This is a genomic window from Pseudochrobactrum saccharolyticum (assembly GCF_008801715.1).
Lineage (GTDB): Bacteria > Pseudomonadota > Alphaproteobacteria > Rhizobiales > Rhizobiaceae > Pseudochrobactrum > Pseudochrobactrum saccharolyticum.
Genome location: NZ_VZPG01000004.1, coordinates 1 through 230686, shown reverse-complemented (window position 1 = coordinate 230686; position 230686 = coordinate 1). Strand labels below are relative to the sequence as shown.

Here is a 230686-nt window from a genome sequence, read left to right as displayed (position 1 = left end):
AGAGGTGCGCATCTGTTCGCTCTCGCCTTGCGCCTTGGCGATCAGGAAATGCGTTGTTGCACGGGCAGCAACCTGCGGCGCATGGGTGACAGACAGTACCTGCACATTGGAGGACAGCCGTGCAAGACGCTGACCAATCGCATCGGCCACTGCACCGCCCACGCCCGTATCAATTTCGTCGAATACCAGTGTTGGTGCCGAGCCGCGATCAGCAAGAGCAACTTTGAGCGCCAGCAGGAAACGGGACAATTCACCGCCTGAGGCCACTTTCATCATTGGCCCTGCGCGTGTTCCCGGATTGGTACGCACCCAATATTCAACAATATCAATACCTTCAGCACTGCGATTTTCCGCATCGGTTTCGATATTGACGATAAATTCCGCACGTTCCAGCTTCAAAGCCGGCAATTCCTGCATCACAGCCTGCGTCAGCGATTGTGCAACCTTTACACGCTCTGCTGACAATGCAGACGCCGCCGCATCGTAGATTGCACGGTTTTCCTGAGCCTGCTTCTCCAGCTGCTCCAGCTTTTCCGCACCGGCATCAAGATCCTGCAAATCCGCATCCATCTTGTCGCGCAATGCAGCCAGATTGGCCACCGGCACAGAGAATTTGCGTGAAGCTGCACGCAGCGCAAAAAGACGCTCTTCCACTGTCTCCAGCACACGCGGATCAAAATCAATCTCGCGCATTGCCGTATCAATACCGCTCTGCGCATCACCTAGGCGATCCAGCGCCTCGTCAATCGCTTTAATCACCGGCTCCAGCAGATGCGGTGCTTCCGGCATTTTGCGCTCAAGACGGCGCACCAATGCGGCCAAAGTCGGCACCGGCGATTCATGACCGGACAACAGGTCATTGGCTTCGCTGACATCTGTCGCGATCTTCTCGGACTTCATCATGATAGAGCGCTTTTCAGCCAGCTCATCTTCTTCGTCTTCTTGCGGATTGAGCTTATCTAGCTCTTCAGCCGAGGCACGCAGATAATCCGCCTCACGCGCTGCGGCTTCCACCTTGGCGCGATGCTTGACCAGATCACTCTCACTGTCACGCCATTGCTTATACAAGCGACGCAGCTGCAAAGTCTGCCCGTCCAGCCCGCCAAATGCATCCAGCAATGTGCGATGCAAATCTGTGTCGATCAGCGCACGATCATCATGCTGACCGTGGATTTCCACCAGATGACGACCGAGTTCACGCAACAAACCAACGCTTGCCGCCTGATCATTGATGAAAACACGCGAACGGCCGTCACTATTCTGCACACGGCGCAGAATAATGTCGCCGTCATCATTGATTTCATTATCTTTGAGGAAATTACGGGCGGGATGATTGATGCCGACATCAAACACCGCCGTCACCTGCCCCTGCTCCGCACCATGGCGCACGAGGGAAGCATCGCCTCTGGCACCAAGCGCCAGAGACAAACTGTCGAGCAAAATAGATTTACCCGCACCGGTTTCACCGGTGAGGACAGACAGACCTTTTTGAAACTCGATATCGAGTTTCTCAATCAGGACAATATCGCGGATCGACAGTTGCGCTAGCATGGCTGCCTTTTATAGCATTTTACAGTCAAATGGCCACATTGGGCATCGTATAAATGCGGGGAAACAATAAGGCAGAGCAAGCTGAAATTATCTTGTAATCACAACTTGCTCTATTTTCATTAAGCGCCGCCCGTGATGAGCGAAGATGCTTTGGAAAGCCACGAACCGGTGTTTTCACGCGGCTCAAGACCACCACCCTGCAAGAGCTTATAGGAATCTTTATACCAAGGGCTGTCCGGGAAGTTCTTACCCAGAACCGCAGCAGCAGTCTGCGCTTCAGAGGTCAGCCCCAGTGCAAAATAAGCCTCGGTCAGACGAGCCAGCGCTTCTTCCACCTGACGGGTGTTGGAATATTCCTCAACCACATTGCGGAAACGCTTGATCGCGCCGAGATATTCCTTGCGCTCAAGATAGTAACGGCCAACCTGCATATCCTTACCGGCGAGCTGGTCGCGGGCAAAACGGATCTTGGTCTTGGCGTCTTCAACATATTCCGATTTCGGGAAACGATCGACAACTTCCTGCATCGCAGCAATCGCACGGCGGCTTGCCGCCTGATCGCGCGTTACATCCGGAATCTGACGGAAATAGCTCAGGCCGATAATGTAATAGGCATAAGCGGATTCATCCGAAGTCGGATAAAGCGTGTTGTAGCGCTTAGCCATTGAAATGGCTTCTTCATAATTACCTTTGCGGTAATTGGTGAATGCGGACATCACCAGCGATTTACGCGCATATTCTGTGTAAGGATGCTGACGGTCAACAGCGGCGAATTTCTTCGACGCTTCGTCCAGACGTCCGGCTTCGAGATTGGCAAGACCTTCATTATAAAGCTTGTCAGCCGGATCAATGCTCTCGACATATTTGGACAGGTCAACATCTTTGTCACCGGAGGCACAACCTGCAAGCGCCATTGTCAGCACGACAGCACTGGTCGCCATAGCCAGCTTGGTCATTTTACGAATTTGAGAACCCTCAGCACCAGTAATATTGGCTGCAGTATCTGGGAATTTAGAAATCGTCATGCTGTCTCCGGTGTTTCGGCAACACAAATCATGGGCAAATCATTCCTGTGTCAGAGGGTTCATAAACCATAGCTGAGAACAATCGGCAATGTTAATACAAGTTTATTCGCACTGCTTCGAGACTGCAATGCCTGCCAGACACGACTTTTTCAACCCGTACAGTCATAAAACAGCAAAATCTCTTACAAACCGCCATCACACTGCATGTGTTCGCGGCTCAATTAAGGCTGACAGAACAGACTCTCAAAGAATCATTGAGTAATTTGTCCTGATTATCATTTATAGTTGCGCGCTGTGTTCTTCAGATAACAAAAACTCAGCTTTTCATCTGGAAATGATCCGGTTTTTCCAGCAATGTCTTCACCAGAAGCGCGTTCAGCTTATGACCGCCGCGATAGGAGCGGAACAGGCCACGAAACGGATGACCTGCCAACGCCAGATCACCAACAGAATCCAGCAATTTATGACGCACGAATTCGTTCGGATAGTGCAGCCCGTCAGGATTAAGCACCTCACCCTCATCGCCGATAGCAATGGAATTTTCCAGCGACGAGCCAAGCGCCAGCCCCATGGAGCGCAGCTTTTCTACATCGCGCATAAAACCGAAAGTGCGTGCTTTAGCGATTTCACGCTCAAAAACATCCGCATCAAGATCAAAGCTGAAAGACTGACGGCCGATAGAGGCGACAGGAAAATCAATTTCCACCTCATAGCGGGTGCCGTTATGCGGTATAAACTCTGCCCAGTTCTGTCCGTCTTCAACACGCACGGGTTTCAAAATAGTCAGATACTGACGCGGGGCATCCTGCTTCACTAATCCGGCCTTGCGGAATGCACTGATAAACTCAGCCGAACCGCCACCGAGGATCGGCACTTCAGGGCCGTCAATTGCAATGGTCAGATTATCAATGCCAAGCGCTGCAATCGCTGCCATCAAATGTTCAATCGTGCTGACACCAAAATCAGCTGAACCGATGGACGTATTCAGCGTTGTCGAACCAAGCGAGGCAGACAATGCAGGAATGCTCTCACGCCGCCCTTCGCTATTGTGACGAATAAAAACAATACCGTGGTTCACAGGCGCCAAACTGATATCCAGCGTAACAGGTTTGCCGCCATGCACACCAAATCCCGAGAGCGGGAATGATCTGGCTATTGTTTGCTGCATAGTTTTCATAACAATCCTGTTTCCTGTCTTATCTGCCAGTTTCATATAGGACGCACAGCCTCAAGGCTCAATCTTGTTTCCCGATAAAACACCAGCCTTAAAACAAAAAAACACCGCGTCCCTGATGAGAACGCGGTGAAATTTAAGCAAAAGGTATTTTATCAGATCAGTTGGCCTGACGGCGAAGGAACGCCGGAATTTCAAGCTGATCATCTTCAGAAGCCATGCGCGGCTGTGCACGACCCTGACTGTCAAGCTGACCGTTGCGCGGTGCATAGATCGAGGCATCCTGCGACAGCGGACGACGCTGTTCAGGGGCACGAGCCTGCATCGGAGCGGCCGGCATTTCACGTTTCTGAGCCGGTTCCAGACGGGCAGTCGGCTGTTCGTCATCACGGCGGGACAGGCTGGCAGTCAGACGACGCAGCAGACCAAGCGGGCCGCGTTCTTCATGTGCCTGCTGTGCCGGCTGCGGAGCCGGTGCGCGACGAGCATTCATTTCCGCCTGAACAGCCGGAGGAAAGTCCGATACGCTTGGCATACGCGGAGCCTGACGCGGCTGCTGCGGAGCCAGAGCCGGATCCATGTGCTGCTGCGGCTGGAACTGCGGCTGAGGTGCCAGATTATGCGCTGGCTGCTGCATCTGCGGCTGAACCGGAGCCTGCATCTGCGGGCGCGGAGCGGCTGGCTGCTGACGCATTTCCATCATGTCTGGTGCAGGTGCCTGAAAAATACGGCTCTGCGGCTGGAAAGCAGCATCATTAGTGGCGGCTGGCGGCGCATAGGAGCGCTGCTCACCTTCACCCAGATGCAAGGACTGTTGAGCCGGAGCGGCATGTTCAACAGGTTTAGCCTGAGCAACAGGCTGCTGAACAGGAGCCTGAGCGGCTGGCTGCGGAGCTGGTTTAGCTACTGGTTTCGCTGGCTGGCGAAATTCCAGCGGCGCAGGCGCCGCGTCTCCGATCTGCTTATCGATTCCGGTAGCAACGACAGAAACACGGATCACACCTTCGAGACCTTCATCGAAGGTCGCGCCGAGAATGATCATAGCATCCTGATCGACTTCTTCACGGATACGGGTAGCAGCTTCGTCAACTTCAAAAAGTGTCATGTCACGGCCACCTGTGATCGAGATCAGCAGGCCGCGCGCACCGCGCATGGAGGTTTCATCCAGCAGCGGGTTCGCAATAGCGGCTTCAGCAGCGGCAATCGCACGACCGTCGCCGGAGGCTTCACCAGTGCCCATCATGGCCTTGCCCATTTCGCGCATAACCGAGCGAACGTCAGCAAAGTCAAGATTGATAAGACCTTCTTTAACCATCAGGTCGGTGATGCAGGCAACACCGGAATACAGCACCTGATCGGCCATCGCAAAAGCGTCGGCAAAAGTGGTTTTGTCATTGGCAATACGGAACAGGTTCTGGTTCGGAATGACGATCAGAGTATCGACATTCTTCTGCAGTTCTTCGATACCCATATCAGCCGTTTTCATACGGCGCTGGCCTTCGAAGTGGAAAGGTTTGGTGACAACACCAACGGTCAGAATACCTTTTTCGCGCGCTGCACGGGCAACAACCGGCGCGGCACCGGTACCTGTACCACCGCCCATACCGGCGGTTACAAAGCACATATGTGTGCCGTTCAGGTGATCGATGATTTCATCAATGCACTCTTCAGCGGCTGCGCGGCCGACTTCCGGCTGCGAACCTGCACCCAGACCTTCGGTCACAGCTGCACCGAGCTGAATAATACGTTCAGACTTGGACATAGTCAGAGCCTGGGCGTCGGTATTAGCCACAACAAAATTTACGCCACGCAAACCGGCGTTAATCATGTTGTTGACAGCGTTACCGCCACCCCCGCCCACACCGAAAACGGTGATGCGCGGCTTCAGCTCGGTGATATCCGGCTTTTGCAGATTGATTGTCATCAGTTTCGTTCCTTTTGCCTTTCACCGCTTCGCCGCCGCGGTGCCGTATTCTGATTTATTTTTTGTACGCATACCCCGGAAGGAACCGCGTTATCATTTTGAAATTATCCGGTCATTTACCATGATTTGGCAAAAAGCCCAGAGTGTAATCGGGTCAGAAATGAAAAATCTCAAACCCTTGTTTCAAAACTGCTTTCCTTCAATTTTACTCCTCAGGAAAGCTGCAGCACCTTCTTACTAAAAACTTGTTTTCAGCCATTGGCCGACCCGTGAAATACGTCCGCCGGAGCCGATAAGACGACCACCGGAGGCAGCACGAACAGACCGTTCTTCAATGCCTGCTACCTGCGGATAAATCAGCAGGCCTACTGTTGCCGAGAATGCCGAACCTTTTGCAGCTTCCGGCAATCCCGCAATTCCTAAAGGCCGCCCGATACGGACATTACGCGCCAGAATACGGCGGGCAACTTCCGGCATACCGGTCAGCTGGCTTGCGCCACCTGTCAGCACAACACGCTTACCGACAATATGGCCCAGCCCCGAAGCATTCAGCCGGTCACGAACCAGCTCCAGTGTTTCTTCAACACGGGCACGAATGATACGGGTGAGAACTGAACGCGGATACTGGTTCGGCACATCACGATCGTCATCGCCGATCGGCGGAACGCTGATAAGGTCACGGTCATCGGCAGCGCTTGGCAGCGCCGAGCCATACATAACCTTGAGCCGTTCAGCATCTTCCATACGGGTGGAGAACCCGCGTGCCACATCCATTGTTACATGCATACCGCCAATGGCAATGGCGTCAGCATGGATAAATTTGCCTTCCGAGAATACGGAAATCGTTGTGGTGCCGCCGCCCATATCAATACAGGCCGCGCCCATTTCCGCCTCATCATCCACCAGAGCCGCCAGACCGCTCGCATAAGGGGTGGCGACAATCGCTTCAACCGAGAGATGGCAGCGATTGATGCACAATTCGAGATTGCGCAAAGGTGCACTGTCTGCGGTCAGCACATGCATATCAACGCCGAGTGAATCGCCCAGCATTCCCATCGGATCGCGGATACCGCGTTCACTGTCGAGCGTGTAACCAATCGGCAGCGAGTGAACCAGATGACGCTCAGCCTGCAGCGCCTGTTTGGCACCGGCAGCAAGCACGCGACGAATATCGGTTTTCTCTACTTCATGGCCGCCCAGATCAATGCTCGCATTGAAGGTTTCGCTTTTCAGGCGACCGGAAGAAATATTGACGATCAGCGATTCAACGGTCAGACCGGCCATACGTTCAGCCGCATCAACAGCCAGACGGATCGACTGCTCGGCCGCATCCAGATCAATCACCACACCGGATTTAACGCCGCGGGATTTCTGATAGCCGATACCCAGCACATCCATACGATGCGTACGCCCCGGCAGAAACGCGCTTTCATCCCGCGGGCGCAGACGCGCAATCACACAGGAAACCTTGCTCGATCCGACATCAAGCACTGTCAGAAGCCGCGTACGGCGACCTGAAGAGGACGAACCGGAAGTGTTTTTTGCAGACCAGATACTCATACGCGCCTACCCGCTGCCGCTTTGGCAGCTTTTTCACGGTCTTTCAGCATTTTCTCACGGCTTTCCATGCCGGTCGGTGTGAGCTGTACTGTCACACGGTCATCCAGACGCATGTCGAGGCTGAGAATATCCCGACCAAGAATATTTTTAGTCCGCTGCAGGGTTTCAACCTCTGCCAGAGCACGCTTTACATCCTGCTCAGGCAACAAAACCCGCACACCATTATCAAACAACAAATCCCAGCGGCGGTCAGAAACCCGCGCATAGGCACGCACTTTGGCGGCCAGATCAGGATAGGCTGCAACTGTTTCAATAAAAGCCTTGCCGCGCTTCTGCGCACCTTCGCCCACCACCAGCGGCAGCGAGGCATAACGGGAACCGTTCAGCGGAACGATCGGCTTGCCTTCTTCATCCACCAGCAGCAAATCACGGCCGGACTGCCAGACTGCAAATGCCTTACGCTCCTGCAGGGAAACCACAACAGAACCCGGATAGACTTTGCGGATTTCAACACCGGCGACCCAAGGCAATGTTTCAATCGCCTGACGTGCCTCATCCGCATTGAAACCGATAAGAGATGTCTCTCCGTCCAGTCCGAGCTTTTCAAGAATATCAATTTCAGAGGTTTCATTATTACCGGCAACGCTCACCTTCTCGATTGCAAAACCGAAAGTTGATGCCGTTGCTTTCACAACCTCATGTGTATGGTTACCGATGACCATACCGTAAATACCGGTCGCACTCAGAAAACCGATCATGCCGAAAGTGCCCGCATAACGCGGAACATTAACCCCGCCGCCGAACAGGCGCGAGGCAATACGGAAAGGCTTGCGCAGAAAACGCGGAAGAACAAAAGCACCACCGTGCGAAAGTGATGTACGGGACATCATCGCATCACGATTACTTCTGTCAGATCTCGCCTTTATCGCATGCACGAGGCATCCTCCACCATCCAGCTCAACAACTCACCGAATGAATACCCTTCAGCCTTGGCAATATCCGGCACCAGAGAGGTCGGCGTCATGCCCGGCTGCGTATTCACTTCAAGCCAGATCAGCTCACCGTCACCGGAGCCGTTCTCATCAAAACGGAAATCGGAACGACTCACGCCGCGACATCCGATTGCCTGATGTGCCTGAAGTGCCATTATTTGTATTTTTTGGTAAATATTTGGTGAAATTTTCGCAGGACATTCATGCCGCGAGCCACCATCTGCATATTTTGAGTCATAATCGTAGAAGGAATGTGCCAGCGGAATGATCTCACACACACCAAGGGCACGATCCCCCATCACAGCGCAGGTTAATTCACGTCCGGCGACATAGCGCTCGACCATAACCTCATCGCCGTATTTCCATTCATCCGAACCGAGAATCTGCGGCGGAGCGCTCTGCCCTTCGCGCACGATCACCACACCAAAGCTGGAACCTTCACGCACCGGCTTCACCACATAAGGCGGCTGCATCGGATGCTGATTGCCAATATCAAAACGGTTCATCACGCGCGACGGTGCGACAGCCACGCCGGCAGCACCGGCAACAAGCTTGGCACGCCCCTTATCCATTGCCAGCGCCGAGGCCAGCACACCGGAATGCGTGTAAGGAATTTGCAGATATTCGAGAATACCCTGAATGGCACCGTCCTCACCAAAAGGACCGTGCAATGCGTTAAACGCAACATCAGGCTTCAATTCAGCAAGAACAGCAGCCACATCGCGGCCGACATCAACACGCGTCACACGATAGCCCTGCTCTTCAAGCGCTTTGGCGCAGGCAGCACCCGAGGAAAGACTGACCGGACGCTCCGATGAAAACCCGCCCATCAAGACAGCAACATGTTTACCTGTCATTTTAACCATGTCCCCTCTGCCAGCAACGCTGATACACATAAAACAAAACTCTAAGCCCGCCGGAGCTGAGCCGCATGTCGAACAGACACGCAAAACACATTAAAAATATTCCCTGGCACGCCGCACAATCAAAAAACTGAACCAAAATTCAGACAATCATACAGCGCTCCGGCGGAAGATTTCCGCAGAACCCCAAGGCAAAATTAACTTGCCGACCCAAATCACTAACGCTTGTTCACTATAAGAATCAGAGAGTTGATTCTATGGCAAGCCCTTACAAAAAATTACGACTGCAAGATCCGAATCAGATTCGGGTGAAACTACTGATTTATTATGGTTTTTTGATAATTAGTTTGTGCGGAAATTTATTTTAGCAAAATGCAAAGACAGGACTCTTGACAGGGGCAAATCACCCGCAAAACCGCGTAAATCGCCCCTCAAAAACAAATCACCGCTGCCCTCCCAAATCAGAGAAAACAGCGGTGACTTTACAGAACTTCAGCGGCCTTCCCTAAAACAGAACGACCACTGCAAAAGCGCAAAAGATTAATCGAGAAATTCGGTGACTTCGCGTCCTTCGAGGAACTGGCCGAGACGACGGATTTCCCAATGGAGATTAATACCGGAATTCGCACGCACTTTATTGCGCACAGTCTCGCCCAGCAGCTCCAGATCATAACCGGTGGCATTATCGCCATTAATCATGAAATTGCAGTGCATATTCGACATATGCGCACCGCCGACAGTGAAACCACGGCAACCGGCTTTATCGATCTCTTTCCACGAAGATGTGCCTTCAGGATTTTTGAAAGTTGAGCCGCCGGTCTTCTCGCGGATCGGCTGCACAGTCTCACGATGGTTCTGCACTTCATCCATGGCAGCGCGGATTGCAGCCGCTTCGCCGCGCGGTCCTTCAAACAGCGCACTGGTGAAAATCAGATCTTTCGGCGCGGAACAATGGCGATAGGCATAGCCCATATCCGCATTACTCAGAATGTGCAGATTGCCTTTACGGTCAAGCGCGCGCACTTCGACAACACGTTCACAGGTTTCAACACCATTGGCACCGGCATTCATACGCAATGCACCGCCGATACCGCCCGGAATACCGTGATAGAAATGGAAACCGGCAATTTCAGCTTCAAGCGCTGCCGCAGCCACACGCTTGTCAGGCGTGGCCGTACCGGCACGCAGACGCGTATCCGACACCCGCTCGACCTCACCAAAGCCTTTGGCAGACAAACGCACCACAAAGCCCGGAATACCGCCTTCACGCACCAGCAGGTTCGAGCCGATACCGACAGTCATCACCGGAATTTCTTCCGGCACATTTTTCAGGAATTCTGCCAGATCATCTTCATCCGCAGGCTGAAACAAAACTTCCGCAGGGCCACCGGCACGAAACCATGTGATCTTATCCATGCCGGAATTTGGCGTCAGACGTCCGCGAATACCGGACAAAGGTTTTTCAAGCTGCTTTAACAGCGCTTCACCATCAAGCTTTACAGCCATTTTCAACCATCTCTCTTAAATCGATCCGGACTTCAAATTTTCCGGATTATAAGCATCGCAACAATTCGGATAAGGTCAGGAGAAAGGCGGCAGGATCAAGGCATTATCCCTGATCCGTACCGGTATTTTTTTAAGTCCGCTACATTTCAGTGTCTGAATCAAAAAGCGGCAGACGCAAGCGAAAATGGTGATTTTAGAGCATCCGAACGGAGCGTACATATTGTACGTGAGTACGGAAGCGGAGAAAATTGCCATTTGCAGCCAAGTCGGGCGACTTTTGGATCAGACACTCAGGCAGCGCTTGTACCACCTAATTGCTTAGGCAATGCGTATGCCCATTGCGTGATATTACCGGCACCGAGGAACACGACAAAATCGCCTTCCTGTGCCAGTGCTTTAATCGCTTCAGGCAAATGCGCAGGGTCTTCCAGATAGCGTGCATCGCGGTGACCGGCAGTTTTGATCTTGCTGACCAAGGCTTCCGAGGTCACGCCCTCAATCGGATCTTCACCAGCGGTATAAACCGGCGCAATCATCACTGTATCCGCATCATTGAAGCAGGTGGAGAAATCGTCGAACAGGCTCGCCAGACGCGTAAAGCGGTGCGGCTGGGCAATCGCAATCACGCGCTTAGGCGCGGCTTCGCGGGCAGCTCTCAGCACAGCTTTGATTTCCACTGGATGATGGCCGTAATCGTCAAAGATTTCAACGCCGTTCCACGAACCGGTATGGGTAAAGCGACGCTTAACACCACCAAAGCCCGACAGACCTTTGCGGATATCATCAGCAGTCAGACCAAGCTCATGCGCCACAGCAATGGCTGCAGTCGCATTGGACACATTATGACGACCCGGCATCGGCAGACGCAAATCCTTGATCTCAACGACTTCGCCCTTGCGATCGCGGATTACGACATCAAACACCGAAACGGCACCATCCATGCGATGATTGGAGAAACGCACATCGGCCTGCGGATTTTCACCATAGGTAATCACGCGGCGGTCTTCGATACGGCTGACAAGCGCCTGAACTTCCGGATGATCAAGGCACATAACGCCGAAACCATAGAATGGCACATTCTCAACAAACTGGCGGAAAGCCGCGCGTACATTATCGAACGAGCCGTAATGGTCGAGATGCTCAGGATCAATATTGGTAATAACCGCAATATCAGCAGGCAGCTTCAGAAAAGTACCGTCGCTCTCGTCGGCCTCGACCACCATCCACTCACCCTCACCCATACGGGCATTGGTGCCATAGGCATTGATGATGCCGCCATTGATAACAGTCGGGTCAAGATGACCGGCTTCCAGAAGCGTTGCAACCATCGAGGTCGTGGTGGTTTTGCCATGGGTACCGCCGATGGCAATTGCCTGACGGAAGCGCATCAGCTCGGCCAGCATTTCCGCACGGCGCACGATTGGCAGCAGATTTTCCCGCGCTTCAACCAGCTCCGGATTATTCGGACGGATAGCAGTGGAGACAACAACCACATCAGCCTTGCCGATATTCTCGGCTTTATGACCGACAAAAACCTCAATGCCCTTGTCACGCAGACGCTGCACATTGGCGCTGTCAGCCTGATCTGAGCCCTGAACTTTATAGCCCAGATTATGCAGCACTTCCGCAATGCCGCTCATGCCAATGCCGCCGATCCCGATAAAATGAACCAGACCAATATTCAGAGGCATTTTCATACGCGTTTTCCTTGCTTATAATCAGAAACAGACAATCCTGCTGCAATAGCCTCGACAAGATCAGCAAGCAACCGTGTTGCATCAGGACGACCTGAACTTTTTGCCCGCGCTGCCATATCTGCCAGTCTTTGCGGCTCATTCAGCGCTGCAATCAGGATTTTTGCCAGTTTTTCCGGCTTCAGTTCTGCCTGACGGATAACCTCACCGCCACCGGCTTTTGCCAGCGCCTCGGCATTGGCGGCCTGATCGTGGTCAAGGGCAAACGGAAACGGCACCAGCAGGCTCGGACGGCCAATTGCTGCAATTTCAGAAACGGTAGAAGCACCGGAACGGGAGAGAACGAAATGCGCCTGCGCCATCATCTCCGGCAGATTACCGAAGAATGGTGCGACCTGTGCTTTAACGCCCAGCTTTTCATAGGCTTTACGGCAAATCACTTCATCTTCAGGGCGTGCCTGCTGAGTGACAAACAGTCTTTCACGCTCGTCAATCTCAAGCAGAGCAATCGCGGCAGGCACCACGGTAGAAAAATATTGCGCGCCCTGACTGCCGCCAAAAACCAGCAAGCGGAAAACATCCGGTTCTACCGAAGGCTTATAAGCAACATTGGTCTGCGCCATAACGCTCGGGCGCACCGGATTGCCTGTCTGCACCGTTTTAGCCGCATGAGTGCCGCTCTCTGCCGACAGGAAACCACCGGCAATCGCTGTCACGCGGGCAGACAGACCTTTATTGGCACGTCCCATCACCGCATTCTGCTCATGGATAATGGTCGGAATATTCATGCGCGATGCCGCATAGAGCGGCGGCAGGGTCGGATAGCCACCGAAACCAACAACCAGTTTTGGGTTCAGACGGCGGAAAAGCTTGCGGCAATCGAGATTGCCCTGCCACAAGCTGTAAAATGTCTTCGCCAGTGCAATCGGATTTTTACCGGCAATGGTTGCGGAACGCACGACATGGACATGATTTTCATCAAAACCGGAAACAAAACGCTGTGCACGTTTGTCGGTTACCAGATGCACATCATAACCGTCTTTTGTCAGCTCATGCGCGAGCGCCTCAGCAGGAAACAAATGCCCGCCGGTACCACCCGCTGCCAAAACGATAACACCTTTTGTCATCATCATCCGTTCTGTATTTTTTTAACAGGCAGTCCCGAACAATCATCGCCGGAACTGCGCAATTCGTCTTATAATTTAAAGCACAGGAATACGTTCGCCCGCACCTTTCAGCGAAGCAGACATACGGCGCTCAGGATTTTGACGTGTCAGCGCCAGCAGAAAACCCATCGTAATTGCAATCGCCACCAGCGATGAACCGCCATAGGAAATAAACGGCAGTGTCATCCCTTTGGCAGGCATCAAATGCAGGTTCACAGCCATATTGATGATCGACTGGAAGCCGAACAAAATCACAATACCGGAAATGGCCAGACGCGAGAAAGCATCACGCTCTCTCATGGCAACAACAAGCCCGCGAATAACGATAAAGGCGAATAGCAGCATAATCAGAATACACAGGATAATGCCGTATTCTTCCGCAGCCACCGAGAAAATAAAGTCCGTATGGCTGTCAGGGATAATACGTTTGATCGTCCCTTCACCCGGCCCCTGCCCGAACCAGCCGCCGCTGATAATCGCTTCGCGGCCGGTATCAACCTGAAACGTGTCACCTTCACCGGTCATAAAGCGGTCAATACGACCCGCCACATGGGGAAGGAATGTATAGGCACCCAAGCCCAGCACAACCGCACCGCCGCCAAAGACGACAATCCACATCCATGACATGCCCGCCAGAAAGAACATAGCGCCCCAGCTCACGGCTGTCAGCGTGGTTTGCCCGAAATCCGGCTGTGCCATCAGCAGTGTTGCAACCAGACCGAACAGGATAAGCGCCATAAAACTGCCCGGCATATCGCCGCTGCGCTCCTGTTCGGAGAACAACCATGCACAAATCACCACAAAAGCCGGTTTCATAAACTCGGACGGCTGGATGGAAACTCCGGCCAGAGAGACCCAGCGCCGCGCACCTTTGACTTCAATCCCGAAAAACAGGGCTGCAACCATCAGCAACAGAGAAATACCAAGCAGAGCCAATGCAAAACGGCGCACCAGACGCGGGCTGAGAAATGACGTACCAATCATAGCGATCAGCGCAGGGATCATGAAAAAGATCTGGCGCTCAACAAAGTGAAAACTGTCCAGACCAATACGCTCTGCCACCGCAGGACTGGCGGCATAGGACAGCAAAATGCCAAGTCCCATCAGTGCCAGACAGGCAGCCAGAAAATAACGGTCAATCGTCCACCACCAATTGGCGACAGGGCCTCTGTCTACGCGGCTAACCATCAGTCTGCCCTCCCGATCGGTGCAAATCCCTGCAGCGTCATAACTTTATCGCGGAATGCTGCGCCGCGCTTTTCAAAATTCGGAAACTGGTCAAAGCTGGCACAGGCCGGCGACAACAGCACAACCGGCTCATCAGCCACATCCTGCGCCGCATCCAAGGCTGCATGATCAATCGCGGCATCCAGCGTATGGCTGATTTCAAACGGCACATCATTGCCCAGAGTAGCCGCAAATTGCGCTGCCGCTTCACCGATCAGATAGGCTTTGGTAATGCGCGGGAAGAAGATGCGCAGGCTTTCAATACCACCGCTTTTCGGCAGACCGCCCGCAATCCAGTAAAGTTGCGGGAAAGACGACAGCGCGGGCGCAGTTGCTTCCGCATTGGTGGCTTTTGAATCATTGATAAACAGGGTTTTACCCTGATGGCCGACCTGCTCCATACGATGAGCAAGCCCCGGAAAACTACGCAGACCGGCGCGGATTTCGTCAAGGCTCAGACCAACAGTCAGGCAGGCAATGATTGCTGCCAAAGCATTTTGTGCATTATGTGCGCCGCGCAGAGAACCGATGCCCTCCAGCGACAACAGCAATTCGGTCTTGCCATTCTGTGCACGACAAATCTGCGCGCCCTGCGCATAATAACCGTCCTGCAAAACCTGATCTTTGGAGAAACGGATCAGCTTCTTGCCAGCTTTTTCCAGCCGGTCAGCAATGGCAACACAATAAGTATCATCAATGGCGACAATCGCCGTATCACTGCCTGCAACCAGACGTTCTTTAATGGCGGCATAATTTTCCATCGTACCGTGACGGTCGAGGTGATCGGGCGTCAGGTTCAGTAAAATACCCGCTGTCGGATTGAGTGAAGGTGCCAGATCAATCTGATAGGACGAACACTCAACCACATAATTACGGCCATCTGCCGGTGCTTCAAGCGACAGCACAGCAGTACCGATATTGCCGCCGAGTTGCATATCACGGCCTGAGGCTTTGATAATATGGGCAATCAACGCAGTTGTAGTGGATTTGCCATTGGTGCCGGTAATGGCGACAAATGGCACATCATCGCCTGCAGCCAGCACTGCATTACGCTCACGACAAAACAGTTCGACATCACCGATAACCGGCACCTGCGCCTGATGTGCCAGTTCCGCGCTCCAATGCGGCTGCGGATGGGTCAGCGGCACACCGGGAGAGAGGATAAATGCACTGAAGCCCGACCAGTCTGCTTCGCGCAAATTCTGTGTGAGAATGCCTTCCGCTACCGCACGGGTAACACTGTCTGGATTATCATCCCATGCCACAACCTTCACGCCACCGGCGATCATAGCTTTAGCTGTTGCAATACCGGAACCGCCAAGGCCAAACAGCGCAACGGCTTTATCTTTGAGGGTCAGTGTCGGGATCATAATCAGGCCGCCAGTCGACAATAATATTCAATATATAATTTAATCCGAATGGTTAACAAAACCATTCGGATTACGTGTGTTTTACAATTTATTTAACGCAGTTTCAGCGTTGAAAGACCGATCATCGCCAGAATAATCGCGATGATCCAGAAGCGGATAACCACCTGACTCTCAGTCCAGCCTTTTTTCTCAAAATGGTGATGGATAGGTGCCATCAGAAACACACGCTTGCCGGTCAGTTTGAACCAGCCAACCTGAATAATCACCGACAGTGCTTCCATAACGAACAGGCCGCCGATGATTGCCAGCACGATTTCGTGCTTGGTCGCAACCGCAACCGCACCCAGCATACCGCCCAGCGCAAGCGAACCGGTATCACCCATAAAGATCGCGGCAGGCGGAGCGTTGAACCAGAGGAAACCCAGACCGGCACCAATAACCGCGCCGAGAATAACCGCCAGCTCACCAGTGCCCGGCACAAAATGGATTTGCAGGTAATCAGCAAAAATCGCGTTACCTGACAGATAAGCGATAAATCCGAAAGAAGCCGCGGCAACCATCACCGGCACAATCGCCAGCCCATCAAGACCATCGGTAAAGTTGACCGCATTACCGGAACCAACCATGACAAAAGCGGCAAAAGGAATGAAGAACCAGCTCAGATCCAGCAACATGCCTTTCAGGAACGGGAATGTCAGCGAGGACGAAAACGGCTCCTGACCGGTGCGCATGATGACATAGGCAGCAATTGCAGCAATGATGAACTCAAGCCCGAGACGCGCCTTGCCGGAAAAACCTTTATCCGACTGTTTTGTCACTTTCAGATAGTCATCGTAGAAACCGATAGCACCGAAGCTGATTGTTACCAGCAGCACAACCCAGACATAAACGCTTTTGAGATTGCCCCAGAGCATGACCGAAGCCAATGTTCCGAACAGGATCATCAATCCGCCCATGGTCGGCGTACCGGCTTTTTTGAAGTGAGTCTGCGGGCCGTCAGCACGGATCGGCTGACCGCGCCCCTGCCGGACGCGCAAACTGTCAATAATGCGTGGCCCAAGTAAGAAGACCAGCAAAGCTGATGTAATCAGTGCACCGCCGGTGCGGAAAGTAATATAGCGGAATACGTTGAAAAACGATAGATGATCCGCAGCATTGGCTAATAACATCAGCATCGGGTGAATGCCCTTCAGGTCGGTATCGGCACTTTAACACATCGCATTACACAAGAAATGCAGTGCTTAGTTCCTGTTATTCTTTAGCAGCCAGCTATGACTGTATATGGAAAATCCGGTTTTATACTTTGCGCATAAAACCGGCCTGTTTATTCTGCGGCCTCAGAGACGGCATATTTTTTCAGCAACGCATTGACGATTTTCACAAAGCCGATCGACTTTGACGATTTAATCATCACCACATCTCCGGGACGCACTGCTTTGACTACAAGTGGAAGCAGTTCGTCAACGCTTTCCCGATACTCAACCTGAATTTCTGCAGGCATTGCGGATTTCAGGGCACTCATATGCGCGCCGCCGATGAAAAGCATATTCACATGCGCATCCACAATCGGGCGTGCCAGATCACCATGCAGCTTGGAAGATTGCTTGCCCAGTTCCAGCATATCGCCAAGCACTGCAATGCGCCGTCCCTTCTCGATCCCCTCGCCTTGCGGCTCTGTAGTCTCAAGCAGTGATAGTGCAGCGCGCATGGATGCCGGATTGGCATTATAGCTCTCATCAATCAGCGTGAATGTGCCGTCACCATGGCGTAGACGATATTGCGCACCGCGTCCGGCTTCAGCCTGCAGACTTGCCAGCGCCAGCACAACTTTCGTCATATCCGCGCCAACCAGATGTGCAGCGCCCATCACCGCCAGCATATTCTGTACGATATGCCGGCCGGGAGCACTGATCTTCACAGCCGCTTCCTGACCGCCGAGCGAAACCGTGATGCAGGAGCAATCCGTCTTCATCACCAGATCACGCAGCTTGTAGGTTGAACGGGCATTTTCACCGAATGTGGTGATGTGCTCAATACCGGCAGCTGTTGCCAGCGCTTCCAGCTGTTTGAAGCGTTTGTCATCGCGGTTCAGCAGTGCATAACCACCGGGCAGCACGCCTTCGAAAATCTCCGCTTTGGCAACAGCAATTTCTTCGAGATTAGCAAAATGCCCCAGATGCGCAGGCGCAATCAGCGTAATGACAGCCACATGCGGCTGAACCATTTTCACCAGCGGGCGAATTTCATCATGATGGTTCATGCCGATTTCAAAGACACCATAATCGGTATCTTCCGGCATACGTGCCAAAGTCAGCGGCACACCCCAGTGATTATTGAATGAAGCGGCGGAAGCATGAACCTTGCCGCAATCAGACAGAACATGGCGCAGAGCTTCTTTGGTGGTGGTTTTACCCACAGAGCCGGTAACAGCAATGATCTGCGCTTTGGAGCGTGCGCGGGAAGCAATGCCAAGACGGGTCAGTGCGGCCAGCACATCATCCACCACAATCATCGGCACCTGTAATTTACCCAGAGCAGGCAAACGCGCTTCGGTCACAACCAGCAGGCCTGCACCGGCAGCCATAGCAGCGGTTGCAAAATCATGCCCGTCAAACACATCACCTTTAATCGCGAAAAAGGCTTCACCCTTCCGCAGCGTGCGGGAATCGATTGAAATACCGGTAATACCTTCAGGAAGGTGGCCGACCGGCCGCCCTTCCATCGCTTTTACCATGTCAGACGATTTCCAAAGCAAATCACTCATTTAAAACGCGCCTCAAGCGAGCGGGCAACTTCTGCATGATCGGAGAATGGCAGCGTCACATCATTGATGGTCTGCCCTTCTTCATGCCCCTTGCCCGCAATAATAACTGTATCGCCTGCCTGTGCGAGCAGCACGGCATGGCGGATAGCTTCATGACGGTCACCGATTTCCAGTGCATCCGGTGCCGCAGCCAGAATTTCTGAGCGGATAGTAGCCGGTACTTCCGAACGCGGATTATCGTCGGTGACAATCACCACATCGGCCAGACGGGTGGCGATTTCTCCCATGATCGGACGCTTGCCCTTGTCGCGGTCACCGCCGCAGCCAAATACTACGATCACACGGCCGGTGGTAAACGGGCGAACTGAAGTCAGCACATTTTCCAGCGCGTCTGGCTTATGGGCATAGTCCACATAGACAGGCACGCCGTCTTCAGTCGAACCGACCAGATCCAGACGACCCGGCGCACCTTTCAGACGCTCCAATGCACGGAAAGCCGCATCCGCAGGCACACCGGAGACAATTGCCAGACCGGCAGCAACCAGCGCATTCGCCACCTGAAAATCACCCGCCAGCGGCAAAGCAAATTCGTAAATCTTACCGGCATGGCTCAGCTCAACATGCTGGCGATGGCGCTCGTGCTCCACGCGTTTCAGCGTAATGAAATCACCTTTACGGCCAACGGTTTTCACATCAGAACCGGCAGCAACAGCGGCTGCAATCGCCTGCGGTGAAAAGACATCATCAGCAAAAATAATCGCGGGAGCACCTTTTGGCAGCAGCGTATCAAACAGGCGCATTTTTGCGCCAAGATAATCTTCAACCGTCGGATGATAATCCATATGATCGCGGCCGAGATTGGTGAAAGCTGCGGCTGTCAGTTTCACACCGTCCAGACGGCGCTGATCCAGTCCATGCGATGAGGCTTCCATACAGGCATGGGTCACACCTTCATCCGCCAGCTCTGCGAGAAGTTTCTGCAGCTCCACCGGATCCGGTGTTGTCAGCGAGCCATATTCATTCCGTGTCGGGGAGAAAACGCCGGTCGTACCAATGCTTGCTGCCGCAAAACCTGCATAGGCCCAAATCTGCTGGGTGAAGGAAGCAACGGAGGTTTTGCCGCTGGTACCGGTAACAGCAGTCATAATCTGCGGTTGTTTACCATAGAATTTTGCAGCAGCCATTGCCAGCGCATGGCGCGGGTCTTTGCTGCGCAGCACCGGCACAGTGATGCCCTCGGCATTCATGTCTTCATCGGCCAGAATTGCAACTGCACCGCGTTTGACAGCATCAGCAGCATAGGCCGAACCGTCATTTTTCACGCCTTTCAGAGCCGCAAACAAGCTGCCCTTCTGTACCTTACGGGAATCGGAACTCAATCCGGAAATCTCAGTCTGCACGACTGAGTCCGTCATATCATTTACATAGGCTGCGATATCTTGAAGTTTCATGCCATTCAGATCCCGATTTTGAATTCATTTCATGTGACATAATAAGTGCTCAAGGCATTATTACGTCACATTGATCCCCTGCTCAGATCAGTCATTCTCATAAGCTGCCAGAATTGGTGCATTATCCTGCGCAAAATCAGGCGACACCCCTAGAAATGATGCTGACCGGCGGATGATATTTGCAACCATTGGGGCAGCATTGAGTCCGGCGGTCGCAGAAAGTTTGCCTTCCTCCGGTTTTGGTTCATCGATAATGGTCAGAACCACATAGGTCGGGTCATCCATCGGGAATGCAGCAAGAAACGCATTAAAACGGACATCTTTGGAATAACGGCCGTTAATAACCTTTTCCGCTGTACCGGTTTTACCGCCAACGCGATAGCCCTTTACCTCAGCACGACGACCGGAACCGATCTCGGAATTGAGACGATAGAGATAACGCATATCATCGCTGGTTTTAGGCTTCAGAACCTGTGTGGCAACAGCATTGGCCTCGTCTTGTGTGCGTGGCAGGAATGTCGGCGGAATGAGCTTGCCGCCATTGACCAGCGCCGCAGCAGCAACGGCCGTCTGCAAAGGCGTGGTCATCATACCGTGACCATAGGAAATGGTAATGGAGTGTACCTTCTTCCACACGCGCGGCTCAACAGGACGTGCCACTTCCGGCAATTCGGTCTGCATACGATCCAGCAAACCGACGCGCTTCAGAAACTCGCGATGGCCTTCAATACCAATCGCGTCAACTTCTTTACCCGAACCGATATTGGAGGAATAAATAAACACTTCTGCCAGTGTCAGCCAACGGGCTTTACCGTGGAAGTCGCGGATGGTCTGACGACCAATCGTGATCGGTCGGGTCGCATCAAACTTGCTTTCCAGATTGAACTTACCGGAATCCAGAGCCATCGCTGTGGTGAAGCTCTTGATCGTCGAGCCCATTTCATAAGTACCGGCAGACATCCGGTTCAGACGGTCTTTCTCCAGCGCATTATACGGATTATTCGGATCAAAATCCGGCACCGAAGCCATAGCAACCACTTCACCGGTCTTGGCATTCAGCACCACAGCACCGGCAGCAATCGCACGATATTTTTCAACAGCGCGCACCAGTTCGTCGCGCATAATATGCTGCACACGCAGATCAATCGACAGGCGGAACGGCTCGAGATTATCCGGCTGGGCAAGGCCTGCCATACGCAGATCGCTTAAGCCCTGACTGTCGATATATTTTTCCATACCGGCAATACCCTGATTGTCGATATTGACCAGACCGACAATATGAGAAGCCGTAGGCCCGCCCGGATAGAAACGGGATTTCTCTGTGCGGAAACCGATACCCGGCACACCCAGCGCCATGATCTGGCTTTGCTGACGCGGTGTCAGACCGCGCTGAATCCACACAAAGCCCGCACCGCTTTTCAGACGGCGATAGGTGCTTTCCCAGTCAAGATTCGGCAGAACCGTTGCCAGCAATTCCAGAGTTTCGTCCGGATCGGCAATTTTTTTCGGCTCGGCATAGAGCGAAGCGGTTTTGATATCCGTCGCCAGAACTTCGCCATTGCGGTCAAGAATATCCGGCCGTGCTGCAAGCGTGCTGGCCGCACCGGCGCGATAACCTTCATTATCGCCACCCTGCATACCGTAATAAACGAGACGGCCGCCAATCACCGCATAAATACCGACAAAGCAGGAAATCGCCATAATCAGACGATTACGCGCACGGTTTCCGTGTTTTTTGCGGTTTCCGGCAAAGGCAACACTGTCATTGAGCGGAGACGTGGCAATGCCGCGCTCACTCTCGAGCGCGGCACTGTCAAATTCAGGTGCCTGTCCCAGAACCGGAGCATCATCTGATGAGGACTTTTTATTTTTACGCCGGAACCAGCTGCTTTTTCCGCTCATGGCCGCACTCCCGGAACCACAACACGCATCGGTGCCGCATTTGAAACCGCACCCGCCGGTGCAGTTTGCGCAACACTGCCTGTGCTCATCGTATCAACAGATGCAATCAGATCGGCGCTGCCGCCGATCAGCTTTTCAATATCATCAGCCTGTTTCATCGGAATATCATCGAACAAACCGATCTGCGTCACATCAACCGGCTGCAGTTTCAGCTGTGACTGATAAATATCAGACAAACGCTGCAAACGGTTCGGCTGGGTCATCAGGCTCCAGTCGGCTTTCAGCAGATTGATCGTGTCTTTTTCAAAGGCGATCTGGCGCTGAATTTTCTTGATCTCAACCACCTGCTTTTCAGCATCATGTTTGATCTTATAGGTCACGGTTGCCGCTACCAGCATGACTGCGATCAATATAATATCTATAGTTCGCATCATGATGATTTCCTCTTCGCATTATCAGTTTCTGGCAGAACAGGCAGGGTTGGCAGGCCGAAAATACTGTAATCCGCTTTAAGCGGCGGATATTCTGTGCGGATACCGGCACGCAGCTTGGCCGAACGCGCGCGCGGATTGCGCTCCGCCTCCTCCTCGCTGGCACCCACCGCGCCTTTGACTGCAGGCGCGAAGCTGCCGTGACGCATATGCGCCTCCGGCAAATGGCGCGAGCCGCCGCCGCCGCCCGCACGGTCTGCAAAGAAACGCTTCACAATACGGTCTTCCAGCGAGTGGAATGTCACAACAACCAGACGACCGCCCGGTTTCAGCGAGCGTTCTGCAGCAATCAATGCACGCGCCAGTTCACCCAGCTCGTCATTCACATAAATACGCAGCGCCTGAAAAACACGGGTCGCCGGATGAATACGGTCTTTCGGATGACGCCCGACCAGCATCTCAATCGCATTAGCGAGATCACGGGTGCGGTTGAAAGGTTCGCTCTCGCGGCGTTTTTCGATCATGCGCGCAATGCGTCCGGCATGACGTTCCTCACTGAGAAAATTAAAGATGCGTGCCAGATCACCCATTTTATACTGGTTAACCACATCAGCAGCACTCAGGCCCTGCGAGGACATGCGCATATCCAGCGGCCCGTCTTTCTGGAAAGAAAAACCGCGATCGGCCTCGTCAATCTGCATAGAGGAAACGCCGATATCCAGCACAACACCATCAGGCTGCACATCGCTCAGCACATCTTCCATCTGGGAAAAGCGTGCCTGCACCAGACGCAAACGTCCTTGATATTCTGCAACCACCGCCTGTCCGGCAGCAATTGCATTCGGGTCGCGGTCAATGGCCAAAACTTCGGCACCGGTTTTGAGAATTCGTTTTGTGTAGCCGCCGGCACCGAAAGTGCCGTCCACATAGAGTTTACCGGCTTCAGGCTGCAAAGCACTGACAACCTCTTCCAGCATAACCGGAATATGGCGGGAATAATCTTCATGCTCTGATGCGCCCGCCTGTGTATCAGCGTGCGGTGTCAGTTTGTCTGCCTGCGCTTCCGGAACCATAATTTCCTTCGGTCCTGTCATTGTTTTGCTTTCTTCAGCGGACCCAGCGTGAGAACGGCAGATCCTTGCCCGCCAACGGTTAAACCGCGGCTGCAGATTTCAGCATTTTGCATACCGGCCAATACCGGATGCAGCACAAAATGTCTGGAAACTGAACAAAGTCTGGACGCAACAAACTGCATTAAGAAATACCACCGGGGTAAGGTAGGCGTCAACGCAGGCGCAAAAACTGCTCCGAACGTTGCCATATTATCGATTTTTGCGACTGCGCAGCCGGCCGGACACGCAATACGCCGTGAATAAATTTATCCAATATTAATATTAAGGAAGGGTTATTATACGGGCACAGTTATGATTTATCAGCGGTTAAAATGGCGCTTTGTGCAGCATCTTATGCCGAAATAATTTAAACAGAATTGTCAGCCGGTCTGTAAGCCGGGTTCTGTATGGCCGGACTGTTTCCAGCCCGACGCGGCAGCCATTCATCTGGGACGGATGTCGCCACCCGCCTCTTGCAACCCACCCGGACGGCTATCCGGAAACTGATTACCAGACCGAAGCCTGATGCGCCGTCCCTATTCGGTCTTGCTCCCGATGGGGTTTACCGTGCCACTCCCGTTACCGGCAGCGCGGTGGGCTCTTACCCCACCCTTTCACCCTTACCTGCCCGATGCCCTTACGGGCGATGGCAGGCGGTCTGCTCTCTGTTGCACTTTCCCTGAGGTCACCCTCGCCGGGCGTTACCCGGCATCGTGTTTCCATGGAGCCCGGACTTTCCTCACTTGCCACCTTTCGGTATTGAACAAGCGCGGCTGCCCGACCGGCTGACATGCGTCTATAGGCTTGATCTGTCATAAAACGCAATAAAAAAGCTGGGCTCCGGCGACGGAAACCCAGCTTTTGTATAAAATCTCAGCCCTGCTGTGTAAGGGCTGTTTAGATTTAGGTTATGGCGTACAAAACATCCCGCCAGAGCCTGAATATAAACAGGCATAGAGCATTTGCAGTTAACTGACCTCAGTTAACGGTCGCAATTGTGCTCTTAGAATGAACGCATGAAGTCTTTAACTTTGCTGCAATATTTTGCAGATGTCGGGTTCATACGCTTGGCGCCGTGACCGGCATTATATTTCAGAATTGTGCCGCAGGTTGAACCACCACCGAGCTTCTGTGCCTGTGCAAGATATTTCATGCCATATTGCACATTGGTTGCCGGATCATAGAGACCTTTTGCCGAACCGGTATAACCCAGACCGCGTGCAGTACCGAGCTTGATCTGCATCAGGCCGATTTCACCGGCGCTGCCGCGAACATGTGCCTGATAATTGCTTTCATTGCGCACAACCGCATGAGCCAGTGCCAGCGGCACGCCATAGGAAGATGCATAACGGGCAATGATGCCGGAATAAGGCTTGCCTGACTTGTCTGTCTGCGCCTGCTTGGTTTCTGCTTTGCCGCTGATCTGATTATTCAGATCAATGCGGGTGCGAGCGGAACGACGCTCAATAACCGGCATTTTGGCAGTACCGGAAGCCTGTTTCTGATAGGCAGTACGGCTGGTATCAGCCTTGTTTTTAGTCGCTTCATTCTTCTTTGTTGCAGTCTTTTCTGAAGCTTCTTTTTTTGCTTTCAGGATGTCTACAAGATTTGTTTTTTCAAGTACCGGTGCACTCATGGCTGGTGTCAGACCGAACGAAACCACCGCCCCGCTGAGAGCGCATAAAAATCCAATTTTTTTAATCATAAACCTTAACCGTTGGAACTGTTGCATAATCCGTCGAAAGGGTTTGCAAGGCATGCAAAACCAGCTTTCAACGCCCTTCCTTTTGGGAAACAGTCCGCCCCATCACCAGACTTGCTCAAGGAAATTGAGGTTGTATCTGACGGGGAAATGCAGCCGAAGATTGTCGGGGCAAGTCACAGATTGCAAAAACCTGTAACATTAGCGGACTATTTCTTGCTGCCAACAATAAGGTCTTTTGAAAAATCAGCTGGTTACGGTTTCACGCAAATTCGTCGAAATAAGCCTGTGCAGTGTCTCAATTGTCGAGATATCCGCCACACCATCAATCTGAATCGGGCGAAAATGGCGCTGAAATGCACTTAGCACCACTTTGGTCCGTTCGTTAAACTCGCCATTGATGGTGATATCATAGCCATACATTGCCAGCATGGACTGCAAAGCCTCAACCGGTTGCCCCTGATCGCCCATGGCAAAAAACCGTCCGCCGCGGATCGGTGCCGGTTCAACCCAATGACCGATGCCTGCTTTAAACAGGGTCTCCCACGGAAAATTCTCGCCCGGATCAATCTTGCGTTCCGGAGCAATATCCGAATGGGCAAGCACATTCTCCGGCGCAATATTATAGCGTTCGCAAATCGAGCGGCAGAGAGAGATCACCGAGGAAATCTGCGCATCTGGAAAAGGCGGAAAATTCTCCAGCACACCCGGATTGACAATCTCGATACCGATAGAAGCAGAATTGATATCCCGCTCCCCTTTCCAGCAGCTCTGGCCTGCATGCCATGCGCGTTCGCTTTCCGCGACCATCTGCACAACCTGACCATCTTCATGCACGAGATAATGTGCCGAGACTTCACGTTCAGGACATTTGAGAATATCCAGAGCCTCCTGCGCAGTCGCAAGCCCCGTATAATGCAGGATCAGAAAACGCGGTTCTTTACCGTCTTTACGCGGGCCGAAATTGGCAGATGCATCAATAACAGCGCCCTCATAGTCAGCTTTGCTCAGCAAGGCGCGCGGGACGGCCTGATTATTCTGTGCCAAACCGGCTTCCGGTGTTGAATTATCCTGCATAGTCATGCTGACCCAATTGTTTCTCAAGTGTCGCCCAGGCCGCATTGATTGCAGCCAGACGGTGATTGGCTATTTTCTGAAATTCATAGGGCATACCGCGGGCAATCACCAGATCCGGATGGTTCTGACGCACAAGTTTGCGGTAATGCTGCTTGGCCTCTGTAAATCCTACGCCGCGCGTCAAACCCAGAACAGCATAGGGATCGGAAGGGCCGAGATTGACGTGCCTTCCGGCGATCAGCAAAAACTCGTCTTCTTCAATACCGAAAATTTCCGCCACACGCCGCAGGAACTGCATTTCCTTATCATGCACATAGCCATCGGCTTTGGCGATATAGAACAAACCATCGAGAACATCGGAAAGCGCACCGCAAGGCTCTTCCGCGCCGTTTTGCTGGGAAGAGCGGCACAGCGAAGCAATCTGACGGGCATAGCTCTCAAAACCGGCCACATCCTGCTTGGCAAGATTATACAGTCTTGAGACGTGATCCGCCTCTTTTTCCGGTACTTCAAAAATATCCTGAAAAGCCCGCACTTCATGCTGCGAGACAATGCCGTCAGCTTTGGCCATTTTGGCAGACAGCGCGATCATGGCGATGGAAAAAGCAACACGGCGGCGCGTTTCCGCATCGCCCTCAAAATAGGTACGGACGGCTTCAATCACTCCGGAAAACGCACTGTAAGCCGTCTGCGTTAAAAAATCAGCGATACTGGACCAAATCGACATAAGCTTATGTAATTCAAAACAACTCTGATGAAAACCATCAAGCGCAAAGAGTTGAATGAAATTCAGCTGACATTGCTGACAGTCAGTACCGGAGCGCTAAGGACATTGCACAGAAAGAGATGGAGACAGCATAAAGAGAAAGCATTTCCGGCAATGCAAACGAAAGCCGGAATGCTCTTATAATTTTACATGGATTTTGCAGATGACTGTTCCGCACGCATCTGACTTTCCATGCGCACACGCACGAAGTCTTCTGCAGTTTTTTTAGCTGCCGCCGCCTGATCTGCAGTCTGACCGACACTCAGAGCGGTTTTCTCTGCATCATCACCTGCTTTTTGCACCGCAACTCTCACATCTTCTTCTGTGAGTGGTTTCTTCAGCTCCGGCAAAAGCACAGCAGGGCCTGCAACACTGTTCTGTGCAGCCTTGGCGTCAATTTCAGCCAGTTCCTGATCGGCCTTTGACTGCAATTCCTGCTCCGAATGAGCAATAACGGCTGCAACACTGTCAGGTTGTTTTTGTGCAGTCTTGTCATGCGTCAAAAATCCGCCGGAAAAGACCAGACCGGTCAGCACACCGACAGCAAGGATAAAAGCCAGCAGACGATACATTTGACCTCCTCAACCGCCTTCAGCAAGGCGGCTTACAATCTCTCGTTAATGCCGGAAATATTTAATTGTTCCGCTTTTTATTCCGGCAATTCTGACAGTATCCCCGTCAAACCTGTATAAGTTATGACCCAACTAATCAAAAAATATTTATAAATCAAACAGTTTGGCACAAGACATTGACCGGCTGAGACAAAATGCGTCCGCCTGCATCCCGCTGTTGGCAGGAATTATCCTTATTCCTCTAAAGGAAAAATTTAACCTTTTGCAGTAAGAAAGCATTCATGATTTCCCTGTGATTGTTGTGAGATGATACCCGATGAAGCCAGCAGCACTTGCCGTTCTCAGCCTTGTGCTGAGTGCATGTACATCTGTGGATTATGATTTTTCAGATGTAAAACCGTCGGCAGGTTCTGTCTCCGGCACAGGGATTGCTCTTCCTTCTTCCAGTGCCAAGGCGCCGCGCTTCTATGATCGCAAGCCCCATGACTATACCGGTAAAACCCCGTGGCATTATCCGGTCCATGGTACGGATGTCTCCAAATATCAGGACAAAGTTGACTGGCAGCAGGTGCGCAACAGCGGCATTTCTTTTGTCTTTATCAAAGCGACAGAAGGCGGCGACCGCGTTGATGACCGCTTTGCGGAACATTGGGCAGGTTCACGTGCAGCCGGTATTCCGCGCAGTGCCTATCATTTCTATTATTTCTGTCGCAGTGCAGCCGATCAGGCACGCTGGTATATCCGCAATGTACCGAAAGACCCGAACGCCTTGCCACCGGTTCTGGATATGGAATGGAACCCGCTGTCACCATCCTGTAAACTTCGTCCTGATCCGGCTGTTGTGCGCAAGGAAATGCGCACATTCCTGACCATGATCGAGCGTCATTACGGCAAGAAGCCGGTCATCTATACAACGGTTGATTTCTTCGATGACAATGACCTGCGCAGTTTCCGCGATTATCCGTTCTGGCTGCGCTCTACGGCCGGTCATCCGGATGAAAAATACGGCCCTCACCCGTGGGTCTTCTGGCAATATACCGGAACAGGTACAATTCCCGGCATCAAGGGTGATGCTGATATTAACGTATTCGCGGGCAATCATGCCCAGTGGAGAAAGTGGCTGGAAAGCAACAAAGTCAGATAAAATCGCCTTTACTGCGTGAATCTGACTTTACCATCTTCTTTTTCACAAAATGTTTATGCAGGACATAATTCAGAAAACTTGAACGCTCTGGTCAAAACCGGCCCGATCAACCAAAACAGCAAGACCTTACCGAGGCCTGCTGCAGAAAGAACTGAGTTATGTCACGCCCTGCCTCCCTGTCTGCCTTCAGATCAGTTTTTAAACCACTTCTGACTGCCGCTACTCTTCTCTCTACTGCAAGCTTTGCTTTTGCTACAGCAACGCAGCCTGCGGCTCCCTCGGCAGCACCATCCGCACCGGCCGCTGTCGCGATTGAAAAACCGGCCTGCGGCGGTGATTATAATGTCTGGCTTGAAGGCGTGGTGACTGAAGCCAAAGCCGCAGGCATCTCAGACAAGGCACTTACAGAGCTGCATAAAGCCCGGCTTGATGAACGCACATTGAAGCGTGACCGCACGCAGACCGTTTTCAACCTGACCTTTGCCGAATTCTCCAAACGTCTGATTTCCGAACAGCGCCTGAAAAAAGGTCGCGAAAATCTCGTGAAATATGCAGATGTCTTCAAAAAGGCCGAAGACACCTATGGTGTTCCGGGACCGGTGATTGCTGCATTCTGGGGGCTGGAAACAGACTTCGGTGCTATTCAGGGCGATTTTGACACGCTGAACTCGCTCGTTACGCTGGCTCATGATTGCCGCCGTCCGGAGCTTTTCCGTCCGCAGCTGATCGCTTTGCTGAAACTGATGGATAAAGGCGTTGTGGATGCCGGCACCATGGGCGCATGGGCAGGCGAAATCGGCCAGATGCAGTTGCTGCCGAAAGACTATCTGGAACGCGGTGTCGATGGCGACAATGACGGTAAAGTAGATTTGCGCAACAGCGTGGCTGATGCGGTAATGACTGCAGCCCGTATGTTGTCTGAACTCGGCTGGCAGCGCGGCGAGCCTTGGCTGGAAACTGTGCAGCTGACACAGGATCTGCCATGGGAGAATTCCATCCGCACCTATCGCCTGCCCCATTCGAAATGGAGCGGCTGGGGCGTAAAGTCTGTCAATGGCAACGCACTCGGCGCTGATGACGGTGACGCCTCCCTGCTCATCCCTATGGGACGCAAAGGACCGGCATTCCTCTCCTACCGCAATTTTGATATTTTCGTCGAATGGAACAAATCCATCGTCTATGCCACGACCGCCGCTTATTTCGCAGCGCGTCTGGCTGGCGGCGAGCCTTTCCTGCTCGGCACACCGGAAGCCGGTCTTTCAACAGAAGAGCTGAAAGAACTGCAGAACAAGCTCGTTGTACGCGGCTATGACATGGGTCGAATCGATGGTGTTTTCGGCACCATGACCAGAGATGCCGTGCGCACTGAACAGCTGCGTTTGGGCATGCCTGCCGATTCATGGCCGACACGTGAATTGCTCGAAAAGCTATAAATTTAGTGGGATTTTGATGCCGTCTGTAAAAAATTTTACGGCGGCATCAAAACTTTTGACACCTGCCTAACATATTGTATTTTTTACAAGTTTAAAATTCTGCATTGATTGCGAAAGCTTCCTTCGCCGCTCCGCCCAGTGCCCTCCCATGAAATTAGACTTTTCTTTGGCCGTTTATGTCGATAAAATGACACAAACGGGAAATGTGCTGACACAGTTAAAAAACAGTCAATTTGATCGTGAGACCATGCCTCTTGCATGGGTGGTTAAAGAGACTGGAAGCGGCATTTCCGGTTTAGAGTTAAGAGAAGCGGCTCCGGCATATTCCCTCAGATCGGGTTCTGTCAGGAGTGACTTTCCGGCCTTTGAATGTTGTTCATACGGCATTTGAAAACTGAACTTACAACCTGCTCAGGAGGCAATCCATATGGGTTTAACGCGTTCAATCAATGCCTTGGTATTTTGCGCAGCTTTTGTTTTTGTCGCAGCAATGATTGTCGGTGTATTTCCCTGACCTCGCATATTCACCATCTGAATTTCAGATGCTGACCTGATATCTGCATTTCGGTTTCATAATCAGAAAATATACAGATTACGGTCTTAATTAGAGACATTTTGCAGGCATCACTTTTACAGATACCACCGGCATATTTGGCATTCCGCAAAAGTAGATAAATCAAGTCCTGTCATTTTTAAAAACGAAAAGCCCTGCGGAAACATTTTTCCGCAGGGCTTTTTCGTTTCATCCCATATATTTTCAGGCCGCTACCGGCGCCCTCACGCCAAGCAAATGGCAAATCGCAAAAGCCAGATCCGAGCGGTTCATCGTGTAGAAATGAAAATCATTTACACCGCGCTCAATCAGATCATTCACCTGTTCGGCTGCAAGCGCCGCTGACACCAGCATATGCGTCTGCGGATCATTCTCCAGCCCGTCAAAACGATCTGCCAGCCATGCCGGTATGCGCGTTCCTGCACGTTTGGAGAAATTCGCCACCTGCTTGAAATTATGGATCGGCAAAACACCCGGAATAATCGGAATATAAATGCCTGCGCGGCGCACACGCTCCACATAACGCTCATAAAGATCATTATCGAAGAAGAACTGCGTAATCGCGCGGGTTGCACCATTATCGACTTTGCGTCGCAGCATTTCAATATCAGTAGCAAAATCCGGACTTTCCGGATGCTTCTCCGGATAGGCAGAAACGCTGATATCAAAATTGGCAATGGATTTAAGACCGGCCACAAGATCGGCACCATTCTGATAGCCGCCCGGTGTCGGCTGATAGACTTCACCGATACCGCTTGCAGGATCGCCACGCAGCGCCACAAAGCGCGTCACACCCAAAGAAGCAAAGGAGCGGACGATAGAATTGACCTCTTCCTTAGTTGCATCCACGCAGGTCAGATGCGCGGCAGGCGTAATGGATGTTTCTTTGATGATACGGGCAATGGTTTTATTGGTGCGCTCACGGGTCGAACCGCCCGCACCATAGGTCACAGAAACAAAAGCCGGATTAAGCGGTGCCAGGCGCGTCACTGTCTCCCAAAGACGATCTTCCATCTCTTCAGTTTTCGGCGGGAAAAACTCGAAGGATACACGGATCGGATGCGCGCTCTCGGAACGGCGCTGCTGGCCAAAACTAGACATCGGAAATCTCCGTTCTTCTTGCCGTCATAGTTTGCACCATGGGGCAAATATTCATGGTCATGTCACCATGAAGAAAATCAAAACTGCGCCTGCCCGCACCTGAATGGCGCAAAGCTAAACATTGGAATGCTACTCAATATTGCCGATGCCCCTCTAAGTGCGCCTCAAAGTGCACCTCAGGCAGCATCGGCGATCAGCATTCGCGGATCACGCGCAAGCCACAGTTTAATCACAAGACCGGAAGCCTGCCCGCCCTGCGGCTCAAGCGCTTCAATCTTCTCCGGCTCAAGCCCTGCGGCTCTCATCCAGCCGGTCATTTGCTCATCGCTGAAACCAAGCCGCAAATGGGCATGTTCGTCACGCAGGAATTCCAGATCATGCGGCGCAAAATCCACCACCAGCAAACGCCCCTGCGGGCGCAGCGCACGCGCAGCCTCACGAATGGCCGATTGCGGCTCGTCAAGGAAGTGCAGCACCTGATGGATAGTCACCAGATCATAACCGTCGCGGTCAACCGGCAGCGCATAAATATCGCCCTGACGCACCTGCGCATGGGCAACACCGGCCTGATCCAGATTGGTGCGCGCAACTGTGAGCATATCGCGATTGATATCAATGCCCACACCGCGCACATAAAGCGGGCTGAACATTTCCAGCAAGCGGCCGGTACCGGTGCCGATATCCAGCATAGACTGGAAAGCCTGTTCGCCGACAATACCACGCAGCGCATCTTCAACCATTGTTTCATCAATATGCAGCGAGCGGATCTGATCCCAGCTTTCTGCATTGGCACTGAAATAGGCAGTTGCCCGCTCATGGCGCTCGGCTTTCACCTGCGCAAGACGCTCCTGATCGCGCAGCAGCAGCGGATCCTGATTGTCCTGCCAACCGATCAGTGCACGGGAAAGCCCCTGATGGATCGGGGTTTCCGACAGGCGGAAATAGGCCCATGACCCTTCCTGATAGCGGCTGATTAAACCGGCTTCACTCAGCAATTTGAGATGGCGGGATACACGCGGCTGAGACTGGTTGAGAATAGATGTCAGATCAGAGACCGTCAGATCACCACCGGCAAGCAGCGTCAGAATACGCAACCGGCTTGGCTCTGCCGCAGCCTTCAGCACTTCCACCATTTCTTCAAGAGCCAAAGGCTTGCCAGTCATACCGCACTCCGCATTTAAAACACATAAAGATATGTTTATGTGATCTATGCGATTATTGCAACTAAAATCGACTGATAAAAATGTTAAAATACCATATTTGATTTAAGCACAATCACGGCAAAGCACATCACAGGAAGCTTCCATGGCCGCATCCGCAAAACGCCGCAAAGAGATTGAACTGGCGCTCCGCTTATTGGCGCCACATACGCCTTATTTTGATGCGGAGCAAATCCGCGAAGCAGCTGCCGCACCGCATATGCGCAGCCTCACTGCACAAAATGCCGTGCGCCTGACACTGCTCGCCTATATCCGCCACACCTACACCGACTACGACAAATTACGCGATGAAGGACTGGATAAAGACAGCGCGCTTTATTGGATTCAGGATCAGATTTCAGAAAAACTCAGAGAATGGCAAGCAACGGATTTACTGCCTGACATTAATTACAGTGACCAATAAAATAAATATGTGGGAGATTAAAAATGTAATTTAAATCACTAAAAGGATTTCATAATGCCATTTAAGTTTCAAATCAAGAATGCAAGCACATCTAAATTTCTACATCCACAAATAAGTAATCTTGCTAACACCTATATCACCTATAGTATAAAGGGCACACCTACTGATAACACGAATAACCTCATATGAGTGACCACCGCAGATCCAAAACCAAGCTCCTCTACGTCGGCCGGTATGAGATTCTACAATCCTGAGTGCAACATCTACCTCGGGGACACGGAGCAACCAGCAAATTCCGCTCTTGCTAGTGGCGCTGTGGCATCAATTTCAGGCACTGTGGCAGGGGCACCAGATTTTACAACTCCGGGCATCGTAAGCAAATGGTTTCTGCAAACCGCCGGGTCAGGTCAATATAGAATCTTTATTCATGACAACGACACCAACAACACCAGAAAACTGATGATGGATGTCAACAACGACTATAGAGTAATAATAACCACAGATACTCGTCCACCTACAGCAAGTATAAGCGACTTATGGACTATTGAATACGTATAAATAAAAATATAGGAAAAAACAATGGTAAATTTTCTAACATTTGTAAACACAACCACTGATTCAACATATCCAAATCCAAAATTATATATAAGCCCATCAGTACCAGTCAATAATACCAATACAATTTTGAAATATCCCGCCGCAGTACTCCAAGCAGGCACAACAATGAGTGACACTACTGATGCAGGGCAATATTTTGTAATTCATGATTGGCCCGCAACACCAACTGCCGCAGGGGTGCCGTTATACGAACCATCCACAGGCTTACCATTAACTGCCCCCTTATATCATCCGGCAACTGGCGGTTTCCTGGACTCTCTGGGACAGACAACCCAAATAAATGGCTTTACATGCTACCTGGCAGGATCTGAAACATTTCTTCCTACACCTCAAACAGACCAATTTCGCTTCATTTCAACAGGCGTAACTACCGGCAACATCCAAAAAGTAAATATCGTTAAACCACTAGACGATACCAATACAAATTTTCTGGTGCTTGCTTACTACAACAGTGATGGCTCCGTACAGCTTGTAGAATCATCAGATGACTTCGCTGCAATTCCCACTGCCCTTTCCATAGAATGGCTGGTATATGTAAAAAAAGATAATGTTCCTCCTTATCATAAAGTAATAAATGCAACACCTTCAGAAGAAGTAACCGATATATAATAAAACAATATTATAATTTGTTTTGATTTACTTTCTTAAAAATCAACACTTCCCGCGCATAACAACCATAAATACGCGCGGGAAGTGCAGCAGCACTTTACCATCCACTGTCAGCGGATAATGTTCTGCTAGTCGCTCCGTGTATTCCTCCAGATAATCGCGCTGCTCTTCTTCACTGAGCGGATTTAGAAACGGACGCAGGCCGGTGCTTTTTACCCATTCAGTAATTGCCGCATGCCCCTCAAGCGGGTGATTATAAATCGTGTGCCAGATATCAATATGGGATGCGAGCGGTATCAGAGCATCATAATAAGCATTCACACTCGGCATTGGCGGACGGGGCGCTTTATTGAGACGTTCAATCCAGCGACTGTCTTTTGCCACCTGCCGCATCATGCGATGGGACGGTTCATTCCAGTTATCCGGCATTTGCACAGCCAGTGCGGCACCTGATTTCAGTCCCTTCAACAAGCGCTGCAAATGCTGGATATGCTCAGGAATCCACTGGAACACCGCATTTGAAAATAGCAGATCAACATCCGCATCCGGCTGCCATTGCGTTACATCGCTTAAATAAAACGGCACATCAGGCAACCGTTTCTGCGCCTTTTCAATCATATCCGGCGACGCATCAAAGCCGGATAGTTGCGCCTGCGGCCAGCGCTTTTTCAAGGCCTCAGTGGAGTTGCCGGGCCCGCACCCAATATCAACAATGACCGCAGGATCTTTCAGCGGAATACGGGCGATGAGATCATTAACCGGTCTTGTGCGCTCATCCTCAAATTTCAGATATTGCTGTGCCGACCAGTCTTTCATCGTGATGCTCCTGTGCCTTACCTATAACAGACAATCTATAGCACCGGTGCATTTTGCCAAGCACTTTACAAACAAAAACGCCCTCCTTTCGGAGAGCGTTTCTATAACTTCAAATCTGCAACAATTTCTGTAGTCAAAAGTTGCAGGCAGCGGCGAAAATGGTGATTTTCGAGAACCGGAGCGGAGCGTACTTATAGTACGTGAGCACCGGAAGTCGAGAAAAGCGCCATTTGCAGCCCTGCATGCGGCTTTTGACCCCGAAATTTTAGCGTGTCAACGGCTTATAGGTCACCCGTTTAGGATTAACGCTTTCAGGTCCGAGACGACGTACCTTGTCAGCTTCGTAATCTTCGAAGTTCCCTTCGAACCACTCCACATGGCTGTCGCCTTCAAAAGCCAGAATATGCGTGGCCAGACGGTCGAGGAACATACGATCGTGCGAGATGATAACAGCGCAACCAGCGTATTTTTCCAGCGCATCTTCAAGCGCCGCCAGTGTTTCCGTGTCCAGATCGTTGGTCGGTTCGTCGAGGAGCAACACGTTGCCGCCCGTCTGCAGCATCTTGGCAAGATGCACGCGGTTGCGCTGACCACCGGAAAGATTGCCGACTTTAGCCTGCTGATCGCCGCCCTTGAAGTTGAACGCACCGCAATAAGCGCGGGAGTTCATTTCAAACTTGCCGAGCTTGATGATGTCATTGCCGCCGGAAATTTCTTCCCAGACATTCTTGTTCGGGTCAAGGTGATCACGGCTCTGGTCAACATAACCGAGCTTAACAGTATCACCGATACGCACACTACCGGTATCCGGCTGTTCCTGACCGGTGATCATTTTGAACAGGGTCGATTTACCTGCACCGTTCGGCCCGATCACACCAACGATACCGCCCGGAGGCAGTTTGAATGTCAGATTGTCGATCAACAGACGATCGCCGAAGGATTTGGACAGGTTTTCAACTTCGATAACCACCTGACCAAGACGCTCACCCGCAGGAATGAGAATCTGCGCATCGCCCGGACGCTGATTTTCAGCCGCTTCAACCAGCTTGTCATAGGCCTTAATACGGGCTTTCGACTTGGACTGACGTGCCTTAGGGCTCGCTGCAATCCACTGGCGTTCACGCTCAAGCGCTTTTTGGCGGGAATCGTCTTCACGCCCTTCCTGAATCATGCGCTTAGCCTTGGCTTCCAGATAGGCAGAATAGTTGCCTTCATAAGGAATACCGCGACCGCGGTCGAGTTCGAGAATCCAGCCGGTCACATTGTCGAGGAAGTAGCGATCATGCGTGATGAGCAGCACAGCGCCCTTATATTCACGCAGGTGCTTTTCAAGCCATGCAGTGGTTTCAGCGTCCAAATGGTTGGTCGGTTCGTCAAGCAGCAGCAGATCTGGCTTGGAAAGCAACAGCTTGCAAAGTGCAACGCGGCGGCGCTCACCACCGGACAGAGTGGTTACATCAGCATCGGCAGGCGGGCAGCGCAGAGCTTCCATCGCCATTTCAACCTGACTTTCCAGATCCCAGAGATTCTGGCTGTCAATAATATCCTGAAGTGCCGCACCTTCGTCAGCGGTTTCATCAGAATAATTCATCATCAGCTCATTATAACGGTCAAGAATGGCCTGCTTGTCAGCCACACCTTCCATCACATTGCCGAAAACAGTTTTTTCAGGATCGAGATGCGGTTCCTGAGCCAGATAACCACAGGTCGCACCATCGGCGAGCCATGCTTCACCGGTAAACTCTTTATCGAGACCAGCCATAATCTTGAGGATTGTCGATTTACCGGCGCCGTTCGGGCCGAGAATACCGATTTTCGCATCAGGATAAAATGACAGGTGCAGATTTTCGAGAATCTTCTTTGTGCCGTAGTTTTTATTCAAACCCGACATATGATAAATAAATTGACGTGCCATTGGGTGGCTGTTCTCCGAGAATTTGAGCCCGTAATGTGTGGGAATTCGCTTTGATGCGCTATTTAGGCTAAATATTGCGCAGGGGCAATGCCAGAACAGAGGCGAAGAAGACGCGATAAGCATCTTCCCCTGTTTAACCTCTGAGGGTCTGAATAAAAAATCACCATTTGCAGCCAAGTGGGCGACTTTTGGATCAGACTCTGAATAGCTGATTATTATTACAAGTATAGTCTCCGCACTCCCGAAACAAGGTTTCACAATGCCGTTTAACAATCCTGAAATCCTGTTAAGTCCGAGCGGTGCAAAACTGGCATTGCGTTTTCAACCGGCGAAGAAAACGGCAATCGGCAATATACAGATCAGCCACGGCCTTGCTGAACACGCTGCCCGCTATCAGGAATTTGCGGAGCATCTCGCGGAGCACGGCTTTAACGTCTATGCCCATGACCATCGCGGACACGGATTGACCAGCGCACCGGATGCACCGCTCGGCCAGTTCGCAGCCAAAGATGGCGATGAAAAAGTGCTGCAGGATATCGGCTTTGTTGAAAAAACAATCCGCGAAAGACATGAGCAACTGCCACTCATTCTCTTCGGCCATTCCATGGGGGGATTGGTAACACTCGCTGCTTTATGCGGAAAATTCTGCACGCCCGATGCAGCAGCCATATGCAATTCCAATTTTGCCAATGTGCTGAATCAAACACTGGCTTTCACTTTACTCAAAGCCGAGCGCATGTTTCTCGGCTCCGATGTACCGAGCCATTTCCTGCCAGCCATGACTTTCCGCACATGGGCAAAGCAGGTGAAAAATTACCAGACGCAATTTGACTGGCTGTCCCATGATACAGCGGAGGTTGCGCTTTATAATAATGACCCGCTCTGCGGCTATGATCCGTCGGTCAGTATGTGGATCGATGTTTTCCGCTTTATGCGTCGCTGCAACAATCCTGCACCGCAACAAGCGATACCGTTGCATATGCCGCTTTATTTACAGGGTGGCGGACAGGATCCTTCGACTGAAGGTGGCAAATCCCTGCTTGCACTGGAGAAAAGACTGAAAGCTTCCGGTTTCAGCAATATCACCACACAGATTTATCCGGATATGCGTCATGAAAGCCTGCATGAAACAGATCGCGCGCGTTTCATGCAGGACTTTACGTCATGGGCATTAAAGGCAATCGCCTGACAAAACTTTAAGCCAGCCACTTGTCATAATCAGACACGAGCAGGTGTAATGGCCGGACATCATCTTCCACATCGGAGAACCGGCCGATCGGTTCACGGAAGATGTTATCCGTGAGATCATCATTGACGGTTGAAACCTCGCCGATTAGCACATCTCCGCCCTCGCCCCAGAAAGCATGCCAGTTACCGGGCATCAGGGTAACGCTCTCACCCGGATCAAGCTTCAGCAAACCTCCGGCAGACAGTCGCTTGATACGCCCGTCACAGGCAACAACCACGTCGCTTTTATCGTCAATCGAGCCATCCGGATTGGAATTGAACATTTCCAGTACCAGTTTGGCACCGCCGCGATTGATAATGTCCTCAGCTTTCACCACATGGCGATGCATGGGCGACAGCTGGTTCTCGCGCGAGATCATGATCTTTTCTGCATAGAGCATACCAGTGCCTTTTTGCAGATCTTCGGCCTGTCCGTTGCGCACGGTAAACAGGAACAGCCCCATTTCATCGAAACGCCCCTGCCCGTAATCAGTAATATCCCAGCCGAGACGCGCATTGCGGATTGCTGCACTGTCATCGCTCACACGGGTGCGCATTTCCTCCGGCGACCAATAGGCAAAAGGCGGCATGACAAAACCGAAAGACCGGATAAAGCGGTCACTTTCACGGATAATTTCATTAATTTCCGAGCGTTTCATAAATGTTTCCTCCAGCGGTCATCCGTTTGATACAGGTCTTGTCTGCGCAACAGAAAAGCACGGCCTGCCCCGTCTGACCAGTCCCTTTTCGGTTACAAAATATTGCCGCCGATAAATTTCCGGATGCGGCGGTTTGGCGTGTCGTCTTTACGCGAAGCCCATGTCGTTTTCGTATGCGCGTCCGCCATATTTCAATGGTTGAATACGGATAATCAGAGCAGATTTTTTGAGAAATATTCTGAGACTTAACTCTTGTCGTCAATCTTAATACCCATACGGGATCAGGCTTTTTCATGTCGCACATAAGCCACTCCGGCTGCGACATGTTTTAAAGTCCGGCACCCCCGATGAACAACGCTATGCGAGGCATATTATGGACGTCCGCAATCAGATGCTGAGTGACTTGTTGGGGCGCGACCCGAATTTCAGTCTCGGACAGAAATTCTACACAGATCCCGACTTTTACAAGCTGGATCTTGAACATATCTGGTACCGTGAATGGGTTTTTGTCGGCCATGATTGTGAACTGCCGAAAGCAGGCAGCTATATCACTGTGCAGATCGGTGATTATCCGGTGATTGTCGTGCGCGACAGTCAGGGCGGCATCCGCGCTTTTCACAATACCTGCCGCCATCGCGGTTCACGTATCTGCACAGCGGAAAAAGGCACCGCTGCCCGCCTCGTCTGCCCTTATCATCAGTGGACTTATGATCTGGATGGTAAGTTATTGTTTGCCCGTCAGGTCGGGCCGGATTTCAAACCGGCAGATTTCGGCCTGAAAACCGTGCATTGCGAAACCGTCGCCGGTTACATTTATATATGTGTCGCGGATGAAGCACCGGATTTCAACGCTTTCCGCGCAACAGTTGAGCCTTATCTGGCGCCTCACCAGATTAAAGATGCCAAAATCGCCTTTGAAAGCACGATCATTGAAAAAGGCAACTGGAAGCTGGTCTGGGAAAACAACCGCGAATGCTACCATTGCGCTGCCAACCATCCGGAACTGTGTCGTACCTATCCTGAAGCACCAAGCGCCACCGGCGTACAGGGCATGATGGAGGATGAGGAGACCAACCAGCTCTGGAAGCGCTGTGAAGATACCGGCCTGCCTGCTAAATTTAATATGTCTGAGAACGGCCAGTATCGTATTGCCCGCATTCCGCTGCTGCGCGATGCCGACAGCTATACAATGTCCGGCAAGCCCGCTGTGGCTAAAAGCCTGAGCACTGAAGTCAGAGCGTCCAAAATCGGCGCGATGCTGCTGTTCAACTATCCGTCCACATGGAACCATGTGATGATTGACCATGCAATTTCTTTCCGCGTGCTGCCGATCAGCGCCGAGGAAACCATGGTCACCACCAAATGGATGGTCAATAAAGATGCAGTTGAAGGCGTTGATTACAATCTTGATGAGCTGACCCATGTCTGGATCGAGACCAATGATCAGGATCGCCGGATTGTGGAAGAAAACGCCCGCGGCATCCGCTCACCGGCCTATCAGCCGGGGCCTTATTCCGTGGAGCATGAAGGCGGCGTCATGCAATTTATTGAATGGTACGCCAATTTCATCACCCCGCGTCTGCAAGGTGAAGTTGCAAAACTCAGCCGCGTGGCCTGATGCTCAACGCAATATCCCGGAGCGCAGCACAGCGCTCCGGACAATATCATGACAGGCAGGTTCACTATGAACCCACCTCAAGCCCCCTTCAGGTGAAGAGCAGCACGAATGAAATATCTTGATGAAATGCTGCCGTGGAACGACAGGCTTCAGGTTCTGGAATGTGATGCGGCGATTGAAGAAGCGCCGGACGTGATGACTTTCTCGTTCCGCACGCCGGAGAATAATAACTGGTTCCGCTATATGCCGGGTCAGTTCATCACGATTGAGATACCGGCCGCACCGGAACCGGTCATGCGTACCTATACGCTGTCTTCCACGCCGTCGCGCCCCTATTCCGTATCCATCACCATTAAGGCACAGGCAGGCAGTATCGGTACCCGCTGGATGCTGGATAATATGCGTCCGGGCATGCAGCTGAAAGCTTTTGGTCCTGCCGGTGACTTCTCACTCGTTTCGCATCCGGGCAAAAAATACCTGTTCATCTCAGCCGGTTCCGGCATCACGCCGATGATGTCGATGACGCGTTTTCTTTATGATACGCAACCGGCCAGCGATGTGGTTTTTCTCAATTGTGCCCGCTCACCGGATGAAATCATTTTCCGCAAAGAGCTGGAACTGCTTGCCAGCCGTATGGATAACCTGCGCCTGCAACTGGTTGTTGAGCGTTCCATCGCCCGCAATGTCTGGAGCGGCGTTCATGGCCGTATCAGCCATAGTATTATTGATATTTCCGCGCCGGACTTCAAAGACCGCACAGTTTTCTGCTGCGGCCCAGAGCCGTTTATGCGCGCTGTACGTGACATGCTTGAAGCCAATGGCTTCAACATGGACAATTATCATCAGGAAAGCTTTCAGCCCGCCTCGGAAGCTCCCGCCATACCGGTGCCTGCCGCGCTTGAAGCCGCAGCCGGTGATGCGGAGACCGAAGCGCCGAGCGTTATTTTCACATTATCCGGTATGGAAGTGCAGTGCAGCCCGACCGATACTGTGTTGCTGGCAGCGCGTAATGGCGGGTTGAAAATACCAAGCGCCTGCGAGTTTGGTGTCTGTGGTACGTGCAAAGTCAAATGCCTCAGCGGCGAAACCGTCATGAACCATAATGGTGGTATCCGTGATGATGAAATTGAAGAAGGTTATATTCTTGCCTGCTGCTCTCATCCTTTGGGTCGGGTGGAAATCGAAGCCTGATCCTCTTGACCTTTCCGCGTGCTTTCGTCACTGATCGCTCTCGGACGTGACGCAGCGGGAGAATGGGATGCCACAACACGATCAGAAAAACTCCGCCTTTATTGTGATTGATATTCAGAATGATTTTTGCCCCGGAGGCGCGCTGGCTGTAGCCGGCGGGGACAGTATCGTTGCAGGCATCAATCAGGAGATTGAGCACTTTGACCATGTCATCCTGACACAGGACTGGCATCCCGCAGGTCATTCCAGCTTCGCTTCGACCCATGAAGGCCGCGAGCCTTATGAAATGGTAACAATGTCCTATGGCAAACAGACTTTGTGGCCGGATCATTGCGTACAGGGAACCCATGGCGCGGAGTTTCATAAAGACCTGCAATGGACAAAAGCCGAGCTGGTGATCCGCAAAGGCTATCGTAAAGCTATCGACAGCTATTCCGCTTTCTTCGAAAATGACCACATGACCCCGACCGGTCTTGGCGGCTATTTGCGCGAACGCGGCATTAAACATGTAACACTCGCAGGTCTCGCTACCGATTTCTGTGTGGCCTATTCAGCACTGGATGCGGCAGCACAAGGTTTCAAAGTCACCGTATTACCGGATTTAAGCCGCGCGATTGATATTGGCGGCTCGCTGCAAACCATGATGAGCCAGATGCGCAATGCGGGCGTAGCGTTCCGTTAAAACTGCATTCTCCCCGCAATCAACAAGGCAGCGCTCGACGGCTGCCTTTTTTGCTTTATATAGACGCCTTTATCCTCCTACCCGTTTTCCGGAACAGAAAGCCTCACCGTGATTGAGAAAAAAGACGTTGTAATTATCGGTGCAGGCGCAGCCGGAATGATGTGTGCAATCCGTGCCGGCCAGCGGGGTCGCTCCGTCGTACTGATTGACCATGCGAAATCCCCTGGTGACAAAATCCGCATTTCCGGCGGCGGCCGCTGCAACTTCACCAATATTCATGCAACGGCAAAAAACTATCTGTCCGCCAATCCGCATTTTTGCAAATCCGCACTGGCACGCTTCACGCCGCAGGATTTCATCGCCATGGTCGATAGTTACGACATCAGCTGGCATGAAAAAACATTGGGGCAGCTGTTCTGTGACCATAGCGCCAAAGACATCATCAATATGCTGCGCACGGAAATGCAACAGGCCAATGTGCGGCTTGACCTCAACACCACAGTTTCGGACATCAGCAAAACCACAGACGGTTTTATAGTTACGACGAGCTATGGCAAAATCGAAGCGCAATCGCTGATCATTGCCACCGGCGGCAAATCCATCCCGAAAATGGGCGCCACGGGTTTTGCTTACACGATTGCCGGTCAGTTTGGGCACAGCCTGATTGAACCCCGCCCCGGTCTTGTACCTTTGACGCTGGAACCCAATCTGCTGGAACAGCTCAGCCCGCTTTCAGGGATAGCCGTCGATGCCGAACTTAAACATGGCAAAACCCGATTCCGCGAAGCACTGCTTTTCACCCATCGGGGTATGAGCGGCCCTGCGATTCTGCAGATTTCATCCTATTGGCGCGAGGGCGATGAGGTCGTTTTGACCATTGAACCGGACTTTGACTTCCTCGCATTGTTAAAAAATGCACGAAAAACGAATGGCAAACAATCTGTCCAGACGGTCCTTGCAGAAAAGCTACCCCGCCGTTTAGCCCAGTTTTTCACGGAAAAGACACAATTGAACAAGCCTCTGGCTGATTTGTCCGACAAGATCTTAACAAATCTCGTTACCGCAATTCAGGATTGGCATATCAAACCGGCAGGTTCCGAAGGATATCGCACGGCAGAAGTTACACTCGGCGGTATCAGCACCGATGAGCTCGACTCAAAGACGATGGAATCCAAAAAGGTACAAGGTCTTTATTTCATTGGAGAATGTGTGGATGTAACCGGCTGGCTTGGCGGATTTAACTTCCAATGGGCATGGGCATCGGGCCACAGCGCAGGTCAGGCCGCATAATATTCACGTGACAAATCATACGTTTTCGTGAGCGGCGCGCACACTTACATTATGGCGGAAAAGTGTCAATGCGATCACATTTACTTCAAGTCGATAAGAACTTGCTGTTGCATATTTGTGACAGACATTTCCGAGGCTATATTTTATGTTTCTAACGAAATCTAAAAGGAGTTCATCACATGAAATATACAACTCTGGCAGCTGCTCTGCTTCTCTCCTCCACAAGCGCTTTCGCAGCTGATGCTATCGTTTACAACGAACCAGCTCCTGCTGTTGTAGCTGACACTTTCTCCTGGACAGGCGGCTATATCGGTCTTAACGCCGGTTATGCAGGCGGCAAGAACAAGTTCAACGGTTACGACAACTTCGCAGTATCCGCTAAAGACAATGCAAGCGGCTTCCTCGGCGGTATTCAGGCCGGTTACAACTGGCAGTTCGACCAGACCATCGTTGGTATCGAAACTGACTTCCAGGGCGGCAACCTGAAATCCGACGCTGAAGTAACTTACGGCGCGACCACATACGGTGCAGAAGCCAAAATCAACTGGTTCGGTACAACCCGCGTTCGTCTCGGTTACACACCGGTTGACCGCTTCATGGTTTACGCAACAGGTGGTGTTGCTTACGGTAAAATCAAAGCTTCTGCTTTTGATGGCGTAAACAGCTTCTCCCAGTCCGACACTAAAGTTGGTTACACTGTAGGTGCCGGTGCAGAATACGCTGTTACAAACAACGTAACTCTGAAGACCGAATACCTCTACACCGACCTCGGCAAGCTGAAACTGGATGATGTAAACGGCGTTCGCTTCGGTGAAGTTAAGGCTCCGTTCCACACAGTACGCGTTGGTGTGAACTACAAGTTCTAACCCATACTTGCGAACTAAAAAGAAAGCCCCGCATTGCGGGGCTTTTTTTATTTCTGAACAGCCAACTCAAACCGGCAGCAAAAACGCCGTCACAAAAGGTCTTGCAATTCCCTGCCGGTGGTCAGCCCGTATTCTTTATCACCATACCCATATTATAATCCCCCGCACCTACCCCACGGCATGGTTTATGCTTATCTATACATCAGCACTATGATGTATCGGGAGAGATATGAATAAGTCCTGTTTCGCAATTCTTCTGGCTTGCAGCCTGTTTCCGTCTTCACTTCATGCCGCCCCTATCGGCGAAGTGATTGCCGAAATGGCAGGTAAATGCTGGAAATTGCCGGAGAAAATTGACTATCAAAAAGCATCAGCCATTTTTGAAGTCACTTATAATGCGGAAGGTGAGTTATTGGAGATCATCACTGTCGAATATCGCCCTGTGCGGGAAGCGGGCAAAGTCTTTGCTCTCAGTGCACAACAGGCACTTCTGGATTGCGCCAATAAAACCGATGTTAAATCCAGAACAATACGGGTGGTCATGAATTACACCGCGCCAAGATCCAATGAGCCACTGATTATGAAAAGGTCTCTGCGGTAAGATCAGCGCAAATTTCCCGAACACAAGGCCTATATCAGCAAGCCGAGTTCTTTTTGCTTTTTCTTTGACAGTCCCTGCGCAACAAGATGGTAGGATTGCAGGATATAATCCTTCAGCTCATCGTCACTGAGACCCGGCTCCGCATAATGCTGTATCCACTTCATGCCGCGCGAGGCAAGATATGGCGCAGGGCGCAACCCCGGCTGCTCCTGCAGCATTTCAAATGCAATATGACTGACTTTAAAACTGAAACTCGGCTGATCATTATGCCAGCCGCCAATGACAAAAACCTTGCCGCCGACTTTCCAGACATGTGAACCACCCCATTGAACAACATAAGTTGTTGCCGGCAAGCTGCTGCAAAAGGCATTATATTCGTCATAAGTCATAGCTACTCACCACATCAAAAAATGATCTGCACAGAGCAGAGATAATATCTTACTGTTTTTAAACACCAAGATGTTAAACTACGCACTTCCGTCCTTTTCACCATTTAAGAAGCATCCGACATTTATGGCCAGTGAATTATCAAACCTAGAATCCGCAACAAAATATCTTTCCCCTACCGACAAAGACCGCTTCTTCAAAATTAAGCGCGACATGGAAGCATCCGGCGCTTCAAGAAAAAGCATTGAGGAACGCTTGCGCGCCTTTCTATGGGATATTGTTGAATCCGACGATGATGATGAAAATGAGGACGACACGCTTTAAGCAAAAGCCGTCTCCATGAAACCAGTTATGAACTCGGCTGCAACTCTTATAATATTGGCTTTGCTGCACGGAAGCAGCAAAGCTCTGGGGAAGATTGTTTCGGGAACAGATGTCTCTGAAATACTAATCAGCTTCACCGGAACCATATTTATCGGCACTGCCGTAACATGGGCTGTGGTCTGGATTATTTTAAGATTGCTCCAGAAGCAGGAACTCACAATCACAGTGACCAACTGGATTTTAGCCGCAGCAACAATCACCAGCTTTGCGCTGGCAATAATGCGCATATAATAACCTAACAAATCCAAGTGAGGATGGTGGGCCCGGAGGGACTCGAACCCCCAACCAAGCGGTTATGAGCCGCCGGCTCTGACCAATTGAGCTACAGGCCCACGCAATCCCGATCTACCTGAATCGAAACATGATCGCAAGACTAACTCGCTTATCAGCCAAAACATTATCAATCAGTGTTTAAAGACATACCGGATATTGACGACGGCACAGCATATCATTCTGTAAAACAAGATATTTCCATAATTTTAGCGACAAAAGCCGTCTTCTTATCCGCATAAAAAAATCAGGCTGCGAATCTGTTCGATTCACAGCCTGACAGGAAATCAATTCAACCAGTCAATGCCGGATTAACGCAAGATCGGGCAACCACGCGCTTTACCGAAGAGCACGCTCACCGGACGGCCATGACGATAACCGGAGACGCGGATCGTTGAGCGGTTGCTATGCACACGCATCCCGCGAATGCCCATACGCGATGCTTTGGAGACCGCATTGCGCGGTGTGCAGGCATAACGGTTCGGACGATATTGCGGACGATTATAATGGCCATGACGATGGTTCACCTGCACCACCGGCGCACCGGTTGCCGCCACACCGCTGATGGTGAGCGATACTGCAGGCGATGCGGCCTGTGCCGATGCACCCGCCGAGAAAACACCGGCAAGACCAATCAGGCCGGAAACAATTGCTGCCTTCATTGAGAAACCCGACATATTGTCCTCCTTGGATAATTCTTTGCTTGTTGCGATATCCAATATTTAGCAGGCTATTTCTGAATGCAGCAGCAATCAATCATTCATTTGCAGTTCATCTGATCACTTTTTATCAGGCAATGTGACCGGTCATATGTTTCAGATATGCCTCTTCATCCGGTAGATCATGATCATAAGCAGTGATCTTGCCACGCACGGAAATACCGGCCTCATGCACTGTTTCTTTGGAGCCGGAAACAAGCGGATGCCACCACTCCAGATCCCTGCCCTCAGACACACGGCGATAGCCGCAGGTCTCCGGCAACCAGCGCACGGTCTCAATGATTTCCGGTGTCAGGAATACGCAATCCGGCACAGTTTTTCTGCGGTTCGGATAATCCGAGCACTGACAGCTTGTGCCGTCCAGCAAAGTACAGGCAACACTGGTGCCGTAAATCTCGTCTGTATCGTCATCCTGCAATTTATGCAGGCAGCACTGGCCGCAGCCATCACAAAGGCTTTCCCACTCCTGCTTGTTCAACTCACGCAATGTTTTGGTTTGCCAGAATGGTTTCTTCATAACGCCCTCACCTTCCCGCAGCATTTTAGCAAACTTACTGCGGCCGGATAAATCAATTTCAAAATAAAAGGCCCGGTAAACCGGGCCTTATGTCTCGTCAATTTCGCCTCGGTTTAACGAAATAAATTGTCGCCCTGCTCATCAATAATCTGGCGGGCTTTGATGAGGGTAATATTTACCGCATCATCCATGGTTGCGAAACGATCTGCGCGGATGAATTTATGTTCTTTCATCTCGCCAGCGATTTCCTTACGGATCAAGCCGCAGGTCTGAAACTGTCCGGCTTCGGCAAATGGCGTTGCCAGAATGATGAAGCCCTTATGCTCACTGCTGACCGGCTCAGCCTGAGCCTTGCTGTCTGCGGCCTCAGAAGAACCAAAACCGAAAAGGCGTTTAAGAAAAGACATTCTATCCCCTAGAGCATTTCGCAGTTAAATGGGATCATTTAACGTCCGCGACAATGCGACAGTTAAAAGAATTTAGAGCGAGCGCAGCGGCTAGTATTAAACACGACACGCTCTAAAAAATGCCGCCACCACAGGGATGACGACACTTTCTTGTGCTTTTTAGCTATCCAGGAACGAGCGCAGCTTGCGCGAGCGGCTCGGATGCTTGAGCTTACGCAGTGCTTTCGCCTCGATCTGACGGATACGCTCACGGGTAACCGAGAACTGCTGACCAACTTCTTCCAGCGTGTGGTCGGTGTTCATACCGATACCAAAACGCATACGCAGAACACGTTCTTCACGTGGGGTCAGCGATGCCAGAACGCGGGTTGTGGTATCACGCAGGTTTGCCTGAATGGCTGCATCAATCGGCAGCAGCGCATTCTTATCTTCAATGAAGTCGCCCAGATGTGAATCTTCTTCATCACCCACCGGCGTTTCAAGGGAGATCGGCTCCTTGGCGATTTTCAGCACTTTACGCACTTTTTCCAAAGGCATAGCCAGCTTTTCAGCCAGTTCTTCCGGTGTCGGTTCACGGCCGATTTCATGCAGCATCTGGCGCGAGGTACGAACGATCTTGTTGATCGTTTCGATCATATGCACCGGAATACGGATGGTACGTGCCTGATCCGCGATAGAACGGGTAATCGCCTGTCTGATCCACCATGTCGCATAGGTCGAGAACTTATAACCACGGCGATATTCGAACTTATCAACCGCCTTCATCAGGCCGATATTGCCTTCCTGAATAAGATCAAGGAACTGCAAACCACGGTTGGTATATTTCTTGGCAATCGAAATCACGAGACGCAGGTTTGCTTCAACCATTTCCTTCTTGGCAATGGTTGCTTCGCGCTCGCCCTTCTGCACCTGATTAACGATGCGGCGGAATTCACCGATCGAAATCGCGGTTTCAGTGGCCAGATTCTGAATTTCCGAACGCAGATTATCAATGCCGCGTTTTTCCTTGGCAACAAAGTCCTTCCAGCCGCGGGCTGTCAGGGTTGCAAGACGGTCAGTCCAGTTCGGGTCAAGTTCATTGCCCTGATATTCTTTGAGGAATTCTTCACGGCGCACGCCGAAAGATTCCGCAAGACGTAACAGCTTGCCTTCGTTCTGAACGAGACGCTTGTTAATGTCGTAGAGCTGCTCAACCAGCGATTCAATACGATTCTGGTTCAGCGACAGCGACTTAACTGCTTTGATCAGCTGATCTTTCAGTTCCTTGTAGCGGCGCTCCTGCGAGGTCGACAATTCACCGGCAGCAGCCAGACGGCCTTCAACCTGCTGATCCTGCAATTTGCGCAGTTTCTTATAGGTATCAGCGATCAGATCGAGGGTTTCCATGACCTGAGGACGCAATTCGGCTTCCATCGCAGCAAGCGACAGATTGGCCTCATCATCTTCATCCTCGTCATATTCTTCCTGAATTTCACCGCCGACATTGGTGATATCATCGTCATCGCGTGAACGACGGCCACCCTTGTCATCACCGCGCGCAGGCTGTTCTTCCACACGCTCGATCACCGGCGCCTGTTTTGCTTCAGGACCCGCATAAGTGGTTTCAAGATCAATGATTTCGCGCAGCAAAATCTGCTGGTCGTTCAGTGCTTCACGCCAGATAATCAGAGCCTGAAATGTCAGCGGGCTTTCGCAAAGCCCTGCAATCATAGTTTCGCGGCCAGCTTCAATACGCTTGGCAATCGCGATTTCACCTTCACGCGACAACAGTTCAACCGAACCCATTTCGCGCAGATACATACGCACCGGATCATCGGTACGGTCTGTCGGCTCTTTTTTGGTGGTCGTTGTCGCCAGCGCGGTACCGCCGGCTTCTACCAGATCACCGCCGCTTTCTTCGCTGTCATCGTCGCGCTCTTCTGCGTCGGCATCCTGCTCGTCATCTTCAACAACATTGATGCCCATATCGGACAACATCGACATTGTATCTTCGATCTGCTCGGATGTGACTTCCTCAGAAGGCAGCACGGCATTCAGCTCGTCCATCGTGACATAGCCACGCTTCTTGGCGAGCTTAATCATCTTCTTGACAGCGTCGTCCGAAAGGTCGAGAAGCGGCCCATCGGTCGCGCCATCGCGCTCGACTTCAGCTTCTTCGTTTTCCTTTGCCTTCGTTGCCATATATTTATCTCCAGACGATCGGTTTGTTTTGTCCATCGGGCAGAATGAACAACAAAACAAACGATTCGCGTTATGCCCCGTGACTATCGATAGTATCGGCAATAGCGCTTTCGCGTTAAAACCGGATTAACCGTGCTGATTACCGGCTGCGGCAATTAAAACAACGGTTTGCAAATTTCATATTTACAGAGCTTTCTCAGCCCCGTATTGACCTCATACCGGCCATAAACTCCGGTAATGACATTGTTCAGATGCTGTGTATTATCGCCTTTCAGCGACGAACGAGCTCTCACCGATACAATTAAAGAATGCGACTCATATGATTCGCATGGAAAAAGCGAATCATTTATGCAGATTCGCGACAGAGTGACGCCGGTTAAGCACCGAACAATGCAGTTCTGAGCAGTTTTTGTTCAAATTATCTCTGTTTGGCGACCTTATTCACGTATCTGTTTATCCTCAGAAACCGCCGGGCGGGCGTCCTGAAGACTGACCGAAACCTTCAATAAGCGCTTCGGTTGCATCGGCCTTGCGAATTTCGCTCTGAATATCAATCAAACGCGCAAAAACCTCGGCTGACGCTTCAGTGGAAAGAGCCTCTTCTACGGCTCTTAGTTCCTTATGTAGTGTCCGTGCGCGCAGATGCAAGTGCATCGCCTGTTTGAGGGCTTCGCGGGCATCATCTTCGGCTGCCAGCAGCGTTGCAGGCCACAGACGCGCACGGCGCACCACCAGCTCCAGCTCATCCAGCAATTCTGAAAAACCGTTTTCATTGAGGATTTTACGCATCATCTTACCGTCTTCGGCAAGATGGCTGGCCATCACATCCAGAACCGCGGCATGAAGCGCCGTCAGCCCCGCATGGGTCAGTTCCAGTGTAGCTACAACCTCAAAATTCTCATCGATCAGTGCCGGATGATTAATCAGCGTCAGAACGATCGTCGCCTCGCGCAGACTTGGTGCGGATGAACCGCCCTTCACAATCGCGGAACGGGTCAGACTGTCAGAAGCCTTGGTTGAGGCCGCATTGCCAAAGCCACCACCGAAACCGCTACCTTTACCGCGCTGCGGCTGAAAATTACCCTTGCCGCCGAAGCCACCGGCCTGCTTACCGGCATTCTGCCGCCCCCATTTAGGACCGAAGAAGCTCTGCGATTTCTCGCGCATATGCTGGCTGTAATAATGTTTGACGCTTTCGTCCTTGATGCGCGCCACATGGGTGCGCATCCGTGCATCAAGTTCAGCACGGCGCTCCGGCGTTTCAAAATTCCCGCCCGCAGTTTCCCGCATCCACAGCATTTCAGCCAGCGGTTTGGCATCCTGCAACACGACACGAAATGCGGAAGCACCCTGCTCCTTGACCAGATCGTCGGGGTCTTTACCCTCAGGCAACAGAGCAAAAGCCAGCGATTTGCCCGGTTGCAAATTCGGCAAACCGGTATCCACCGCACGATAGGCAGCACGAAGACCGGCCTGATCGCCGTCAAAGCACAAAACCGGCTCAGGGCTGATCCGCCAGAGCAAAGCCATCTGCTCCTCGGTCAGTGCCGTGCCAAGCGGCGCCACCACCTCGTTGAAACCTGCCTGAGCCAGTGCGATCACATCCATATAGCCTTCAACGGCAATGACCGGTTTGGCTTCTTCGCCATTTTGCGCCTGACAGGCACGGCGCGCGTGTACCATATTGTAGAGCACGCGACCTTTATGAAATAGTTCGGTTTCCGGTGAGTTGAGATATTTCGCAGGTGCATCCGGTGACATTGCACGTCCGCCAAAGGCGATTACGCGATTGCGGCTGTCGGTAATCGGAAACATAATGCGGTCGCGGAAACGGTCATAAGACACCGCAATGCCTTCACCATGCACAACCATGCCGCAGGCTTCAATCTGCTCACGGGTTGCGCCTTTTGAGGCCAGATATTCCTTGAGAATATTGCGCCCCTCCGGCGCATAACCGATACGGAACTCGGCCTGCGTCTGCGCATTTAAGCCACGGTCGCGCAAATAAGAACGCGCTTTGGCACCAACGGATGCCTGCAACTGATCTTCAAAAAATGCTGCGGCCAGTTCCATCACATCATAGAGCGTGCCGCGCTTTTCCTCGCGTCTCTGCTGTTCGGCATCCATAACCGGCATCGGAACACCGGCCATATCGGCGATCCGTGCGACAGCCTCGGGAAAGTTCAAACCTTCGAGTTCTGTAAGAAAACGGAAATGATCGCCCGTCACACCACAGCCGAAACAATGATAGCGGCCTTTGCGATCCTCACAGTGAAAGCTCGGGCTTTTTTCACCATGAAAAGGACAGCACGCCCAGAAATCCCCCTTGGACGCATTGGTTTTCTTGCGATCAAAACTCACGCGTGTCCCGATCACAGACGATATCGGAACGCGGTCGCGGATTTCATCAAGGAAGGACGGGGGGAAACGCATGCGCCTTTAAATTCTCTCTCAGTTCTCTTGCCAGAACAATACTGGCTTCGGGGGACATCAGACTTGTCCCCTCACCTTAATAGCACGGAATACAGAAAAACACGCCTCAACAACGCATCTTTCCCCGATACTCACATGCCGGTTCCTGTGCAAGTGCAGCCTCTCCTATAAGCGGGTAGCACAGTTGTCATAATTATCGCTTATCATCTTATACAACGGGACAGCAATATTATCCTTCAGTACCTGAAAATGCAGGATTTTGATTTAGTCGGCTAACTGTCATAAATTTGTCATAAAAACTTTAAATACCATCTGTTAGAGGTAAAATCCCTCTTCCAAATTAAGCATAATGTGCCTAGATTGATTAGCCAGTGCATGATTTTCGCACTGCATTTTATCCGTCCTGATCATTCCGCCAAATCACTGCAGCAATGTTGTGTATGCGCGAACAGGAACGGAGCATCCGGAGACAATCCGGGGAACCACAAAGGATGAGCTAATCATCCGGTAATAAAAAAGGAATACGCATTTGAATGGTTCAGTCGTCCTCCTGCATCTTGCAGGGGCAGTCGCGTTGCTCTTATGGGCAACCCGTATGGTTCGGGCAGGCGTTGAAAGCGCCTATGGCGACCGGTTACGCCGACGACTGCGCAAATATATGCAAAAACCGCTTCTGGCGGTCAGCTTCGGTGTTTTGCTGGCTGTATCCCTACAAAGCTCCACGGCCGTCACTTTGCTGGTCGGCTCTTTTGTCGGCGCAGGCTTTGTCAGCGGTGTGGCCGGACTTATGGCCGTGCGCGGCGGCGAGCTCGGCTCTGCCCTTGTCGTTAAAATCCTGAGCTATGACCTGACTTTGCTGGTGCCTTTGGCGCTTGTGGCAGGCACATTCATTTCCATGTCTTCCGAGCGTTTGTTCTGGCGGCAGAATGGTAAGATTCTGGTCGGTATCGGCCTGCTTATTCTCTCGCTTGAACTCACAGGTGAAGCGACAACGCCATTGCGCGACAGTCAGCTGCTGCCGGTGATTGTCAATTATCTGGCGAGCGATCCGGTCACCACTTATCTGCTTGCAGCGCTGATGACATGGCTGTTCCATTCATCAATTGCCGCAATCATCTTACTCACGTCTTTCGCCTCACGCGGCCTCATTCAGCCGGATCTGGCTGTGGTAATGGTGCTTGGCGTCAATCTTGGCTCTTCTATCATCGCCCCCCTGCTCACACGCAATGCCCCGCCGGAAACCCGCGTGGTACCGCTCGGCAATCTGCTGATGCGCGGCGCAGGCTCTCTCGTTATCCTGATCCTGTTTCTGTCCTTTAAGCCTCCGGTCGAGTTTCTCGGCTCCGATCCGGTCAGTCAGGTTGTGAATGCGCATATCCTGTTCAATACGATTATTCTGATTGCAGGTATTCCGCTGTCAGGACTTGTGCTGCGCGCTACGGAAGCACTGGTCAATCTTAAAGCCAAACCGGAAGCACCGGCAGAAACTGTATTCACGCAGGAAATCAGCGCGCTGGATATGAGCGTCATCAACTCCCCGCCACTTGCCCTCGGTAATGCAACGCGTGAAGTTGTGCGCACCTGCGAAACCGTTGACGTGATGCTGCGCCGGATTATGGATCTTTATGAAAAACCGGATCAGGTCGGCATTAATGAACTGGCAAAACTGGATGACCGTCTGGATGCCCGTCATGCCGCCATCAAGCTCTATCTGGCGAAACTGGCGACCAAAAACCTGAGCGAAGATGAAGCTCTGCGCACGCAGGAACTACTCGGTGCCTGCGTTAAACTGGAACAGGTCGGCGATATTATTGTGCGCAATATGCTTGCCCATGTGCAGAAGAAGATGGATCGTAAGCTGGAGTTCACAGAAGAAGGCTGGGATGAACTGACCGAATTCCACGCCATGGTCGTTTCCAATGCGCATCTGGCCTTCAACGTATTGGTATCGCGTGACAGCTATACGGCGCGCCAGCTCGTGCATGAAAAAGACCATCTGCGCGATATGGAGAAACGCACCAGCGAAATGCATTTCCAGCGCCTGCGTGAAGGAACTGTGCGCAGTGTCGAGACCAGTTCGATCCATCTGGATACGATCCGCGATCTCAAGCAGATCAACTCGCTGCTGGCTTCAATGGCCTATCCGGTACTGGAAGAAAAAGGCATGCTCGGCGGCACCCGCCTGAAAACAGTGACGGAAAGCTGACACAAAAAAGCCCGCGTTGATCGCGGGCTTTTTGTTTTTCTCAATTATTCAGGATCAGCTACCGAGCAGTTCTTTCAGCACACCGCTGGCCTTAGCGAAATCCATCTGGCCGGTATAACGTTCTTTAAGAACCGCCATTACCTTACCCATATCGCGCAGGCCTTCCGCACCGACTTCGGCAATGGCAGCGGCGCTGTTGGCGCGGATTTCTTCATCGCTCAACTGCTGAGGCAGAAATTCTCTGATGATCTCGATTTCAGCGCGTTCATTTTCAGCCAGTTCAATACGATTGCCTTCTTCGTACATTTTGGCAGATTCTTCACGCTGCTTGATCATCTTGGCAAGAATTGCCAGAATTTCATCATCCGATACAGGGTCTTTGCCTGCACCGCGATTGGCAATGTCGCGATCCTTCAGAGCAGCCATAATCAGGCGCAGCGTTGAAGCACGCATTTTTTCATGGGCTTTCATAGCCGTTGTCAGAGCTTGCGAAATTTCCTGACGCAGCATTTCTTATCTCCTTGGCAGGACAGCATTATATATTCGTATCCGGCCTGTTAAATTTATAAAATCCGGTCAGAGCAAGGCGCGGTCAGTTGTCTTTTTATAAACACGCGCATGATGCAAATTTTACAGAAATCAGAGCGTGCGCACAAAACAGAATAAAGGCGATACGCTCCTGAATGCAATAAAGCTGGCCGGAATAAGCAAATCAAAGGCCTTATAGCGCAATTTGCAGTCTTGGCAAAACCATCAGCTTATTTTCTTCGCGCAACCTCATTATGCCTCCGCATTATGCAAGCAGAAACCAGCTTTTTCTGGCTGTCTTGATAAGCCCAAAGTACTGACCGCGTACTGGCCGCCGCTTTTCCCGCGAAAATATCCGTCACAGCAATTGACCGCAGGGCAAGATTTCTTTACATTATTAATCTTAGCAGAAGATTTTTTTCATTCTCGCGACGGAGCTCATTGTATCCGGCGCGTTTTTGCACATCTGGTGTTTATCATACCGGGTTGCATCTGCACATATAACACATAGTTGCCGTTCAGATGGCCGACCACAAAGCCGGTTACGGACGCGACATACTTAGAGCGCCGGGCGCCCTGTTGGGCGCACAAAACTCGCTCTAACACTTAAAAATTGGAGCATAATTTATCCTTAAACTGATGCAAGTTTAAGGTGTTATGCTCTAACAGCACAGCGCGCAATTTTGATCAGGAGTGCCTCAATGACCGAAACCACACACAAAACCGCACCCTGGACGACTTCCAAGCCAACAGCTGTTCTTGTTTTGGCGGACGGCACAGTGATCGAAGGCAAAGGTGTCGGCGCAGTCGGCGCGATTGAAGCGGAAGTCTGCTTCAACACCTCCCTCACCGGTTATCAGGAAGTTCTGACCGATCCGTCCTATGCAGGCCAGATCGTGACTTTCACATTCCCACATATCGGCAATGTCGGCACCAATGAAGAAGACAGCGAGCGCCTTAATCCGGCCAGCCGCTCCGGCGCAGTCGGCACAATCATTAAGGCTGATATTACTGCCCCTTCAAACTACCGCGCCACTCAGGATTTCGACAAATGGCTGAAGCAGCACGGCATTATCGGCCTCAGCAATGTTGATACACGCGCACTGACCGCCCTGATCCGTGAAAAAGGCGCAGCCAATGCCGTGATCGCTCACGATCCGAGCGGCAATTTCGACATTCCGGCTCTGAAAAAACGCGCGGCAGCATGGGCTGGTCTCGTAGACCTCGACCTCGCTAAAGATGTTACTTCCGGCCAGTCTTCCGTATGGACAGAAAAGTCATGGGTCTGGAATGAAGGCTATGGCAGCCAGACAGAAGAACAGTTCCATGTCGTTGCAGTTGACTATGGTATCAAACGTAACATTCTTCGTCTGTTTGCAGATCTCGGCGGCAAGGTAACGGTTGTTCCGGCTACAGCAAGCGCTGAAGATATTCTGGCGCACAATCCGGACGGCGTATTCCTGTCCAACGGCCCTGGCGATCCGGCGGCTACCGGTGAATATGCAGTGCCAACCATTAAAAAACTGATTGAAACCGACATTCCGCTGTTTGGTATCTGCCTCGGCCACCAGATGCTGGCACTGGCAACAGGTGGCAAGACAGTGAAGATGCATCAGGGTCATCACGGCGGCAACCATCCGGTGAAAGATCACACAACCGGTAAAGTTGAAATCGTATCGATGAACCACGGCTTTGCAGTGGATGCGGACAGCCTGCCTTCAGGCGTGGAAGAAACTCACATCTCGCTGTTTGACGGTACAAATTGCGGATTGCGGATTATCGGCAAGCCGGTCTTCTCAGTACAGCACCATCCGGAAGCTTCTCCGGGTCCTGAAGACTCGTTCTACCTGTTCCGCCGCTTTATCAACCTGATCCGCGCACGCAAGGGTCAGGAACCTCTGCCGGAACGCGAAGCGGCCTGAGCTTAAAAGGACGCGATGCGGCCTGAGATAAATATTCATAGACAAAATAAAAGGCCGGTGATTTTCACCGGCCTTTTTCTATACTCGTAGTTTGATTTTTCTATCAAGCGCGAGGTCATATTCGGGATGATGACGTGGCGAAAATAGTGTCTTACGAGAACCGGAACGGAGCGTACTATAGTACGTGAGTACCGGAAGCACAGGAAGGCGCTATTTGCAGACCGTCAGCACCCGAATATATTAAATGGGGTTGTTGAAAGTATCACAGGCATCAACCCGTCCCGTATCGAAGCCGCGCTTGAACCATTTGGCACGCTGTTCAGAGGTACCGTGATTGAAGCTTTCCGGCACGACATAGCCCTGCGAACGCTTCTGCAAAGTATCGTCACCGATCTGATGGGCAGCGTTCAGAGCTTCTTCGAGATCACCCTGCTCCAGCAGGCCTTTCTGCTCGGTGAATTTACCCCAGACACCGGCAAAGCAATCGGCCTGCAATTCCACGCGCACGGACATGGCATTGGACTGCGCTTCACTCATGCTTTGACGCATCTGGTTAAATTTCGGCAGAATACCGAGAAGGTTCTGCACATGATGACCAACTTCATGCGACAGCACATAGGCATGGGCAAAATCACCGGAAGCGCCGAAACGCTTGTCCAGTTCACGGTAGAAACTCAGATCGATATAAACTTTCTGGTCGCCCGGGCAGTAGAAAGGTCCCGAGGCAGCAGAAGCAAAACCGCAGGCGGATCTTACCTGACCGTCAAACAACACCAGAACCGGCTTTTTATAGGTCTGACCGGCAGACTGGAAAATACCGCTCCAGACTTCTTCTGTTTCTTTCAAGACAACACGACTGAAACTGGCCGCTTCATCATCGGCGCGCGGCGTGGAAGCACCAATATTGGAAGAGCCGCCGGATGTCTGTGTGCTCTGGATGGAACCGTCACCGAACAGGATAGGCAGCGGATTAATACCGGCCATCCACAAAACAAGTGCCATAACACCCAGAATAAGAATGCCGGAAAGCCCGCCGCCGCGCACAACACGGAAACCCGGCCCGCCGAGTCCGCCACCACCTCTCAGACCACCTCCGCCATTCCCACGGCGATCCTCAACATTGTCACTCTCTTCGCGACCTTGCCAGCGCATCAGCGCTCTCCTTATTTTACATAATTCTTTGGCAGCTATAATAAAACGGAAATGCTCTGCCCGCTACTCTGCCCGCGGTCTATTTAGCAAAGATAAAACACAGGACATTTCAAAACAGGCTGACAACCGGTCAAATTTCAATAAGAATTGTTATAAACGCATATTTTCTCCCAAATAACGTATTTAAGGGGTTACTTTCCGCAAATTGATTACCTATAAGACACGCTTAGCCCAGACGCATCATATAGCCTCTGAACCCGACGGTCATACCGTTCGGGCTTTTGTCGCAGAGCCGAATAAGCGCTAAACACAGGATGAGACCATGCCAAAACGCACAGACATCAAATCGATTCTGATTATCGGAGCGGGACCAATTGTTATCGGTCAGGCATGTGAATTTGACTATTCAGGCACACAGGCCTGTAAAGCCCTGAAAGAAGAAGGGTACCGGATCATTCTGGTGAATTCCAATCCGGCCACGATCATGACAGATCCTGATCTGGCGGATGCTACATATATTGAGCCGATCACACCGGAAGTTGTTGCCAAGATCATCGCCAAAGAGCGCCCTGATGCGCTGCTGCCAACCATGGGCGGCCAGACTGCACTGAACACCGCGCTGTCGCTGAAGCGCATGGGTGTTCTCGACCGCTACAATGTGGAAATGATCGGCGCTGATGCCAAAGCCATTGATAAAGCCGAAGACCGCGCATTGTTCCGCGAAGCCATGGCTAAAATCGGCCTTGAGACACCAAAGTCCATGCTGGCCAATGCCACGGACGTTAAAGACGAAGACCGCAAAGCCCATAAGATCAAACGTGAAGAGCTGAAAGCCAAGCTCTCCGGCGACGATCTCGACAAAGCACTCGACAAGCTGGAAACCGAATGGCAGCTCGGCGAAACTGACCGCAAGCAGCGCTACATGACCCATGCTATGGGTCTGGCAGCACAGGCGCTCGATCATGTTGGTCTGCCTGCCATTATCCGCCCGAGCTTTACACTCGGCGGCACCGGCGGCGGCATTGCCTATAATCGCTCGGAATTTTTTGAAATCGTAGAAGGCGGTCTCGATGCATCGCCAACCACCGAAGTACTGATTGAAGAATCCGTGCTCGGCTGGAAAGAATATGAAATGGAAGTTGTGCGCGACAAAGCGGACAACTGCATCATCATCTGCTCGATCGAAAATATCGACCCGATGGGCGTTCACACCGGTGACAGTATCACTGTTGCCCCTGCCCTGACGCTGACTGATAAAGAATATCAGATCATGCGCGATGCTTCGATCGCAGTGCTGCGTGAAATCGGCGTTGAAACCGGCGGCTCGAACGTACAGTTCGCGGTTAATCCTGAAAACGGCCGCCTGATCGTTATTGAAATGAACCCGCGCGTGTCCCGCTCGTCAGCACTGGCCTCCAAGGCAACCGGCTTCCCGATTGCTAAAGTCGCCGCCAAACTGGCTGTCGGCTACACCATGGACGAGCTGGAAAACGATATTACCGGCGGTGCAACACCGGCTTCGTTTGAACCAAGCATTGACTATGTTGTTACCAAAATCCCGCGTTTCGCTTTTGAGAAATTCCCGGGCGCCAACAATGTCCTGACCACCGCGATGAAATCGGTCGGTGAAGTGATGGCTATCGGCCGTACCTTCCAGGAATCCTTACAGAAAGCTCTGCGCGGTTTGGAAACAGGCCTGACCGGTCTGGATGAAATCGCAATCCCGAATATTGAAGACGGCGATGAAAAAGGCGCAATCCGCGCAGCTATCGGCACACCGACACCGGATCGTCTGCGTATGGTTGCACAGGCCATGCGTCTCGGCATGCCGCTTGATGAAATTCATGCAGCCTGCAAGATCGATCCTTGGTTCCTTGAGCAGATGGCCGAGATCGTTGCGACTGAAGATCGTGTCCGTGAACATGGTCTGCCGCAGGATGCGGAAAATATGCGCTATCTGAAAGCCATGGGCTTCTCAGACAGCCGCCTTGCAAGCCTGATACGCAAAGATGCCAAGGATGTTGCCAAACATCGTGCAGAACTGAGCGTGCATCCGATTTTCAAGCGCATTGATACCTGCGCTGCGGAATTCTCTTCACCAACGGCTTATATGTATTCGACCTATGAAACGCCGTTTGCAGGTGTTGAAGCCTGTGAAGCGGATGTATCCGAGCGCAAAAAAGTTGTGATCCTCGGCGGTGGTCCTAACCGTATCGGTCAGGGTATCGAGTTCGATTATTGCTGCTGCCATGCGGCTTTCGCGCTGAGCGATGCCGGTTATGAAGCGATCATGATCAACTGTAATCCGGAAACGGTTTCCACGGACTATGACACGTCAGACCGTCTGTATTTCGAACCGCTGACCGATGAAGATGTGATCGAAATTCTGCGCAAAGAGCAGGAAAAAGGCACTCTGCACGGCGTGATCGTACAGTTCGGTGGTCAGACCCCGCTGAAACTCGCCAATGCACTGGAAAAAGCCAATATTCCAATCCTCGGCACCTCACCGGATGCGATCGATCTGGCGGAAGACCGTGACCGCTTCCAGAAGCTGCTGATCAAGCTCGGCCTCAACCAGCCGAAAAACGGCATTGCCTATTCCGTTGAACAGGCTCGCCTGATCGCTGCTGATCTCGGCTTCCCGCTGGTGGTTCGCCCGTCTTATGTTCTGGGTGGCCGCGCCATGCAGATCATTCATGATGAGCGTATGCTGCAGAAATATCTGCTGGAAACTGTGCCTGAACTGGTGACCGAAGATATTAAAGCCAAATATCCGAATGATAAAACCGGCCAGATCAACACACTGCTGGGCAAAAACCCGCTGCTGTTTGATACCTATCTGACCGATGCTATCGAAGTGGATGTGGACTGTCTCTGCGACGGCAAAGACGCTTATGTTGCCGGTATCATGGAACATATTGAAGAAGCCGGTATTCACTCCGGTGACTCAGCCTGCTCCCTGCCGGTTCACACTCTGAGCGATGAAATCGTTGCTGAACTCGAACGCCAGACCATTGCCATGGCCAAGGCGCTCAATGTCGGCGGTCTGATGAACGTGCAATATGCGATCAAAGACAATGTGGTCTATGTGCTTGAGGTCAATCCGCGTGCATCGCGTACCGTGCCTTTCGTGGCTAAAACCAACGGCACACCGATTGCCAAGGTTGCAGCACGCATTATGGCCGGTGAAAGCCTCGAACAGGCACTGGCTGCCTATGGCGGCAAGCCTGATGTGAAAGCACAGCGCCACATCGCGGTGAAGGAAGCCGTGTTCCCGTTCGCCCGCTTCCCGGGTGTAGACACCCTGCTCGGACCTGAAATGCGTTCGACCGGTGAAGTCATGGGTCTCGACTATGACTATGCACTGGCCTTTGCAAAATCACAGCTCGGCGCAGGCGTTGATCTGCCACGCGACGGTACAGTATTTGTCTCCGTCCGCGATGAAGACAAAGCACGCATCGTAGCGCCTGTTAAGCGTCTGGCAGACCTCGGCTTTAAAGTTCTGGCAACCGGTGGCACACAGCGCTATCTGGCTGAACAGGGCATCGAAGCCACCAAGGTCAACAAGGTTCTGGAAGGCCGTCCGCATATTGAAGACGCCATCCGCAACCGTCAGGTGCATATTGTCTTCAACACCACAGACAGCGTCAGCGCGGTTTCCGACAGCAAGTCGATCCGCCGTGCGACCCTGATGCACAAACTGCCATATTACACCACACTGGCTGGTGCAGAGGCGGTTTCTGAAGCGATTGCCGCGCTCAAGGCCGGATCACTGGAAGTTCGTCCATTGCAGGATTACTTCAAGAAAGCCTGATAAGCACATAAACGATCAAGCAAAAGGCAGCCTTATAAGGCTGCCTTTTGTGTTTTCAGCACTGTAATTCCTGCTCCGGATACATCGCTCCCCTGCATTGAACTCTACAGAGATACTTTTCGGAGAGCGGCAATTTGCAGAAATATTCTCGCGCGTTGTAAAGGTTTGCCGGAGATTTATTCTCCGTCCATGTGCGATTTCCTGAGAAGCCGCCTTGTATTGGTCAAAAATGTCGCATATGTTGAGTTCATCGAATTTTCGGTCGAGTGATTTTGCGGCCCGCACGGCAACGCCTTGCTTCTCATGATCTTCCATCAACAACTTCGATCCACCGGGAACGTCGCAAGGCGAACCTGAATTTACTATGAACTTGAAGGAATTTCCCATGGCTACGGGAACAGTTAAGTGGTTCAACACGACCAAGGGTTTCGGTTTTATTCAGCCTGATCAGGGCGGCACAGACGTGTTCGTTCATATCTCCGCTGTACAGCGCGCTGGCTTGGCTCAGCTCGATGAAGGCCAGAAAGTCACCTATGAAATCGTGCAGGACCGCCGCTCTGGTCGTTCATCTGCCGACAACCTCGTTGCAATGTAATTTGCGATAAGGTTAAGAGCTGCATTTCATGCGGCTCAGGGTTGAGATACAGGGCGTTGAGGTCACACTGACTGACAATCTGGGATCGAATAAAAGGCGGGTTTTCCCGCCTTTTCTTTTTTCTGCACATCCCAAATATAAAACGCCGCAATTACGCTGAGACGCAAAAGCTTTCCTTGCACTTTGCCTGTGATTGCGACATAAAGCTGTAGCCTCTGACTGAACAGTCCGGCTCTATATCAGCGTTGCTCCCCACCGGCATAAACAGCCTCAAAACTGTAAACTCCCCGGATATCATATGCGACCAGATCAATCTGCGCTCGCGAAGGGCTCAACAACGTCGCTATAGCGGCTGCTCAGGCACCGGCAGCAACGCTTAAACACACGCGGTTGAGGAGATTGCGCTGTGTTTTAGGTTTTCTTTTATCCTCCGGCTCATCAGCCGGATCGCCAGTTCCATTCAGGAGTAATGATCATGGCATTCCTCGCCGACGCACTGTCCCGCGTAAAACCATCTGCCACAATCGCTGTCAGCCAGAAAGCACGTGAGCTGAAAGCTAAGGGCAAAGATGTTATCAGCCTTGGTGCAGGTGAGCCGGATTTTGATACCCCTGATAACATTAAGCAGGCAGCCATCGACGCAATCACCCGCGGCGAAACCAAATACACCCCTGTTTCCGGTATTCCTGAACTGCGCAAGGCAATTGCTGCGAAGTTCAAGCGTGAAAACGGTCTGGATTACACCTGGGAACAGACCATTGTCGGTACTGGCGGCAAGCAGATCCTCTTCAACGCATTGATGGCAACCCTCAATCCGGGTGATGAAGTTATCATCCCTGCGCCTTACTGGGTAAGCTATCCGGAAATCGTTGCCCTGTGCGGCGCAACACCGGTGACTGTTGAAACCACAATGGATAACCAGTTCAAGCTGCAGGCTGCCGATCTGGAAGCTGCGATCACGCCAAAAACCAAATGGCTGATCCTCAACATGCCTTCCAACCCGACAGGTGCTGCTTATTCTGAAAGCGAAATCAAAGCGCTGACCGATGTGCTGCTGCGTCATCCGCAGGTCTGGATCCTGACCGACGATATGTATGAGCATCTCGTTTACGGCGAATTCAAATTCATGACCCCTGCGCAGGTTGAGCCAAAGCTCTATGACCGCACACTGACCATGAACGGCGTTTCCAAAGCCTATGCCATGACTGGCTGGCGCATTGGTTATGCAGCGGGCCCGCTGCAGCTGATTAAAGCTATGGATATGGTTCAGGGTCAGCAGACCTCTGGTGCCTCCTCCATCGCACAATGGGCAGCGGTTGAAGCTCTCAACGGCCCGCAGGATTTCATTGAAAAGAACAAAGCAATCTTTCAGGGTCGCCGCGATCTCGTTGTTTCCATGCTCAATCAGGCCAGCGGCATCACCTGCCCGACACCGGAAGGCGCATTCTACGTCTATCCGTCCTGTGCAGGTCTGATCGGCAAAACCGCACCTTCGGGCAAGGTTATCGAAACCGACGAAGATTTCGTTTCCGAATTGCTGGAAGCTGAAGGCGTAGCCGTTGTTCACGGTTCAGCCTTTGGTCTCGGACCAAACTTCCGCATCTCCTATGCGACTTCCGAAGAGTTGCTGGAAGAAGCCTGCATCCGCATTCAGCGTTTCTGCGCTTCCCTGCGCTAATACGAAACGCATAAAGTATCTGAAGCCCCGAACATATTGTTCGGGGCTTTTTTATTGCGCACAAAACTCTGCCTGCATAAGCAGGGTCACATAGAATACGGAAAAAGGGATGGCTTTTGTCGCCCTGAAATTTGGACAAAAAAAAGCCGGACATAAGCCCGGCTTGGAATTTTGAAGGCGTCATATGGACAAGCCTTCAGAGGGGAACACTTAGGATGCGCAATGGGAGGAGGAGACGCATCACTAAGATGAGTTGTATATGCTCCTTTAAGCCTGACTTCACAACGCCCGATATTGCAAAGCAGCCATGCATTTTCAGATAGCTCAGCATCTTGAAACCGGTTTTTCTGCACAGATGGGCATTAAACAACAAAAAAGCCGGTAAAACCGGCTCTTTTTAGCGTCAATTGGTCTGTTTCAGAAGGACCAGTTTCTCGCTTTGGAGAAAATGAAATCGCGGAAAACATGCAGCTTGGCCGCATTTTTCAACGCTTCCGGATAACAGAAGAATGTATCGAAGGAAGGAATCTCTCCCAAAGCCGGCAACAAACGCACCAGCCCTGATGTTTTATCGACCATGTAATCCGGCAGAACCCCGATCCCGACACCGCTGAGAACCGCGCGGCGGATGGAAAGCAGATTATTGACCTGCAAGGTCGGAATGCGCGCACCGCCATCAGTGCGGCCTGCTGTTTCCAGCCAGTTCAGCCCCATCAGATAGGACGGCGCAGATTCACCAAAGGTTACAATGCGATGCTCATCCAGCTCTTCAATAGCATTGAGCTTGCCATATTTGGCAATATAGCCTTCAGATGCATAAACATGCATATGCACGGTAAACATGCGGCGCTGGATGAGATCCGGCTGCTGCGGCTGGCGCAAACGCAAAGCACAATCCGCATGACGCATAGTCAGATCAAGCTCTTCATCATCGAGAATGAGCTGCACCTGCACATCCGGATAGAGATCGGCAAATTCTTCCATCCGCTCGATCAGCCAGCCGGAACCAAGCCCGACCGTTGTCGTCACACGCAGGCGACCGGAAGGCTTTTCACGGTTTTCATTGAGTTTGGAGCGGACATTTTCCAGCTTCATCAGCACATCATGTGCTGTGCGATACAAAACTTCGCCCTGTTCAGTCAGAATAAGGCCACGCGCATGACGATAGAACAGCGCCACACCGACATCCTGCTCAAGCGCGCTGACCTGACGCGAGATCGCAGATTGCGACAAATGCAATGTCTGCGCCGCGTGGGTAAACGAGCCGGCCTCAGCAGCGGCATGAAAAATGCGTAGCTTATCCCAGTCAAGTGGTGCCACCACACTATCCCCTTTTCATGCAATGCCCGCCTTTATAGCAACGGACATTGCTTTTCATCCTCCGGCACAATGCGGTTCATCCGCTATGCACTTCCCATTTCAACTTCTCGCCGATGTCCGACAGTAAATCAGAATCAGCTTATAACTGCCACAAGACAAAGAACTAAATTTTGTGGCAACTTTAAAGAGCCAGAGCATTTTCAACAAAAACGAAAACCGGTTTTGCAAAGAAAATGTAGCCGAAACAAAGAAACAGAGCGGTTTTACGATTCAGGGTCATTCAAAACCGCTCTGCAGTGCAGAATTATCAGGTGCCGGTTGTTTAAACCACGAGCTTTACCACTCAGGCTTCCGGTTGTGCTGCCAGCCAGCGTTCAGCTTCAAGCGCAGCCATACAGCCCATACCTGCCGCAGTTACAGCCTGACGGAAAATATCATCCGTCACGTCACCGGCAGCAAATACACCTTCAATGCTTGTCGCGGTTGAATCCGGTGCAGTCCACAAATAACCGCTATCCTTCATCTTCAGCTGATCTTTGAACAATGACACCGCCGGTGCGTGACCGATTGCGACAAACACACCATCAGTTTTCACCTCGGTAATCGCACCGCTCACCGTATCTTTGAGCCTTGCGCCGGTTACAACCGGCCCCATCGGCGGATTGGCAGGATTACCGGTGATTTCCTCAACCGCATGATTCCAGATGATTTTTACATTTTCGCGCTTCAGCAGACGTTCCTGAAGAATTTTCTCGGCACGGAAACTGTCACGGCGATGCACAACAGTGACGGATTGAGCGATATGCGAAAGATACAGCGCTTCTTCGACAGCAGTATTACCGCCGCCGACAACAATCACATCCTTGCCGCGATAGAAGAAACCATCACAGGTTGCACAGGCAGACACACCGCCACCCATGAAATGCTGCTCGCTTTCAAGACCAAGCCATTTGGCCTGCGCACCGGTTGCGATAATCACAACATCACTTGTAAACACCGCACCGCTGTCGGTTTTCGCCGTGAACGGACGCTTCGACAGATCAACTTCCGATACCAGATCATAGACAATTTCAGCGCCGACATTTTCAGCCTGCTTGGCCATTTGCTCCATCATCCACGGCCCCTGCACGGTTTCTGCATAGCCCGGATAATTTTCAACATCGGTGGTAATCATCAGCTGACCGCCCTGCTCCAGACCGGTGATGATAACCGGTTTCAGCATGGCACGAGCCGCATAAATAGCTGCCGTATAACCGGCAGGTCCTGAACCGATAATAAGGACAGGAACATGGCGCTGTGTCATAGACTTTTCTCTTTCCGCGTAACTTCATTGCCGCGCATTACAGAATGAAATCCGTATTGCACCCAGATAGTGTGAAACTAGGTTTCGCAGTCTCCGATTACAAGCTGAAGCGGGGCTTAATCACAGGCAAGTTTATCCATCGGTCAGAAAAACGCGCTTGTGTTTCTGAGAAGTCACAAATCGGCTTTTGTGTCTGCCCCCCCATAGGAAATGCATAAAAATTTTGCTAGATTCCTATAGTTTTCCTATAGAGTTACCAAACCCGTGCTGCTTTACGCATAAACAGGCAGTCCTGCTGACGGGAAGAGTTATTACAGCCGAGAGGGCAGGATCATATTTCGCTTCGTTAGTAATATTTGCGCGCGTTTAGGCATGATGATGGCCGTCGCTATGCTGTTTCCTGCAATGTTTGACCTGCGCGACGGCACACCGGACTGGCTGATTTTCATCCGTTCTTCCCTGTTTACCGCCGTTGTATCGTCACTGGTCTTTCTCTCCACGCAAAACAGTCATATCCGCTTTTCGCCGCGTCTCGGCTTTCTGCTCACTGTCTCGCTCTGGGTAACGGCAGCCCTGCTCGGCTCAATTCCGTTTTACTTCTCCCATTTGCCGATCAGCTTTGCGACAGCCCTGTTTGAATCCACATCTGGCATTACCGCCACCGGCTCTACAGCACTGACCGGTCTCGACCAGATGCCGCGCGGCATTCTGATCTGGCGCTCATTGCTGTGCTGGATCGGCGGTATCGGGTTTATCGGTTTGGCGCTGTTGCTGCTGCCGTCTCTGCGCATCGGCGGCGTCCAGCTTTTCCATATGGAATCTTCGGACAAGTCCGAGAAAATCCTGCCACGGGTCAATCAGCTGGCGATCGGCATCATTGTCGCTTATTGCGGCCTGACTATCCTATGTATTGTTGCATATTTTGCCGCCGGAATGGGCATGTTTGATGCCATCAATCACGGGCTGACCACGATCTCCACGGCCGGTTATTCGACTCATGACAGTTCTTTCGGCTTTTTTGACGGTAATAAAGCCATCCTGATTGTGGCTATGGTCTTTATGACGCTCGGCTCCCTGCCGTTCATTCTTTTCATCAAAGCTGTCATTCCGCAGCAAATGCCCAATCTGCTTGATCCGCAGGTTAAACTATTCCTGTCGTTGATCCTTATTTTCACATTCGGGCTGGCAGTGATGCTGCGCATCAGCTCCGATATGCCTTTCGGCACTGCTTTGCTGACCGCAGGCTTCCATTTCATTTCCGTTATCACCACCACCGGTTTTGCAATGGAAGATTACACACTTTGGGGCCCTGCGGCTGTCGGTGTATTCTTTCTTGCCTCCTTTATCGGCGGCTGTGCCGGCTCCACTTCCGGCGGCATGAAAATCAACCGCATCATCATTTTGTGGCGCACCACACAAGCCAGCCTCACCCGTCTGGTCATGCCTCACGCCGTCGTCAAAGCCCGCTACGGCTCATCGGAAATCACACCGGATATTGCCCAGAGCGCCCTGCTCTATCTGTTTCTGTATTTTGCCTCGCTGGTGCTGGGCACGATGGCATTGTCCATCTTCGGGCTGGATTTTGTCTCCGCCTTTACCGGCGCGCTTACCGCCCTCTCCAATGTCGGCCCCGGCCTTGGCGAAACCATCGGCCCTGCAGGCAACTTCTCCACCATCAATGACAATGCGCTCTGGGTGCTGAGCTATCTGATGCTCGCCGGACGTCTGGAGCTGATTACTGTGGTCATTCTGTTCACCCGTGCCTTTTGGGTACGCTGAACAGTGACAATCACGAAAAACTGATCCGGTTCCGGAAAAGAAAATGATGCAGAATGGTTGATAATTTCAATTAACCATTCTCATTGTTTCATTCATGATATAATGCAATGACTCTAAAGCAATTCTTGGAAAGCCCGTCACAGGCACTGAGCCTTGCATTGTTGTTATATAATTGCTTTATGCACTTCTGAGACTTCCATTCTGCCTCCGGCAGTTCACAGCCCTTTTATTGCCACCCTCTTACGGAGTTCCTATGCCGATTAAGGTTGATCTTGATGATATTGACTGGAAAATTCTGCGGGAACTGCAAAATGACGGGCGGATGACAAATGTCGAGCTGGCGGAACGCGTCGGCATCTCGGCACCGCCATGTCTGCGCCGTGTGCGCAAGCTTGAAGAAAGCGGCATCATTCAGGGCTATCAGGCGATCATTAAAGGTGAAGCTGTCGGTCAGGATCTGGTGGCTTTCTGCTCAGTCGGCCTGAAACACCAGTCCGATGGCGAATTGAAAGCCTTTGCCGAGAAAACCAAATCCTGGTCGCTGGTGCGCCGCGCATGGATGGTGTCCGGTGAATCCGATTTTCTGCTGCATTGCGTTGCACCAAATCTCAACGCGTTCCAGACTTTTGTGATTGAAGAACTGACCGCGACGCCGAATGTGGATTCCGTGCGCACAGCACTGACCATCAAGCCGGTCAAAGACGAAGTTCTGATCGCAATTTAAAAGCGACACATCTCAGAAAATGAAAAAGCCGGTGAAAACCGGCTTTATTTATGTCTGCTCGAAAATCCGTTGGTAGAAATCACCGATTGTTTTCGCTTCGCGTTCCAGCGGGAAAAACTCGCGCACACGCTGCAAGCCTTTTTCCGCATGTTGTGCGGCAAGTGCGGGATCACGCAGATAATTTTCAATCGCAGGCGCCATAGTCGCACCGGACGGCACAACATAACCGGTTTCACCTTCAATCACGATTTCCGGATAGGCACCGGCATCGCTGGTCACGACTGCGGTTTGTGAAGCCATGGCTTCAAGCGGCGTCAGGCCAAAACCTTCTGTACGGGACGGCGCAACATAGACATCCAGACGGCGATACCATGCACTGATACTGTCGCCCGCAGGATCGGCACTGACAAACGGCACCTCACCCAGAAAAATAATCCGGTCAGCCAGCCCCGCTTTTCTGACCTTTTCCTGCAGTTCTTTTTCAAAGCCAACATGCTCAGCTGTAGCACGCCCTGCCACCACGGCCGTCCAGTCAGGATAGCGCGGCAACAGCTCAATCATCGCATCGACAAAAAGGTCTGTGCCTTTCTGATGCCGCACACGGCCAAAACAGCCAATAGCATATTTTCCGGGCAGACCGGTTGCCGCGAAACGATCCTGCGCGCTTTGCGGCGGGCGGAACTGTTCCAGATCAATACCATGCATGCTGACAGTATTAGGTACTTCCAGATAGCTCGCCGTGCGGCCACTGGTTGCCAGAACACCGTCCATACGACGGATCAGCCATTTGGTGAATTTCTTATGATGGCGCTGTGAAGCCGAGGTAAAAATCACCTTCAGCTTCATCCGCAGCACATCGCGCATCACAATACCGGCCAGCATTTCAACATTGCGGCGGGCATGCCAGATGCGGAATTTTTTGCCGGACGCAGGCCTGCGCCATAATCCGGCAAGGTCACGCAAATTCACATGCGGAAGATCATCCGGCAATCCCCGCCCGACAGCTGCAATCCTGATCCCCATTTTGCGTTGCACCGGCACCAGCTGGACAATCGTCGAGGTGACGCCGGAGAGACGCTTTTTAAAATTCGGAGCCAGAATATCAGTGTCAGAAAGGGATACGCGCACTGGTTAAATAAATCTCATACCAAGGATTTCATAGGAACGGGCGCCGCCCGGTGCATTGAATTCCACAGTATCGCCTGCGCTTTTACCGATCAAGGCACGCGCAATCGGTGACGAGATAGAAATGCGGCCTTTTTTAACATCCGCTTCCTGATCACCGACAATCTGATAAATGCGCTCTTCTTCGGTGTCTTCATCAATGAGCGTAACAGTCGCGCCGAATTTGATGGTCGTGCCTGTCAGCTTTGAAATATCGATCACTTCAGCACGGGCGATAAAGTCTTCAACTTCACCGATACGGCCTTCATTGAGGCTCTGTGCTTCTTTGGCTGCATGATATTCGGCATTTTCAGAAAGATCGCCGTGCGCGCGCGCTTCCGAAATCGCCTCGATAATGCGCGGACGCTCTTCCTGCTGACGCCAGCGCAGTTCCTCTTTCAGCTGATCGAAGCCAGCCTGTGTCATAGGGAACTTTTCCATGCCCTGTCCTTTCTCATGCCTGATGCGCGGTCTTCAATCGCGCTAAAGCACTCCGCAGTCATAAAACCACGAAAATGCAGAAACAAAAAATGAGACTATCTTCCGGCTAGCAGAGCACCATGCGCCCTGCTGGCCGCACAAAGGTTGCTCTAACATTTATATTTACAGCGTAATTTTACCTTAAGCTGTTTCAGGCTTAAGGAATTATTCTGCAGCAGCCGGAGAACACCCCCGAGACTCAAAAATAAAACGGTCACCGAAGCGGTGCTTCGGAACCGTTCATCATTCATCATCTGTTTCAGTTATCGTGCCAGCTTTGCAAACAAAAAGAAAGAGCAAAAAGCATCGCCAAAAAACTTGTGAAAAACTCGGGGCCTGCCCGCCCCGCGCCAAGCTTTTCTGAAACATTTTTTTAAAAAAACAGATCTTTTTTACTGAAAACCTGTGACAGCTTTTACATGAACACAACAGCATGAAAACGCTGAAACAATATATAAGACTTCAGTATAAAGTATTATAAGTCCGAAAATTTCAAAAAAACTACAGCTGACAGCGTGAGAATCATTTCGGATATACGTTGTAACATCATATATTATGCTGAAATCCGGCTTGCTTTCCTGCAATAATACAGCATAGTGACCGCGGTTCAGCACATAGTCTCAGCCTGCTCAGATCCGGTTTGCCCTCAGCTCTGTCGCGTATCATACAGAGAAAAGCAGTTCCGGCCTGCCGGACAGTTCCGTCTTCCGCAAGACAAACATGATCTGAACTGTAACGATCCACGTTTATTGCATTCCGCAGGCATATCATGACCCAGTCACGCGCTAATTTATTGCTTCTTTTTGCCGGCCTGATCTGGGGTCTTGGCTTTGTTGCCCAGTCAACCGCCATGGAAAATATCGGCCCGCTGACCTTTATCGGCCTGCGCTTTATCGTGGCCACTGCAACAGTTGCGCCTTTTGCCTTTATGGAAGCCGGACGCGCATCCAAACCGCTTTCCTTTTCCGATCATAAAGCCTTCATGATTCTCGGCAGCATGTTGTTTTCCGGTATGGTTCTGCAGCAAACCGGCCTGCTCACCACTTCCGTCACCAATGCAGGTTTTCTCACTGGTCTTTATGTTGTGCTGGTGCCGATTTTAGGCGTGATTTTATTTTCCCAATGGCCGCATCCGGTCGTCTGGATCTGCGCCGTGCTCAGCCTTACAGGCATATTCATGCTGTCCGGCGGTTCGCTTGACGGTTTCAGTCAGGGCGACTGGCTGATGATTGCCGGTGCATTTTTCTGGGCTTTGCAGGGACTGTTCATTGCCCGCTATGCATTGCGCATCGGCAGACCGGTCACCATGGCCTGCGTTCAGTTCGCGGTCGTTGCATTTGCCGGCATTGTTTGCGCTGCGATTTTTGAACAGATCGAATGGCAGACCATTCAGGCCGCAGCGCCGGAAATTCTGTTCACCGGCATGTTCTCATCCGGCGTGGCGTTTACATTGCAAGCCATCGGCACCCGTTACACCAGCGCACCGCAGGCAGCTATTTTCCTGTCTTCCGAAGCTTTATTCGCAGCCCTGTTCGGCGCAATTCTGCTTGGCGAACGTCTGCCATTCATCGGCCTTGCCGGTTGTGCGCTGATTTTCCTGTCCATGCTGATGGTCGAAATTGTACCCCGTCTGCGCTTCAAAAAACCGGCAACCGGCAAGACAAGTCTTTCAGAGATTCCGGCAGAAAACCTGTAAGGCAAGCCGTTACAGCTATGGTTTAAAAGACACGACAGCGCGTTAAACCGCCGGATTTATCTGTGCGGTTTAGTTTTACAGATTGCCAGACTTGCTAATTACTGCTTTTAAAAACACTGAACATCCGGTTACGTACACGGAAGATGTTCCGCTTGGTTGAACAGTAACAGGCTTGGCAAGGATAGAGCAGCGAATGACTCGTATTTTGTTTCTGGCATTCGTTTCCATCATTATCAGCGGCTGCACCGGCTCCCGCGCGGTACTCTGGCACGGCCCCAATTCCAATCCGGCTTCTGTAGCTGCGGCCAATGCTGCCATCATCAAACCGGCTCAGCCAGCTTCCGTCGTCCCTGTTTATGTAGCCACAAGCCGTCAGCGCAGCGATGATTTTTCAATGCCTTACAATGCGAAACGTTCAGACAAGCTGAATTTTTCACGCGTTGATATCGGCATCCCGAAATCCCATGTGAAAGGCGTTGTGGAAAAGACCGGCTATAAGCCGGATCCGGCCAAGCATTTCGCAGCAGTCAGCTTCCAGCCTTTTGATAACAGCCAGATTTTCGTCAATCAGCTGAATCAGGCTCTGGATCAGCACTCGGCAAAAGATCAGGAACTGCTGATCTTTGTGCATGGCTATAACAATAATTTTGCGGACAGCACGTTCCGCGCTGCCCAGTTTACCCATGATTACGGGTTAAAATCCGTGACCGTGCATTATGCATGGCCGTCTGCGGCCTCGCTCGGCCTTTATGTTTATGACCGCGACAGCGCCAATTTTGCGCGCGACGGTCTGGCAGAATTGCTGAAACTGGCATCAAAGACCAAAGCCAAACGGATTTTGCTGGTTGGGCACTCCATGGGCAGTTTCGTCACCATGGAAGCCCTGCGCACATTGGCACTCAATGAAGAACGGACTGCACTGAACCGTCTGACCAATGTTCTGCTGGCCGCCCCTGATATTGATCTGGATGTGTTTGAAAAGCAGGTCAAAGATGTGAAGCCTCTGCCTCCTATGGCCGTTCTGGTTTCGCGCAATGACAGCGCGCTGAATATTTCAGGCCGCATTACCGGCGGACACTCCCGCGTCGGCGACGGCTCCAGCATTGAAACACTGCAGAAATATGGCATTGCCGTGCTGGATGCCAGCACGGTTGACGGCGGAGATCACAGTGTCTTTGCCTCTTCGCCAACGCTGATGGCACTGGTTAGTGACGGCAGCCTTTCCTTCAATACTTTGAAAGGCGAAGGTCAGACATCCGGTCAGGCCATATTGGCCGATGGTACAAATGTGATTACCGGTGCCGCTTCTATGGTTATCTATCTGCCGGGACGTATTTTAACTGCGGCTGCCACAGGTTTTCAGCAATAGTGTCAAGCTCTCACACCATCCCCGACCTGTTTTGACTTCGGGGGTGGTGTAAAATCTGTTTTCTGCAGTAACCACATTTTGCAATATTGATTTTATCCCTATCAATAAAAGCCTATATTGAGCCGGTAAGCATTCAGGCTGCATTCACATAATTCCGTATAGATTCTGACAAACGAAAAAGCTCCGCTATCCGTCCGTCCATATTCCGAATGGATGTATGACGGAACCGGAACAGGTGCTTATTCGTTTATAATTCATGGCGCCCTTTGATGCTCTGTGCTCAGAAAGCCTCTGACATGAAAAGCGCGCAGATTGTTCTGCTGCAAAAACAGACAATTCATCACGGGGAGACCGAAAAATGAAACTTGGTATCAAATCGGCAATTATTGCCCTTGCTTTATTCTCCGCCACAGCCGCACAGGCTGCGAATGCGATTGTAACAACCAATCTTAATCTGCGTACCGGCCCCGGCACGAATTATCGTACGCTCGGCTCTATTCCGAACGGTGCACGCGTTGATGTGAACGGCTGCACCAGCGGCTATGGCTGGTGTCGGGTCAATTACGCAGGGCGCTCGGGCTGGGCATCTTCACGTTATCTCGCAGTGCGCGAAGGATCATCCGGTAACTACAGTAATAATAATTTCGGCAACACAGCTGCCGCCATCGGCATTCCGCTGATTGCCGGTGTGGTTATCGGCTCGGCCATCAACAATGACAGGTATGACCGCTGGGATCGTCCATATTATCGCCCGCACCGCCCATATTACAGACCGCATTACCGGCCGAATTATCGTCCGGGCTGGGATGGATACCGTCCCGGTCGCCCGGGCTGGGAAAACGGCAACCGTCCTGGACGCCCGCACTGGAACCGTCCGCGTCGCGGCGGTGACGGTCCGCACGGCCAGTAATCACTGAGCCTCTAAAAACGCCGCAGAGATTTTCTGCGGCGTTTTTTTATTTCTGATAATTATCAGCCAGAATGAAAACGTACCCTTTTCGTTCTATACTTATATGCCTATATTCGCTAATGTCTGACGACCCGCTTTATTCTGATCGGGCTACAGACTGGCTGTATCCATCATCTGCCCTTCGCTTCTGCTTGCCGAGAGAGTTCTGACATGTCCAAAAAAGATAAGTCATCACAGCCCCCTGCTGATTTGAACAAGCAGCAACAGGACGCTGGTTTCGGTGAAACACCTCATAGCTCAGGTTTCGGCGAAGCGCCTCAGGCAGAATTTTCAGGCATTCCGCTCTCCTCTTCGGTCGGAGACTGGTCGCGGATGATCAGTGAAATGGCTGAACAGCCGGAAGCCATGCCTTCCGCACCAGTCGCTAAAAAAACGGCAGCAAAAAAGACAGAAGCGAAAAAAGCACCTTCATCTCGCGCCAAGGCAGCCACGCTGAAAGAACGCGTCGCGGCAGGTCTTAATCCTGTCTCCGGCATGGATATCACCATGGAAGATGCAGCCAATATGCCTTCCAGCGGTGCCACCGCAACCGTGGAAGCTCTGTCTGCTTTGATTGAATCCGGCAATCCGCTGTTCAAAAACGGTAAACTCTGGACACCGCACCGGCCGGAGCGCCCTGCCAAATCCGAGGGCGGCATCCAGATTAAAATGGAAACCGAATATACTCCTTCAGGTGACCAGCCGACAGCCATTGCCGATCTGGTAGAAGGTATTGAAAACAGCGATCAGACACAGGTACTGCTCGGTGTGACCGGTTCGGGTAAAACCTTTACCGTTGCCAATATTATTGAGCGCACACAGCGCCCTGCTCTGATCCTCGCACCGAATAAAACACTGGCCGCTCAGCTATACGGCGAGTTCAAAAGCTTTTTCCCGAATAATGCGGTCGAATATTTCGTTTCCTATTATGACTATTATCAGCCGGAAGCCTATGTGCCGCGCTCCGATACCTTCATTGAGAAAGAATCCTCGATCAATGAAGAAATCGACCGGATGCGCCACTCCGCAACCCGCTCACTGCTGGAACGCGATGATGTGATTATCGTCGCCTCGGTCTCCTGTATTTACGGTATCGGTTCCGTCGAAACCTATACGGCGATGACCTTTAAAATGACCATCGGCGACCGTCTCGATCAGCGCCAGTTGCTCGCCGATCTCGTTGCACAACAATATAAGCGGCAGGATATCAATTTCGTGCGCGGTTCCTTCCGTGTGCGCGGCGATACGATTGAACTCTTCCCTGCTCACTTGGAAGACCGTGCATGGCGTATCTCGCTCTTTGGTGACGAGATTGAAACCATCACCGAATTCGACCCGCTGACCGGTCAGAAAACCGGCGATCTCAAATCCGTAAAAATCTATGCGAATTCGCACTATGTAACGCCGCGTCCGACCCTTAATCAGGCGATCAAATCCATCAAGGAAGAGCTGAAGCACCGCCTTGTAGAGCTGAACAATGCCGGACGCCTGCTCGAAGCCCAGCGCCTTGAACAGCGCACAACCTTTGATCTGGAAATGCTTGAGGCAACCGGCTCCTGCGCCGGTATTGAAAACTATTCGCGTTATCTCACCGGCCGCCAACCGGGTGAGCCGCCGCCGACTTTGTTTGAATATATTCCTGATAATGCTCTGGTTTTCATTGATGAAAGCCACGTTACCGTTCCGCAGATCGGCGGCATGTATCGCGGCGACTTCCGTCGTAAAGCAACGCTCGCGGAATACGGATTCCGCCTGCCATCCTGCATGGACAACCGCCCGCTGCGCTTTGAAGAATGGGATGCCATGCGCCCGCAAACCATTGCGGTATCGGCAACGCCGGGCAAGTGGGAAATGGAGCAATCCGGCGGTGTATTTGCTGAACAGCTGATCCGCCCGACCGGCCTGATTGATCCACCGGTTGAAGTGCGCCCAGCCCGCTCGCAGGTCGATGATGTGCTGGGAGAAATTCGTGAAACAGCAAAGAACGGCTACCGCTCTCTGGTCACAGTGCTGACCAAGCGTATGGCCGAGGACCTGACAGAATATCTGCATGAACAGGGCGTACGCGTCCGCTATATGCACTCGGATATTGATACGCTGGAGCGTATCGAGATTATCCGCGACCTGCGCCTTGGTGCATTTGATGTGCTGATCGGGATCAACTTGCTGCGCGAAGGTCTGGACATTCCTGAATGCGGCTTTGTCGCTATTCTCGATGCGGATAAAGAAGGTTTCCTGCGTTCGGAAACCTCACTGGTGCAGACAATCGGCCGTGCAGCGCGAAATGTCGATGGCCGCGTTATTCTTTATGCGGATACGATCACCGGCTCTATGCAACGCGCGATGGAGGAAACCAGCCGCCGCCGTGAGAAGCAGGTCGCCTATAATACCGAACACGGCATTACACCGGCATCGGTGCGCAAGAATATCTCGGATATTCTCAATTCCGTTTATGAGCGGGATCATGTGCGCGCGGATATCAGCGGCTTTGCCGAACAAGGCGGCATGGTCGGCAATAATCTCGGCGCGCATCTTGAACATCTTGAGAAGAAGATGCGTGACGCCGCGGCCGATCTCGACTTTGAAACGGCTGCAAGACTGCGTGACGAAATCAAACGTCTGCGAGAAAAAGAGCTGGCTATTGCCGATGATCCGCTGGCGCGTGAAGCGGAGCTGTCCCTTGAACGACCGTCCAGAGGTGGCAGAACATCACCGTCGCCATCACTGTTTAAAAAACCGTCGCTCGACAATATGGGACCCGGAACAGATATGGCGAAACCGCTCGGCCCGCAGAGCGACGACGATCCGGCTCCGGTCAGACGGCATCGTGCCGGTGCAGGCTCCTATGAAGATCCGGTGGATGTAAAGCGTAAAACCCGCCGCTCCGGCAAGACCGGACGTCCCGGCAAATAGCGTCTGCTTCTTGCCTGTATTGACAGCACAAGACGGAAAACGCATGAAAGCGATGTGCGTTTTCCATTTTTTAGAGCGTCGCGCACCCATTCTGGCGCACAAAAATCGCTCTAACACTTTATATTTGCAGTATAATTTCACTTTAAACTCATTCAAGTTTAAGAAATTATGCTCTGGCATTAACATATGTCTCAAAACCCGCGCAGGACTTTTGCGACATATTCTGACAGGATCAGCCTATGCGCCTTCCGGCCGGATTATTTACTGCACTCATGCTGTCTGTTCCGGTCTCTGGTCTGCCTGTTGCCTTTGCACAGGAGCAGCAGGAAAAACCAACCGAATCCGCTCCTCCCGTAACGAAGAAAAAACAGAGCGAGAAGTCTGACGCCGCTGCGAAACCTGCGCCGGATGTTGCGCAAATCTGCCGCCTGATCGCTGGATCGGCTGAAAAACATGGCATCCCACCGAATTTCTTTGCCCGCTTGATCTGGAAAGAAAGCCGCTTTGACCATCTGGCTGTCAGCCCTGTCGGTGCGCAGGGTATTGCGCAATTCATGCCTTACACAGCCAAAGAACGCGGCCTGACCGATGCTTTTAATATTGAACTGGCTCTGCCCGCCTCGGCATCGTTTTTGAAAGATCTGCATGGCAGTTTCGGCAATTGGGGGCTGGCAGCAGCCGCCTATAATGCAGGGCCGACACGCCTGTCCAACTGGATGAAGAATGGCGGTTTTCTGCCGCTGGAGACAGAAAATTATGTTCTCTCCATTACCGGCAAAAGCGTGGATCATTTCAGTACCGGACAAGAGCTGACTGACACGCCGCTGGATGATAAACTGCCCTTTCAGCAAGCCTGCCAGCTCCTGCCCGTCATCAAATCCCGCTCAATCTCTATGGCACAGCTTAATCCGTTTCCATGGGCGGTTCAGGTGGCAGGGAATTTCCGTCAAAGTGTTGTCAGCGCGCAATGGAACCGTTTGCGCAAACAGAATCCGAAACTGTTCGCCGGTCGGGAAATCTATATATCGCGTGTGCGCAGCCCGATCGGCAGAAGAGGAATCTATGTCGCCCGCCTCGGTGCGAACAGCCGTCAGACAGCGGATAATCTCTGCCAGACCATCAGAATCAGTGGTGGCTCGTGCATCATTCGCAGAAACCGCTGAAACTTTCAGAGCCTTTGGCGACAATGAAAGTGAAATACACGGGGCTGCATCACTTTCCGGAATAAGCGACAACCCGAATACACAACCGGAATGCCAGCAATTGTTCAATTTCAGCAGTGAAAACAACGCTCTTTAAAATCGAAAGCAGCCTTTTCGTGTATTTTTTTCTCAAAATATGCGATTTTTTAAGTGATCCGACTTCTTCCAACCATAAAGAACTACATAATTCAGTTATTATACAACAATTTTCAAAACTAAATAAAACTTAAGTCATCTTGAATTTCTTTTTAGTGAAGTATCTTTGTATTTATGACTATTTATTTTTTATTATAGCCCATCTTGGCAAAGAAAAAACAGCGTCATAACAAAAATTTGCTTGCCAAATACCTCTCTATAGATCAGTCTTCAAATGTTCGGGCATTTGGCGAACAATGGAAGACTGGAAGAACGGCGCGCCGGAACCGCTATAAGCTCCGGGTCAGGCAACTGACAATGATCGGCTCCTTTCCTGATTTCGATAACTGCCTGCATACCCCTACCGCTGGGCGTGTGGTGCGCATAGCGGTTCGAAAAATTCCGTTGCGGCTGAAAGGCCAAGACGGCGCCAAGGAAAAGGAACGTATCCCATGGCACAAACCGGCGTAGTCAAATTCTTTAATGGTGAAAAAGGCTTTGGCTTTATCAAACCGGATAATGGCGGACCAGATATTTTCGTACATATCTCTGCTGTTCAGGCTTCCGGCCTCACAAACCTCGCTGACAATCAGAAAGTTTCTTTCGAAACTGAACCGGATCGTCGCGGCAAAGGCCCTAAAGCTGTAGACATCAGCATTACCGAGTAAAAAGCACCAACTGCCTATATATGATTTCTGCGTGACATTCTCACAGAAGTCAGATTGCAAGCAGTGCTTTATCCAGAAACCCCGGTTACGCCGGGGTTTTTTATTATCTGCAGAGCGGCTCCTGTGAGCGCTCGCTGTTCACTTTCTGATACAGTCTGAAAACCAAAAAAGACGGCTCAAACCAGCACGCAGAGCATTACGGGATTGATCCTTTCATTAGAGAGTCTCCTATCCCTTTGTTTTCATGAATGTCTTACAGCTGAAGCCCGCTTCCGTTTAAGCAATGTGTCCCCACGCTCTCAAAGCGCATGAAGCCATGTTTTCAAATCCACGCTGCTTGTCATTAATCGTGACATACGGAGATATTTAAAAAGCTGAACATTCCCCCTATTTTCTGTTCAGCAAGCATTCATATGCCCTGCTCTAATGATTGGTCATCATCTTATCACAGCACATAAAGTTGCTGCTGAGAGAAGACCAAAACCGGCATTATCGAATGCGTATAGCTTCGTAAGGAGGCACAGATTATGATGAATAAGTTGACCAAGACCGCTCTGATCGCAGGCCTCTCCATTGCCACGATAGCCGGCAATCTTTCAGTTGCATCCGCTGATGACTGGGGACGCCGCCACGGGGGCTGGAACAATGGTGGCTGGAATCATGATAATGGCTGGCGCAATCGTGACAGAGACTGGGATCGCCGCGACCGCCGCCGTGATCGCAACAATGCCATAGCCGCAGGCGTGCTTGGCCTTGCAGCCGGTGCGATTATCGCCGGTGCCATGTCGCAGCCGCAACCGCAGCCTGTTTATCGTGAACCGATTTACAATGCACCGCCACCGCAGACTTTCTACCCTGCCCAGCCGGCACGCGGAAATTATGGCCGCGACTATCGTGGCTCTTACCAGCCATGGACACGCGAATGGTATAACTGGTGCTCCCAGAAATACCGCTCCTTTAATGCCCAGTCCGGTACATTCCGTGGCTATGATGGTCAGGATCACTTCTGCGTCGCAAACTGATCCCGTTCAGATGAAAAAACCGCCGGTCACTCCGGCGGTTTTTTTATGAGAGTTTTGGGTGCCCGTGGCAACTCATTCACACCAGAAACGGATTGCCTCTGCGCTCATCGCCAAAGCGGCTGCCTGCACCATGACCGCAGATAAAGCTGAATTCATCACCAAGCGGCAGCAACTTCTCCTTGATGGAGCGGATCAATGTATCATGATCTCCGCCCGGCAAATCCGTACGGCCCACGGATCCGTTGAACAAGACATCACCGACAATTGCAAAATGCATGGCTTTATTGATGAAAACCACATGCCCAGGTGAGTGTCCCGGACAATGCAGGACTTCAAAATTCTCACCGGCAACCTGTAAAACATCACCTTCTTTCAGCCAGCGATCCGGCTGAAAATTGCGGAAGCCCTCTCCCAGACCGAATTTGGTCGCCGAGGCTTCCACATTGTCGTAGAGAAACGCATCCTCTTCCTGAGAGCCGATGATCGGCACCTGCAATGCATCACGCAGATCAGCAGCAGCACCGATATGATCGACATGACCGTGGGTGATCCAGATCTCTTCGATCTTCAGCTGATTGTTCTCGATCACTTCTTTCAGCACATCAACATCACCGCCCGGATCAACAACAACGCCTTTTTTACTGTCCTTATCGAACAGGATTGTGCAATTCTGCCGAAAAGGCGTGACTGCCACTATGATTGCCTGAAGCTTGCTCATTTATCACCCGATTATAGTTTGCGTGCTCTGACCGGTTTTCGTTTTGCCTAGAGCGCCATGTGCCAGATCTGGCACACAAAGGACGCTCTAACACTTTAAAATTCGCACATGTCTGGCTCAGATGGTTTCATCTGAGCTCCCGCGAACATGCGCCACAGAAGGATCCAGAGTAAGTGCCATGCGTATAATTAAGCGCGGCACACTCTGGTGCAAACAAAAAGGACAGCCGTAGCTGTCCTTTATATAGGCCGGATAAATCAAAAAAGCAGCGCATCGCGCACCGCCTGAAGAAAAAACATATTCATAAGACCGGCATGATATCATACCCTGCCGGTCATAAAGTAATTAATCCTGAGTTTTTACGGTCAGGCTTTATTAGCCATGCTGTTTTTAATCAGACCGATCACGGCTGTCAGAACGGCACCACCGGCACCGCCGCCGATCAGCTGTCCGACAATACCGCTCAATGCAGAATCGACACCGCCACCGGCCAGCATTGGCAGAAGCTGACCGAGGATCAGACCGCCGATACCACCGGCAACTGTATTGCCTGTTGTTCCAAGGCTGAGATTCTTAACTGCGCCGGCCAGATTGCCGCCGACAGCACCGGCGACTAACTGTACAAGAATAGGAATAATGGCATCCATAATTGTCACCCCAATTAATGTTAAACATCAAAGTAGAACGCCTTGACATCTTGATGATGACAAGAAAAAGGAGACTGTCAATTCTTATAATTATTACCTGATAAATTCAGCATGTTTCATCCCTCGGCGCTGCCCGCAATCATACAGTTTCACACAGAATCAGATTTAAACGGCAGATAGTGTGAAAATGCAGCATGTTGCGCCGCAAAATATTGCCATGGTTGTTTCTAAAGCAGATAATGGAAAGTAAGATGCAGATAATCTATCCGCATAGCAAACAGGCTGATAGAACTAGCAGGCTGAAATATGAATGAACCGGAGACCGGACGTGCGTTTCAATCACAATGATACTACTATTCGTGCCGCCCTCTCAGAAGATGAGGTCAACGATCTGGGCATCATTGAACTTCTGTTCTTTTCCTATCGCGATTTTACAGCTGATCCCGATAAGCAGCTTGAAACCATGGGCTTCGGCCGCGCGCATCACCGTGTGTTATATTTCGTCAACCGCAAGCCCGGCATGAGTGTTGCGGAACTGCTGGATGTTTTGAAAATCACCAAGCAGAGCCTTGCCCGCGTTCTGAAACAACTGGTCGATAACGGCCATATTATCCAGCTAACCGGTGAAACAGACCGCCGCCAGCGGGAATTATATCCGACTGTTTCCGGCCGCGAGCTTATTCTTTCGCTGACACAACCACAGTCAAACCGCATTGCCGCGGCTCTGGCTGAAAGCAATGTTACGGAAAAACAAATTATCCAGAATTTCCTGAAAGCCATGGTCAACAGCGACCAGCGCGATCAGATCGACAGCCTGCCGCTCAGCCGGTAAATATAAACAGCCTTCATTCACATAGTGTGTATATCCGAAGGCCGTGCACACAGATAAACAGACTGCAGAAGCCGAGATAACAAGCTGAATACACGCCTCGCCTGAGGCAGGAAAAGCTCTGTACTGAAAGGGTAAACCAATGACCAGCGAAGACACAATTCTGTCCGACGATGCCCCGCACCTGCTGGTGGTTGATGATGATACCCGTATCCGCAGCCTGCTCTCGCAATATCTGAGCACCACCGGTTACCGTGTCACAATGGCAGCCAATGCGCAGGAAGCCCGCCGCAAGCTCGAAGGCATTGATTTCGATCTCATTATTCTCGATGTCATGATGCCGGGCGAAAGCGGTGTGGAGCTGACCCGCTCCCTGCGTGAACAAAAGAATGTGCCCATTCTGATGCTTACCGCGCTTTCAGAAACTGACAGCCGTATCAGCGGCCTCGAAGCCGGCGCCGATGATTATCTCTCCAAGCCGTTTGATCCGCGTGAACTGACACTGCGCATCAATAATATTCTGCGCCGCGGTGCGCAGCCGACACAGCATATTATTGAGCAGATTGTTTTCGGTCCTTACACTTTTTCTATTCCGCGCAAGGAACTCAAACAGGGCGGTGAAGTTATCAAACTGACGGATCGTGAACAGGATATTATGACGATCTTCGCTGAACGCGCCGGTGAGACAGTGCCGCGCCATGAACTGACAGGTCAGGACGGGGAAGTCGGAGAAAGAACAATCGATGTGCAGATCAACCGTCTGCGCCGCAAGATTGAAGTCGATCCTGCAAATCCGATCTGGCTGCAAACAGTGCGCGGTATCGGCTACAAGCTGAGCATTGAGCAATAAAAGCGCTCGTCGCCAATAACATAATCCTGACGGACAGGAGAGAATAGCAGTTGCTCTGGAAAAGGTTTTCCGACTGGCTGGCATTGCGTATGCCCAAGCGGCTTTATGCGCGCTCGCTCATCATCATCATCGCTCCGATGGTGCTGTTGCAGTCGGTTATTGCCTTCGTTTTTATGGAACGGCACTGGCAGATGGTGACAGAGCGTCTGTCCACTGCGGTCGTGCGCGATATTTCTGCTATTATTGATATTCTGGAAACCTATCCGCAGGAACCCGATTACGCGAATATTATCCGCATTGCGCAACAGCGGCTGGATCTCAACGTATCTGTTCTGCCGTCCTCGCCGCTGCCGCCGCCGGGGCCGAAACCGTTTTTCTCTATTCTTGATTATTTTCTCAATGAGGAAATCACCCGCCAGATCAATCGCCCGTTCTGGATTGATACGGTCGGGGATTCTGACTTGGTAGAAATCCGTATTCAGCTGGATGACAAAGTCTTACGTGTTTTTGCCAAGCGCAGTCAGGCCTATGCATCCAATACGCTGATCTTCCTTACATGGATGATCGGTACGGCTCTGGTCTTGCTCACGATTGCGATTGCCTTCCTACGCAATCAGATCAAACCGATCCAGCAATTGTCAGAAGCGGCGGAAAGTTTCGGTAAAGGCCAGCCCATGCCTGTCGGCTTCCGTCCCCATGGTGCTGAAGAAGTGCGCAAGGCGGGCATTGCCTTCATCCAGATGCGCGAACGCATTGAACGGCAGATTGAACAGCGTACAGCCATGCTCAGCGGCGTGAGCCACGATCTGCGCACCATTCTCACGCGCTTTAAATTGCAGCTGGCCATTGCAGGCAGCAAGATTGATACGGTGCCGCTCAATCAGGATATTACCGACATGCAGAATATGCTGGAAGGCTATCTGGCTTTTGCACGCGGTGAAGGCAGTGAAGAGCAAGGCGTTCTGGATCTGCAAATCCTCATCACAAAACTGGAAGAAGAAGCGCGGCTGCGCAATCGCGACTTCTCCGCCGAGATACACGGCAACAGCAATATTCACGTCCGCCCGAATGCGTTCACACGACTGGTCAGCAATCTCGTCGGCAATGCTTTCCGCTATGCGCAATCCGTGCATTTAACGGCAACCCATGAGAATGACTGGTTGACCATTGTTGTCGATGATGACGGCGTTGGTATACCGGAAGACAAGCGGGAAGAAGTTTTCAAACCCTTTGTCCGTCTGGATGAAGCCCGCAATCAGGATGCAGGCGGCACTGGTCTGGGCTTAGCGATTGCCCGCGACATCGCTCGCAATCACGGCGGCGATATCACACTGGACAGCAGCCCGAAAGGCGGCCTGCGTGCCATTGTCAGTATTCCTGCCTGATGCATTCTCAAGCAGTTTAGATAAGACAGCGTAACGCGGTATAAGACTAGATCAGCTTCTGCCCGTTCGGCACATTCCGCTCTGTTGCCGCCAAGACAATATCGCCATTTTCATCGGCAAATCCGAGCGTCAATACTTCAGACATAAACGGACCGATCTGGCGCGGCGGGAAATTGACAACGGCCAGAACCTGACGGCCGACCAGCGTTTCCGGCGTATAATGAACAGTAATCTGTGCGGATGATTTTTTAATACCGATCACATCGCCGAAATCAATTTTCAGCTTATAAGCAGGCTTGCGGGCTTTGGCGAAAACTTCCGCTTCAATAATCGTACCGGTGCGGATATCGACTTTTTCAAAATCCGCAAAACTGATTTCCTGCTGCTCAGACACGACACCCCCGCCCATACTTGTAAAGCGTGTCGCGTGTAATTTTATCCACTGCGCCCGCTCTGTCTCCAAGTTTTACGCATGTCACTATCGGAAAACCGGTAGCCGCTTTTCCGCGACATGCTCTGGAGCATAATTCCTTAAACTTAGATCAGTTTAAGACAAAATTATGCTCTAATTTTAAAGTGTTAGAGCGAGTTTTGTGTGCCAAGTCTGGCACACGGCGCTCTAGAGCATTTCACAGTCAAGTTGGATAAACTTGACGCCCGTGATAATGCGGCAAATTAAAGAATCTAGAGCGAGCACTGTGATCCAATCGGGACGTAAACCGCTCTGCCGCTGCCATTCTAAACAGGCAGCGTTTGTTTTATCACCTTAAGCCCGGCCGACTGTTTCAAACAGCACGCCCTGCAAAGCTTCTTTTGCCGGCACACCCGACCAGACTACAAACTGGAAAGCCTGATAATAGCATTCACAGGCTTCCAGCGCGCTGGCCAGCAATACTTCGACCTGACGACTGGTTGGCTTAGCGCCGCCCGCCAGCAACAGGGACTGGCGATACATAATCGCCCCTTCCTGACGCCACAGATCAAAATGCCCCATAAGCAGCTGCTCATTAATCAGAGAGAGCAGACGCATGACTTCATTCACGCGCGGCTCACTCACCTTTACATCAAAGGCGCAGGCCAGATGCAGCGCTTCAAACTCTTCCATCCACGAGAATGAAAGGTGATAATCTGTCCAGTTACCGACAACAGAAACTGCAATCTCATCGTCACCGGTACGGTCAAAAGCCCAGTCATTGGCATGCGCAACCTGTTCAATGACATCCACCGGATGTGCATCGCGAGCGATATCGAGCTCAAGAAGGTTCATGTTCGTTCCCTGTTTTTGGGCTTACCCGCAAGAGTAAAACCCGGATTCCGGCTGTCATAAACACGCAGCCGGAATGTATCCCCCGCAGCAATCGCCACAAAAAAGACACACTGGTTAATAGGCCGAGACAAATGTTGCCAAACGCTGCAACCCCGCCTCCAACACACGCGCAAACACATGACTGTTACACTGACGCATCAACCGGATCTGTGCGGCTGAACTTATTGTCCTGCCGCTCCCCGCTTCTGCCATGCTTCATGACTCAATTACGAATCATGCAGTGTTTTCAGTCTATTGATGCTGAGTCAGAGTACCAGTCCTTTTTGTCAAAACTCTAAGAAACCATGTGGAAAGAACAAACGGCGCCCGAGTGGGCGCCGCTGTAACCGATTCTGGAATAAGGGCTTTTAGGCATTCGCCCCTGTGAATAAAAAGTTAAAAAATCTTTGAGATTTTTAGACCTTAAGCGCCTTTTTTCGCTGGTTTTTCTGCCAGTGCTGCTTCGATTTTAGCAATACGCTCTTCGAGCTCGGCAATTTTGACCGTCAGGGCACTGTTTTCGGTACGGGTTTTAACGGCCATTTCACGCATGGCTTCAAAATCTTCACGCTGCACAACATCCAAAGTGTTAAGCAGCTTTTCACCCTGAGAGCGCATTGCTGTCTCGACTTCACGACGCACGCCCTGCGCGGCACCCGCAGCATCAGTGACGAGTTTTGCGAGTTCATCAAGAACTTTACCGGTTGCATTACTCATTGGATCACCTCTTTTTAGCCGCCACAGGCGGAAATAATTTCTGCTTCTGAGATAAGCCCGCATTATATCGTATGCAAGACTTAAACAGCCTTACTTTGTAAGACATTTAAGTTCGGCTTAAGGCGAGTGGATTGAATTTGACGTTTGTCACCGACCGACACCAATGTTGTTTCAAACGTCAAATTCGAAAATCCACTCGTTTCATATAATTGCCAGTGGTCATTTCAATACCGACATTTGCTCAGCATCTACATCCACGGGATGCAAATGTCGGTATCAGACCACTGGAACCCGAATAAAGCCATAAAAGCAACGGACTTTTATCCTGAACAAAAATTCGCTATGCCTCATTAACAACAGCATCAACCAGTGCTGAACACATAATAGCAGACGCAGCCATAACGGAGTGAAGAATGACCGAACCGCAGATCATGATGGCTGCACTGCCCTTCCCGAATATTGATCCTGTGCTGTTTTCCATAGGGCCGCTCTCCGTGCACTGGTATGGTATCGGCTATGTCATCGGCATTCTGTTTGCATGGTGGTATGGCAAGAAACTCGTAAACACAGCGCGTCTGTGGCCGAATAATAATGCGCCGATGGATCCGCTGGCGCTGGACGATTTTGTACTCTGGGCAGCGCTTGGGGTCGTGATCGGCGGCCGTCTCGGCTATGTGCTGTTTTATAATTTCGGTTTCTATATCAGCAATCCGCTGGAAATACCGGCTGTCTGGGACGGCGGCATGTCTTTCCACGGTGGTATTCTCGGCACGACCGTTGCGATGATCCTGTTTGCCCGCAAGCGCGGCATTCCTGTCTGGAGCATGTTCGATACTATCGCCGCCGGTGTGCCGATCGGCCTCGGCGTCGTGCGTATTGCCAATTTCATCAATTCCGAACTATGGGGTCGTGTCAGCGATGTTTCATGGGCGGTCTATTTCCCGAATGGCGGGCCGCTGCCACGCCACCCGAGCCAGCTTTATGAAGCAGCACTCGAAGGTTTTGTATTGTTCTTCGTGCTGGCTCTGCTGATCTGGAAGGGCAACAAGCTCAAAGCTCCGGGTTTCATCGCCGGTGCCTTTGTCGCCGGTTATGGTTTATCCCGTATTCTGGTAGAATTTTTCCGCGAGCCAGACGCACAGCTCGGCTATCTCGTCGGTGGTTGGATGACCATGGGCATGGTTCTGTCCGTGCCGATGGTGCTGCTTGGTGTCTGGGCAATGTGGCGTGGCAACCGCGCTGCGGCAAAGGCATAAACAATGGCAGAAACGACAATCCCCGCCGCAGACAAGCTGAAACAGCGTCTGATCCGCTTAATTACCAATGGCGGGCCGATCAGCGTGGCAGATTATATGGCTTTCTGCCTCGCCGATCATGACGGCGGCTATTACATGACCCGTGAGCCGTTCGGGGCGAAAGGTGACTTCGTCACCGCGCCGGAAGTCAGCCAGATGTTTGGTGAACTGGTCGGCATCTGGGTCGTCAGCCATTGGGAAGCTCTGGGCAAACCGGAAAACTGCACCATTTGCGAAATTGGCGGTGGTCGCGGCACATTGATGAGCGATCTGCTGCGCGCGGCTGGCAAACTGGCACCGGACCTGCTGCGCACCGCCCATATTGCGATGGTGGAAACCAGCGACCGGCTGACAGGCGTGCAAAAGAAAAAGCTTGAGGGTGCCGCGCCCCATATATCTTGGTATAAAAACTTCGGGGAAATCCCGCAAAATACGCTGATCCTCGTCGCCAATGAATTGTTCGACGCGCTGCCGGATCATCAATATGTCAAACATGAGGGTCGCTTTGTTGAGCGCATGGTAGCGACCTGCAATGAGGCAGCACCGGAACTCTGCTTTACCACCGGAACCGGCGGCATTGATCCTGCCATTCTGCCTCAAGGCCATGAAACAGCACCGGAAGGTACAATTTTCGAGGCCTCACCGGCACGTTCTGCGCTGATGCAGCAGATCAGCGAACATATCCGCAAGCACAAAGGCGCGGCGCTGTTGATTGACTATGGCTCTCATGAAGCCGGTTTCGGCGACACTTTGCAGGCGCTCTATCAGCATGCCTATCAGGATGTTTTTGCCGCTCCCGGTCAGGCCGATATTACTACCCATGTGGATTTTGCCGCTCTCGCACAAATTGCTTCCGCCCTCGGCTGTACGATAAAAGCTGAAGAACAGGGCGATTTTCTGCTGAGAATGGGACTGCTCAGCCGTGCCGGTCAACTTGGTGCCGGTAAATCTGCCAGCGTGCAGGAGCAAATCCGTGATGATGTGGAGCGGCTGGCTGCGCCAAACCAGATGGGCAGCCTGTTTAAAGTCTTAAGCGTCACTTATCCCGACCTGAAAACAATCTGATATTTCATTTTCCAGAGAGACTATCATAACCAATATGCCTGATCCGATCCGCTCTCCTTTACTCGAAACCAATGACCGTATTGTGCATGGTTTTTTCACCCGTCTCGGCGGCGTATCTTCCGGCATTTATGACAGCCTCAATGTCGGCGCAGGTTCTAAAGATGATCCTGATGCTGTTGCAGAAAACCGCCGTCGCGTAGCAGCCTATTTCGACCTCCAGCCGGAAGATCTGCAAACTCTCTATCAGGTGCATTCACCAACCGTTCTGACTATCACCGAAGCCCTGCCTTCGCCACGCCCGCAGGCGGATGCGATGGTGACCAATGTGCCGGGACTGATTCTGGGTGCATTGAGCGCCGATTGCGGCCCCGTGCTGTTTTGTGAGCCGGAAGCGGGCATTATCGGCTCCGCTCATGCGGGCTGGCGTGGTGCGCTTGCCGGTGTTCTGGAAAACACCGTGGAAGCTATGGTCAATCTGGGCGCGGAACGGTCAAAAATCCGCGCAGTTCTGGGGCCCTGCATCGGTCAGGACAATTATGAAGTGGGGGCTGAATTCGTTGCGGAATTCACTGCCCGCGATCAAAGTTATGAACAATATTTCCGCCCTTCAAGCGATCCGGCGCGTAAAATGTTTGATCTTTGGAGCTTTATCGTTGATCGTCTGTCAGCCTGCGGTATCCAGACAGCGTCTCTTGATCTCTGCACCTATGCCGATGAAGCGCGGTTTTTCTCTTATCGCCGCACCACCCATCGCAAGGAACCGGATTACGGACGCCAGATCGCCGCTATTGCCATCCGGAAGTAAGCGCTTCCGGTTCTGAAAACATGCATGATCCTGCCGGACTGCTCGCAGAGCGGTAACCGGCACGGTCGTTTGTTCAATGCGGAGATAATTATGGCACTTCACTTTGCACCGGAAGAATTTGCGGCACGCCGTGACCGGCTGATGCTCTGCATGGCTGAGAACAAGCTTGATGCATTGCTGCTGTTCTCTCAGGAAAGCATGTATTGGCTGACCGGCTATGACACTTTCGGCTTTTGTTTTTTCCAGTGTCTGGTCGTCAAGCAGGACGGCAGCATGGTGCTGATGACGCGCTCCGCTGATCTGCGTCAGGCGCGCCACACTTCTACGATTGAACATATCGTGCAATGGACAGATCGCGAAAACGCCAATCCTGCGGTTGATCTGCGCAATCTGCTCAATGATATGGATCTGCTTGGTGCCCGCATCGGCGTTGAATATCAGACCCACGGGCTGACCGCCGCCAATGGCCGCAAACTGGATGAGCAGCTGAACAGCTTTGCCAAGGTGATTGATGCTTCCGGCATGGTTGATCGCCTGCGCCTGCTGAAAAGCCCTGCAGAAGCCGATTATGCCCGCAAGGCTGCAGCCTTGAGCGATGCCATTTATGATGCGGCGCTGGAGCAGGTACGCAGCAATGCCAATGAGGCGAATATTCTTGCCGCGATGATGGAAGCAAACTTCCTCGGCGACGGCGATTTTCCGGCCAATGAATATATTATCGGCTCCGGCCCTGATGCCCTGCTCTGCCGCTACAAATCCGGCCGCAGGCAAATGTATAAAAACGACCAGCTCACGCTGGAATGGTCCGGTGTCTACCGCCATTACCATGCGCCGATGATGCGCACAGTACTGACCGGCAAAGCCACCAAGCGTCATGAGGAACTGTATCAGGCTGCACATGAAGCCCTGATGGCTGTGGAAGCCGCCCTCACCCCTGCTTCGACATTCGGCGATGTTTTTGAAGCCCATGCCAAAGCACTGGAAGCGCATTCCCTGACGCGGCACCGCCTCAATGCCTGCGGCTATTCTGTTGGTGCACGCTTCACACCGTCATGGATGGATCCGCAGATGTTCTATGCGGGCAATGCCGAGCGCATCGAGCCGGATATGACGCTGTTTGCCCATATGATTATTATGGATTCTGAAACCAATACGGCCATGACTTTAGGCCAGACCTATCTGACCACCAACGGCCCTGCCGAAAGCCTGTCGAAAAGCAGTCTTGATCTGGTGATTATTTAACAGGAACTGAAGCCGATGCCGGTTACTTTATCTGCCTCTGTTGATGCTTCATTTAAACGGAAAGCAACACTGCCGTTGCCTTTTAAATCCTCCGCAACAGTACCGTTGCTTTTTAAGTCTTCCGCAACATTACCGTTGCTGGTATCAGCCCTTCTGCTGGCTGGTTGCTCCTCGCAGACGACCAGTGAGAAAAGCGCGGCGTTTGCCCCGCTGACCTCTGATTTTGGTCAGCCCGCACAGGCTGCTCAGGCACCTTTGAATATGGCCAAGGTGCGTAATTACAAACTCTATATTGCACCGATCATCGGCGCACCGCTGGAGATTGTGACACCGCTCTCATTGCGTTTTGACACAATCATAAAAACACAATCCATCACTCTCGCCTCGAATATGGAAACCGAAGCCGATTATATTCTCAAAGGCTATCTGTCCAACCTCACCGAGAATAATCAGACTTCTGTGCTTTATGTCTGGGATGTTATGGATAAGCAGGGCAATCGCGTCCATCGCCTGCAAGGTCAGGAGAAAGTCTCCGGCAAAAACGGCTGGTCGTCTGTTCCTGCGACTGTGATGGGCAAAATTGCCGATGATACGCTGGCAGACTATTTCCGCTGGGTCTCGGCCAACGCTCCGTAAACAGCTTCAATCGCGATTAAACATCAGGTGAGACTCAGTTTCACCTGATCCTGCCGGTCATGTTAAGCCTGTTCTCAGAAACTTCACACAAACGTGTCTTTTTGGCCTATAGAGAGCATGAAAATGCAGCTTTTGTGAAATATCGGGGCATTAATGCTGCCCTGCGGCTTTTGTACCCTTGCAATACTGGCCAAGCTTTGTAAAAGGCCGCTCATCCAGCCAGTGTTGTATGAAGAAATGATGCATAGCTGCTGAAGTTGAAATTCTATGAGACGGACGGGTTGCAGACCCTGAACTCTCACAATCAAACCCGGATACAGGGAATCCGCGCATGACCAATGCAAAATGCATTCAAGGTTTATGCGCTAGGCAAACCAGCGCCAGAGGCAAAAAAGCATGAAACTTTTCGCGGGCAACTCCAATCGTGTCCTAGCAGAATCCGTCGCAAAACATCTGAATATTCCGCTCGGCAAAGCCGTTGTAAAGCGTTTTGCCGATCAGGAAATCTTCGTGGAAATTCAGGAAAATGTGCGTGGTGAGGACGTTTTCGTTCTGCAGTCCACCTCTTATCCGACCAATGACCACCTGATGGAACTGCTGATCATGATCGATGCATTCCGTCGTTCTTCAGCACGCCGCATCACTGCAGTGCTGCCTTATTACGGCTATGCCCGTCAGGATCGTAAACCAGGCCCGCGCACACCGATTTCCGCCAAGCTGGTTGCCAATCTTATCACTGAAGCCGGTGCAAACCGTGTTCTGACCCTTGATCTTCATGCCGGTCAGATTCAGGGCTTCTTCGATATCCCGACCGACAATCTCTATGCTGTTCCGGTTATCGCCCGCGATGTTAAAGCCAATTACGATACATCCAATGTGATGGTGGTTTCGCCTGACGTTGGCGGTGTGGTACGCGCCCGCTCGCTGGCGAAGCGCATTGATGCGCAGCTGGCAATCGTTGACAAGCGCCGTGACCGTCCGGGTGAATCGGAAGTTATGAACGTCATCGGTGATGTGACCGGCAAAGACTGCCTGCTGTTCGACGATATCGTTGATTCCGGCGGCACACTTTGCAATGCGGCTGAAGCCCTGCTAGCCAAAGGCGCAACCAGCGTTACCGCCTATATCACCCATGGTGTTCTCTCCGGCGGCGCGATTGCCCGTATCACCAATTCCAAGCTGAAAGAGCTGGTTATCACCGATTCCATCCAGCCAACCGCTGCAATTGATCAGGCACACAATATCCGCGTTCTGTCGATCTCCGGTCTGATCGGTGAAGCGATTGCCCGTACCGCTGCGGAAGAATCCGTATCCAGCCTGTTTGATTAAAAACTGCTGGTTATCTGAATTGAAAAAGCCGGATCATTGATCCGGCTTTTTTGTTTTCTTCTTCACAAAGACAGTGCATTCTTTCTCTCAAACGGAGGAGAATGCATCATGTCAGATCCCATACTCTATACGAATCCGATGTCGCGCGGACGTATTGCCCGCTGGATGCTGGAAGAAACCGGCTCTCACTACACTACACAGATCGTCCCTTTCGGTCCGGTTATGAAAGATGCGGAATACCGGTCGATCAATCCGATGGGTAAAGTACCGGCATTGCAGCATAACGATCACATCATCACCGAAACAGCTGCGATCATCGCCTATCTCGCCGATGTTTTTCCGGATGCTAAACTCGCACCAACCGCAGACGAGCGGGCAAAATATTATCGCTGGCTGTTTTTCGGCGCAGGACCTGTGGAAGCGGCTGTCAGCAACCATGCCAGCGGCTTTAATCCGACAGAAGAACAAGGCCGGTTTATCGGATACGGCTCCTATGAAACCGTTATGGATGTGCTGGATCAGGCGCTGTCAGAAACGCCTTACATCACCGGCGACCGCTTTACCGCAGCCGATGTCTATGTCGGTGCGCAAGTGAATTTCGGACTGGGGTTCAATACAATTGAAAAACGCCCGAGCTTTATCGCATACAGCCAGAGACTGCTGGAGCGCCCTGCCCTGCAACGGGCAACAGCGCTCGATGATGCCGATATGGCGAAAATGAAAGCCTGATTATTCTGCAGCCTCGGCGCTGTCCGCGCTTTCATCCGGCCCGTTCGGATCACCGGCTGCGGTTTCACAACCCATATCGGGAAATGCAACAATACGCATGCCCTTGAAGTCATTTCGTACAACCAGCAGGCCGCGCTCTTCAAAATAAGTCAGCAGACGACGGGCGCGGCTGGTGGAGTGGCTACCATAGGCACGCGCCAGCGTGGCGTCAGACGGACATGGCGCCCCTTTGACCGCAGCCTGCGCCACAATCAGGAATACACCCTGCACATCATCGGTCAGGCTTTCTGACAATTGCAGTGCAGTCTGCCACTTCTCATCATCAATCAGCTCATCCCCGCCGCTGGCCTGTGCCACAGCAAGACGACGACGGAATGCCGGTAACGCCAACGGCTCACCCGGCACACGGTGAATACGGCAGCGCACCAGAAAATCCTGATACAGTACTGCCACAGTGCGATAAGCGGCTTCCGGATCTTCGATGATCTCGGTCATCACCTTATCCAGCAGCTCTTCACGCTCGGCTTCCACCAAGCCCGGAAACAGCGGTTCATCCGGCACTTCGGCTTCCGGCTTGGCTTTCACAACCTGCTCCAGAATTTCTGCAATCGGGCGCGGCGGTGGTGGCGGCGGCGGCGGACGACGCACAATCATCTTCGCTTCAGCCGCACTTGGCGTAAAAATCAGATCAGCCGCATCAACCGGAGAATCCGGCAATGGCATCAGTTTCGGGCTGGATGAGCGCGCAGAAGTTTCCACCTTGCCGATTTTCACCGGCAGCGGACGGCGCGACAAGGCAGGCCCCAACGCCACAAAATGGCCGCGCTGCAAATCACGGAACTGTTCTGCCTGACGGCGATCCATACCCAGCAGATCGGCCGCACGCGCCATATCAATATCAAGAAAGGTACGCCCCATCAGAAAGTTGGAGGCTTCAGCCGCCACGTTCTTGGCAAGCTTTGCCAGACGCTGCGTGGCAATGACACCGGCCAGTCCGCGCTTACGGCCACGGCACATCAGGTTGGTCATGGCGCTCAGCGAGATTTTACGCGCCTCATCCGAAACCTCACCACCGACAGAAGGTGCAAAAAGCTGCGCCTCGTCGACAACCACCAGCATCGGATACCAGTAATCACGGTCAGCATCGAACATGCCATTGAGAAATGCCGCAGCGGCTTTCATCTGTTGGTCAATATCCAGACCTTCGAGATTAACCACCACAGACACACGGTGCTGGCGGATACGCTGGGCAATACGGGTCAGTTCAGCCTCGGTACGCGCGGCATCAACCACCACATGGCCGTAAACATCGGCCAGCGTGACAAAATCACCTTCAGGATCAATGATGCACTGCTGCACCCACGGTGCGCTCTGCTCCAGCAAGCGGCGCAGCAGATAGGATTTACCGGAACCGGAATTACCCTGAACCAGCAGACGTGTGGCCAGAAGCTCTTCGAGATCGAGCATAGCCGCGGTGCCGTTCGTTGTGGCTCCCATGTCGATGCCGACCTTCATATGACCTCCTGAAATACACGTGAAAAAACACCCTGATGAACGGGTGTGATAAAATAAGATTCGGGATATGGAACTTGTCTATCAGCTATGTATCATAACACCAAGCCACGAAGCGCGCGCATTTAGCACGGCTGCGTCTGAATACACAGCGACAGGCACTATAAGGGGCAAAAATGCCAGTCTTGTGCACAAAAACTTGCACTCACAGGTTTTATCGCTTATGAGAGCGCATCCGCGTAGACACCCTTGGAGGCAACGCGGAATGATATGCCCGCATCATCGCTGTTTTTGCTGCGTATTTCGCGGATATATCATGTTTCGGAATCTCACCTGATTTTGCGGAACACTCCAAATTACTTGATAAGGAAAAGCCATGAGCGAAGTTAAAACTCTCAAGGCCGTAAAACGCGAACGGGCTGGTAAGGGGTCCTCCCGTGCACTTCGCGACAACGGTCAGATTCCAGCAGTCATCTACGGTGACAAGCAGCCTGCTATTTCGGTCGCTATCGACTATAAAACCATTTACTACCTGATCTATGGCGGCGGCTTCAAGTCTACCGTTTTCAACATTGATGTTGACGGCCAGACCATCAAAGTTCAGCCTAAAGACTACCAGATGGATCGCGTTAAAGACACGCCTCTGCACGTAGACTTCATCCGCGTAGCATAAATTTCAAGCCTTCAGGCTTCTGATTTATCAAACATCTCCGGTGCAAACCGGAGATGTTTTTGTTTGTGATACCAGCACAGCCTGATAAAACGCTTGCCATATCTTACTCTCGGAGACGACCATGCTGCTGATAACCGGCCTCGGCAATCCCGGTGCGCAATATGCGCGAAATCGTCATAATATCGGTTTTATGGCCGTGGATGAAATTCATGCCCGCCATCGCTTTTCGCCATGGTCGAAAAAGTTTCAGGGTTTGATTTCCGAAGGCATGATCGACGGCGAGAAAGTACTGCTGCTCAAGCCGCAAACTTTTATGAACCTTTCCGGTCAGTCTGTCGGCGAAGCGATGCGTTTCTATAAGCTGGCAATCAGCGATCTCATTGTAGTCTATGACGAGCTTGATCTGCCGCCAGCTAAATTGCGGGTCAAAGCCGGTGGCAGTGCCAATGGTCACAATGGTATCAAGTCCATCGACCAGCATATGCACGGGTTGCTGAACTCCAAGGAATATCGCCGTATGCGCCTTGGCATCGGCCATCCGGGTTCGAAAGATCTGGTGCATCATTATGTGCTGGGTGATTTTGCCAAAGCCGACAATGAATGGCTGGATCTGCTCTTTACCGGCATTGCTGACAATCTGTCCTATCTCGTCAAAAAAGACGATAACGGCTTCATGAATAAGCTGTCGCTTGTCATGGGCGGCAAGCAGGATGCCAAAGCAGAGGCACCGGTAAAAGCTGCACCCAAAGCCCAGAGCCATATCCGTCAGGCACGGCAGAATAATACGATTGCCCCCAAAGTTCCGACAACCGGCCCTATGGCCGATATGCTGGCCAAACTCTTCGGCAAAAAGGGCGACTAAACACAAAACGCGCTGCAAGCTGCAATTTTCAGCGGCTTTTTCCCGCAATTTACACCACTGCCCTTGACCTGTGCTTGCCCCATAGCGCATAGGCAATGGCAATATTCATTACGTTTCATGCTGAAGGATAAGGGCTGAACCGCGCCATTGCCGGTCGTTCTTAAAATTCGCACCAGACCGGATAAGGTTCTACCATGGGTTTCAAATGCGGTATCGTTGGCCTGCCAAATGTCGGCAAGTCCACCCTCTTCAACGCACTGACCAAAACAGCTGCCGCACAGGCTGCAAACTATCCTTTCTGCACCATTGAGCCGAATACCGGTGAAGTTGCAGTGCCGGACAGCCGTATGCGCCAGATCGCAGACATTGCCGGTTCAAAAGAACTGATCCCGACCCGCATCAACTTTGTTGATATTGCCGGTCTGGTACGCGGCGCTTCCAAGGGTGAAGGTCTGGGCAACCAGTTCCTCGCCAATATCCGTGAAGTCGATGCGATTGTTCATGTGCTGCGCTGCTTTGAAGATGATGACATCACCCATGTTGAAGGCCGTATTGATCCGGTCTCCGATGCGCAGACTGTTGAAACAGAACTGATGCTCTCCGATCTCGAAAGCCTTGAGCGCCGCATCGTGCAGATCCGCAAGCGCGCCACCGGCAAAGACAAAGAAGCCACAACCGTTCTGCCGATGATGGAAGAATCCCTGAAGCTGCTTCAGAATGGTGAGCCTGTCCGTATGCTGCTGAAAGGCATTGCACCGGACGATCTGCTGATCCTCAAAGGCCTGAACCTGCTGACTTCAAAGCCTGTGCTTTATGTCTGCAATGTCGCTGAAAGCGATGCAGCAAACGGCAACGAGCACACCGAAGCTGTCGCCAAAATGGCAAAAGAACAGGGTGCGGAAACTGTTATCATTTCCGCAGCGATTGAAGCGGAAGTTTCGCAGCTGCCGGATGAAGATGCACAGCTGTTCCTTGGTGAAATGGGTCTGGAAGAGCCGGGTCTCGACCGTCTGATCCGTGCGGGCTACAGCCTGCTTGATCTGATTACTTATTTCACTGCCGGACCAAAAGAAACCCGTGCATGGACTGTGCATCGCGGTGCTAAAGCTCCGCAGGCAGCCGGTGTGATCCATACTGATTTTGAACGCGGCTTCATCCGCGCGCAGACTATCGCGTTTAATGACTACGTTACCTTTAAGGGTGAAGTCGGCGCCAAAGAAGCCGGTAAAGCCCGCGATGAAGGCAAGGAATATGTGGTGCAGGACGGCGATGTGATGCTGTTCAAATTCAACACCTGATTTTATATATCACCGAATTTAAAGCCCTGCTCTGCAGGGCTTTTTTTTGTATCTGTGCAATTTAACAAAACATCATTTGACGTTTACGTAAAAGATCATAGGATACAACACCGAAAACAAAGCAGCCACATATCACTATTGCACGGCAGCTTGTCATATAAACGGAGGAGAGTGCCGTTGAGCCAGCCCCATTTCACCTATAATGATTTTATCGTCGGCGACAGCCTGCAACTCGGCTCCAAGCTGGTGACTGCAGAAGAAGTCATTGCCTTTGCCAGCGAGTTTGACCCTCAGCCTTTTCATATGAGCGAAGAGGCAGGCAAAGCGTCAATTCTCGGCGGGCTTTCCGCTTCCGGCTGGCATACCTGTGCCATGCTGATGCGCATGATGGCTGACCGGTTTATCAGCAATTCCGACAGTCAGGGCGCACCCGGCGTGGAATATGTCAAATGGCTGAAACCTGTACTGGCCGGAGACACAATCAGCGCAACCACAACAGTGCTGGAAAAGCGTATCTCTCGCTCTCAAGCCTCACTCGGCATCATCCGGCTGAACCACAAGATCACCAATCAGAATGACATTCCCGTTTGTGAAGCACAGGGTTCAATTTTCATGCGCGTAAATATTCAGGAGGCGTGATGATGGAAAAGACCAGCAAGCCATCCATTCTTGAAGAGAATATCGGCAAAACAGTTACCATCGGCTCTTATGAATTTACCGAGGCGAAGATTATCCGCTTTGCAGAAAAATATGACCCGCAAGTCTTTCATACCGATCCGGTTGCAGCCAAAGAAAGTTTCTTTGGCGCCCTCTGCGCCTCAGGCTGGCACACCACTGCGGTCTGGATGCGCCTGAATGTGCAATCCATGATTGGTATAATTAAAACCTGCATGGAGCGCGGAGAAACGCCGCCGGTTTTCGGCCCCTCACCCGGCTTTGAAAATCTGCGCTGGGAGCATCCGGTCTTTGCAGGTGATGTGATCGCTTATACTGCACAGATCACCGGTATTCGCCCGCTGGCGACGAAACCGGGCTGGTCTATGCTCAGTCACCACTCCACAGGTACAAACCAGCATGGTGAGCGCGTGATGCAATTTGACGGCGCCGCTCTGGTGAAGCTGCCCTGATCGTAAGCACATTAGAAATATAAAAAGCCTGCCTGATTGCTCAGGCAGGCTTTTTATTAGAGCGCCGTGCGCCCTATTGGGCGCTACACAAGGTCGCTCTAACACTTAAAAATGAGAGCATAATTTTTACCTTAAACTGATCCAAGTTGAAGAAATTATGCTCTCATCTCAGAGATAAGCAGACTTAATCGCCTTCAAATTCCAGCAAGGTGCGAACCTGCACACCGAGCTCTTCCAGCTTCTTGCGTCCGCCAAGATCAGGCAGATCGATAATGAAACAGGCAGCAACAATTTCAGCTTTCATCTGACGCAGCAGATTGACCGCAGCAACAGCTGTACCGCCCGTTGCGATCAGATCGTCAACGAGGATGACCCGTTCACCAGGATGGATCGCATCGCTATGCATTTCCATTTCATCAAGGCCATATTCCAGACTATAGGCAATACGCACAGTCTCATAAGGCAACTTGCCTTTTTTGCGGATCGGCACAAAACCGGCCGACAGCTGATGCGCCATTGCGCCACCGAGAATAAAGCCACGGGCTTCTACGCCGGCAATCTTGTCAGCTTTGCCACCGGCAAAAGGAAATACCAGTTCATCAATCGCACGGCGGAAAGCCTGAGGATTGCCCATCAGTGTCGTTACATCGCGAAACATTACGCCCGGACGCGGATAGTCCGGAATTGTACGCAACGAAGCCTTCAGAAACTCTTTGGTTTCATCATTCATGGCAAATCCTCATTTGTAACTCTCTGGTTGGCTCTATCCGTTCAATCCTCTGTTGAGACAGATAATCGCCATCCGGCGTTATAGCGCTCTGTTTACCGGCTACGCACAGTAAGCAGATAAAACAGATCAAACTTCACATAAAAAAGGACGCCCTAAGCGCCCTTTTTCTTATTTATAGGATCACACGATCAGTGTGAAGCCAATTAGTGCTTAATACCCGCAAAAACACGACGTTTCGTTGCGTAAACAATTGCACCCAGCAACAGCAGGAACACGATAACGCGGAAACCGGTTTTCTTACGATCTTCCATATGCGGCTCTGCAGCCCACATCAGGAACGCAGAAATATCGCGCGAATATTGCTCAACCGTTTCCGGCGAACCGTCATCATAAGTCACCTGACCGTCGCTGAGTGGCTTGGCCATAGCAAGCGACTTACCGGCAATAAAGGCAGGGTTATAATGCGTGCCTTCCGGAATTTGCATACCTGCAGGCGGTGTCTCATCATAGCTGGTCAGCAGGGCGTGAATATAATCAGGACCCGCTTCCGCATATTGTGTGAAAATATCAAACACAAATGTCGGGAAACCACGCTCAACACCACGCGCCTTGGCGATCAGCGAGAAATCCGGCGGAACTGCATTATTATTGGCAGCGGCCGCGGCTTCCGCATTCGCGAAAGGTGACGGGAAATAATCGCCCGGACGCGCTGCACGGGTGAACATTTCACCATCAGCATTCGGGCCGTCCTGCACTTCATATTCCGCAGCAAAAGCTTTGATCTGGTCATCATTATAACCAAGATCGCTCAGCGTGCGGAACGGTACCAGTTTCATCGAATGACAGGCGGAGCAGACTTCCTTGTAGATTTTCAGGCCGCGCTGCAACTGTGCCTTGTCATAAGTGCCGAAAGGCCCTGCGAATGACCAGCTTTCCTGTGTCGGATGCTTGATCGGGTAATGTGCCGGTTCTGCTTCACTGCCCGCAGTCTCAGCCTGTACAGCGCCCAGTGTGAGCGCTGTGGCCAGACCGAAAGCAGCAAGACCGGTAAAGAACATTTTCATAACTGTACTCTTCCTATCTGGTGCTGCAATCAGGCTTTAGCATCTGCTTTTGCAACTTCATCATCCGAACCGAGAACCGCTTCAGTGATGGAGTTTGGTATACGCTTCGGCTTTTCAACCAAACCGAGTACCGGCAGAATGATGATAAAGAATGCGAAATAATACAGCGTGCCGATCTGTGCCATCAGAGTATAGACACCCTCAGCAGGACGGGAACCGAGCCAGCCGAGGAAAATCGCATTGGCGACAAATACCCAGAAGAACATCTTGAACCAAGGACGGTAAACCGCCGAACGTACCTTCGATGTATCAAGCCATGGCAGCACAAACAGGATAGCAATCGAACCAAACATCACCAGAACACCGCCGAGCTTGGAGTCGATCGGGCCGATATTGAAGGTAATCGCGCGCAGCATCGCATAGAACGGCAGGAAGTACCATTCAGGAACGATATGCGCAGGGGTTACCATCGCATTTGCTTCAATATAGTTATCCGGATGGCCGAGATAGTTCGGCATATAGAAGACGAAATAGGCGAAGAAGATGAAGAACACGACCGCGCCGAATGCGTCTTTAATTGTCGCATAAGGTGTGAATGGCAGTGTATCTGTCTTCGTTTTCACTTCAATACCGGTCGGGTTTGTCTGACCGGTCACATGCAGTGCCCATACGTGCAGCACAACAACACCGGCAATCATGAACGGCAGAAGATAGTGCAGCGAGAAGAAGCGGTTCAGTGTCGGATTATCCACGGCAAAACCGCCAAGCAGCAGCTGCTGGATCGGTTCACCGATAATCGGAAACGCCGTAAAGAAGCCGGTGATAACGGTCGCACCCCAGAAGGACATCTGTCCCCATGGCAGCACATAGCCCATGAATGCGGTTGCCATCATCAGCAGGAAAATGACCACGCCGAGGATCCACAGCAGCTCACGCGGTGCTTTATAGGAACCGTAATACATACCGCGGGCGATATGCAGGTAAACCGCAATAAAGAAGAAGGATGCACCATTGGAGTGCATATAACGCAGCAACCAGCCGGAATTGACATCACGCATGATCTTTTCGACCGAGCCGAAAGCCAGCTGGGTGGATGCTGCATAATGCATAGCCAGCACAATACCGGTCAACAGCTGAGCGATCAGCATGAAGGCCAGAATGCCGCCGAATGTATACATATAGTTCAGGTTACGCGGAACCGGATAAGCAATAAACGAGTCATAGACGAGGCGCGGCAGAGGCAGCCTTGCGTCAACCCATTTTTCGATACCGGTCTTTGGCGTATATGAAGAGTGTCCGCCGCTCATAAAATTTCTCCTCAGACCACTCAACCGACTTTAATGACGGTGTCGGAAATGAATGCAAATTCCGGAATGTGCATGTTTTCCGGTGCCGGACCGCTGCGGATACGGCCAGCCGTATCATAAGTCGAACCGTGGCACGGGCAGAACCATCCGCCGAATTCACCGGCTTCACCAAGCGGCACGCAACCCAGATGGGTGCAAACGCCGATCATGACGATCCAGTTTTCTTTGCCTTCACCGGCAGTGCGTTCCAGATCCGAAGCCGGTGCGTCGGCTGCCAGATTGGCATTACGCGCCAGAGGATCCTTCAATGCAGACATCGGCGTGTTTTTGGCATCTTCGATTTCTTTAGCCGTACGGTTACGGATAAATACCGGCTTACCGCGCCATTTTACTGTCAGCGATCCGCCTTCCGCGAGGGACGAAACGTCCACTTCAATGGATGCCGCCGCAAGGGTTGAAGCATCCGGCCGCATCTGGTCGATAAATGGCCATGCCAAGCCGGCAGCACCGACTACGCCGGCCATTCCCGTCGCTATGTACAGAAAATCACGCCGTGTCGGCTCAGCTGTGTCGTGTGCGCTCACGTACCACTTCCTTTTTGACTTGCATGTTGAACTGTCCTCTGTTGTCCGCGAGCACATTCGTCCGTAATTATGTGACGTTTTGTGCTGAGAGCTGTAAGACCTGAAAACAGATACAAACCGGACATAACTCCCCCACCTTGTTCAAGGTTTAGGCATGATAAAAAAGCTTGTCCAGTCATCTGAGGCACTTACGGCACCATGTCGCAGGCATGGAAACCGGCAAAGTGAAGGCCGCACTATGGTCAAAAAACGGCTTTCCTCACCCGTATCAATGGCAAAGCACCTGTGACCATTTCGTGCAAAATCACACGGGGCAGAACAGGCAAACGGCCATTCCGCACCTGTATAAAATTACCTGCGAACAGTTTTTAAAATAAAACCGCGCTCTGCCCGAACCGGTCAGGAAACCCGGTTTACTGATATGCAATATAAAATAAGAACCGGCAGGCCGCAGATGCAACAACCGCATAAAGAGTTACAAAAACGTCATAAAACACTGCATTTCCGTCATCAACCGGCATAAGAACTCTGTTTTGACCGATCACGCGCAAAGTTCACACGGGGAGAATTCTCCCCGCTATTCAGATTTCCTCATCGGCCTCACCAAGAAAGCCACCGGACTGACGCGCCCATAAACCGGCATAAATACCACCCGAAGCAATCAGCTCGTCATGCGTACCGCTTTCGGCAATCCGGCCATGATCCAGCACAACCAGACGATCCAGCTGCGCAATTGTCGACAGACGATGCGCAATAGCGATCACGGTTTTACCCGCCATCAGCCGCGTCAGATTTTCCTGAATGGTTGCCTCGACCTCTGAATCGAGAGCTGATGTGGCCTCATCAAGAATAAGAATCGGCGCATTTTTCAAAACGGCACGGGCAATACTGATTCTCTGCCGCTGTCCGCCAGACAATTTAACGCCGCGCTCGCCGACAAAAGCATCATAGGCTTTACGACCTTTGTAATCCTCCAAGGCGCCGATAAATTCCTCAGCCTCGGCCTGACTGGCGGCAAAGCGCAGCTCTTCCTCAGATGCATCGGCTTTCGCCAGCATAATATTGTCGCGCAAAGAGCGGTGCAGCAGTGCCGTCTCCTGACTGACCACCGCAAAAGCCGCACGCAATGAGCTTTGCGTCACATCGCGCACATCCTGCCCGTCAATGCGCACAGAGCCGGTATCAACATCATAGAGCCGCAGCATCAGATTTATCAGCGTGGTTTTACCGGCACCGGAGTGACCGATCAGACCGACACGCTCACCGCCGCGAATGGCAAGGCTGATATCACTCAGCACACCGGCCTTCACCTTGTTTTCATTCTCGGAGCTATAACGGAAAGTCACATGCTCAATATCAATAGCACCGGAAGTCACTTGCAGCGGCTTGGCATCGCGTTTATCTTCCATGCCGAGCGGTGCAGAGATCAGCCGCATGGAGTTTTCAATCACACCATAGGAACGCAGCATACCGTTCATCTGCATCATCAAACGACCAAGCAGCATATTCAGACGCAGAACCAGACCGAGCGTGAAAGCCACCTCACCCACTGTCGCCTGACCTTTGGTCCACAGATCAATCGAGAATGCCGCAACCAGCACAATCATCAGGCTGGAAAGTGCAGTCATGGAAACGCGCATTCCCGTCAGCGTGCGCATGAAAGGCAGCATGGTCTTGATATAGCTGGCAAAGCCTGACCGCAGATAGGCCTGATCCATATCCGGCGTATTCAGCTTGATGGTCTGAATATTGGTATAGCTGTCGACGATACGACCGTTAATCAGCGAACCGGCCTCAGCACTGGCCTCGGCCTGTTTACGCATGGTCGGCAGATAGAGGCGTGCGATCCACGCGAATAACACCATCCACACCACCACCAGTACCGCAAGCCGCCAGTCGAGCTGACCGAACAGCAGCAATGTTGTGATGCTGTAAATAATCATAAACCAGACAACCTGAATGAAACTGGTAATCAGATCACCGGCCGCCTGCCCTGCCTGCCAGACTTTGGTAGCGATACGGCCTGAAAAATCATTCTGGAAAAACGCATAGGACTGACGCAACACATAGGAATTGGCCTGCCAGCGGATCAGATTGTAAAATCCGGGCGTAATTGTCTGGTCATCCAGCAAGGAGCTGAGCGCGGTCATCAGCACCCGCACCACCAGCACGATAAACCCCATGGCCAGCAATTCATAACCGGCGCTGATATAAAGACCGTGCCAGCTACGCTCCATTGCACTCTGGTCAAGAATATCAACAATGCGTCCGGTAAAATAGAACAAGCCAGCTTCCAGAAGCGGCAGAATACCACCAACGATCAGAGCCAGCAGCAAAGGCCAGCGCGCCTGATAAATATAATGCCAGAGAAACCGCATTGTGGTTTGCGGCGGGCGTTTACCGTCGAAATCCTGCAACGGATCAATCCAATTTTCAAACAGACGGTAAATCATATTCATCGGGAAGGCCTTTCCGCAGCATCCCGCAATAATTACAGGCAGGAAGGCGCATGCAAACAGAATCGGCAAGCAAATTGCTGATGTTTTTAATATATAAAATAAAAAACTTTCCGTCCGCGATTAACGCCGGGCATAATATTTAAAAGACTGAAAACGTACCCGCCGCCGCTCTGGCAGAGCGGCGGCGGGTGTTTTTCTCTACTTGAACAGTGATTATTCAGCAGGCTCAGGCAGCGCCTGTTTTTCTTCTTCATCATCAAAGCCGAGGAACCCGCCGGACTGACGTGCCCAAAGCGAAGCATAAATGCCGCCCTGCGCAATCAGCTCTTCATGGGTGCCGTCTTCGATAATGCGTCCCTGATCCATGACGATCAGACGATCAAGCGCGGCAATGGTTGACAGACGATGGGCAATGGCAATCACAGTCTTGCCTTCCATCAGCCTGTACAGACTGTCCTGAATTGCCGCTTCCACTTCGGAATCAAGCGCAGATGTCGCTTCATCCAGAATAAGGATCGGAGCATCCTTCAGGATCACACGGGCAATTGCCACACGCTGGCGCTGCCCGCCGGACAGTTTCACACCACGTTCACCGACATGCGCGTCAAAGCCCTGACGGCCTTTCGGGTCAGTCAGATGCGGCAGGAACTGATCGGCCTGCGCCTGCGCAACCGCTTCCAGCATCATTTCATCCGTTGCATCAGGACGGCCATAGCCGACATTATCCCTGACGGAACGATGCAGCAGTGAAGTATCCTGCGTCACCATACCAATATTGGCGCGCAGACTGTCCTGTGTGACTTTGCAAATGTCCTGACCGTCGATCAGGATTTTACCCTGCTCCAGATCGTAGAAACGCAGCAGCAGATTGACCAGTGTGGACTTACCCGCGCCGGAGCGGCCGACAAGACCAACCTTCTCACCCGGACGGATATTCAGCGACAGATCATTGATGATGCCTTTACCCTTGCCATAGTGGAAACCGATGCGGTCAAAGGTGATCTCACCGGAACGCACATGCAGCGGTTTTGCACCTTCATGGTCAATCACTTTGCGCGGTTGCGCGATCGAACGCATACCGTCTTCCACTGTGCCGATATTTTCGAACAGTGCCGACATTTCCCACATGATCCACTGGGACATACCGTTCAGACGCAAACACAGCGCAATACCGATGGCCACCGCACCTACAGAAGCAACATTGTCCATCCACAGCATGATACCCAATGCACCGACTGAAAACAGCAGCAAAGAGTTCATGAAATAGAGTGAACCGAAGAACTGCGTCACCATACGCATCTGGCGGTTTACTGTACCCTGAAACTGCTCAAGACTGTCACGGACATACCCTTCCTCGCGCTGTGTGTGCGAGAACAGTTTGACCGTGGCAATATTGGTATAGCTATCAACGATACGGCCGGTCATCTCGGAGCGGGCATCGGCCTGTGCTTCGGAAATCACCCGCAGGCGCGGAATGAAATAGCGAAGCAGACCGACATAGGCCAGCAGCCAGACAATGAACGGGATCATCAGGCGCCAGTCAGCCGTGGCTGCGATGAAAATTGTACCGGTAAAATAGACCGCTACATAGACCATCACATCCGCAAATTTGATAACCGTCTCACGCACAGCCAGTGCTGTCTGCATCAGTTTGGTGGAGATACGTCCGGCAAATTCATCCTGAAAGAATGTCATCGACTGACGGATCAGATAACGGTGCATCAGCCAGCGTATCCGCATCGGGAAATTCCCGATCAGTGTCTGGTGCAGAACCAGAGATTGCAGCAAAACAATCAATGGCAAAATCACCAGAACAACACCGCCGATCAGCGCCAGCTTCCAGCCCTCCTGCTGCAGGAAGGTTTCACGATTATGCTCACTCAGCCAGTCCACGACATTGCCGAGAAAAGCAAACAGCGACACTTCAAAGATTGCGATCAGCGCTGTCAGAAAGGCCATCACAATAATCCAGCCCCACGCGCCGCGGCTGTAATACATACAGAATTTGAACAAGCCCTTCGGCGGTTGTTCAAGCGGAACATCCGGATAGGCGTTCAGCTTCTTTTCGAACCAACGAAACATTTTCGACCTCAAATACGGGCTATCCCGTGCGAAAACCAATTCCCCCGCATCATTTTCGTAAAACGAAGACGGCAGGGGTCAGTTTTGATTCATTTGGGTTCTGCCATTCACTTCAACAACTGAATATGAGGCAGAATTTCAGCATTTTTAAAGCATCGGAAAATCAACGGGCACAGAACCCGAAACACTCAGATGCGGTTTGAGGATTAAATGCGTGAGTACACTTAACCGGAAGATAGATGGAAGAATCGTATTTGACCTGCGGATCCGACGGCACAACTCATCATCGGTTTCAGGCTATCAGGTGGTTTGCTACAGCAATCTGATATATACGCTCATTTTAACAGTCCCGTTCAGCGCAACGCCCGCAAAAACAATTCGGAAGAAGATACCACAGCTTCGATTGGTGCGGTACCCGCCATGAAAGTTACCGGAGCGGGGTTAATCACGCCGGATACAGGTGCGGCTGCAACTGGGCAAAGATTCAAAGAAATCTTAATATTCATCACAGCCTCCTTCATGGTCAATCTGATAAAATGGATGCTCCGTATAGCACCATGTTATTTTACCGGCTAGTCACTGCTGGTTCTTTTCTCTTCACTTTACCGAGAACACATTAAACTGTGACAGATTGCACACAATTCTTATTGTTGGAAATTTTATGCTATAGGCCGCTTATCTGATGTCACCCGAAACAGAAGCAACAGCCTGATGACAATACATATCGCCCTCTTCCAGCCTGACATTCCCGGCAATACCGGAACCATCCTGCGTATGGCAGCCTGTCTCGGACTGGCCGTGCATGTGATTGAACCAGCCGGTTTTGACCTCTCCGATCGCGGGCTGAAACGTGCGGGCATGGATTATCTGGAACAGGCAGCGCTGACCCGCCATCTCGACTGGGAGCATTTCAACAACTGGCGCTTGTCTGAAAACCGCAGACTGGTGCTGCTCTCCACCAAGGCGGCACAACCCTATACGGATTTCAGCTACCGGCCGGATGACATTTTGCTGTTTGGCCGTGAATCTGCCGGTGTGCCGGACTATGTGCATGAGACCTGTGAGGAACGGATCATCATCCCGATGGTCGAAGGCGCACGCTCACTCAACCTCGCGCTTTCGGTGGCAATGGCCGCCGGAGAAGCTATTCGACAGGGCAAAACTAGAATAAATCTTTAAATATCAGTCAATTAAAAAGAATAACAGAATCATATTCTGATCCACTTGAATCAGAATATGAGCAAACAGCGCTAACCTGTTTAGTCAGAGCTTGGCAGACGGCGGATGGTGAATTCGATCACATCATTCGGGCGCACATACCAGCTTTCAATTTCTGTCCAGTAAGCGGCTTTCGGATAGGTTTCAAACCATTCCCGCGCTTTAACCCGCGCTATGCTGCGAGGCAGTGAAAATGTTTCGCGGATATAGCCGTCGCTGATATTCGGCTTCACGCCGGATGCTGCTTTGCGCATCTGCCTGCGCAAACCTTCCAATGGCGGTTTCGGCGGAATGGATGTCATAAGCGATCTCCTTTACAGCGCCCTGACGGGCTCAAAAGACAAAGCAGAATAAGCACCACGCTCAACACTCAAATATGTTTACACACACTACAAGCAGAAGCTGCACAGGGACTTACAACTCTACAGAGCATGTCTCCCAAAAGTGGAAACCGGTTTTGGGATCAAGACATGCGTCAAAACAAATTGTTAGAGCCAGCATCATGAATTCCACTAAATGCGACACGCTCTTATGCAATTTACAGCAGAATCTCATCCGAAACGAGTCATTTCCGCGCCTGTTATCGCTGTAAAGTATGAACGAAATCTGTCATTTTCCGAAAAGCAGAAAGCTTTCATAAACATAATCCGGTTTATGAAGACTATATAACCTGTTGACAGCTGCTGATATGCTGGCGCTGCGGCTTCGCCCAAAGCTCCCAAAACATAATAAGGAACCAAGCATGCAACGTCCGGATCTTCCAGCTCATCTTCCAGATAATCTTGAAGACAAAAAACAACTGGCACAAAACTGGTTCGAAGAATTACGTGACCGTATCTGCTCCCTGTTTGAAACCCTTGAAGACGAACTGACAGGCCCGCTCAGTGACCGTGAAGCCGGCCGCTTTGTCCGCACCCCTTGGGCAAAAGACGAAGGCCGTGGCGGCGGCGGTGTTATGTCGATGATGCATGGCCGCGTTTTTGAAAAAGTCGGCGTTCATGTCTCTACGGTCTATGGCGAGTTTTCGCCGGAGTTCCGCGCCCAGATTCCGGGTGCCGATGAAGATCCGCGCTATTGGGCGAGCGGTCTTTCGCTGATTGCCCATCCTCAGAACCCGAATGTACCGGCAGTGCATATGAATACACGTATGGTTGTGACGACACGCCAGTGGTTCGGCGGTGGCGCCGATCTGACCCCTGTGCTTGATCGTCGCCGCGCGCAGGAAGACACCGACAGTCAGGCTTTTCATAAGGCGCTGAATTTCGTCTGCAACAAACATGCAGGCATTGCCGATTACGACCGCATGAAACAATGGTGCGATGAATATTTCTATCTGCCGCATCGTCAGGAACCGCGCGGTATTGGCGGCATCTTCTATGACTGGCTGCATTCAAGCGATGAACAGGGCGGCTGGGATGCAGACTTTGCATTTACCCGCGATGTCGGCCGCTGCTTTGCTGTCGTCTATCCGCATATTGTGCGCCAGAACTTCAACCAGCCATGGACAGACGCTGACCGCGAGGAACAGCTGATCCGTCGCGGCCGCTATGTAGAATTCAACCTGCTGCATGACCGTGGCACGATCTTCGGTCTCAAGACCGGCGGTAATATCGCCTCGATCCTGTCTTCCATGCCGCCAGTGGTGAAATGGCCTTAATATAAAATCAGAACGGGGGCATCAGTCCCCGTTTTTTTTATGAGAGCGCCGTTCTTTATTGATCAAAATTTTTCAGGAACTGCCCGCGGATCAGTAGCCCAGGGCTGGTCTTTAATGCCTTGTCAAAGACCTGCATCTTGGCAAAAACCAATTGACGACCATCCTTTTCCGCCCAACCGACAAACCAGCCTAAGCGCTGCTCCCCTGCAAATTTGCCATTTGCATCACGCAACCGCGCAGCGCCGGTTTTGCCGGTAACTTTCCAGCCTTTTTCCGATGTAAAAACCGTCATGGCAGCTTTGGCTTTCTGTTGTGCCGGCTTGGAGACCGGCAAAGTCTCATGCACAAGCTTATTCAGAAATTGCACCTGCTCGTCCGGTGAAATCTCCAGTGAAGAGCCGATCCATGAATCTGTCAGCCCGTCTTGTTTTCCGGCTCTGCCCGAAACATCCTTATTCCCGTAATCAAGGGCTGCGACAGCTTCGGAAAACTGTTTCTGTCCCAACTGTTTTGTGATCTCACGTGAATACCAGACAACCGACTGCTCCAGCCACCGCGCCGGATCAACTGCAATCCGGTCACGTTCCGGCGCTTCCATTTCAGGCTTCCACTGCCAGACCGGATCATGCTCAGAGCGGAGGATATTTTTGTCATAACCGATCACGGCAAGCGGCACTTTAAACGTCGATGCCGGTGTAAAGCGTTTGTCGCAAATACCTTTACGGGAAAGGATTTTCTGCGTTGCGGCATCCATAACCACCGCACATTCCGTTACAATCCCCTTCTCTCCGGCCTGAGCCTGAAAACTCGTGCCGCTTGTCAGCGCAAAAGCCAATAATGCCGCTGATCGCAATTTTTTATCCATGATACGCAACTCCGGAATTCTGAAATTATTTAAATCACCTCAGATGAATCATGACCTGCAGAAATCGCATTAATCATCTGAACCGGCAGCTAAAAACAAAAACGGGGCGGAATTTCCGCCCCGATATGTCAGGATAATGTTGCTAACAAATTTTCTTTATTAAGCTCAAATCCGGAAGCCAACCATGCCGCCTCCAGTGTTTTGAGTTGTTTGCCAAGTTCTGGGCCTTTTTCAAAACCCAGTTTCATCAGATCAGCTCCGCTGACCGGAAATACCGGTATGTCAGCCTGCTCTGCCACATCCAGCAAACGACTATACTGACCTGCCCGCATCATCGCCTGATTATCATTTTCAGCCTCTCCACGTGCAGAAACCAGAGCCAGCTTAATCCGGTCAACCAAAGCCTGCCGCGAACCGCTATAAATCAGCTTAACCAGACCTGTCTCCGACAGTTCCGGCTTAGGCAGATCAGCCAGCGCCCAGCTTTCCAGACGGGCTTTATCGGCATTGGACAGGCGCAGCCTCTTGCCAAGCTCGGCCATGCGCGCTGCATCCGGCGGCACAATCGCCTGCAAGCGCAGCAAAGCATCCGGCTTCCAGCCCAGATCGCGTTCACTGCGCACCAGCGCATGAATAGCATCAATGCCCCATTTCTCGCTCTCCGGCAAAATCTGGGTCAGCACACCGGACTGGCGCATCCATAGCAAGGCGCGTGACGGATCAGGAGCAGAAAGCAGCTTCTTCAGCTCTGACCACACCCGCTCAGCGGACAAGGTTTGCAAATGGCTTTTCAGCTTGGCACAGGCTTTCAGCCCTGCCGCATCCGGCCGTCCCGAGCCATACCAGGCGAAGAAACGGAAGAAGCGCAGAATACGCAGATAATCCTCCGTAATCCGCGTTTCCGCATCGCCGATAAAACGCAACTCGCGCTTTTCAATATCTGCAAGCCCGCCGACATGATCCACCACATCGCCATTGGCACGCACATAAAGCGCATTGACGGTAAAGTCCCGACGCTCGGCATCAACCTGCCAGTCACGGCCAAAAGCGACTGTGGCCTGTCGTCCATGCGTTTCCACATCGGCACGCAAAGTTGTCACCTCATAAGGCACACCATGGGCAACAACAGTCACTGTGCCATGGTCAATGCCGGTCGGCACGACTTTAAAACCGCATTTCTCGGCACGCGCTTTGGTCTCTTCCGGTAAGGTTGTCGAGGCAATATCAATATCGCCCACCGGTTCGCCCAGAAGGGTATTGCGCACGGCACCGCCAACCACCCGCGCTTCTTCACCATCTTCAGCCAGTGCTGCCAGCAATTGCTGCAAAGACAGCACGGCAAGCCACTCCGCACGATCTGCAATATTCAGCACAGTTGTTGTCTTTTCACTCACGCATAAAGCCTTTCATAGAGGCTGCGGATAATCCCCGCTGTTGCGCCCCAGATATTCCGATTCTGATAATGGATGGCATAGAAAAACCGCTCATGCCCCGCAAAGATCCGGCTCTCACGATGATGCTCACGCGGATCCATCAGAAAATGCAGCGGCACTTCAAAAATATCCGCCACCTCGTCGGGATTGGCGTGAAGCTCAAACGGCGTCCGTATCACCGCAAGCACCGGCGTAATCGTATAACCGCTGCCGGTCATATATTGCGGCAGACGACCGAGTGTCTGCGTATGCCGTGCATCCAGTCCGATTTCCTCATGGGCTTCACGCAGAGCCGCATGTTCGGGGCTCAGATCCTCAGCATCAATCTTACCACCGGGAAAAGCGACCTGACCGGAATGGCTGCGCATCTGCGCATTGCGCGTGGTCAGCAGCACACTGGCATGATCGCCGTGATCCACCACAGGGATCAGCACTGCCGCCGGTTTGAGCTTGATCTTCAACCGCGGATCAGCTCCCGCCATCACATGAGAGGCAGTCCATTGGGGATTGAGTGCATGATCGCCGGACAAAGGCAGGCCGCCTGAATCAAATTCATCAGCAACCGCCATAAAGCTTTGTTTCTGTTCAACTCTCCGCATCAGATCCTGTGCGGTAAAACCTGTATCAGTCATCAAGTTTTTCATAGTATCACTGTAAATTTTCAGCAGCCATCACCGGAAATATCCGGCCATTGGAGCGCAGGGCAAACATCAGCTTTCCGTCGATCATCAGTTCTTCTCCGAGTGCTGCCAGATCATACATAACTGCGCGACTGACCAGCGCCTCCAGCCGCCCTCTCACCAATATATAAGGTTTGAAACCGCCGGTTTCACTATCCGTTACAAAACGCAGCGGATGCTGCTCTCCCGCCTCAACCACATCGCCGACATTGGTGCGGAAAGTGAGAACCTGCGCCTCCCCCTCGCCGGAAACATGCATCTCCACGGCATTGAAATGCGCATCTTCCACACGGATGGCGATTTTTTCCACCGGTGTTACCAGATAGGTTTTACCGTCGGCATCCTTGCGCAACACGGTTGAGAACAGGCGCACCAATGCAGGGCGACCGATCGGCGTGCCCATATAGAACCACGTGCCGTCGGCTTTGATTTCCATATCCAGCTCGCCGCAAAAATCCGGTTCCCAGCGTTCCACCGGCGGCAGACCTTTGCCTTCTTTTCCCTCAGGCAATTGACTGGCGGCACGGCGCATCAGCGCATCAAGCCCGCTTGAAGGATTGGTGGCAGAACCGGCATCAACATCAGCAGTTTCTTTATTTTTCGATATATTACCGCTGTTCATTTCAGTTTCCTGTTAAGACCTGTGCCTGACAGTCCGGTGCATTCCGGTTAATGCGAACTGTGCCATTTACGCTCCCGTCAGCATGACATAGTCTTGCCCGATGATTCAAGTAAACCAGATAAAGCATCTGATCTGGAATAAAGAGGACATCATGAATTTTACCGCTGCGTCGAAAATTGATCCTGATGCCGTGATACGGGCTGCCGATCAGGCTGCCAGTGACATTAATCTGATCCGTCAGCAAATCGGACAGGTTATTTACGGTCAGGAGCAAGCGGTTGAAAATACGCTGGTCGCATTGCTGGCCGGTGGCCATGCCCTGCTCGTCGGTGTGCCGGGGCTTGCCAAAACCCGTCTGGTGGAAACGCTGGGTACTGTCCTCGGCCTTGATGAAAAGCGCATCCAGTTTACGCCTGATCTGATGCCGTCCGATATTATCGGTTCTGAAGTCATGGATCAGGACAGCGACGGACGCCGTTCTTTCCGTTATATTAAAGGGCCGGTTTTCGCCCAGCTGCTGATGGCCGATGAGATCAACCGTGCATCGCCGCGCACGCAGTCTGCTTTGTTGCAGGCGATGCAGGAATATCATGTCAGCGTTGCCGGTCAGCGCCATGATCTGCCAAGCCCGTTCCATGTGCTGGCGACCCAGAACCCGCTTGAACAGGAAGGCACCTATCCGCTGCCGGAAGCTCAGCTCGACCGTTTTCTGATGCAGATTGATCTGGATTATCCGGATATTGATGCGGAACGTGCCGTGTTACTCAACACCACCGGCACAATGCAGGCACGACCAGCCAAAGTGATTGAAGCCACGCGCCTGCAGGAAATCCAGCAGCTGATCCGTCAGATGCCGGTGCCGGAAACTGTGCTTGAAGCTATTCTGAAACTGGTTCGCTCAGCCCGTCCTGATGCGGATAATGACCATGCGAAAAACCATATCAGCTGGGGTCCCGGCCCGCGTGCCGGTCAGGCACTGATGCTCTGCACCCGCGCCCGCGCGCTCTACGAAGGACGTCTTGCCCCTTCTGTTGATGATGTGAAAGCCTTGGCAGAACCGGTTCTTCAGCATCGTATGGCTCTCAATTTTGCCGCGCGTGCCGATGGTGTGGGCGTGCGTGATGTGATTGCCAAACTGACACAGGCGCTCAACTGATGACAGCAACCGGTGCCATAACCCGTTCTAAACAGGCTGTTGATCTGCTGGCGCCATCGCGCAGGCAGGCAGCACTGATGCCTGATCTGATTACGCAGGCACGCCATATTGCCGGCTCTGTCATCAATGGCTGGCATGGCAGGCGCAAACGCGGCACCGGCGATAATTTCTGGCAGTTCCGCCCTTATGCGCAGGGCGATATGCTCTCGCGCATTGACTGGCGGCGTTCAGCCCGCGACGACCATACCTATATGCGTGACCGTGAATGGGAAACGGCGCATACAATCTGGCTGTGGTGCGACCCGTCGCCGTCCATGCTCTATCAGTCCCGTTTCAGTCCGGTTTCCAAACAGCATCGCGCATTGGTGCTGACACTGGCACTGGCCGAATTGTTCAGCCGCTCCGGTGAACGTATTGCCTATCCTGATGTGCTGCCGCCATTGCTCGCCCGCAATGGTGCAGAGCGTCTGGCAACCGCCTTATTGCAAACCGGTACTTTAGCAGCACAACCTGATCTTCAGCCTTTGCAGCGTTTTAATGAACTGGTGCTGATCAGTGATTTTTTGCAGCCTGCCGATATACTCAGCACGCAGCTTGACCAGATTGCCAGGCGCGGTATCCGTGCGCATCTCATCGCCGTTGCCGATCCCGCGGAGGCGGATTTTCCGTTTTCCGGCCGCACAGAATTCAGAGACCCTGTGTCCGGTCAAATTCTTGTCGCCGGTCGTGCGCAGAATTATGCGGAAGATTATCGCAGGCTCTATCAGGCACAGCGTGAATTTCTGCGTGAAACCTGCACCCGTTTTGGCTGGAGTTTTATCACCAGCGCAACAGATAAACCGGCAGCACAGGCTCTGACCACACTCCATGGCTTTCTCGGACATCATTCTTCCACCGGCGGAGGCGCCGCGTAAATGCCGCTGATTTTTACTGCCCCGTGGCTGCTTGCCGGTCTACTCACTCTGCCCGTTATCTGGTGGCTGCTCCGTGCAACGCCGCCTAAACCGGCACAGGAGCCGTTTCCACCGCTGGCTATTCTGGCAAAAATTGCCCGTCACGATCAGGAGGCCAGCAAAAGCCCGTGGTGGCTGACGCTGCTGCGTCTGGTTCTGGCCGCTCTGGTGATCTTCGCCGTTGCAGGGCCGGTGTGGAAACCACAGCCGATCACTTTCACCGGTGCGCAGCCGGTTGTCATCATGATCGACAATGGCTGGGCTTCTGCCCCGCAATGGGCAGCCTATGAAAATCAGGCGCAATGGCTGATCTCCAATGCAGAGAAAAATGATGCTCCGGTCTATCTGATTGCCACTGCCGATCCGCAAAACACAGCAAGCGGGCCTTTCACGGCTGCGCAGGCACTGGAACGCTTGCAGGCACTGGAGCCGCGTGCTGTTCCGGTTGAACGTCTGGCTGCCGCTGAACGTCTTGGCACTGCTCTGAACAATACAGCTGACAGCCGCATTTTTTATCTGAATGACGGACTGGAGACTGCACAGGATCAACAAGCCTTTACGGCTCTCGACAAACTGAAAGCCACGACCATCCAGCTGATTATGCCGGACAGTCAGCAGCTTTTTGCCGTTCAGGGTGTAGCCAATCAGCAGAATGCATTGGTGATTGATCTGTTGCGCCCGTCCAATGATGTGCAGGCAGCCAAAGTTCAGCTCAGCGCCTATGATAATCAGGGGCGTGTGCTGGCGCAAACACAGGCGGATTTTGCCGAGAAAGAAACCAAGACCGTGGCGCAAATGACCATTCCGGTTGAGTTGCGCAATGATATTGCCATGGTGCGGGCAGATCAGATGCGCCATGCCGCAGCCACATGGTTGCTGGATGAGAATAACCGCCGCCGCCGTGTCGGCCTGCTGGATGCAAGCAATGCTGACAAAGCACATTCGCTGTTGTCGCCATTGCATTATATTTCCTCGGCACTGGCACCTTTTGCCGACCTTATTAACGCCAATGACCGCGACCTGAGCCAGTCTGTTGATCGCCTGCTAGAGCAGAAACCCTCTGTTATTGTCTTGTCGGATATCGGCAGACTGCCGGAAAGCACCGCTGCAAAACTGATGCAATGGGTTGAAAACGGCGGCACATTGCTGCGCTTTGCCGGCCCGCGTCTGGCGGCAGCACAAAGCGATACGGACACCAAACGCGATCCGCTGCTGCCGGTACAATTGCGCAGCGGTCAGCGCAATCTTGGCGGCACCTTGTCATGGTCAACGCCGCAACCCGTCGCTCCCGCACCGGAAAACAGTCCGTTCCGCAATATCCAACTGCCTGATGATGTCACTGTATTGCGCCAGGTTCTGGCAGAGCCGTCACCGGATCTGATGCAAAAAAGCTGGCTCAATCTTGCCGATGGTACACCGCTGATTACCGGTGAAAACCGTGGCGCGGGGCGCTTGGTTCTGTTTCATATCGCACCGGATATCGGCTGGTCTAACCTGCCGCTCTCAGGCGGATTTGTTGATCTTCTGCGCAGGCTTACCGAAACATCCGGCGCACAGGCTGCCAATGCAGCCGGTGAGCAAACAGTGACACTGCCTGCCTATCGCCTGCTGGATGCCGCAGGTAATCTGACAGGCCAGCCCGCAGCTGCACAGCCGCTGGTGATTGAAAAAGGCAAAACACCGGAAGCCTCGCTGCTTAATCCGCCCGGACTTTACGGCACAGAACAGGCTTATAAAGCACTGAACCTGATGAAGAGTGACACAGTTCTGAACCCGCTTACCAAACCGGAAATGACGACCAATCTTGCAATGGTACCGGCCACCAAGGCACAGACCGTTAATCTGCAAGGCTCGCTCTTTGCGCTGGCCGCAATATTGCTGGCACTCGATGGCTTGCTGATGCTGTGGATCGGCGGCACCTTCTCGCGGAACAGATCGCGTAACTTTACCGACAAAGCGTCCGGCACCGTGAAATCCCTGCTTATCCTGTTCGCTTTATCCGCAAGTCTGACAGCTGCGCCCTTCATAGTGCAGCCGGTTCTGGCACAGGAAGCGCAAGTCAGAGACGATAGCAAGCCCGACGATCAGGCAAAAATTGACGTGCTGGATGTCACCCATCTCGCTTATGTCATTACCGGCAACAAAGCGACAGATGATGTAAGCCGTGTCGGGCTTAGCGGTCTCAATCAGTTTGTTGCAGATAAAACCTCACTGGAACCCGGTGCACCGGTCGGTATTAATCCGGAAAATGACGAGCTCGCTTTCTATCCGATGATCTATTGGCCGGTTGATGAAAAAGCCCCTTTTCCGAGTGAAAAAGCGCTGCAGCGCATTGATGCCTATATGCAGCAGGGCGGCACGGTGATTTTTGACACCCGCGACCAGCTCTCCGGCGACACAAGCGGGTTGAATGGTACCAGCCCTGCTACCCAGCGGCTGCGTGATATGCTGGATGCGATGAATGTTCCGCCTCTTGCACCCGTTGCCGATAATCATGTGCTGAGCAAAACATTTTTTCTGATGCCGGATTTTCCCGGACGCTATCGTGGCAGCCCGCTTTGGGCGGAAGCCCCTGCCGATAATCCGGATGCCGCTGACCAGCCCGCCGACAGGCCTGTGCGCAATGGTGATGGTGTGAGCCCGATCCTTATCACCGCCAATGATCTGGCCGGTGCATGGGCGATGGATGAAAACTGGCAACCGCTATATCCGACCGTGCCGAATGATCCGATGCAGCGCATCTATGCACTGCGCGGCGGTGTGAATATGGTGATGTATGTGCTGACCGGTAATTACAAAGCAGATCAGGTGCATGTGCCCGCTTTGCTGGAACGGCTGGGGAACTGATAATGAGCCTGTTTTCCCTGCATTTCTCCCCCCTGCTCTCACCGCTCTGGCTCGGACTTTGTCTGGCTCCGCTGGCTCTCATTACTCTGGCTGGCTTGTTCTTACGCAAACGCGGCAGCTGGTTGCGTTTTGGCGGTTTTGCAGCGCTTGCACTGGCCTTGTTTAATCCGGAGATCACACGTGAGCAGCGCGAGCAGCTCAAAACCATTGTCGGCATTGTGGTTGACCGCAGCGCCAGCCAGTCTCAGGGCAGTCGTACACAGGATACGGATGCCGCGCTTGAAGCGCTAAAACAAAAGCTCGGCGCACAATCCGATATTGAAACACGGATTATCGAAGCCGGTTCCGGTACTGAAAACCGTGACAATACACGCTTATTTACAGCCCTGAATGAAGGCCTGCGCGATGTGCCGCCGTCACGCATCGGCGGTGCGGTTATGATTACTGATGGTCAGGTTCATGATGTGCCTGCCAAAGCAGACGAGCTGAATTTTAAGGCCCCCCTTCATGCGCTGATTACCGGTACCGGTGATGAATTCGACCGCAGTATCCGCTTCATCCGCGTGCCGCGCTTCGGCCTCAGCGGCAAGCCGCAGGAACTGGTTTTCCGTGTGGATGATGCCGGTAAAATTCCGGTGGATGCATCACAGTCCAGCGTCACCATCCGTATCAATGGCGAACTGGTCGCCACAGTTCCGGCGGCCATTGGTCAGGATGTCAAAACCGAGATCACTCTGCCCCATGCCGGTCGCAATATTGTGGAAATCGCCACAGAACCGCTGAACAGTGAAGTCACCACGGCCAATAATCAGGCGGTGGCGCTGATCGATGCCATCCGCGAAAATCTGCGTGTGCTGCTGGTATCCGGTGAACCGAATAATGGCGAGCGCACATGGCGCAACCTGCTGAAATCCGACACCTCTGTCGATCTCGTGCATTTCACCATTCTGCGTCCGCCGGAAAAGCAGGATGACACGCCGATCAATGAATTATCGCTGATTGTCTTTCCGACGCGCGAATTATTCGTCGATAAGGTAGAAGATTTCGATCTGATTATTTTCGACCGCTATCAGCACCGGAATGTGCTGCCGCTGCTCTATTATGATTATATCGCCCAATATGTGCAAAATGGCGGCGCCCTGCTGATCGCCGCAGGCCCTGAATATGCAGACAGTATGTCGATTGCACGCACGCCGCTGCTCAGCGTTTTGCCTGCATTGCCAACCGGTGATGTCACGGAAAAAGGCTTCTATCCGCGTCTGACTGAAGCCGGAAAGCGCCATCCTGTCACACGCGGGCTGGAAGGCAGTGAACAGGAACCGCCGCAATGGGGACGCTGGTTCCGCTCGATTGATATTGCCACACCGCAGGGCGAAACCGTCATGCAGGGGCCTGACAACAAGCCGCTGATGGTGCTCGGCCATCAGGGTAAAGGCCGTGTCGGCATGTTGCTGTCCGATCAGGGCTGGCTCTGGGCGCGTGATTTTGAAGGCGGCGGGCCATATGCATCGCTCTATCGCCGTATGGCACACTGGCTGATGCAGGAACCGGAACTGGAAGAAGAAGCGCTGACGGCCAAAGGCACTGCGGATCGTCTGGAGATTACCCGCCAGACTATGAGCGACAAGGCCGCTCCGGCCAAAGTTACCACGCCATCCGGCAAAATCATTGAAGTGCCGCTGACGCAATCCGTTGCCGGACAGTTCACAGCGCAATTACCGGCCGATGAACAGGGACTGTATAAGATTGAGAACGGTGATTATTCCGTGCTTGCCCATGTCGGCAATGTGGACACGCCGGAACTGCGCGACAGTATTTCCACAACACAAAAATTGCTGCCTGTGGCGCAGGCCAGCGGCGGCAATGTTCTGCGTCTGAAAAAAATAACTGAACAGGCTGCAATCTCCGTGCCCGATGTTTCGCTGATGAACCCGTCGCAAAAACAAAGCCCTGCCACTCTTCTGGGGCTGCGGCCTACTCAGGATACAAGTCTGGTAGCGGTACATCGCATTCCGCTTTTCACCAGCCTGCTGGCTTTAGCCGCACTGCTGCTTATTCTCGGCGGCACATGGTATCGTGAAGGGCGATAGAGCATTTCACAGTCAAGTTGAATCAACTTGACGGCAGTGATAATGCGACCGCTCAAGAATCCAGAGCGTATCCCGAAAAGTCTGAAGCGCCTACGCAGGGAAATCAGTTCACTGGACTGATTTCTCGTCCTGCTTCGATCGGAAAAGGTACGCGGCAAATAAGGAAATGAAGCGGTTTCAGATCACTGAAACCGCTTTTTACATCAAAGCTGGTTGAGATGCTTAACCTGCCCCGCCAGCTCATTGAGCGCAGGGCCTGACAGAGTTTCAGCTCCCGGCAGAATACAGGCAAGCAGCCGCTCCGGATTAACCGGTGCCGGCATAATCACCTTATTGGCATCCACTTTCACAAAGCCGAAAGCATTATAATAAGGCGCATCGCCGACAAGCAGGCTCAGCCTGTGCCCTGCTTTTGCTGAGGCTTCCATCGACTGGTTCATCAATATCCGGCCAATGCCGCGGCTTTTCCAGCCATCCCGCACGACCAGCGGCCCCAGCAGCAACGCAGGTGTGGTGCCGATAGCAATCGGTGTCATTCTGATGGAGCCGATCAGCCTTCCGCCATGAAGAGCCACAAAAGACAAATCGCGGTCATGCGCCCCGCCCTCGCGGATACGCGCAGCTGCGCGGACAAATCTGCCCGGACCAAAAGCAAGCGCATTGATTTCTTCGATTTCCGCATCGTGGGCGCAGGTTTCCTGCGTGTAAGTCAGTTCAGACTGCAACATGGCACATCACTATTTCAGAGATTTAGTTCAGAATTATCGCGTGATTTGTCGCCGCTATGGGGCATAAAAACGCAAACAGGTATCCACCGGTGCCGCGCACCGTTTACAATTTCATCGTCGGATGAACTGCAGACCTGTCAATTCCGTTCTCCTGAAAGGTGAATAGCCGCAAACTGGTGCGGTGTGTTTGCTTAACATCATTTTTTTTGATCGTAAAGAGCCGTGCCGGAAAACAGTCCAAACAAAACATCGTCCTGTTTTCAGGACAGCGTGTTTCGTAAAAACAGCCAGATCAGGCGAGACTTTCCCGCATTATGTATTACATTAAGGATCAGAATTCTCTGCCGCTGCCGTTGAGTTATCCGGATTAACGCGGCCAATATAAGGAATATTCTTATGGGTCTCTTAGTTGACGGCAAATGGCACGACCAATGGTATGATACGAAAGCCACAGACGGCCGCTTTGTCCGCTCCGCTTCGCAATTCCGCAACTGGATCACAGCAGATGGCAGCGCAGGCCCCAGCGGCACCGGTGGTTTCAAAGCTGAAGCCGGACGCTATCACCTCTATGTATCGCTGGCCTGTCCGTGGGCGCATCGCACACTGATTTTCCGCGCGCTGAAGAAACTGGAAAATGTCATCAGCGTCTCAGTTGTTGATTATCTGATGGCGGAAGAAGGCTGGACGCTGACCGGCAAAGACGGCGCAACGCCGGATCATCTCTATGGTGCCAAACGCCTCTATGAAATCTATACCCGTGCCGACCCGAACTATTCCGGCCGCGTGACTGTTCCGGTTCTCTGGGACAAACAGCAGCAGACCATTGTCTCCAATGAATCCGCTGAAATTATCCGTATGCTCAACACTGCTTTCAATGAATTCGGTGACGCGTCGCTTGATTTCTATCCGGAAGATCTCCGCGCAGAAATTGATGCAATGAATGAGTTCGTCTATCCGAATATCAATAACGGCGTTTACCGAGCAGGCTTTGCCACCTCTCAGGAGGCCTATGAAGAAGCCTATAGCAATGTGTTTGATGCTTTGGACAAGATTGAGACCATTCTCGGCAAACAACGCTATCTCACCAGCTCCCGTCTGACTGAAGCGGACTGGCGTCTGTTCACCACACTGATCCGTTTTGATCCGGTCTATGTCGGTCACTTCAAATGTAACAAAGCACGGATTGCCGACTATCCGAATATCTCAAACTATGTACGTGAGCTTTATCAGGTGCCGGGTGTTGCCGGTACTGTGAATTTCACACATATCAAAAACCATTATTATATGAGCCATAAAACAATCAATCCGACCGGTGTTGTCCCCCTCGGCCCGCAGCTTGATTATGATGCACCGCATGACCGTGCCCGTTTCAGCTAAGCTCACATATTAAGTGACAGTTTTATCACACCGCATAGCGAACATCCCGCTATGCGGTGTTTTATTATCTGCAATTGATTTCAATCAATGGAAAGCCGCCTGCCCGCTGTCAGTTTGCCTTCATTCTCAGACTTTAAGGAAAACAGACATGGCTATCCTCCCGGCAAATCGTCATACATGTGCTCTTCTTGCTGCAACTGCTCTCACCGCTATCGCTATGCAGCCTGCACTGGCCGCAGATGCGGTTATCGCACCGGTTGAACCGCAGGTATCGGAACCGCTTGCCGTGGCGCTCAGCCCGTGGCAGGTTCGTGTACGTGCGCTTGGCGTCATCACAGAAAACAAAGGCCATGTGAATGAAGTTCCGGGTTCCGGCCTGAAATACTCCAACACAGTGGTGCCTGAACTCGATATTTCCTACTACTTCACCAATAATATTGCAGCTGAACTGATCCTCGGTACGACCTATGCCAATGTTGACGGTAAAGGCGCAATCGATGGTCTGGATGTCGGTAAAGTCTGGCTGTTGCCACCAACTCTGACCCTGCAATACCACTTCACTGATTTCGGCGCATTCAAACCTTATGTCGGTGCCGGTGTGAATTACAGCATCTTCTACAACCAGAAATCTCATGATGCTGATTATCTGAAAGTTAAAAACACTTTCGGCGGCGCATTACAGGTTGGTTTCGACTATATGATCGACGATCATTGGGGCTTCAACTTCGATGTGAAGAAACTCTATCTGCGTCCTGATTTTGATGTAACCGTTGGCGGCGCTCAGATGAGCGGTAAAGCCAAACTTGACCCATGGCTGATCGGTACCGGTATCACTTACCGCTTCTGATATGAGCAATTAAAAAGCCCGCTGAAAAGCGGGCTTTTTTTTAGCATCTCAAATCTTATTCCGCACCGATCAGATCACCCCAGTCAGCGCGTCGCGCCTGTCCGAACAGGTCTTTATCTCGCTTGGTAATCAGATGTTCTGCAACCTGTCCGTCAGTGCTGCATAGTTTAGCAATAACTTTCCCGCCACCGGTTTTCGGCTGCATCAGCACCCGCTGACCTGAAAGGGATACCGGCTGACGGCTGACAGCCAGATAACTAAACTTTTCATCCTCCCAAGGCACATCTGCCTCTTTGGTCAGACGGTGGATTTTGGAACGTGCCACGCGACGGGAGAAATGACACCAGTCCGGTGTCTGCACAGCGCAAGCCTGACTATGGGTGCAAGGCGCTGCGATATGCGCGCCCAGAACCTGCAACTGTGCTCTGGCATCGAGAATGCGCTGCCAACCGGCCGGTGTTCCCGGCTCCACAATCACAAACATACCTTCCGTCAGGTTCCATAATTGCGCAATCAGCTGTTGCCGTGCAGGTTCATTCAGTTCATCCAGCACATAGGCCAGTGTCACAAGTTCTGCAGCTTTGGCATCTTTCAGCCCCGTTGTCACATCGGCGGCACGCCATTGCACATCGGCCACCGGCGCATGAGCAGAAAGCTTCTCGCCTACAGCACGGATTGCATTACTGCCTTCCAGAAGAAGCGATGTTTCAATCTCCGTCCAGACGGCAGATGCCGCCCATAATGCTGTTCCGGGTCCTGCACCAATATCCAGATGACTGCGCGGGGCAAAGTCTGGGATGATATCAGCCGCATGTTGCAAAGCAGAGGTCACAGCGGCAAAAGTAGCAGGCAAACGCGCAGCCAGATAGGCATGTGCGGCCAGTTCGTCGGATAGATGCCATTTGCCATCGCGCGTCTCGGCACGGTAACGACGGCTGAGGATGCCGGAAGCCCGCTGCAGATCCGCCAGCGCCACACCCTGCAACTGCGCATCCACAGCCTGTCTCAATGCCGCCGGTAATTCCATAATTCTATCTCACGTAAAAAAACTCTGCCGCGCTTTAACACGCGGCAGAGTGATTTAAAACATATCTGCTCTGATAATCAGCGTTCGAGAACCTGACGGATATCCACCAGATTGGAGCGTACGCGCAGAATGTGGAAACCCATTGTCGTCAGATGGGACGGCGTGAACCATGCATCCTGACGACCATTGGAAACGATGGTTGGCTGCATATCCAGTGCCGAGCGCAATTGCTGCTCCATTGTATCCCACAAACCATCGAGATGTTTCTCAGCCAAAACGGCCTTAAAGTCGGAATGCGTTGCGCGGATCAGACCGTAATAGGCGTAGAGCTGACCATAGGCGAACCAGAACCGGTCGTCGGCCCGTGTGTCAAACCAGCCTGCATGATAATTATCAGAACGGTCTTTCAGAATAGCAGATGTCGAGCCGAGATCGCTGGCAATACGATCCACATACTGGATCAGATTGTCCGCACGGGCATCGAAAGTTGCCTCGCATTTTTCAAGACGCGCATTGAAGGCACGCAGCTCTTTAATGGCGGAACGATAATAGCTCGGTGTCGGCGTTTTCGGGCCAAACGGGCTTAGACCGAAATACCATGTATCCTCACGGAACTGCATGTTTCCGCGCGCCTTTTGCAGATCATTATCAATCTGCGAAGTACCGCGCAGACGGCCGAGAGAATCCACCAATTCAATCGTTGTGCGGCGTACAGCCGAATGCACACCGCGCTGGAACGAGGCTTTATTATCCAGAAACGGTGTCCGGTCCCAGTCCAACCCGAAGAAACCTGTTTTATAGAACAGCATGGAAGAGACCCATGCATTCTGGTTCACATTGAAATCGGTCAGTTCAGCGGTCACTTCAGCCAGAGCCGATGGTGCACAAACCCGCGCCCCTGCCGGCTGCGATAAGGCCATTTGCGGCGCAGGCTGCGGTGCTACTGGCTCAGTCGAAGGCGCTGCATTATTGGTCGTGCTATCATTATTCCCCGTGGCATTTTCCGCAGGCAGTGCCGTCGGGTCGGCAGGCGATGTGCTTTCTGCCGATGATGGTGATGGGGCTGCCGGTGATGTAAGCGCTTTTGACGGCTCGACAATTTCACCGGGTGTGACAGCACTTTGATAGGCATATTTTGCCGGATAATCCGGATCAAAATTCGTCCAGACCTGTGTCTGCACTACGAAATAACCATACAGGCCCGCCCAACCGATAACGGCCACAGCGATAAGGGTTTTCCACAAGACGCTGAGGCTCTGATAAACGCGCCACAAAGCGCCGAAAGGTACAGCGATCAGCCGTAACAGCGCTGCAATTATGCGCCCTATAAAAGCAAAGATATTTCCGATGACCGTCACGATCTTGTCCTTTGTGTCAGCTCTTGCCCCGCATCCTGAACAGAACGCAGCCCGAAAGGTATTTTTCCTGTAAACCCTTGCATAGTTTCAAAGAAATACGCAACAGCGCCGGATTTTTTAAACAGCAATCATTCAATCCGGCACAAGCCGTTCAGCACGCTTTGCCTGAAACCGGCACAAGCAGCTTCCGCATAACCGGCACCGGCGCCTTACAGCGAAACAATGTCATTACGACTTTGATATAAACCGCAACAGCGCAGGTTCAACCGGTGAGTCTGAATTTAATTTTCAGCTTTAGCCTTGAAATTACTGCATATTATTTTTAGCCTGCCTCATTCCGACGTTAATTGTCGTGTTTGCGGATTCTAGGATCACAAAACTGCTTGAAGACTCCGGACTTTGATGCTTGTTTAGATTTGGGGCCGGGACATGTCGCGCAAAACAGTGCTGCGGTTTTCTGTTCAAACTGCATAAAAACAAACAACAGAGCAGTTTCGGGGAAGCGGAAATGCTCTGCTATAAATAAATATAATCCGGTCAATGGAGATATTCATGCGTTTTCTGCCAGTGAAACATCTGTACCCTGCCAACCTGTCCTTAGCCAAAAGCCGCAAATCCGTGCTGGCGCTCACCTGTGCCGCTCTTATGGCGGGCAGCGCAGGCGGTGCATGGGCGGCAGAACCTGAAGCCTGTTCCACAATCCGCTTCTCTGATGTCGGCTGGACAGATATTACCTCGACCACAGCGGTTGCTACAGAAATTCTCAAAGGTCTTGGCTATAAAACAGATATCAAAATCCTGTCTGTGCCGGTGACCTATGCGTCCTTGAGCAAAAAAGATATCGACGTTTTCCTCGGTTTCTGGAACCCGTCCATGGCTGCCGATCTCCAGCCATATCTTGATGACAAGACCGTCATCACCCTGCGCACCAATCTGACCGGCGCGAAATACACATTGGCAGTGCCTGCTTTCGCCTATGATGAAGGTCTGAAAAGCTTTGCCGATATTGCCAAATTCAAAGACCAGCTCGGCAATAAAATTTACGGTATTGAGCCGGGCAATGACGGCAACCGCCTGATCCTCGACATGATTTCCAAAGGTGCTTTTGATCTGAAGGGCTTTGAACTGGCGGAGTCTTCCGAACAGGGCATGCTGGCGCAGGTTGCCAAAGATATTAAAGCCAAGAAACCGGTCGTTTTCCTCGGCTGGGAACCGCATCCGATGAATTCCCGTTTTGAAATGCGTTATCTGGAAGGCGGCGACGACTTTTTCGGCCCTAATCTCGGTGGCGCGAAGGTCGAGACCAATGTCTGGAACGGCTATACAGAACAATGCCCGAATGTCGGAAAGTTCCTGACCAATCTTGAATTCACCCTTGAGATGGAAAACCAGATCATGGGTAAAATTCTGGATGATGGTGAAGATCCGGCCAAAGCAGCAACGGCATGGATCAAAGCCAATCCGGATGCGCTGAATGCATGGCTGAAAGACGTTACCACTTTGGACGGCAAAGACGGTCTTGCGGCTGTCAAACAAACTTTCGGTCTCTGACCGCACACAGACAATCTGCTGCCGGTATCACACCGGCAGCAGATTGACCGTACGACTATTCATGGTTTTCACAAACCAAACCCGATTGAAAAATAGACTGACAGGAAAACGGGGACCTGACTTTTGGACTGGCTGACATCACAAAAAATTCCCGTCGGGCGCACAGCGAAGAATGTTGTCACCTGGTTAACTGAAAATCTGAGCTGGCTGTTTGATGGTATTGCCGCCATCATGCAGACATTGATTGACGGCTTACTGGCCGCGCTCAAATTTCCGCACCCCTTTATTCTGATTGCCATTTTTGCCGCGATCGCATGGGGGCTGCAAAGAAAAATCTCGACTGTCATTCTGACGATTATCGGGTTTTTATTCATCCTCAATCAGGGTTATTGGGATCAGACGCTGGAAACCCTGACGCTGGTTCTGTCAGCCTGTTTCATCTGTATGGCGCTTGGCGTACCGCTCGGCATTGCAACGGCACACCGGCCAAAGCTTTATGCGGTGGTGCGCCCGATCCTTGATCTGATGCAGACATTGCCGACCTTTGTTTATCTCATTCCGGCGATTGTGTTTTTTGGCATTGGTATGGTGCCGGGTCTGCTGGCAACAGCCATTTTTGTGCTGCCCGCGCCTGTCCGCCTCACCCATCTCGGTATTTCTTCAACGCCGGAACACTTAAGAGAAGCCGGAGAGGCTTTCGGCGCTTCGCGCCGCCAGTTGCTCTGGAAGATTGAACTGCCCTATGCCATGCCGCAAATTCTGGCCGGTCTCACCCAGACCATCATGCTGTCTTTGTCGATGGTGGTGATTGCAGCGCTTGTCGGAGCCAACGGGCTGGGCGTGCCGGTTGTGCGTGCCCTTAACTCGGTCAATACCGCGCTCGGTTTTGAAGCGGGACTGGTGATTGTGGTTGTCGCCATCATCCTCGACCGCATTTTCCGTCCGGGCAGGGAAAAATAATCATGGCCTCTATCAGTCTTCAGAATATCAGTATTGTTTTCGGCAATAAAACGGACAAGGCACTGGATCTTGCCGATCAGGGCTTTACCCGCTCGGAAATTCAGGCAGAAACCGGCCATATTCTCGGCGTGCATAATTGCTCGCTCGATATCCGCGAGGGCGAGCTGCTCGTCCTGATGGGATTGTCCGGCTCCGGAAAATCCACACTTTTACGCGCGATTAATCGCCTGAACCCGATCAGCCGCGGTTGCGTCACGGTCTATAATCAGGGTGACGAAATCAACGTAACCGCAGCCGGCACTGCACAATTGCGCGCTCTGCGCACCCATGTGGTTTCCATGGTGTTTCAGCAATTCGGCCTGTTGCCATGGCGTACGGTCGAGGACAATGTCGGCTTCGGCCTTGAAATTGCAGGCTTAGGCAAACAGGCACGCAAAGAAGCGGTACAGAACCAGCTGGAACTGGTCGGATTGCAGGATTGGGCAAAGCGCAAGGTCGGTGAATTATCCGGCGGCATGCAGCAGCGTGTTGGTCTTGCCCGTGCCTTTGCAACCGGCGCACCGATCCTGCTGATGGATGAGCCCTTCTCCGCGCTTGATCCGCTGATCCGCGCGCGCTTGCAAGATGAGTTGCTGCATTTGCAGGATCATCTGAAAAAAACCATTGTCTTTGTCAGCCATGATCTGGATGAGGCAATGAAACTCGGTAACCGCATTGCTATCATGGAAGGCGGCCGTATTATTCAATGCGGCAGCGGACAAGATATTCTGCTTAATCCGGCCAATGATTATGTGGCGGATTTTGTGGCCAATATGAACCCTCTGGGTGTGTTGCTCGCCGCTGATATCATGTCTCCTCTTGACCGCAGTGCGCCGCCCCGCCCTTTTGCAGCAACAGCAAAACCGGAAACCGCAATTCAGGATATTATGCAGGCGATGGTGCGCAATAATGGCGATGTCGGCGTTGTGCATAATGGTGCGATTGTCGGCAAAATTTCTGCCGATGATGTGGTGCGCAGCCTCACCCGCCACCGAAGATAATTTAAAACCTGCAAACAAAAACGCCGCGCTGATCTTATCAGCGCGGCGTTTTTATTATCACTGTAATCGCGGTTTAGGCTGCTGAACGTTTTTTCGCACGTTCAGTCACACGCTGACGAATGCTTTCGATATCCGAACGCGGAGTGGCCCCGAACAGCTTCTTCGTATAGTCATGACGCGGATGATTAAACACCTCGTCACGTGTGCCATATTCAACAACCTCACCATAATACATCACCATCACCTCATCGGCGATATAGCGTACCACAGACAAATCATGGCTGATGAAAACATAGGTCAGTTCAAACTCTTCCTGCAGATCCGCAAGAAGATTAAGCACCTGCGCCTGCACCGAGAGATCGAGTGCCGAGACCGGCTCATCCAGCACCAGAAGGCGCGGGCTGAGCATTAATGCACGGGCAATAGCAATACGCTGACGCTGACCGCCGGAGAACATATGCGGATAGCGATTGAAGTGCTCGCGGCCAAGACCGACCTTGAGCAGCATCTGCATCGCTTTTTCCTGACGCTCTTCCGCTGTCATATTGGTATTCAGCAGCAGTGGTTCCGCCAGCACATCACCGATTTTCTGACGCGGATTGAGCGAGCCATACGGGTTCTGAAACACAATCTGCACACGCTGGCGCATTTCGCGGGTCAGACCATCGGTGGCAATATTCACCGGATGACCGTCAATCAGCAATTCACCGGATGTCTGCGGGTCAATCAAAGTCAGGATGCGGGCAAGTGTTGACTTGCCGCAACCGCTTTCACCAACAATAGCCAGTGTCTTGCCCTTCTCGACCGAGAAGCTGACATTTTTCACCGCATGCACAGTTTTCGCCTTGGAAAACAAACCGCCGCCAGTGTGATAATCCCGCACAATATTACGGGCTTCAAGAACGATCTCACTCATTGGGCAGCTCCTGACGATGCGGCATTCTGCAAGACAAAATCCGAAACCGTTGGCAGACGGTCACCGGTTGCATTTTCCGGCAGGGCTGAAAGCAGTGCTTTTGTATAAGGGTTCTGCGGATTCTCAAACAATGAGAGCACATCCGCATCTTCCATCTTATGACCTTTATACTGCACGATAACGCGGTCTGCGGTTTCTGCCACAACACCCATATCATGTGTAATCATAATCAGGCCCATACCGTGCTCTTCCTGCAAACGCATCAAGAGATCAAGGATCTGTTTCTGAATGGTCACATCAAGCGCAGTTGTCGGTTCATCCGCGATCAGCAATTTCGGATTACAGGCAATCGCAATGGCAATCATCACGCGCTGGCACTGACCACCGGACATCTGATGCGGATAGCTGCCCAGACGCTCAGAGGCATCACGGATGCCCACCAGTTCCAGAAGCTCGATCGCACGGCTACGGCGCTGTGCTTTACCCATATTCAGGTGGAAGCGCAGAACTTCCTCAAGCTGGAAACCAACGGTAAAGCACGGGTTGAGGCTGGCAATCGGCTCCTGAAAAATCATGGAGATTTCACGACCGATAATCGCGCGGCGTTCTTTATCGCTCATATTGAGCAGATCACGGCCGTCAAACAGCATCTTGTCCGCAGTGACTGTTGCAGTCTTCGGCAACAATCCCATCACCGCCAGCATACCAACGGATTTACCCGAACCGGATTCACCAACGATAGCCAGAACCTCACCGGCATCGACAGAAATATCGATGCCGTCTACGGCTTTGAAAGCACCTGTTGACGTATCAAAGGCAACTGTCAGATTTTTGATTTCTAAAAGAGCCATTATCAGCTCCTCTTCAGTTTTGGATCAAGCGCATCGCGCAGACCGTCGCCAACCAGATTGATCGCGAGAACCGTAATCAGGATAGCAAGACCCGGGAATGTAACAACCCACCATGCACGGGTGATAAATTCACGCGCTTCAGCAAGCATTGTACCCCATTCCGGTGTCGGTGGCTGTGCACCCATACCAAGAAAGCCCAGAGCAGCAGCATCAAGGATCGCATTGGAGAAGGACAAAGTGCCCTGCACGATCAGCGGTGCCATGCAATTCGGCAGAATGGTCTTGAACATCAGACGCAGACGGCTGGCACCGGCTAAGCGGGCAGCAATCACATATTCACGGTTCTTTTCCGCCATCACGGCCGCACGGGTCAGACGCGCAAAATGCGGCTGCAAAACAAGCGCGATAGCGATCATCGCATTCATCAGACCAGGTCCGAGAATTGCCACAAGAACCAGCGCCAGAATAAGCGACGGGAAGGACAGGATGATGTCCATCACGCGCATGATGATTGTATCAACCACGCCGCCAAAGAAACCGGCGATCAGACCAACGGTCACACCGGAAACCAGCGACAGAACAACAACCACAAGACCGATAAACAGCGAATATTGCGAGCCGTAAATCAGACGGGACAGAACATCGCGGCCAACCGCATCTGTACCGAGCAGAAATGCAGCTTTACCGCCCTCTTGCCAGACCGGAGGGGTCAGCAATGCGTCACGATATTGCTGTGTCGCATCATGGGGAGCCAGCAAAGGTGCAAAAACAGCCACCAGAACCAGCGCGACGAAAACGATCAGGCCGAGAACCGCACCGCGGTTCACGCTAAAATAATACCAGAAATCGGCAAGCTGGCGTCGCAAAGACACGTCAACTGACTTTTCCATTGGTACAGTAGAATTACTCATTGGAAGCCTCACTTATGCCGGATGCGCGGGTTGATTAAGCCGTAAAGCAAATCAACAGCCAGATTAACGACCATCACAAGGATGGCGATCAGAAGCAAACCGCCCTGAACAGATGGATAGTCACGACGGAAAATACTGTCGATCATCCATTTGCCGATCCCCGGCCAGGAGAAAATAGTTTCAGTCAGAATAGCACCGCCAAGCAAAACGCCGACCTGCAAACCGATTGTGGTAATAACCGGAATAAGCGCATTGCGCAGAGCATGCAGCCCGATAACACGACGCTGGCCAAGGCCTTTGGCGCGCGCTGTGCGGACATAATCCTCACCCAAGACTTCAAGCATAGCCGAGCGGGTCTGACGTGCAATCACCGCCATCGGAATTGTTGCCAATACGACTGTCGGCAGGATCAGATGCGAAAGCGCAGAGGTAAAAGCCCCCTTCTGCCCCGACAGCAGACTGTCAATCAGCATAAAACCGGTAACCGGCGGGAAAAAATACATCAGTGAAATACGGCCGGAAACCGGTGTCCACTGTAAAATACCCGAAAACAGAATGATAAGCAGCAGGCCCCACCAGAAAATCGGCATGGAATAGCCGACCAGTGCTACGCCCATCGATGTCTGATCAAACCACGAACCGCGCTTAACCGCCGCGAAAACACCGGCAGGAATACCGATCAGAACCGCAAGCACAATAGCACACAGCGCCAGTTCGACTGTCGCCGGAAAAAGCGTGAAAAACTCGGTAATAACCGGTTTTTTGGTAACCATGGACATGCCGAAATCGCCGTGTAGCAAATTCCAGATATAATCCAGATATTGCTGCCACATCGGCTTGTCAAAACCGAACTGCTTCATCAGCTCCGCATGTCGCTCCGGCGATACGCCGCGCTCACCTGCCATCAGCAGGACCGGATCACCCGGCAAAACGCGTACGAAGCCGAAAGCAAGAATAGTGATGCCGAAAAATGTCGGTATCAGATAGGCAATTTTGCTTAAAATGAATCGTATCATGAATATAGCAAGACCGGGCGCTGAAATATTTCATCCAGCGCCCGGTCATTCTCCTTTTAAGAATTACTCGGAAATATCAACACCGTCGAAACGGTAATCACCGAGCGGGCTCATCTTAAAGCCCGTAACTTTGGCAGACATAGGCACATAAACTGTGGAATGTGCCAGTGTGTTCCAAGGAGCCTGCTCCTTGAAAATTACCTGTGCCTGCTCGTAAAGCTTAACGCGCTCTGCCTGATCGGAAGTCACTTTGGCCTTCTGGATCAGATCTTCAAATGGCTGATAGCACCATTGTGCACGGTTGTTGCTGCCAACACCGGAACAGCCGAGCAGAACGCCGAGGAAGTTATCCGGATCACCATTATCACCGGTCCAGCCGAGGATAACCGCACCGTCACGATCCTTTTCACCCGACTTCTTGAGATATTCACCCCATTCCATCGAAACGATTTCAGCTGTTACACCGACTTTGGCCAGATCGGCCTGCATCAGCTCAGCTGTACGACGTGCATTCGGCATATAAGGACGGCTTACAGGCATAGCCCAAAGCTTCATCTTCAGATCTTTAACGCCGGCAGCTTCCAGAGCCTTTTTCGAGGCTTCAGGATCATATTTGTCGTCTTCAATCGCGTTATTGTAACCCCACATTGTTGGTGGGATCGGGTTTTTGGCAACCTGACCGGAACCCTGGAACACGGCGTCAATGATCGCCTGCTTATTCACAGCCTGATTGAGTGCCTTACGTACTTCCGGCTTATCGAAAGGTGCAACAAGCGTATTATAGGCAAAATATGCAATATTCAGACCGGCCTGTTCATCAACCTTCAGATTGCTGTCAGCCTGCAGGCCTTTGATATCTGCCGGAGCCGGATAAGACATCAGATGGCATTCGCCGGCTTTCAGCTTCTGCGCACGAACTGCAGCATCGGTTGTGATTGCGAAAACCAGATCGTCGATTTTCTGCTTTTCACCCCAGTAATCAGGATTCGCTTTAAAGCGGATAACCGCATCTTTCTGATAGGCTACAAAAGTAAACGCACCGGTACCCACTGGGAACTGGTTGAGGTTTTCTCTTTTACCTTCTGCGTCCAGCTTGTCCGCATATTCTTTCGACATAATGGATACGAAAGGCATCGCAATATTGGCGAGGAATGGTGCTTCAGGACGTGTCAGCACGAATTTAACAGTATTATCGTCAACCTTGACGATATCCTTGATCAGAGTGCCCATTTCCATACTGTCGAAATATTCGTAGGAAATACCGGCAGTATACTGGTGCCAAGGATTGTCTTTGTTGCGCTGACGGTCGAATGAGAACAGAACGTCATCAGCATTGAAATCACGGGTCGGTGTAAAATAATCAGTTGTCTGGAATTTTACGCCCTTACGCAGATGGAATGTATATTCCAGACCATCTTCGGACACTTCCCATTTTTCAGCGAGACCTGGCTCAACAACAGTTGTGCCGTTCTCAAACTCAACCAGACGGTTATAAACCGGATGCGCAGACGCATCAAAAGTATCACCACCTGTGTAAGGTGCCGGATCAAATCCCTCCGGCGATGCCGGCGAGCAATATACCAGCGTCTTTGCGGATGCAGCGCCGGAAAAACCCGCCATCATGGCAGCGGTCAGCGCAGTCGCAGCAAGAAGTTTAGTGTGAAATTTCATTATAGGCCTCCACCCGATAACAAGCTGCAACGCCTCACGTCGCAGTCTGAGGCGTAAAGAAGCATTTTGCGCGGCAAAAAGGCAAGTTGAATTTACGTCTTGGTCAACGGCGCAGAAAAAATAATTCCGCTCCATAATTAGACATAAAAAATATATATTTGATTTTTAATGATAATTTCGGCTTTTCAACCGTTTCAATTTCACAAAGCACGCAGGATTTTTTTGTGATTAGCTGCTAGTAATCAGCCTGTTTGCGCCCGTTCCTGTCAGAATCGGAACAGTACCGGACGTTACGCAAGCTATTGATAGATCAGGACAAGACACGGAAAATGAGGCAGGATTATGAGTGAAAAGAAAGACGTCATCCAGCAGACAACAGAGGAAGCACGTGTACTCGCTGTTCAGCTGATTTCAAATGCTACTTACGGCTCACTCGCAGTGCTTGATCCGGCAACCGGTCGTCCGAGTGTAACACGCGTTGCAATCACCACTGATACGGATAACACGCCCCTGCTTCTGGCATCGGGCCTTGCCACCCATACACCGGCCTTGGATGCCAATCCTGTCTGTTCGCTACTGCTTGGCGAACCTGCCGATAAAGGTGACCCGCTGGTTCATCCGCGCATTACCCTTGCCTGTTCAGCAGAGAAATTCATGCGTGGTCAGGAGGGATATCAGCGCCTGCGGGATTTATTCCTCGAAAAACGCCCTAAAGTTAAACTTTATATTGATCTCGGCGATTTTGTTATTTTCCGCCTCAATGTGGAAAGTGCCGGTCTCAATGGTGGTTTCGGAAAAGCTTTCCATCTAAAAACCGAAGATATTGTACTGCCGCAATAAATATCGACGATTTCCCGCTGTCCAGCCTGCGACATTTGCGACTTATATAATAGTTTTTGAATGATACGGCGAAGCACAATCTGATTGAGCTTCGTCTTATCTGCCTGTGTTTGACTTAGATTTTTTTCTCTATCAATACTCTAAATTAAAAAGATCACAAAAATGTGTACTTATTAAAAAGCCTGCTCATAAATTTTGAAATTCAACGATTATTTTTTTACAAAAGCGACCAATATTTATTATTAATATTTTAGTTTAAAATGACATTTTCAATATTTTAGCAACCGCTAAATATAAAATAAACAAATAATTTTGAAATCGATTTATCACTCCCTTAAAGAGTAATTATTCTGTACGTTTTAAAATAATTCTTGCAAATATCAATTCTATTGGTAGTTGTAATAGTGCGCTGATTTCTTTCTTATAAGCGCACTATCAAAATTGCTGTCATACGGGGGTAGGACTGCACATGAAACATGATAATATCTACGCAAATCTTGTCGATAACGCGGATCAGGCTGCCGACTTCCTGTCGGCTCTCGCCAACAATAAAAGGCTGCTGATCCTTTGTAAGCTGTTGCATAATGAAATGTCTGTGGGGAGTCTTGCAAAAGCAATCGACCTCAGCCAGTCTGCATTATCACAGCACCTTGCAAAACTGCGCGCACTCAATCTTGTTTCCACAAGACGGGACGCCCAGACAATCTACTATGTTGTTTCATCTCCGCATATTGAGCTGGTGCTTTCAACATTAGGCAGTCTGTATCTGGCACGCAGCGAGAAAAGACGGGAAGCGTTTGCTTAAACTGAACTGATGCATAATCAGACTAAATATAATTCCGTCATATTTATTAATGACTTAGCAGATAAGCGCCTCGGCGCTTATCTCAATATTAAAGAAAAAGACCTTACAGGACGCGAGTCCCGCTTCATTGCAGAAGGCAAAGTCGTCTTACGCGTTCTGCTGAATTCATCGCAGTTTGAAGCTGAATCTCTTCTTATCACCGAAAACAAACTGGCCGGTCTTCAGGATATTTTGCCTCTGGTTCCGGATCACGTCCCTGTTTATGCAGTCTCGCCATCCGATATGGATCAGATTGCGGGCTTCAATGTCCATCGTGGCATTCTCGCTGTCGGGAAAAGAAAAACCCTTCATAACATCCAGAATCTCATAGAGAATTTGCCGAATAATGCCCTTATCCTGATCCTTTGCGGCATATCCAACCATGACAATATCGGATCAATTTTCCGCAATGCCGCCGCCTTTGAAGCCAGTTGCGTGATGCTGGATGAAACATGCTGCGACCCGCTTTACCGTAAAGCAATCCGTGTTTCGGTCGGCGCAACATTACAAGTTCCCTATGCCCATAACGGCAAGATTGACGATATTGTTAAAACCGTTGCCGAAGCGGGCATCAACCTCATTGCACTGTCACCGCAAAGCCCGCAATCGCTCTATGATTTGCCTGTAAATGGGCGAACCGCGCTTTTGCTGGGCACTGAAGGCGAAGGACTGCCGCAGCATCTGCTTACCTCCCTGCAAAGCGCCCGCATTCCTATGTCCCGCCGGTTTGACAGCCTGAATGTAGCGACAGCCTCCGGCATCGCATTATCCTGCCTGAGCCGCGCAAATTTTGATTAAACTGCCTGATTTCAAACTGAAGCCGCTCGTTTCATACCACCGGAAGCAAACAAATCATTTCACTGTAACGCGGTCAATGCCGCAAAACCTCAGCATCAATTGACTGAACAGAATACTGGATACATACAACCTGAAATAGAATTATTAAATTCTAAATTATCAGTTCAATAAATCATCAAATATATGAATTTCAACACTCTTTTCAGAGTGAGAATCTAAGCTCAATTTTATTGATGAACCGTATCAATTCTGAAAATATTGGCTTCAGCTTCTGGCTGTTATTCAAGTGCCGTGTATTTCAGGAGTTTTTTGATGCCGGTTATATCAGATCAAGATAAAATGCTTATCTGACAGGTTATCGCAATCACAGGAGCGATGAATATATCCAAAACACAGCTTTGCAAGCATATATATTTTGAAGACAAGCTTAGTACATAAATAATCCGGAGTAAACAAATGTATCATTCATCTGTTTACTCCGGATCATAGTCTTCAACACTCATATGCAGCTCAGGCTGCGGACACTGAGCCTGATGTCGCTCCTGCGCCATTGCCGGTCAGTTCACGAAGCATTTTTTCTGCTTCCGGAGCACGTTCGGAACGGGCAATAAAACCACCGCCGAATACGCGCGCCGTATTGCTGTCGTCGGAATAGAGCACACAGGCCTGTCCCGGAGCGATACCGCTCTCACCATCAATCAGCTCAACCCAGGTTTGACCGTCCGCATGATGCAAAACAGCAGGCTTTGGCGGACGCGTTGAACGCACCTTGGCAAAGACTTCCATACCTTCCGCTGGCAGATCAGCAAGCGGACCGTCACCGAGCCAGTTCATATCACGCAGGAATACTTTATGTGTTTCAAGCGCTTCACGCGGGCCGACAATAACGCGCGCGTGGGCAGCATCGAGATGCACAACATAAAGCGGTTCACCGGTCGCAATACCAATACCGCGGCGCTGGCCAACCGTATAATGAACAATACCGTCGTGATCACCCAGAACACGACCATCAATATGCACGATATGGCCGCGTGTCGCCGCTTCCGGCTTCAGGCGTGAAATAATATCGGAATATTTGCCCTGCGGGACAAAGCAAATGTCCTGACTGTCCTGCTTCTTGGCAACAGTCAGCCCCATTTCCTCAGCCATTTCACGAACCTGCGCTTTTGGCAGATTACCAAGCGGGAAGCGCAGATAATCGATCTGCTCCTGCGTGGTGGCGAAAAGGAAGTAGCTCTGGTCACGATCCGCATCAACTGGGCGGAATAGAGCTCTGTGAGCGCCGTTTGCACCGCTGCGGATATAGTGACCTGTCGCAAGCGCTGCCGCGCCCAGATCGCGCGCTGTGGCCAGCAGATCAGCAAATTTTACAGTCTGGTTACAGGCAACGCACGGGATCGGCGTTTCACCGCTCACATAGCTGTTGGCAAAAGGATTGATAACCGCTTCACGGAAGCGCGCTTCATAATCCAGTACATAATGCGGAATACCAAGGCTTTCGGAAACGCGGCGCGCATCTTCAATGTCCTGTCCTGCGCAGCAGGAACCGGCACGGTGCACGGCAGCGCCATGATCATAGAGCTGAAGGGTTACACCAACAACATCATAGCCTTCACGCTTGAGAATACCGGCAACAACCGAAGAATCAACGCCCCCTGACATTGCAACAACAATGCGCGTATCTTCCGGCTTTCCCGGCAAATCGAGGCTGTTCAGTTTCATGATTAGGTCCATATCCGGGGTCAAAACCCGATATCTTGCTTCAAATTCTCCCCTTATATAGGCCATTGTGACCCGCCTTGCCAAGATGCCGCAGGGCAAAGGAGATTTTTTAATAAAATATTTTGAGCTGAAAACGAGTAAAAAAGCCTCAAAACGGCTTAAATATGGCGTTTTCAAGCTCTTTCTACATAATCTTTAATGAAAATTATTATTTATTACCAGAGCCTTACCGAGTGCTTAGCTCTTTTTTAAAGCTGTGACGCTATCGTGAAGCGTGATTAGGTCCTTGAGTGTTGTGTAGAGAGTACAATGACCGATCTGGTAAGACCACGAGTAAAGTACGTCATCGGTCCGGACGGAAGTCCGCTCACCGTTGCTGATCTTCCGCCGTCGAATACACGGCGCTGGGTTATCCGCCGCAAGGCTGAAGTTGTTGCCGCTGTACGCGGCGGCCTCCTCAGTCTTGAGGAAGCCTGTCAGCGTTATACGCTGACAGTCGAAGAGTTTCTGTCTTGGCAGTTGTCCATCGACGAGCATGGTCTCGCCGGTTTGCGGACAACGCGCATTCAACAATACAGACACTAATTTCATCTTCCCTCTTTAAAGGGCTGATGAAAACAAAATAAGGATATGCCGTACGCGGCGCATTCTACAGATCAAGCCGGAGAGTTCTGCTCTCCGGCTTTCTTTGTTTTCAAGGGCTTAGAACGCCACGCCTCATTCCCCCCCTTCACCAACACCAGCCTAAAAACAAAAATGCATAATTCCTTAGACCGTGTGGTTTAAGGAATTATGCATTTGTAAAACTGAGACCTGTTGATCAGAACGCAGAGGCTGCGGTTCTCATCATGCCCGACGAAGCAGAGCCGGTCAGATTTTGGTTATGATGAGACGAAAATGGTGATTTTCGAGCCCCGAAGCGGAGCGTACTTACAGTACGTGAGCATCGGAAGCGGAGAAAATTGCCATTTGCAGGCCATCAGAGCCGAAATCTTTATCCGATCATGACGCGACGATCGTAGACAGGTGCCTCTTCAATCTCTTTGAGCTTGCCGTCGCGGGTTTCGAGGGCTTCGGCGCGGGAGAGATCGGCTTCGGCTTCCAGAAGTTCGGCTTCGGCGGCTTCTTTCTGAGACATCAGATCGCGGATCGAATCAAAAAGATTGTCGCGGCGCTGACGGGCAGCTTTGGCAAAGGTCGGATAAGCAAAATGCGTGGTATCCGTAATCCCTGCTTTACGCTCTTCTGACTGGATTTGCGCATCAAGCTCACCGGCCATCCGCTCAAACTCGCCCATCATCAGGTCCAGCTGACCAATTTGCCGGCGCTTTTCTTTAACCTGAAACAGTTTCAGCCGGACAAGACTCTCACGTGGCTTCATACGCATTACTCCTTGAACACCAAGTTCCCAGGCAATTTTTCAACACTTGCTGCCTGCGACCACCCTCTACGCAAAGAAATCACTTAATTTCGAAACAAAAAATTAAGATTTCGGGCTTTTGGTAACCATTCCTTTACGTACAGCGTTAATCATAGCCGTTAGGACTTAAGGCTAGGTAAATTAACTGTGTTTTTTCAGCAACATTAAAACTTTGAATCCAATGAGTCACTTATAACGATTTCTTAAACTAATTTGTTAAGAAATTTTTCGAGTGATTATCCTGCAAATTCAATAAGTTAACTGAAAATTCTATAAGACTCATATTTACTATTGCCAATGAGAATCATATTTTGTTAACCATTCGGTGGCAGACTTGGTTCAAAGCGAGTGCTGTTAGGCAATTAACTGCTGGATCAGGTTAAGCGGCGGAAAAAAGGATTCTGAAGATGCGCGTTCTTTTGATTGAAGACGATAGTGCAATCGCACAAAGCATCGAGTTGATGCTCAAGTCAGAGAGCTTCAATGTTTATACGACAGATCTGGGCGAAGAAGGCATCGATCTGGGTAAGCTCTATGACTATGATATCATTCTGCTCGATCTGAACTTGCCGGATATGTCAGGTTATGAAGTGCTGCGCACACTGCGCCTGTCCAAGGTAAAGACACCTATCCTCATCCTGTCCGGTATGGCTGGCATTGAAGATAAGGTTCGCGGCCTCGGTTTCGGCGCTGACGACTATATGACCAAACCTTTCCATAAAGATGAGCTGATTGCCCGTATTCACGCAATCGTTCGTCGCTCGAAAGGCCATGCACAGTCTGTTATCACCACCGGCGATCTGATCGTTAATCTGGATGCCAAGACTGTTGAAGTCGGCGGCCAGCGCGTTCACCTCACCGGCAAAGAATATCAGATGCTGGAGCTGCTCTCCCTGCGTAAGGGCACAACCCTGACCAAGGAAATGTTCCTCAACCACCTCTATGGTGGCATGGACGAACCGGAACTGAAAATCATCGACGTTTTCATCTGCAAATTGCGCAAGAAGCTCGATGCTGTTTCCGGCAGCCAGAACTATATTGAAACTGTCTGGGGTCGTGGCTATGTGCTGCGCGATCAGGACAGCATGGATCACCGCGAAATCGCATAAGTTCTTATGCAATTCAGGTTTCAAAAAGCCCCGCTTCAGCGGGGTTTTTTATTGCCCTGTGTCAGCAATATTAAAAAGCCGCGCAATTCAAAACTGCGCGGCTTTCAAATTTAACTGAGAGTCAGAGCTGATTAATCGTCAGCCAGTGTACCGGCATCGGCGGCGAGTGTGCCGTCATCGGCTTCAGGCACATCGCCCTGAAAAGCCGGTTCGACTTCTGCTTTCTGCGCACGGAAGACGATTTCTTCTTCGCTCACATCAATAATGATTTCCATACCGGCTTCCTGTGCCAGCAACAGCGTGTAGTAAGGCTGCACGGAATGCGCATCAATTGCCTCTTCCGGAATGATACCGTCGTGCAATTCCTTAAATTTCGGCGGAACGCGCAGCATACGGCCGCGTGTTTTGATGCTGATTTTCGGATCGGTTTCCGCATCTTCCAGCACCACATCCAGATTGCCGCCACGCGGAATGGAAGAAATACCGATCAGGATCAGGTTCAACAGCAGCTTCACCTGATTTTTAGGCAGGAAAGCGCGGTTGCCGGTCCAGGTAAATTCAGGCTTTTCATTCGCCATATAAGCGGTGGCAACATTTTGCGCATCACCGGTATCGATCTGCACTCCGGCAGAACCGGCAGCACCGAAAGCGATACGGGCAAATTGCAGACGGGCAGATGCATTGCGCGCACTGGCAGCAATCAGCGCCATTGCATCTTCATCCGCACCGCCCTCTTCCAGCAATTCCAGACCATTATTAATCGCACCGACCGGTGAAATAATGTCATGGCAAATGCGGCTGCACAGCAATGCGCCGAGATCAACCGCGGAAAGAACAACAGGCAAGGACATTGATTGCATCTCCAAATTTCATATCTGCCTGCCGGCAGGCTTCGATCAAAGTTCCGGCTCAGCCTTGCGGGCAAAATCTGGCACATCGCAAAACGAATCACCGGAACATAAACTGATAACAGGACGCCATGGCATCCTTGTGCCGTGATTATGCGCCAATAGGCTTAATGATTACCAAATAACAGGACAAAAACAGCTTTAATGCTTTTTCATTAAGCCATTGAAAGGACAATTTTTCATATAAACAATTCGACAAGGTTTTTGACGCTACAATAAGGGTCATATCCGTGCGGAAGGCTATAAAAATCAAACAGCCGTTTCGCCAAACCACCGTATCCTGCTGTTCCGGCAAGATACATACCGGATAAAGCAATCATCAGAATTGCTGCTCCGGACAGGGATTTAAACATGTGCAGCAATCATTTGCGCATGTTTGGAAATACGGACAACAGCGCCTGTTCAGGGCGCTCATTGTCCCGTCAGACAGAATGAGCCAAGCAGCCAGAAGGATTTTTTTATGGCTACCCTAAACCTGTCCTCTTTCCGTGTGCATATTGCATCGGTCATAATAGGATTACTGGCTCTGATCAGCGTCGTACCGCAGCAGGCCAAAGCCAATGAAGGCTTCAGCATGGAGGAAATTGTTGCCTCCGGCCACCGTTTCTTTGGCTCGACCTCAGGCGGCATTGCCTCCGCCATTGAAAAAGCGTTCCAGAGTTACGGCCTGCCAAACGGCTATATTCTGGGTGAAGAAGGTTCCGGCGCCTTTGTAGGCGGCCTCACTTACGGTGAAGGCACGCTCTACACCAAAAATGCCGGCGATCACAAAACCTACTGGCAGGGGCCTTCCCTTGGTTGGGATTTCGGCGGTCAGGGTTCGCGCGTTATGATGCTCGTTTACAATCTTGATGATGTAAACATGCTCTATGGCCGCTATGCGGGCGTTTCCGGCTCTGCCTATATTATTGCCGGTGCAGGTTTTAATGTGCTGAAGCGCGGTAATATTCTGCTGGTACCAATCCGTACCGGTGTCGGTGGCCGTCTCGGCGTCAATATCGGCTATCTCAAGCTGACACCAAGCGCGACATGGAATCCGTTCTGATCGCAGATATATGACCGGAGAGAGAATTGGAAAATTCTCTCTTTTACAGGCGCATCCCGTATATTTTGCGGATCAGATGCGCATTCAGTCAAAGGGACAGAGCAGTAATCCGGTTAAATCAGACCGGAATGCACTCTGAATGATTTAAATTTCATGCATTCATGTCATAATCTGAAAGCACCGGAGATCGGCAGATCGTGATACAATCCGTACTGGTTTTCCTGCTGGGCTTTTTATGCGCAGTCTTTCTGATTTTGCTGGCAGCGCCATTGTTCTGGCGACGCGCGAATTATCTGTGGCAAAAACAGATGAATGCCCAGCTGCCGCTTTCGCTGACAGCCATTGAAGCCGACAGGGATATGCTGCGTGCATCCCATGCGGCCGCGCTCCGTAAAGCGGAAATGCAAGCCTCGGAAATCCGTGAGAAGCACACACAGGCATTGTTGAAAATCAGCACGGATCGTCATGAAATTGAGAAGATTCTGCCTTTGCAGCAGGAGCTTGAAATTGCCAGAATACAACAGAAAGACGACCGGCAGACTTTAAACGCTGCGCAGGAGCAGATGAAAAAGCTTCAGCAGAAACAGCAGGCGTCCTTTGAGGAAAACGGCCGGATGCAACGCCAGAATGAAGCCCTGAGCCATCTCAGTGATACGCTGCGTGAAGAGGTCTCCCGTCGTGAAAGCGAAGCAGACCGGTTGCGGCGTGAGGCAGGCGATCTGCGGCAGGAAAAGAAACAACTTAACAGCTTGAAGTCAGAACTGGCTTCTCAGGTGGCATCATTGAAAACATCTCTTGAAAGCGAGAAACAGCGTAATCAGGCGCTTGAGGAGAAACTGCATCGTCTGATTTCAGAACTCTCTGATGCGCAGGAAAAACTCGAACGACAGAGTAAAACCATGCGCTCCGGCGAAAAATCCGCTGAGAATGAAAGCCGGACGCTGAGTGACGAAGATAATCAGCTGCGGGAAACCATCAGCGATCTCGCTGCTGAAATGGTTGCCAGAACGGCAGCTCAGGAAGGTGAAACCTCTCCTATCCACACATTGCTGAAAGAACCGGACACAGAACCGGATGCTCCAGCTAAAAGCGCCAAAAAAGCAAAAGCATCAAAACAGAAAAGTCTGGCCGGACGCATTAAAAAGATCACGGCCTGACCTGAGAGCGCCGTGTGCCGGACCTGGCACACAAAGGTCGCTCTAATTAGTCAGGCAGTAGCTTTCCTTGAAATCGCACAACCAAAGCCATCCGCTTAATGGTCATCCGTAACGCCACGCCGCCAATAGGCAACCGCCATGTGGTCATCGCGTTTCAGACCGCATTCTTTACGCCAGAAGCCGCGAATAGCTTTAAAAGCATCGAACTCACAGCCAGCCCATGCAAACAACCGGCGCCCTTCGCTTTGCGCCGGCATGGCCTGTTTTACCGCATCGATCAGCAGCGTTGTCGTTCCGGCTTCCGCACCATTACGATGCAGCCATTTCAGATCAAGCTGTGCCTGAGTTTCCAGTAGCTGCTCTTCCGCACTGTCGGCCACTTCAATACGCACAATTGCCGATGCCGTCGCCGGCAGTCTTTCCAGAATACGGGAAATAGCGGGTAAGGCAGTCTCATCACCGACCAGAATAAAATCATCACCCGCAGGCATATCCCCGCCACCGGGGCCGGTCATACCGATAATATCACCGGTCTGCGCCTGCATGGCCCATTCTGTTCCCGGTGCTTCAACCGTGCTGGGATGCACGACCATATCAATATCAACCCAGCCCTGCTCAACATCAATGGTCCGGATTGTATAGACACGATTTTGCAGACGATGCTCGCCATCCGGCCAGACCGGACGACCGTCAGCTCCCAGATGCGGCCATTTCGGCTTGAGCGGCGGCTTAGGCGGCAATATCAGGCGGATATGAAGCCCGCCGCTGGCATAGCGCCCCAGATCATCGCCCTGCAATCTGATCCGGCGCATATGCGGCGTAATATTGCGCACGGCAATGACCTTCATTTCGCGGAAAAACGGTGGCAGACTGCCCTCGCCTGCGCCATCGCCCTCCCAGCGGAAGCTCACAGTTTCGGCACCCGCATGGTGGACGATGCCTTCCGCGACAGCAAATTTCAGATAAGACAGATCGCTTTCATTGGCAGCCTCGGCGGTTACGGTAAAACGCTCCTGTTCCAGCCTGAGTTTTGCAACACCCATCAGCAGCGGAATTGTACCTTCATTCCCTGTGCGCACCACGGCATAATGTTCACCATAAACACGTAGCAGATTTTCGAAAATTATCTCAGCCTGCGCGGAGGAAACTTCCGTTTGCGCAATAAATACAGGCTTATTCATCATCTCTCCTGCAGTCTCTGCCGGTTAGAACCGGCGGTTTATCTGCAGCTAACACTCGATAATATGAATTTTCAATTCATATTTTAATTTGCAGTCACACTGACTGCCCGTCTGAAAAAGCAAAAAGGCCGGATGTTTCCATCCGGCCTTTAAGATCATAACTGAAACCGAAAAATTCCGGTTATTTCCCGTGGAACTCACGAATCGCAGCGATAACGCGTTCCTGATCTTCCTCGGAGAGGTAGGCATGCATCGGCAGGCTGAGAATGCGTGAAGGCAGAGCTTCAGACACCGGCAGACCACCTGGTGCTACCATATAATGCTTATAAGCAGTCTGCAGATGCAGCGGCTTCACATAATAGATAACCGAAGGAATCCCCTTCGCCTGCAGATGGGCTTTCAGCTCATCTCGGCGTTCGGTTTCAATCGAATATTGCGCCCATGCGGAACGGATACCGGCAGCCGGACGGGTTACTTTAACAATGTCACCCAGACCTTCGGCATAACGATTGGCAACCTTTTGACGGGTTTCCATTTCGTCTTCGAGAATAGCCATTTTTTCCAGCAGAACCGCTGCCTGAATCGTATCCAGACGGGAGTTCAGACCAATGCGCACATTGTCATACTGGGTTTCGCCTTTACCGTGGAAATGGATGGAGCGCAGAACATCGTTCAGGTCGTCATCATTGGTAAAGATTGCGCCACCGTCACCATAGCAGCCGAGAGGCTTGGCAGGGTAGAAGCTGGTTGCACCGACATGACCGAAAGAACCGCACATCGCATTATCACGCTTGCCGCCGATCGACTGGGCAGCATCGGAAATAACCTTGAGGCCTTCTTTATCAGCAATTGCCATAATGGCACGGTAATCAGCAGGCAGACCGAACAGATCAACCGGAATGATCGCCTTTGGTGTCAGACGGCCTTCCTTGCGCACTGCATCAATAGCAGCCTGCAACTGTTCCACATTCATATTGTAGGTGTCTTCCTCGACATCCACAAAAACCGCTTCCGCACCAACCAGCGCCACCACTTCAGCGGTTGCTGCAAAGGTAAAGCTCGGGCAGAAAACTGCATCGCCGGGGCCGACGCCCATAGCCATCAGCGGCATCTGCAATGCATCTGTACCATTGGCACAGGCCAGAACATGTTTGACGCCAACATAATCGGCAAGCTGCTTCTCAAACTCAGCAACTTCAGGTCCGAGAATATACTTGCCTTCCGCGACCACTTTAAGAACAGCAGCGTTAAGACGGTCTTCAATGCGAGCGCGCTGGCTCACAAGATCAATGAATTGCATGTCGGCTCCAATATCAATTGATCCGCATCATGCACGCGCACACCCGCGAATCGAGTAGTATGTAGTCCCTCATAAGAGACTTCGCCATGGTGCATTCTTCACTGTTTGGCAAACAATGTAACACAGCTTGAAGCAATGGCGGAACATCGCGTCTCCCTTGTTCCGCACAGCAGTCGCGAAGACCGGCTCGCCGGTTCTTATACCAGAAAAGCCGCTCAATCGCGTTGTTTTATTCGCATCCTGCAGTCTGTCCACATGGATACAGTCTGATTATCCCGTTCAGCCCCTCAGACTATGGGTCAATCTATCAGTACCGTCAGCATGACAAAGAGCCGGATATCTCAAATATCTGTGATTCCGGTTAGCGAACCGGATGGTTCACAGTGCCTTTGGTCAAAATCCGCAACACACTCACAGCTTCTTCACCATTAGTGCGCGGTGTTTCACGCGTTTCAATGCAATGAATGAAATGTTCCAGCTCACGGGTCAGCGGCATGCCTTCCTGTACCGGCACATATTCCGGATCAGCCTTGGTGAATGCGATCTGCCCGTTTTCCTGCCAGACTTTATGACGATACAGGGTCAGCTTGCGCTCCCATGGTTCAGCATCGTCAAAAACAGCCATCGCCTTGTCGCCGACAACCGCAAGACGGCGATCCATGATCGGGTTCAGGCGCGAAGCAAACAAATGGCTGCGAATACCGTTCGGGAATTCCATATGCAGATGGGCAAAATCGCTTAAATGATCGATCATTGCCGCACCTTCACCACGCACCTCAGTAGGTTCAGAGCCGGTCAGTGCCAGAATCATCGACAAATCATGTGGTGCAAGATCCCACAGGGCATCATTCTGGCCGTGGAACTTACCAAGACCAATGCGATGCGCCTGAATATAACCGATTTTGCCGAGTTCACCGCTTTGTGCCAGTTCCAGCAATTTCTCAAATGCCGGATGGAAGCGCAGAATATGACCAACCATAAACACACGGCCATGTTTCTCAGCCGCTTGTATTGCGGCCTCACCATCAGCAACAGTCAGAGCGATCGGCTTTTCAACCAACACATCCTTGCCGTTTTCAACCGCGCGGATGGCATATTGCGCATGGAACTGCGCAGGCAGTGCCATAACAATCGCATCAATGTCTTTTGAAACAAAAAGATCATCAACACTGATTTGCGCCACATCATAATCCGCAGCAAATTTTGCGGAGCGTGCCGGATCAATATCACTGACAGCAACGAGTGCGCCCAGACCTTTAAGAGTGCGGATATGATTGTTGCCCCAATAGCCACAACCGAGAACTGCGATACGCGGTGCCATATTTTCCTGCCTTTGCTTGTTGAAAACTCAATAACTTTGCAAAAGTTGGATTTCAATACCGATTAATGCATAACAGTGCTTGACAGCTATGCGCATACCGACTTATACGACCCCCGTTCCCAACGAGAACATTGCTTCGCGAAGCAGCTGAAAAGCTCTGAAGCATCGTGGGGCGGAGTAGCTCAGTAGGTTAGAGCAGAGGAATCATAATCCTTGTGTCGGCGGTTCGAATCCGTCCTCCGCTACCAACAAATTTTCCCAATCATAAAACAATATTATGAATGTCTCATCTGTTTTAAGTATGAGATATTTGCTTCACTGCGACGGCATTTTGTAAAATGCCTCGTGCATCAGCGATTTATTCCCGTTTTGGGAATCACTTGAGAATCAATCGGATAGACCTGTAAATTTCACAAGACCGGTGCCGGAGTATAAGTCCGGCACCGTTTTTTCATTTCGGCTGACTAGAGCATTTCACAGTCAAGTTGGATTAACTTGGACAGTCCGAGATAATGCGACAAACTAAGGAATCTAGAGCGAGCACTGCGATCCAACATGGACGTAAATCGCTCCAGTCATTTTCAGCAGCATCAATGTCCGCCGAGCACCAGCAGCTGTACCGGCATCATAATCGCCTGAATGCGCAGAATGACAGCATGAACGAGGCCGGTGGCATCCACCGCGTGCAGGAATGCCGAACGTAATGGCCCTGCTGTGCCTGCCTGCAGCTCTTCATGATTGCTGGTATAAGCATTGGCAATGCAATTGCTGCCCGGAGGCACATTGCCAAAACTATTTTCATAAAGAGGTTCCAGCGTCGCAGTAATCGTACCAGGACGGCTCAGCTGCTGCACATCAACCAGCTGATCGCTGGCACGCACCTGCCCGCCTGCAATCACATCCTGAACCTCAGTCACCACCATCGGTACAACTGTAAAAGGCTGACCGATACAAGTAACTTCGGCGATCATGCCGGTCTTGATGACCTGTGTCTCAATCTGGTTGAAACCGGCAACCAGTCTGCCCCGTCCGGCATCATCCGGCACCAGAACACCTGCAGGGCGCAGCAGCGGGTTCACCACCTCACCCGTGCGCAAGGTAAACTGCTGCACGGTGCCGGACACACCGGCACGCACAGTGGTTTTATCCAGCTGCACCCGTGCCTCTTCCAATGCGGCCTCTGCACTGGCTTTTTGCGCAGGCAATAAAGTGCTGATCTTGGTCTGCAATGTCTGCTTTCTGGCAATTGCCTCAGCCAGTGCACCTTTGCGTCCTTCAAGGCTGGATGTCAGGCGGTCAATTTCGCGCTGGGCAACCACATTCGGGTTGCGGCGTTGCAACTCAGTCTGTGTATTGAGATCAATCTGCGCCTGCAAATAGGCGGCCTCAACTGACTGTATCGCACCATCTGTTGCAGCAATCTCAGATTTTGCCACCTCAGTTTCTGCCTGCACTTCAACAATACGCTGCTCTGCAGTTTTCATCGCAGCTTCCTGCTTGCTGCTGTCAAGGCGGAACAACGGATCACCGGCTTTCACTTTCTGAAAGCGGGTCACATAGACCTCTTCAACACGCCCCGGAATTTCCGGCAGGATTGTCACCGTGCGATAAGCGGCGGTCACATTGGATGTGGAAGGGTGATAATAAAAGATCATCGTAATCAGCGAGATTGTCAGAATAAGACAGGCTGTAATCCCCCAGCGCAGCTCAAACCACACCGAATAAAGCGTGATATGGTGACCGATAAGTTTACCCTGACCATAACGCCGGAACAGATAATCCGGCAAAATCGTCACCATTGAACAGAGAAGAAATTCCAACATTATTGCTTCTCCCCGTTCTGATCCGGATTATGAGATGAATGCCCGTCTTGAGCTGCCTGCGGCTGTACTGTTTCCACTGGTTTAGCGGCAGCTTCTGCTACAGGAGCAGGCTGTTGCGCAGCCGGTGCTGATGCAGGCGGATAGTTCTGCGGCACATAAGTGCTGCGCGCAATCCTGTTCAGAGACTTGGCCATTGAGGTTACCGGCGTAATAAAATTCGGCAGTTCAATCATCGCCAGCAAGAGGGCAGCAATCCAGAAAAGCTGATTATGGGTAAAGAGCGCAATCAGCGCCAGAACCGCAACTACCTGCAACTGCACCTTATTGGTACGATGTGCCATTTGCTCCGGCAAAGCATGAAGCCGGAGATAGAGGGTGCCAACGGCAAAGATCATGCAAATGAGAAAAACAATGACGAAATTAAACAGAATATCGGTCTGTCCCGGTGCCGTAATAAATGCGGGCACATGATCAATGGCTATGGGGTGTTTACTCACATCCATAATTTGCCTGTCTCCTGATCTGAAGATTAAGTTTCAGTGATTAAATACACTCAGCGAAAAACAGGCCGCACTTCCTGTGCAAACAAGGCCAAAAAATGTTGGTTTTAGTGCCAGAACAAGGCGCATATGAGTAAAACGGCATTAACGGCTGCTGATAACGCTAAGTTGAAAAGTTCCGTGCGTCCTCATCATGAGTACAGCAAATATTTTATCAGAAATTTATAATACACAAAACAATATTGCTCAGTCGTGAAACTCTCTGCGTCATATTCCGGCAAGGATATGATTCCCGCCTTCAATGCGCCGCATCAAAGCTCTATGATAAAGGCGTTATTATCAGCATGAGATTCTTATGACAGACATTACCAGACGGATTGCCGCCATCATTGCCGGTGAGATCAATGCCAAACCGGAACAGGCGGTTGCCGCTATCGGCCTGCTTGATGAAGGCTCGACCGTGCCGTTTATCGCCCGCTACCGTAAAGAAGTGACCGGTGGTCTTGATGACACGCAATTGCGTAACCTGTCCGAGCGTCTGACTTACTTACGTGAACTGGAAGCCCGCCGCAGTTCCATTCTGGACTCCATCCGTACACAGGAAAAGCTCACACCGGAGCTGGAGCTGAAAATCGCCAAGGTCAGCACCAAAGCTGAGTTGGAAGATATCTACCTGCCCTTCAAGCCAAAGCGCCGTACCCGTGCGGAAATCGCGCGTGAGCGTGGCCTTGGTGCACTGGCTCAGGCAATCCTCGACAACCGCGCTGCAGTACCTGCCGAACTGGCTGCCAGTTATATCACACCGGATGTGGCTGATGTGAAAGCCGCCCTTGAGGGTGCGCGTGATATTATCGCCGAAGGTATTACCGAAAATGCCGATCTGCTTGGTCGCCTGCGCTCCTATATGAAAGACAATGCGGTTCTGCAATCCCGCGTCGTTGCCGGAAAAGAGACTGAAGGCGCCAAATTCTCCGATTATTTTGCCCATAGCGAACAGTGGAACAAGGTTGCCGGTCACCGCGCTCTTGCCATGCTGCGCGGCCGCAATGAAGATTTCCTGACGCTGGATATTGTTGTTGACCAGCAGGACACATCGCCGGTCAAACCGGTTGAGCGGATGATCGCCCATAGCTATCAGGTCGGCGGCACACTGGCCGGGGATAAATGGCTTATGGAAGTGATCGGCTGGACCTGGCGTGTGAAACTCTCGTTGTCTCTCTCCCTCGATCTGATGCGTGATCTGCGTGAACGTGCGGAAGAAGAAGCGATTAATGTTTTCGCCCGCAATCTGAAAGACCTGCTGCTGGCAGCACCTGCCGGTTCCCGCGCTACCATGGGTCTTGATCCGGGCATCCGTACCGGCGTGAAAGTGGCGATCGTTGACGGTACCGGCAAACTGCTGGACACTGCAACGGTCTATCCGTTCCAGCCGCGCAATGATCTGCGCGGTGCACAGGCTGAAATCGCCTCGCTGATCCGCAAGCATAAAGTAGAGCTGATCGCTATCGGCAACGGCACTGCAAGCCGCGAGACCGAGCGTATGGTTGCGGACTTATTGGGCGATATGCCTGCGCCAAAGCCGCTTAAAGTGATCGTTTCAGAAGCCGGTGCATCGGTTTACTCAGCCTCGGAAACAGCCGCCGCAGAATTCCCGCAGCTCGATGTGTCGCTGCGCGGCGCAGTTTCTATCGCCCGCCGCCTGCAAGACCCGTTGGCAGAACTGGTGAAAATCGAGCCAAAATCCATCGGCGTTGGTCAGTATCAGCATGATGTGGATCAAAGCCGCCTCGCCCATATGCTGAATGCCGTTGTGGAAGATGCGGTGAATGCTGTCGGTGTTGATCTCAACACTGCTTCCGCTTCACTGCTCGCCCGTGTGTCCGGCCTTGGCACATCGCTTGCCGAAGCCGTTGTTGCGCATCGCAATGAAAACGGCCCGTTCAAGAAGCGTAAAGACCTGCTCAAAGTCGCCCGTCTCGGCAACCGTACATTTGAGCAGGCCGCAGGCTTCCTGCGTATCCCGAATGGTACAGAGCCACTTGATGCCTCATCAGTGCACCCTGAAGCCTATGGTGTGGCTGCTAAGATCGTTGCCGCCTGCGGCCGCGATGTGCGCTCGCTGATGGGTGACGCCAGTGCTTTGCGTGCGCTTGATCCGAAGCTCTTTGTTGATGAGCGCTTTGGTCTGCCAACGGTAAAAGACATTCTGTCAGAACTTGAAAAGCCAGGTCGTGATCCGCGTCCGGAATTCAAAACCGCCACCTTTGCCGATGGCATTGACGATATTAAAGATCTCAAACCCGGCATGTTACTGGAAGGCACTGTGACCAATGTTGCCGCCTTTGGTGCCTTTGTTGATATCGGTGTGCATCAGGATGGTCTTGTGCATGTGTCGCAGCTTGCCGATAAATTCGTGAAAGACCCGCATGAAGTGGTAAAAGCCGGTGATGTGGTGAAAGTGCGTGTGACGGAGGTTGACGTGCCGCGCAAACGTATCGGCCTGACCATGCGCAAAGATGGCGGTGGCGAAGCGGCTCCTAAGCCTATGGGTGAGCGCGGACAGCGTCCGGCACAAAAACATTTCACAGCCAAGCCACAGGAAAAGCCTGCTGAAGCTCAGGGCGGTTTTGGTGCAGCGCTGCTTGAAGCCATGAAACGTAAATAATCAAAATAAAAAGGCCGCTGAAAACAGCGGCCTTTTTCATATCTGAATCAAAAGACGAATTTATCTATCTAAGGATTTGATAAAATTCTCATTTAGCTCCGTCTCACCAAACCAGTTGAGCCGGTTGATGCAGATGAAACCGCGATCAATCAGATCATTATCATCACCTTCGGAAGATGAATGCGGACGTCCGCGCGGCACTAGCAGCACTGTCTCGGCCCCATCTGTGCTGACCACCTCAGACGATGATGCAATCTTGTCCCGACCGATGCGCGGCTGAGCCACCGGCGCAGGCAAACTATGCGGCAGATTAATGCTCAGCCAGTGCCCTTCTCTCTGCCAGTCTGCACGCTGCTCTAAAAGATTGCGCAATAATTGCACCAGCGCCACCAGATCGTCTTCACCACGGCGCGGCTGTTTAACCTGCGAGAAACCAATGGCAGGAATACCCCAGAATGTTGCCTCGCGAGCAATACCGAGCGTGCCGGAATAGGCCAGATCTTCGGCCACATTGCGCCCGTCATTAATCCCCGCCAACACCAGATCAGGCTTGGCCTGATCTTTGAACAACCAGCTCATCGCCGACACAACACAGTCCGCAGGTGTGCCGGAACAGGAATAGCGCTGCTCACCGCGTTTCACCATGGTCAGTGGTTTGCCGATGGTGATGGATGCACCCGCAGCCGTGCGCTTACCATCCGGTGCAACCACCCACACATCATCACTCAATGCCCGCGCAGTACGTTCCAGAAAAGCCAGACCTTCCGCATCAATACCGTCATCATTGCAAAGCAAAATACGCATCAGGCTGCTCCCAATTCCAAAGCATTTCCAGTTGAGTTTGCATTGTTAGAAATGCTTTGTTTTTTTAAATTAACGCGCATTTTAATCCGAAAACCGCTTCACACTTTTCGGAATGCGCTCTATCACATCACCGCTCTTCACATCCTGACGCACAACCGGGATATGCTCTGCCAGTTTGCTAAGCAACGTAGCGGAACAGGAATGCCCAAGCATGCCAGGCTTACCCGCCTGCTCCCAAAGCGCGACCATACCGCTCAAAGTCGGGTGGGTCGGCAATCTGATCCAGTCCGCCAGTTCATCCCGCAGCATATCAAAGGCTGGTGTATCTTCCGGCACATGGCCGGTCAGCAAAACCGGCCAGCCGGTGCGCAGCGCACGATTCATCGCATAGGCGGAAGGCCCTGCCTGCCCCATCGCATCAAATGTCAGCAGCGGACAGCGCGGCAGCGCCTGATCTTCACGCCAGTCCTGCGCCTGATGCAGCAATTGTTTCAACCGTCCGGCCACACCATCCCGCAGGGCACCAGACGCCGCAATCTGTTCAGCCAGTGCAGCACGCATATCCGCATGAATAGCAAAATTACCCGGCATCAGCGCCATCAGTTCCAGCGAGCGACCGGAGAGTGGGGTCGGCAGCAGACAACCATCACGGTTCTGCATAATCCATTCATGGATTTGCTGCGCTCGCACGCTACCCGAAACCGCATCAGCACCATAAGAGGCATCCAGCAACAACAGATCACAATGCGGAAATGCATCCATTTCCAGCACCTGACTATCCGGCACCACATCGCCGCTATAGAGAACCTTACGCCCTTCGGCCTGCACACAAAACCACACACCGCCTGCCACATGACCGGAACGACCCGTAGCAATTTCTGCATCTCCGATGGTCAGCACATCGCCAGCTTTGAACAGTTCAATACGCTCATGCGTAAAGGCAATCATATCCAGATGCTGCTGTTCGGCATAATTCCTCAGAGTTTGGCCTGTTTCAGCCAAAGTTTCGGCAGTCATCAGGATACGCCCCTGAAAGCCCTGCGCCAGCAACCATAACAACCCGCCGACATGATCCTCATGGGCATGGGAAATCAGTACCGCATCAAGTGCAGCAATCGCATCCACCTCAATCAACGGATAATAATCACGCCCAGTGGCTCCGACCTTAATGCCGATATCAAACAGCAACCTGGTTTTAGTTGTGCTGATACCGACGCCTAAGCGTCCTTTTTCACCAAAACCGCCATAGAGATTGATCTTCATACCGCACCTGCTTCCGGTATTACCCAGCCTGACCGGATACGTAATTGCGCCACATCATCCGCTTTGAGATGCAGCGGATCCGGTAGATTGAAATGCAGGTTCAGTTCCGGTGCCTGCTCAGCAACGGCTTCAATCCGCGATGCACCGCCCTGATAGACCGAACGTGTCACCCGCACGGCAAATCCGTCCTGTTTCACTAGTTCCAGATCATCTTCACGGATACAAATCTGTGCGTCTTTACGCACCACTTCATCGGCGCGGCAACGCAAACGCACCTGCTGTCCCAGCACCAATGCCTCGCAAGCACCACTGCCATTGACGCTCAAAATCTCCGCAGGCAGCACCATACCCTGCGCGATAAAGGACGCGACCATCGCATTGGCCGGTTCATTATAGAGCGTTTTCGGTGACGCAAACTGCATCAGCCTGCCTTTGTCCATCACCGCAATACGGTCAGCCAGCGCCATCGCCTCAGCCTGATCATGCGTAATATAAACAATCGTCGTGCCGGTACGCTTATGGAAGCGCGCAAACTCATCTTCCATCGATGCACGCAAATGCACGTCCAGATTGGCCAGCGGTTCGTCAAACAGCACCAGCGACGGCGCAGCCACCAGACAACGTGCCAGTGCCACACGCTGACGCTGGCCACCGGACAGATTGGCCGGACGGCGATCCCCATAGCCCTGCAGATCAACCAGTTTCAGCGCCTCTTGCACACGGCGCTCGCGCTCGGCTTTTTCCACCTTGGCGATTTTCAGACTATAGCCGACATTCTCGGAGACAGTCATATGCGGCCAGAGAGCATAGTTCTGAAACACAATACCGACACGGCGTTTTTCCGGCGGAACAAATTGTCCTTTGCCGGTCACCAGATTATCGCCGACATAGATCACACCATCATTAGCCTGTTCAAATCCGGCAATCATACGCAGCAATGTGGTCTTGCCGCAGCCGGAAGGCCCCAGCACGGCAATGAATTCACCATTGGCGATATCCAGCGACACATCGGTCAGCACTTTGGTGTCGTTAAAGCTTTTGGAAAGCTGAGAGATAGTCAATCCCGCCATGGCAGAACTCCGTCAGGCAGATATCTGGCAAACATATTGGTCACCAGCATCAGTAAGAATGTAATCAACACGACCAGCACAGATATTGCAGCCGCATAGGGTGAATCGCCACCCTGCTCAAAAGAGAAAATCACCACGCCCAGCGTTTCCGACCCTGATGACCATAATAGCGCAGAAACTGTCAGCTCCGAAAAGGCGGTCATGAAAATCAGCACACCGCCAGCCAGAGTTGCCGGTGCTACCAGCGGAAACACGATGGTGCGCAGGCGTGTCAGCAGTCCAGCACCGGCCACCTGCGCCGCCTCTTCCAGAGCGCGGTCAATCTGATGCAGGCCGGTAATGGTCGGGCGCAATGCCAGCACCAGAAACCGTGCCAGATAGGCGTAGAGAATAATCCAGATCGTATTATAGAGATGCAGCCCGACAACCGGCAAAGGTTTGAGGAACATCAGCAGTGCCGCGATCGACAGCACCACACCCGGCAGAGCATAAGGCAGTTCGGCTGCGAGATTGAGCAAGCGTGTCCACCAGCGCGACCGCCATGTGATGAGATAACCGAGCGGCACCGCTACCAGCACCGCAAAACCGGCTGCGGCCAGCGACAGGGTGAATGAATTGACCAGCGCACGGCGAGCCCCTGCATGGTCAAGCAGCACGAATTTCAGATTATCCAGTGTTGCGGTCTGCCAGCTCAGCGGAATACCGAAAGCAGGCACCAATGCGGTGAGCAACAGGCCGAACATCGGCAGCACCAGCACCACGGCGATCAGCAGCCAGCAAGCGACCTCAACAGTCAGGCGCCATGAACCAAGTTCAAAAGGCGCGGCAGGCAGTGAGGTTGAAGCGATACGATAATCACGGCGGCGTGCCATATAATCCTGACACAGAATACCCGCCATTGCGATCACACCAATCAGCAGCGAAAGCACAGCGACCTCCGACAGCACAGATGGCCCGCCACCGGCAAGCTTCTGATAAATCAGTGTCGGCAATACCAGCACATTGGCTGGAATACCTAAGAATGCCGGAATACCAAAATTGCCGACACAAGATACAAAAGCCAGCGCAGAGGCACCAATCACCGATGGCGTCATCAGCGGCACAATGATTGTGCGCGTTACCTGCCATTTGCTGGCACCACTGCTCAAAGCGGCTTCAACCAGCTCACGCGGCAATTTACGCAAACCAGCGCGTACAATCAGGAACACCAGCGGCGCATATTGAATGCCGAGCAGTGCAATAATACCGGTGGTCGAATAGAGCGGGTTACGGCTGCCAAGCTCCGGCGCCATGCCGATCATTTTGAGAAACGGGCTCGCGGGGCCAAAGAGTTGCAGCCATGCCAGCGCAGTCACCTGCGGCGCAATCAGCAGCGGCACCACAAACATCAGCACGAACACGCCGCGCCCGCGAATATTGGTCAGGCTTACCAGCAGCGCGACGGCACTGCCAAGGATAACAGCTGCAAAGGTACCGCCAAAGCCGGTGATTAAAGAATTACGGGTGGCAACCCATGTGGAGGTTGAAGAAAGTGCTGATCGTACTGCACTGTCAGAGAGCTGACCATTCGGCGCGATGATCTCGCTGGCCAGCCGTAACATCGGCCACAGAGACAGCGTGAACACCACTGCCGCCACAAGAAAAATCAGAGCCGTATCCCGGCTCTGACCAAATATTTTATCTGACATCAAAGAATGCCTTAACCGCCGAACAGTTCAGAAAAACGCTTCTTGTCGGCTTCTGTCACACCCAGAACTTTGAGCGTATCAATCGACATGATGTTGATTTTTGTACCTTCCGGCAGCCAGCCCGGGCGACCAACAGATTCCTTGGCTGGCAGATAGCCCTGCTCCAGTGCCAGTTTCTGACCATCGTCGGAGAGGATGAAATCAACAAACTTCTCTGCACCGGCAACATTCTTGGCAGTCGCCATGATTGCAACAGGCTCAGTTACCGCAGGCACGCCTTCTTTCGGGAATACGAACTCAACCGGCGAACCTTTTGCCTTGGCATTCAGTGCCATGAAATCCACGAGAATACCGTAAGGCTTTTCACCGCTGGCAACGGATTTCAGCACAGCACCATTGCCGCGCACGCTGATCAGCTCATTGGCTTTCAGCTTTTCAAAATAATCCCAGCCGAGTTCCGAATTCAGTGCAAAGCCGGAGAGCAGATAAGCAGCCGCGCCGGAATAAAGCGGGCTTGGCATCACGATCTGGCCTTTATATTCTTCTTTGCCGAGATCAGCCCAGCTTTCAGGCTTGCTTTTCGCCTGTGTGTTATAGGCGATACCTGTGGTGATCAGCTTGGAACCGAAATAGGTTTTGTCCTTGTCGAACGAACCCTCAGTCAGACCATCTGTCTTCGCGCCTTCATAGGCTTTCAGACGATTGTCTTTTTTCAGCAGTTCCATAGAAACAGCATCGGCGATCAGCAGCACGTCCGGCTGCGGCGCACCGGCAGCAAATTCAGCGGCCAGTTTGCTGAGGATATCGCTGGTACCGGAACGGAATACCTGCACATCAATATCAGGATTGGCTTTGCGGAATGCTTCAACGGTTTTGGTCGCATCAGCTTCCGGCTGCGAGGTATAAAGATTGAGCGTTTCTGCATTCACCGCAGTTGCGCCCATAAACACTGCCAGAGCAGTAGCCAGAACTGTTTTACGTGACGTGCGTTTCTGCAACATGATTCTTATCCCTGAAATCATTCATCCGACACCGGAGCGAGCCGGTTACTCGCCGTTCATTTATTAAATGAACACTACAAGTTTATGACAAAGAATAAAGTCACCACAGAAAACAAAAACAAACAGGGCATTGAACCAGCAATGCCCTGTTAAAACCTCATCTATTCTGGCAGTTGGCTCAGAATCTTGCGTGGTCTTTAGTTTTGGCGCTCAGAAGCGAGCATGCTCTTTGATTTAGGCGCTCAGAAGCGAGCGCCGGCAAAATGCGCGATCTGTGCGCCGGTTTCATAATAGGCTTCGCGGATACCGAGGAAGGACTGTGTTTCCGGCTCAGTCACCGGTAATGGCAGATCAGCTTCGCTGATTTCACCGCTGATATGACGTGCCAGCACATTGCCGAATACTGTACCGGTGGCAATACCGCGACCATTATAACCGCTGAAACCGATCACATTCTTATCAAAGCGATGGAATTTCGGCAGGCTGTCATTGGTCATGCCGATCAGGCCGTACCATTCATAATCAAATTCGACTTTACCAAGCTGCGGGAACAGACGCTTCATTTCGCGTTTTGCCCATGCCGTATGAATACCTGTGCCGGTATTGCGCAATGCACCAACGCTGCCGAACACCAAACGACCAGCCTGATCGTAACGATAAGACGACAGCACCTGTTTGGTATCCCATACGCCCTGACGTTCCGGCAGAATCTGTGCCTGCTGCTCTTTGGTCAGCGGCTTGGTTGCCAGATTGAAATAAGGCAGATGCATAATTTCTGCGCGGATCTGCGGCCATGGTGCCTGTGTATAGGCATTGGTTGCCACCACGATCCACTGCGCACGCACTGAACCCTTGGCAGTGCGAACCACCCAGTCATTGCCCACACGTTCTGTAGAAGTTACCGGAGAACCGGTGAAAATCTGTGCACCCGCAGCAATGGCCGCATGGGCAAGGCCACGCACATAGGCCAGCGGCTGAATGGTGCCTGCACGCATATCCAGCAGCGAACCGCTATAGGCTTTAGTACCGACTTTCTTTGCAGTTTCTTCGGCGCTCAGCAGAGTGACCGGCGCGCCACGGCGCTGCCACTGTTCCGCACGATCCTGCAATTCGCGCAGGCCTTTCTGACCGACAGCGCAATGCAATGTACCCGTGCGGGTCGCTTCACAGGCGATATTATGCTTTTCAATTCGCTCGAAAACCATTTTCGGGCCATTGCCGAGCGCTTCGAGCAGACGGTCACCATATTTCTGACCGAGCACTCCCGGCAGATCATCCGGCATAACCCACATACCGGCATTGACCAAACCGACATTGCGGCCGGAACCGCCGAAGCCGATTTCAACGCCTTCAAGCACGGCAACTTTGCTGCCGCGTTCACTCAGATTCAGTGCGGTTGAAAGTCCGGTAAAACCACCGCCTACAACAACCACGTCAACGTTTAACTCGCCTTGCAGGGCAGATGTAACCGGAGCGGCAGGAGCGGATTTTTCCCAGAGACCGTGAGAACGGGGATTATTCAACATGTCAGTTCATTTCTCAAAAACAACGTTGCCACTTATGTCAGCCTGGATTGCAGCAACAAGCCTACGATTATGCGCCTGAAATATACGCACCACGCAAAAGCGGCTCAGACAAAAGGGCAACGATCAAAATGGATAAAGAGCGCCGTATATATAATGCGGATACACACACAACACTCTGAGTGTTTGAAATTTGAAGCACAACACGGAAAATCATCCGGCTTGTTAATTACCAGTGTTATTATCGTCTTTTTCTTCTGGCGCCTGAGTAGGCATACACCTTTCGGTTTTGGCAAAAGTAGCAATTTTTGCGCAACAGATCATTCATTTGCGGAATGACCTGTTCCACTTAAATTGCATTACATATCTTATTCTGCGTTCAGATGCACCAGCGCCATATAGTCATGCTGGCCGACCTGCCCGCGAATCCAGCTGGAAAATGTCTGTATCAGCGGATTTTCATGTTTGCCTTCCGGCACCACCAGATAATAATCATTCTCGGTACGCATCGGCTTATCAAACAGAATTCGCAGGCGACCTTCCTGCAACTCCTGCTCAATCAGATAAACCGGCAACAAACCAATCCCAAGCCCTGCGGCAGCGGCCTCGATCACCATAGAGAATTGATCGAAACGATGGCCGCTATAAGTGCTGCGTGCATCCACTTCGCAAAGTTCAAACCATTGCGTCCACATTTTCGGACGCGTTGTCAGATGCAGCAGAGGCTCTTTTTGCAGGTCTTCCGGCTCAACAATGCGGTGGCTTTCGATCAAAGCATTGCTGGCAACAGGTACCACCATTTCACTGCACAGATAATTGCAGGTGGCATGTGCCCAAACCGGCTGACCATAATGAATAGCCATATCAAACGGATATTCTTCAAAATCGAACACGCCGGTGCGTGAGCCGACATTAAAAGCCACACCCGGATTTTCTTCGATGAAATTCGGAATACGCGGCATCAGCCAGCGCGCGCCGAATGTCGGCAATGTCGCCACGCTGAAAGCCGAAGAAGACTGTGCCGAGGCCATCGCTCGCAACATCGTGTCTTCAGTCTGATTCAACAGACGACGCACTTCCGGCAAAAACTTGCGTCCGGCATCGGAAAGCAGGATGCGCTGACGGATTCGCTCAAACAGCAAAACGCCGAGCTGGCCTTCCAGATCCTTGATCTGACGACTCACCGCGCTTTGCGTCAGGTTCAGCTCGTGGGCTGCCTGCGTGAAACTTCCGTGACGTGCAGCGCATTCAAAAGCCTGCAAAATGGCGATATCCGGTATCAGTCGTCGGCTGAGCTTCATTCCTGCCTCGCATAAACATAGTCGGTTTCGTCGCAATCACGCGGCCACTACAGCTGATATGATCAATTTTAGTCATGATATCAACATCTGATACGTGTTTCTGATAGTCGAAAATCGATTTAAAAAGAAATTACGCATCAAATTTAAAGCATATCCCGAAAACTGGCTGACATTTTTCGGATCAGATAGGCCTTTATAACAACATCAGGATGGTTTTGTGCGACTTCCAAAGAGCACAAATCAACCACACGAAGCAGTTTTAGGGCAGTTTCAGGAAAAACGTCATCCGCTTTTCTTTATGGAACTGCACCAAGAGCAAAACAGACAGGGCTTTATCTTCTCCCAAGACAGATAACAGCTCGCATACGGAAAGCCCTCAAGGAGGCAAACCATGAATTTCGTATCAGCCGACAGCATCCGCGCTGCATTCTCAGCCGCAATGTCCGCAATGTACCGTACAGAAGTGCCTGCTTACGGCACGCTGATGGAACTGGTTGCAGATGTTAATGCTGCGACCCTGAAAGCCCAGCCTGAACTGCTCGCCCGCCTCGAGGATACCGACTCTCTGGATCGTATTTCCGAAGAGCGTCACGGCGCGATCCGCCTCGGCACCGCCGCTGAACTTTCCATGATGCGCCGTGCTTATGCCGTTATGGGCATGTTCCCGGTTGGTTACTACGACCTGTCCGCTGCCGGTGTGCCTGTGCATTCCACAGCCTTCCGTCCGGTTGCTGATGCATCGCTGAAGATCAATCCGTTCCGCGTTTTCACCTCGTTGCTGCGTCTCGACCTGATCGCTGACGAGAAACTGCGCAAGGAAGCTGAAGAAACACTCGCAAAGCGCAACATCTTCACTGCCGGTGCGATTGAGCTGATCGAGATTGCTGAAAAACAGGGCGGTCTTACACAGGAACAGGCTGACAAATTCGTTTCCGAAGTTCTGGAAACCTTCCGCTGGCACGATAAGGCCAATGTGAGTGCAGAACTCTATCACCGTCTGCACGACGCCCATCGTCTGATTGCTGACGTTGTGTCTTTCAAAGGCCCGCACATCAACCACCTGACACCACGCACACTCGACATCGATGCCGTGCAGGCTCAGATGCCGGCGCGCAATATTTCGCCTAAAGCTGTTGTTGAAGGCCCGCCAACCCGTAAATGTGCGGTTCTGCTGCGTCAGACCTCGTTCAAAGCGCTCGAAGAATCCGTTTCTTTCACCGATGCTGCAGGCGAATGGAAAGCCGGTACACACACTGCCCGTTTTGGTGAAATTGAACAGCGCGGTATCGCTCTGACACCAAAGGGCCGTGGCCTTTATGATGCGCTGCTCGACAAGACCCGTGCACGCATCCGCCCTGCGCCGGATGGTTCGAATGCTGCTGAATATGTTCGTATTCTCGGTGAAGTTTTCGAAGAATTCCCGGATACATGGGCAGAAATCCGTGAACAGGGTCTCGGCTACTTCGCTTACAGCGTTGCAGACCGCTCGAAAGCCAAGAGCGAACTGACCGCCGCCAATCTCGACAGCCTGATTGCTGAAGGCGCAATCCAGTTTGACCCGATTGTCTATGAAGACTTCCTGCCGGTCAGCGCCGCTGGTATCTTCCAGTCCAATCTCGGCGACGATGATACACAGGAATTCACTGAAAGCCCGAACCAGAAGCGTTTTGAAGCTGATCTCGGCGCAACCGTGCTCAATGAATTTGAACACTATGCCCGCATCGAGCGCGAATCTGTTGAGGGTGCATTGAAGGCTCTCGCCTTTAAAGCTGCAGCAGAATAACTAGATAACATATGAAAACGGCAATCTGCCCTCAAAGCGGATTGCCGTTCAGCTGTTTATACTAGAGCGTGTCGCGCTTCATTTGATCCACAACACTCGCTCTAGATTCTTGAGTTGTCGCATTATCGCGGTCGTTAACTGCGAAATGCTCCGGAGCAAATTACTGCTCCACCGTACCAGATAGAATATCAGGTCTGCTCACTTACCCGAACAAACGCCTGATATTCTGAACGATAAACAATAGGGAATGCGATTTATGAGCACCGAAAATAAAAAAGTGAACGTTAAGCAGGAAGCTGCTGACATTCTCGCCAAGCTTGGCGTTGACAGCGCTGCCTATACAGGCGGTGATCTTGCCTCGTTCAGCCCGGTTACCGGCGAACAGATCGGCGCCCTCAAGACTCATTCGGCTGCAGACACTGCCCGCATGATCGAAGAAGCTGATGCAGCATTCCGCACATGGCGCGATGTTCCGGCTCCACGCCGCGGTGAGCTGATCCGCCTGCTCGGTGAAGAACTGCGCGCTTCCAAAGCTGATCTCGGCCGTCTCGTTTCGATCGAAGCCGGTAAGATCATCTCCGAAGGTCTCGGCGAAGTTCAGGAAATGATCGACATCTGCGATTTCGCAGTTGGTCTGTCCCGTCAGCTTTACGGTTTGACCATTGCGACTGAACGCGCCGGTCACCGCATGATGGAAACATGGCATCCGCTTGGCGTTGTCGGCGTTATCTCCGCCTTCAACTTCCCTGTAGCTGTCTGGTCATGGAACGCGGCTCTGGCTCTGGTTGCCGGTGACTCTGTTGTCTGGAAACCTTCCGAAAAGACCCCTCTCACAGCTCTGGCTTGTGAAGCGATCTTCAACCGTGCAGCTGCCCGTTTCGGCGCAGATGCTCCTAAGGGTCTGTCCGCTGTTATCATCGGCGACCGTACAATCGGTGAAGTTCTGGTTGACCATCCGAAGGTTCCGCTGGTTTCCGCAACCGGTTCAACCCGCATGGGTCGCGATGTAGGTCCACGTCTGGCCAAGCGTTTCGCACGCGCTATCCTCGAACTCGGCGGCAACAATGCCGGTATCGTCTGCCCGTCAGCCGATCTCGACATGGCTCTGCGCGCGATTGCTTTCGGTGCCATGGGTACTGCAGGTCAGCGTTGCACCACCATGCGTCGTCTGTTCGTACATGAAAGTGTTTACGACACACTGGTACCACGTCTGGTCAAAGCCTATCAGAGCGTATCCATCGGCAACCCGCTGGAAACCCCTGCACTGATTGGTCCGCTGATCGACAAGGCTTCTTTCGACGGCATGCAGAAAGCTCTGGCAGAAGCCAAGGCTCATGGCGGTAAAGTTGTCGGTGGTGAACGCGTATCCGTAGGTCCGGACACAGGTTACTACGTACAGCCAGCAATCGTTGAAATGCCAGAACAGGCCGGTCCGGTTCTCGAAGAAACCTTCGCACCGATCCTCTATGTGATGAAATACAGCGATTTCGACAACGTACTCGAACTGCACAACGCAGTTGGTGCTGGTCTGTCGTCTTCGATCTTCACACTGAATCTGCAGGAAGCTGAGCGTTTCCTCTCTGCATCCGGTTCGGATTGCGGTATCGCCAACGTCAATATCGGTACATCCGGTGCTGAAATCGGCGGCGCATTCGGCGGTGAAAAAGAAACCGGTGGCGGTCGTGAATCCGGTTCGGATGCATGGAAAGCTTACATGCGCCGTGCAACCAACACTGTGAACTACTCGAAGGCACTGCCGCTCGCACAGGGCGTATCCTTCGATATCGACTAATCATCATTGCTGATGACAAAGAAAAGCCCCTCTCGCGAGGGGCTTTTTTATTGACTAAAATCACACGCAGGTCTCTATTAGACGCAGCAATCACGCATATCCTGTCAGACTTCTCCGCCTTGGAGGCCTACATGCGTTTATTTTTAGCAGCCCTGACGACTATTATTTATACCGCTCCTCTGCCCGCAGCGCATGCGAGCGAGAATAATACGGTGTTCTGCACCAAGCTCGGAGAGCTTGCGGGGCGGTCGATGGCGGCACGTTTACAGGGAAAGCCGCTGGCTGATCTGTTGCAGGTCAAGTTTGATCCGGCGGTGCATGAGATTTTTCAGACAGTCATTCTGGATGCCTATTCCAGACCTCTGGTTGAGGGAGAAAATGCGTGGGTGAGAAATATGTCTGACTTCAGAAATGCGGTTGAAGAGAAATGCCTGTCATCTCTGCAAAAATAAAAGCCGGAAATTCCGGCTTTTATTTTCTTCAAAGCGCGACGCTCTCAACCTGCCGGAATTCTTGCAATGACGAGGCGAAAACGGAGTTATTCCGAGAACCGGAGCGGAATGTACTTTGAGGTACATGAGCACCGGAAGCGGAGGAATGCTCCGTTTGCAGACCGTCAGTGCGTGAATAACGGTGGGTTGATCAGCCCATGCGTTCAGAGGCGTACGACCCTGGCGACGCCGGAAACACCACTGTCCGGTTGCCATTGAGGAACACGCGGTGATGGATATGCGCATGGATGGCGCGTGCCAGAACCTGCGCTTCCACATCACGACCAATGGAAACATAATCAGCAGCCGACTGTGCATGAGTAATACGGGCAACATCCTGCTCGATAATCGGACCTTCATCGAGATCAGCGGTCACATAATGCGCGGTGGCACCGATCAGCTTCACGCCACGCTCATAAGCCTGCTTGTAAGGATTGGCACCTTTGAAAGACGGCAGGAAGGAGTGGTGAATATTGATGATCTTGCCAGACATTTTCTGGCTCAGCTCATCAGACAGAACCTGCATGTAACGCGCCAAAACCACCAGTTCCGTGCCGGTCTGGTTGACGATATCCATCATCTTGGCTTCGGCTTCAATTTTATTCTCTTTCGTCACCGCAATGTGGTGAAAAGGAATATCGTGGTTCACAACAACCTTCTGATAGTCAAAATGGTTGGAGATCACACCGACAATATCAATCGGCAGGCCGCCGATTTTCCAGCGATAGAGCAGATCATTGAGGCAATGGCCAAAGCGGGAAACCATCAGCAATGTTTTCACCGGCTTGCGGGTATCGTGGAAATCATAAGCCATGCCGAACTTGTCAGCAGTGTCCTGAAAACCACCGGCAATTTCTTCGAAGCTTTTGCCCTGCTCGGTAATAAAGCTGACGCGCATAAAGAACTTATCAGCACCGAGATCATCGAACTGTGCGCTGTCAACGATGTTACACCCCATACCCGCGAGATATCCGGAAATAGCGGCAACTATACCGAGGCGTGACTGGCAACTGACGGTCAACACATAATTCTGCATGGGAGTGTCCCTTAAGCTTCAACAGTTCAAATGAGAATGAACCGGAAAATTCCGGTTCCGTATGAAGCTCTTACACAGAATTTCAGCGCTTAACAGTCCCGATTACGCTTTTGTTTGACGGATTCCTGCCATTTGCAGACAAATCTGCATGACCCATAATCTCAGGTTACAGGTGATGATTTCCTGACTTATGGGTGGTATGTAAAACTCACAAATGCGGATTGCGGGTCTTATATTTTTCAATCAGCCGGTCATTGATTTCCGTGGCACCCGGCATATTCGCACTGCGATAAACCGGAACTTCTCCGCCCTCTGCGGCCAGTTCGGCAGCAACCGCGGTAAAGATCGCATGGAGAATGGTGGCACCAACGGCGGTGGAAACCGCGCCCGCTTTCATCCCGCTGTTTGGCAGCTGCATCATCGCATCACCGGCCGGAATTTCATTATCCAGCACCAGATCAGCCAGTTCAAACAGACGTACACGACCATGGGCCGCGCTGGCAGAATAGGAAACAGATGTCAGCGCGATAATTTTTGCACCGGCTTCACGGCCGAAGCGCGCAGCTTCAACCGGCGCGGCATTAACACCGGAATTGGAGACAACCAGCAGAATATCGCCGGCACCGATATCATAGCGTTGCAGCAAAGGCTGAACCATGCCGCTGATACGCTCGAATTTGGTGCTGGATGATGCGCCTTCATGCAGCATCGTGAAAGCCGAGAGAACCGGTACGGTAATCGCCAGACCACCGGCACGATAATGCACCTCTTCCGCCAGCATATGCGAATGGCCGGTACCGAACACAAAGACACGCTTATCATTGCGTGCAGCTTCGCCGATCATGGCAACAGCCTGCTTCATCGCCTCGGCCTGACTGTCACGCAATTGCGTGAGATGCGCGGTCAGTCTGTCGAAATAGTCATTGATAATGCTCATACCCGCTGATCCTGTCGCACACCGGAAATCCATGTGGAACGAACATGGCACTGGTCGTCCAGCCAGACCAGATCAGCACGCTTTTTCGGTGCCAGAACCCCACGATCCTTCAGCTGCAAAAACGCGGCCGGATAGGATGTCGCCATGCGCAGAGCTTCTTCGGAAGAGAGATCCAACATTGCCATACCATAGCGGATACCCGATGCCATATCGAGATCAGAACCAGCCAGCGTAGTTCGATCTTCCAACACCAGTTTCGGGCAATAACCACCCTCGACACGATAAACTGTGCGGCCGTTGAGTTGGAATGTATCGCGGCCGGAACCGACCAGCGACATTGCATCGGTAACAAAGAACAGGCGACCCTGCCCGCGTTTTGCCCGCAATGCCACACGCAAAGCCGCAGGTTCGGCATGATGACCATCGGCAATAATGCCACTCCACACGGACGGATGATCCAATGCCGCACCAACGAGATTAGGCGTACGATGGCCGAACTGGCTCATTGCATTGAACAGATGGGTCACGCCCTGCGCGCCCGCATCGAACCGCGCCATAGCCATTTCATAAGTGCTGTCACTATGGCCGATGCTGATAATAACACCGCCTTCGGTCAGCTCACGCACCTGATCGGGTGTGACCTGCTCCGCAGCCATTGTCACCAGCAGACAACCGATTTTCTGCGCCGCTGCAGTCAGCGCCTGAATGTCAGCTGCCTCTACAGGGCGCATCAGCTCCGCCAGATGCGCACCTTTTTTCGCCGGTGCCAGATGCGGGCCTTCAAGATGAAGACCGGCAACGCCCTTGTCAGCCTGCACCGCAGCCACGGCGGCAGTCATAGCCTGCGCCGTCACATCACCGGTATCGGTAATCAGGGTTGGCAACAGGCTGGTTGTGCCATATGGGCGATGGCCTGCTGCGATGGTGCACATGATTTCCGGCGTTGGCCCGTCATTGAGCATTGCTCCGCCGCCGCCATTGACCTGCGCATCAATAAAACCGGGGCTGAGAATGCCGCCCTCCAGTTCAATGATCTGCAGATTTTCCGGCAGCGCAGCACCATCCTGTACCAGACGGACAATCCTGCCCTTCTCGATCAGAACGGCTGTCCGCTCATGAAAACGATGACCGTCAAAAACACGCGCACCACGCAGCAGCTGAAAACCCATCAGACAGTCTCCGTTACCTTATTCAGATTAAGCGGCTTATCAGGATTAAAACCACGGCGGCGCGTCACCGCTTCGATCACACGATAATAGGCGCCGAGCGATACCAGCGGATCAAGCAGAGCCGAACCGGTTGCCGGTGTTTTAATCTGGCTCCATGGCAGATCCAGTGGTGAAATCGCCAGAATATTACCGCCGATGCTTTCCAGATGTTTCAGCGCCTGCAGATTATGCTGATAGGCCTGATCCTGCGAGACAAAGGCCACAATCGGGAAGCCTTTTTCCACCAGACGCATCGGGCCATGCATCAGCTCGGCCAGCGAGAAGGCTTCCGCATGAATGGCCGAAGTTTCCTTGGCTTTCAGCGCTGCTTCAAGCGCAATTGCCATTGAAGGCCCGCGACCGCCGATAAACAGCGACTGTTTTTCAGCCAGAATATTCTCAAGCGCATTGCCTGCATCAACCTGAACCGCGCCCAGTGCTTCCGGCAGCTGATCAAGTCCGCCCTGCATTGTGCTGTCTTTGCTCACCGCAGCAATCACACCGGCCAGAGCCGCAGCAGAAGCGATAAAAGATTTGGTCGCAGCCACACTTTTTTCAGGACCTGCACCAATACCCAGCACGATATCAGCTTCATTGCCGAGCGGGCTGTCGGTCACATTGACCACGGCGACAGTGACCGCACCGCCTTTTTTAGCTGCGCGCTGCATGGCAACGATGTCAGGGCTGGCGCCGGACTGCGAAACGGTAAAATGTACAGCAGAACCAAGCTGCAACGGCGCATCATAAACTGATGCCACCGACGGGCCGATTGCTGCCACCGGTAAACCTAAACGGATTTCTGCCAGATATTTGAAAAATGTTGCTGCATGGTCAGAGGAACCGCGTGCACAGGTCGAAATCAGCGCGGGCTTACGGGAGGCAAAGACCGCCGCGATTTCTTCAAAAACCGGCTTCTGGTCTTTTAACATGGCTGCAACAACGGAAGCAGCCTGTTCGGTTTCCTGAAGCATGAGTGTTGGTGATACGGTCATCGGACCTCTCCCGTTTTCAATTCTGCAATAAAGTCATAAGCATCGCCGCGATAAAGCGAGCGGGTATATTCAACAATCCGGTCTGTCTGTGTGCGCGACACGCGCTCCATTTGCAGGGCAGCAGCCTTGTCAGCCACACCAAGCAAACGCGCATTGACCGGATCAAGCACAACAGCGGTCAGACGCTGCAAAGCGCGCACCGGCTTATAGCCATGTTGTTCCAGTGCTGTATAAAGCGACAGCGCACCGCTGAGCACAGCCTGTGCCAGTTCCGTTTCCTGTCCGGCAGCAGATAATGTAGCGGTACCCAGCAGACGCTGCGGCACCACTGCACGTTCAATTGCCATCGGCATATCATCGGCAAGGCGCAGGCGCTCTACCCGCACCACCAAATCCTGCATGGAAATGCCAAGCTGGAATGCCTCTTCCGGTGACGGCTGACCGATACCGCCGGATAGAATACGTACCCCTGGTACTTTACCACGGGCGATCATATCCTGCGAGAATGAGGTAAGCTGCCAGAGCGGCTGGCTGATCTTTTTCGGGCGTTCGCAAATATAGGTGCCGCTGCCATGACGGCGTTCCACCAACCGGTTTTCAAGCAGCGCCTGATAGGCCGAGCGAATGGTGACCCGCGCCAGACCAAGCGCCTGCGCCAGTTCACGCTCGGGCGGCAGACTACTGCCAGCGGCAAGACTGCCATCCTCAATCAAATTGGTCAGCACCACGGAAACCTGCTTATAGAGCGGCCCGCCGGTCGTTTGCGCCGCTAATCCGCGCTGAAGAAGAGGAAGTAATCTGGTATTATCCATACCCGGACTATAATACCTTTTTAATACCAATGACAAATGGAATTATCTGTCAGCTCAAAATAAAAAGGGCAGCTTCTGTTGAGAAAGCCGCCCTTTAGAGCATTTCACAGTCAAGTTGAATCAACTTGACTTCTTGATTATGTCAAGTTGGATCAACTTGACGCCCGTGATAATGCGACCAAATAAAGAATTGAGACGCGAGCGCTATAATCCAATCTGGACGTAAACCGCTCTAGCATTTGAGCTATTGTACTAACACCGGTTCAGCCGGTGGCACCTCGGAGCTATCTTCCGGCTCCGGATGCTCAGGCTCTTTCACACGGAACCATGCCACATAAAGCGCAGGCAGGAACAGCAATGTAATAACTGTTCCGGCAATAATCCCGCCCATCATGGCATAGGCCATCGGTCCCCAGAACACTTCGCGGGAAATCGGGATCAGCGCCAGACTGGCCGCCGCTGCGGTCAGCGCAATCGGACGCATACGATGCTGGGAAGCCTGATAAACAGAATCCCACGGATGCATCCCCTCTTTGATGTGATCCTCCACCTGCACGATCAGGATCACCGAGTTGCGGATCAGGATACCGATCAGCGCCAGCACACCGAGAATAGCGACGAAGCCCAGTGGTTTGCCGCTTGGCAGCAAGGCCGCCACCACACCAATCAGACCGAGCGGAGCAACCGCCACCACCAGAAACAGTCGCTGGAAGCTCTGCAATTGCAGCATCAAAATCGTTGCCATAACGAACAGCATCAACGGCACAACGGCAGCAATCGGCCCCTGACTTTTGGCGCTTTCTTCCACAGTACCGGCAATATGCACGGAATAACCAAGCGGCAGTTTCTGCGCAAATGCATCAACCTGCCCCTTCATCTGTTCCACCACCGTATCCGGCATGGTCTTGTCGAGAATACCGGCAGAGACTGTGATCGTCGGCAGACGGTCCCGACGCCAGACAACCGGCTGCTCAATCTCGTAACGGAAATTGGCAATCGAGGCGAGCGGGATGGAATCCCCGTTGCCGGTACCGATCTGCAGATTGCGCAGAGTTTCAATCCGGTCACGTTCCTGCGCCTGTGCCCGCACCACCACATTAATCAGATAGGTAGCATCGCGCACCTGTGTAATCGCCAGACCGCCGACCACGCTGTTGAGCGTCATCGAGATGTCTTTGGAAGAAACGCCGAGTTTACGCGCCTTATCCTGCAATACATCAACCCGCACCACGCGTGCCGGTTCGTTCCAGTCATAGGCCACAACACCCAGACGCTGATCCTGCGCCATGATCGTTGAAACCTGATGCGCATAGCTGCGAACAGCCTGAATATCCGGCCCGCTGACGCGATACTGCACCGGACGGCCAACCGGAGGTCCCAGCTCAAGGAATTTCACATAAGCATCGGTGCCGATATAATCCTTGCGCAGCACCGCATCGAATTTCTGCTTCAGCCGGTCGCGCGCCTCCACATCCTTGGCGACAATAATCATCTGACCGAAATACGGATTGACCGGCTGCACATCGAAAGTCAGCACGAAACGCACTGCGCCCTGCCCGATATAGCTGCTCCAGTGGTCTATATCCTCATTGCCTTTGAGCATCGTCTCTTCAAAACGCAGCATCTGCGCCTGTGTTTCGGCAATGGAACTGTTCTCCGGCAATTTCCAGTCAATCACCAGTTCCGGCCGATCCGAAGACGGGAAGAACTGGCGCTCAATCAGTGTCATACCACCGAGAGAAATCAAAAACAGCACGACCGTGGCAAAGATTGTCGTCCAGCGATGACGCATGCACCACAGCAAAGCCGCGGCAAAAGCCTTGCCGACACGGCGCGGCTTTTCCTCATGTTTTTTCATCGTTTTTGGCAGCAGCGTCACGCCAAGCAGCGGCGCAAACAATACAGCCACCACCCATGATACGACCAGCGAAACCGCAATCACAACGAACAAAGTATAAGTATATTCACCCGCCTGACTGGTGTTCAGACCGATCGGGATAAATCCGGCAATCGTCACCAGCGTACCGGTCAGCATCGGAAAGGCGGTGTGAGAATAGACATAGGTCGCCGCTTTATTGATCGGATCACCCGCCTCAAGTCGTGCAACCATCATCTCCACGGCAATCATCGCATCATCCACCAGCAGGCCGAGCGCAATTATCAGCGCCCCCAATGACACACGCTGCAGCGAAATATCCATATATTGCATGGTGAGGAAGGTGATCGCCAAAACCAGCGGAATGGACAGCGACACCACAAAACCGGCTCGCACGCCAAGGCTGATAAAGCTCACAGCCAGAACAATAACCACCGCCTCGAACAGGGCTTTGGTAAAACCGGACACAGCCTCATCCACCACATCCGGCTGATCGGCCACCTGATGCACGCTGATACCAACCGGCAGTTCTCCTTCAACGCGCGCCATCAAATCATTGAGCGCCTTGCCGAAGTCCAGCAGGTTTTCATTCGGCTTCATACCGATGGCCAGCCCGATTGCCGGTTCACCATTCACGCGAAACAGACTTTCCGGCGGATTGGTATAGCCGCGCTTGATTTCCGCCACATCGCTGAGGCGGAAAAAGCGGTTATTAACCCGCAGATTGACCGCTTTCAGACTGTCTTCTGAGGTAAATTGCCCGCTCACCCGTACAGAGACGCGTTCCGGCCCTGCATTAATTACACCGGACGGAGTAATCGCATTCTGATCCTGAAGGCTTTTTAAAATCGCTTGCTGATCCAGCCCCAGCGCCGCAATCTGACGGGATGAAAATTCGAGATAAATCACCTCATCCTGCGCGCCGATCAGATCAACTTTACCGGCACTTGGCAATTGCAAAACCTGGGTGCGCACAGTCTCTACGTAGTCACGCAACTGCCGGTGGCTCAGACCATCAGCCGTGAAGGCGTAAATATTACCAAACACATCGCCGAAGCGGTCATTGTAAAAAGGCCCGTAGACGCCTTCAGGGAAATTCCCCTTGATATCATTGATCATATTGCGGGTCTGGAGCCAGATTTTCTCCACATCCCGCGCTTTGGTCGTCGCTTTCAGATTGACAAAAATCACCGCTTTACCCGGCGTTGTCACCGATTTGGTAAAATCGAGACTGTCGAGTTCCTGCAGCTTTTTCTCAATCCGGTCAGTCACCTGATTGATCGTCTCGTCCACCGATGCACCGGGCCAGTTGGCCTGTATCAGCATGGTTTTAATGGTGAATTGTGGGTCTTCCTCGCGCCCGAGATTGATATAGGCGGCAATACCGGCAATCAGAAAGACCAGCATGAAATACCAGACCAGCGAGCGGTGATTAAGCGCCCAGTCAGAGAGATTAAATTTCTTCATTATTGCTCTCCCTGCGGCAGCTTAACCTTCTGGCCATCCTGCAAACTGTTCACGCCTGCACTGACAATGCGCTGACCGGCTTCCACGCCTTTGGCAATAAATTGCCCGTCCCTGCGGCTGACAACTTCGACGGCCTGACGGCGCACAGTCTGGCTCTGCGGATCAGCGATCCAGACATAGGTTTTGCCCTCCTGTTCCAGCAAAGCGGATAGCGGCAGGGTAATCTGTTCCTGATGGTCGCCATTACTGCGCAGCGCTGTGATTGTTGTGCCTAAACGGAAAGCTTCCGGTGCATCATCAAGCGTGATTTTTACACGGCGCAAACGCGTGGCATTATCCGCCTGCGGTGCAATTTCCCGCACATGACCTTCTGCCTGCACAGTCGGATCGGCCTGCAGGAAAATCATAAATCTATCGCCGTCTTTGACCGTCTCCGCAATGTGATCCGGCACATCGACAACGGCTTCACGCACATCCGGCCGCGCCACGGTCAAAACACTCTGTCCGGCAGCCACAACCTGCCCGACTTCGGCATTTACCGCAGAAACAACACCATCAAAATCCGGATCCAGTTGTGCAAAACCACGCTCGTCTTCAGCCTTTCGTAAGGCGGCACGGGCTTTTTCCAGACCGGCAGCCGCAGTGTCGCGCCCCTGTTTGGCACTGTCATAAACCGCCTGCGGAATACTACGCATGGCCAGCAAACGCGCCTGCCTGTCCTCTGTGGCCTGTGCATTCACATATTGTGCCTCGGCACTGGCCATATCAGCTTTGGCTGCCTGCAAATTCAGATCAAGCTGTGCGGGATCAATCATCGCCACAACCTGATCTTTTTTAACAAAATCACCGATATCCACATCACGCTGGATCAAGCGCCCTAAAACGCGGAAGGCAAGATCCGTGCTGAATTGCGGCTCCACAGATCCGGCAAAACCGCTTTGCTGTGAGGCCTCCGCTTTTGCGATAACAAACAATACCGGCCGGACAACCGGCTCCTTTGCCTCATCAGCCTGTTCACCACAGGCTGCCAGCATCAACAAAACTGATCCTGCCGCAGCTGCTCTGAAAATTCTGCGCTTCATCGTCCAACCCGTCGCCCGCATCACTGTGTTACTTTCTGCTCATCAGCCACCAGAAGCTCCACAACAGCGCCTTCACTCAGCAACTGCCCGCCGCGGGTTATGACCATTTGCCCGTCCTGCAAACCTTCAGAAATAATGATTTTTTCCCGCTCATAGTCCATAATCCGCACTAAAGCGGAAGAGACCGTTTTCGTTTGCGGATCAAGTACCCATACAGCCGGTTTTCCGCCCTGTGATGTCATAGCACTCCATGGCAAAATCACAGCACGCACCACCGGCAATTGCAGACTGCCGGTTACCGGAGCCGCTAGTGTCATGGCAGGTGGCGGCGTATCCAGCTCAACCTTAATCCGCACAGTACCGGTTGTGGCATTCACCACCGGCGCAACCTCACGCACATGGCCGGTTGCAGTGACAGACGGATCGGAAACCAGTGTCAGACTCACCTGAGGCAGCGCCTGTTTCCCGCCTTGTTGCTCCATGGATTCCGCATGGGCAGCCAGCGCTTCCTGCACATCAAAAACGGCGTCCCGCTCACCATCGGCAGCAATCACAAAGGCAGTTTGTGCCGCCTGTACCAATTGTCCCGTTTCAATATTACGAGCAGTCACCACACCGGCGCGCGGCGCACGCAATTCCGTATAGCTCATCATATCCTGCGCATTTTTCATCTGGCTTTGCGCACTGATAAGAGCCGCCTCGGCACGCTGCTTGGTTTCCTCCGCAGTGCCGAACTGACTGCGCGTGGTAAATCCCTGATCCAGCAATGCCTGTTGGCGTGTGTAATTGGCGGTTGCCTGTATTAATTGCGCCTGCGCCGCATTCAGAGAGGCCAGAGCGGAGCGCAATCCAGCCTGCTGCTCCACAGCATCAATACGCGCCAGCAATTCACCGGCTTCAACTTTTTGCCCCACATCAGCGCTGCGCTCTGTCACCTGACCGGAAGCGCGAAAAGCAAGATTGATAAGATTGCGGGCTGCGATCGTTCCTGTCTGCACCAGTTTCGGGCGATAATCGCTGACACGGACGGTCTGCGCGCTGACTGCAACACTATGGGCATTCGTGACAGGCTGTTGCGAGGGAGGATTGGCCTGAGCAAAAACACTGCAAACAGATGCAAACATAAAGGAAGCGAGGGGAACAGGAAGAAGAATGTGTCTGCGCCGTCTGACCATCAAATTCACAACCTTTAAAATACCTATTGCATTACAGCAAACATAGCGGATCATTCCGGTATTAATAGTCTTTCTGAGCCTGACTTTATAAAATCGGGATGATAATAACTCTTTAAAACTGAATTTAGAAAGCAACTGACATGAGTACTGTTCTGGAAATCGCCGATCTGAAAAAACTGGCGCGTCGCCGCGTACCAAAGATGTTTTTCGATTATGCAGATTCCGGCGCATGGACAGAATCGACCTATCGGGCCAATGAAAGCGATTTTGCCAAAATCAAACTGCGTCAGCGCGTACTGGTAGATATGACTGACCGTTCTCTGGCAACAACCATGATCGGCCAGAATGTGACTATGCCGGTAGCCCTGTCTCCGACAGGTCTGGCAGGGATGCAGCATGCGGACGGGGAAATTCTGGCAGCGCAGGCAGCACAGGAATTCGGCGTGCCCTTTACCCTCTCCACCATGAGCATCTGCTCGATTGAAGATGTCGCCGCAGCAACGAAAAAGCCTTTCTGGTTCCAGCTTTATGTGATGAAAGACCGTGATTTCGTCCGCAATCTGATTGAGCGTGCCAAAGCCGCCGGTTGCTCGGCACTGGTGCTGACGCTCGACCTGCAAATTCTCGGCCAGCGTCACAAAGATTTGCGCAACGGTCTGTCGGCTCCGCCGAAATTCACGCCGAAACATATCTGGCAGATGATGACGCGCCCGCAATGGTGCCTCGGTATGCTGGCAACGCAGCGCCGTACCTTCCGTAATATTGCCGGTCATGCCAAAGGTGTCAGCGACCTCTCATCCCTGTCCTCATGGACAGCCGAGCAGTTTGATCCGAAACTGAACTGGGATGATGTGGAATGGATCAAAAAACTCTGGGGCGGCCCGCTGATCCTCAAGGGCATTCTCGATGAAGAAGATGCACTGATGGCAGCCAAAACCGGTGCCGATGCGATCATCGTCTCCAATCATGGCGGTCGTCAGCTCGACGGCGCACCATCATCCATTTCGATGTTGCCGCGCATTGTTGATACGGTCGGTGACAAGGTGGAAATCCACCTCGACGGCGGTATCCGCTCCGGTCAGGATGTGCTCAAAGCCGTGGCACTCGGCGCGAAAGGTACCTATATCGGCAGACCGTTTCTTTATGGTCTGGGTGCCATGGGCAAAGCCGGCGTGACCAAGGCGCTGGAAATCATAGCCCGTGAGGCGGATGTGACTATGGCTCTGTGTGGCAAACGCCGTATCACGGATGTGGATGCCTCAATCCTGCATAAAGATTAATATGGGCGGGGTGGTTTAGGTAAAACACTCTCTGAACCACCCCTCCCTGCATTTTCTGTTAAGAAGAATAAGATTAAACTGCAAAAAACATAATCAAAAAAATATAATTAAATTTATTAATTTTCTACACGTAACCATACTTCCCGAAAGATACCCAGATCAGTATCCCATTCGATAATTCCGTAATAAAACTGATCGTTTTCAGCTGTAATATCGTCAAAAAAGTAATTTACATCAGCAACTTGCCCAGGTTCTTTTGGAGAACTATAACACAACCAATCAGATCGATTTGTACTATTTCTTGATAGTACAACAGAAAACAAATTTGCCGTAAATAATTCAGAACAAATCAAGCTTGTGTTATCATAATTTGTCCAATTTCCCAGCGATGTATGGAATGTATCATAAGCTGCTTTAGTTTCACTATTATAATTATAGAAACTATCTGTGCACATCGTGACAACTTTATAAGACGGAACGATAGGGAAACGTATCAACAGCTTTGTAGGGTCACTTTCAGTCGGAATGAATGTATTCTCATCAATAGCGCCACTATAGGTTCCGACTTTAGGTGTCTGGATATCTGTTCCTTCTGGTATCTGGTAAAAATATTTACAATTTTCGCCATCCGGAATAACAATATCTACATCTCCCGTTACATTTTGGAATAATGCAAATGGGCAATTCTCTCCTAGCACACCTGAAAGTTTTGCGGGACTTCCATCACTCCCGTTCATACTATAATTGAAAGTGACCATTCCATCACAATCGTTAGCTTCATCTCTAAACTTAACCTTTCTGATTGTGTCAGAATTTTGCGGCGTAAAATTTGGAATGGTCATAGAAAAATTACACAGCATTTTTTTATTATCTTTATTTATAACAATAGAATTCAACTGAGATTTATCACCAAAATTTTTAATAATTTTTGGAAAAAAATTTTTAATATCGACCATAAAACAATCCAATACATTAAATTAATAACAAATTAATTATGCATAATATTTCTCCTCTTGTCTTTCACGATACTATTTTATTACTTCACCGGCGCTCTGCTCAGCAGCACACTGCGGATCGAGAAGCTGGAGTGAATACGCACCACACCCGGCAGGCGTGAGAGAATTTCTTTGTGAATGACCTCATAGGCTGCCGTATTTTCTGCCTCGGCACGCAGGATATAATCGGCATCCCCCGTCATCAGATAACATTCCTGAATTTCCGGATGGCGGCGCACCGCTTCTTCAAAACGATTGAGATATTCCTCCGTCTGCCGCTCCAGCGTAATGCGCACCAGCGCCACCAGCCGGTCATCAGCATCGGGTGCCGCAACAATCGCCGTATAGCCGCGGATAACCCCGCTTGTTTCCAGCAATTGCACACGCCGCAGGCACGCCGATTGCGATAAACCGACCTCTGTTGCCAGCTGACTATTGGTCATACGCCCGTCGCGGCGCAGACAGCGGATAATATTACGATCAATAGCATCTAAGGTCGACACGCAGAATCTTCCAATTTATAGTATTTTATCGTGCTGATTTAGCTACAATTCGCATAAATTGCGAAAAATAGCAAAAACATTCGAAGACTATTCGACTACACTGAGAAACAGGGAGAGAGTTCCGGCACGTGATACCGCTCGTAAAGTTACGACGCTGAACGATGCTGCCTCTTATAAAATTTGTTTGGCATCTCTGGCATGGTCTGCATGCAGAGCATAACCTGAAACTGTGTTATAGTTTTCCGGATATGCATACTGGCAGCCAACCAACTTGTTGAACATGACAATGCGGAATTGCTTATGTCTGTACTCTTTTCTGAAACCCGTGCGGCAGCGCCTGTTGATACAACTGCCGGTGAAAATCCGGAAATCCTCGCGGCCGGCGGTATTCTTACCGTTGATCTGGCCGCTTTGCGCGCGAACTATAAGCTGATCGCCGACGCACTGAGCCCGACCAGAGCCGCAGCTGTTGTGAAAGCCGACGCCTATGGTCTGGGCGCAGATAAAGTTGCCCCGCAATTTTATGCCGCCGGTTGCCGTGATTTTTTCGTTGCACATCTGGGAGAAGCCTTGAAGCTGCAACCGCATATCGGCAAAGATGCTGTTATTTATGTTCTCAACGGCCTACAGCCGCAGACAGAAAAACTCTGCGCGGATAATAATATTATCCCTGTACTGAATTCGCTGGAACAGCTGCGCAACTGGGCAGCTCTGGGCAAAACCGGCAACCGGAAGCTTCCGGCACTGCTTCAGCTTGATACAGGCATGTCGCGTCTCGGTCTTTCCGAACAGGAACTGAAAGAACTGCTGGCAGATATTTCCCTGCTGGACGGCATTGATGTAAAATTCATTATCAGCCATCTGGCTTCTGCTGATAATGTGCAGAGCCCGCAGAACCACGCCCAGCTGGAGCGCATGCAGGCAGCTCTTAAACTTCTGCCGCATTATGCTGTCGCTTTTTCCAATTCCGGCGGCAGCTTTATGGAGCGCGGCTATCATTTTGATCTGGCACGTCCGGGCATCGCACTTTACGGCGGCGCACCACAGGAAAATGCACCAAACCCGATGCAGCCGGTTGTGTCACTGCAGGCGCGCGTCATTCAATGCCGCACCGTTCCGGCACATACTCTGGTGGGTTATGGCGGCAGCTATGAAACACAGGGCGAGACACGGATTGCCACGATTGCCGTCGGCTATGCAGATGGCTGGCCACGGCATTTAAGCAATAAAGGCGCAGCATATTATGGTGCTGTGCGCCTGCCTATTATCGGCCGTGTTTCCATGGATTCCATTACACTGGATGTCAGCGCCCTGCCGGCAGGCACATTAAAGCTCGGCAGCCTTGTAGAGCTGATCGGCGCACATCAGAGCCTTGAACAAGTGGCACAGGATGCCGGAACAATTTCCTATGAGATTCTGACATCTCTGGGGAACAGATATCATCGCAATTACATTAACGACATTCTTGCCTGAAGAACAAACAAGCCTGCACATGCGGCATCAGACAGGATATGACAGAGGCAGACCATGAAAGTTACAATACTCGGCAGCGGTGTGATCGGCGTAACGACCGCCTATTATCTGGCAAAAGCCGGCCATGAAGTGACTGTGCTCGACCGTCAGGAAGGACCGGCGCTCGAAACCAGTTTCGCCAATGCCGGTCAGCTTTCCTATGGTTACTCGACCCCATGGGCTGCTCCGGGTATTCCGCAGAAAGCGGCAATGTGGCTGTTTAAAAAACACTCACCTTTGATTTTCCGTCCGACCTGCAATCCGGCAATGTATAGCTGGCTGATGTCCATGCTGGCCAATTGCACCGCATCGGCCTATGCGACCAACAAAGCCCGCATGCTGCGCATTTCCAATTACAGCCGTGAATGCCTGACCGAACTGCGCAATGATACCGGCATCACCTATGATGAAGGTTCAAAAGGCACTTTGCAGCTGTTCCGCAGTCAGAAAGATTTTGACGCGGTAATGACCAAGGATATTGAAAGCCTGCGTCAGGACGGCATTAAATTTGAAGTGCTGGATGCCGAAGGCTGTACCAAGGCAGAACCAGCCCTTGCCAATGTAAAGCACATGATTACCGGCGGCCTGCGCATGCCGGATGACGGCACCGGCGATTGCTTCACCTTCACCAATAAACTGGCCAAAATGGCTGAAGAACTGGGCGTAAAATTCCACTACAATGTGGATATTAAAGGCTTCCAGCTTAACAGCGGCAAGATTGTTGCGGTTGAAACCAATAAAGGCATCTTCACTGCTGATCGCTATGTAGCCGCACTCGGCAGCTTCACGCCGCAGCTGGTCAAAGGCCTCGGCCTCAATGTGCCGATCTATCCGGTTAAAGGCTATTCGATCACCATTCCGATTGTCGATGAATCCCGCGCACCGGTTTCCACCATTCTGGATGAAACCTATAAGATCGCGATTACCCGTCTCGGCGACCGTATCCGCGTCGGCGGTATGGCTGAAGTCACCGATTATGTGACACGTCTGCTGCCTGAACGCCGCGAAACGCTGGAACTTTCCGTCAGCGGCCTGTTCGGCGGTGCGGGTGACCTGTCCAAGGCAACTTTCTGGTCGGGTCTGCGTCCGATGACACCGGATTCAACACCGATTATCGGCGGCACAAAATACGACAATCTCTATATCAATGCCGGACACGGCACACTCGGCTGGACAATGTCTGCCGGTTCTGCCCGCGTTATGGCCGACCTGATTTCCGGCAAAAAACCGGATATTGATACTTCGGATCTCGGCCTGTCACGCTACAAGTAAAATTACATCCTCCGCTTAAACGCCGCCGCAAATTTTGCGGCGGCGTTTTGCATTTCAGAGCAATCCGATCAGATGCGCCTTCATCACCGCATGAACCTTGTTGGAAACAATCAGCTTATTCAGAACATTGTTCATGTGAAAATGTACCGTGCGCGGCGTGATATTGAGTATGATTGAAATATCCTCAGCGGTTTTACCGTCACCGGTCCAGCGCAATATTTCCCGCTCCCGCAGTGTAATAATCTGATCCTCAGCATTATAGGTCTCATCCAGCCGATAAAGATCATAAAACCTTGTGAACAGAGACAGGCTCAACTCACGCAATTCCGGCTCCAGCTCTTTCAGTTCGGCTTTGCTGATTGCATCGCTGGTTCGGCTGAAAGACAGAAAGCCGGCAACCGATTGCGGCCCCCAGCAGGACTGCGTAATACCCACAGAATGGCCGTCACGTCTCATTTCCTGCCACAGAATTTTATTCTGCTGATAGAGTTTCTCAGTCCAGACGACCGGCTTGGAAGACCGCATCGCCTGCTGAATTGCGGGATCGGTCAGAATACATTCATTGCGCACATAATAACTGCGCCAGCCTTCAGAATAATTGTCGAAACCCTGAATTTTCGGGCGCGTCAGTGACTGCGGGATACGAAGAACAAAACTGTAATAGTCAAAGCCAAGCCGCACCGCATGACTACTGATAATATCGACAAGTTCAATTTCCTGTACATCTGTTAAATTGACACCATAAAGTATTGGCCGCGATATATTCATCGGAAAAACCTTATCTTATTTTAAAATATCAATAAAAATAAAACAGTATAAAAAATCAGGACAACCAAAGAATAACAATTCAAATAAAAAATGACAATCAATTAGAATAAATTTCACAAAATATGTTCACATCTTAAGAAAGATACAAATATTTAAGAATAACCATGAAAATTTATTGAATAACATAGATTGATAAATCTAATTTTCTAAAAGATGAAAAGCTGCATGAAACGCTTTTTACAAGACGTGACATTTTTGCCATGAGCTTTGACAAGGCGAATGCGACCTTTAACGCCGCTATTCCCGCTAATGATTCTTATTGCGAGCCAATAAAAAAGCCCGCCAAAAGCGGGCTCATTTGATGGAGCACTCGTGCTGCTGATTACTTTTTCTTGCTCAGCACCTTCACCAGACTATATTTCAGGTTGGAACTGTCCATAGGCGGATTTTTGATTTTGCTCACATTCACTTTCAGCTTGTAGCGATAACCCGGCTCATAGCGAAAACCGTCAATACCGCCATAGAATAATGTCCACTCGCTTTTCGGGCTTTTGCGCACCTGCATACATTTTTGTGGCCCTACACCAACACAATCAACCAGCTTGTTATTGATATAAAGCACCTCATTCTTACCGGCTGCACTCGCCTGCTGCATCGATAACAGACCGGCACCAACAATGGCCGCAGTTACAACAGGTATAATAAAGGTTTTTTTCACAGGCTTCTCCGTCTTCGCTTCTTACTTGCGTCAGCACTGAACTTAGCTAAAACAACCTGAACAGCAGGTGAACCGGATGACGTCTCAAAACACACATACCAACGGCAAGACCATTGCCATTATTGGCGGCGGCCCTTCAGGCCTTGCTGCGGCAGAAATTCTGTCCGCGCACGGGCATGACGTTACTGTTTATGAAGCCATGCCGACTGTTGCACGCAAATTTCTGCTGGCAGGCAAATCCGGCTTGAATATCACCCATTCAGAACCCTATGAACGCTTTCGTATCCGCTATGGTTCCAGCGGTGTGCGCCTCATTCCGGCACTCGATGCTTTTACGCCTGCTGATATCTGTGAATGGACTGAACAGCTGGATATCGAGGTCTTCACCGGCAGTTCCGGCCGCGTCTTTCCGAAACGGATGAAAGCCTCACCACTATTGCGCAACTGGGTCGCACGACTGGAAGCGCAAGGCATCAAAATCCTGAAACGTCATCGCTGGAAAGGCTTCAGCGGAGACACTCTTTTATTTGACACACCGGAAGGTGAAAAGCAGATCAGCCCTGATGCCACATTACTGGCTCTGGGCGGCGCCAGCTATCCGCGCCTTGGTTCCGATGCCGCATGGGTGCCGTGGCTTAAGGAAAAGAATATCAGTATCGCGCCTTTCCAATCGGCCAATTGCGGATTTGATGTTGACTGGAGCTCAGTCTTTCGCGAGCGCTTTGCAGGTGCACCGATCAAATCGGTTGCCGTCACATCTCCGGCAGGCCGGATTGAGGGCGAATTTGTTATCTCGCAGCACGGCATTGAAGGCAGTCTGATCTATGCTCACGCCGCTGCATTGCGCGATCAGCTGAATAATACCGGCACCGCCAGTCTCTATCTTGATCTGACACCGGCACGGTCAGTTGAACGGCTGATACGCGATCTCACCAAGCAAGGCAGCAAAAGCAGCTTCTCCAACCGCCTGCGCAAAGCCACCGGCCTTGAAGGTGTGAAAGCAGCTCTATTGCGCGAACTGGTACCGGATGCTCATATGCTCTCCGCGGAAAATCTCGCGCAGCAAATTAAAAATCTCGCAGTGCCATTGCTGCGTCCGCGCCCGATTGCAGAGGCGATTTCCTCTGCCGGCGGCATTGTCTGGGATGAGGTCAGCGACAATTATATGCTGCACAAATTGTCGGGTGTTTTTGTTGCCGGTGAAATGCTGGATTGGGAAGCGCCGACCGGCGGCTATCTGCTCACCGCCTGCTTCGCAACAGGCCGTGCCGCCGCTCAAGGTATGCTGGATTGGCTGGAGCATTTCACAGTCAAATTAGATTAATTTGACGGCTGTGATAATGCGACCACTAAAAATCTGGAGCATGTCCTCTAAAATTGCACATCGGTTGTAGGAGACATGCTCCAGAAACTCAAATAATCTTCGCCTTCACAAACACATCATAGCGGGTGCTCTTACCTAATATCTGGTGCGAAGGTTTGCGGATACCTGCCATTGGTTCCGCACGCAGCGGCCATTTCAGCACAACACGGTTTTGCGCAGCTTCCAGCGCCACCTGCATCAGCCTTTCCGCATCGGGGTCGGTACCGACAATCTCGCGGATCTGGCGCATTTCTTTTTTGACCAGTGCCGTATTTCCGCGTGGCGGATGCATCGGATCAACCAGAACTACCTGCGGCTTCAGTTCCGGCAACAATGCACAGGAGTCACCAAAGAGCAGCGTCATCCGCGCCACGGTCTCCGCCAAGCGCCCGCCTTCTGCCGCAGCGCGTTCCAGCCCTGCGGCGAGCAAAGCGTGCATTTTTTCTGACCGCTCAATCAAGGTTACTTTTGCACCGAGTGATGCCAGCAAAAAAGCATCGCGGCCAAGCCCTGCGGTAGCGTCCACAATATCCGGTGTTGCACCGCGCACCAGTCCAGCTGCTTTGGCAAGCGCCTGCCCGCGCCCCTCACCGGAGCGGAAACGATGACCGACAGCCCCGCCGACAAAATCAACAATCAGGTCATTATCATCTGCTTGCTGCATAGGTTCCCTCAAAACGGGCAAGGTATGGTAAAAGTAACAGCACGGCCATCAGGATGGCGAAAGCTCAGGCTCTCCGCATGCAGCAGCAAACGATCTGCCGCCTGCAATGCAGCCCCCTCTGCATAGAATTCATCACCCAGCATCACATGACCGATGGCCTTCATATGCACACGCAACTGATGCGTCCGGCCGGTCAGTGGAAATAAACGCAGCCTTGTTGTCTGCTCTCCGCGCTCCAGCACCTGCCAGCGACTTTGTGCCGGTTTGCCACGTTCGTAATCCACACGGTGACGCGGTTTATTGTCCGGATCAATCGCCAGCGGCAGATCAATCAGCCCTTCATCCTCGACCACATTGCCCCAAACAACTGCGACATAGGTCTTCTCGGTGCTGCGTTCTTCAAACTGTCTGGCAATCTGTGCATGGGCTTTACGGTTCAGCGACATCAAAACCACGCCGGACGTGTCTTTATCCAGCCGGTGAATCATCAAAGCTTTGGGAAACTGCTTCTGCACCCGCGTCGCTAAGCTATCAGACAAAGCCGGATCACGCCCCGGCACGGACAGTAAACCGCTTGGCTTATCCAGCACCAGAATATCCGCATCCTGATAGATCACCGATATCGGATCCATAGGCGGATTATAAACAAGAGAAGCGGAAGAGTATGTGCTCATGCCTCCCTCTAACATAGTTTATCCGCCGCATAGAAGTGCTGACTTTCAGGAGAAACCAAGAAAAACGGGAACTGAAACGGCAGTTCAGCGGTTTACCCAGGCACTCCCTGCAAAATCAGTCGTGATTTTGCACTCACGGAAAGGCTTTTGATGCGATATTTTCTGCCCCTCTGTTTGCTTGCAGTGCTGAGTAGCGGCACTTTGATGACAATACCGGCCACAGCGAAAACTGTTCCGATACCTGCACAAAAACCCGCTGTGGAAGAGAGTAAAACCATTACCCCTGCCCCAAAACCGGAACTAAAAGAACCGCCCGCTTCCCCAAAGCCGGATATATCAAAACCGGAGACACCGAAAACCGAGCGGATTTATCAGGCGGCCTGCCTGCCATTAGTGCAAAATGAAGTGACCGGTAAAGTCATCCCGCCTGTCAATGAAGGGCAATGCCAGATCAGAAGCCCGCTGGAAATCACGGCCTTCACCAAACCTGTCCCGATAGATCTGGATCAGCCGGTTACAACCAATTGCACGATGACTGTCGCTCTCACTGAATGGGTGCAGCAGGCTAACAATCTGGCCAAAACCCATCTCGGCAGCGATATCAAAACCATCGGCACCGGTTCGCATTATCAATGCCGCAAGGTGAATAACGGCTCGGCAGGACGTGTATCCGAACATGCATTCGGCAATGCTCTGGATATCATGTCTTTCACACTCGCAAATGGTGAAAAAACCACACTTGCCACAGACTGGAACGGCAGTGAAAAACAAAAGAAATTCTGGCGTGAGTTACATAAGGCAAGCTGTACGCTGTTCATGACCGTATTGGGACCGGAGGCCGACAGCGCCCATGAAACCAATCTGCATCTTGATATGGGCTGCCACGGCAAATCCTGTACCTATCGCATCTGCCAGTAACCTGATGAAACAGAAAAATAGACGCCCGATTTCCGGCGGCACCGGAAGCAAATCATGATAAAGTCTGTTTATGCTATTTTCTTTACCCGACCCGCACACTCTTTATCAGGCGCTTCTTGATCGTGACCAGTCCTATGACGGCCATGTTTTTGTTGGTGTGACCAGCACCGGCATCTTCTGCCGTCTGTCTTGTCCGGCACGTAAACCGAAATTCGAGAACAGCCGCTTTTTCGATCATCCGGCCGCCTGTATGGAAGCGGGTTTCCGGCCGTGTCAGCGCTGCCGTCCGCTGGATTTTTATCGTGGCAAGGAACCGGTCGTCGCCAAATTGCTGGATTGTCTGGATGCCCGACCGGATCATTTCTGGTGCGAAGATGACCTCATCGCCATGCAACTTGATCCTTCCACAGTGCGCCGTGCTTTCAAACGCCATCTGGGTATGACTTTTCTGGATATGGCACGACTGCGCCGCAAAGCACGCGGGCTTGAAAGCATTGCTGCCGGTCATTCCGTGATCGATGCACAGCTTGAAGCCGGTTATGATTCCGGCAGCGGTTTTCGCGAAGCCATTACGCAGCTGATCGGTGATACGCCTGCCCAGCTGAAAGGGCGTGACCTGCTGAAAGCAGATTGGCTGGAAACACCAATCGGCTCCATGCTCGCCGTTGCCGACCAGCATCATCTGCATTTGCTGGAGTTTTTTGAGCGCAAAGGCCTGCCCAATGAGCTGAAAAAACTGCGTCTCTACACCAAATCATCCATCAGCTTTGGCCGTCTTGCGCCGATCGATCAGATTGAAGCAGAGCTGAAGCTCTATTTCACCGGTGGTTTTACCGGTTTTAAAACGCCGCTGGCGCTTTATGCTCCGGCCTTTACCCGCTCGGTCTGGGATGCATTGCAGGAAATTCCGCTGGGTGAAACCCGCTCCTATGCCGAGCTGGCAGAACTGACCGGACGCCCCGATGCCATCCGTGCCGTGGCCAATGCTAATGGCGCTAATCAGCTGTCAATTATTATCCCGTGTCATCGTACCATCGGCTCGGACGGATCACTCACGGGATATGGCGGCGGTCTATGGCGCAAACGCTGGCTGCTTGAGCACGAAAAGCGCATGGCTGCCCGTTCCGCCGCCTGAATAGTTTAAAAGCCTGTATGGGTTTTCAGGAATTCGGTTTCTTCCGGCGTATTTTTGCGGCCGAGTACGGCATTGCGATGCGGAAACCGGCCGAATTCCTCGACAATATCACGATGCTCTCTGGCAAAGCCGAGAGCAAAATCATTGCCGAGCGCTTTATAAAGCTTCACGCATTGCTCCTGATCTTCAATCACTTCGCTATGCATCAGCGGCAGATAGAAAAACTGCCGTGCTTTCTCATCCACAGCCATGTCATAATCATGCTCCAGCGCATATTTTGACAGTGCACAGGCAAGCGGATCACTCGCAAAAGCCTTAGGATCACCGCGGAACATATTGCGCGGAAACTGATCAAAAATAATAGTCAGAGCCAAAGCGCTTTTGGCATCATTCTTCCAATGCGCAAGATCACCTTCCACTGCCTGCTCATATACCGCGCTGAAACGCTGTTTGATTTGCTGGTCAAGATCATCAGAACGGACAAACCAATGCGCTTCCGTTGCATCAGAAAACCAGAAATCCAGAATATCCTGCGGGGTCACCTGCGTCATAGATCATCTCTCCTGTCTTATTTTCATTCTTTATACATAGAGCAAATCTCCGCGCTTACCAGTTTCAGAAATTTTACTTATGCAAACCAACAAAAAAGGAGCCGCAAGCGGCTCCTTTTACAAATCATCTTCATGAAACGATCAGGAAGAAAACTCTTTGTCTTTATGACCGAGAATGGCCAGCAAAGTAATTGCCGCCGCAGCCAGCAAATACAGACCAACATAGCTAAGGCTGTAGGTTGTAGCCAGCCATGTCGCGATATATGGCGCCAGCGAAGCACCAAAAATACTGGCCATATTAAAGGTCATGGAAGCACCGGTATAACGAACGGCAGTCGGGAACGGCGAAGCCAGCGCCGCACCGATCGGACCATAGGTCATGCCCATCAGCGCGAAACCGATGATCGAGCACATCACAGCGCCGACAACACCGGCACCCAGCAGCGGTGCCATGAACAGGCCGAACACACCAATACCGATTGTGGTGAGGATCATGATGAAACGGCGTCCGAAACGGTCAGACAACAAACCGGAAACCGGAATCAACAGACCAAAGAACACAACGCCAACCATCTGAATGAACAGGAATTGCTCACGGGAATAGCCCATGCCTGCCTGTTCAACCGGACGTGTTGCCCATGACAGCATGAATACGGTCATCAGATAGAACAGCACAAAGGTTGCCAGCGCGGAGAAAGTACCGAGAACCAGCGCACGCTTGTGATGTTTGAAGACTGCCGCCAGCGGCACCTGAACGCGCTCCTGCTTGTCCATTGCTTTCTGGAATTCAGGTGTTTCAGTGATCTTGATACGAACATAAAGACCAACAGCAACCAGCAGGATCGAGCCGACAAACGGAATACGCCAGCCCCAGCTCATGAACTGCTCATTGCTCAGTGTGGCACCGAGAATAATGAATGTACCGGCAGAGAGGATGAAGCCGATCGGCGCACCAAGCTGCGGGAACATTGCATACCATGAACGCTTGCCTTCCGGCGCGTTTTCGGTTGCCAGCAACACCGCCCCGCCCCATTCACCGCCAAGACCAAGTCCCTGACCGAAACGGCACAGTGCCAACAACAGCGGCGCAACCACACCGATTTGTGCATAGGTTGGCAGCAAGCCGATGATAACGGTCGAAAGACCCATGGTCATCAGCGCGGCAACCAATGTTGCCTTACGGCCGATTTTGTCACCGAAATGGCCGAAAACCATGGCACCAAACGGACGGGCAAAGAAAGCAATCGAGAATGTAGCAAAAGATTGCAACATGGCCGAAGTCGGATCGCTGGCCGGAAAGAACACAGCCGGAAACACCAGAACGGCAGCCGTTGCATAAACATAAAAATCGAAAAATTCGATTGTTGTTCCCACGAGGCTGGCAAACAGCACGCGCGCGGGCGAATTCAAGGCCGGAGCTGCCTCGCCGTTTTTACCGGCAACTGCACTCCGGGGGGCACCGGAAACACTCATTTTTTTATCCTGTTTGCGCAAGTTTACGAGTGTAAAATCCGATCCCGCAGACCTGCTGAAATATCGACGCAGAACAGCCGTTTAAAAAGAAAAGGACTGACCTGAATTATGCACCACCGACACCGAAAACCGGAATCCCGCGCATTCTGATCGCAATGGTCTATCCGATTAAAAGCAAGAAAACTATCAAAAATATCAGGGTTTCTTTTTAAAATTGCGCAAAATGCACGTTTATTTTGCAGTTCGCCATGCCACATGCATTTTCGCGCAATAGTCTGATAACGACATTTCAATCCGGCCATGCAAATGATGCGAACGAGTGCCGGACTTATCACAAATGCGTTGCACAACAGTCATGCGCTGTTCATTGAAATTGCAGAGAATGCGGCAGTCCTGTTTTTCGGAGATTACGGTCATGCATCCGCCCTCGGAAAATACCAATCGCAGAAAACAACCGCCACCGGTCAGATCAAGCAATAATAATTGCTCATCCGCCATCTGGTTTCCGCGCTGGATACCGCACAACACAAAAAGAGCTCTGCCTGTCAATGCGCCGGTCAACCGCGGCTGGTGAACTAGCATTTATCTGACAAAAAAGCCCTTGTGCAGAACACAAGGGCTTTTCATTTTTAACAGCTGAACAATCAGAACTTCGAGGTCATGCTGACCCAGAGACGGCGTCCGTCAACCGAAGCGTTGAAATCGCTCTCTTCAATACGCTTGTCGAACAGATTGTAGAGTGCCGCATTGAATGTAACATTCTCGCTGAACTCATAGCTCGTACCGATATCGAAAGTCATATAGGCATCATATTTGCGGGCAATGACCTTGCCGTTTTTGTAAACCGGCTTGCCGTTGCTGCCGATACGGGCACCGGCATTGGTTTCCGAGCCATGATAATTGGCAGCTGTCCATGCAGACAGGCCTTCAACCGGTGTGATCCAGTCCGCACGGATATTACCCATATGTTCCGGTGTGCGTGTCAGCGGCAGACCATCATAGTCCCCGCCCTTCTGACGGGAATGTGTATAGGTATAGCTGGCGCGCAAACGGATGTCAGATGTGGCTTCCCAGTTTGCAGTCAGTTCCACACCCTGCATCACAGCATTATCGATATTGAAGCTGTTCCACAGAACGTAATTTGTATTTTCGCTCCAGCGGATCGGCTTGCCATTCGCATCAAGCATCTGCTTGTTGGAGATCTTGTCCTTGAAATCCGTGTAGAAATAAGTCGCCCCAAGCTGCAAACCGTCCTGATTGTCCCACAGGGCGCCCAGTTCATAGCTCGTGCTCTTTTCTGCTTTCAGGCTTTCATCGCCAATAATCACACCGCAAGGATTTTTGCCGGATGGCAGGCTTGCCTCAGGACCATAGAAACAGCCGCCACCGCCGGTCGTATAAGCATAACCCGGTGCAATTGTGCGGATTTCCGGTGCTTTAAAGCCTGTGGAAATACCACCTTTCAGCGTCAGCTGCTCCGTTGCATGCCACACGGCATAGGCACGCGGGCTGAGATGGGAACCGTAGATTTCGTGGTCATCCATACGCAGACCACCGGTCAGCGAGAAGTCCGGTGTAATCCACCACTCATCTTCAGCAAAGACCGCCCATTGGCGAATGCTGAATGTCTCATCAAGACCGGTGCGGCGTCCCGGATTCTGATCTGTCAGCTGTGCATCAATGAACTGACCGCCGGTGACCAGCGTATGATCGCCGTAAAATTCAAACGGTGTGGTGAATTTGCCGTCGAGAACAGAGTTGCGGATTTCCGGTGAACGCAGATTTTCCACATAAGAGCCACGGGCTTTATCCCAGTTGAAATTGGTGCGTTCTGCCCATTCCTGCGAGAACGAGAAATCAGACGTTGTCGGACCCCAGCGGCCGGTATGGCTGATCGACCAGTGTCTGCGGTCGTTGTAATTATATGTATCCGTTCCGGTTGCAGCGATTGTATCACCAACTGTGCCTTCACGGCGCACGCGGGTGACGCCGCCTTCGATGAAAATGTCATGATCTTCGTTCGGCGTAATTGTCAGCTTTCCGCCCAGATCGCCGTCGCGCTGTTCCTGCGTACCATTGAGGAATTTATCTTCACTGCGCTTCAGACCACGTCCCCAGGCCTGAACGCCAACAACGTCAGGCACCAGTGGTCCGCTGACATAGAAGGAAGCCTGTCCGCTGTTACCATAACGTGATTTGGTCTGCACGGTACCGTCAAGGGTCAGCTCACCATGCCATGCATCGTCAACTTTACGGGTAATAATATTGATAACACCGCCCATGGCATCCGAACCATAGAGCGAAGACATCGGGCCGCGCACCACTTCAATCCGCTCGATGGCCGATGCAGGCGGAACAAAACTCTGTTCAAAACCGGCATTACCATTGGTGCGGGCATCGCGGGTGCTCTGGCGCTTACCATCGACCAGAATAAGCGTATAGGCACCCGGCAAACCGCGGATATAAATATCCTGCTCATTGGCGATACCGGTCACGCTGACACCCTGCACGCTGTTAAGCGCATCGGTCAGGTTGCGGAAGGCACCTTTTTCCAGCTCTTCGCGTGGCACAACAGTAATACTGGCCGGTGCATCTTTAACATTCTGCTCAAAGCCGGTGGCTGTGACAACGATCTGATCCAGACGCACAGTACCTGCCGGCGCGGCAGCCTGTTCAGCTGCCTGATCCGCAACTTGTTCCGTTGGTTGCTCGGCCTGCGCTTCAGCCGCAACCGACTTCTTTTTAACAGCCTGTGCCTGAGCCGGAAGGGCGAAAGACAGCATTGTTCCGGCCAGAATTGTACCGCATGCAAGAGCTGCGAGACGACGCATTTTGACCTGTTTTAACATCTCAGATCCGGAAACTGTCTGAATTTCCGCTCTTGAATGTCCGATATCTGTCATTTCAATTGCCCTCTGCCACAAATATGAGTTATTTACTCCCCTTATGTGTGGCAAGGTAACAGGTCAATCGCCATGTTTCAGACTTATTCCAACATCAGCTTTTTGCATTCCGCATAATGAAGATATCGCACCGCCTGAAAAAAGCTTTGCTCTGCACCAAAGCAGGAAGGAACAGTTAAATGCGTGAAAAGACTGTGCCTGATGACAAGAAGTCAGCCAAAGACAGCACAAACAGTGCTTTGCCCGCGTCCCGCTTAGGGCAGTTAAGGCTGTTGACAGCGTTAGATACATTGCTTGTGGAGGGCAGCGTGCAACAGGCTGCCAAGCGCATGAATCTCAGCGCTCCGGCGATGAGTCGCCTGCTCAACCAGATTCGGGAAGCCTTCAACGATCCCATTTTAGTGCGTTCCGGCCGCCGGATGATCCCCTCTCCACGCGCGGAAATGCTGCGCCTGCGCCTGCGTGCTCTTGCGGATGAGGCTGAAAACCTGCTCAGCCCCGATATACCGGCAACGCAGACACCGGCGGAAACCGGCTGGCAGCAACAGGCCTTGCTCGCCGTTCCGCCTTTATCTCTCAGAACACCGCTGATCGGCGGACAACCCAGCCCCAAACAACTCGCCAATCAGCTCGCTGATCTGAGCAGTAGTCATGATCCTGTTTTACGGTTTTCGCGGTTTCTGGGCATACTCGGCCGTGGTGCCGGAAACAGCCGTCCGCTGACGATTGAGGAGGCAGAGGAAGCCTTTTCCCTGATCCTGCAGCAACAGGTTGATCCGATGCAGGCCAGCGCATTTTTCAGCCTGATCCATTATCGCGGAACTGCCGCTCAGGAACTGGCAGGCATGGTCAGGGCTGCACGCCAATATTATCAGCTGGATGATACATTCAGTCCGCAGGCGGATCTGGACTGGCCTGCCTATCTCTCCCCCAACTCCCCGCGTGCACCATGGTTTTTACAGGCCGCCAAACTGCTCGCACAGGCCGGATATAAAATCGCACTCCATGGCAGCAATGGCAGCGGTATGAATAGCGGTAAGATTGAACAGGCAGCGCATGCGCTTGGCATTCCTGTTGCACAAAATCTTGCCGATGCCCGCCAAACACTGAAGAACAGCCACATTGTCTATATGCCATTAACAGGTTTTGCCCCTGCTCTTGCATCCATGATGGCGCTCTATCCGCTGTTTGCCGCGCGCTCTCCTGTGGGCGACTGTGTGCATCTTCTCAATCCGTTGCAAGCGCGTGCCAGCCTGCTGGGTGTATCCCGACCGGCCTATCGGGAACTGCACAGGGATACAGCAAAACTGTTACAGGAACTGCCGGAAACACATGACACTACCGTGTATGGAAACAGCCAGCGGCAATTGACTGTTCTCAGCGGCAATCGCGATGTAGCCGAATTTTATCCTTTCCGTGTGGCAACACTTTTAAGCCTCAGCGGCACGGAAAGCTCTGATATTATTATAAAAGCACTGCATGAACCGGAATCCCTGCCTCGTATCGGTATGGATTCCTTTGAATATTGGCAGGCTATCTGGGCAGGAACTGCAATTGACCCGCGTCTTGAAACCGTTGTCACAGCAACAGCGGCTCTCGGTCTGATGACATTGCACAATGATCCCGACTTCAGTGCCTGCCACTCCAAGGCAAAGCAACTCTGGCAGCAGCGCCACAATAAATAAACGGCACCTTCTGCAAAAGGTGCCGTTTAATCACTGTCAGGTGCCCCGCCATTTCTGTGTCTTGCGCAGCAGCATTTGCGACAAGCCATAATGCACAAGCCGTGCCGCGACATTGGTATAGAAGATCATCATCCCCATAGCGGCAGCGGGTGCCACATCCCCAGCATCATCCATATTCAGCACGGCCACGGAAGCCAGCGTAGTATGAGCAGAATACAGGAACACCACGGCGGAGACTGTCGTCATCGCATTGACGAACAGGTAGATTGAAATATCCAGAATGGCCGGCAGACATACCGGCACGGTCACCCGTGCAAATAGTTTGTAGAATGGTTGCTTGAGCGATGCCGAAACGGACTCGAATTCCGGATCCATTTGTTTCAGTGCGGTCAGCGCTGTCAGATGGGACACTGTATAAAAATGCGTCACGGTACAGATGACAAGAATTATCATTGTCCCGTAAATAGTGCTCAGCGGGTTGGCCGGATTGTTGAAGAAGAAAATATAGGCAAGCCCCAGCACCATACCCGGCACAGCCATTGGCAGCATGGCCAGAAACTGAAACAAGGCACGGCCTTTGGCAAAGCCCTCGGTCTTCTCAACCGCATAGGCACCGACAAACACGACAACTGTTCCGATAATCGCCGTCAGAAAAGCCAGCTGGATAGAATTATAATAGGAACTCCAGCCACCGCCATCCATACGCCCGAACTCAAAATTGCGCAGGCTGAAGCTCAGATCATAAGGCCAGAATTTTACGATGGCCGCTAATTGGCAGACCAGCAAAAGACCGGTGATGAAAACAGCTATCAGAGCGCAATAAAGCAGGCACAGATTGTCAAACAGCGGTTTCTTTTTCGGGGCAAACGGCACCGCACGCGCAGATAACAGAGCAACCTGTTTGCGCTGGATAACTCTGTCGACGGCAAAGGCAATCACAGCGGGAAACAGCAGCATTACAGAGACAACCGCACCGATTTCAAAATTCTGCTGGCCAATGACCTGCTTATAAATATCCACCGCCAGCACATTATACTGGCCGCCGATAACCTTTGGCAGACCAAAATCTGTGATAACCAGATTGAACACCACAAAAGCTGCTGAAATCAAACCATAGCGGGCACCCGGTACTGTCACAGTCCAGAATGTGCGCCATTTGCTTGCCCGCAGGGAATCTGCCGCCTCATAATGACGGGCATCCGACACAGCCAGAGCCGTTGAGATAATCATCAGCGCATGGGGAAACGTAAAGAACACCGATCCCAGCACAATGCCCAGAGGTCCGTAAATCGGCAGGCCGAACAGCAGCTCTTTCAAAATTCCCTGATTACCGAACAGATAGATCAGCGCAATCCCCGGCAGCAATGACGGCACAAGAATTGGCATCACCGCCACCAGCTTGAAAAAGCCTTTAAAGCGCATTTTGGAACGGTTGAGCGCATAGGCAAAACCAAAAGCCAGTGAAACGGTGAGCACCATGCTGACCAGCGCGATCACCAGAGAATTCCTGATCGACTGAAACAGCGCCGGTGATGAAAAATAAGTGCGGTAATTATCCAGCCCTGTCGTTTGATGCGGCATCAGCATGACACGGCGGAAATTATTGGAATCCACCTCCTGCCACTCCTGCCCCTGATAGGGAGCAGAGCCGATCAGAAACCGGCTGTTATCCGTCAAACCACGGATGCGATAATGCTCTGGCCCGCGAAAGCTGAATTCCGGAAACAAGGCCACCGGAGACAAACGACCACTATTGGAGGTTGCCAGCTCATCTTCTGAAATGGTTTTCAAACCGGCATTCAGCTGGCTCAAAGACTGAGCAGGAGCCCAGTTGCCTTTGCCATCACCAACCTGCACTTCATAATTTTCCAGCTGAAACTGGTAACTGGCAAAAGATTTGGACAGCATCACATAGAGCGGCGCAGCCAATGTTATCAGCAGATACGCGCCGATAATCAGCATCATACCGCGTTTGATCCAGTCGTCCGAACTGACCTTCTGACGGATAGCCTTGCCTGCCGGCATGAGCGGCGCAGCAGAATAATCGCTTACAGCACTCATCGCCTGCCCTTTCCGTCAAAAATCAGCAAACGGCTTTTCGGCAATTCAACAAGAATGGTCATACCCTCTGTCAGGCCGAGGCGCCGCTCCGCATTGATGGAAAAGTCGGCAATCAGCTGCTGGTTTTGTAAATAGGTGCTGCGCATATGCGTGCGCCAGAAAGAGCCGAGAAATTCCATGGCTTCAATCTGCACCTCAATCAGATTTTCCCCGTTTCCGGCAGAGGAACTCGCATCCACAGCGCGGCCATGGGGGATCACATCATTCGGCCTGATGACTGCAACCGCCTCGCTGCCCTCCGGCAGATTATGTTCATTGCATTGCAGAACCAGATCACCGGAAAATGCGGTGCCATCCGCCCCGATCGTGACCGGATATTTATTGGTCTCTCCGATGAAATCGGCCACAAACAGGCTGCTTGGCTGGCGATACACATCAAGCGGTGTGCCAACCTGTTCGATTGTCCCTTTATTCATCACCACGATACGATCAGCCATTGCCAGCGCTTCTTCCTGATCGTGGGTGACCATGATTGTTGTCACGCCGAGCTTGCGCTGCAATTCTTTAATCTCGTGACGCAGATGAACACGCACCTTGGCGTCAAGCGCGGAAAGCGGCTCGTCAAGCAACAAAAGCCCTGGAGAAATCGCTATCGCCCTTGCCAGCGCAATACGCTGCTGCTGCCCACCGGAAAGTTGTGAAGGATATTTTTTCGCCTGATCTGCCAGTCCCACCAGTTCCAGCAATTCGGCAACGCGCTGCGTAATCTCGGCGCGTGATTTCTTCATATTTTCAAGCCCGAAGGCGATATTCTTTTCAATGGTCAGATTGGGAAACAAAGCATAGGACTGAAAAACAATCCCATAATCGCGTTGGGCAGGCGGCAGGCAGGAAATATCTTTGGAAGCCTGATGAACCGTCCCCCTTGTCTGCAGATCCAGCCCTGCAATGGCACGCAGCAATGTGGTCTTGCCACAACCGGAAGGCCCGAGAAAACAGATAAATTCGCCTTCTCTGATTTCCAGATTGATGTCTTTCAGCGCATAAAACTCTCCGAAAGCTTTCCAGAGGCCGTCAACCTTGAGATATTCCTGTCTGTTTGCTGCCGCATCGCCGGCATTATATGCCTGCTGACCGATACGAACAGCATCTGTAGCCATTTCATGTTTCACGAATTCATTCCTCTGGACTGACATGGTCACACTCCCTGAACGAACGCGGAAAAGCCCGCGTTCGCAGTCGCATTATGCGTGTCTGTTAGAGCAGCTTCGGAAAACACGGGAACCGGTCTGTGTCCGAAACCATATGAAGACAGAAATTCTGCCGCTCAATGAGACAGCGTTCCGATCAGCCTTTGGATTCAGATTTTGAATCGTACCGTTTCGACCATTCTTCCAGAATGGCTTTGCGATTATTCGCCGCCCATTCCAGATCATTCTTAATCATCTTCTTTTCGAGATCAGCAGGGATATGTTCCACAGGCTTGGCAATACCCGGCAACGCGACCACGGCAAAACTCTTATTGAGCGCTTCCATGGCATTCGGTGTCAGTGTCCAGTCCATCAGGGTTTTGGCGGCATCCATATTCGCTGTACCGGCCATAATCGCCACGGCCTCGGACTCCCAGCCGGAACCTTCTTCAGGGAAGATAATATCCACCGGCGCACCGGCACTTTTTACCTGAGAGGCAGGGAATTCAAAGGAAACACCGATCGGTATTTCACCTGCACCGGCCATTTTGCACGGTTTGGAGCCGGAATGCGTGTAATTGGCGATATTCTCATGCAGGGCATCCATATAGTCCCAGCCGCCCTTTTCACCGAACATCTGCAACCAGGATGACACATCGAGGAAGCCGGTGCCGGACGATGCCGGATTAGGCATGACCACATGACCTTTATATTCAGGCTTGGTCAAGTCTTTCCAGCTTGCCGGCGGTTTTAGGCCAAGTTTCTCTGCTTCAACCGTATTGAAACAGACCGCGGCCACATAGGCATCAAGCCCGATCCAGCTGGTCGGACGATCCTTATCCACAAAACGCGGATCCAGCTTGTCGACATCTTTCGGCGTATAAGGCTCAAGCATACCTTCATTTTTAAGGATCAGCAGCGATGTGGCCGCAATACCCCAGACAATATCTGCCTTCGGATTGTTCTTCTCGGCCAGCAGCTTGGCGGTCATAACCCCTGTGGAGTCACGTACCCAGTTCACTTTAATATCCGGATGATCTTTATTAAAAGCTTCTGCAAAGCGTTGCAGATCAACCGCTTCAAAAGCAGTATAAACAGTCAGTTCTGTTTGTGCATAAGCACTTGATGCCAAAGCAATACCGGCAGCAAGGGACAGAATAAAAGCGCGATGCTTTTTCATTTCATATTTCCCCATTGTTATATCAGCTTTTTGTTATGTGTTTGATAGCTGATTGCTTATTTTTATACCTGCTTTTGCAGGCTGTTCCCTCTTATGGCTCCTCATAGTGCGAACCGCAGTTCAATAAGTAAAATCTATTTATTTTATACATCGCCCTCCAAAACTTATAGGTTAGGGGGCGTTTCTTCCGGACAGAAAAATCTATGCGCCTTCCAATATCGCTCTTTCGACAACGGACAGTGCCTGTTCAAGCTCCTGCTGAGTAATGATGAGCGGTGGCGACAAGGTCAGCACATTGCCCTGACTGATCTTGAAGCTGACACCGCCCTCCAGACAGCGATAATAAACAGCCTCAGCCAGTGCATTATCCGGCTCACGGCTGTGCCGGTCGCGCACCAATTCCACGCCGAACAGCAAGCCACGACCGCGCACATCTCCCACATGCGGTGAGCGCAATTGCAACTCCCGAAGACGGTTCATCGCATATTGGCCAAGCTCGGCCGCACGCTGAACCAGCCCTTCTTCCTCAATAATCTGAATTGTGGTGAGTGCGGCGCGTGTCGTCACCGGATTTTTCTCATGCGTGTAATGCCCGATCGCATAATCACCGCACACATCCAGATCGCGGCGCACAATTGCCGCCGCGATCGGCAGCATACCGCCACCCAGCGACTTACCAAGCACAATCATATCCGGTGTCACACCATCATGATCAGACGCAAAAAACTTTCCCGTCTTGCCAAGTCCGGTTGGAATTTCATCAAAAATCAGCAAAGTCCCGTGACGATCACAGGCCTCACGTACTTTTTGCCAGAAACCGGGCGGCGGTGGATAGGGTGTGGCGCGCATCGGCTCTGCCACCACAGCGGCAATATCACCCTCGCGTTCCAGCACAAAAGACACAATATCCGCGCAGGCAATACCGCAACTCTCAGGCCCTTTATGCTTGTAATGACAACGATAACAGGCAAAAGGCGGCACATGTTCTGCGCCCGACAATAAAGGCCCTGCAATACCCGAACGGAATGTTGCTTCCCCTCCGACTGAAGAGGCGCCAAAGCCAGCCCCGTGAAAGGCATCCCAGAAAGACAGGGTTTTAAACCGTCCTGTGGCTGCCCGCGCCACTTTCAGCGCCACCTCAATCGCATCTGATCCGCCGGTGGTAAACAGCGTTTTTCCCAAGTTGCCCGGTGCTATTTCTGCCAGTTTTTCAGCCAGTTCAATCGCCGGTTCACAGGTAAAACGGCGTGGTGCAAAACTCAGATCATCCATTTGCTGCTTCACAGCAGCAATCAGTTTAGGATGGGCATAGCCGATATGATGGGCGCTGTTGCCGTGAAAATCCATAAAACGGCGCCCGTTGGCATCTTCAATCCAGATACCCTGCGCCTTAACAATCGCTGTGAGGCAAGGGCTGGAAAGACTCTGATGCAGAAAAACATCCGCATCACGGCGCAGCACTTCCTCCATATGAGGACTGTTTTGCTGCGCCTGCCATCGCTGCCTTGCCTCGGAGCGGTTGGACTCGCCCTCTGTGTGCACTGCCAGTTTCATACTCGCCGCCTCCCCGAACGGTTTTCAGATAATGTGGCGGTTGCGATACGTATGCCTGTTATACTTTATTGCATTTTACGTATCGCGAACCTTGTTTTAAGCCCTTCTCCCGCGTCTCAATCCCATGGCAGCGAGAAGGTTTTGACATTGGTGAAGCTTTTCATCGCTTCAATCACGCCTTCTTTATAACCATTGCCGGAATCTTTAATCCCGCCGAAAGGCGACATCTCGATACGGTAACCCGGCACTTCCCAGATATTGACCGTGCCGACATTGAGCCCGCGGATATATTTCTGCATACGCCGGTAATCATTGGTGCAGACACCCGATGACAAACCGAAATCTGTCGAGTTAGACAGCGCAATCAGCGCATCATCATCATCCGGTGCGCGAATAATCGGAATAACCGGCCCGAAAGTTTCCTGCATTACCAGCTCCGAGCTGTGCGGTACTTCGTCAACCACAATCGGTGGCAGCAAAGCGCCCTGACGACCCGGATCATAGAGAATTTTTGCCCCCTGCTCAGCTGCCATATAGACCAGTTTTTCAAACCGTGCGGCCGCCTGTTCATGGACGACGGTACCGAGTTCTGTTTTCGGATCCATCGGATCACCAAAGCGTATTTTCTTTGCCCGCTCCAGCACCATTGGTACAAAACGATCGGCCACGCTTTCCTGACACAAAATACGTTTCACGGCTGTGCAGCGCTGGCCGGAGTTTTTCGTCGCCCCCGCCACAGCAAGATCGGCCGCTTTTGCCAGATCATCATCACTCAAATCATTGAGAATAATCAGCGGATCATTACCGCCGAGCTCCAGTACTGTGCGTTTATAGCCCGCAGTATTGGCAATCATCTTGCCGACCGGAACGCCGCCGGTAAAGGTAATCAGATCAATATCCGGATTGGTAATCATTTCCGAGCCGATATCTTTCGGCAGGCCTGTCACCACCGACAGCATTTCCGGCGGCAATCCGGCTTCATACATAATATCGCACAGCAGCAATGCGGTCATCGGTGTCAGTTCGGTCGGCTTTACCACCACGCAATTATTGGTGGCAATCGCCGGTGCCACTTTATGCGAAACCATATTCAGAGGATGATTGAATGGCGTGATTGCAGAAATCGCACGCAATGGCTCACGGAACGTGAAAATCTTGCGGGCTTTACCGTGTGGTGTCAGATCACAGGAGAATATCTCACCGTCATCATGCAGGCACATCTGCCCTGCGAGCGTAAACACGTCATAGGCACGGCCTACTTCGTAATAGGAATCCATCTTGGAGATGCCCAATTCCGAAGTAATCAGATCAGCCATTTCCTCTTTGCGCGCCACCAGCAATTCAGCTGTACGCAGCAGGATTTTTTGCCGTTCATAGCGTGTCAGCTTCGGCTTATAGGCTGCGGCAATCCTGAAAGCCTCGCGGGCATGTTCAGCTCGCCCTGCCGGAACCGTACCGATGACCGCATTTGTGTAAGGATAATGCACATCAAAAACGGCATCTGCATCGACCTTTTTACCGGCGATACGCATAGGCTCATGTCTGGTTTTAATGATTGTTTCCGGCTTCACCACAAAGGCTCTCCCTTCAATTCACCCCACCGGAAACCATTCTGATTTTAAAATCAGAGATCGGTTTACCGGCACGGGGGAATGTTTCTCCTCAATTTACTGCTGAGCTACCGCAGCTGTAACCGCATAGAAAAACGCATCAAAATTACGCAGAACCGGTGCTTCCGGCAATTCCGGCATCTGACGGTTCACAATGAAAGGCACGGCCTGTTCTGTCAGCCCGCCATGCGAGCGCAGAGGCTCATTCAATGCTGCAAGATCATGGCGATGCTCGCTGGTGCCGATGGCCTTATTCTCCGATGACACCAGAACAATATCGCCGATACGGTCTTGAGGCAGTTCAAAACGCTCAGCAGCATCAGCATTGTTCAGCACCACATCAATGCCTTCAATAGCCGCCAGCCGTTTCATAATATCACCGATATCCGTACCATCCGGCAGATAGGCCGTTGCAAAAGAACCAAGCGCGCCGTGGTGCACTACATAAGGATCTGTGATCGGGAGAATGACCCGCGCGGCATCTTTGCCCAGCCAGTCGTCAAGAACGTCCTGCACATAGACAACATCCGGTGAGCCATCAGCCTTATGTTTCGGCTTCATGCCGTGATCTGCCGTCACCACAATGGCCGCGCCTAAAGCATCCAGCTCGGCCAGATATTTGTCGAACATTTCATAAAATGCATTGGCCTGCGGCACACCCGGTGCATATTTATGCTGCACATAGTCTGTTGTGGTCAGATACATCACATCTGGCCGGAAAGTTTTGAGCAGCTTCACACCGGCAGCAAAAACAAATTCTGAAAGCTCTGCGGAATAAACCTCCGGCACCGACATACCCAGCCATTGCGATGCATTATCAATGCCGTTTTCCGCTTTCGTTGTCGTATCGGAACGCTCTGCCGAAAAACAAATCGCGCGATTATCTCCGAATTGCAGGCCTGCCCCAAGCAATGCCCGCAGCTTGTCTTTGGCGGTCACTACAGCGACTTTCGCACCGGCATCATAGAAGCCTTTGAAAACGGTCGGCGCACGCAGAAAGCGCACATCATTCATCATCACTTCCGTACCGGTTTCGCGGTCATAAAGATAATTACCGCAAATGCCGTGCACAGCAGGCGGACGCCCCGTGGCGATGGAAAGATTATTCGGATTGGTAAAACTCGGAATAACACTATGGGCGGTGCGTACCGTGCCGGTTTCTTTAATGCGTTTCAGTGTCGGCATCAGCCCCGCAGCAATTGCCTCATCCAGATAAGCCGGTTCGCAGCCGTCAAGGCAGATCGCGATAGCGGGGACGTTCGGCCAGTTATAATCACGGCCGTTCACGGTTACGGTTACCTTGGTCATCTTGTTCACTTCATTATCCTCCGCAGGCGGCATTACGCTAACCTGCTGTTTTAAATTTAAAACTCAGGCTGCGAGCTTGGCGCGTTCATCCAGTGCGGCGGCTGGCGGGGCAGCTGTGTCCACACCCATTTCTGTCAGGCTGTCTGCGGCGGCAGCAACAACCTGCCGCATAATATTGGCGTCCATGCGCCCGATACAGCCGACACGGAAACTGTCGACAACTGTCAGCTTGCCCGGATAAATGATGAAGCCTTTTGCTTTCATTAGATCGTAGAAGCGGGAAAACTCGAATTTCGGATGAGCAGGATTGAAGAAGGTAACGATGATCGGCGACAGCCAGCGGTCACGCAGCAGTGTTTCAAAACCCAGCTGGCGCATCCCCTCCACCATCACATCACGATTATTGGTGTAGCGTGCCAAGCGTCCTTCAGCACCGCCTTCGGCTTCATGCATTCGCAAGGCAACCAGAAACGCAGCAACCACATGGGTCGGTGGTGTATAGCGCCACTGTCCGGTTTTATTCATCGTTGCCCATTGCTCATATATGTCGAGACTCAGAGAATGGCAGTTGCCTTTAGCGGCTTCCAGCACGCTTTTACGGGCAATCACAAAGCCAAAACCGGGCACACCTTCGATGCATTTATTGGCCGAGGAGACCATGGCTTCATAGCGGATTTTATTCACACTCAGATCAACCGCACCGAAAGCACTCATACTGTCGACCAGCAGCTTGCGTCCCTTGGCATAAACAATCTCTGAGATTTCCGCGACCGGATTGAGGATGCCGGAGCTGGTTTCGCAATGCACCACAATCACATGGGTGATTGCCGGATCGGCATCCAGCGCCTGCGCAACCTCATCGGCACGCGGCGGGAGATAGTCTCCCTTGTCAATTTTACTATGAGCACGCCCCAGATAATTCAGTGTCTGCACAATGCGCTGCCCGTAGGCACCGTTCATCAGCACCAGAATTTTGCTGTCTTTCGGAAGAAATGTACCAAGCATCGCTTCAACAGCAAAGGAGCCGCTGCCCTGTATCGGCACACAATCAAATTCATGCTTGTCATCACCGGCAACACGCAGCAAACGCTCACGCATTTCAGCTGTCATTGCCCGAAAATCACCGTCCCATGAGCCCCAGTCCCGCAGCATTGCCTGCTTCACCGCATAATCGGTGGTCAATGGCCCCGGTGTCAGCAAATAGGGTTCTCCCAATGCCGGTGCCAGAAACTGATTGGCTTTCCAGTGCGGAAGCATATCTGCTCCTGACTGCGGTCGTTTTTCACCGGCTGATTGCATTTCCTGTCCCTCCGGATAGCTTGCATAAATGCGGATTTGCTTCATCCTCGGGCAAAGGTAATTATTTGTAAAATCGTTATTTCAAATCAATCTATAAGTTTTGCAGATATAACTTGTGCCGGAATTCCTCTGTGTTAGAGTTCGTTTTACAGTCAGAAAACACTCGGCATCAGGAGAAATCCATGCGCTATGTTCAGTTACGGGCGTTTCATTATGTGGCAATTTCCGGCGGATTTTCCCGCGCTGCGGAAGCTTTATGTCTGACACAGCCTGCTATTTCCGATCAGGTGCGCAAACTGGAAGAAGAATATGATGTTCTGCTTTTCAACCGTCATAAGAAACAAGTCAGCCTGACCGATGCCGGTGTAAAGCTGCTGGAGATCACGCACCGGCTCTTCGAAGTGGAACAGCAGGCACTGGATTTCTTGTCAGAATCGCGGGTGCTGCGTGCTGGTAAATTGCGTATTATGGCCGATGCAGCACACCATATTCTCGGTATTCTCGGAGCCTTTCGGGAGAAATATCCCTCGGTACAAATCAGCGTGCAAACCGGCAATAGTGAGGAAGTTATCTCGAGTCTCTATCGCTATGAAGCAGATATCGGCGTGCTGGGCGAAGTACCCAAAGCAAGGGACTTTCTCATCCATAAGCTGAACTCTTCGCCGATCATCGCCTTTGTCGCCAGAGATCATCCGCTCAGCCGTTTTTCTAATATTGATCTCGCAGAACTGCTGCAATGGCCACTGGTCTTCCGTGAAAAAGGCTCAAAAACACGTCAAAAACTGGAAGATCTCGCGCTTGAAAAAAATGTCGTGCTGAAACCTGCTATTGAGGCAGAAGGACGCGAGGCCGTTCGTGAGATTGTTGCAGGCGGTGCCGGTATCGGCTTTGTTTCATTAGCCGAATTCAGCAATGACAGCCGCTTGCATCCGCTTTCGATCAATACGCGTGAAGAGCTGATGGATGAAACACTGATCTGCCTTCAGGAACGCAGCAATGGCACGCTCATCAATGCTTTTTTTAAAATTGCTTCCGAAAGTGATACACACAATATTATCAAGAATTAACAAGTAAAAAAACCGCCAGAATAATCCGGCGGGGTATCAATATCAAACTTTTTTATAGATTATGTCGCGGGCAAGCCAGCAGCCGATTGTCAGCCCCGAGATCGCACCGGACGCATCTCGTTCGGCCACCACAGTCCAGTCTCCCGGCGCCGGAGCATCCATTCCGCGCTGACATGGCAAAAGCCAGATATCTTCAGCAATCGCATAAAGCGGTTGCATTGGCCCTTTACCTAAAAAGCCTTCAAATGCTGCATAGGCGGCAGTGCCTGCAATTTCACAGACAAAATCAGCATCCATTTCCGCACAATGATAGCGTCCGGCAATATCTTGCCGCCCGTTTCCGGAAACACGATGTAATTTTGCGGAGAGGTTTTCCCCATCGCGACGGAGAGCAATCTCATCACCTTTACGCTGCAAAACCATTCCCGAAGATTGCAAACTGCCATCGGCCTGCATATCCATCATTTCAGGTGATGTACCAAACCGCGCATGAACCTGCCCGCCGACAGCCGGTGTAAGGCTAAGACTCAGTTTCGTGGCTGAATCAAAATAATTTCCATACCAACCTGCATCAACAGGCAGAACTTCAGTTTTCGCTTTAGGGATGCCTAAAGCAGCACGCATCAACTGCTCAGCTGCACCATAGGCGCTGGCCTGATGATTAAACATCACAATAACAGATACACGTGCATCAGCCGCATGGAACCGCTGGCAGCGCCAGCCGCGCAACGCCCCGCCATGACCGGTAATTTTAACATTGTCGAAATTGACATGGTTAAGGCCATAGCCGTAACAAGCCGGTTTACCATCCGTGTAAAATTGCGGACGGGACAAACGGTTATAAATACCGTTTTCATCACCACGCGTTGCATCAATAAACTGATCCCACGCAATCATATCATCCAGAGAGGCGCAAACGCCTGCATCCCCGCTCCAGTGAATATTATTCACTGCCGGTGTAAAACCGGAGACAATATTGCCCTCATAACCGATTGCATCGCCAGGCGTTATAGATGTGTTAGGGAAAAGTCCGGCAGTTTTCATGCCTGCAGGCAGGAAAATACGCTCACGCAGAAGTTCATCCAGTGAACGACCGGTTTTCTCTTCAATCAAAAAAGACAGCAGACGGAAATTGCCGTTATTATAAGAATAATGTGTACCGGTTTCAAAATGGGTTGTCCGGATTTTTCCAAGAAGCTGACGTGCATCATCTGCCGTAAAAACACCTTCCGGATCGGCACCACTGATCACTGTCAGCGCCCAGTAATCCCGCAGGCCGGACTGATTGTTGCATAAATCAGCAATCGCAGGGCGTTTGCCTTCAAAGTCAGGCAGATAGCTAGCAAGCGCATCATCAAGAACAGAGGCTTCACCAAAGATATCCAACAAAGCTGCGCAGGTAAATTCTTTGCTGACGGAACAGATCGGCATCATGGTCGCCGCACTCATCGGCACCCTTTTCTCCAGATCAGAATAGCCCCAAACCTGCTTCGCTATAACCTCACCATCTTTGAGAACTGCAGCGACGCCTCCCGGTCCTTTATATTGTTCGGAGAGGCTCAGCAGCACGGTATCAATTGCTGATTTATCAACGGCTTGCATAAATTTCATTCCCGCTTATGTGTCTTTGCACTCAGGCATAAGCCACTCACCTTCACAGCTCAAGAGGGATTATCTGCCTGTAATGCCGCAGGATCAGGCATGAGCATTAAACAACCTGCAAAGTAGCTACTAAACCAACCACACCTCCCCTCCTCTTGCATGTTTTAAACACAAAAAAGCCCCGCGCATTTCTGCCGGAGCTTGGGGGATTTATGAGATCTTGTTTCGGGATTGGTTTTTTGTTTGCAGGATTTGTGGTTTTGTATCCCGCTTTGTCGGCTTTGCCTCCTTGCGGGCCCCTGACTAGGCTTAAAATCTACGACCCGTTACCAAAAAAAATCCCGCTCAAAGAGCGGGCTGTTTGTTTGGTTGCGGGGGCACGCAACTACCGATACCGACACTTATTCTCAATTGAAATTTAAGCCTTATCCATTAGAATACGCAACCGAATTGATGTCACACAAATAGCTTTCCATTTGTAGAAGACACGTTACTAAAATTTTCAGTGCTACATTAGAAAATATAGCTATTTTACTAGATGTCATAAGCGGAGACGCGCAGCACGCCACTACCGCGCCTAAACACACTTAAAAGGTTGCGTTGATAGATATCTAGCCGCCTTATCAGCTAGCTGGTCTATGGAGAGACAAGATAGCTGGCACAACTTTAATGTCCGTGACTATCGGAAATTAAAGTTGTGCAATAATCACTTTTACGACGGTTCTTCCTGGCGTTGATGAAATTTCTAACTTGCCACCGACTTTGAGAATTCTTGTTGACATACTTCTCATACCAACACTGATATTGGCTGTTTGTACCGCTAAAACATCAAATCCGATACCGTCATCTTCCAATTCAAGTACGAGTTCATTTGGGCTTTGCTGCTGCAACCGAAAGCACATCTGCTGCGCTCGACTATGCTTTATGAGATTTGTTAATGCCTCCTCAACAACACGTGTGAGTGCAAGACATTGTAATGTGCTGGGTGTACTCCGCCAAGCCGATGGAAATTGCCAGTCGGACTTAATGCCAAGCTCATCAAAAAGAATGCTAAACCGATGACGTAACGGGGCAATCCATTCCTGCGGCGTAGCTGGAACTTTAGTGCTAGGGCTGGAATTATGATCGATGGTTTGACGCAAGTCATCCCGAAGCAATTTCAACATTGAAATGACTTGAGGACGGTGAACCTGCTCACTGCCTTGTTCAACTTTTGCCATCATATGAACGAGCGTTCCACCGATACCGTCATGAAGATCATGGGCGATATCCAAACGCTCTCTTAATTTTGCATTTTTTAGCTCTAAGAAATGTTCTCGCTCTAATGTAACGGCTAGTTCTGAACGTGCGTTCGCAATGCTCTCGGCTAATTCAACATTAAACCGTTCAATGCGTCTGACATTATGCGCCTGACGCAGCCCCAGTATCCCCGCCAGGCATAATGTGATGACAATATTCGCATATGGCAATATTGGAAATTTTTCCGGATCAGGCCGAAAGAGGAGCAACGCATCGTACTGAATTGTCACAAAAAGTACTAATAAGCAAATTGAGAACAAAAAATATTCGTTATTGCGCTTTTGAAACGTCAATACCGGAAACTGCACACAGTTAAACAAGAAAAAGCCTAACGCAACGAGTACACTTGATATTTGGATCGCACCAAGATAATCTTGTGGTGTAAGAATGAGTGCGCCAATAAATACGCTGAAAATCCCCCATAAAAAACGCTCATAACGCTTTAAAACCAGCTCGCCAAAGCGCAATGTAAACATGCAAAAACATGCAATATTCAGCAATAAGGCAATTGCGTTAACTCTTACGAATGTTACAGAATTCGAAAAAGGCCAAGGCGTGGTCACAAGAATATTAGCTATGAAGACAAGCCAGAACAGTGACGAAAATGCATACCACCCGTAGTAGGTCTGATCACGGCGTATGATCCAGATACAAAAAAACAAGATACCGATAACGCCGGAAACTATCACATTTGCAACATATAAAGTACGTTGCCGCCACCAGTAGTTGTCATAAATACTTTGGACCTGCGTTGGCTCACCAATGATAACAGAGCCTAGCCCAAGTGCTTGTCCTTTGACACCAACAGTTTTAACCCAAAGTGTATTGATACCTTCAGTCAGCCATGCATTATGCAGAACCCAATAGCGCGGCATATTCCAGCTACGCGATAATGGTTCTGTCAGATTCTTATCACGCCAGAGAAAATGGTCATTAACGAAAACCTCTCCGGCCATATTGATTGTCTGTATGAACAACGCAACAGGATTATGGCCTGCTTCAGAACATGTCTGTCGCCAATGAATGCGATACCAAACTTCATCTGAATATTCTGAATGCAGTTGGTTCCAATAATTTGGTAAAGTTACGGCTTCCCACCGTAAATTTTCAGATTTACGTCCATCAGGACCAGCTTTTGCGGCAGAAATATCAATGATCTCTGCGGAACATTGCGCTGAAGTGGTCTCTGCCGAAGCAGGCATAGCAATAAGGCTGAACCATATAATAAGCAGCCACTTCACTTTAACAAACCGCGCTCTCTCGCCGCATGAATAGCACGTGTGCGTGAAGAGACTGCGAGTTTTCGGTAAATATGTTTAATATGGCATTCAACCGTATAGCGCGACAAAGAAAGATGGTCTGCAATATCCTTATTGCCAAGTCCGTCGGCGACCAACAATAAAATTTGATTTTCGCGTGCGGTCAGCACTTGCTGACACAAGTCTTTATTGTCTCCGTCTTTTTCCAGTGCCTTGGAAGGCAGTTCATCGATAATGCGCTTTGCAATAAAAGGATCTATTGGCGCACCCCCGCGTAAAACACTACGCAATGCAATAGCAATCTCCAGATCATCCCGCTCTTTAAGCACATAACCGACAGCACCGGCACGCAAGGCACCTAGAATGACGTCCTCTGTGGCCCATGCCGAGATAACCAAAATGGAGAGGCCAGGATCACTCGTATTCAGCTCGGATATCAAATCGATACCACTACCATCCGGTAAGCCAATATCAATCAGCGCCAAGGCGACTGGCTGATCTGACAATTGCGCGCGCGCTTCACTCAGTGAAGCAGCAAAAATAAGGGCATCAATTTTATAGCCAAATTGTAGTAGAAGATTTTCCAGCCTCAAGCGAACCTGCATATCGTCCTCAACGATAAGTACCGGCGCAGGCAAAATTAGATTGATTGCTATTGCACCTAAAGACATAGGTTGGCTCCTCAAGAAGGCCGTAAGGGTTACACAATCTAATACAAGATAATTTACCCACATGAAACTTAACGGCTAAATTTACCTACATGCAGCTCTCCAAATCCAGTTTATTCTTACTCAGTCTAAAACTTCACGCTGAAATTAGCATTCACGCCGTTTTGAGTGATGCCTGAACCAAACTGTCCTTGATAAGAGACACCAAGTTTGGAATTTTTCGTAATGGCGAAATCAAGTCCGGCTTCAATCAGTGCGGTATCTTTGCCAATCGGACTGCCCGATGCTGTGAACGCATTGGAGCCTGCAGCAAAGCTCGCAGTCGATGACGGGATCACATCGCCAAAAGCATGTCGCCAACCAAGATCAGCGCGTGCGGTTGTCAGTGTATTACCAAGCTCAAAGCTGGTTGAGAGACGCATGCCGAGGGTTGAGAGTGTCGTATCCATCGTACCGGACTGTACGCTGAGCGCTGCACCATTATGGCCTGTTTCGGTAAAACTATCCGTTCTGACATTGACATAGGCAAGATTGGCATAAGGCTCGATGATCGCGCGCGGGCTGAGATCATGCTTATAGCCCAACTCGCCAAACACCTGAAACGTACCGCCATTGTAATCAGCTGACAGCTTGTCGGAATAGCCATTGAAAGCAACCGAGCGGCTCATCTCGATATTGTGCCAGGAATAGGAAAGCCCTGAGCGGAAACCGATGGAACCTTGGCCGGTCGCCCATTCAGTGCCCGCATAAGCACCAAGCGTGTAATTATCGCTGGAGCCGGATGAAGAAAGGCTTGGTGTTTTAAAAGTTGAACGGCTGTATCCGGCCATAATGCCAAGTCGCCAATTATTATAAACATCACCGTCAATACCGGTGATGAACCCACCAATGGTCGACTTGGTGCGTGCGGCATTATCTGTAGCAGATTGTGTGGCCCAACTGCCGAATGCTGCCCCCCATGCGGCATAGCGCTGAAGATCATCAGCATTAACCGGAGCAACATGATCAATGGCATTGCCTGCCTGACTGGTTTTAGCTGCCGGACCATAGGCCATCACAGACACCGGATTAACCGGTGTACCGCCAAATGCCTGAGACAGGCGATTATTGACCGATGACCGGGTGATGCCACTGGCATTGAGCAAAACGCCACTTGCGGATGCATAGGCCTCACCACTTAGTTGCGGCAGGCTTGAGCGAACAGTTGAGCCGTCAGATTCAGAAAAATCCAGTGCTGCGAACAATGGTTTAAACTCTGTCGCAGCATTATTGGCGAGACTATCCAATGCAGCGCCAACTTCACGGTCTTCACTATCTCCCGCATATTGCGAATAGGCATTCGCATCACGGCTCAATGATACGGTATAAGACAGATTACCATTATCTGTCGCACTCGCGTTAAGTGTCGGCGAGGTCAATGTGGTGTTAGCATTTGTGAAGTTACCACTCATTGCGTCCACTTGTAACCACTCGTTTGAAGTGACGGTGAAACCATCGCGATAATAACCCAGATCAGGTGCAAAGCTGATCGTGCCATTAAGACCAGCACTACCGTTTACAATTAGGCTGCTGATGTCAGACTGATCATTGAATGCGAGTTGCAAGGTGCCGGTAGCTGACTGAGCATAATTTCCGTCAATGGTGATTGCTGCTCCAGCAACAGAAGGATTTAATATCCCGCTATTGCGGAACTGCTGGGCTGCATCTATCTGGTAAATCCCTTGACCGGAAAGCGTTGCTGCTTGCGCCACACCGACATCAAAGACTTGATGGTTGCCAGTCAACAGTGTCGTGCCGCCATTAAGATGCAGCGAAATATTCTTGCCCTTGATATTGCCACCGTAAGCCAGTCTGAAATCCGTATCAGCTGTGCCAGTCGAATTCCCTTGTGCATCAGCCTTCAAACCGAAACTCAGCTCCGTCAAACGCAGATGGCCATCTTCATTTGTTTGATAATAATCAGAGATAATATCCCCGAAAATGCTCGCCCCCTGCATGACATTGATCTGTCCCACCAAGGCATTTTCTGACATGAAAATGGCAGCCTTGTTACCTGCAACACGGCCGGTCAGATCGAAACTTGAAACAAGTGGGCCATTCAGTTCCTCAGTAATAGCGGCGCGCTGATCCTCCACTCTGTCATCAAGTTCCAGAATATAAGAGCCACGATAGCCCGTTCCGTCACCACGCGAGTTATGACCAAAATCAAAGCTGACCGCGATACCATTTTCACCCATTGCTTGCACATCACCACGATGGGTTAATGTGTGATCTTTACCATAAGCAAACATGATGCCACGGCCATTCGCACCATTGGCATGAACCCTCACATCAGGGGCAACAATCAGATTATTGGCTGCGCCATCGACACGGATGCCACCGCCGCCAGACCCGACGGACAGTAAATCGGCATTCTGGGTGATAGTATTATGACTGCCATAGACATGAAGTCCCAAGCCCAAAGTGGCAGTATTATATGTATTATTGATATAGGCTGTGCCTTCCGCATTCCGTCCAAAATACGGGTTATTATTGATGATGGTCAGTCCGTTGCCGTAAACAGAATGCCCATAGAAATTACGTCGGTCGATTGTGTAACCAATATCTTGTAAAGCTGCGAGCTCTGCTTCCATCAGCGTGCTATAATTGCGATATAGCTGATGGCTCATCAAACTGTTTTTAAGTTCGATATGGCCGAATAAAGGGGAATCATAGGGCCCGTAATCCGTGGCAACACGCATAGGCAGCCCCTTCATCGCCCCGTTCAGTACCTCGCTCACATGGGCGCCGGTAAAATAGGCCTGATCTTTACGGACATCAAAGGCATCAGCAATTGCTGCGGGAGGAAGCCAACAGCCATTGCAGTTTATCCATTGATTTGGTCTTGCTGCATTATCATTATCGTCACGTAAATGCGTGCTCCAAGCATCAAATCCACCGCCAAATCCTGCGATTTGAACACCGTTATCATCATCGAAAAAGCTAAAAGCATTCGCAGCTATACCAAGAGCATGGCCGATTTCATGAATAAGCACTGTGCCGAGTGATGTTTCAGCTGTCAGCGCAATATGAGACGGCGTATATGGAGCTTGTGACCAATCCTCAGTCCCGACTTTATTCGCAACCACAATATAACCATGCGCCCCATTCGTCAGGTTCGTATAATACTGATTGGTCAATGCTGCTTGCACAGTTGTGGGGGAACCATTTTGCATAGTCGCATTCGGACTTGAAGCCGCCGCGCCCCAATCGGCTGTATTAGTACCCACATTAATAATTGCAGGATTTTCACCTGGTACAAGTTTTATAATTTCCGACCAATAGCCTGTCGCGTTAATAATCTGATTTTTATATATATCAGTGATGTTCCAAGTCGACTGATTATTAACATCAAAATCACCATCCCCCACATCGAAAAACCGCAATTGAATAAAGGGCGTGCCTTGCGGGTCATTGACCACATGCGTGGTTATCGCAACTGCAGGATTAATCATTGCCCCATAGAGAGCACCTGTGGCCAGACAAGTTGACATGGTCAGTTTGTCGATCAGTCTGGATGTCATTGCTTTCCCCTCAAATGCTGCATTCCCAGCATGACATTGTCTTAGACAGAGTGTCTTATTCTAATCTATGTCGTCATTTTTATTGTAAATCCATCCCTGAAAACTGGTAGTTTTACTATAAAAAGTGTTTTCAAGTGATAGCTAGTTATCCCGGCAATCGCTGTCAGCACCGATGTCTTGCATCAATGATGCCACTGCCGCCTCCAATTGCGGATCAGACGTCATACTGTAGCGGTTTGGATCGAATTCCACGACGATATCCGGTGTAATGATACCATTTTCATATTTGCGCCCGTCAGCATGCCGATAAGGCAAAACCGGAAATCTATATTGCAGTCCGGGTACGATTTTGCTGTTGACGGTAGTTACTGCGGTACCCGTATTGAGGAGCACATCGCCAATCACTTTGCCAAGTTTACGATCCTGATAGGCTTGCGGAAAAATTGACCCATCAGAATAACTGAAACTGTCAACCAATACTGCACTTGGCCAGAGCCAGACATTGTCAGGGCCGTCTTCACGAGGACGGTCATCTACTCCGTAGCTGAAGGCTGGTGTACCACTGAGCAGCGTGATCAATTCACGTGTCAAGTTACCACCAGTATTGGATCGAACATCTATCAGGGCAGCTTTCGCAAGACCTCGTTGTGACAGCAAAGCACCGAGTAACGACAGGTAATTGTCATTATCCATCGCATCCAGAGACTGATAGACAATACACTGGCGAGAAAGCTTACTGACTATAGCACGGCGATTATCGCTCAGATTTTTACTGGCCAAAATCAATTCGTCACGCCAATGGATGGGGGTAACCTCAATAAGACGCTCGCCATTATCACTGTTATCCGCTACACCAATAACGACCTGCCGTCCCGCATTGATATCAAGCAAACGGTCAATACCACCAGCCTCCGGAACTAGCTGTCCGTTAATCGAGGTGATGATATCACCTGCACCAATATTTAGTTTTTGCCGATCTAACGGTCCGCCGGGCAGGATGGCGGCGATTTTGCGCCCTGCACCGTTGTAATCATTATCCAGATAAATCCCCAAAGCATCATTCTGTGTTCCCATTCCAACAAGGGCAGGATCAGGTGCCGTCATATCCGTAAAGAGATGCGAAGCTGACAGTTCGCCAAACATGGCGGCCAGTAGACGTTCAAGATCACGCGGTCCGGCAATAGAGGGCAGATAAGCTCGGTATTTGGCACCGATCTGCTGCCAGTCACGGTTTTCATGTGCCGCATCATAATAACGGTCATTAATATCAGCCCAAGCCTGTTCAAAGGCGGCGTTCAACGCAGCATTTTCATTTCGGCTGAACAAGATTTTAAGCGGTATTTCCACCCTCTGCGCCGGATCCTCTATAGAGCTTCGGATGATATGCGTGGGTGTTTTAATATCAACTGTTTGTATAGCAGGGTTGTGGCGGATGAATTGTATCTCTAAAGGATTAGCCACCGGAATTGTTGTAACTTCCTGTATATCACCATTCTCAAGGCCTATCAAATTCACCGACAGCCCCTCATCTATTGCCGAAAAACCCAGCAAATTTTTACCATCCGGTGCTGTGGCCAGCAATTCCATTTTTGGCAAGTTACTGGTCAAGCGCTCTTCAAGCAAAAAGCTGCGCTGACGATCCGGCGTATATTGGGTGAGCAGTTGCTCCCCATCATTCGGATCGGTTTCATCCTTGGCATTTGCCAGAAAATCCTGCCGTGACTGCCCAGACAAAAAGGCGCGATAAAGATCGAAGCGCGAATTCTGATGGCGATTATCAGCGCTGCGTGCAGTATAAAGCGTCGTTAAACCAATAATTTGTGTGCCATCCGCACTCCACAAGCCATCATAAAAATTAGGGACAGCCAGTGCCAGGGGGCGCATCGGGGCACTGCCATTAGCGGGAACGATTGCAACACGATTCAATCCTGATCCATCAATACTACGCCATGGAACAAGTAAATCTTTTGAGGTCGGAGACCAGCTGAACTCACCATTTCTATCAAAGTAATCCGAGTTATAATCTGTCGGCTGATACAGCGTGGCAATCTCTCTGCTGGTCAGATCCAAGACTTTGATCTCGCGACGATCCGACCAAAAAGCCAATTTACTCCCATCAGGGGAGAATTTAGGATCGAGAGCATCACTATTGGCAGACACAACAAGCGGAACTTCATCGTAGGTCAGGCCAAGCTTGCCATTTGCCTGATCTTCAGAAAGATCAATGCCATAAATGCCCCATTTATGATCGCGCATTGCCGCATAGGCTAGCATACGACCATCAGGTGAGAAAACAATATCGCGTTCCTCGCCTGCTGTTTTAGTCAGTTGCCGGTAATTACCTTTCAAATCAATAAGAAAAACATCTGCATTGATTATCAGTGCAAAATACTGCCCATCGGGAGAGCTTTGAAAATTCTGACTGCTCAACGCTTGATAATTCACGAGATGGTTCATCCCCTGTTCCAGCGTATTGATATCAACCAGCTCTGCTTTATCCGCACCCGCTGCGAGCGTATGGACCTGACCATTGAAAGAAAAGGCAATTGTATTGTTATCAGCAACGGTTAGGTCGCGCACCGGAGAGCCCTCGAAATGGGTGAGCTGCTCTTCGCGCTTATTTTCTAGATTTAGCTTCCAGACATTTAGCCAGCCGGAAGCTTCAGACAGATAATAAAGCGATTGACCATCTGCACTCCAATGCGGATCAAGCCGATCAATGCCATCAACAGCAAAAAAACGCTCATATTTGTCGCTAGCCCGCTCATAGCTCCATAATTGACGGGCATTTGCCGCAACTCTGTGCTGGCGCTCTATGGGGTCACCTGACGGATCATAACTATAAACCAACTTGGTAGCATTCGGATTCCAACTGGCTTCAAGCGCAAAATTTGGCAGCACCAGTGACTCGCGCCCGCCGGCAATATTTACGGCGTAAAGCTGGGGCTTCCAACTTGCAGCCCCCTGCACACTGCGTTGTGCATCTCCTAGCCGAAGAGCCGTATAAAGTACGCTTTTACCATCAGGAGAAAAACTCGTCGGTACTTCTCTCGCCGATGAATAGGTCATGCGCTGCAATTTTCCCGAAAAATCAGCCAGATAAACATCATCATTGCCGTTCACATCTGAAGCAAAAGCCAGCCGCTGAGAATCCGGAGCCCAGACAACACTATGACTATAAGCATTGGCCGGTGAAACTGCGACTGACAACCCGCCATCATTATCCGTCAGAAAAACCTGACCGCGATGGGTGAAGGCAATCAGTTTGCCATCTGGTGATAGCGCCGGCTTTTGAATCCAGCGCGCCGGCTCACCGTCAAAATCGGCTTTTGTTTGATTGGGGGCAATCACGGTCAGGGTTAGTAATGCAGTAAAAATTACGAATTTTTGCATTATCATGACCGTCTCCATCAGAATTTCAGGCTGAAATTTTCATTCACGCCATATTTAGTGATACCAGAACCAAACTGCCCCATTCGTTGAAACACCCATACCAAGTGTCGACAATGAAGCATTCACTACCTCTGATTTCTCACAAATTGCTGCACAATTACTGCCTGTTTTTGTAAAACTAACTGTTCTGACATTGGCAAGATTGGCAGAAGGCGCAGAATTTTTCTAATGGTTAAAGCGTCAAGTATAGAAAGATCCATCACCGCGATCAATCTCGAGGCTTTTCCCTCATATACTACAGTTTCAGCTTAACTATCGACTACGACACGTCGAAACGAATGTGAGAACTTCTAGTATTATTTATAACACTATATTTCCTGCAAAAATATCCCTGAAAACTGGTAGTTTTACAATAATTAATAAGAGGATAAATACAGAATAAATAATTACAAATAATGATTATAAAACCAATATACCAGTTTTCAGGGATATCTATTGACCATGCGTGATGATTAACATTCTTAAATTCAATGTTCATTCTGCAAAAAAATATCGCGGAATATCTTTTTCTTAGAGGAAGTGGAAGTTATGTCTCTTATAAAGGTTGGTTTAAAATACCTGACGTTAACCACGGCACTTGCAGCGCCAGCTTTTGTCCCAACCTTTGCCTATGCACAAAACGCCGAAGCCATTCCACCAGCCGCTGATGCGGAATATCACGCCAATTGGGGGCTTGATATGATCAACGCCCTGCCCGCCTATCTTAAAGGATATACCGGAAAAGGTGTGGTCGTAGCAGTAATTGATACTGGCTTAGACGTTAATCACCCTGAATATGCCGGTCGCGTTTCGCCCTTCTATTACAACTTTGGTGACGAACAACCAGCCCGCGATGTTTTCCCACGTAAAAAGAGGGGATCATTAAACGGCCATGGCGATCATGTCGCAGGCATTATTGGTGCAGGCCGCAATGGCTTTGGCATGCAAGGTGTTGCCTATGACTCCATACTCATGCCCTTACGCGCGGTTGAAGTTGAGAATGACGATGAAGATTTTAACCCGACGGATGAAGCTATAGCATATGCAGTAAAAAACGGGGCAAAAGTCATTAATGGTAGCTATGGTCCCGATGTTTATCCTAATCGGGATCTCGAGCAAGGCATCCCAAACCCCAATTATCAAATATTAAACTATCAACTTATGATTAGTACTCTTGACGATCTGGAGCAAACCTATAAAGTACTGAAATATGCAGCAGACGAAGATGTTGTCATGGTCTTTGCAGCCGGAAATTCTCGACAAGAACAACCAGGTGCTTATACGAGCATGCCCATTGGTAATGGCATGCTTCCGCTCATCACCCGCGATTATATCAATAGTGGCAAAATTCGCTTTCTTGGTGATGGTGATGATGATGATGATCTTGATGACTTTGATTTAAATAACCCAAATACCTATCGTCTTATAGATCCGAATGATCCCGTCTTTGAGGATACGGATTTCTCTGATCTCAAAGGGTCATTGATTGTGGTCGTTTCGGTTGGTTCCGACGGCAAGCTCGCTCCTTACAGCAATGAATGTGGTGATACGGCGGAGTGGTGTATAACAGCTCCCGGTGGAGCGATGACACGTGAGAATATTTCGGGAGGGATTTACTCCACTTGGCCGCAAGGCGATGAGAATGATGGCTATCGATACATACACGGCACATCTATGGCAGCGCCACATGTTGCTGGCGCCGCGGCGGTTGTGCGTTCAGCATTTCCCTATATGAATGCCCGCCAGACTATTGAAACCATTTTAACCACCACTACTAAAACCGGTTTTGAAGATCAGGACAAGTTCGGACAGGGCTTACTCAATCTCGGCGCGGCCATTGATGGACCAATGGCCTTTCGTTACGCTGGTGTTTTTGATGTAGATACACAAGGTTATTCTTCAATCTGGTCAAACTCCATTTCCGGCATAGGTGATCTCACCAAGCGTGGCGATGGTATTCTCGTTCTTAGCGGTCAAAACACTTATCAGGGACCAACCAACATTGTTGGCGGCGGCCTGGAAGTACAGGGAAGTATTACATCGGATAGCCATGTCTCGCAGGCAGGCCAATTGTCCGGCAGCGGCTCTGTTGGCAATGTAATACTGGCAAAAGGTGGCAAGATCTCTCCGGGCAGTGCGATTTTTGCAGACAATGCAATCGGTACTTTAACGGTTAATGGAAGTTTCTTCCAATCAAGCGGCTCAACCTATATTGCAGGTCTGTCAGCCGCTAATGGCACTGATCACATCAGCATCAATGGTGCAGCTATATTGGGCAGCAATAGCTCACTGGAGCTTGTGCGCCAAGGCGCAGGACGTGGCACTGCTGCTGGACGCTACACGTTACTTACAGCCCGTGACGGTGTTATCGGTACCTATGATAATTGGGGCGGCAGCTTGGTTACGCAAACGCCATTCATCGATTTTGCCTTGGATTATGATAGCACTAATGTCTTTTTAGAAACCAGCCGCTCAGATGTAGCTTTTGCGGATATTGCTGTTACGCATAATCAAACAGCCACCGCAACCGCCTTGGAAAGTCAGGGCGCAGGAAGCATTTTATACGATCACATGTTGTTTTTGAATAAAACAGAAGCCCGGCAGGCCTATGATCAACTCTCAGGTGAGGCATATGCCTCGATACAATCCTCATTGATCAATAACAGCGCATACACCCGTACAGCTGTATATAATCAATTGTCCCGAAGCTTTTCCAAGTCTTCAGGCGTTGCTGAAACAACAATCGGTTATCTGGATCAGCCGAATTTCTGGATGCATGGCCTTGGTGAATGGACAACACAATCCGGCAACGACAATACGGCAAAAACAAGAAACAGTATTGGCGGTTTTCTGACCGGTATTGATGCACAGGTTTGGGATAATTGGCGGTTTGGCTTACTGGCTGGTTACAGCTACAGTAAGTTCCGCATTCATGAACGCATGTCTTCCGGCAAAAGTGACGATTATACCATCGGCTCTTATGCTGGTACTGAAATGGCCCATAATCAAGGCACTTTCGCATTCCGCTCGGGGGCTGCTTATACATGGCATAATATTAACATGAACCGTGGTATCGCCTTCGCCGGCTTTGAAGATAAACTAGCAGCAGATTATAAAGCGGGAACGTTCCAAATATTTGGAGAACTCGGCTACAAGCATCAAACCACAGAACAATTCGCTATCGAACCCTATGCCAATCTTGCGTATGTGCATTTGAGAGCAGATAAATTCAGCGAAGACGGCCGTAATGGCGCAACCTTGAACATGTATAAATCCACAATGGATACGGCGTTGGCATCACTCGGATTTCGGATCTCTGCCGACCTTAATCAAGGGGTTATCCCGGTTAAAGCACGTGCCGACATTGCATGGCGACACGCTTTTGGCGATGTGACACCAACATCAAAAGCAAATTTCACCGGATCTGATGCTTTTACTATCAATGGCATGGCTATTGGTCGTAACACCGCATTTATCTCGACCGGACTAGATTTCCAACTTGAAAAGAATGCAGTTCTTGGAGTTAGCTATCAGGGGCAATTCGGTTCCGGCATCACGCAAAATGGTCTGAATGCCAGCTTGAAAATCCAGTTCTGATGAATTTACGTTAAAACATGTCGATATGCAGCTTACTCGTGCGACGTCTCCTTCTCTCCCCATTGTGGGATAGAAGGAGATGTTAATGAGCATGGGTGACCGCGATATCTTGCGCCCAACCATAGTCATATCCGTGGACGTGAGAGTGTCTTCACTTCATCGATAACAGAAGCGATTTTTTTCATAAGCTTTGTATGCCCAATACTGAAATCTGAGGCAATTTGGCGGCGCGGCAAGTCACTGTCCAGTGCGATGCAAACCGTATTGAGCTGTGAGTTTATGGCGACGCGGACGGAAAATCAGGTTGATCTGATCGTGAGCGACAAGGAACCTTTGCGCCTGTCGCGCTGACTTGAACCGACCCAATATCGTTTCCTGTTTTCGCGTTGGCCTATGAGAGACTTCTATAGCATTATTCAAGCCTTTATGAACCCGGTGATCCGCATCTGCTGAAAGGTTTTGTATCGGCTCAATGTAACTACGCAGCTTGTCCGTCACGATCACACGTGGTTGACGAATTGCTTCACCAGTCTGGAGAAAAACCGTTTGGCAGTCTTAGTATTTCGACGCGTTTGAACTATAATATTAAGAACATCGCCATCTGCATCAATTGCCCACCAAAGCCAAAACTTCTTTCCTCCGATAGTAATGAAAGCCTCATCAAGGTCCCACTTGTCTTTTGGCTTTGGTAGACTCCTGCGGATACAGTCGGCTAAATGGCGACCGAAGCGATTAATCCAGGCGCAAACGGTTTATCGGCTGACAAACTCGCCACGCTCAGCAAGAAGATCTTCCACATCGGCCGTGCTCAATGCAATTCGGTGATAGGTTTAGACAGCGTAAGCAATAAATTCACGCGGAAAACGCCCCCCCTACCTCAAACAACCTGGCAATGATGTCATATGCCTAACATTACTCCTCACCCTCAATTAAGGGTGAGAAATAACCGAATAATTCGGGGCTATTACAATTTATTGTACAGGTACCAGTTTTCAGGGATGGCTTTGCTGAATTCTCAGGGACATAAATCAAGTGAAAGTAGGTTGAATATTCATTTTGCGTCGAGGATCAGAAATATGCCCAGCCACAAAGTCAAGTCTCCTTCAGCTCTCACGAGACGGACTTTTTTATGCTCGTCCTCGGCAGCACCTCTTCTTGCATTATTTCCCCTGCCAGTTTGGGCGGCTACATCAATTTTTGATGTCAACTCATTCATGAGACTCTCAGAAAAACAACTGGGACAGACCGGACTTTCTAAGGACATGGCGACCACAATTATGGAAGTCTATATCAGACTTGGCAAAGAAGATGATCTCGTCCAACTGGCAGCAGGTGATGACAATCAAGATCTATCTGATTCATTGGTTGCCACTTGGTATACAGGTGAATCTCCAAACCCGGATGATCTGGTGGTGGTAGAATATACGGATGCGCTGATCTGGCAGGCGATGGATTACACCAAACCAATGGGATACTGCGGTGGCACAATTGGCTATTGGTCTGAACCGTCAGAAGCTTAATTCCGTTAATCGGGGCACTAGGGATTGTTACATGTCGGAAAATATTTCTGTTGATGTACTGATTATCGGAAGCGGTATTGCTGGTGCAATTGCTGGTGCAAAATTGGCGCAAAAGGGTATGAAAGTGGCCTTTTTGGAAAGTGGAAAGCGTATTGATCGTTTTGATGCCGTCGAAAAATTCTGGAATGCGAAAATTAAGGTTCCGGAGTCGGCTTACCCGAATGATCCGACTGCCCCGCATCCGTTAGCTCACAGGATTGGTGATTATTATCAACAAATGGGGCCTGAGAATTTCAAATCGACTTATATCAAGGTTGTGGGCGGAACCACCTGGCATTGGTTGGGAACGACACTTCGCAATGTGCCTGCTGATTTCAAGATGAATTCACTTTACGGACAAGCTGTCGATTGGCCATTCGACTATCATGCGCTTGAGCCTTTTTATCTGGCGGCTGAACAGGAAGTCGGCGTAGCAGGTGATAGCACTGAGGACCTTGGCTCACCAAGATCGGGTGATTTCCCGATGCCGCTGATACCGCAGACATATCTCGATAAACAATTCACAAAAGCACTGGAAGGATCGAAATATCAAGTTCGATCCACGCCTCAAGCTCGCACCTCTGTAGCAATAGGCGATCGGCCTGAATGTTGCGGCAATGGCTCGTGCATCCCTGTCTGTCCGGTGCAGGCGAAATATGATGCGACTATCCATCTGGATCAGGCAGAAGGTGCGGGCGCGGTTATCTATGATCAAACGACAGCAACAAGATTGAACCTCGCGCCAGACGGGCAAATTGCCTCTGTCGATTTTCGGCGTGCTGATGGCAGCACTGGAACGGCAAAAGGCAAGGTGGTTGTTGTAGCTGCTCATGCTATTGAGACGCCACGCTTATTGTTAAACTCTGCTCAGGAGGGTGCCGCAAATGGTGTTGCCAATAGCTCCGATCAAGTTGGTCGCAATTTGATGGATCATCCAAGCAAATTAAGTTGGGCAGAGGCTAAGGATCCCGTCTGGCCTTATCGTGGACCGCTTTCCACATCAGGAATTGAAAATCTGCGTGATGGTGAATTTCGTAAAGACCGTGCGGCCTTTAGAATAGAAATTGGCAATGATGGTCATAATTGGCCAACGGGTGCGCCTTTGTCGACGGCGGTAGAATTGGCAAAGCAAGGATTACGCGGTGCCGAGCTTGACGCTGCAATCAGACAGGTGACTTCGCGACATATCCGCTTGGCTTCTCTGGTAGAGCAATCGCCCGAAGCCAGTAATCGCGTTACACTCGATCCGGAAAAGCGTGATGCCAATGGCATGCCACTGCCACGGATAGAGTATAATTATGATGAATATACGCGAGCCGGATTAGCTGAAGCTGAAAAGGCTCATACGGAAATATTCACAGCTTTAGGTGCAACAAACATCAATCATGCTAAGGACATACAAGGATCGGGTCACGTAATCGGTACGGTTCGTATGGGGACGGATGCTGCCAGTGCAGTCGTTGATGCTGATCTTCGTAGCTTCAATCATCGGAATTTATTTTTATTGGGTTCAGGGACATTTCCAACATCAGCGACGGCCAATCCTACACTCACAATTGCTGCCTTGTCATTGAAAGCAGTGCCGGCAATAGCTGCGACGGTAAAATTTTGACTTTAAGGTAAGAGTTATCAGACCATGACCTTCCTTCTGTGTTTTCTATCTGCGATTTACATTTGTGTTGATTTGGCAGGAGTTTAGCGATGGCCACTTCAATGGAGTTTCTCAAGGGCTCTGACTCAGATATCCGTGGGAATGCTTAGTGGCGCTGGACAAAATATATAAAGACGTGGTTGTTTTGGAAAAGCTTAAAGCTTGGAGCAGTAGTGAATGCAGTTGCCGCCCGCTACAGACTTCGGATGTACCATCTTTCTGAATGGCGCAGCCAGGTGCATTGCCGAAATCGTGTGGGCGATTAGATCATTCTCATGATATTTGACCTGCTGATGCACCAGTTCATCAGGGCATTTGCCTTCGGCCTTCAACTGCGTGATGGCAATCCCGTAGGTTGGTGCTTTATTAGTGTTGATGACACATTGCTTTCCCCAGTCTTTCAAGCTATTCAAAGCCTTCCCCAAGAAGCGCTTGGCTGCTTTGGCGTTGCGCGTCGCAGACAGGTAGAAATCGATCGTGTTGCCGAATTTGTCGACGACTCGGTAAAGGTAAGTCCATTGTCCCGGGACTTACACATAAGTTTCATAAACTCGCCGACTCGGGGGGAACGCGAACGCCGTCGGCAGCCATGGAGAAAAGAACACCGGTTAGATCCTCAACATTGGATAGTATGATGGCTTTGGCGATCAGGCTGGTGTATTTGACCTGTTTTTCTTGCTCGACTGGATCGCCGCATACGACGACCCTGACGAAATGGCAGGCTGGGTGAGTATGGCCTATAATGCAGCAGTAAGAGCCAAAGCATAATCGCCTTTCATACGTTTACTATTGCGGACGCTAAAAGCTTCTAGCCATTCATAGGCCCCTAAATGGTACCGAACTGCGTCATAATAAAAGTCATTTGGCAAACGATCGCTAGAACGAGAAGAACCGATTGCGATTTCTGCTGGCGCGCATAGATAGCGGCACTACAAACTACAACCAAGAATAAATTGCGCAAAGGATATTCCAGCCCGAGAGAGAGGAAATGATCCATACCTTTTAACGCAGTATCGACAAAATCCATTAAGAAAACTGATATCAAAATGCAAAAAAACCAGCCGCGCTGTGACGTAAAATAATGTTGAAAGCCGGAATAGCCTTCCATGTTGTCTGGGAATAGCAAACTACAAGCCAGAAAATGCAAGCTGGCGAAGAAGATAAGGAACAGGTAGGCCTCAAACCTCCACACTAGTGTCTGGTTCAAGTATAATTCATACCACCAAAAATGTACGACTGTCAGAAAGGTAAATAATACCCATCCCAAATGAATCAGATATATATTCTGGCGCTGTGGATGCTGAATAATACGACAAACACCCGTTAACAGCCTTGAAATACTTAGACCAAGTACAATGCCGATAATGACGCGTACATGGGTAAAGACTTCTACACTCGAAATATTAACATCCATCCCCCCGCCCCCCTTTGCAAATCCCCAAAGTGCTTAGAATGACAATTGCGCGCGCGCTTCACTCAGTGAAGCAGCAAAGATAAGGGCACCAATTTTTTAGCCAAATTGTAGTAGAAGATTTTCCAGCCTCAAGCGAACCTGCATATCGTCCTCAACGATAAGTACCGGCGCAGGCAAAATTAGATTGATTGCTATTGCACCTAAAGACATAGGTTGGCTCCTCAAGAAGGCCGTAAGGGTTACACAATCTAATACAAGATAATTTACCCACATGAAACTTAACGGCTAAATTTACCTACATGCAGCTCTCCAAATCCAGTTTATTCTTACTCAGTCTAAAACTTCACGCTGAAATTAGCATTCACGCCGTTTTGAGTGATGCCTGAACCAAACTGTCCTTGATAAGAGACACCAAGTTTGGAATTTTTCGTAATGGCGAAATCAAGTCCGGCTTCAATCAGTGCGGTATCTTTGCCAATCGGACTGCCCGATGCTGTGAACGCATTGGAGCCTGCAGCAAAGCTCGCAGTCGATGACGGGATCACATCGCCAAAAGCATGTCGCCAACCAAGATCAGCGCGTGCGGTTGTCAGTGTATTACCAAGCTCAAAGCTGGTTGAGAGACGCATGCCGAGGGTTGAGAGTGTCGTATCCATCGTACCGGACTGTACGCTGAGCGCTGCACCATTATGGCCTGTTTCGGTAAAACTATCCGTTCTGACATTGACATAGGCAAGATTGGCATAAGGCTCGATGATCGCGCGCGGGCTGAGATCATGCTTATAGCCCAACTCGCCAAACACCTGAAACGTACCGCCATTGTAATCAGCTGACAGCTTGTCGGAATAGCCATTGAAAGCAACCGAGCGGCTCATCTCGATATTGTGCCAGGAATAGGAAAGCCCTGAGCGGAAACCGATGGAACCTTGGCCGGTCGCCCATTCAGTGCCCGCATAAGCACCAAGCGTGTAATTATCGCTGGAGCCGGATGAAGAAAGGCTTGGTGTTTTAAAAGTTGAACGGCTGTATCCGGCCATAATGCCAAGTCGCCAATTATTATAAACATCACCGTCAATACCGGTGATGAACCCACCAATGGTCGACTTGGTGCGTGCGGCATTATCTGTAGCAGATTGTGTGGCCCAACTGCCGAATGCTGCCCCCCATGCGGCATAGCGCTGAAGATCATCAGCATTAACCGGAGCAACATGATCAATGGCATTGCCTGCCTGACTGGTTTTAGCTGCCGGACCATAGGCCATCACAGACACCGGATTAACCGGTGTACCGCCAAATGCCTGAGACAGGCGATTATTGACCGATGACCGGGTGATGCCACTGGCATTGAGCAAAACGCCACTTGCGGATGCATAGGCCTCACCACTTAGTTGCGGCAGGCTTGAGCGAACAGTTGAGCCGTCAGATTCAGAAAAATCCAGTGCTGCGAACAATGGTTTAAACTCTGTCGCAGCATTATTGGCGAGACTATCCAATGCAGCGCCAACTTCACGGTCTTCACTATCTCCCGCATATTGCGAATAGGCATTCGCATCACGGCTCAATGATACGGTATAAGACAGATTACCATTATCTGTCGCACTCGCGTTAAGTGTCGGCGAGGTCAATGTGGTGTTAGCATTTGTGAAGTTACCACTCATTGCGTCCACTTGTAACCACTCGTTTGAAGTGACGGTGAAACCATCGCGATAATAACCCCGATCAGGTGCAAAGCTGATCGTGCCATTAAGACCAGCACTACCGTTTACAATTAGGCTGCTGATGTCAGACTGATCATTGAATGCGAGTTGCAAGGTGCCGGTAGCTGACTGAGCATAATTTCCGTCAATGGTGATTGCTGCTCCAGCAACAGAAGGATTTAATATCCCGCTATTGCGGAACTGCTGGGCTGCATCTATCTGGTAAATCCCTTGACCGGAAAGCGTTGCTGCTTGCGCCACACCGACATCAAAGACTTGATGGTTGCCAGTCAACAGTGTCGTGCCGCCATTAAGATGCAGCGAAATATTCTTGCCCTTGATATTGCCACCGTAAGCCAGTCTGAAATCCGTATCAGCTGTGCCAGTCGAATTCCCTTGTGCATCAGCCTTCAAGCCGAAACTCAGCTCAGTCAGGCGCAGATGGCCATCATCATCTTTTTGCTGATAATCAGAAATAATATCCCCGAAAATGCTCGCCCCCTGCATGACATTGATCTGTCCCACCAAGGCATTTTCTGACATGAAAATGGCAGCCTTGTTACCTGCAACACGGCCGGTCAGATCGAAACTTGAAACAAGTGGGCCATTCA

Annotated in this window: 185 protein-coding genes, 2 tRNA genes, 1 other RNA gene and 6 pseudogenes (1 of these 194 cut by a window edge); 77 read left to right on the top strand and 117 right to left on the bottom strand. The window is 51.3% G+C overall.

Annotation, left to right across the window (positions count from 1 at the left end; genetic code table 11):
* From recN to F7P81_RS13225, 23 genes are all read right to left on the bottom strand, one after another.
* A protein-coding gene (gene recN / locus F7P81_RS13335; RefSeq protein ID WP_151159853.1) for a DNA repair protein RecN crosses the window boundary here: on the bottom strand, positions 1 to 1551 show its 5' portion. 129 nt of this gene lie to the left of the window's left edge; 1551 of the gene's 1680 nt are visible here — the first part of the coding sequence; the start codon lies at positions 1549 to 1551; its stop codon lies off the left edge, out of view.
* Between the two features lie 119 nt (positions 1552 to 1670).
* The gene (locus tag F7P81_RS13330) at positions 1671 to 2507 is read right to left on the bottom strand and encodes an outer membrane protein assembly factor BamD (protein WP_051139041.1); all 837 of its coding nucleotides are present in this window, start codon (positions 2505 to 2507) and stop codon (positions 1671 to 1673) included.
* A gap of 385 nt (positions 2508 to 2892) precedes the next feature.
* Entirely contained in the window at positions 2893 to 3744 is an 852-nt protein-coding gene (gene lpxC, locus F7P81_RS13325) for a UDP-3-O-acyl-N-acetylglucosamine deacetylase (protein WP_246176126.1), read from the bottom strand.
* A gap of 166 nt (positions 3745 to 3910) precedes the next feature.
* The gene (ftsZ, locus tag F7P81_RS13320; protein ID WP_075656143.1) at positions 3911 to 5674 is read right to left on the bottom strand and encodes a cell division protein FtsZ; all 1764 of its coding nucleotides are present in this window, start codon (positions 5672 to 5674) and stop codon (positions 3911 to 3913) included.
* Positions 5675 to 5911: 237 nt separating this feature from the next.
* Positions 5912 to 7234 carry a cell division protein FtsA gene (ftsA, locus tag F7P81_RS13315; protein ID WP_022711371.1) on the bottom strand — a complete coding sequence of 441 codons (1323 nt, stop codon included), beginning with the start codon at positions 7232 to 7234 and terminating at the stop codon, positions 5912 to 5914.
* Positions 7231 to 8169 (bottom strand): cell division protein FtsQ/DivIB, encoded by a 939-nt coding sequence (locus tag F7P81_RS13310; RefSeq protein WP_370627075.1) that lies wholly within the window; start codon positions 8167 to 8169, stop codon positions 7231 to 7233. The genes ftsA and F7P81_RS13310 overlap by 4 nt, the downstream gene beginning before the upstream one ends.
* The gene (locus F7P81_RS13305) at positions 8157 to 9083 is read right to left on the bottom strand and encodes a D-alanine--D-alanine ligase (RefSeq protein WP_151159850.1); all 927 of its coding nucleotides are present in this window, start codon (positions 9081 to 9083) and stop codon (positions 8157 to 8159) included. The genes F7P81_RS13310 and F7P81_RS13305 overlap by 13 nt, the downstream gene beginning before the upstream one ends.
* Positions 9084 to 9629: 546 nt before the next feature.
* Complete coding sequence (gene murB, locus F7P81_RS13300; RefSeq protein ID WP_151159848.1) at positions 9630 to 10595, bottom strand: UDP-N-acetylmuramate dehydrogenase; 966 nt, start codon at positions 10593 to 10595, stop codon at positions 9630 to 9632.
* Positions 10596 to 10885: 290 nt separating this feature from the next.
* Entirely contained in the window at positions 10886 to 12292 is a 1407-nt protein-coding gene (gene murC / locus F7P81_RS13295; RefSeq protein WP_151159847.1) for a UDP-N-acetylmuramate--L-alanine ligase, read from the bottom strand.
* Entirely contained in the window at positions 12289 to 13416 is a 1128-nt protein-coding gene (gene murG / locus F7P81_RS13290; protein ID WP_151159846.1) for an undecaprenyldiphospho-muramoylpentapeptide beta-N-acetylglucosaminyltransferase, read from the bottom strand. Before murG ends, murC begins: the two co-directional genes overlap by 4 nt.
* 75 nt (positions 13417 to 13491) lie before the next feature.
* Entirely contained in the window at positions 13492 to 14643 is a 1152-nt protein-coding gene (ftsW, locus tag F7P81_RS13285; RefSeq protein WP_022711365.1) for a putative lipid II flippase FtsW, read from the bottom strand.
* On the bottom strand, positions 14643 to 16052 hold the full coding sequence (gene murD, locus F7P81_RS13280; RefSeq protein WP_151160017.1) for a UDP-N-acetylmuramoyl-L-alanine--D-glutamate ligase: 1410 nt from the start codon (positions 16050 to 16052) through the stop codon (positions 14643 to 14645). Before murD ends, ftsW begins: the two co-directional genes overlap by 1 nt.
* A gap of 92 nt (positions 16053 to 16144) precedes the next feature.
* Positions 16145 to 17227 (bottom strand): phospho-N-acetylmuramoyl-pentapeptide-transferase, encoded by a 1083-nt coding sequence (gene mraY, locus F7P81_RS13275; RefSeq protein WP_022711362.1) that lies wholly within the window; start codon positions 17225 to 17227, stop codon positions 16145 to 16147.
* A gap of 149 nt (positions 17228 to 17376) precedes the next feature.
* The gene (locus F7P81_RS13270) at positions 17377 to 18816 is read right to left on the bottom strand and encodes a UDP-N-acetylmuramoylalanyl-D-glutamyl-2,6-diaminopimelate--D-alanyl-D-alanine ligase (RefSeq protein WP_075656123.1); all 1440 of its coding nucleotides are present in this window, start codon (positions 18814 to 18816) and stop codon (positions 17377 to 17379) included.
* Positions 18813 to 20267, bottom strand: coding sequence for a UDP-N-acetylmuramoyl-L-alanyl-D-glutamate--2,6-diaminopimelate ligase (locus tag F7P81_RS13265; protein WP_151159844.1), 1455 nt, complete (start codon positions 20265 to 20267; stop codon positions 18813 to 18815). Before F7P81_RS13265 ends, F7P81_RS13270 begins: the two co-directional genes overlap by 4 nt.
* Positions 20268 to 20354: 87 nt before the next feature.
* On the bottom strand, positions 20355 to 22169 hold the full coding sequence (locus F7P81_RS13260; RefSeq protein WP_022711359.1) for a peptidoglycan D,D-transpeptidase FtsI family protein: 1815 nt from the start codon (positions 22167 to 22169) through the stop codon (positions 20355 to 20357).
* Positions 22166 to 22603 carry a cell division protein FtsL gene (ftsL, locus tag F7P81_RS13255; protein WP_022711358.1) on the bottom strand — a complete coding sequence of 146 codons (438 nt, stop codon included), beginning with the start codon at positions 22601 to 22603 and terminating at the stop codon, positions 22166 to 22168. Before ftsL ends, F7P81_RS13260 begins: the two co-directional genes overlap by 4 nt.
* Entirely contained in the window at positions 22600 to 23673 is a 1074-nt protein-coding gene (gene rsmH / locus F7P81_RS13250; protein ID WP_151160016.1) for a 16S rRNA (cytosine(1402)-N(4))-methyltransferase RsmH, read from the bottom strand. Before rsmH ends, ftsL begins: the two co-directional genes overlap by 4 nt.
* 415 nt (positions 23674 to 24088) lie before the next feature.
* Positions 24089 to 24501, bottom strand: an RNA gene (gene rnpB, locus F7P81_RS13245) — RNase P RNA component class A.
* A gap of 214 nt (positions 24502 to 24715) precedes the next feature.
* Complete coding sequence (locus F7P81_RS13240) at positions 24716 to 25417, bottom strand: lytic transglycosylase domain-containing protein (protein WP_022711010.1); 702 nt, start codon at positions 25415 to 25417, stop codon at positions 24716 to 24718.
* Positions 25418 to 25660: 243 nt separating this feature from the next.
* Positions 25661 to 26491, bottom strand: coding sequence for an N-acetylmuramoyl-L-alanine amidase (locus tag F7P81_RS13235; protein ID WP_151159843.1), 831 nt, complete (start codon positions 26489 to 26491; stop codon positions 25661 to 25663).
* Positions 26481 to 27218 carry a J domain-containing protein gene (locus F7P81_RS13230; RefSeq protein ID WP_022711008.1) on the bottom strand — a complete coding sequence of 246 codons (738 nt, stop codon included), beginning with the start codon at positions 27216 to 27218 and terminating at the stop codon, positions 26481 to 26483. The genes F7P81_RS13235 and F7P81_RS13230 overlap by 11 nt, the downstream gene beginning before the upstream one ends.
* Positions 27219 to 27403: 185 nt before the next feature.
* The gene (locus F7P81_RS13225) at positions 27404 to 27829 is read right to left on the bottom strand and encodes a hypothetical protein (RefSeq protein WP_151159841.1); all 426 of its coding nucleotides are present in this window, start codon (positions 27827 to 27829) and stop codon (positions 27404 to 27406) included.
* A 316-nt stretch (positions 27830 to 28145) separates the two neighbouring features.
* On the opposite strand from F7P81_RS13225, the gene F7P81_RS13220 reads away from it, so the two are divergent.
* The 3 genes from F7P81_RS13220 to F7P81_RS13210 all read left to right on the top strand — a co-directional run bounded on the left by F7P81_RS13220 (position 28146) and on the right by F7P81_RS13210 (position 30797).
* The gene (locus F7P81_RS13220; RefSeq protein WP_151159840.1) at positions 28146 to 28973 is read left to right on the top strand and encodes a glycoside hydrolase family 25 protein; all 828 of its coding nucleotides are present in this window, start codon (positions 28146 to 28148) and stop codon (positions 28971 to 28973) included.
* 158 nt (positions 28974 to 29131) lie between these two features.
* Complete coding sequence (locus F7P81_RS13215; RefSeq protein ID WP_075656115.1) at positions 29132 to 30406, top strand: lytic murein transglycosylase; 1275 nt, start codon at positions 29132 to 29134, stop codon at positions 30404 to 30406.
* Positions 30407 to 30554: 148 nt separating this feature from the next.
* Positions 30555 to 30797, top strand: coding sequence for a hypothetical protein (locus F7P81_RS13210; RefSeq protein WP_139316405.1), 243 nt, complete (start codon positions 30555 to 30557; stop codon positions 30795 to 30797).
* A 366-nt stretch (positions 30798 to 31163) separates the two neighbouring features.
* Here the strand turns inward: F7P81_RS13210 and metF are convergent, their stop codons facing one another.
* Both metF and F7P81_RS13200 read right to left on the bottom strand, forming a co-directional pair.
* A complete protein-coding gene (gene metF / locus F7P81_RS13205) occupies positions 31164 to 32060 on the bottom strand; it encodes a methylenetetrahydrofolate reductase [NAD(P)H] (protein WP_075656113.1) in 897 nt (298 codons plus the stop codon).
* A 176-nt stretch (positions 32061 to 32236) separates the two neighbouring features.
* Positions 32237 to 33223 (bottom strand): ArsR/SmtB family transcription factor, encoded by a 987-nt coding sequence (locus F7P81_RS13200; RefSeq protein ID WP_022711000.1) that lies wholly within the window; start codon positions 33221 to 33223, stop codon positions 32237 to 32239.
* 142 nt (positions 33224 to 33365) lie between these two features.
* Here F7P81_RS13200 and F7P81_RS13195 point away from each other — a divergent pair, with 142 nt between their 5' ends.
* Both F7P81_RS13195 and F7P81_RS13190 read left to right on the top strand, forming a co-directional pair.
* The gene (locus tag F7P81_RS13195; RefSeq protein ID WP_151159839.1) at positions 33366 to 33683 is read left to right on the top strand and encodes a DUF2293 domain-containing protein; all 318 of its coding nucleotides are present in this window, start codon (positions 33366 to 33368) and stop codon (positions 33681 to 33683) included.
* Between the two features lie 579 nt (positions 33684 to 34262).
* On the top strand, positions 34263 to 34910 hold the full coding sequence (locus F7P81_RS13190; RefSeq protein WP_151159837.1) for a hypothetical protein: 648 nt from the start codon (positions 34263 to 34265) through the stop codon (positions 34908 to 34910).
* Positions 34911 to 34952: 42 nt separating this feature from the next.
* Here the strand turns inward: F7P81_RS13190 and tam are convergent, their stop codons facing one another.
* Positions 34953 to 35726 carry a trans-aconitate 2-methyltransferase gene (tam, locus tag F7P81_RS13185; protein ID WP_151159835.1) on the bottom strand — a complete coding sequence of 258 codons (774 nt, stop codon included), beginning with the start codon at positions 35724 to 35726 and terminating at the stop codon, positions 34953 to 34955.
* Positions 35727 to 35991: 265 nt separating this feature from the next.
* Complete coding sequence (ettA, locus tag F7P81_RS13180) at positions 35992 to 37641, bottom strand: energy-dependent translational throttle protein EttA (RefSeq protein WP_022710994.1); 1650 nt, start codon at positions 37639 to 37641, stop codon at positions 35992 to 35994.
* Positions 37642 to 37900: 259 nt separating this feature from the next.
* On the opposite strand from ettA, the gene F7P81_RS13175 reads away from it, so the two are divergent.
* Complete coding sequence (locus tag F7P81_RS13175) at positions 37901 to 38830, top strand: alpha/beta fold hydrolase (protein ID WP_151159833.1); 930 nt, start codon at positions 37901 to 37903, stop codon at positions 38828 to 38830.
* Positions 38831 to 38837: 7 nt separating this feature from the next.
* On the opposite strand, the gene F7P81_RS13170 is transcribed toward F7P81_RS13175, so the two are convergent.
* On the bottom strand, positions 38838 to 39527 hold the full coding sequence (locus F7P81_RS13170) for a D-lyxose/D-mannose family sugar isomerase (RefSeq protein ID WP_022710992.1): 690 nt from the start codon (positions 39525 to 39527) through the stop codon (positions 38838 to 38840).
* 373 nt (positions 39528 to 39900) lie between these two features.
* Between F7P81_RS13170 and F7P81_RS13165 the strand changes: the two genes are divergently transcribed.
* The 6 genes from F7P81_RS13165 to F7P81_RS13140 all read left to right on the top strand — a co-directional run bounded on the left by F7P81_RS13165 (position 39901) and on the right by F7P81_RS13140 (position 45775).
* The gene (locus tag F7P81_RS13165) at positions 39901 to 41145 is read left to right on the top strand and encodes an aromatic ring-hydroxylating oxygenase subunit alpha (protein WP_151159832.1); all 1245 of its coding nucleotides are present in this window, start codon (positions 39901 to 39903) and stop codon (positions 41143 to 41145) included.
* Between the two features lie 108 nt (positions 41146 to 41253).
* Entirely contained in the window at positions 41254 to 42336 is a 1083-nt protein-coding gene (locus F7P81_RS13160) for an FAD-binding oxidoreductase (protein WP_075656095.1), read from the top strand.
* Between the two features lie 67 nt (positions 42337 to 42403).
* A complete protein-coding gene (gene pncA, locus F7P81_RS13155; protein WP_022710989.1) occupies positions 42404 to 43018 on the top strand; it encodes a bifunctional nicotinamidase/pyrazinamidase in 615 nt (204 codons plus the stop codon).
* Positions 43019 to 43126: 108 nt separating this feature from the next.
* Entirely contained in the window at positions 43127 to 44308 is a 1182-nt protein-coding gene (locus F7P81_RS13150; RefSeq protein ID WP_151159831.1) for a BaiN/RdsA family NAD(P)/FAD-dependent oxidoreductase, read from the top strand.
* A 179-nt stretch (positions 44309 to 44487) separates the two neighbouring features.
* Positions 44488 to 45174, top strand: coding sequence for an outer membrane protein (locus F7P81_RS13145; protein ID WP_151159829.1), 687 nt, complete (start codon positions 44488 to 44490; stop codon positions 45172 to 45174).
* 229 nt (positions 45175 to 45403) lie between these two features.
* Positions 45404 to 45775: a hypothetical protein gene (locus tag F7P81_RS13140; RefSeq protein WP_151159828.1), complete on the top strand. Its 372-nt coding sequence runs from the start codon at positions 45404 to 45406 to the stop codon at positions 45773 to 45775.
* Positions 45776 to 45804: 29 nt separating this feature from the next.
* On the opposite strand, the gene F7P81_RS13135 is transcribed toward F7P81_RS13140, so the two are convergent.
* Positions 45805 to 46164, bottom strand: coding sequence for an MmcQ/YjbR family DNA-binding protein (locus tag F7P81_RS13135; RefSeq protein ID WP_151159826.1), 360 nt, complete (start codon positions 46162 to 46164; stop codon positions 45805 to 45807).
* 124 nt (positions 46165 to 46288) lie between these two features.
* On the opposite strand from F7P81_RS13135, the gene F7P81_RS13130 reads away from it, so the two are divergent.
* Positions 46289 to 46486, top strand: a complete 198-nt coding sequence (locus F7P81_RS13130; RefSeq protein WP_151159825.1) for a hypothetical protein — start codon at positions 46289 to 46291, stop codon at positions 46484 to 46486.
* Positions 46487 to 46801: 315 nt separating this feature from the next.
* On the opposite strand, the gene F7P81_RS13125 is transcribed toward F7P81_RS13130, so the two are convergent.
* The 6 genes from F7P81_RS13125 to dnaG all read right to left on the bottom strand — a co-directional run bounded on the left by F7P81_RS13125 (position 46802) and on the right by dnaG (position 53073).
* A tRNA-Ile gene (locus F7P81_RS13125) sits at positions 46802 to 46878 on the bottom strand.
* 249 nt (positions 46879 to 47127) lie between these two features.
* Entirely contained in the window at positions 47128 to 47493 is a 366-nt protein-coding gene (locus F7P81_RS13120; protein ID WP_151159824.1) for an antifreeze protein, read from the bottom strand.
* Between the two features lie 112 nt (positions 47494 to 47605).
* Positions 47606 to 48052 carry a YcgN family cysteine cluster protein gene (locus tag F7P81_RS13115; RefSeq protein WP_051139026.1) on the bottom strand — a complete coding sequence of 149 codons (447 nt, stop codon included), beginning with the start codon at positions 48050 to 48052 and terminating at the stop codon, positions 47606 to 47608.
* Between the two features lie 113 nt (positions 48053 to 48165).
* Positions 48166 to 48459 carry an HlyU family transcriptional regulator gene (locus F7P81_RS13110; protein ID WP_151159822.1) on the bottom strand — a complete coding sequence of 98 codons (294 nt, stop codon included), beginning with the start codon at positions 48457 to 48459 and terminating at the stop codon, positions 48166 to 48168.
* A 159-nt stretch (positions 48460 to 48618) separates the two neighbouring features.
* Positions 48619 to 50640, bottom strand: a complete 2022-nt coding sequence (gene rpoD / locus F7P81_RS13105; protein WP_022710979.1) for an RNA polymerase sigma factor RpoD — start codon at positions 50638 to 50640, stop codon at positions 48619 to 48621.
* A 459-nt stretch (positions 50641 to 51099) separates the two neighbouring features.
* Positions 51100 to 53073, bottom strand: a complete 1974-nt coding sequence (gene dnaG, locus F7P81_RS13100; protein ID WP_151159821.1) for a DNA primase — start codon at positions 53071 to 53073, stop codon at positions 51100 to 51102.
* 529 nt (positions 53074 to 53602) lie between these two features.
* Between dnaG and F7P81_RS13095 the strand changes: the two genes are divergently transcribed.
* Positions 53603 to 55279 (top strand): Na/Pi cotransporter family protein, encoded by a 1677-nt coding sequence (locus F7P81_RS13095; RefSeq protein ID WP_075656065.1) that lies wholly within the window; start codon positions 53603 to 53605, stop codon positions 55277 to 55279.
* A 54-nt stretch (positions 55280 to 55333) separates the two neighbouring features.
* On the opposite strand, the gene F7P81_RS13090 is transcribed toward F7P81_RS13095, so the two are convergent.
* Complete coding sequence (locus F7P81_RS13090; protein ID WP_022710976.1) at positions 55334 to 55789, bottom strand: GatB/YqeY domain-containing protein; 456 nt, start codon at positions 55787 to 55789, stop codon at positions 55334 to 55336.
* Positions 55790 to 56508: 719 nt separating this feature from the next.
* Here F7P81_RS13090 and carA point away from each other — a divergent pair.
* The gene (carA, locus tag F7P81_RS13085) at positions 56509 to 57729 is read left to right on the top strand and encodes a glutamine-hydrolyzing carbamoyl-phosphate synthase small subunit (protein ID WP_151159820.1); all 1221 of its coding nucleotides are present in this window, start codon (positions 56509 to 56511) and stop codon (positions 57727 to 57729) included.
* A 240-nt stretch (positions 57730 to 57969) separates the two neighbouring features.
* On the opposite strand, the gene ypfJ is transcribed toward carA, so the two are convergent.
* Positions 57970 to 58881: a KPN_02809 family neutral zinc metallopeptidase gene (gene ypfJ, locus F7P81_RS13080; RefSeq protein WP_116087806.1), complete on the bottom strand. Its 912-nt coding sequence runs from the start codon at positions 58879 to 58881 to the stop codon at positions 57970 to 57972.
* Positions 58882 to 59203: 322 nt separating this feature from the next.
* Between ypfJ and carB the strand changes: the two genes are divergently transcribed.
* The 3 genes from carB (at position 59204) to F7P81_RS13065 (ending at position 64968) form a co-directional block, all read left to right on the top strand.
* Positions 59204 to 62695 (top strand): carbamoyl-phosphate synthase large subunit, encoded by a 3492-nt coding sequence (gene carB, locus F7P81_RS13075; protein WP_151159818.1) that lies wholly within the window; start codon positions 59204 to 59206, stop codon positions 62693 to 62695.
* Between the two features lie 385 nt (positions 62696 to 63080).
* Entirely contained in the window at positions 63081 to 63290 is a 210-nt protein-coding gene (locus tag F7P81_RS13070; protein WP_022711712.1) for a cold-shock protein, read from the top strand.
* Between the two features lie 475 nt (positions 63291 to 63765).
* Complete coding sequence (locus F7P81_RS13065) at positions 63766 to 64968, top strand: pyridoxal phosphate-dependent aminotransferase (protein ID WP_116087809.1); 1203 nt, start codon at positions 63766 to 63768, stop codon at positions 64966 to 64968.
* 417 nt (positions 64969 to 65385) lie between these two features.
* Here the strand turns inward: F7P81_RS13065 and F7P81_RS13060 are convergent, their stop codons facing one another.
* Together F7P81_RS13060 and trxB are read right to left on the bottom strand one after the other, a co-directional pair.
* Positions 65386 to 66291 (bottom strand): LysR family transcriptional regulator, encoded by a 906-nt coding sequence (locus F7P81_RS13060; RefSeq protein ID WP_022711710.1) that lies wholly within the window; start codon positions 66289 to 66291, stop codon positions 65386 to 65388.
* Positions 66292 to 66631: 340 nt separating this feature from the next.
* Entirely contained in the window at positions 66632 to 67591 is a 960-nt protein-coding gene (gene trxB / locus F7P81_RS13055) for a thioredoxin-disulfide reductase (protein WP_022711708.1), read from the bottom strand.
* Positions 67592 to 67969: 378 nt separating this feature from the next.
* On the opposite strand from trxB, the gene F7P81_RS13050 reads away from it, so the two are divergent.
* Positions 67970 to 69370, top strand: coding sequence for a TrkH family potassium uptake protein (locus tag F7P81_RS13050; protein ID WP_075656384.1), 1401 nt, complete (start codon positions 67970 to 67972; stop codon positions 69368 to 69370).
* 253 nt (positions 69371 to 69623) lie between these two features.
* Positions 69624 to 70094: an Lrp/AsnC family transcriptional regulator gene (locus tag F7P81_RS13045; RefSeq protein ID WP_022711706.1), complete on the top strand. Its 471-nt coding sequence runs from the start codon at positions 69624 to 69626 to the stop codon at positions 70092 to 70094.
* 48 nt (positions 70095 to 70142) lie between these two features.
* On the opposite strand, the gene F7P81_RS13040 is transcribed toward F7P81_RS13045, so the two are convergent.
* Together F7P81_RS13040 and greA are read right to left on the bottom strand one after the other, a co-directional pair.
* The gene (locus tag F7P81_RS13040; protein WP_151159817.1) at positions 70143 to 71222 is read right to left on the bottom strand and encodes a glycosyltransferase family 4 protein; all 1080 of its coding nucleotides are present in this window, start codon (positions 71220 to 71222) and stop codon (positions 70143 to 70145) included.
* A 3-nt stretch (positions 71223 to 71225) separates the two neighbouring features.
* Positions 71226 to 71699, bottom strand: a complete 474-nt coding sequence (greA, locus tag F7P81_RS13035; protein WP_022711704.1) for a transcription elongation factor GreA — start codon at positions 71697 to 71699, stop codon at positions 71226 to 71228.
* A gap of 808 nt (positions 71700 to 72507) precedes the next feature.
* Between greA and F7P81_RS13030 the strand changes: the two genes are divergently transcribed.
* From F7P81_RS13030 to F7P81_RS13000, 8 genes and pseudogenes are all read left to right on the top strand, one after another.
* Complete coding sequence (locus tag F7P81_RS13030; RefSeq protein WP_151159816.1) at positions 72508 to 73434, top strand: DMT family transporter; 927 nt, start codon at positions 72508 to 72510, stop codon at positions 73432 to 73434.
* Between the two features lie 193 nt (positions 73435 to 73627).
* A complete protein-coding gene (locus F7P81_RS13025; protein ID WP_022711702.1) occupies positions 73628 to 74803 on the top strand; it encodes an alpha/beta hydrolase in 1176 nt (391 codons plus the stop codon).
* Positions 74804 to 75161: 358 nt separating this feature from the next.
* Positions 75162 to 75713, top strand: a complete 552-nt coding sequence (locus tag F7P81_RS13020) for an SH3 domain-containing protein (protein ID WP_151159814.1) — start codon at positions 75162 to 75164, stop codon at positions 75711 to 75713.
* A 210-nt stretch (positions 75714 to 75923) separates the two neighbouring features.
* Positions 75924 to 78428 (top strand): annotated as a pseudogene (gene uvrB, locus F7P81_RS13015) (excinuclease ABC subunit UvrB); the annotation flags it as partial.
* A 45-nt stretch (positions 78429 to 78473) separates the two neighbouring features.
* A pseudogene (locus F7P81_RS17285) lies at positions 78474 to 78665 on the top strand (hypothetical protein); the annotation flags it as partial.
* Between the two features lie 239 nt (positions 78666 to 78904).
* A complete protein-coding gene (locus tag F7P81_RS13010; protein ID WP_246176125.1) occupies positions 78905 to 79828 on the top strand; it encodes a lytic transglycosylase domain-containing protein in 924 nt (307 codons plus the stop codon).
* Between the two features lie 626 nt (positions 79829 to 80454).
* Entirely contained in the window at positions 80455 to 80670 is a 216-nt protein-coding gene (locus F7P81_RS13005; protein WP_022710150.1) for a cold-shock protein, read from the top strand.
* Between the two features lie 530 nt (positions 80671 to 81200).
* The gene (locus F7P81_RS13000; protein ID WP_075656380.1) at positions 81201 to 81692 is read left to right on the top strand and encodes a BA14K family protein; all 492 of its coding nucleotides are present in this window, start codon (positions 81201 to 81203) and stop codon (positions 81690 to 81692) included.
* A 76-nt stretch (positions 81693 to 81768) separates the two neighbouring features.
* On the opposite strand, the gene F7P81_RS12995 is transcribed toward F7P81_RS13000, so the two are convergent.
* Complete coding sequence (locus tag F7P81_RS12995; RefSeq protein WP_151159812.1) at positions 81769 to 82410, bottom strand: MBL fold metallo-hydrolase; 642 nt, start codon at positions 82408 to 82410, stop codon at positions 81769 to 81771.
* Between the two features lie 365 nt (positions 82411 to 82775).
* Positions 82776 to 83057 (bottom strand): hypothetical protein, encoded by a 282-nt coding sequence (locus tag F7P81_RS12990; RefSeq protein WP_022710147.1) that lies wholly within the window; start codon positions 83055 to 83057, stop codon positions 82776 to 82778.
* 310 nt (positions 83058 to 83367) lie between these two features.
* On the opposite strand from F7P81_RS12990, the gene F7P81_RS12985 reads away from it, so the two are divergent.
* The 3 genes from F7P81_RS12985 (at position 83368) to F7P81_RS12975 (ending at position 86121) form a co-directional block, all read left to right on the top strand.
* Positions 83368 to 83889 (top strand): MarR family winged helix-turn-helix transcriptional regulator, encoded by a 522-nt coding sequence (locus tag F7P81_RS12985; RefSeq protein WP_051138994.1) that lies wholly within the window; start codon positions 83368 to 83370, stop codon positions 83887 to 83889.
* A 139-nt stretch (positions 83890 to 84028) separates the two neighbouring features.
* Entirely contained in the window at positions 84029 to 84736 is a 708-nt protein-coding gene (locus tag F7P81_RS12980; protein ID WP_022710145.1) for a response regulator, read from the top strand.
* An 89-nt stretch (positions 84737 to 84825) separates the two neighbouring features.
* Positions 84826 to 86121: an ATP-binding protein gene (locus F7P81_RS12975; protein WP_151160014.1), complete on the top strand. Its 1296-nt coding sequence runs from the start codon at positions 84826 to 84828 to the stop codon at positions 86119 to 86121.
* 46 nt (positions 86122 to 86167) lie between these two features.
* On the opposite strand, the gene F7P81_RS12970 is transcribed toward F7P81_RS12975, so the two are convergent.
* The 3 genes from F7P81_RS12970 to F7P81_RS12960 form a co-directional block, all read right to left on the bottom strand.
* The gene (locus tag F7P81_RS12970) at positions 86168 to 86515 is read right to left on the bottom strand and encodes a tRNA-binding protein (RefSeq protein WP_225685009.1); all 348 of its coding nucleotides are present in this window, start codon (positions 86513 to 86515) and stop codon (positions 86168 to 86170) included.
* 372 nt (positions 86516 to 86887) lie between these two features.
* Positions 86888 to 87388, bottom strand: a complete 501-nt coding sequence (locus F7P81_RS12965) for a type III secretion system chaperone family protein (RefSeq protein ID WP_022710142.1) — start codon at positions 87386 to 87388, stop codon at positions 86888 to 86890.
* 462 nt (positions 87389 to 87850) lie between these two features.
* On the bottom strand, positions 87851 to 88144 hold the full coding sequence (locus F7P81_RS12960) for an accessory factor UbiK family protein (RefSeq protein ID WP_022710141.1): 294 nt from the start codon (positions 88142 to 88144) through the stop codon (positions 87851 to 87853).
* Positions 88145 to 88557: 413 nt separating this feature from the next.
* Between F7P81_RS12960 and lgt the strand changes: the two genes are divergently transcribed.
* From lgt to F7P81_RS12925, 7 genes are all read left to right on the top strand, one after another.
* A complete protein-coding gene (gene lgt, locus F7P81_RS12955) occupies positions 88558 to 89400 on the top strand; it encodes a prolipoprotein diacylglyceryl transferase (RefSeq protein ID WP_075656040.1) in 843 nt (280 codons plus the stop codon).
* A 3-nt stretch (positions 89401 to 89403) separates the two neighbouring features.
* A complete protein-coding gene (locus tag F7P81_RS12950) occupies positions 89404 to 90504 on the top strand; it encodes a class I SAM-dependent methyltransferase (RefSeq protein ID WP_151159810.1) in 1101 nt (366 codons plus the stop codon).
* A gap of 25 nt (positions 90505 to 90529) precedes the next feature.
* Positions 90530 to 91309 (top strand): peptidoglycan editing factor PgeF, encoded by a 780-nt coding sequence (pgeF, locus tag F7P81_RS12945; RefSeq protein ID WP_151159809.1) that lies wholly within the window; start codon positions 90530 to 90532, stop codon positions 91307 to 91309.
* Between the two features lie 90 nt (positions 91310 to 91399).
* Positions 91400 to 92551 (top strand): M24 family metallopeptidase, encoded by a 1152-nt coding sequence (locus F7P81_RS12940; protein ID WP_151159808.1) that lies wholly within the window; start codon positions 91400 to 91402, stop codon positions 92549 to 92551.
* A gap of 15 nt (positions 92552 to 92566) precedes the next feature.
* Positions 92567 to 93187, top strand: a complete 621-nt coding sequence (locus F7P81_RS12935) for a hypothetical protein (protein WP_151159807.1) — start codon at positions 92567 to 92569, stop codon at positions 93185 to 93187.
* 396 nt (positions 93188 to 93583) lie between these two features.
* Positions 93584 to 94516 carry a ribose-phosphate pyrophosphokinase gene (locus F7P81_RS12930; protein WP_075656032.1) on the top strand — a complete coding sequence of 311 codons (933 nt, stop codon included), beginning with the start codon at positions 93584 to 93586 and terminating at the stop codon, positions 94514 to 94516.
* A 108-nt stretch (positions 94517 to 94624) separates the two neighbouring features.
* A complete protein-coding gene (locus F7P81_RS12925; RefSeq protein WP_151159806.1) occupies positions 94625 to 95245 on the top strand; it encodes a glutathione S-transferase family protein in 621 nt (206 codons plus the stop codon).
* Here F7P81_RS12925 and F7P81_RS12920 read toward each other — a convergent pair whose 3' ends face one another.
* Positions 95246 to 96760: an ATP-binding protein gene (locus F7P81_RS12920; protein ID WP_116087823.1), complete on the bottom strand. Its 1515-nt coding sequence runs from the start codon at positions 96758 to 96760 to the stop codon at positions 95246 to 95248.
* A gap of 373 nt (positions 96761 to 97133) precedes the next feature.
* On the opposite strand from F7P81_RS12920, the pseudogene rplY reads away from it, so the two are divergent.
* The 5 genes and pseudogenes from rplY to F7P81_RS12895 all read left to right on the top strand — a co-directional run.
* Positions 97134 to 97427 (top strand): annotated as a pseudogene (gene rplY, locus F7P81_RS12915) (50S ribosomal protein L25); the annotation flags it as partial.
* A gap of 124 nt (positions 97428 to 97551) precedes the next feature.
* Complete coding sequence (gene pth, locus F7P81_RS12910) at positions 97552 to 98292, top strand: aminoacyl-tRNA hydrolase (RefSeq protein ID WP_151159805.1); 741 nt, start codon at positions 97552 to 97554, stop codon at positions 98290 to 98292.
* Between the two features lie 194 nt (positions 98293 to 98486).
* Positions 98487 to 99590 (top strand): redox-regulated ATPase YchF, encoded by a 1104-nt coding sequence (gene ychF, locus F7P81_RS12905; protein WP_116087826.1) that lies wholly within the window; start codon positions 98487 to 98489, stop codon positions 99588 to 99590.
* Positions 99591 to 99767: 177 nt separating this feature from the next.
* Positions 99768 to 100229, top strand: a complete 462-nt coding sequence (locus F7P81_RS12900; protein ID WP_151159804.1) for a MaoC family dehydratase — start codon at positions 99768 to 99770, stop codon at positions 100227 to 100229.
* Between the two features lie 2 nt (positions 100230 to 100231).
* Positions 100232 to 100717, top strand: coding sequence for a MaoC family dehydratase (locus F7P81_RS12895; protein WP_075656373.1), 486 nt, complete (start codon positions 100232 to 100234; stop codon positions 100715 to 100717).
* Positions 100718 to 100901: 184 nt separating this feature from the next.
* On the opposite strand, the gene F7P81_RS12890 is transcribed toward F7P81_RS12895, so the two are convergent.
* The 7 genes from F7P81_RS12890 to F7P81_RS17135 form a co-directional block, all read right to left on the bottom strand.
* Positions 100902 to 101447 (bottom strand): adenine phosphoribosyltransferase, encoded by a 546-nt coding sequence (locus F7P81_RS12890; RefSeq protein WP_022710126.1) that lies wholly within the window; start codon positions 101445 to 101447, stop codon positions 100902 to 100904.
* 203 nt (positions 101448 to 101650) lie between these two features.
* A complete protein-coding gene (locus tag F7P81_RS12885) occupies positions 101651 to 102511 on the bottom strand; it encodes a cytochrome c1 (protein WP_022710125.1) in 861 nt (286 codons plus the stop codon).
* A gap of 29 nt (positions 102512 to 102540) precedes the next feature.
* Positions 102541 to 103818, bottom strand: coding sequence for a cytochrome b (locus tag F7P81_RS12880; protein WP_022710124.1), 1278 nt, complete (start codon positions 103816 to 103818; stop codon positions 102541 to 102543).
* A 20-nt stretch (positions 103819 to 103838) separates the two neighbouring features.
* Positions 103839 to 104402: a ubiquinol-cytochrome c reductase iron-sulfur subunit gene (gene petA / locus F7P81_RS12875; RefSeq protein ID WP_028233437.1), complete on the bottom strand. Its 564-nt coding sequence runs from the start codon at positions 104400 to 104402 to the stop codon at positions 103839 to 103841.
* A gap of 581 nt (positions 104403 to 104983) precedes the next feature.
* The gene (locus F7P81_RS12870; protein WP_151159803.1) at positions 104984 to 106861 is read right to left on the bottom strand and encodes an ABC transporter ATP-binding protein; all 1878 of its coding nucleotides are present in this window, start codon (positions 106859 to 106861) and stop codon (positions 104984 to 104986) included.
* Between the two features lie 213 nt (positions 106862 to 107074).
* Positions 107075 to 108943 carry an ABC transporter ATP-binding protein gene (locus tag F7P81_RS12865; protein WP_151159802.1) on the bottom strand — a complete coding sequence of 623 codons (1869 nt, stop codon included), beginning with the start codon at positions 108941 to 108943 and terminating at the stop codon, positions 107075 to 107077.
* Positions 108944 to 109296: 353 nt separating this feature from the next.
* Positions 109297 to 109449 carry a hypothetical protein gene (locus F7P81_RS17135; protein ID WP_170265284.1) on the bottom strand — a complete coding sequence of 51 codons (153 nt, stop codon included), beginning with the start codon at positions 109447 to 109449 and terminating at the stop codon, positions 109297 to 109299.
* A gap of 205 nt (positions 109450 to 109654) precedes the next feature.
* On the opposite strand from F7P81_RS17135, the gene F7P81_RS12860 reads away from it, so the two are divergent.
* A complete protein-coding gene (locus F7P81_RS12860) occupies positions 109655 to 110122 on the top strand; it encodes a tRNA (cytidine(34)-2'-O)-methyltransferase (protein WP_183956652.1) in 468 nt (155 codons plus the stop codon).
* An 80-nt stretch (positions 110123 to 110202) separates the two neighbouring features.
* Here F7P81_RS12860 and F7P81_RS12855 read toward each other — a convergent pair whose 3' ends face one another.
* A complete protein-coding gene (locus tag F7P81_RS12855) occupies positions 110203 to 110463 on the bottom strand; it encodes a hypothetical protein (RefSeq protein WP_022710117.1) in 261 nt (86 codons plus the stop codon).
* Positions 110464 to 110903: 440 nt separating this feature from the next.
* On the opposite strand from F7P81_RS12855, the gene hemF reads away from it, so the two are divergent.
* Entirely contained in the window at positions 110904 to 111818 is a 915-nt protein-coding gene (hemF, locus tag F7P81_RS12850; RefSeq protein WP_151159800.1) for an oxygen-dependent coproporphyrinogen oxidase, read from the top strand.
* A gap of 55 nt (positions 111819 to 111873) precedes the next feature.
* Here the strand turns inward: hemF and blaOXA are convergent, their stop codons facing one another.
* The 4 genes from blaOXA to F7P81_RS12830 form a co-directional block, all read right to left on the bottom strand.
* Positions 111874 to 112683 carry a class D beta-lactamase gene (blaOXA, locus tag F7P81_RS12845; RefSeq protein ID WP_151159799.1) on the bottom strand — a complete coding sequence of 270 codons (810 nt, stop codon included), beginning with the start codon at positions 112681 to 112683 and terminating at the stop codon, positions 111874 to 111876.
* A gap of 128 nt (positions 112684 to 112811) precedes the next feature.
* Positions 112812 to 114053 carry a CCA tRNA nucleotidyltransferase gene (locus F7P81_RS12840; protein WP_151160013.1) on the bottom strand — a complete coding sequence of 414 codons (1242 nt, stop codon included), beginning with the start codon at positions 114051 to 114053 and terminating at the stop codon, positions 112812 to 112814.
* A gap of 20 nt (positions 114054 to 114073) precedes the next feature.
* On the bottom strand, positions 114074 to 114685 hold the full coding sequence (locus F7P81_RS12835) for a CoA pyrophosphatase (RefSeq protein WP_151160012.1): 612 nt from the start codon (positions 114683 to 114685) through the stop codon (positions 114074 to 114076).
* 79 nt (positions 114686 to 114764) lie between these two features.
* Positions 114765 to 115328 (bottom strand): DUF1285 domain-containing protein, encoded by a 564-nt coding sequence (locus F7P81_RS12830; protein ID WP_246176132.1) that lies wholly within the window; start codon positions 115326 to 115328, stop codon positions 114765 to 114767.
* A gap of 241 nt (positions 115329 to 115569) precedes the next feature.
* Here F7P81_RS12830 and F7P81_RS12825 point away from each other — a divergent pair, with 241 nt between their 5' ends.
* The 4 genes from F7P81_RS12825 to F7P81_RS12810 are packed head-to-tail and all read left to right on the top strand — an operon-like array spanning position 115570 to position 122464.
* Positions 115570 to 116574 (top strand): AAA family ATPase, encoded by a 1005-nt coding sequence (locus tag F7P81_RS12825; protein WP_075656366.1) that lies wholly within the window; start codon positions 115570 to 115572, stop codon positions 116572 to 116574.
* Positions 116574 to 117488, top strand: coding sequence for a DUF58 domain-containing protein (locus F7P81_RS17180; RefSeq protein WP_151159797.1), 915 nt, complete (start codon positions 116574 to 116576; stop codon positions 117486 to 117488). The genes F7P81_RS12825 and F7P81_RS17180 overlap by 1 nt, the downstream gene beginning before the upstream one ends.
* Positions 117489 to 120374 carry a DUF4159 domain-containing protein gene (locus F7P81_RS12815; protein WP_151159796.1) on the top strand — a complete coding sequence of 962 codons (2886 nt, stop codon included), beginning with the start codon at positions 117489 to 117491 and terminating at the stop codon, positions 120372 to 120374.
* A gap of 2 nt (positions 120375 to 120376) precedes the next feature.
* On the top strand, positions 120377 to 122464 hold the full coding sequence (locus F7P81_RS12810; RefSeq protein ID WP_151159795.1) for a glutamine amidotransferase: 2088 nt from the start codon (positions 120377 to 120379) through the stop codon (positions 122462 to 122464).
* Positions 122465 to 122667: 203 nt separating this feature from the next.
* Here the strand turns inward: F7P81_RS12810 and F7P81_RS12805 are convergent, their stop codons facing one another.
* On the bottom strand, positions 122668 to 123192 hold the full coding sequence (locus F7P81_RS12805; protein WP_151159794.1) for a GNAT family N-acetyltransferase: 525 nt from the start codon (positions 123190 to 123192) through the stop codon (positions 122668 to 122670).
* A gap of 396 nt (positions 123193 to 123588) precedes the next feature.
* On the opposite strand from F7P81_RS12805, the gene F7P81_RS12800 reads away from it, so the two are divergent.
* Positions 123589 to 124569: a glutathione S-transferase family protein gene (locus tag F7P81_RS12800; protein ID WP_151159793.1), complete on the top strand. Its 981-nt coding sequence runs from the start codon at positions 123589 to 123591 to the stop codon at positions 124567 to 124569.
* Positions 124570 to 124717: 148 nt separating this feature from the next.
* Complete coding sequence (locus F7P81_RS12795) at positions 124718 to 125416, top strand: OmpW/AlkL family protein (protein ID WP_151159792.1); 699 nt, start codon at positions 124718 to 124720, stop codon at positions 125414 to 125416.
* 55 nt (positions 125417 to 125471) lie between these two features.
* Here F7P81_RS12795 and F7P81_RS12790 read toward each other — a convergent pair whose 3' ends face one another.
* Both F7P81_RS12790 and F7P81_RS12785 read right to left on the bottom strand, forming a co-directional pair.
* Positions 125472 to 126443, bottom strand: coding sequence for a small ribosomal subunit Rsm22 family protein (locus F7P81_RS12790; protein ID WP_151159791.1), 972 nt, complete (start codon positions 126441 to 126443; stop codon positions 125472 to 125474).
* 77 nt (positions 126444 to 126520) lie between these two features.
* Positions 126521 to 127804, bottom strand: a complete 1284-nt coding sequence (locus tag F7P81_RS12785; protein WP_374828110.1) for a DUF2333 family protein — start codon at positions 127802 to 127804, stop codon at positions 126521 to 126523.
* 642 nt (positions 127805 to 128446) lie between these two features.
* Here F7P81_RS12785 and F7P81_RS12780 point away from each other — a divergent pair.
* From F7P81_RS12780 to choV, 3 genes are all read left to right on the top strand, one after another.
* The gene (locus tag F7P81_RS12780) at positions 128447 to 129352 is read left to right on the top strand and encodes a choline ABC transporter substrate-binding protein (RefSeq protein WP_084664666.1); all 906 of its coding nucleotides are present in this window, start codon (positions 128447 to 128449) and stop codon (positions 129350 to 129352) included.
* 123 nt (positions 129353 to 129475) lie between these two features.
* Entirely contained in the window at positions 129476 to 130312 is an 837-nt protein-coding gene (choW, locus tag F7P81_RS12775) for a choline ABC transporter permease subunit (RefSeq protein ID WP_022710101.1), read from the top strand.
* Between the two features lie 2 nt (positions 130313 to 130314).
* Positions 130315 to 131352: a choline ABC transporter ATP-binding protein gene (gene choV, locus F7P81_RS12770; protein ID WP_116087842.1), complete on the top strand. Its 1038-nt coding sequence runs from the start codon at positions 130315 to 130317 to the stop codon at positions 131350 to 131352.
* A gap of 73 nt (positions 131353 to 131425) precedes the next feature.
* Here choV and F7P81_RS12765 read toward each other — a convergent pair whose 3' ends face one another.
* The 5 genes from F7P81_RS12765 to F7P81_RS12745 all read right to left on the bottom strand — a co-directional run bounded on the left by F7P81_RS12765 (position 131426) and on the right by F7P81_RS12745 (position 136717).
* Positions 131426 to 132268: a dipeptide ABC transporter ATP-binding protein gene (locus F7P81_RS12765; RefSeq protein WP_022710099.1), complete on the bottom strand. Its 843-nt coding sequence runs from the start codon at positions 132266 to 132268 to the stop codon at positions 131426 to 131428.
* Positions 132265 to 133119 (bottom strand): ABC transporter ATP-binding protein, encoded by an 855-nt coding sequence (locus F7P81_RS12760; RefSeq protein WP_022710098.1) that lies wholly within the window; start codon positions 133117 to 133119, stop codon positions 132265 to 132267. Before F7P81_RS12760 ends, F7P81_RS12765 begins: the two co-directional genes overlap by 4 nt.
* A 2-nt stretch (positions 133120 to 133121) precedes the next feature.
* Complete coding sequence (locus tag F7P81_RS12755) at positions 133122 to 134030, bottom strand: ABC transporter permease subunit (RefSeq protein WP_028233427.1); 909 nt, start codon at positions 134028 to 134030, stop codon at positions 133122 to 133124.
* An 8-nt stretch (positions 134031 to 134038) separates the two neighbouring features.
* Complete coding sequence (locus F7P81_RS12750) at positions 134039 to 135046, bottom strand: ABC transporter permease subunit (RefSeq protein WP_022710096.1); 1008 nt, start codon at positions 135044 to 135046, stop codon at positions 134039 to 134041.
* A 63-nt stretch (positions 135047 to 135109) separates the two neighbouring features.
* The gene (locus F7P81_RS12745) at positions 135110 to 136717 is read right to left on the bottom strand and encodes an ABC transporter substrate-binding protein (protein ID WP_151159790.1); all 1608 of its coding nucleotides are present in this window, start codon (positions 136715 to 136717) and stop codon (positions 135110 to 135112) included.
* Between the two features lie 342 nt (positions 136718 to 137059).
* On the opposite strand from F7P81_RS12745, the gene F7P81_RS12740 reads away from it, so the two are divergent.
* The 3 genes from F7P81_RS12740 (at position 137060) to F7P81_RS12730 (ending at position 139199) form a co-directional block, all read left to right on the top strand.
* Positions 137060 to 137557, top strand: a complete 498-nt coding sequence (locus F7P81_RS12740; protein ID WP_075655987.1) for a HugZ family pyridoxamine 5'-phosphate oxidase — start codon at positions 137060 to 137062, stop codon at positions 137555 to 137557.
* A gap of 469 nt (positions 137558 to 138026) precedes the next feature.
* On the top strand, positions 138027 to 138362 hold the full coding sequence (locus tag F7P81_RS12735) for an ArsR/SmtB family transcription factor (protein ID WP_022710093.1): 336 nt from the start codon (positions 138027 to 138029) through the stop codon (positions 138360 to 138362).
* Between the two features lie 9 nt (positions 138363 to 138371).
* Positions 138372 to 139199, top strand: a complete 828-nt coding sequence (locus F7P81_RS12730; protein WP_151159789.1) for a TrmH family RNA methyltransferase — start codon at positions 138372 to 138374, stop codon at positions 139197 to 139199.
* Between the two features lie 510 nt (positions 139200 to 139709).
* Here F7P81_RS12730 and mnmA read toward each other — a convergent pair.
* A complete protein-coding gene (gene mnmA / locus F7P81_RS12725; RefSeq protein ID WP_175576091.1) occupies positions 139710 to 140921 on the bottom strand; it encodes a tRNA 2-thiouridine(34) synthase MnmA in 1212 nt (403 codons plus the stop codon).
* Positions 140922 to 141230: 309 nt separating this feature from the next.
* Between mnmA and sciP the strand changes: the two genes are divergently transcribed.
* Positions 141231 to 141506: a CtrA inhibitor SciP gene (gene sciP / locus F7P81_RS12720; RefSeq protein WP_075655983.1), complete on the top strand. Its 276-nt coding sequence runs from the start codon at positions 141231 to 141233 to the stop codon at positions 141504 to 141506.
* Between the two features lie 409 nt (positions 141507 to 141915).
* Here the strand turns inward: sciP and F7P81_RS12715 are convergent, their stop codons facing one another.
* Complete coding sequence (locus F7P81_RS12715; RefSeq protein ID WP_022709453.1) at positions 141916 to 142302, bottom strand: hypothetical protein; 387 nt, start codon at positions 142300 to 142302, stop codon at positions 141916 to 141918.
* A 446-nt stretch (positions 142303 to 142748) separates the two neighbouring features.
* Between F7P81_RS12715 and ctrA the strand changes: the two genes are divergently transcribed.
* Positions 142749 to 143450: a response regulator transcription factor CtrA gene (ctrA, locus tag F7P81_RS12710; protein ID WP_022709454.1), complete on the top strand. Its 702-nt coding sequence runs from the start codon at positions 142749 to 142751 to the stop codon at positions 143448 to 143450.
* Between the two features lie 224 nt (positions 143451 to 143674).
* On the opposite strand, the pseudogene chpT reads toward ctrA, so the two are convergent.
* Positions 143675 to 144301 (bottom strand): annotated as a pseudogene (chpT, locus tag F7P81_RS12705) (histidine phosphotransferase ChpT); the annotation flags it as partial.
* A 236-nt stretch (positions 144302 to 144537) separates the two neighbouring features.
* Entirely contained in the window at positions 144538 to 144711 is a 174-nt protein-coding gene (locus tag F7P81_RS17130) for a hypothetical protein (protein WP_170265282.1), read from the bottom strand.
* Positions 144712 to 144818: 107 nt separating this feature from the next.
* On the opposite strand from F7P81_RS17130, the gene F7P81_RS12700 reads away from it, so the two are divergent.
* Complete coding sequence (locus F7P81_RS12700; RefSeq protein WP_075655981.1) at positions 144819 to 145403, top strand: DUF1134 domain-containing protein; 585 nt, start codon at positions 144819 to 144821, stop codon at positions 145401 to 145403.
* A gap of 197 nt (positions 145404 to 145600) precedes the next feature.
* Positions 145601 to 146560 carry a coiled-coil domain-containing protein gene (locus tag F7P81_RS12695; protein WP_151159787.1) on the top strand — a complete coding sequence of 320 codons (960 nt, stop codon included), beginning with the start codon at positions 145601 to 145603 and terminating at the stop codon, positions 146558 to 146560.
* A gap of 95 nt (positions 146561 to 146655) precedes the next feature.
* Here F7P81_RS12695 and F7P81_RS12690 read toward each other — a convergent pair whose 3' ends face one another.
* The 3 genes from F7P81_RS12690 to F7P81_RS12680 all read right to left on the bottom strand — a co-directional run bounded on the left by F7P81_RS12690 (position 146656) and on the right by F7P81_RS12680 (position 150362).
* On the bottom strand, positions 146656 to 147744 hold the full coding sequence (locus F7P81_RS12690) for a siderophore-interacting protein (protein ID WP_151159786.1): 1089 nt from the start codon (positions 147742 to 147744) through the stop codon (positions 146656 to 146658).
* A 178-nt stretch (positions 147745 to 147922) separates the two neighbouring features.
* A complete protein-coding gene (locus F7P81_RS12685; protein ID WP_151159785.1) occupies positions 147923 to 149041 on the bottom strand; it encodes a DegT/DnrJ/EryC1/StrS family aminotransferase in 1119 nt (372 codons plus the stop codon).
* A 361-nt stretch (positions 149042 to 149402) separates the two neighbouring features.
* A complete protein-coding gene (locus tag F7P81_RS12680; RefSeq protein WP_151159784.1) occupies positions 149403 to 150362 on the bottom strand; it encodes a Gfo/Idh/MocA family protein in 960 nt (319 codons plus the stop codon).
* A gap of 171 nt (positions 150363 to 150533) precedes the next feature.
* On the opposite strand from F7P81_RS12680, the gene F7P81_RS12675 reads away from it, so the two are divergent.
* Positions 150534 to 150610: transfer RNA gene (locus F7P81_RS12675), tRNA-Met, on the top strand.
* Between the two features lie 342 nt (positions 150611 to 150952).
* On the opposite strand, the gene F7P81_RS12670 is transcribed toward F7P81_RS12675, so the two are convergent.
* Both F7P81_RS12670 and F7P81_RS12665 read right to left on the bottom strand, forming a co-directional pair.
* Positions 150953 to 152185, bottom strand: a complete 1233-nt coding sequence (locus F7P81_RS12670) for an HlyD family secretion protein (protein ID WP_075655945.1) — start codon at positions 152183 to 152185, stop codon at positions 150953 to 150955.
* The gene (locus F7P81_RS12665) at positions 152185 to 152688 is read right to left on the bottom strand and encodes a hypothetical protein (protein ID WP_246176124.1); all 504 of its coding nucleotides are present in this window, start codon (positions 152686 to 152688) and stop codon (positions 152185 to 152187) included. The genes F7P81_RS12670 and F7P81_RS12665 overlap by 1 nt, the downstream gene beginning before the upstream one ends.
* Before the next feature lie 352 nt (positions 152689 to 153040).
* Here F7P81_RS12665 and F7P81_RS12660 point away from each other — a divergent pair, with 352 nt between their 5' ends.
* Positions 153041 to 155350, top strand: a complete 2310-nt coding sequence (locus F7P81_RS12660; protein ID WP_151159783.1) for a Tex family protein — start codon at positions 153041 to 153043, stop codon at positions 155348 to 155350.
* Between the two features lie 60 nt (positions 155351 to 155410).
* Here the strand turns inward: F7P81_RS12660 and F7P81_RS12655 are convergent, their stop codons facing one another.
* The 7 genes from F7P81_RS12655 to F7P81_RS12625 form a co-directional block, all read right to left on the bottom strand.
* On the bottom strand, positions 155411 to 156154 hold the full coding sequence (locus F7P81_RS12655) for a 5'/3'-nucleotidase SurE (RefSeq protein ID WP_151159782.1): 744 nt from the start codon (positions 156152 to 156154) through the stop codon (positions 155411 to 155413).
* Positions 156155 to 156235: 81 nt separating this feature from the next.
* The gene (locus F7P81_RS12650; RefSeq protein WP_151159781.1) at positions 156236 to 157417 is read right to left on the bottom strand and encodes an MBL fold metallo-hydrolase; all 1182 of its coding nucleotides are present in this window, start codon (positions 157415 to 157417) and stop codon (positions 156236 to 156238) included.
* Positions 157414 to 158487 (bottom strand): ABC transporter ATP-binding protein, encoded by a 1074-nt coding sequence (locus F7P81_RS12645; RefSeq protein WP_151159780.1) that lies wholly within the window; start codon positions 158485 to 158487, stop codon positions 157414 to 157416. The genes F7P81_RS12650 and F7P81_RS12645 overlap by 4 nt, the downstream gene beginning before the upstream one ends.
* Positions 158475 to 160175 (bottom strand): ABC transporter permease, encoded by a 1701-nt coding sequence (locus F7P81_RS12640; protein ID WP_151159779.1) that lies wholly within the window; start codon positions 160173 to 160175, stop codon positions 158475 to 158477. Before F7P81_RS12640 ends, F7P81_RS12645 begins: the two co-directional genes overlap by 13 nt.
* An 11-nt stretch (positions 160176 to 160186) precedes the next feature.
* Positions 160187 to 161176, bottom strand: a complete 990-nt coding sequence (locus F7P81_RS12635; RefSeq protein ID WP_170265281.1) for an ABC transporter substrate-binding protein — start codon at positions 161174 to 161176, stop codon at positions 160187 to 160189.
* A gap of 242 nt (positions 161177 to 161418) precedes the next feature.
* On the bottom strand, positions 161419 to 162702 hold the full coding sequence (locus tag F7P81_RS12630) for an NAD(P)/FAD-dependent oxidoreductase (RefSeq protein WP_075655931.1): 1284 nt from the start codon (positions 162700 to 162702) through the stop codon (positions 161419 to 161421).
* A 365-nt stretch (positions 162703 to 163067) separates the two neighbouring features.
* Positions 163068 to 164000, bottom strand: a complete 933-nt coding sequence (locus tag F7P81_RS12625; RefSeq protein ID WP_022709344.1) for a LysR family transcriptional regulator — start codon at positions 163998 to 164000, stop codon at positions 163068 to 163070.
* 391 nt (positions 164001 to 164391) lie between these two features.
* On the opposite strand from F7P81_RS12625, the gene hglS reads away from it, so the two are divergent.
* The 3 genes from hglS (at position 164392) to F7P81_RS12610 (ending at position 168027) form a co-directional block, all read left to right on the top strand.
* The gene (gene hglS, locus F7P81_RS12620) at positions 164392 to 165783 is read left to right on the top strand and encodes a 2-oxoadipate dioxygenase/decarboxylase HglS (RefSeq protein WP_151159778.1); all 1392 of its coding nucleotides are present in this window, start codon (positions 164392 to 164394) and stop codon (positions 165781 to 165783) included.
* A gap of 256 nt (positions 165784 to 166039) precedes the next feature.
* Positions 166040 to 167575, top strand: coding sequence for an L-piperidine-6-carboxylate dehydrogenase (amaB, locus tag F7P81_RS12615; protein WP_022709346.1), 1536 nt, complete (start codon positions 166040 to 166042; stop codon positions 167573 to 167575).
* A gap of 131 nt (positions 167576 to 167706) precedes the next feature.
* On the top strand, positions 167707 to 168027 hold the full coding sequence (locus tag F7P81_RS12610; protein WP_151159777.1) for a hypothetical protein: 321 nt from the start codon (positions 167707 to 167709) through the stop codon (positions 168025 to 168027).
* Between the two features lie 190 nt (positions 168028 to 168217).
* Here F7P81_RS12610 and purU read toward each other — a convergent pair whose 3' ends face one another.
* The 8 genes from purU to F7P81_RS12570 all read right to left on the bottom strand — a co-directional run bounded on the left by purU (position 168218) and on the right by F7P81_RS12570 (position 178600).
* Positions 168218 to 169102, bottom strand: coding sequence for a formyltetrahydrofolate deformylase (gene purU, locus F7P81_RS12605; RefSeq protein ID WP_151159776.1), 885 nt, complete (start codon positions 169100 to 169102; stop codon positions 168218 to 168220).
* 208 nt (positions 169103 to 169310) lie between these two features.
* Complete coding sequence (locus tag F7P81_RS12600; protein ID WP_151159775.1) at positions 169311 to 170039, bottom strand: SIS domain-containing protein; 729 nt, start codon at positions 170037 to 170039, stop codon at positions 169311 to 169313.
* A complete protein-coding gene (nagA, locus tag F7P81_RS12595; protein WP_151159774.1) occupies positions 170036 to 171208 on the bottom strand; it encodes an N-acetylglucosamine-6-phosphate deacetylase in 1173 nt (390 codons plus the stop codon). Before nagA ends, F7P81_RS12600 begins: the two co-directional genes overlap by 4 nt.
* Positions 171208 to 172239 carry an SIS domain-containing protein gene (locus tag F7P81_RS12590; protein ID WP_022709350.1) on the bottom strand — a complete coding sequence of 344 codons (1032 nt, stop codon included), beginning with the start codon at positions 172237 to 172239 and terminating at the stop codon, positions 171208 to 171210. The genes nagA and F7P81_RS12590 overlap by 1 nt, the downstream gene beginning before the upstream one ends.
* A complete protein-coding gene (locus F7P81_RS12585) occupies positions 172236 to 173051 on the bottom strand; it encodes a GntR family transcriptional regulator (RefSeq protein WP_022709351.1) in 816 nt (271 codons plus the stop codon). The genes F7P81_RS12590 and F7P81_RS12585 overlap by 4 nt, the downstream gene beginning before the upstream one ends.
* A 244-nt stretch (positions 173052 to 173295) precedes the next feature.
* Positions 173296 to 176394, bottom strand: a complete 3099-nt coding sequence (locus F7P81_RS12580; RefSeq protein WP_151159773.1) for an efflux RND transporter permease subunit — start codon at positions 176392 to 176394, stop codon at positions 173296 to 173298.
* Positions 176394 to 177476: an efflux RND transporter periplasmic adaptor subunit gene (locus F7P81_RS12575; RefSeq protein ID WP_151159772.1), complete on the bottom strand. Its 1083-nt coding sequence runs from the start codon at positions 177474 to 177476 to the stop codon at positions 176394 to 176396. Before F7P81_RS12575 ends, F7P81_RS12580 begins: the two co-directional genes overlap by 1 nt.
* 20 nt (positions 177477 to 177496) lie before the next feature.
* Positions 177497 to 178600 carry an efflux RND transporter periplasmic adaptor subunit gene (locus F7P81_RS12570; protein ID WP_170265280.1) on the bottom strand — a complete coding sequence of 368 codons (1104 nt, stop codon included), beginning with the start codon at positions 178598 to 178600 and terminating at the stop codon, positions 177497 to 177499.
* Positions 178601 to 178791: 191 nt separating this feature from the next.
* Between F7P81_RS12570 and F7P81_RS12565 the strand changes: the two genes are divergently transcribed.
* Positions 178792 to 179931 carry an alpha-hydroxy acid oxidase gene (locus tag F7P81_RS12565; protein WP_151159770.1) on the top strand — a complete coding sequence of 380 codons (1140 nt, stop codon included), beginning with the start codon at positions 178792 to 178794 and terminating at the stop codon, positions 179929 to 179931.
* Between the two features lie 116 nt (positions 179932 to 180047).
* On the opposite strand, the gene F7P81_RS12560 is transcribed toward F7P81_RS12565, so the two are convergent.
* Both F7P81_RS12560 and F7P81_RS12555 read right to left on the bottom strand, forming a co-directional pair.
* Positions 180048 to 180887, bottom strand: a complete 840-nt coding sequence (locus F7P81_RS12560; RefSeq protein ID WP_151159769.1) for a hypothetical protein — start codon at positions 180885 to 180887, stop codon at positions 180048 to 180050.
* Between the two features lie 80 nt (positions 180888 to 180967).
* On the bottom strand, positions 180968 to 181429 hold the full coding sequence (locus tag F7P81_RS12555) for an Lrp/AsnC family transcriptional regulator (protein WP_151159768.1): 462 nt from the start codon (positions 181427 to 181429) through the stop codon (positions 180968 to 180970).
* 300 nt (positions 181430 to 181729) lie between these two features.
* On the opposite strand from F7P81_RS12555, the gene alr reads away from it, so the two are divergent.
* The gene (gene alr, locus F7P81_RS12550) at positions 181730 to 182902 is read left to right on the top strand and encodes an alanine racemase (RefSeq protein WP_151159767.1); all 1173 of its coding nucleotides are present in this window, start codon (positions 181730 to 181732) and stop codon (positions 182900 to 182902) included.
* A gap of 54 nt (positions 182903 to 182956) precedes the next feature.
* On the top strand, positions 182957 to 184213 hold the full coding sequence (locus F7P81_RS12545; RefSeq protein ID WP_022712270.1) for a D-amino acid dehydrogenase: 1257 nt from the start codon (positions 182957 to 182959) through the stop codon (positions 184211 to 184213).
* 54 nt (positions 184214 to 184267) lie between these two features.
* Here the strand turns inward: F7P81_RS12545 and F7P81_RS12540 are convergent, their stop codons facing one another.
* Together F7P81_RS12540 and F7P81_RS12535 are read right to left on the bottom strand one after the other, a co-directional pair.
* Positions 184268 to 184981 (bottom strand): autoinducer binding domain-containing protein, encoded by a 714-nt coding sequence (locus F7P81_RS12540; RefSeq protein ID WP_151159766.1) that lies wholly within the window; start codon positions 184979 to 184981, stop codon positions 184268 to 184270.
* A gap of 382 nt (positions 184982 to 185363) precedes the next feature.
* Positions 185364 to 185699, bottom strand: a complete 336-nt coding sequence (locus tag F7P81_RS12535; RefSeq protein WP_210246328.1) for a DUF4377 domain-containing protein — start codon at positions 185697 to 185699, stop codon at positions 185364 to 185366.
* Between the two features lie 76 nt (positions 185700 to 185775).
* On the opposite strand from F7P81_RS12535, the gene F7P81_RS12530 reads away from it, so the two are divergent.
* Positions 185776 to 187023 carry a TIGR03862 family flavoprotein gene (locus F7P81_RS12530; RefSeq protein ID WP_151159765.1) on the top strand — a complete coding sequence of 416 codons (1248 nt, stop codon included), beginning with the start codon at positions 185776 to 185778 and terminating at the stop codon, positions 187021 to 187023.
* A gap of 88 nt (positions 187024 to 187111) precedes the next feature.
* On the opposite strand, the gene F7P81_RS12525 is transcribed toward F7P81_RS12530, so the two are convergent.
* Together F7P81_RS12525 and F7P81_RS12520 are read right to left on the bottom strand one after the other, a co-directional pair.
* On the bottom strand, positions 187112 to 187726 hold the full coding sequence (locus F7P81_RS12525) for a class I SAM-dependent methyltransferase (protein WP_116087879.1): 615 nt from the start codon (positions 187724 to 187726) through the stop codon (positions 187112 to 187114).
* Between the two features lie 8 nt (positions 187727 to 187734).
* On the bottom strand, positions 187735 to 188400 hold the full coding sequence (locus F7P81_RS12520) for a pseudouridine synthase (RefSeq protein WP_151159764.1): 666 nt from the start codon (positions 188398 to 188400) through the stop codon (positions 187735 to 187737).
* A gap of 204 nt (positions 188401 to 188604) precedes the next feature.
* Here F7P81_RS12520 and F7P81_RS12515 point away from each other — a divergent pair, with 204 nt between their 5' ends.
* Both F7P81_RS12515 and F7P81_RS12510 read left to right on the top strand, forming a co-directional pair.
* The gene (locus tag F7P81_RS12515; RefSeq protein WP_170265279.1) at positions 188605 to 189318 is read left to right on the top strand and encodes an extensin-like domain-containing protein; all 714 of its coding nucleotides are present in this window, start codon (positions 188605 to 188607) and stop codon (positions 189316 to 189318) included.
* 70 nt (positions 189319 to 189388) lie between these two features.
* Positions 189389 to 190453: a bifunctional transcriptional activator/DNA repair enzyme AdaA gene (locus F7P81_RS12510; protein WP_116087882.1), complete on the top strand. Its 1065-nt coding sequence runs from the start codon at positions 189389 to 189391 to the stop codon at positions 190451 to 190453.
* A gap of 5 nt (positions 190454 to 190458) precedes the next feature.
* Here F7P81_RS12510 and F7P81_RS12505 read toward each other — a convergent pair whose 3' ends face one another.
* The 4 genes from F7P81_RS12505 to F7P81_RS12490 all read right to left on the bottom strand — a co-directional run bounded on the left by F7P81_RS12505 (position 190459) and on the right by F7P81_RS12490 (position 195326).
* Positions 190459 to 191004 (bottom strand): DUF924 family protein, encoded by a 546-nt coding sequence (locus F7P81_RS12505; protein ID WP_151159762.1) that lies wholly within the window; start codon positions 191002 to 191004, stop codon positions 190459 to 190461.
* 141 nt (positions 191005 to 191145) lie between these two features.
* Positions 191146 to 192477: an MFS transporter gene (locus F7P81_RS12500; protein WP_151159761.1), complete on the bottom strand. Its 1332-nt coding sequence runs from the start codon at positions 192475 to 192477 to the stop codon at positions 191146 to 191148.
* A 231-nt stretch (positions 192478 to 192708) separates the two neighbouring features.
* Positions 192709 to 192975, bottom strand: a complete 267-nt coding sequence (locus F7P81_RS12495) for a hypothetical protein (protein WP_151159760.1) — start codon at positions 192973 to 192975, stop codon at positions 192709 to 192711.
* A gap of 146 nt (positions 192976 to 193121) precedes the next feature.
* Positions 193122 to 195326, bottom strand: a complete 2205-nt coding sequence (locus F7P81_RS12490; RefSeq protein WP_246176123.1) for a TonB-dependent receptor domain-containing protein — start codon at positions 195324 to 195326, stop codon at positions 193122 to 193124.
* A 233-nt stretch (positions 195327 to 195559) separates the two neighbouring features.
* Here F7P81_RS12490 and F7P81_RS12485 point away from each other — a divergent pair, with 233 nt between their 5' ends.
* Positions 195560 to 197065: a glycosyl transferase family protein gene (locus tag F7P81_RS12485; RefSeq protein WP_151159759.1), complete on the top strand. Its 1506-nt coding sequence runs from the start codon at positions 195560 to 195562 to the stop codon at positions 197063 to 197065.
* A 36-nt stretch (positions 197066 to 197101) separates the two neighbouring features.
* Here the strand turns inward: F7P81_RS12485 and F7P81_RS12480 are convergent, their stop codons facing one another.
* The 7 genes from F7P81_RS12480 to F7P81_RS12450 all read right to left on the bottom strand — a co-directional run bounded on the left by F7P81_RS12480 (position 197102) and on the right by F7P81_RS12450 (position 207225).
* Complete coding sequence (locus F7P81_RS12480; protein ID WP_151159758.1) at positions 197102 to 199126, bottom strand: putative 2-aminoethylphosphonate ABC transporter permease subunit; 2025 nt, start codon at positions 199124 to 199126, stop codon at positions 197102 to 197104.
* The gene (locus F7P81_RS12475) at positions 199123 to 200286 is read right to left on the bottom strand and encodes a putative 2-aminoethylphosphonate ABC transporter ATP-binding protein (RefSeq protein WP_121991674.1); all 1164 of its coding nucleotides are present in this window, start codon (positions 200284 to 200286) and stop codon (positions 199123 to 199125) included. Before F7P81_RS12475 ends, F7P81_RS12480 begins: the two co-directional genes overlap by 4 nt.
* 187 nt (positions 200287 to 200473) lie before the next feature.
* Positions 200474 to 201496 carry a putative 2-aminoethylphosphonate ABC transporter substrate-binding protein gene (locus F7P81_RS12470; RefSeq protein WP_022711017.1) on the bottom strand — a complete coding sequence of 341 codons (1023 nt, stop codon included), beginning with the start codon at positions 201494 to 201496 and terminating at the stop codon, positions 200474 to 200476.
* Between the two features lie 201 nt (positions 201497 to 201697).
* Entirely contained in the window at positions 201698 to 203050 is a 1353-nt protein-coding gene (gene pbfA / locus F7P81_RS12465) for a (R)-1-hydroxy-2-aminoethylphosphonate ammonia-lyase (RefSeq protein ID WP_033316041.1), read from the bottom strand.
* A gap of 116 nt (positions 203051 to 203166) precedes the next feature.
* Positions 203167 to 204624, bottom strand: a complete 1458-nt coding sequence (gene phnY, locus F7P81_RS12460) for a phosphonoacetaldehyde dehydrogenase (protein ID WP_183956653.1) — start codon at positions 204622 to 204624, stop codon at positions 203167 to 203169.
* A gap of 93 nt (positions 204625 to 204717) precedes the next feature.
* Positions 204718 to 205977, bottom strand: a complete 1260-nt coding sequence (gene phnA, locus F7P81_RS12455) for a phosphonoacetate hydrolase (protein ID WP_151160006.1) — start codon at positions 205975 to 205977, stop codon at positions 204718 to 204720.
* 54 nt (positions 205978 to 206031) lie between these two features.
* Positions 206032 to 207225, bottom strand: coding sequence for a 2-aminoethylphosphonate--pyruvate transaminase (locus F7P81_RS12450; RefSeq protein ID WP_151159757.1), 1194 nt, complete (start codon positions 207223 to 207225; stop codon positions 206032 to 206034).
* A 224-nt stretch (positions 207226 to 207449) separates the two neighbouring features.
* Between F7P81_RS12450 and F7P81_RS12445 the strand changes: the two genes are divergently transcribed.
* Entirely contained in the window at positions 207450 to 208334 is an 885-nt protein-coding gene (locus tag F7P81_RS12445) for a LysR substrate-binding domain-containing protein (RefSeq protein WP_075655878.1), read from the top strand.
* 42 nt (positions 208335 to 208376) lie between these two features.
* Here F7P81_RS12445 and F7P81_RS12440 read toward each other — a convergent pair whose 3' ends face one another.
* The 5 genes from F7P81_RS12440 to F7P81_RS12420 all read right to left on the bottom strand — a co-directional run bounded on the left by F7P81_RS12440 (position 208377) and on the right by F7P81_RS12420 (position 220118).
* Entirely contained in the window at positions 208377 to 209936 is a 1560-nt protein-coding gene (locus F7P81_RS12440) for a D-aminopeptidase (RefSeq protein WP_151159756.1), read from the bottom strand.
* Between the two features lie 689 nt (positions 209937 to 210625).
* Positions 210626 to 212476 (bottom strand): sensor histidine kinase, encoded by a 1851-nt coding sequence (locus tag F7P81_RS12435; protein ID WP_246176122.1) that lies wholly within the window; start codon positions 212474 to 212476, stop codon positions 210626 to 210628.
* Positions 212473 to 213165, bottom strand: coding sequence for a response regulator transcription factor (locus F7P81_RS12430; protein WP_116088960.1), 693 nt, complete (start codon positions 213163 to 213165; stop codon positions 212473 to 212475). The genes F7P81_RS12435 and F7P81_RS12430 overlap by 4 nt, the downstream gene beginning before the upstream one ends.
* Before the next feature lie 125 nt (positions 213166 to 213290).
* Positions 213291 to 216725, bottom strand: coding sequence for an autotransporter family protein (locus tag F7P81_RS12425; protein ID WP_246176121.1), 3435 nt, complete (start codon positions 216723 to 216725; stop codon positions 213291 to 213293).
* 141 nt (positions 216726 to 216866) lie between these two features.
* Entirely contained in the window at positions 216867 to 220118 is a 3252-nt protein-coding gene (locus tag F7P81_RS12420) for a S41 family peptidase (RefSeq protein ID WP_170265278.1), read from the bottom strand.
* 588 nt (positions 220119 to 220706) lie between these two features.
* Here F7P81_RS12420 and F7P81_RS12415 point away from each other — a divergent pair.
* Positions 220707 to 223754, top strand: coding sequence for an autotransporter domain-containing protein (locus F7P81_RS12415; RefSeq protein WP_151159754.1), 3048 nt, complete (start codon positions 220707 to 220709; stop codon positions 223752 to 223754).
* Between the two features lie 237 nt (positions 223755 to 223991).
* Here F7P81_RS12415 and F7P81_RS12410 read toward each other — a convergent pair.
* A pseudogene (locus F7P81_RS12410) lies at positions 223992 to 224602 on the bottom strand (IS6 family transposase).
* A 228-nt stretch (positions 224603 to 224830) separates the two neighbouring features.
* Here F7P81_RS12410 and F7P81_RS12405 point away from each other — a divergent pair.
* Both F7P81_RS12405 and F7P81_RS12400 read left to right on the top strand, forming a co-directional pair.
* Positions 224831 to 225274 (top strand): sugar dehydrogenase complex small subunit, encoded by a 444-nt coding sequence (locus F7P81_RS12405; RefSeq protein WP_210207363.1) that lies wholly within the window; start codon positions 224831 to 224833, stop codon positions 225272 to 225274.
* A 31-nt stretch (positions 225275 to 225305) separates the two neighbouring features.
* On the top strand, positions 225306 to 226925 hold the full coding sequence (locus tag F7P81_RS12400; RefSeq protein WP_151159753.1) for a GMC family oxidoreductase: 1620 nt from the start codon (positions 225306 to 225308) through the stop codon (positions 226923 to 226925).
* Positions 226926 to 227241: 316 nt separating this feature from the next.
* On the opposite strand, the pseudogene F7P81_RS12395 reads toward F7P81_RS12400, so the two are convergent.
* From F7P81_RS12395 to F7P81_RS12375, 3 genes and pseudogenes are all read right to left on the bottom strand, one after another.
* Positions 227242 to 227524, bottom strand: a pseudogene (locus F7P81_RS12395) (DDE-type integrase/transposase/recombinase); the annotation flags it as partial.
* A gap of 266 nt (positions 227525 to 227790) precedes the next feature.
* The gene (locus F7P81_RS12385; protein ID WP_113946508.1) at positions 227791 to 228378 is read right to left on the bottom strand and encodes a hypothetical protein; all 588 of its coding nucleotides are present in this window, start codon (positions 228376 to 228378) and stop codon (positions 227791 to 227793) included.
* 335 nt (positions 228379 to 228713) lie between these two features.
* Positions 228714 to 230686, bottom strand: a 1973-nt coding sequence (locus tag F7P81_RS12375; RefSeq protein WP_151159752.1) for an autotransporter family protein, incomplete at its 5' end; no start/stop codon positions are given.

Excerpts from the sequence above, each read along its gene's own strand:
- F7P81_RS13330 (WP_051139041.1), bottom strand. The coding sequence starts at position 2,507 with ATGACCAAGCTGGCTATGGCGACCAGTGCTGTCGTGCTGACAATGGCG.
- lpxC (WP_246176126.1), bottom strand. The coding sequence starts at position 3,744 with ATGCAGCAAACAATAGCCAGATCATTCCCGCTCTCGGGATTTGGTGTG.
- ftsZ (WP_075656143.1), bottom strand. The coding sequence starts at position 5,674 with ATGACAATCAATCTGCAAAAGCCGGATATCACCGAGCTGAAGCCGCGC.
- ftsA (WP_022711371.1), bottom strand. The coding sequence starts at position 7,234 with ATGAGTATCTGGTCTGCAAAAAACACTTCCGGTTCGTCCTCTTCAGGT.
- F7P81_RS13305 (WP_151159850.1), bottom strand. The coding sequence starts at position 9,083 with ATGACAGGTAAACATGTTGCTGTCTTGATGGGCGGGTTTTCATCGGAG.
- murB (WP_151159848.1), bottom strand. The coding sequence starts at position 10,595 with ATGGCTGTAAAGCTTGATGGTGAAGCGCTGTTAAAGCAGCTTGAAAAA.
- murC (WP_151159847.1), bottom strand. The coding sequence starts at position 12,292 with ATGAAAATGCCTCTGAATATTGGTCTGGTTCATTTTATCGGGATCGGC.
- murG (WP_151159846.1), bottom strand. The coding sequence starts at position 13,416 with ATGACAAAAGGTGTTATCGTTTTGGCAGCGGGTGGTACCGGCGGGCAT.
- ftsW (WP_022711365.1), bottom strand. The coding sequence starts at position 14,643 with ATGGTTAGCCGCGTAGACAGAGGCCCTGTCGCCAATTGGTGGTGGACG.
- murD (WP_151160017.1), bottom strand. The coding sequence starts at position 16,052 with ATGATCCCGACACTGACCCTCAAAGATAAAGCCGTTGCGCTGTTTGGC.
- mraY (WP_022711362.1), bottom strand. The coding sequence starts at position 17,227 with ATGCTGATGTTATTAGCCAATGCTGCGGATCATCTATCGTTTTTCAAC.
- F7P81_RS13270 (WP_075656123.1), bottom strand. The coding sequence starts at position 18,816 with ATGAGTGATTTGCTTTGGAAATCGTCTGACATGGTAAAAGCGATGGAA.
- F7P81_RS13265 (WP_151159844.1), bottom strand. The coding sequence starts at position 20,267 with ATGAAACTTCAAGATATCGCAGCCTATGTAAATGATATGACGGACTCA.
- F7P81_RS13260 (WP_022711359.1), bottom strand. The coding sequence starts at position 22,169 with ATGAGCGGAAAAAGCAGCTGGTTCCGGCGTAAAAATAAAAAGTCCTCA.
- ftsL (WP_022711358.1), bottom strand. The coding sequence starts at position 22,603 with ATGATGCGAACTATAGATATTATATTGATCGCAGTCATGCTGGTAGCG.
- rsmH (WP_151160016.1), bottom strand. The coding sequence starts at position 23,673 with ATGGTTCCGGAAGCGCAGGCAGACAAACTGACACCGCACGCTGATACA.
- F7P81_RS13240 (WP_022711010.1), bottom strand. The coding sequence starts at position 25,417 with ATGATTAAAAAAATTGGATTTTTATGCGCTCTCAGCGGGGCGGTGGTT.
- F7P81_RS13235 (WP_151159843.1), bottom strand. The coding sequence starts at position 26,491 with ATGCAGGATAATTCAACACCGGAAGCCGGTTTGGCACAGAATAATCAG.
- F7P81_RS13230 (WP_022711008.1), bottom strand. The coding sequence starts at position 27,218 with ATGTCGATTTGGTCCAGTATCGCTGATTTTTTAACGCAGACGGCTTAC.
- F7P81_RS13225 (WP_151159841.1), bottom strand. The coding sequence starts at position 27,829 with ATGTATCGTCTGCTGGCTTTTATCCTTGCTGTCGGTGTGCTGACCGGT.
- F7P81_RS13220 (WP_151159840.1), top strand. The coding sequence starts at position 28,146 with ATGAAGCCAGCAGCACTTGCCGTTCTCAGCCTTGTGCTGAGTGCATGT.
- F7P81_RS13215 (WP_075656115.1), top strand. The coding sequence starts at position 29,132 with ATGTCACGCCCTGCCTCCCTGTCTGCCTTCAGATCAGTTTTTAAACCA.
- F7P81_RS13210 (WP_139316405.1), top strand. The coding sequence starts at position 30,555 with ATGAAATTAGACTTTTCTTTGGCCGTTTATGTCGATAAAATGACACAA.
- metF (WP_075656113.1), bottom strand. The coding sequence starts at position 32,060 with ATGTCTAGTTTTGGCCAGCAGCGCCGTTCCGAGAGCGCGCATCCGATC.
- F7P81_RS13200 (WP_022711000.1), bottom strand. The coding sequence starts at position 33,223 with ATGACTGGCAAGCCTTTGGCTCTTGAAGAAATGGTGGAAGTGCTGAAG.
- F7P81_RS13195 (WP_151159839.1), top strand. The coding sequence starts at position 33,366 with ATGGCCGCATCCGCAAAACGCCGCAAAGAGATTGAACTGGCGCTCCGC.
- F7P81_RS13190 (WP_151159837.1), top strand. The coding sequence starts at position 34,263 with ATGGTAAATTTTCTAACATTTGTAAACACAACCACTGATTCAACATAT.
- tam (WP_151159835.1), bottom strand. The coding sequence starts at position 35,726 with ATGAAAGACTGGTCGGCACAGCAATATCTGAAATTTGAGGATGAGCGC.
- ettA (WP_022710994.1), bottom strand. The coding sequence starts at position 37,641 with ATGGCACGTCAATTTATTTATCATATGTCGGGTTTGAATAAAAACTAC.
- F7P81_RS13175 (WP_151159833.1), top strand. The coding sequence starts at position 37,901 with ATGCCGTTTAACAATCCTGAAATCCTGTTAAGTCCGAGCGGTGCAAAA.
- F7P81_RS13170 (WP_022710992.1), bottom strand. The coding sequence starts at position 39,527 with ATGAAACGCTCGGAAATTAATGAAATTATCCGTGAAAGTGACCGCTTT.
- F7P81_RS13165 (WP_151159832.1), top strand. The coding sequence starts at position 39,901 with ATGGACGTCCGCAATCAGATGCTGAGTGACTTGTTGGGGCGCGACCCG.
- F7P81_RS13160 (WP_075656095.1), top strand. The coding sequence starts at position 41,254 with ATGAAATATCTTGATGAAATGCTGCCGTGGAACGACAGGCTTCAGGTT.
- pncA (WP_022710989.1), top strand. The coding sequence starts at position 42,404 with ATGCCACAACACGATCAGAAAAACTCCGCCTTTATTGTGATTGATATT.
- F7P81_RS13145 (WP_151159829.1), top strand. The coding sequence starts at position 44,488 with ATGAAATATACAACTCTGGCAGCTGCTCTGCTTCTCTCCTCCACAAGC.
- F7P81_RS13140 (WP_151159828.1), top strand. The coding sequence starts at position 45,404 with ATGAATAAGTCCTGTTTCGCAATTCTTCTGGCTTGCAGCCTGTTTCCG.
- F7P81_RS13135 (WP_151159826.1), bottom strand. The coding sequence starts at position 46,164 with ATGACTTATGACGAATATAATGCCTTTTGCAGCAGCTTGCCGGCAACA.
- F7P81_RS13130 (WP_151159825.1), top strand. The coding sequence starts at position 46,289 with ATGGCCAGTGAATTATCAAACCTAGAATCCGCAACAAAATATCTTTCC.
- F7P81_RS13120 (WP_151159824.1), bottom strand. The coding sequence starts at position 47,493 with ATGTCGGGTTTCTCAATGAAGGCAGCAATTGTTTCCGGCCTGATTGGT.
- F7P81_RS13115 (WP_051139026.1), bottom strand. The coding sequence starts at position 48,052 with ATGAAGAAACCATTCTGGCAAACCAAAACATTGCGTGAGTTGAACAAG.
- F7P81_RS13110 (WP_151159822.1), bottom strand. The coding sequence starts at position 48,459 with ATGTCTTTTCTTAAACGCCTTTTCGGTTTTGGTTCTTCTGAGGCCGCA.
- rpoD (WP_022710979.1), bottom strand. The coding sequence starts at position 50,640 with ATGGCAACGAAGGCAAAGGAAAACGAAGAAGCTGAAGTCGAGCGCGAT.
- dnaG (WP_151159821.1), bottom strand. The coding sequence starts at position 53,073 with ATGCGTTTCCCCCCGTCCTTCCTTGATGAAATCCGCGACCGCGTTCCG.
- F7P81_RS13090 (WP_022710976.1), bottom strand. The coding sequence starts at position 55,789 with ATGCTGCGTCAGGAAATTTCGCAAGCTCTGACAACGGCTATGAAAGCC.
- carA (WP_151159820.1), top strand. The coding sequence starts at position 56,509 with ATGACCGAAACCACACACAAAACCGCACCCTGGACGACTTCCAAGCCA.
- ypfJ (WP_116087806.1), bottom strand. The coding sequence starts at position 58,881 with ATGCGCTGGCAAGGTCGCGAAGAGAGTGACAATGTTGAGGATCGCCGT.
- carB (WP_151159818.1), top strand. The coding sequence starts at position 59,204 with ATGCCAAAACGCACAGACATCAAATCGATTCTGATTATCGGAGCGGGA.
- F7P81_RS13070 (WP_022711712.1), top strand. The coding sequence starts at position 63,081 with ATGGCTACGGGAACAGTTAAGTGGTTCAACACGACCAAGGGTTTCGGT.
- F7P81_RS13065 (WP_116087809.1), top strand. The coding sequence starts at position 63,766 with ATGGCATTCCTCGCCGACGCACTGTCCCGCGTAAAACCATCTGCCACA.
- trxB (WP_022711708.1), bottom strand. The coding sequence starts at position 67,591 with ATGACACAGCGCCATGTTCCTGTCCTTATTATCGGTTCAGGACCTGCC.
- F7P81_RS13050 (WP_075656384.1), top strand. The coding sequence starts at position 67,970 with ATGGCCGTCGCTATGCTGTTTCCTGCAATGTTTGACCTGCGCGACGGC.
- F7P81_RS13045 (WP_022711706.1), top strand. The coding sequence starts at position 69,624 with ATGCCGATTAAGGTTGATCTTGATGATATTGACTGGAAAATTCTGCGG.
- greA (WP_022711704.1), bottom strand. The coding sequence starts at position 71,699 with ATGGAAAAGTTCCCTATGACACAGGCTGGCTTCGATCAGCTGAAAGAG.
- F7P81_RS13030 (WP_151159816.1), top strand. The coding sequence starts at position 72,508 with ATGACCCAGTCACGCGCTAATTTATTGCTTCTTTTTGCCGGCCTGATC.
- F7P81_RS13025 (WP_022711702.1), top strand. The coding sequence starts at position 73,628 with ATGACTCGTATTTTGTTTCTGGCATTCGTTTCCATCATTATCAGCGGC.
- F7P81_RS13020 (WP_151159814.1), top strand. The coding sequence starts at position 75,162 with ATGAAACTTGGTATCAAATCGGCAATTATTGCCCTTGCTTTATTCTCC.
- F7P81_RS13010 (WP_246176125.1), top strand. The coding sequence starts at position 78,905 with ATGCGCCTTCCGGCCGGATTATTTACTGCACTCATGCTGTCTGTTCCG.
- F7P81_RS13005 (WP_022710150.1), top strand. The coding sequence starts at position 80,455 with ATGGCACAAACCGGCGTAGTCAAATTCTTTAATGGTGAAAAAGGCTTT.
- F7P81_RS13000 (WP_075656380.1), top strand. The coding sequence starts at position 81,201 with ATGAATAAGTTGACCAAGACCGCTCTGATCGCAGGCCTCTCCATTGCC.
- F7P81_RS12995 (WP_151159812.1), bottom strand. The coding sequence starts at position 82,410 with ATGAGCAAGCTTCAGGCAATCATAGTGGCAGTCACGCCTTTTCGGCAG.
- F7P81_RS12990 (WP_022710147.1), bottom strand. The coding sequence starts at position 83,057 with ATGGATGCCATTATTCCTATTCTTGTACAGTTAGTCGCCGGTGCTGTC.
- F7P81_RS12985 (WP_051138994.1), top strand. The coding sequence starts at position 83,368 with ATGAACCGGAGACCGGACGTGCGTTTCAATCACAATGATACTACTATT.
- F7P81_RS12980 (WP_022710145.1), top strand. The coding sequence starts at position 84,029 with ATGACCAGCGAAGACACAATTCTGTCCGACGATGCCCCGCACCTGCTG.
- F7P81_RS12975 (WP_151160014.1), top strand. The coding sequence starts at position 84,826 with ATGCCCAAGCGGCTTTATGCGCGCTCGCTCATCATCATCATCGCTCCG.
- F7P81_RS12965 (WP_022710142.1), bottom strand. The coding sequence starts at position 87,388 with ATGAACCTTCTTGAGCTCGATATCGCTCGCGATGCACATCCGGTGGAT.
- F7P81_RS12960 (WP_022710141.1), bottom strand. The coding sequence starts at position 88,144 with ATGAGTAATGCAACCGGTAAAGTTCTTGATGAACTCGCAAAACTCGTC.
- lgt (WP_075656040.1), top strand. The coding sequence starts at position 88,558 with ATGACCGAACCGCAGATCATGATGGCTGCACTGCCCTTCCCGAATATT.
- F7P81_RS12950 (WP_151159810.1), top strand. The coding sequence starts at position 89,404 with ATGGCAGAAACGACAATCCCCGCCGCAGACAAGCTGAAACAGCGTCTG.
- F7P81_RS12940 (WP_151159808.1), top strand. The coding sequence starts at position 91,400 with ATGGCACTTCACTTTGCACCGGAAGAATTTGCGGCACGCCGTGACCGG.
- F7P81_RS12935 (WP_151159807.1), top strand. The coding sequence starts at position 92,567 with ATGCCGGTTACTTTATCTGCCTCTGTTGATGCTTCATTTAAACGGAAA.
- F7P81_RS12930 (WP_075656032.1), top strand. The coding sequence starts at position 93,584 with ATGAAACTTTTCGCGGGCAACTCCAATCGTGTCCTAGCAGAATCCGTC.
- F7P81_RS12925 (WP_151159806.1), top strand. The coding sequence starts at position 94,625 with ATGTCAGATCCCATACTCTATACGAATCCGATGTCGCGCGGACGTATT.
- F7P81_RS12920 (WP_116087823.1), bottom strand. The coding sequence starts at position 96,760 with ATGAAGGTCGGCATCGACATGGGAGCCACAACGAACGGCACCGCGGCT.
- pth (WP_151159805.1), top strand. The coding sequence starts at position 97,552 with ATGCTGCTGATAACCGGCCTCGGCAATCCCGGTGCGCAATATGCGCGA.
- ychF (WP_116087826.1), top strand. The coding sequence starts at position 98,487 with ATGGGTTTCAAATGCGGTATCGTTGGCCTGCCAAATGTCGGCAAGTCC.
- F7P81_RS12895 (WP_075656373.1), top strand. The coding sequence starts at position 100,232 with ATGGAAAAGACCAGCAAGCCATCCATTCTTGAAGAGAATATCGGCAAA.
- F7P81_RS12890 (WP_022710126.1), bottom strand. The coding sequence starts at position 101,447 with ATGAATGATGAAACCAAAGAGTTTCTGAAGGCTTCGTTGCGTACAATT.
- F7P81_RS12885 (WP_022710125.1), bottom strand. The coding sequence starts at position 102,511 with ATGAAAATGTTCTTTACCGGTCTTGCTGCTTTCGGTCTGGCCACAGCG.
- F7P81_RS12880 (WP_022710124.1), bottom strand. The coding sequence starts at position 103,818 with ATGAGCGGCGGACACTCTTCATATACGCCAAAGACCGGTATCGAAAAA.
- F7P81_RS12870 (WP_151159803.1), bottom strand. The coding sequence starts at position 106,861 with ATGAATATGATTTACCGTCTGTTTGAAAATTGGATTGATCCGTTGCAG.
- F7P81_RS12865 (WP_151159802.1), bottom strand. The coding sequence starts at position 108,943 with ATGTTTCGTTGGTTCGAAAAGAAGCTGAACGCCTATCCGGATGTTCCG.
- F7P81_RS17135 (WP_170265284.1), bottom strand. The coding sequence starts at position 109,449 with ATGAATATTAAGATTTCTTTGAATCTTTGCCCAGTTGCAGCCGCACCT.
- F7P81_RS12860 (WP_183956652.1), top strand. The coding sequence starts at position 109,655 with ATGACAATACATATCGCCCTCTTCCAGCCTGACATTCCCGGCAATACC.
- F7P81_RS12855 (WP_022710117.1), bottom strand. The coding sequence starts at position 110,463 with ATGACATCCATTCCGCCGAAACCGCCATTGGAAGGTTTGCGCAGGCAG.
- hemF (WP_151159800.1), top strand. The coding sequence starts at position 110,904 with ATGCAACGTCCGGATCTTCCAGCTCATCTTCCAGATAATCTTGAAGAC.
- blaOXA (WP_151159799.1), bottom strand. The coding sequence starts at position 112,683 with ATGGATAAAAAATTGCGATCAGCGGCATTATTGGCTTTTGCGCTGACA.
- F7P81_RS12835 (WP_151160012.1), bottom strand. The coding sequence starts at position 114,685 with ATGGCGGTTGCTGATGAATTTGATTCAGGCGGCCTGCCTTTGTCCGGC.
- F7P81_RS12830 (WP_246176132.1), bottom strand. The coding sequence starts at position 115,328 with ATGCGCCGTGCCGCCAGTCAATTGCCTGAGGGAAAAGAAGGCAAAGGT.
- F7P81_RS12825 (WP_075656366.1), top strand. The coding sequence starts at position 115,570 with ATGAATTTTACCGCTGCGTCGAAAATTGATCCTGATGCCGTGATACGG.
- F7P81_RS17180 (WP_151159797.1), top strand. The coding sequence starts at position 116,574 with ATGACAGCAACCGGTGCCATAACCCGTTCTAAACAGGCTGTTGATCTG.
- F7P81_RS12815 (WP_151159796.1), top strand. The coding sequence starts at position 117,489 with ATGCCGCTGATTTTTACTGCCCCGTGGCTGCTTGCCGGTCTACTCACT.
- F7P81_RS12810 (WP_151159795.1), top strand. The coding sequence starts at position 120,377 with ATGAGCCTGTTTTCCCTGCATTTCTCCCCCCTGCTCTCACCGCTCTGG.
- F7P81_RS12805 (WP_151159794.1), bottom strand. The coding sequence starts at position 123,192 with ATGTTGCAGTCTGAACTGACTTACACGCAGGAAACCTGCGCCCACGAT.
- F7P81_RS12800 (WP_151159793.1), top strand. The coding sequence starts at position 123,589 with ATGGGTCTCTTAGTTGACGGCAAATGGCACGACCAATGGTATGATACG.
- F7P81_RS12795 (WP_151159792.1), top strand. The coding sequence starts at position 124,718 with ATGGCTATCCTCCCGGCAAATCGTCATACATGTGCTCTTCTTGCTGCA.
- F7P81_RS12790 (WP_151159791.1), bottom strand. The coding sequence starts at position 126,443 with ATGGAATTACCGGCGGCATTGAGACAGGCTGTGGATGCGCAGTTGCAG.
- F7P81_RS12780 (WP_084664666.1), top strand. The coding sequence starts at position 128,447 with ATGGCGGGCAGCGCAGGCGGTGCATGGGCGGCAGAACCTGAAGCCTGT.
- choV (WP_116087842.1), top strand. The coding sequence starts at position 130,315 with ATGGCCTCTATCAGTCTTCAGAATATCAGTATTGTTTTCGGCAATAAA.
- F7P81_RS12765 (WP_022710099.1), bottom strand. The coding sequence starts at position 132,268 with ATGAGTGAGATCGTTCTTGAAGCCCGTAATATTGTGCGGGATTATCAC.
- F7P81_RS12760 (WP_022710098.1), bottom strand. The coding sequence starts at position 133,119 with ATGGCTCTTTTAGAAATCAAAAATCTGACAGTTGCCTTTGATACGTCA.
- F7P81_RS12755 (WP_028233427.1), bottom strand. The coding sequence starts at position 134,030 with ATGAGTAATTCTACTGTACCAATGGAAAAGTCAGTTGACGTGTCTTTG.
- F7P81_RS12750 (WP_022710096.1), bottom strand. The coding sequence starts at position 135,046 with ATGATACGATTCATTTTAAGCAAAATTGCCTATCTGATACCGACATTT.
- F7P81_RS12745 (WP_151159790.1), bottom strand. The coding sequence starts at position 136,717 with ATGAAATTTCACACTAAACTTCTTGCTGCGACTGCGCTGACCGCTGCC.
- F7P81_RS12740 (WP_075655987.1), top strand. The coding sequence starts at position 137,060 with ATGAGTGAAAAGAAAGACGTCATCCAGCAGACAACAGAGGAAGCACGT.
- F7P81_RS12735 (WP_022710093.1), top strand. The coding sequence starts at position 138,027 with ATGAAACATGATAATATCTACGCAAATCTTGTCGATAACGCGGATCAG.
- F7P81_RS12730 (WP_151159789.1), top strand. The coding sequence starts at position 138,372 with ATGCATAATCAGACTAAATATAATTCCGTCATATTTATTAATGACTTA.
- mnmA (WP_175576091.1), bottom strand. The coding sequence starts at position 140,921 with ATGAAACTGAACAGCCTCGATTTGCCGGGAAAGCCGGAAGATACGCGC.
- sciP (WP_075655983.1), top strand. The coding sequence starts at position 141,231 with ATGACCGATCTGGTAAGACCACGAGTAAAGTACGTCATCGGTCCGGAC.
- F7P81_RS12715 (WP_022709453.1), bottom strand. The coding sequence starts at position 142,302 with ATGAAGCCACGTGAGAGTCTTGTCCGGCTGAAACTGTTTCAGGTTAAA.
- ctrA (WP_022709454.1), top strand. The coding sequence starts at position 142,749 with ATGCGCGTTCTTTTGATTGAAGACGATAGTGCAATCGCACAAAGCATC.
- F7P81_RS17130 (WP_170265282.1), bottom strand. The coding sequence starts at position 144,711 with ATGTTTAAATCCCTGTCCGGAGCAGCAATTCTGATGATTGCTTTATCC.
- F7P81_RS12700 (WP_075655981.1), top strand. The coding sequence starts at position 144,819 with ATGGCTACCCTAAACCTGTCCTCTTTCCGTGTGCATATTGCATCGGTC.
- F7P81_RS12690 (WP_151159786.1), bottom strand. The coding sequence starts at position 147,744 with ATGATGAATAAGCCTGTATTTATTGCGCAAACGGAAGTTTCCTCCGCG.
- F7P81_RS12685 (WP_151159785.1), bottom strand. The coding sequence starts at position 149,041 with ATGCAATTCATTGATCTTGTGAGCCAGCGCGCTCGCATTGAAGACCGT.
- F7P81_RS12680 (WP_151159784.1), bottom strand. The coding sequence starts at position 150,362 with ATGGCACCGCGTATCGCAGTTCTCGGTTGTGGCTATTGGGGCAACAAT.
- F7P81_RS12670 (WP_075655945.1), bottom strand. The coding sequence starts at position 152,185 with ATGTTGGAATTTCTTCTCTGTTCAATGGTGACGATTTTGCCGGATTAT.
- F7P81_RS12665 (WP_246176124.1), bottom strand. The coding sequence starts at position 152,688 with ATGGATGTGAGTAAACACCCCATAGCCATTGATCATGTGCCCGCATTT.
- F7P81_RS12660 (WP_151159783.1), top strand. The coding sequence starts at position 153,041 with ATGACAGACATTACCAGACGGATTGCCGCCATCATTGCCGGTGAGATC.
- F7P81_RS12655 (WP_151159782.1), bottom strand. The coding sequence starts at position 156,154 with ATGCGTATTTTGCTTTGCAATGATGACGGTATTGATGCGGAAGGTCTG.
- F7P81_RS12650 (WP_151159781.1), bottom strand. The coding sequence starts at position 157,417 with ATGAAGATCAATCTCTATGGCGGTTTTGGTGAAAAAGGACGCTTAGGC.
- F7P81_RS12645 (WP_151159780.1), bottom strand. The coding sequence starts at position 158,487 with ATGGCGGGATTGACTATCTCTCAGCTTTCCAAAAGCTTTAACGACACC.
- F7P81_RS12640 (WP_151159779.1), bottom strand. The coding sequence starts at position 160,175 with ATGTCAGATAAAATATTTGGTCAGAGCCGGGATACGGCTCTGATTTTT.
- F7P81_RS12635 (WP_170265281.1), bottom strand. The coding sequence starts at position 161,176 with ATGTTGCAGAAACGCACGTCACGTAAAACAGTTCTGGCTACTGCTCTG.
- F7P81_RS12630 (WP_075655931.1), bottom strand. The coding sequence starts at position 162,702 with ATGTTGAATAATCCCCGTTCTCACGGTCTCTGGGAAAAATCCGCTCCT.
- F7P81_RS12625 (WP_022709344.1), bottom strand. The coding sequence starts at position 164,000 with ATGAAGCTCAGCCGACGACTGATACCGGATATCGCCATTTTGCAGGCT.
- hglS (WP_151159778.1), top strand. The coding sequence starts at position 164,392 with ATGAATTTCGTATCAGCCGACAGCATCCGCGCTGCATTCTCAGCCGCA.
- amaB (WP_022709346.1), top strand. The coding sequence starts at position 166,040 with ATGAGCACCGAAAATAAAAAAGTGAACGTTAAGCAGGAAGCTGCTGAC.
- F7P81_RS12610 (WP_151159777.1), top strand. The coding sequence starts at position 167,707 with ATGCGTTTATTTTTAGCAGCCCTGACGACTATTATTTATACCGCTCCT.
- purU (WP_151159776.1), bottom strand. The coding sequence starts at position 169,102 with ATGCAGAATTATGTGTTGACCGTCAGTTGCCAGTCACGCCTCGGTATA.
- F7P81_RS12600 (WP_151159775.1), bottom strand. The coding sequence starts at position 170,039 with ATGAGCATTATCAATGACTATTTCGACAGACTGACCGCGCATCTCACG.
- nagA (WP_151159774.1), bottom strand. The coding sequence starts at position 171,208 with ATGGGTTTTCAGCTGCTGCGTGGTGCGCGTGTTTTTGACGGTCATCGT.
- F7P81_RS12590 (WP_022709350.1), bottom strand. The coding sequence starts at position 172,239 with ATGACCGTATCACCAACACTCATGCTTCAGGAAACCGAACAGGCTGCT.
- F7P81_RS12585 (WP_022709351.1), bottom strand. The coding sequence starts at position 173,051 with ATGGATAATACCAGATTACTTCCTCTTCTTCAGCGCGGATTAGCGGCG.
- F7P81_RS12580 (WP_151159773.1), bottom strand. The coding sequence starts at position 176,394 with ATGAAGAAATTTAATCTCTCTGACTGGGCGCTTAATCACCGCTCGCTG.
- F7P81_RS12575 (WP_151159772.1), bottom strand. The coding sequence starts at position 177,476 with ATGAAGCGCAGAATTTTCAGAGCAGCTGCGGCAGGATCAGTTTTGTTG.
- F7P81_RS12570 (WP_170265280.1), bottom strand. The coding sequence starts at position 178,600 with ATGTTTGCATCTGTTTGCAGTGTTTTTGCTCAGGCCAATCCTCCCTCG.
- F7P81_RS12565 (WP_151159770.1), top strand. The coding sequence starts at position 178,792 with ATGAGTACTGTTCTGGAAATCGCCGATCTGAAAAAACTGGCGCGTCGC.
- F7P81_RS12560 (WP_151159769.1), bottom strand. The coding sequence starts at position 180,887 with ATGGTCGATATTAAAAATTTTTTTCCAAAAATTATTAAAAATTTTGGT.
- alr (WP_151159767.1), top strand. The coding sequence starts at position 181,730 with ATGTCTGTACTCTTTTCTGAAACCCGTGCGGCAGCGCCTGTTGATACA.
- F7P81_RS12545 (WP_022712270.1), top strand. The coding sequence starts at position 182,957 with ATGAAAGTTACAATACTCGGCAGCGGTGTGATCGGCGTAACGACCGCC.
- F7P81_RS12540 (WP_151159766.1), bottom strand. The coding sequence starts at position 184,981 with ATGAATATATCGCGGCCAATACTTTATGGTGTCAATTTAACAGATGTA.
- F7P81_RS12530 (WP_151159765.1), top strand. The coding sequence starts at position 185,776 with ATGACGTCTCAAAACACACATACCAACGGCAAGACCATTGCCATTATT.
- F7P81_RS12525 (WP_116087879.1), bottom strand. The coding sequence starts at position 187,726 with ATGCAGCAAGCAGATGATAATGACCTGATTGTTGATTTTGTCGGCGGG.
- F7P81_RS12520 (WP_151159764.1), bottom strand. The coding sequence starts at position 188,400 with ATGAGCACATACTCTTCCGCTTCTCTTGTTTATAATCCGCCTATGGAT.
- F7P81_RS12515 (WP_170265279.1), top strand. The coding sequence starts at position 188,605 with ATGACAATACCGGCCACAGCGAAAACTGTTCCGATACCTGCACAAAAA.
- F7P81_RS12510 (WP_116087882.1), top strand. The coding sequence starts at position 189,389 with ATGCTATTTTCTTTACCCGACCCGCACACTCTTTATCAGGCGCTTCTT.
- F7P81_RS12505 (WP_151159762.1), bottom strand. The coding sequence starts at position 191,004 with ATGACGCAGGTGACCCCGCAGGATATTCTGGATTTCTGGTTTTCTGAT.
- F7P81_RS12500 (WP_151159761.1), bottom strand. The coding sequence starts at position 192,477 with ATGAGTGTTTCCGGTGCCCCCCGGAGTGCAGTTGCCGGTAAAAACGGC.
- F7P81_RS12495 (WP_151159760.1), bottom strand. The coding sequence starts at position 192,975 with ATGGCGGATGAGCAATTATTATTGCTTGATCTGACCGGTGGCGGTTGT.
- F7P81_RS12490 (WP_246176123.1), bottom strand. The coding sequence starts at position 195,326 with ATGTTAAAACAGGTCAAAATGCGTCGTCTCGCAGCTCTTGCATGCGGT.
- F7P81_RS12485 (WP_151159759.1), top strand. The coding sequence starts at position 195,560 with ATGCGTGAAAAGACTGTGCCTGATGACAAGAAGTCAGCCAAAGACAGC.
- F7P81_RS12480 (WP_151159758.1), bottom strand. The coding sequence starts at position 199,126 with ATGAGTGCTGTAAGCGATTATTCTGCTGCGCCGCTCATGCCGGCAGGC.
- F7P81_RS12475 (WP_121991674.1), bottom strand. The coding sequence starts at position 200,286 with ATGGCTACAGATGCTGTTCGTATCGGTCAGCAGGCATATAATGCCGGC.
- F7P81_RS12470 (WP_022711017.1), bottom strand. The coding sequence starts at position 201,496 with ATGAAAAAGCATCGCGCTTTTATTCTGTCCCTTGCTGCCGGTATTGCT.
- pbfA (WP_033316041.1), bottom strand. The coding sequence starts at position 203,050 with ATGAAACTGGCAGTGCACACAGAGGGCGAGTCCAACCGCTCCGAGGCA.
- F7P81_RS12450 (WP_151159757.1), bottom strand. The coding sequence starts at position 207,225 with ATGCTTCCGCACTGGAAAGCCAATCAGTTTCTGGCACCGGCATTGGGA.
- F7P81_RS12445 (WP_075655878.1), top strand. The coding sequence starts at position 207,450 with ATGCGCTATGTTCAGTTACGGGCGTTTCATTATGTGGCAATTTCCGGC.
- F7P81_RS12440 (WP_151159756.1), bottom strand. The coding sequence starts at position 209,936 with ATGCAAGCCGTTGATAAATCAGCAATTGATACCGTGCTGCTGAGCCTC.
- F7P81_RS12430 (WP_116088960.1), bottom strand. The coding sequence starts at position 213,165 with ATGTCTTTAGGTGCAATAGCAATCAATCTAATTTTGCCTGCGCCGGTA.
- F7P81_RS12425 (WP_246176121.1), bottom strand. The coding sequence starts at position 216,725 with ATGACATCCAGACTGATCGACAAACTGACCATGTCAACTTGTCTGGCC.
- F7P81_RS12420 (WP_170265278.1), bottom strand. The coding sequence starts at position 220,118 with ATGCAAAAATTCGTAATTTTTACTGCATTACTAACCCTGACCGTGATT.
- F7P81_RS12415 (WP_151159754.1), top strand. The coding sequence starts at position 220,707 with ATGTCTCTTATAAAGGTTGGTTTAAAATACCTGACGTTAACCACGGCA.
- F7P81_RS12405 (WP_210207363.1), top strand. The coding sequence starts at position 224,831 with ATGCCCAGCCACAAAGTCAAGTCTCCTTCAGCTCTCACGAGACGGACT.
- F7P81_RS12400 (WP_151159753.1), top strand. The coding sequence starts at position 225,306 with ATGTCGGAAAATATTTCTGTTGATGTACTGATTATCGGAAGCGGTATT.
- F7P81_RS12385 (WP_113946508.1), bottom strand. The coding sequence starts at position 228,378 with ATGGATGTTAATATTTCGAGTGTAGAAGTCTTTACCCATGTACGCGTC.